General features: G+C 46.7%; 185 protein-coding genes (1 of these 185 only partly in view). 97 read left to right on the top strand and 88 right to left on the bottom strand.

Features of this window, described 5'->3' with window-relative positions; translation table 11 throughout:
- The first annotated feature begins 176 nt into the window (after window positions 1–176).
- On the top strand, window positions 177–326 hold the full coding sequence (locus C943_RS22225; RefSeq protein WP_008628362.1) for a hypothetical protein: 150 nt from the start codon (window positions 177–179) through the stop codon (window positions 324–326).
- Here C943_RS22225 and C943_RS12610 read toward each other — a convergent pair.
- On the bottom strand, window positions 323–778 hold the full coding sequence (locus C943_RS12610) for a hypothetical protein (RefSeq protein WP_008628360.1): 456 nt from the start codon (window positions 776–778) through the stop codon (window positions 323–325). The two genes, C943_RS22225 and C943_RS12610, sit on opposite strands and share 4 nt — an antisense overlap.
- 161 nt (window positions 779–939) lie before the next feature.
- Complete coding sequence (locus C943_RS12605) at window positions 940–1,293, bottom strand: DUF3127 domain-containing protein (protein WP_008628357.1); 354 nt, start codon at window positions 1,291–1,293, stop codon at window positions 940–942.
- 395 nt (window positions 1,294–1,688) lie between these two features.
- On the opposite strand from C943_RS12605, the gene C943_RS12600 reads away from it, so the two are divergent.
- On the top strand, window positions 1,689–2,291 hold the full coding sequence (locus tag C943_RS12600) for an RNA polymerase sigma factor (RefSeq protein ID WP_008628354.1): 603 nt from the start codon (window positions 1,689–1,691) through the stop codon (window positions 2,289–2,291).
- A complete protein-coding gene (locus C943_RS12595; RefSeq protein ID WP_040480575.1) occupies window positions 2,266–2,499 on the top strand; it encodes a hypothetical protein in 234 nt (77 codons plus the stop codon). The genes C943_RS12600 and C943_RS12595 overlap by 26 nt, the downstream gene beginning before the upstream one ends.
- 58 nt (window positions 2,500–2,557) lie before the next feature.
- Here C943_RS12595 and C943_RS12590 read toward each other — a convergent pair whose 3' ends face one another.
- Entirely contained in the window at window positions 2,558–3,436 is an 879-nt protein-coding gene (locus C943_RS12590) for an alpha/beta hydrolase (protein ID WP_008628350.1), read from the bottom strand.
- 91 nt (window positions 3,437–3,527) lie between these two features.
- On the opposite strand from C943_RS12590, the gene nth reads away from it, so the two are divergent.
- The 3 genes from nth to C943_RS12575 are packed head-to-tail and all read left to right on the top strand — an operon-like array spanning window position 3,528 to window position 7,224.
- Window positions 3,528–4,214, top strand: a complete 687-nt coding sequence (gene nth / locus C943_RS12585) for an endonuclease III (RefSeq protein WP_008628349.1) — start codon at window positions 3,528–3,530, stop codon at window positions 4,212–4,214.
- A 5-nt stretch (window positions 4,215–4,219) separates the two neighbouring features.
- A complete protein-coding gene (gene asnB, locus C943_RS12580) occupies window positions 4,220–6,001 on the top strand; it encodes an asparagine synthase (glutamine-hydrolyzing) (RefSeq protein WP_008628346.1) in 1,782 nt (593 codons plus the stop codon).
- Entirely contained in the window at window positions 5,998–7,224 is a 1,227-nt protein-coding gene (locus C943_RS12575) for a glycosyltransferase family 4 protein (protein WP_040480526.1), read from the top strand. The genes asnB and C943_RS12575 overlap by 4 nt, the downstream gene beginning before the upstream one ends.
- Here the strand turns inward: C943_RS12575 and gldB are convergent.
- The gene (gene gldB / locus C943_RS12570; protein ID WP_008628342.1) at window positions 7,193–8,194 is read right to left on the bottom strand and encodes a gliding motility lipoprotein GldB; all 1,002 of its coding nucleotides are present in this window, start codon (window positions 8,192–8,194) and stop codon (window positions 7,193–7,195) included. The two genes, C943_RS12575 and gldB, sit on opposite strands and share 32 nt — an antisense overlap.
- A gap of 213 nt (window positions 8,195–8,407) precedes the next feature.
- On the opposite strand from gldB, the gene C943_RS12565 reads away from it, so the two are divergent.
- The 7 genes from C943_RS12565 (at window position 8,408) to C943_RS12535 (ending at window position 17,504) form a co-directional block, all read left to right on the top strand.
- Window positions 8,408–9,349 carry a fasciclin domain-containing protein gene (locus tag C943_RS12565; RefSeq protein WP_008628340.1) on the top strand — a complete coding sequence of 314 codons (942 nt, stop codon included), beginning with the start codon at window positions 8,408–8,410 and terminating at the stop codon, window positions 9,347–9,349.
- Between the two features lie 71 nt (window positions 9,350–9,420).
- Window positions 9,421–10,425: a radical SAM/SPASM domain-containing protein gene (locus tag C943_RS12560; RefSeq protein ID WP_040480524.1), complete on the top strand. Its 1,005-nt coding sequence runs from the start codon at window positions 9,421–9,423 to the stop codon at window positions 10,423–10,425.
- 123 nt (window positions 10,426–10,548) lie between these two features.
- Window positions 10,549–13,185, top strand: a complete 2,637-nt coding sequence (locus C943_RS12555; RefSeq protein ID WP_342664148.1) for an SLBB domain-containing protein — start codon at window positions 10,549–10,551, stop codon at window positions 13,183–13,185.
- Between the two features lies 1 nt (window position 13,186).
- A complete protein-coding gene (locus C943_RS12550; protein ID WP_008628324.1) occupies window positions 13,187–14,254 on the top strand; it encodes a GumC domain-containing protein in 1,068 nt (355 codons plus the stop codon).
- Window positions 14,255–14,260: 6 nt separating this feature from the next.
- The gene (locus tag C943_RS12545; RefSeq protein ID WP_040480522.1) at window positions 14,261–15,568 is read left to right on the top strand and encodes an oligosaccharide flippase family protein; all 1,308 of its coding nucleotides are present in this window, start codon (window positions 14,261–14,263) and stop codon (window positions 15,566–15,568) included.
- A gap of 61 nt (window positions 15,569–15,629) precedes the next feature.
- Entirely contained in the window at window positions 15,630–16,592 is a 963-nt protein-coding gene (locus C943_RS12540) for a glycosyltransferase family 2 protein (protein ID WP_008628320.1), read from the top strand.
- A gap of 33 nt (window positions 16,593–16,625) precedes the next feature.
- Window positions 16,626–17,504: a class I SAM-dependent methyltransferase gene (locus tag C943_RS12535; protein WP_008628317.1), complete on the top strand. Its 879-nt coding sequence runs from the start codon at window positions 16,626–16,628 to the stop codon at window positions 17,502–17,504.
- A gap of 148 nt (window positions 17,505–17,652) precedes the next feature.
- On the opposite strand, the gene C943_RS12530 is transcribed toward C943_RS12535, so the two are convergent.
- The 17 genes from C943_RS12530 to C943_RS12450 form a co-directional block, all read right to left on the bottom strand.
- Window positions 17,653–18,123, bottom strand: a complete 471-nt coding sequence (locus tag C943_RS12530) for a hypothetical protein (protein WP_008628316.1) — start codon at window positions 18,121–18,123, stop codon at window positions 17,653–17,655.
- Between the two features lie 153 nt (window positions 18,124–18,276).
- Window positions 18,277–19,044 carry a DUF6794 domain-containing protein gene (locus C943_RS21475; RefSeq protein ID WP_008628315.1) on the bottom strand — a complete coding sequence of 256 codons (768 nt, stop codon included), beginning with the start codon at window positions 19,042–19,044 and terminating at the stop codon, window positions 18,277–18,279.
- Between the two features lie 604 nt (window positions 19,045–19,648).
- Window positions 19,649–20,197 (bottom strand): DMP19 family protein, encoded by a 549-nt coding sequence (locus C943_RS12520; protein ID WP_051069597.1) that lies wholly within the window; start codon window positions 20,195–20,197, stop codon window positions 19,649–19,651.
- Between the two features lie 329 nt (window positions 20,198–20,526).
- Window positions 20,527–22,326 (bottom strand): acyl-CoA dehydrogenase family protein, encoded by a 1,800-nt coding sequence (locus C943_RS12515; protein WP_008628312.1) that lies wholly within the window; start codon window positions 22,324–22,326, stop codon window positions 20,527–20,529.
- Between the two features lie 91 nt (window positions 22,327–22,417).
- On the bottom strand, window positions 22,418–23,593 hold the full coding sequence (locus C943_RS12510; RefSeq protein WP_008628310.1) for an acetyl-CoA C-acyltransferase: 1,176 nt from the start codon (window positions 23,591–23,593) through the stop codon (window positions 22,418–22,420).
- A gap of 130 nt (window positions 23,594–23,723) precedes the next feature.
- A complete protein-coding gene (locus C943_RS12505; RefSeq protein ID WP_008628308.1) occupies window positions 23,724–24,095 on the bottom strand; it encodes a four helix bundle protein in 372 nt (123 codons plus the stop codon).
- A 91-nt stretch (window positions 24,096–24,186) separates the two neighbouring features.
- Window positions 24,187–26,592, bottom strand: a complete 2,406-nt coding sequence (locus C943_RS12500) for a 3-hydroxyacyl-CoA dehydrogenase/enoyl-CoA hydratase family protein (RefSeq protein ID WP_008628301.1) — start codon at window positions 26,590–26,592, stop codon at window positions 24,187–24,189.
- A gap of 17 nt (window positions 26,593–26,609) precedes the next feature.
- On the bottom strand, window positions 26,610–27,086 hold the full coding sequence (locus tag C943_RS12495; RefSeq protein ID WP_040480519.1) for a MarR family winged helix-turn-helix transcriptional regulator: 477 nt from the start codon (window positions 27,084–27,086) through the stop codon (window positions 26,610–26,612).
- A gap of 201 nt (window positions 27,087–27,287) precedes the next feature.
- Window positions 27,288–29,045 (bottom strand): AMP-dependent synthetase/ligase, encoded by a 1,758-nt coding sequence (locus C943_RS12490; protein ID WP_008628291.1) that lies wholly within the window; start codon window positions 29,043–29,045, stop codon window positions 27,288–27,290.
- Between the two features lie 475 nt (window positions 29,046–29,520).
- A complete protein-coding gene (locus C943_RS12485) occupies window positions 29,521–31,206 on the bottom strand; it encodes an Ig-like domain-containing domain (RefSeq protein WP_008628290.1) in 1,686 nt (561 codons plus the stop codon).
- On the bottom strand, window positions 31,203–31,853 hold the full coding sequence (locus C943_RS12480) for a class I SAM-dependent methyltransferase (RefSeq protein ID WP_008628289.1): 651 nt from the start codon (window positions 31,851–31,853) through the stop codon (window positions 31,203–31,205). The genes C943_RS12485 and C943_RS12480 overlap by 4 nt, the downstream gene beginning before the upstream one ends.
- 248 nt (window positions 31,854–32,101) lie before the next feature.
- Window positions 32,102–33,967, bottom strand: coding sequence for a tRNA uridine-5-carboxymethylaminomethyl(34) synthesis enzyme MnmG (gene mnmG, locus C943_RS12475; RefSeq protein WP_008628287.1), 1,866 nt, complete (start codon window positions 33,965–33,967; stop codon window positions 32,102–32,104).
- A gap of 74 nt (window positions 33,968–34,041) precedes the next feature.
- Window positions 34,042–34,464, bottom strand: coding sequence for an rRNA maturation RNase YbeY (gene ybeY / locus C943_RS12470; RefSeq protein WP_008628284.1), 423 nt, complete (start codon window positions 34,462–34,464; stop codon window positions 34,042–34,044).
- A gap of 2 nt (window positions 34,465–34,466) precedes the next feature.
- Window positions 34,467–34,865 carry an ATP-binding protein gene (locus C943_RS12465; RefSeq protein ID WP_008628282.1) on the bottom strand — a complete coding sequence of 133 codons (399 nt, stop codon included), beginning with the start codon at window positions 34,863–34,865 and terminating at the stop codon, window positions 34,467–34,469.
- Window positions 34,866–34,899: 34 nt separating this feature from the next.
- A complete protein-coding gene (locus C943_RS12460; RefSeq protein WP_008628280.1) occupies window positions 34,900–35,661 on the bottom strand; it encodes an exodeoxyribonuclease III in 762 nt (253 codons plus the stop codon).
- 15 nt (window positions 35,662–35,676) lie between these two features.
- On the bottom strand, window positions 35,677–36,039 hold the full coding sequence (locus tag C943_RS12455; RefSeq protein WP_008628278.1) for a hypothetical protein: 363 nt from the start codon (window positions 36,037–36,039) through the stop codon (window positions 35,677–35,679).
- Window positions 36,032–36,382, bottom strand: coding sequence for a carboxymuconolactone decarboxylase family protein (locus tag C943_RS12450; protein ID WP_008628276.1), 351 nt, complete (start codon window positions 36,380–36,382; stop codon window positions 36,032–36,034). Before C943_RS12450 ends, C943_RS12455 begins: the two co-directional genes overlap by 8 nt.
- 74 nt (window positions 36,383–36,456) lie before the next feature.
- Here C943_RS12450 and C943_RS12445 point away from each other — a divergent pair, with 74 nt between their 5' ends.
- The gene (locus C943_RS12445) at window positions 36,457–37,158 is read left to right on the top strand and encodes an amidophosphoribosyltransferase (RefSeq protein WP_040480571.1); all 702 of its coding nucleotides are present in this window, start codon (window positions 36,457–36,459) and stop codon (window positions 37,156–37,158) included.
- A 533-nt stretch (window positions 37,159–37,691) separates the two neighbouring features.
- Entirely contained in the window at window positions 37,692–38,063 is a 372-nt protein-coding gene (locus C943_RS12440; protein WP_008628270.1) for a hypothetical protein, read from the top strand.
- 324 nt (window positions 38,064–38,387) lie between these two features.
- Here C943_RS12440 and C943_RS22640 read toward each other — a convergent pair whose 3' ends face one another.
- From C943_RS22640 to C943_RS12405, 7 genes are all read right to left on the bottom strand, one after another.
- Window positions 38,388–38,708: a type II toxin-antitoxin system RelE/ParE family toxin gene (locus C943_RS22640; RefSeq protein ID WP_081610478.1), complete on the bottom strand. Its 321-nt coding sequence runs from the start codon at window positions 38,706–38,708 to the stop codon at window positions 38,388–38,390.
- Window positions 38,689–39,012: a hypothetical protein gene (locus tag C943_RS12430; protein WP_245545542.1), complete on the bottom strand. Its 324-nt coding sequence runs from the start codon at window positions 39,010–39,012 to the stop codon at window positions 38,689–38,691. Before C943_RS12430 ends, C943_RS22640 begins: the two co-directional genes overlap by 20 nt.
- Window positions 39,013–39,081: 69 nt before the next feature.
- The gene (locus C943_RS12425; protein ID WP_008628264.1) at window positions 39,082–39,885 is read right to left on the bottom strand and encodes a TPM domain-containing protein; all 804 of its coding nucleotides are present in this window, start codon (window positions 39,883–39,885) and stop codon (window positions 39,082–39,084) included.
- A gap of 8 nt (window positions 39,886–39,893) precedes the next feature.
- Entirely contained in the window at window positions 39,894–40,328 is a 435-nt protein-coding gene (locus tag C943_RS12420; protein ID WP_008628263.1) for a TPM domain-containing protein, read from the bottom strand.
- Between the two features lie 4 nt (window positions 40,329–40,332).
- Window positions 40,333–40,923: a LemA family protein gene (locus C943_RS12415; protein WP_008628261.1), complete on the bottom strand. Its 591-nt coding sequence runs from the start codon at window positions 40,921–40,923 to the stop codon at window positions 40,333–40,335.
- A gap of 60 nt (window positions 40,924–40,983) precedes the next feature.
- Window positions 40,984–44,280 carry a PAS domain-containing protein gene (locus C943_RS12410; RefSeq protein ID WP_008628259.1) on the bottom strand — a complete coding sequence of 1,099 codons (3,297 nt, stop codon included), beginning with the start codon at window positions 44,278–44,280 and terminating at the stop codon, window positions 40,984–40,986.
- A gap of 133 nt (window positions 44,281–44,413) precedes the next feature.
- On the bottom strand, window positions 44,414–45,676 hold the full coding sequence (locus tag C943_RS12405; RefSeq protein ID WP_008628255.1) for an aspartyl protease family protein: 1,263 nt from the start codon (window positions 45,674–45,676) through the stop codon (window positions 44,414–44,416).
- A 213-nt stretch (window positions 45,677–45,889) separates the two neighbouring features.
- Here C943_RS12405 and C943_RS12400 point away from each other — a divergent pair, with 213 nt between their 5' ends.
- Window positions 45,890–46,360 (top strand): Fur family transcriptional regulator, encoded by a 471-nt coding sequence (locus C943_RS12400; RefSeq protein ID WP_008628252.1) that lies wholly within the window; start codon window positions 45,890–45,892, stop codon window positions 46,358–46,360.
- On the opposite strand, the gene C943_RS12395 is transcribed toward C943_RS12400, so the two are convergent.
- Window positions 46,357–46,797: an SRPBCC family protein gene (locus C943_RS12395; RefSeq protein ID WP_008628251.1), complete on the bottom strand. Its 441-nt coding sequence runs from the start codon at window positions 46,795–46,797 to the stop codon at window positions 46,357–46,359. The genes C943_RS12400 and C943_RS12395 overlap by 4 nt on opposite strands.
- A gap of 6 nt (window positions 46,798–46,803) precedes the next feature.
- Window positions 46,804–47,412: a cytochrome c oxidase subunit 3 gene (locus tag C943_RS12390; protein ID WP_008628250.1), complete on the bottom strand. Its 609-nt coding sequence runs from the start codon at window positions 47,410–47,412 to the stop codon at window positions 46,804–46,806.
- Between the two features lie 143 nt (window positions 47,413–47,555).
- On the opposite strand from C943_RS12390, the gene mfd reads away from it, so the two are divergent.
- The 3 genes from mfd (at window position 47,556) to C943_RS12375 (ending at window position 55,421) form a co-directional block, all read left to right on the top strand.
- On the top strand, window positions 47,556–50,909 hold the full coding sequence (gene mfd, locus C943_RS12385; RefSeq protein WP_008628249.1) for a transcription-repair coupling factor: 3,354 nt from the start codon (window positions 47,556–47,558) through the stop codon (window positions 50,907–50,909).
- A 178-nt stretch (window positions 50,910–51,087) separates the two neighbouring features.
- Window positions 51,088–52,311 (top strand): gliding motility lipoprotein GldJ, encoded by a 1,224-nt coding sequence (gldJ, locus tag C943_RS12380; protein ID WP_008628246.1) that lies wholly within the window; start codon window positions 51,088–51,090, stop codon window positions 52,309–52,311.
- 686 nt (window positions 52,312–52,997) lie between these two features.
- Complete coding sequence (locus tag C943_RS12375; protein WP_008628244.1) at window positions 52,998–55,421, top strand: S9 family peptidase; 2,424 nt, start codon at window positions 52,998–53,000, stop codon at window positions 55,419–55,421.
- An 841-nt stretch (window positions 55,422–56,262) separates the two neighbouring features.
- On the opposite strand, the gene C943_RS12370 is transcribed toward C943_RS12375, so the two are convergent.
- The gene (locus C943_RS12370; RefSeq protein ID WP_008628238.1) at window positions 56,263–56,658 is read right to left on the bottom strand and encodes a GxxExxY protein; all 396 of its coding nucleotides are present in this window, start codon (window positions 56,656–56,658) and stop codon (window positions 56,263–56,265) included.
- A 640-nt stretch (window positions 56,659–57,298) separates the two neighbouring features.
- Between C943_RS12370 and C943_RS12360 the strand changes: the two genes are divergently transcribed.
- The 3 genes from C943_RS12360 to C943_RS21470 all read left to right on the top strand — a co-directional run bounded on the left by C943_RS12360 (window position 57,299) and on the right by C943_RS21470 (window position 63,339).
- Window positions 57,299–58,186, top strand: a complete 888-nt coding sequence (locus tag C943_RS12360; protein WP_008628236.1) for an ABC transporter ATP-binding protein — start codon at window positions 57,299–57,301, stop codon at window positions 58,184–58,186.
- Window positions 58,187–58,189: 3 nt separating this feature from the next.
- Window positions 58,190–61,846 (top strand): ABC transporter permease/M1 family aminopeptidase, encoded by a 3,657-nt coding sequence (locus C943_RS12355; RefSeq protein ID WP_008628233.1) that lies wholly within the window; start codon window positions 58,190–58,192, stop codon window positions 61,844–61,846.
- Between the two features lie 743 nt (window positions 61,847–62,589).
- Window positions 62,590–63,339 carry a hypothetical protein gene (locus C943_RS21470; RefSeq protein WP_051069595.1) on the top strand — a complete coding sequence of 250 codons (750 nt, stop codon included), beginning with the start codon at window positions 62,590–62,592 and terminating at the stop codon, window positions 63,337–63,339.
- Window positions 63,340–63,465: 126 nt separating this feature from the next.
- On the opposite strand, the gene C943_RS22360 is transcribed toward C943_RS21470, so the two are convergent.
- Complete coding sequence (locus C943_RS22360) at window positions 63,466–63,696, bottom strand: hypothetical protein (protein ID WP_008628227.1); 231 nt, start codon at window positions 63,694–63,696, stop codon at window positions 63,466–63,468.
- A gap of 61 nt (window positions 63,697–63,757) precedes the next feature.
- Between C943_RS22360 and C943_RS12340 the strand changes: the two genes are divergently transcribed.
- From C943_RS12340 to C943_RS12310, 6 genes are all read left to right on the top strand, one after another.
- On the top strand, window positions 63,758–64,870 hold the full coding sequence (locus tag C943_RS12340) for an HNH endonuclease domain-containing protein (protein ID WP_008628226.1): 1,113 nt from the start codon (window positions 63,758–63,760) through the stop codon (window positions 64,868–64,870).
- Window positions 64,858–65,718 (top strand): HIT domain-containing protein, encoded by an 861-nt coding sequence (locus C943_RS12335; RefSeq protein ID WP_008628221.1) that lies wholly within the window; start codon window positions 64,858–64,860, stop codon window positions 65,716–65,718. Before C943_RS12340 ends, C943_RS12335 begins: the two co-directional genes overlap by 13 nt.
- A gap of 638 nt (window positions 65,719–66,356) precedes the next feature.
- Entirely contained in the window at window positions 66,357–71,150 is a 4,794-nt protein-coding gene (locus C943_RS12330; RefSeq protein ID WP_040480569.1) for a RecQ family ATP-dependent DNA helicase, read from the top strand.
- A gap of 512 nt (window positions 71,151–71,662) precedes the next feature.
- Window positions 71,663–72,805 carry a metallophosphoesterase gene (locus C943_RS12320; protein WP_008628216.1) on the top strand — a complete coding sequence of 381 codons (1,143 nt, stop codon included), beginning with the start codon at window positions 71,663–71,665 and terminating at the stop codon, window positions 72,803–72,805.
- A 75-nt stretch (window positions 72,806–72,880) separates the two neighbouring features.
- Window positions 72,881–73,006, top strand: coding sequence for a hypothetical protein (locus C943_RS22575; protein WP_008628209.1), 126 nt, complete (start codon window positions 72,881–72,883; stop codon window positions 73,004–73,006).
- A 359-nt stretch (window positions 73,007–73,365) separates the two neighbouring features.
- A complete protein-coding gene (locus C943_RS12310; RefSeq protein ID WP_008628205.1) occupies window positions 73,366–73,827 on the top strand; it encodes a nuclear transport factor 2 family protein in 462 nt (153 codons plus the stop codon).
- 261 nt (window positions 73,828–74,088) lie between these two features.
- Here the strand turns inward: C943_RS12310 and C943_RS12305 are convergent, their stop codons facing one another.
- The 4 genes from C943_RS12305 to C943_RS12285 all read right to left on the bottom strand — a co-directional run bounded on the left by C943_RS12305 (window position 74,089) and on the right by C943_RS12285 (window position 78,625).
- Window positions 74,089–74,391: a GIY-YIG nuclease family protein gene (locus C943_RS12305; RefSeq protein WP_008628202.1), complete on the bottom strand. Its 303-nt coding sequence runs from the start codon at window positions 74,389–74,391 to the stop codon at window positions 74,089–74,091.
- A gap of 853 nt (window positions 74,392–75,244) precedes the next feature.
- Window positions 75,245–76,432 carry a redoxin domain-containing protein gene (locus C943_RS12295; protein ID WP_040480568.1) on the bottom strand — a complete coding sequence of 396 codons (1,188 nt, stop codon included), beginning with the start codon at window positions 76,430–76,432 and terminating at the stop codon, window positions 75,245–75,247.
- 12 nt (window positions 76,433–76,444) lie between these two features.
- Window positions 76,445–77,299 (bottom strand): TIM barrel protein, encoded by an 855-nt coding sequence (locus C943_RS12290; protein WP_008628189.1) that lies wholly within the window; start codon window positions 77,297–77,299, stop codon window positions 76,445–76,447.
- A gap of 12 nt (window positions 77,300–77,311) precedes the next feature.
- Window positions 77,312–78,625, bottom strand: coding sequence for a Gfo/Idh/MocA family protein (locus tag C943_RS12285; RefSeq protein ID WP_040480567.1), 1,314 nt, complete (start codon window positions 78,623–78,625; stop codon window positions 77,312–77,314).
- Window positions 78,626–78,783: 158 nt separating this feature from the next.
- On the opposite strand from C943_RS12285, the gene rbsK reads away from it, so the two are divergent.
- The 6 genes from rbsK to C943_RS12255 all read left to right on the top strand — a co-directional run bounded on the left by rbsK (window position 78,784) and on the right by C943_RS12255 (window position 85,904).
- Complete coding sequence (gene rbsK, locus C943_RS12280) at window positions 78,784–79,716, top strand: ribokinase (protein WP_245545540.1); 933 nt, start codon at window positions 78,784–78,786, stop codon at window positions 79,714–79,716.
- 22 nt (window positions 79,717–79,738) lie between these two features.
- Entirely contained in the window at window positions 79,739–81,316 is a 1,578-nt protein-coding gene (locus tag C943_RS12275; RefSeq protein WP_040480505.1) for an ADP-ribosylglycohydrolase family protein, read from the top strand.
- 27 nt (window positions 81,317–81,343) lie between these two features.
- Window positions 81,344–82,342 (top strand): GRP family sugar transporter, encoded by a 999-nt coding sequence (locus C943_RS12270; protein WP_008628185.1) that lies wholly within the window; start codon window positions 81,344–81,346, stop codon window positions 82,340–82,342.
- Window positions 82,343–82,458: 116 nt separating this feature from the next.
- Entirely contained in the window at window positions 82,459–83,940 is a 1,482-nt protein-coding gene (locus tag C943_RS12265; protein ID WP_157198526.1) for a nucleoside hydrolase-like domain-containing protein, read from the top strand.
- 186 nt (window positions 83,941–84,126) lie between these two features.
- Window positions 84,127–85,059 carry a hydrogen peroxide-inducible genes activator gene (locus C943_RS12260; protein ID WP_008628175.1) on the top strand — a complete coding sequence of 311 codons (933 nt, stop codon included), beginning with the start codon at window positions 84,127–84,129 and terminating at the stop codon, window positions 85,057–85,059.
- Window positions 85,060–85,295: 236 nt separating this feature from the next.
- Window positions 85,296–85,904, top strand: coding sequence for a hypothetical protein (locus tag C943_RS12255; protein ID WP_008628173.1), 609 nt, complete (start codon window positions 85,296–85,298; stop codon window positions 85,902–85,904).
- A gap of 31 nt (window positions 85,905–85,935) precedes the next feature.
- Here C943_RS12255 and prmC read toward each other — a convergent pair whose 3' ends face one another.
- The gene (prmC, locus tag C943_RS12250; protein ID WP_008628172.1) at window positions 85,936–86,787 is read right to left on the bottom strand and encodes a peptide chain release factor N(5)-glutamine methyltransferase; all 852 of its coding nucleotides are present in this window, start codon (window positions 86,785–86,787) and stop codon (window positions 85,936–85,938) included.
- 117 nt (window positions 86,788–86,904) lie between these two features.
- Complete coding sequence (locus C943_RS12245; RefSeq protein WP_008628170.1) at window positions 86,905–88,659, bottom strand: carbamoyltransferase family protein; 1,755 nt, start codon at window positions 88,657–88,659, stop codon at window positions 86,905–86,907.
- 194 nt (window positions 88,660–88,853) lie between these two features.
- Between C943_RS12245 and C943_RS12240 the strand changes: the two genes are divergently transcribed.
- Entirely contained in the window at window positions 88,854–89,099 is a 246-nt protein-coding gene (locus tag C943_RS12240; RefSeq protein WP_008628168.1) for a Kazal-type serine protease inhibitor domain-containing protein, read from the top strand.
- Window positions 89,100–89,102: 3 nt separating this feature from the next.
- On the opposite strand, the gene C943_RS12235 is transcribed toward C943_RS12240, so the two are convergent.
- The 3 genes from C943_RS12235 to C943_RS12225 form a co-directional block, all read right to left on the bottom strand.
- Window positions 89,103–89,375 carry an acylphosphatase gene (locus C943_RS12235; protein ID WP_008628167.1) on the bottom strand — a complete coding sequence of 91 codons (273 nt, stop codon included), beginning with the start codon at window positions 89,373–89,375 and terminating at the stop codon, window positions 89,103–89,105.
- On the bottom strand, window positions 89,362–89,568 hold the full coding sequence (locus C943_RS12230) for a hypothetical protein (protein WP_008628165.1): 207 nt from the start codon (window positions 89,566–89,568) through the stop codon (window positions 89,362–89,364). The genes C943_RS12235 and C943_RS12230 overlap by 14 nt, the downstream gene beginning before the upstream one ends.
- 125 nt (window positions 89,569–89,693) lie before the next feature.
- Window positions 89,694–90,779 (bottom strand): AI-2E family transporter, encoded by a 1,086-nt coding sequence (locus C943_RS12225; RefSeq protein WP_008628163.1) that lies wholly within the window; start codon window positions 90,777–90,779, stop codon window positions 89,694–89,696.
- A 322-nt stretch (window positions 90,780–91,101) separates the two neighbouring features.
- Here C943_RS12225 and C943_RS12215 point away from each other — a divergent pair, with 322 nt between their 5' ends.
- From C943_RS12215 to C943_RS21465, 4 genes are all read left to right on the top strand, one after another.
- The gene (locus C943_RS12215) at window positions 91,102–92,202 is read left to right on the top strand and encodes a vWA domain-containing protein (protein ID WP_008628161.1); all 1,101 of its coding nucleotides are present in this window, start codon (window positions 91,102–91,104) and stop codon (window positions 92,200–92,202) included.
- A 3-nt stretch (window positions 92,203–92,205) separates the two neighbouring features.
- Entirely contained in the window at window positions 92,206–93,729 is a 1,524-nt protein-coding gene (locus C943_RS12210; protein ID WP_008628160.1) for a P-loop NTPase family protein, read from the top strand.
- 38 nt (window positions 93,730–93,767) lie between these two features.
- Window positions 93,768–94,379, top strand: a complete 612-nt coding sequence (locus tag C943_RS12205) for a class I SAM-dependent methyltransferase (RefSeq protein WP_008628159.1) — start codon at window positions 93,768–93,770, stop codon at window positions 94,377–94,379.
- A gap of 93 nt (window positions 94,380–94,472) precedes the next feature.
- Entirely contained in the window at window positions 94,473–95,036 is a 564-nt protein-coding gene (locus C943_RS21465; RefSeq protein WP_008628158.1) for a hypothetical protein, read from the top strand.
- A gap of 48 nt (window positions 95,037–95,084) precedes the next feature.
- On the opposite strand, the gene C943_RS12195 is transcribed toward C943_RS21465, so the two are convergent.
- Window positions 95,085–95,486 (bottom strand): DUF4890 domain-containing protein, encoded by a 402-nt coding sequence (locus tag C943_RS12195; RefSeq protein ID WP_008628157.1) that lies wholly within the window; start codon window positions 95,484–95,486, stop codon window positions 95,085–95,087.
- Window positions 95,487–95,641: 155 nt separating this feature from the next.
- Between C943_RS12195 and C943_RS12190 the strand changes: the two genes are divergently transcribed.
- On the top strand, window positions 95,642–96,091 hold the full coding sequence (locus C943_RS12190; protein WP_008628154.1) for a gamma-glutamylcyclotransferase: 450 nt from the start codon (window positions 95,642–95,644) through the stop codon (window positions 96,089–96,091).
- On the opposite strand, the gene C943_RS12185 is transcribed toward C943_RS12190, so the two are convergent.
- Window positions 96,079–97,422: an NAD(P)/FAD-dependent oxidoreductase gene (locus C943_RS12185; protein WP_040480502.1), complete on the bottom strand. Its 1,344-nt coding sequence runs from the start codon at window positions 97,420–97,422 to the stop codon at window positions 96,079–96,081. The two genes, C943_RS12190 and C943_RS12185, sit on opposite strands and share 13 nt — an antisense overlap.
- 150 nt (window positions 97,423–97,572) lie before the next feature.
- On the opposite strand from C943_RS12185, the gene C943_RS12180 reads away from it, so the two are divergent.
- Together C943_RS12180 and yjjX are read left to right on the top strand one after the other, a co-directional pair.
- A complete protein-coding gene (locus C943_RS12180) occupies window positions 97,573–98,280 on the top strand; it encodes a YebC/PmpR family DNA-binding transcriptional regulator (RefSeq protein ID WP_008628148.1) in 708 nt (235 codons plus the stop codon).
- A 50-nt stretch (window positions 98,281–98,330) separates the two neighbouring features.
- The gene (gene yjjX, locus C943_RS12175; RefSeq protein WP_008628146.1) at window positions 98,331–98,900 is read left to right on the top strand and encodes an inosine/xanthosine triphosphatase; all 570 of its coding nucleotides are present in this window, start codon (window positions 98,331–98,333) and stop codon (window positions 98,898–98,900) included.
- 350 nt (window positions 98,901–99,250) lie between these two features.
- On the opposite strand, the gene C943_RS12170 is transcribed toward yjjX, so the two are convergent.
- Window positions 99,251–100,231, bottom strand: coding sequence for a hypothetical protein (locus C943_RS12170; RefSeq protein WP_008628130.1), 981 nt, complete (start codon window positions 100,229–100,231; stop codon window positions 99,251–99,253).
- 72 nt (window positions 100,232–100,303) lie between these two features.
- Between C943_RS12170 and C943_RS12165 the strand changes: the two genes are divergently transcribed.
- Window positions 100,304–101,212: a M28 family peptidase gene (locus C943_RS12165; protein ID WP_008628129.1), complete on the top strand. Its 909-nt coding sequence runs from the start codon at window positions 100,304–100,306 to the stop codon at window positions 101,210–101,212.
- Window positions 101,213–102,041: 829 nt separating this feature from the next.
- On the opposite strand, the gene C943_RS12155 is transcribed toward C943_RS12165, so the two are convergent.
- Window positions 102,042–103,397: an FAD-dependent oxidoreductase gene (locus tag C943_RS12155; protein ID WP_008628124.1), complete on the bottom strand. Its 1,356-nt coding sequence runs from the start codon at window positions 103,395–103,397 to the stop codon at window positions 102,042–102,044.
- Between the two features lie 24 nt (window positions 103,398–103,421).
- Window positions 103,422–104,708, bottom strand: a complete 1,287-nt coding sequence (gene kynU, locus C943_RS12150) for a kynureninase (RefSeq protein ID WP_008628123.1) — start codon at window positions 104,706–104,708, stop codon at window positions 103,422–103,424.
- Between the two features lie 130 nt (window positions 104,709–104,838).
- Between kynU and C943_RS12145 the strand changes: the two genes are divergently transcribed.
- Window positions 104,839–105,219 (top strand): RidA family protein, encoded by a 381-nt coding sequence (locus C943_RS12145; protein WP_040480499.1) that lies wholly within the window; start codon window positions 104,839–104,841, stop codon window positions 105,217–105,219.
- A gap of 3 nt (window positions 105,220–105,222) precedes the next feature.
- On the opposite strand, the gene C943_RS12140 is transcribed toward C943_RS12145, so the two are convergent.
- Complete coding sequence (locus C943_RS12140) at window positions 105,223–105,675, bottom strand: DUF1569 domain-containing protein (protein WP_040480497.1); 453 nt, start codon at window positions 105,673–105,675, stop codon at window positions 105,223–105,225.
- Between the two features lie 252 nt (window positions 105,676–105,927).
- Here C943_RS12140 and ileS point away from each other — a divergent pair, with 252 nt between their 5' ends.
- The 3 genes from ileS (at window position 105,928) to C943_RS12125 (ending at window position 110,733) form a co-directional block, all read left to right on the top strand.
- Window positions 105,928–109,311 (top strand): isoleucine--tRNA ligase, encoded by a 3,384-nt coding sequence (ileS, locus tag C943_RS12135; RefSeq protein WP_008628115.1) that lies wholly within the window; start codon window positions 105,928–105,930, stop codon window positions 109,309–109,311.
- A 70-nt stretch (window positions 109,312–109,381) separates the two neighbouring features.
- A complete protein-coding gene (locus C943_RS12130) occupies window positions 109,382–110,029 on the top strand; it encodes a lipoprotein signal peptidase (protein ID WP_008628114.1) in 648 nt (215 codons plus the stop codon).
- 101 nt (window positions 110,030–110,130) lie between these two features.
- Window positions 110,131–110,733, top strand: coding sequence for a hypothetical protein (locus tag C943_RS12125; protein WP_040480496.1), 603 nt, complete (start codon window positions 110,131–110,133; stop codon window positions 110,731–110,733).
- Between the two features lies 1 nt (window position 110,734).
- On the opposite strand, the gene C943_RS12120 is transcribed toward C943_RS12125, so the two are convergent.
- Window positions 110,735–111,547 (bottom strand): ion transporter, encoded by an 813-nt coding sequence (locus C943_RS12120; RefSeq protein ID WP_008628109.1) that lies wholly within the window; start codon window positions 111,545–111,547, stop codon window positions 110,735–110,737.
- Window positions 111,548–111,849: 302 nt separating this feature from the next.
- Between C943_RS12120 and C943_RS12115 the strand changes: the two genes are divergently transcribed.
- The gene (locus C943_RS12115; RefSeq protein WP_008628107.1) at window positions 111,850–113,094 is read left to right on the top strand and encodes an NAD(P)/FAD-dependent oxidoreductase; all 1,245 of its coding nucleotides are present in this window, start codon (window positions 111,850–111,852) and stop codon (window positions 113,092–113,094) included.
- Window positions 113,095–113,133: 39 nt separating this feature from the next.
- Here C943_RS12115 and C943_RS12110 read toward each other — a convergent pair whose 3' ends face one another.
- The 4 genes from C943_RS12110 to C943_RS12095 form a co-directional block, all read right to left on the bottom strand.
- Window positions 113,134–114,459: a GntP family permease gene (locus C943_RS12110; protein ID WP_040480495.1), complete on the bottom strand. Its 1,326-nt coding sequence runs from the start codon at window positions 114,457–114,459 to the stop codon at window positions 113,134–113,136.
- A gap of 173 nt (window positions 114,460–114,632) precedes the next feature.
- Window positions 114,633–115,286: a hypothetical protein gene (locus C943_RS12105; protein ID WP_008628105.1), complete on the bottom strand. Its 654-nt coding sequence runs from the start codon at window positions 115,284–115,286 to the stop codon at window positions 114,633–114,635.
- Between the two features lie 102 nt (window positions 115,287–115,388).
- Complete coding sequence (locus C943_RS12100) at window positions 115,389–115,739, bottom strand: iron chaperone (RefSeq protein WP_008628104.1); 351 nt, start codon at window positions 115,737–115,739, stop codon at window positions 115,389–115,391.
- A 111-nt stretch (window positions 115,740–115,850) separates the two neighbouring features.
- Window positions 115,851–116,516, bottom strand: coding sequence for a hypothetical protein (locus tag C943_RS12095; RefSeq protein WP_008628102.1), 666 nt, complete (start codon window positions 116,514–116,516; stop codon window positions 115,851–115,853).
- A gap of 140 nt (window positions 116,517–116,656) precedes the next feature.
- Here C943_RS12095 and C943_RS12090 point away from each other — a divergent pair, with 140 nt between their 5' ends.
- The 5 genes from C943_RS12090 (at window position 116,657) to C943_RS12065 (ending at window position 120,925) form a co-directional block, all read left to right on the top strand.
- Window positions 116,657–117,037, top strand: a complete 381-nt coding sequence (locus C943_RS12090; protein ID WP_008628100.1) for a PH domain-containing protein — start codon at window positions 116,657–116,659, stop codon at window positions 117,035–117,037.
- 623 nt (window positions 117,038–117,660) lie between these two features.
- A complete protein-coding gene (locus C943_RS12080) occupies window positions 117,661–117,978 on the top strand; it encodes a hypothetical protein (protein ID WP_008628096.1) in 318 nt (105 codons plus the stop codon).
- 162 nt (window positions 117,979–118,140) lie between these two features.
- Window positions 118,141–118,875, top strand: coding sequence for a DUF6438 domain-containing protein (locus tag C943_RS12075; RefSeq protein ID WP_008628095.1), 735 nt, complete (start codon window positions 118,141–118,143; stop codon window positions 118,873–118,875).
- A 110-nt stretch (window positions 118,876–118,985) separates the two neighbouring features.
- Window positions 118,986–120,137, top strand: coding sequence for a serine hydrolase domain-containing protein (locus C943_RS12070; RefSeq protein WP_008628093.1), 1,152 nt, complete (start codon window positions 118,986–118,988; stop codon window positions 120,135–120,137).
- A gap of 185 nt (window positions 120,138–120,322) precedes the next feature.
- Window positions 120,323–120,925 carry a hypothetical protein gene (locus C943_RS12065; RefSeq protein ID WP_008628091.1) on the top strand — a complete coding sequence of 201 codons (603 nt, stop codon included), beginning with the start codon at window positions 120,323–120,325 and terminating at the stop codon, window positions 120,923–120,925.
- 237 nt (window positions 120,926–121,162) lie between these two features.
- Here C943_RS12065 and C943_RS12060 read toward each other — a convergent pair whose 3' ends face one another.
- The 6 genes from C943_RS12060 to C943_RS12035 all read right to left on the bottom strand — a co-directional run bounded on the left by C943_RS12060 (window position 121,163) and on the right by C943_RS12035 (window position 127,192).
- Window positions 121,163–122,074 carry a hydroxypyruvate isomerase family protein gene (locus C943_RS12060; RefSeq protein ID WP_008628090.1) on the bottom strand — a complete coding sequence of 304 codons (912 nt, stop codon included), beginning with the start codon at window positions 122,072–122,074 and terminating at the stop codon, window positions 121,163–121,165.
- Window positions 122,071–123,384, bottom strand: coding sequence for a Gfo/Idh/MocA family oxidoreductase (locus C943_RS12055; protein WP_040480489.1), 1,314 nt, complete (start codon window positions 123,382–123,384; stop codon window positions 122,071–122,073). The genes C943_RS12060 and C943_RS12055 overlap by 4 nt, the downstream gene beginning before the upstream one ends.
- Before the next feature lie 20 nt (window positions 123,385–123,404).
- Window positions 123,405–124,400, bottom strand: a complete 996-nt coding sequence (locus C943_RS12050) for a formylglycine-generating enzyme family protein (protein ID WP_008628086.1) — start codon at window positions 124,398–124,400, stop codon at window positions 123,405–123,407.
- Window positions 124,401–124,476: 76 nt separating this feature from the next.
- Window positions 124,477–124,950, bottom strand: coding sequence for a very short patch repair endonuclease (locus tag C943_RS12045; RefSeq protein ID WP_040480487.1), 474 nt, complete (start codon window positions 124,948–124,950; stop codon window positions 124,477–124,479).
- Window positions 124,951–124,992: 42 nt separating this feature from the next.
- Window positions 124,993–126,339 carry an amidohydrolase gene (locus C943_RS12040; RefSeq protein ID WP_008628082.1) on the bottom strand — a complete coding sequence of 449 codons (1,347 nt, stop codon included), beginning with the start codon at window positions 126,337–126,339 and terminating at the stop codon, window positions 124,993–124,995.
- Window positions 126,340–126,436: 97 nt separating this feature from the next.
- A complete protein-coding gene (locus C943_RS12035; RefSeq protein WP_157198525.1) occupies window positions 126,437–127,192 on the bottom strand; it encodes a TonB family protein in 756 nt (251 codons plus the stop codon).
- 261 nt (window positions 127,193–127,453) lie between these two features.
- On the opposite strand from C943_RS12035, the gene C943_RS12030 reads away from it, so the two are divergent.
- On the top strand, window positions 127,454–129,670 hold the full coding sequence (locus C943_RS12030; protein WP_008628064.1) for a DUF5916 domain-containing protein: 2,217 nt from the start codon (window positions 127,454–127,456) through the stop codon (window positions 129,668–129,670).
- Window positions 129,671–129,943: 273 nt separating this feature from the next.
- On the opposite strand, the gene C943_RS12025 is transcribed toward C943_RS12030, so the two are convergent.
- The 3 genes from C943_RS12025 to C943_RS12015 form a co-directional block, all read right to left on the bottom strand.
- Window positions 129,944–130,453 carry a hypothetical protein gene (locus C943_RS12025; protein ID WP_008628060.1) on the bottom strand — a complete coding sequence of 170 codons (510 nt, stop codon included), beginning with the start codon at window positions 130,451–130,453 and terminating at the stop codon, window positions 129,944–129,946.
- Between the two features lie 111 nt (window positions 130,454–130,564).
- Window positions 130,565–132,973 carry an alpha-L-rhamnosidase-related protein gene (locus C943_RS12020; RefSeq protein ID WP_008628057.1) on the bottom strand — a complete coding sequence of 803 codons (2,409 nt, stop codon included), beginning with the start codon at window positions 132,971–132,973 and terminating at the stop codon, window positions 130,565–130,567.
- Between the two features lie 70 nt (window positions 132,974–133,043).
- Window positions 133,044–133,604 carry a hypothetical protein gene (locus C943_RS12015; RefSeq protein ID WP_008628053.1) on the bottom strand — a complete coding sequence of 187 codons (561 nt, stop codon included), beginning with the start codon at window positions 133,602–133,604 and terminating at the stop codon, window positions 133,044–133,046.
- Window positions 133,605–133,848: 244 nt separating this feature from the next.
- Here C943_RS12015 and C943_RS12010 point away from each other — a divergent pair, with 244 nt between their 5' ends.
- Genes C943_RS12010 through C943_RS12000 form a run of 3 tightly spaced genes read left to right on the top strand, consistent with a single transcriptional unit; the run spans window position 133,849 to window position 136,344 of the window.
- The gene (locus C943_RS12010) at window positions 133,849–134,979 is read left to right on the top strand and encodes an amidohydrolase (RefSeq protein ID WP_008628049.1); all 1,131 of its coding nucleotides are present in this window, start codon (window positions 133,849–133,851) and stop codon (window positions 134,977–134,979) included.
- A gap of 2 nt (window positions 134,980–134,981) precedes the next feature.
- On the top strand, window positions 134,982–135,626 hold the full coding sequence (locus C943_RS12005; protein WP_157198524.1) for a TatD family hydrolase: 645 nt from the start codon (window positions 134,982–134,984) through the stop codon (window positions 135,624–135,626).
- Window positions 135,619–136,344 carry a tRNA threonylcarbamoyladenosine dehydratase gene (locus C943_RS12000; protein WP_008628046.1) on the top strand — a complete coding sequence of 242 codons (726 nt, stop codon included), beginning with the start codon at window positions 135,619–135,621 and terminating at the stop codon, window positions 136,342–136,344. The genes C943_RS12005 and C943_RS12000 overlap by 8 nt, the downstream gene beginning before the upstream one ends.
- Before the next feature lie 2 nt (window positions 136,345–136,346).
- Here the strand turns inward: C943_RS12000 and porT are convergent, their stop codons facing one another.
- A complete protein-coding gene (gene porT, locus C943_RS11995; RefSeq protein ID WP_040480485.1) occupies window positions 136,347–137,129 on the bottom strand; it encodes a type IX secretion/gliding motility protein PorT/SprT in 783 nt (260 codons plus the stop codon).
- Entirely contained in the window at window positions 137,078–137,800 is a 723-nt protein-coding gene (gene ubiE / locus C943_RS11990; RefSeq protein ID WP_008628040.1) for a bifunctional demethylmenaquinone methyltransferase/2-methoxy-6-polyprenyl-1,4-benzoquinol methylase UbiE, read from the bottom strand. Before ubiE ends, porT begins: the two co-directional genes overlap by 52 nt.
- Window positions 137,801–137,954: 154 nt before the next feature.
- Here ubiE and yihA point away from each other — a divergent pair, with 154 nt between their 5' ends.
- From yihA to C943_RS11975, 3 genes are all read left to right on the top strand, one after another.
- Window positions 137,955–138,563 carry a ribosome biogenesis GTP-binding protein YihA/YsxC gene (yihA, locus tag C943_RS11985; protein ID WP_008628007.1) on the top strand — a complete coding sequence of 203 codons (609 nt, stop codon included), beginning with the start codon at window positions 137,955–137,957 and terminating at the stop codon, window positions 138,561–138,563.
- A 55-nt stretch (window positions 138,564–138,618) separates the two neighbouring features.
- Window positions 138,619–139,053, top strand: a complete 435-nt coding sequence (locus tag C943_RS11980; RefSeq protein ID WP_008628005.1) for a DUF5606 family protein — start codon at window positions 138,619–138,621, stop codon at window positions 139,051–139,053.
- 90 nt (window positions 139,054–139,143) lie between these two features.
- On the top strand, window positions 139,144–139,458 hold the full coding sequence (locus C943_RS11975; protein WP_040480484.1) for a hypothetical protein: 315 nt from the start codon (window positions 139,144–139,146) through the stop codon (window positions 139,456–139,458).
- On the opposite strand, the gene fbp is transcribed toward C943_RS11975, so the two are convergent.
- A complete protein-coding gene (gene fbp, locus C943_RS11970) occupies window positions 139,452–140,507 on the bottom strand; it encodes a class 1 fructose-bisphosphatase (protein ID WP_040480558.1) in 1,056 nt (351 codons plus the stop codon). The two genes, C943_RS11975 and fbp, sit on opposite strands and share 7 nt — an antisense overlap.
- Before the next feature lie 57 nt (window positions 140,508–140,564).
- Here fbp and C943_RS11965 point away from each other — a divergent pair, with 57 nt between their 5' ends.
- Window positions 140,565–141,839, top strand: a complete 1,275-nt coding sequence (locus tag C943_RS11965) for an aspartate kinase (protein WP_008628002.1) — start codon at window positions 140,565–140,567, stop codon at window positions 141,837–141,839.
- On the opposite strand, the gene C943_RS11960 is transcribed toward C943_RS11965, so the two are convergent.
- Window positions 141,828–142,703 carry a fructosamine kinase family protein gene (locus C943_RS11960; RefSeq protein ID WP_008628001.1) on the bottom strand — a complete coding sequence of 292 codons (876 nt, stop codon included), beginning with the start codon at window positions 142,701–142,703 and terminating at the stop codon, window positions 141,828–141,830. The genes C943_RS11965 and C943_RS11960 overlap by 12 nt on opposite strands.
- Window positions 142,696–143,181, bottom strand: coding sequence for a low molecular weight protein-tyrosine-phosphatase (locus tag C943_RS21750; RefSeq protein ID WP_008628000.1), 486 nt, complete (start codon window positions 143,179–143,181; stop codon window positions 142,696–142,698). The genes C943_RS11960 and C943_RS21750 overlap by 8 nt, the downstream gene beginning before the upstream one ends.
- A 446-nt stretch (window positions 143,182–143,627) precedes the next feature.
- On the opposite strand from C943_RS21750, the gene C943_RS11950 reads away from it, so the two are divergent.
- Window positions 143,628–144,461 (top strand): glycosyltransferase family 2 protein, encoded by an 834-nt coding sequence (locus tag C943_RS11950; RefSeq protein WP_234860464.1) that lies wholly within the window; start codon window positions 143,628–143,630, stop codon window positions 144,459–144,461.
- 50 nt (window positions 144,462–144,511) lie between these two features.
- Here C943_RS11950 and rsmI read toward each other — a convergent pair whose 3' ends face one another.
- The 10 genes from rsmI to C943_RS11900 form a co-directional block, all read right to left on the bottom strand.
- A complete protein-coding gene (rsmI, locus tag C943_RS11945; RefSeq protein WP_008627996.1) occupies window positions 144,512–145,240 on the bottom strand; it encodes a 16S rRNA (cytidine(1402)-2'-O)-methyltransferase in 729 nt (242 codons plus the stop codon).
- Window positions 145,230–145,457 (bottom strand): 4a-hydroxytetrahydrobiopterin dehydratase, encoded by a 228-nt coding sequence (locus C943_RS11940; RefSeq protein WP_008627994.1) that lies wholly within the window; start codon window positions 145,455–145,457, stop codon window positions 145,230–145,232. The genes rsmI and C943_RS11940 overlap by 11 nt, the downstream gene beginning before the upstream one ends.
- Before the next feature lie 17 nt (window positions 145,458–145,474).
- Entirely contained in the window at window positions 145,475–145,741 is a 267-nt protein-coding gene (locus tag C943_RS11935; protein ID WP_008627987.1) for a DUF493 family protein, read from the bottom strand.
- A gap of 153 nt (window positions 145,742–145,894) precedes the next feature.
- The gene (locus C943_RS11930; RefSeq protein ID WP_008627983.1) at window positions 145,895–148,006 is read right to left on the bottom strand and encodes a peptidylprolyl isomerase; all 2,112 of its coding nucleotides are present in this window, start codon (window positions 148,004–148,006) and stop codon (window positions 145,895–145,897) included.
- A gap of 73 nt (window positions 148,007–148,079) precedes the next feature.
- On the bottom strand, window positions 148,080–149,375 hold the full coding sequence (locus C943_RS11925) for a hemolysin family protein (RefSeq protein ID WP_008627982.1): 1,296 nt from the start codon (window positions 149,373–149,375) through the stop codon (window positions 148,080–148,082).
- Entirely contained in the window at window positions 149,375–149,593 is a 219-nt protein-coding gene (locus C943_RS11920; RefSeq protein ID WP_008627981.1) for a hypothetical protein, read from the bottom strand. Before C943_RS11920 ends, C943_RS11925 begins: the two co-directional genes overlap by 1 nt.
- 5 nt (window positions 149,594–149,598) lie before the next feature.
- Entirely contained in the window at window positions 149,599–150,126 is a 528-nt protein-coding gene (gene lptC / locus C943_RS11915; RefSeq protein ID WP_008627979.1) for an LPS export ABC transporter periplasmic protein LptC, read from the bottom strand.
- 110 nt (window positions 150,127–150,236) lie between these two features.
- Window positions 150,237–151,535 carry a tetratricopeptide repeat protein gene (locus C943_RS11910; RefSeq protein WP_008627977.1) on the bottom strand — a complete coding sequence of 433 codons (1,299 nt, stop codon included), beginning with the start codon at window positions 151,533–151,535 and terminating at the stop codon, window positions 150,237–150,239.
- Between the two features lie 11 nt (window positions 151,536–151,546).
- Window positions 151,547–152,827 carry a BamG family beta-barrel-assembly machinery protein gene (gene bamG, locus C943_RS11905; RefSeq protein WP_008627975.1) on the bottom strand — a complete coding sequence of 427 codons (1,281 nt, stop codon included), beginning with the start codon at window positions 152,825–152,827 and terminating at the stop codon, window positions 151,547–151,549.
- Window positions 152,811–153,536 carry a type III pantothenate kinase gene (locus C943_RS11900; RefSeq protein WP_008627973.1) on the bottom strand — a complete coding sequence of 242 codons (726 nt, stop codon included), beginning with the start codon at window positions 153,534–153,536 and terminating at the stop codon, window positions 152,811–152,813. The genes bamG and C943_RS11900 overlap by 17 nt, the downstream gene beginning before the upstream one ends.
- Before the next feature lie 123 nt (window positions 153,537–153,659).
- Here C943_RS11900 and C943_RS11895 point away from each other — a divergent pair, with 123 nt between their 5' ends.
- From C943_RS11895 to C943_RS11885, 3 genes are all read left to right on the top strand, one after another.
- Window positions 153,660–154,739, top strand: a complete 1,080-nt coding sequence (locus tag C943_RS11895) for an anhydro-N-acetylmuramic acid kinase (RefSeq protein ID WP_040480473.1) — start codon at window positions 153,660–153,662, stop codon at window positions 154,737–154,739.
- Between the two features lie 58 nt (window positions 154,740–154,797).
- Window positions 154,798–156,024, top strand: a complete 1,227-nt coding sequence (locus tag C943_RS11890) for a Glu/Leu/Phe/Val dehydrogenase dimerization domain-containing protein (RefSeq protein ID WP_008627970.1) — start codon at window positions 154,798–154,800, stop codon at window positions 156,022–156,024.
- 196 nt (window positions 156,025–156,220) lie between these two features.
- Entirely contained in the window at window positions 156,221–157,717 is a 1,497-nt protein-coding gene (locus C943_RS11885) for a sodium:proton antiporter (RefSeq protein WP_008627969.1), read from the top strand.
- Window positions 157,718–157,866: 149 nt separating this feature from the next.
- Here C943_RS11885 and C943_RS11880 read toward each other — a convergent pair whose 3' ends face one another.
- Both C943_RS11880 and gpmI read right to left on the bottom strand, forming a co-directional pair.
- Window positions 157,867–158,421 (bottom strand): hypothetical protein, encoded by a 555-nt coding sequence (locus C943_RS11880; RefSeq protein ID WP_008627967.1) that lies wholly within the window; start codon window positions 158,419–158,421, stop codon window positions 157,867–157,869.
- Window positions 158,422–158,496: 75 nt separating this feature from the next.
- The gene (gene gpmI, locus C943_RS11875) at window positions 158,497–160,020 is read right to left on the bottom strand and encodes a 2,3-bisphosphoglycerate-independent phosphoglycerate mutase (protein WP_040480469.1); all 1,524 of its coding nucleotides are present in this window, start codon (window positions 160,018–160,020) and stop codon (window positions 158,497–158,499) included.
- A 297-nt stretch (window positions 160,021–160,317) separates the two neighbouring features.
- On the opposite strand from gpmI, the gene C943_RS11865 reads away from it, so the two are divergent.
- From C943_RS11865 to C943_RS11855, 3 genes are all read left to right on the top strand, one after another.
- Window positions 160,318–160,752 (top strand): DUF4783 domain-containing protein, encoded by a 435-nt coding sequence (locus tag C943_RS11865; protein ID WP_040480463.1) that lies wholly within the window; start codon window positions 160,318–160,320, stop codon window positions 160,750–160,752.
- Between the two features lie 110 nt (window positions 160,753–160,862).
- On the top strand, window positions 160,863–161,723 hold the full coding sequence (gene nadC, locus C943_RS11860) for a carboxylating nicotinate-nucleotide diphosphorylase (protein ID WP_008627964.1): 861 nt from the start codon (window positions 160,863–160,865) through the stop codon (window positions 161,721–161,723).
- 71 nt (window positions 161,724–161,794) lie between these two features.
- Entirely contained in the window at window positions 161,795–162,451 is a 657-nt protein-coding gene (locus tag C943_RS11855) for an HAD family hydrolase (RefSeq protein WP_040480460.1), read from the top strand.
- Between the two features lie 11 nt (window positions 162,452–162,462).
- On the opposite strand, the gene C943_RS11850 is transcribed toward C943_RS11855, so the two are convergent.
- The 3 genes from C943_RS11850 to rbfA all read right to left on the bottom strand — a co-directional run bounded on the left by C943_RS11850 (window position 162,463) and on the right by rbfA (window position 166,774).
- Window positions 162,463–164,523 (bottom strand): S9 family peptidase, encoded by a 2,061-nt coding sequence (locus C943_RS11850; protein WP_040480457.1) that lies wholly within the window; start codon window positions 164,521–164,523, stop codon window positions 162,463–162,465.
- Between the two features lie 631 nt (window positions 164,524–165,154).
- Entirely contained in the window at window positions 165,155–166,378 is a 1,224-nt protein-coding gene (locus C943_RS11845; protein WP_008627955.1) for an ABC transporter permease, read from the bottom strand.
- 18 nt (window positions 166,379–166,396) lie between these two features.
- Window positions 166,397–166,774, bottom strand: coding sequence for a 30S ribosome-binding factor RbfA (gene rbfA / locus C943_RS11840; protein WP_008627954.1), 378 nt, complete (start codon window positions 166,772–166,774; stop codon window positions 166,397–166,399).
- A gap of 90 nt (window positions 166,775–166,864) precedes the next feature.
- On the opposite strand from rbfA, the gene C943_RS11835 reads away from it, so the two are divergent.
- From C943_RS11835 to C943_RS11725, 24 genes are all read left to right on the top strand, one after another.
- On the top strand, window positions 166,865–168,265 hold the full coding sequence (locus tag C943_RS11835) for a hypothetical protein (protein WP_008627952.1): 1,401 nt from the start codon (window positions 166,865–166,867) through the stop codon (window positions 168,263–168,265).
- A gap of 236 nt (window positions 168,266–168,501) precedes the next feature.
- On the top strand, window positions 168,502–169,137 hold the full coding sequence (locus C943_RS21460; protein WP_008627950.1) for a response regulator transcription factor: 636 nt from the start codon (window positions 168,502–168,504) through the stop codon (window positions 169,135–169,137).
- Between the two features lie 147 nt (window positions 169,138–169,284).
- Entirely contained in the window at window positions 169,285–169,872 is a 588-nt protein-coding gene (locus C943_RS11825) for a Pvc16 family protein (protein ID WP_008627948.1), read from the top strand.
- A gap of 2 nt (window positions 169,873–169,874) precedes the next feature.
- Window positions 169,875–170,492 carry a hypothetical protein gene (locus C943_RS11820; protein WP_008627946.1) on the top strand — a complete coding sequence of 206 codons (618 nt, stop codon included), beginning with the start codon at window positions 169,875–169,877 and terminating at the stop codon, window positions 170,490–170,492.
- A gap of 30 nt (window positions 170,493–170,522) precedes the next feature.
- Window positions 170,523–171,938 carry a phage tail sheath family protein gene (locus C943_RS11815; RefSeq protein ID WP_008627943.1) on the top strand — a complete coding sequence of 472 codons (1,416 nt, stop codon included), beginning with the start codon at window positions 170,523–170,525 and terminating at the stop codon, window positions 171,936–171,938.
- Between the two features lie 43 nt (window positions 171,939–171,981).
- Window positions 171,982–172,413: a phage tail protein gene (locus C943_RS11810; RefSeq protein ID WP_008627941.1), complete on the top strand. Its 432-nt coding sequence runs from the start codon at window positions 171,982–171,984 to the stop codon at window positions 172,411–172,413.
- A 2-nt stretch (window positions 172,414–172,415) separates the two neighbouring features.
- A complete protein-coding gene (locus C943_RS11805) occupies window positions 172,416–172,913 on the top strand; it encodes a phage tail protein (protein WP_008627940.1) in 498 nt (165 codons plus the stop codon).
- A gap of 16 nt (window positions 172,914–172,929) precedes the next feature.
- Entirely contained in the window at window positions 172,930–173,100 is a 171-nt protein-coding gene (locus C943_RS22045; protein ID WP_008627939.1) for a DUF5908 family protein, read from the top strand.
- Window positions 173,100–173,816: a CIS tube protein gene (locus C943_RS11800; RefSeq protein WP_008627938.1), complete on the top strand. Its 717-nt coding sequence runs from the start codon at window positions 173,100–173,102 to the stop codon at window positions 173,814–173,816. Before C943_RS22045 ends, C943_RS11800 begins: the two co-directional genes overlap by 1 nt.
- 9 nt (window positions 173,817–173,825) lie before the next feature.
- Window positions 173,826–175,595 carry a type VI secretion system tip protein VgrG gene (vgrG, locus tag C943_RS11795; protein WP_008627937.1) on the top strand — a complete coding sequence of 590 codons (1,770 nt, stop codon included), beginning with the start codon at window positions 173,826–173,828 and terminating at the stop codon, window positions 175,593–175,595.
- Window positions 175,596–175,602: 7 nt separating this feature from the next.
- Entirely contained in the window at window positions 175,603–175,893 is a 291-nt protein-coding gene (locus C943_RS11790; protein ID WP_081610476.1) for a PAAR domain-containing protein, read from the top strand.
- Window positions 175,894–175,897: 4 nt separating this feature from the next.
- Entirely contained in the window at window positions 175,898–176,314 is a 417-nt protein-coding gene (locus tag C943_RS11785) for a GPW/gp25 family protein (RefSeq protein ID WP_040480452.1), read from the top strand.
- 6 nt (window positions 176,315–176,320) lie between these two features.
- Entirely contained in the window at window positions 176,321–179,914 is a 3,594-nt protein-coding gene (locus C943_RS11780) for a hypothetical protein (RefSeq protein ID WP_008627934.1), read from the top strand.
- Complete coding sequence (locus C943_RS21455; protein WP_008627932.1) at window positions 179,914–182,895, top strand: response regulator receiversensor; 2,982 nt, start codon at window positions 179,914–179,916, stop codon at window positions 182,893–182,895. Before C943_RS11780 ends, C943_RS21455 begins: the two co-directional genes overlap by 1 nt.
- 2 nt (window positions 182,896–182,897) lie before the next feature.
- Window positions 182,898–187,019: a PKD domain-containing protein gene (locus C943_RS11770; protein WP_008627931.1), complete on the top strand. Its 4,122-nt coding sequence runs from the start codon at window positions 182,898–182,900 to the stop codon at window positions 187,017–187,019.
- A 3-nt stretch (window positions 187,020–187,022) separates the two neighbouring features.
- Window positions 187,023–188,570 carry a contractile injection system tape measure protein gene (locus tag C943_RS21450; RefSeq protein ID WP_008627930.1) on the top strand — a complete coding sequence of 516 codons (1,548 nt, stop codon included), beginning with the start codon at window positions 187,023–187,025 and terminating at the stop codon, window positions 188,568–188,570.
- Window positions 188,571–188,582: 12 nt separating this feature from the next.
- Window positions 188,583–190,013, top strand: a complete 1,431-nt coding sequence (locus C943_RS21445) for an eCIS core domain-containing protein (protein ID WP_008627929.1) — start codon at window positions 188,583–188,585, stop codon at window positions 190,011–190,013.
- Window positions 190,014–190,023: 10 nt separating this feature from the next.
- Window positions 190,024–191,337 carry an ATP-binding protein gene (locus C943_RS11755; protein ID WP_008627928.1) on the top strand — a complete coding sequence of 438 codons (1,314 nt, stop codon included), beginning with the start codon at window positions 190,024–190,026 and terminating at the stop codon, window positions 191,335–191,337.
- Between the two features lie 45 nt (window positions 191,338–191,382).
- Entirely contained in the window at window positions 191,383–192,492 is a 1,110-nt protein-coding gene (locus C943_RS21440; RefSeq protein WP_008627927.1) for an eCIS core domain-containing protein, read from the top strand.
- A gap of 328 nt (window positions 192,493–192,820) precedes the next feature.
- Window positions 192,821–193,810 (top strand): SH3 domain-containing protein, encoded by a 990-nt coding sequence (locus tag C943_RS11745; RefSeq protein WP_008627926.1) that lies wholly within the window; start codon window positions 192,821–192,823, stop codon window positions 193,808–193,810.
- Between the two features lie 192 nt (window positions 193,811–194,002).
- Window positions 194,003–195,214 (top strand): PepSY-associated TM helix domain-containing protein, encoded by a 1,212-nt coding sequence (locus C943_RS11740; RefSeq protein ID WP_008627925.1) that lies wholly within the window; start codon window positions 194,003–194,005, stop codon window positions 195,212–195,214.
- Window positions 195,215–195,373: 159 nt separating this feature from the next.
- On the top strand, window positions 195,374–195,862 hold the full coding sequence (locus C943_RS11735; protein ID WP_008627924.1) for a hypothetical protein: 489 nt from the start codon (window positions 195,374–195,376) through the stop codon (window positions 195,860–195,862).
- Window positions 195,863–195,971: 109 nt separating this feature from the next.
- Window positions 195,972–196,805, top strand: a complete 834-nt coding sequence (locus C943_RS11730) for a DUF4349 domain-containing protein (protein WP_008627923.1) — start codon at window positions 195,972–195,974, stop codon at window positions 196,803–196,805.
- Entirely contained in the window at window positions 196,802–197,803 is a 1,002-nt protein-coding gene (locus C943_RS11725; protein ID WP_008627919.1) for a hypothetical protein, read from the top strand. The genes C943_RS11730 and C943_RS11725 overlap by 4 nt, the downstream gene beginning before the upstream one ends.
- Here the strand turns inward: C943_RS11725 and C943_RS11720 are convergent.
- A complete protein-coding gene (locus C943_RS11720) occupies window positions 197,800–199,095 on the bottom strand; it encodes an aminotransferase class V-fold PLP-dependent enzyme (protein ID WP_040480450.1) in 1,296 nt (431 codons plus the stop codon). The two genes, C943_RS11725 and C943_RS11720, sit on opposite strands and share 4 nt — an antisense overlap.
- A 256-nt stretch (window positions 199,096–199,351) precedes the next feature.
- Between C943_RS11720 and C943_RS11715 the strand changes: the two genes are divergently transcribed.
- From C943_RS11715 to C943_RS21745, 3 genes are all read left to right on the top strand, one after another.
- Entirely contained in the window at window positions 199,352–200,914 is a 1,563-nt protein-coding gene (locus C943_RS11715; RefSeq protein ID WP_051069593.1) for an arylsulfatase, read from the top strand.
- 206 nt (window positions 200,915–201,120) lie between these two features.
- A complete protein-coding gene (locus tag C943_RS22040) occupies window positions 201,121–202,095 on the top strand; it encodes a hypothetical protein (RefSeq protein WP_157198523.1) in 975 nt (324 codons plus the stop codon).
- Complete coding sequence (locus C943_RS21745) at window positions 202,014–202,277, top strand: helix-turn-helix domain-containing protein (protein ID WP_157198522.1); 264 nt, start codon at window positions 202,014–202,016, stop codon at window positions 202,275–202,277. The genes C943_RS22040 and C943_RS21745 overlap by 82 nt, the downstream gene beginning before the upstream one ends.
- Before the next feature lie 31 nt (window positions 202,278–202,308).
- Here C943_RS21745 and C943_RS11705 read toward each other — a convergent pair whose 3' ends face one another.
- Together C943_RS11705 and C943_RS11700 are read right to left on the bottom strand one after the other, a co-directional pair.
- Entirely contained in the window at window positions 202,309–203,052 is a 744-nt protein-coding gene (locus C943_RS11705) for a tetratricopeptide repeat protein (RefSeq protein WP_008627912.1), read from the bottom strand.
- Window positions 203,053–203,055: 3 nt separating this feature from the next.
- Entirely contained in the window at window positions 203,056–203,616 is a 561-nt protein-coding gene (locus C943_RS11700; RefSeq protein WP_008627909.1) for an RNA polymerase sigma factor, read from the bottom strand.
- Between the two features lie 214 nt (window positions 203,617–203,830).
- Between C943_RS11700 and C943_RS11695 the strand changes: the two genes are divergently transcribed.
- Window positions 203,831–204,121, top strand: a complete 291-nt coding sequence (locus C943_RS11695; protein ID WP_008627904.1) for a nucleotidyltransferase family protein — start codon at window positions 203,831–203,833, stop codon at window positions 204,119–204,121.
- Window positions 204,118–204,477: a HepT-like ribonuclease domain-containing protein gene (locus tag C943_RS11690; RefSeq protein ID WP_040480447.1), complete on the top strand. Its 360-nt coding sequence runs from the start codon at window positions 204,118–204,120 to the stop codon at window positions 204,475–204,477. The genes C943_RS11695 and C943_RS11690 overlap by 4 nt, the downstream gene beginning before the upstream one ends.
- A gap of 136 nt (window positions 204,478–204,613) precedes the next feature.
- On the opposite strand, the gene C943_RS21430 is transcribed toward C943_RS11690, so the two are convergent.
- The 4 genes from C943_RS21430 to C943_RS11670 form a co-directional block, all read right to left on the bottom strand.
- Complete coding sequence (locus C943_RS21430; RefSeq protein WP_245545539.1) at window positions 204,614–205,825, bottom strand: serine hydrolase domain-containing protein; 1,212 nt, start codon at window positions 205,823–205,825, stop codon at window positions 204,614–204,616.
- Window positions 205,826–206,010: 185 nt separating this feature from the next.
- A complete protein-coding gene (locus C943_RS21425) occupies window positions 206,011–207,216 on the bottom strand; it encodes a serine hydrolase domain-containing protein (RefSeq protein ID WP_051069586.1) in 1,206 nt (401 codons plus the stop codon).
- Window positions 207,217–207,268: 52 nt separating this feature from the next.
- The gene (locus C943_RS11675; RefSeq protein WP_008627892.1) at window positions 207,269–210,535 is read right to left on the bottom strand and encodes a CHAT domain-containing protein; all 3,267 of its coding nucleotides are present in this window, start codon (window positions 210,533–210,535) and stop codon (window positions 207,269–207,271) included.
- A 111-nt stretch (window positions 210,536–210,646) separates the two neighbouring features.
- Window positions 210,647–212,108, bottom strand: partial view of a hypothetical protein gene (locus C943_RS11670; RefSeq protein ID WP_040480437.1) — the 3' portion only. Its footprint extends 1,043 nt past the window's final position; 1,462 of the gene's 2,505 nt are visible here — the last part of the coding sequence; its start codon lies off the right edge, out of view; the stop codon is at window positions 210,647–210,649.

Raw genomic sequence — 212,108 nt, 5'->3', positions numbered from 1 at the left:
AACCCTTTGTAAGTAATTGTAATTCAGCTCCTTTGAAGAGGTTTTACCAACTATTTACCAGTAATATGCCTTTTTTTTGCACTTATTTGATTGATTCTTCAAAAGGGATTTGAGACCAATGTGGGTTTTTCCGGTTCGTGCACTTCTCGGGACTCCCATTTTGGCTACCTTTGTCCATGGATTTTAAAAAAATCATCCGCTTCAAGATAGGCTCTGAAACATGGGAAATGCCCTTGGGCGTTCTATTGCTCCTTGGAGGAATAACCCTCGCATTGATGGTCTTGGGAGGAATCCTGGGCTTCGAATTTGGGAAGTCCGTGCGCTAGTCCATAAATACACCCCAGCCGTCGTCCTCCCGCTTGCTTTTGTCAAATCCCTTCACCCATGTGACAAAAAGCTTTCGGAAATCTTCTATCCCATCGCGAAGGAGTTGCAGATGTTCCTCGGCATGTGTGCCTTCCAAGGCGAGTTGGTAACTCATCGATGAGAGACTTCGGGCATGGAGTTTCATCTGGACGGCATTTTCCATTTTATGGACGTAATTTTCCATAGCTTCCGCGCCTGAAAATTTGGATGCCAAAATCATGGCGCTTTCCATCATTTGCCCACCGTAAAGCTCAGTCCGTGCCTCATCCAGTGAACCGACAATTGCTTGGGTCAGCTTGATGATCTCGAGGGCTTTCTGCATCAGCGGATGTTGGAAGCGATTCCGCTTCATGCGTTGGAATTCCTCTTCATCGCTCTCATCCCATTCGCTATCGTTGTCATCCTCCCACATAGGCTTGATATCTTTGTTGTCGAAATCCTGTGTTTCCTACTTTTTCCTTTGAAATCACGATGCCTTGCTACACAAATCCTGACCTCACAGGTTAGAAAAATCCTCCCGTTGATGGCACTGATTCGATTGGCTTTGGTAAAATGATGGAAAGTGAATTGCCATCAAAACGGCAACATATCATCCGAACTGTCATCGGAGAATGTCGTCACGTCAGGAACCTGTTCCTGCTTACGGGATTCCTGCTTTTGGGTATTGCCGCGGTCAACTTTCCATACTTTTACATCGGTATACCAGCGGCCATTGTATTCACGGCTTTCTAGGTTGATAGAGGCAGTGACCTGTTCTCCCATTTGAAGGTTAAATTGGTCGATATCATCTCCCCATGCGACCATACAGACTTTTTTGGGGTAGTTTCCGCCTGTTTCAATGATATATTCCCTTTTTCTCCAGTTTCCTCTTGAGGATGTCCCACCTTGTTCCTGCAAAATTTGGACGATCTTTCCGCTTATTTCCATTTTTTTGTGATATTGAGCGTCCAAGTTAATAAAATTCGAAAAAGCACATCACCCGATTTTTGGCAAATTTCTTGTTGTAAGCATTCGAATGTCGATTTATTCGAAAAATTCCCACAACCCGATACAATAAGTGCCAGTATAAGCGTTTTAGGATCATCTGAAGAATCTTTTTCATCTCCATATTTGCACTTCGTCCAAATAAAATTTCATGTTTTTACTAGTAAAGTGCAATTCATACTTTAATTTCTTTATTTATTAAGATTTTTTAACAAAAAAATTCATAAGCTATTGCGTCGAATATGTTGAATTTTTACATTTGATTTAAATTCTTTAATTGTTTCACCCTAATCATATACTATGGCCTGAACCTCTACGTTATTTTAAAGTCAATTTGTATGAGCAATAGGGTTAATCCTACCGATGCCGAACTGATCGCATCTTACCGAAGTGGAAGTGAGGCAGCATTTGAAAAGCTAGTAGAAAAGTACAAGTCAAGGGTTTACACCACGATTTACCTGATAGTAAAAGACCAAGCGATTGCGGAGGATTTATTACAGGATGTGTTTGTAAAGGTAGTGCACACCCTAACCGCCGACGGCTACAACGAAGAGGGAAAATTTCAGCCATGGTTGATGCGCATAGCGCACAATTTAGCCATCGACCATTTCCGAAGGAGCAAAAGGTATCCGACCATCATCATGGAAGACGGGTCCAATGTATTCAACACCCTCAAGTTTGCCGAGGAAAGCATCGAAGATGCACGCGTGAAAGAGGATACTGTGGAATTGGTCAGGAAGCTGATCGATGAACTGCCCGAATCCCAAAAGCAAGTGCTCATCATGCGGCATTACATGGATTTGAGTTTTCAGGAGATTGCCGAACAGACCGGCGTCAGCATCAATACTGCGCTGGGAAGAATGCGGTACGCTTTGATAAACATGCGTAAAAAGTTGAAACAATTAAATGTTGCCTATGACAAAATCTTTTACCCCAAATGACCTGTTAAGATACATCTATCAGGAAATGAGCGAGGGTGAAAACGAGTTGGTCGTGCAGGCCTTGCACTACGATGACGTATTGATGCAAGAGTATCTGGATATGCTGAGCACGCTGGACCAATTGAACCAACTCGTCCTAACACCTTCCGAAAAAGTAGTAAAGGGCATCCTTTGGAATGCCAAATCTACGGGACTCGAAAAAGTTTGAATCATTCAAACTTCAACAAGGTAACCTGAAAGTCGACTGGCTTTCAGGTTTTTTGATTTTAGGGCAACACCCCGTTCAGAAAATCCTCCGTCAAGCCAATCAATCTCTTATAGGTCGCCTCGTCAAATCCGTGTCCCTGCCCTGGCAAGTATTCTTTCAGGTGCGGCACATTGTTGGCAACCAGCCTTGTTTCAAGGATTTTACTTTGCGCTATCGGTACTACCGTATCAGCATCTCCATGGAAAAAAACCGTTGGGACACTTCCTTCTTTCACAAACACCAAGGGACTGGAATTGGAATACGCCAAAGGGACGCTTTCGGGCGTTCCGCCAAGCAGGTTTTCGAGCAAAAGTTTATTCAGCGGACTGTTCCCATGAAAACTCCTCAATTCCGTAGGCGGAAAAAAGGCCACAGCGGCTTTGACAAATCCGTCATTGTTGTTTTTGTAACTGTGCAGCAAAGTCAAATGCCCGCCCGCACTTGCACCCGCCAAGACCAAGTTTTCGGATAAATCCCATTCCTCCAACTTTGACTTGATAAATGCCAAGGCACTTTTCACATCTTCTTCCTGCGTCGGAAACCGATTGGCATTCCCAAGCAGATTGAACAGCCGATAATTGATCCCGATGTAGGCATAATCGTCTTGGGCTTCTTCCAGCCATGGCTTGAAAGCTTGCAGTTCGCTTTTGTCCCCATCAATCCAACCACCGCCATGAATCCATACAAAAACTTTTGTGCGGGATTTGTCCCGGTTGGCGGGAAGGTAAACATCCATCACTTGCCTAAGGTCGGTACCATATGACAAATCGACTTCTGTATGCGCCTTTGCAGGATCCAAACCCTCCTGTACTGGCGGCTCGGGATCCGAGCATGAAAAAACCAAAGTACTAAAAATGACCAAAGCCAATGCATACCTAAAGAAACTCAGTACTTTCATATGGATTTAAATTTTACCAATCAACAACGAAAGTAAGCAAAGCTTGTTATTATTGAATCAGTAAAAACACCAATCTCAAAAAGTAACCGCGATGCTCAGGAAGGAACGCTACCAAGCTTTGATCGATTATTTCAGCACGCATATGCCTGTGGCAGAAACGGAACTGGTTTTCGAAAACCCCTTCCAACTGCTTGTGGCGGTCGTTCTCTCCGCACAATGTACCGACAAGCGGGTCAACATGAGCACGCCAGCTATCTTCAGGGATTTTCCCACGCCAGCACATTTGGCGGCCTCAAATTTTGACGAGCTTTTTCCCTACATTAAAAGCATCTCCTACCCCAACAACAAGACCAAACACCTCCTGGGATTGGGAAAAATGCTGGTCGAAAACTTCAACGGTGAGGTACCCTCCACGGTAGAGGAATTGGTCAAGCTTCCCGGTGTGGGTCGAAAAACTGCGAATGTCATCACTTCAGTCGTATGGAATCAACCCAATATGGCTGTCGATACCCATGTCTTCCGCGTTTCCAAGCGGCTAGGTTTGGTCAACCAAAATGCCAAAACGCCCCTCGAGGTCGAAAAACAGTTGATCAAACACATTCCCAAAAAGCATGTGCACATCGCGCACCATTGGCTGATTCTGCACGGACGGTATGTTTGCGTAGCGAGAAATCCAAAATGCCCGGAATGTGGCATCAAAAGTCTTTGCAGGTATTTCGAGAAAAACCACGCCTCGGTTTTAGGTGCTGGAGACACCATTGCCGAAGCCAAATCCTAGCTTGTATGTGCGGCATTCACTTGATCTTGGATTCCAAACCCTCGGGAAAAAGCCGCATCCAGAAAATGCTGGCCGCTAGCCATCACCGTGGCCCTGATCAAAGCGGATTTGAACAGATCGGAGGCAACATTTGGGTTGGCGCCAACAGACTGAAGATCCTGGACCTCTTCGAAAAAGCCTCTCTGCCGATGAAGTCTGTCGACGGCAGATTTATCCTGACATGGAACGGTGCTATCTACAACTACCTCGAGTTACGGGAGCAATTGATCAAAGCAGGATATAGCTTCCAAACCCAATCCGATACGGAAGTCCTGTTTAATTGGCTAAAGGTCCATGGAGAAAAAGGTCTCGAAAGACTAAATGGAATGTTTTCGCTGGTTTTTGTTGATTTGGAAAAAGGGGAAATCCTTATCGCCAGAGACCCTACCGGACAAAAACCCTTGCATTATTTCAAGGAAGGAAAAGACTGGGTATTTTCCTCTGAATCGAGGGGCGTTTTAGCCGGATTGGAATCCCAACCAGAAATCGATACAAACCAGTTTCTACCTTACAGCTACTACCGCTTTTCTTGGCCTGATTCAAGTTTTTTCGAAAATGTCAGACAAATGCTGCCAGGTGAGGTGCTGGTTTTGGATTTTGAAGGAAACCTTCTACGGCAGGCAAGCTTCGATTTTCCAGAGTCATTTTCCAACGAGGCTTCAAATTGGGAATCTGAACTCCGCAAATCCATCCTGCGCAGTTTCCAATCTGACCGGCAAGCCGGAATGGTCCTCAGTGGCGGAGTAGATAGTAGCCTCATCTATGCGCTTTGGTACGAACAAACGGGGACCAAATTGCCGACTTTCACCGTGCATTTTGAGGAAAATCTCACCAATGATTTCTCGGATTACAAATATGCCCAATTACTCTGCGAGCGGTATCCGAGCCAGTTCGAAGGTATCCGAGTCACAAAGGAAATATTGATGTCCAATTGGCAGGAGTATGTGCTGTCCATAGACCAACCTGTCGGAGACGGAGCTGGATTTCTGACTTGGTATATCGCAAAGAAAATCCATTCGGAAGTCAATGTGCTGATTTCCGGGGCTGGTGCAGACGAGCTTTTTGGCGGTTACAACAGGCACAAGGCGTTCCTTCAATACCTGAAAAATCCGACCTTAACGGCCCTTGGTGGCAGGATTTTGGGAACCCTTGGCATGAAGGCAGCGCAAAAATTCTCAGCCTCGCTCGAAAAATCCCCCGCAGACACCTTTATTCAAATGGCAGCCCTCCGTCCGATTCCCAAGGAATATTTAGGAGAGTTTGCGAAGTATTTTCCAGAACAACATGGCGATTTGAAGCGGGCTTTGGGTTTTGATCGCCAGTTTTACCTGGTCAATGACATTCTCAAAATCCACGATAATGCCTGTATGGCCCATGGCATCGAAGGGAGAGCACCCTACTTGGATTGGAATTTGATTGCTTACGCGAACGGGCTTTCAGAACAAGAACTTAGAAAAAACATGGGCAAGAAAAACCTTAAAGCCATGCTGAATGCCCGTGGCTTGGAAGCCATCTCCAAAAGGAAAAAACTTGGCTTTGGAATGCCGATAAAGGAATGGATGGACGATGGGGATTTTCGGCAGTTTATTTTTCGCCCAATAAGTGAGATGGAATCAACTTGGGGAAATCAATTTAACTCCGAAATACGTACCTTGATGCGGAAGCCAGAATCATTGATCGAAACCAATATCCTCCTGATTTGGAATTGGTTTGTACTGGCCACTTGGCTACAGAAGCATCCGAAATGAGAATTATCTACGTTCACCAATATTTTGTGACACCTTCGCAGGGCGGTGGGACGCGCTCCTATTATCTCGCCAAAGGCTTGGCTGCTGCAGGTGTAGAGGTAGATATGTTGACGGCACATGCCGAAAACTATTACGATTTCAAAATCATAGATGGCATCAGGGTGCATTATCTCCCGGTAAGCTACCAGCAAGAGTATGGTTTTCTGAAAAGAGTCTTCTCCTTTTGGCTGTTTGCATGGAAAGCGAAAAACTTGATCAAAAAATTGCCGCGTCCTGATTTCCTCTACATCAGTTCGACACCCCTTACTACGGGTTGGATTGGGCTATGGGCAAAGCGGAATTTGGCGCTCCCTTATATCTTCGAGGTGCGCGACCTTTGGCCGGATGCACCTATCCAGGTCGGTGTAATCCAAAGTCCGATCCTGAAAAAACTGCTCTTTCGATTTGAAAAAAAAATCTACCGTCACGCATTGAAGATCGTGGCGCTTTCGCCCGGAATTGCTGAATCGATCCGTGAAAAGAGTCCGGATTCGCAGGTTTCCATCATTCCAAACTTCGCTGATACGGATTTCTTCCAAACGACGGCGAAGAAAAGCGAGACCACCCTCCATTCCTTAGGATTGAACTCGGCATTTACCATTGCCTATGCCGGGGCAATTGGAAAAGTAAATGCAGTCGATGAGCTGTTGATGTTGGCTGAAATGGCGGCGAGTGAAGGATTGGATTACCAATTTGTCGTCATGGGAAAAGGCACGGGACTGAAAAGTCTCCAAGACAAAGTCAAAATCAAAAAGTTGAAGAATTTCACCATCCTGCCCTTTGGCAATAAGGAGAAAGTCCGGGATTTGCTTTCAGTAGCTGATATGGCATTTGTTTCCTTTGCGCACCTCCCTGTGCTGAAAACCAACAGCCCCAACAAGTTTTTTGATGCGATCGCCGCGGGCAAATCCGTCCTGGTCAACCACAAAGGCTGGGTGTACCAAATGGTAAAAAACCACAACCTGGGCATTTACTTCAATCCCTCCGCGCCAGAGGAATCATTTGAAAAGTTAAAGGCGATTTCGGAAAACCCAAGGCTTTTGGCCCAATATCAAAAAAACGCAAGGGAACTGGCAGAGAAATATTTTTCCCATAAGATTGCTGTGCAAAAACTTCTGGCGGTACTCTATCCCGAGCGATTTGGCAAATCCACTAGCGACGAGGCTTATATCCTGACAGCTTGAAGATTTTTTCGGTATCCGTTTCCTCCATCAATTCCTTGAGACCTACATTTTGGTTGAAAACGTAATCATCCACGATGTTCCAGCCCAACCATCTCCCCAGGCGACCGGGTGCATCGGGACTGATTTCGTCGGTAGCGGGCGCCTCGCCGGTATACTTTCTGATCACAAAAGGATTGGTCTCAAACAGCAGATCGTTCTCAACGAAATGGGACCAAATCAACTCCTCGTTGTCGAAGCAAGCCCTGATTTGGTCCATCGTGTAGCCGATGATGTATTCGTCGGAAGTACAGGGCAATATCGCTTTTGTAAAATGATAGGATTTGCCATAGTAGATCACCTCCGCCAATAGGTTGTTTTGTGCCAAATCCGTTTTGTTAAAGGCTGCTGAAATCGCCGTCACCACCATCGGCACGATATAGGGTTTTTGGTAGCGTTCGGTAATGTATTGTGGCAAATCGGGCGGCTGAAACCTATGGGTGATTGGCAAAAAATAATCCAGGCCGATCACAAGTATATCTTTGTCCAGATAGATATCCGAACCAAAGCCGCTCACGAATGTGTAGACCTTGGGCACCTTGAACTCAGGGAAATAGAATTGGATATACTGAAATGCCTGCTTGAGCTCCGTTTCCAAGGAGTCGATCTCGGCAAAATTGATCTTCACTTCCTGATAAAGTTCCTGCAGCAAGGTGTCGCGATGGATTTCGACCAGCTCTTCCGCCAGGCTATCCTTATTGGGATAGCTTGAGACCGACAGATAACTCTCTGCAAACTCAGGGTGTTTTTCAAGCAAAAAAAGAAAATCCGAGGCGGTTTTTGCCTGAAAAAACTCATCCTCCAACCGCTCTATTTTCAGGTCCAGCGGTTTGGAAAGAATTTCCTCATCCATGATGCAGCCCGGATCTTCTTTTTTACAGGAAAACAAGGCAAGCAAGAATACTGGAATCAGCAAATAAGAGGATTTATTCATAGGTATGCTCAAATCGAAGGGATAAAACTACGAGGATTTGACAAAAAATAGGGAGGGGGAGTTAATTTTCAACGAAAACGAAACTCATGGTGAATCAGACACAAATTCAAGTCGTTTGTTTACATATTTAAACATTTCTTCTCGAATAGACTAACCATTTCATAATCAGTCTGTTGTTAGGGTGTTTCTTGTTCATCTAAACCAACAATAATTATGAAAAAAACCGCACTTTGGAACAGCATGTTCCTCTCAGCCCTAGTAGCTGGATCCCTCAGCCTTAGTTCTTGTAATGAAGACGAGCCTATCCCACAACCGAATATCGTGGATGTAGCATCAGCCAACAACAACTTCTCTACACTTGTTGCTGCTGTCCAGACTGCAGGCTTAGTGCCTACACTTAGCGGAACTGGGCCTTTCACAGTTTTCGCCCCTACCAATGACGCTTTTGGGCGTTTCTTGTCCGACAACAACCTTTCTGCAAATGATTTGCTCGCTTCTGACCAATTGGAAACTGTGCTCACTTACCACGTATTGGGTGCAGAAGTAAGATCAAATGCAGTCGCTCCAGGAAAAGTAACGACCGCAGCCAATTTGCCCTTTTATGTAAGCGTCGACCCAACCGGAGGAATCTGGATCAATGGATCCTCTAAAGTGGTACAGACAGATATCAGCGCTTCCAATGGTGTCATCCACGTACTGGATTATGTCATCACTCCTCCAACACAAAACATTGCCCAGATTGCAACAGCAGCAGCAACTTCTACCTCGGCGCCTCAGTTCACTCAGTTGGTCGCTGCACTGGTAAGGGCTGATTTGGTGGATGCGTTCACAGGCGGAATCGAAGACGACCTGACCGTTTTTGCACCAACTGACCAAGCATTCCAAGATTTGTACACCGCACTTGGCGTCACTTCCGTCGATGAGATTCCATTGGAGACCTTGACCAATGTACTGTTGTACCATGTCGTACCTGCAAGGGCATTTTCCCAAGACTTGCGACAAGGGGCATCATTGCCGACTTTACTTAATGGTGAAAACCTGACCGTTGACCTCGCCAACTTGAGAATCAACGATTCAGGCCTTGTCCCTACAGCTTTGAATATCCATGGAACCAACGGCGTGATCCACGCAATTAACAAAGTATTGCTACCATAATTGACCTCAAATGGGTGCCGGGCTTAGGTCCGGCACTTTTTTTTTAACCGTATTCTTGGTTATTTCATTTTGTGAAAAATCTGTGGCACACGGGACTTGCTTGGTTGAGATACTTGAGTTTGAAGAAACTCTACAACTTCACGCTCCTTTATTTTTCTTTCCAGCTCAGCCAAATCATCCGTAAACCGATCCATTGGGGAAAGCCGACCACGCTTTCGATTGAACCCACCACAAGTTGCAACTTACGCTGTCCCGAGTGTCCCAGTGGTTTGCGCAGCTTCACCCGTCCTACGGGAATGCTCTCCAAACAGCTTTTCGAAAAGGCGATCGAACAAAGTAAAGACTACCTGACTTACCTCCACCTTTATTTTCAGGGAGAGCCATTTCTCCATCCTGAATTTTTGGAATTGGTAAGTCTAGCTGACCGAAACCAAATCTTCACAGCTACGTCCACCAATGCCCACTACATCCACGAAGACAATGTTGACAAAATCCTCCAATCAGGATTGAAGCAATTGATCGTGTCGATGGACGGCATGACGCAAGAGGTTTATCAGGATTACCGCATTGGCGGAAAGCTCGAGAAAGTCCAGAAAGGACTTGCTTTGCTCTTGAATCGACGAAGAGAAACCAAAAATACATACCCAAGGATAGTGCTTCAGTATCTTGTTACCGGAAAAAATGAGCAGCAAATTCCTGCCTTGAAGGATTGGGCAAGAACCATCGGTGTGGATGAGCTACAATTGAAAACCACGCAAATCTACGACTTTGAAGATGGTTCGGATCTGATACCCAAAGACCTGAACTACTCAAGGTACATTCCAACTGCCAATGGAAAATGGAAACTCAAAAAGACCATCGAAAACAAATGTTGGCGGATGTGGCAAGGTGCCGTCATCACTTGGGATGGAAGGATGCTTCCCTGCTGCTTTGACAAAGATGGAAAATACACCATGGGCAAGCTTGCAGAACAACCGATTCCAGCAATTTGGTCAAATTCCAAATACCAAAATTTCCGTAAAATGCTGCTACAGAACCGCAAACAAATCGATATTTGTCAAAATTGTACGGAATAGTATAAGCCTTGAAATTGGCGGAATGCTTATTTCAATCCCGAACGGAATAATTATCTTTACGCAAATTTTATTCGAAATAGCCCTGTTTATACAAGAATCAAAGGTATAGACGCCTGCCTTCCCATGACAAACCGACCATTCCGATACGCCTTTTTCAATTCACTTCTTCTTCTTTTATTCTCGATTTTTGTGTTTGCTTGGACATCTTTGGTCAGCCCAAATAATGCCGATGCCCAAAGCATGGCCGATATCCAGAGCATCAAGGTGGATGACCTCACCGATGCCCAAATACGTGAATTGATCCGAAGGGCAAACGATGCAGGGCTCACGGAATTTGAATTGATTCAAATGGCGAGGTTAAGGGGTGTGCCAGAGACAGAGTTGGAAAAGCTGCGTGAGAGGATCGAAAACATGGAGTTTTCCGTCGCAGGCGGACGCCCCGGTGCTACTCCTTCGAAGCGTGAACCAAGAAAACAAAACGACCTCAGCGAAATCAGTCAAGGGCTTTTCAAAAACCAAACAGATTTGGAAATGCTGTTTGAAGAAGCGCCTTCTCCCTATTTCGGCGGGGATATTTTCTATAACAAACGTAGAAGGCTGAGCTTCGAACCCAACCTCAACATAGCCACACCGAAAAACTATGTACTCGGACCGGGCGATTTGGTCTACGTCGACGTTTACGGGCAATCCGAGAAATACTATGAAGCCACCGTCTCGGCCGATGGATTCGTCCTCTTGGACAATGTAGGTCCCGTATCAGTTTCGGGAAAAACCATTGAAGAGGCCACCAACATCATCCGAAACAGGCTTTCCACTTTTTTTGCAGACATGAACGGGCCTAGCCCAAGGACTTTCATGCAGGTGACTTTGGGCAATGTACGTACCATCAAAGTACACCTTGTCGGTGAATTGAGACTGCCGGGCACATTTACACTCAGCGCATTCAGCACGGTGTTCAATGCACTCTATGCAGCTGGCGGACCAAATGATAACGGAACCATGCGGGCAATCAAAGTGGTCCGCAACAACAAAACAGTTGCTGAGGTTGACATCTATGATTTTCTAGTAAACGGAAAGGCCAACCTCAATTTCCAGCTACAAGATCAGGATGTGATCTTGGTTGCGCCATTTTTATCCAGGGTGACCGTCACGGGCGAAGTCAAGCGTCCTAAGATATTTGAGGTGAAGGAAGGCGAGTCTTTTGCACAGCTTTTATCCTATGCCGGAGGGTTTACGGATGAGGCATTTCAGGATCGGGTTGCTGTGACCCGGGTCCTAGGCAGCGAAAGGGCGGTTTCTGATATTTTCAAGGATCAATATGAAATCTTCACCGTCAAAGGCGGGGACCAGTATTCGATTGGAAAAGTGCTGAACCGATTCACCAACCGCGTCCAAATCAAAGGCGCAGTCTTCCGTGAAGGAAATTATGCACTTTCCGAAGGCCTTACGCTCAAGCAGTTGATCAAAAATGCTGAGGGAATCCGGGGAGATGCTTATTTGGATCGCGCCACGATCTTGAGGACTTATGAGGATTTGAGTACCGAGGTGATACAGGTCAACCTGCGGGAATTGATGGCCGGAAACACCCCCGATGTGGCGCTGAAAAGAGAAGATGTCGTCCGCGTGTCGAGTATTTACGACTTACAGGAAGAGTACTATGTACAGATCAAGGGCGAAGTAAAGAATCCAGGAACCTTCCCATATTCCAAACAAATGACCGTGGAGGACCTGATAATCCTTGCGGGTGGTCTGAAAGAATCTGCTAATACCCAAGATGTAGAAATCGCCAGAAGAGCTGGAGCCGAAGGTGCGGGAACATTCTCCGAGTTGATTCCCGTGGCGATCAATACCGACCTCAGCCTGCGTGAAAATCCACAATATCTGCAGCCTTTCGACAATGTATCGGTACGGAGAAAATCAAATTTTGTCTTGGACAAGCAGGTTCAGGTGGAAGGCCAAGTGAATTCGCCAGGGATATTCTCCATCAAAAATGCGGAAGAGCGGGTTTCTGACGTGATCAAAAGAGCTGGCGGCCTCACCCCATATGCCTATCCAAAAGGCGCTACCTTAATCAGGCGGACCGAATTCTACGAAACCGAGTCCGAGCAGATCAGACGACAGCGCAACTTGCAGGATTTGCAGCAGAAAATGCTCCTTGATCCCAACAATACCGAAGCACAGGAATTGCTTTTGCAGCGCCTATTCAAAGACCTCGGAACTCCTACCGCAGTGACCGTGGGCGAAGGAGTACTTGCAGCGCAAAGCAAACGGGAAACCTTGACCGGAATCGCAGAAACCAAATTTGATCTTGAAGCCATCAAAATCCGCCAAACCGAAGCAGTAGCTATAGATTTGGAAGCAATCCTTCAGAATCCAGGTTCCGACAAAGACCTTATACTGGAGGAGGGCGACATCATTTCTATTCCAAGACAGTTGCAGACAGTCCGTCTTCGTGGAGATGTGGTCTATCCAGCCACTGTGAGATACGAAAGTGACCGCGGTATGAAGTACTACATCAACCGCGCAGGCGGCTTTGATATCCGCGCAAACAGGAAACGAACTTATGTGGTCTATGCCAACGGCGAAGTCAACCGTACCAAAAGCTTCCTAGGGATTCGTTCGTATCCATCCGTGGCGCCCGGAGCAGAAGTAATCGTGCCGACCAAAGGTCCACGGGTACCAATCAGACCAGGCGAGTTTGTAGGTATCGCCACCGCATTGGCGACTTTGGTATTGGTCATTACCCAAATCAATCCATAATATGAAAGGGGAGGATTTTATTTTGGATGATAAGCTGACCCTGCGGGATTTGGTGCTGAAGACCAAATCCTGGTTCTCATTTTTTCTGGGTCAATGGAAAACCTTGGCCATTGCTGCCGTTTTAGGGATCGTCGCCGGAGCCATGGTATCTATTTTCAAAAAGCCTGTTTACCATGCAGAGACCACTTTCGTCCTCGAAGATCCGGATAGCGGCGGGATGGGGCAAATTTCTGGTTTGGCCTCTTTGCTCGGGATCAACCTTGGTTCCATGAGCAGCACGAGCGGTGTGTTTCAGGGAGAAAATATCATGGAGCTCTACAAGTCTGACATCATGCTCTCCAGGACGCTGTTGAGTCCTTTTGACCAAGAAAACCTCCTGATCGATCGATACATCGCATTCCATAAGTTGGAAGACAAATGGTCTTCCAAAGTGGATTTGTCAAAAATGGACTTCAGCAAGCCAAGGGAAAATTTTACCGTCACGCAAGACTCTGTCGTGAAGGAAATTGCCAAACTCATCCGCGAAAAACACTTGACAGCCGAAAAGCCCAACCGCAAGCTCAGCATCATCCAAGTGACCATTTCCTCCAAGGACGAATTGTTCGCCAAGACCTTTAATGAAGCCTTGGTCGAAAAAGTGAACAATTTCTACTACGAAACCAAAACCAAGAAATCTGCCGAAAACCTCGCCGTCCTCCAGCACCAAGCGGATAGTGTAAGGGCCGTACTAGATCAAAATCTGTCCGACCTAGCGGGCTTGAGCGACCGGATTCCTTATCCAAACGCCCTGCTCCAAACGGCCACCGTTGACAGCCGCAAAAAGCAGATCGATGTGCAGGCGAGCTCTGCCGTGTTTGCGGAGATCACCAAAAATCTGGAAATCGCCAAAGTCAACCATCGCAACAATTCCCCGCTGATACAGATCATCGATTCTCCGATTTTGCCATTGAAGAATACACGTATCAAGATGCTGAAGGGGACTGTCCTTGGAGCTTTGGTATTTGTATTTGCGACCCTGTTCTGGCTGTTTGTTTCCCGAATTTATCAGCGGCATATTCAGGCCACCTGATTTATTATGATAGAAAAACTGGGCCTATACGTGATCCCCAACCTGATAAAGAATAGATCGGTCCAGAATTTCATTTTTCTCCTGACGATCCAGGCTTCGAATATCCTGATTTCGCTGATCTCTGTTCCACTGCTGATCCAATCCATCGGCTTGGACCAATTCGGCTTGGTCAACTTGGCGCTTTCCGTGATCGTGTTGGCAAATATCCTCGTGGGATTTGGCTATAACCTCAGTGCGCCGCGTGAAGTGGCGCTTAGCCAGGGAGACAAAGTCCGCCTTTCGCATTTGGTCTCCAATATCGTTTCCAGCCGGGTTTTGCTTGCGCTTTTGGCAAGCAGCTTCATCATGCTCGCCGCACTCGGGGGCGGGATGTTTACCGAATACAAATGGATCCTCGTATTCTCACTGCTGCTGCTTTTTTCGGAAGCAACGCTGCCGGTTTGGTTTTTTCAGGGATTGGAGAAAATGAAACTGGTATCCTTGGCCAACGTCTTTGCCAAGCTGCTTTACCTAGCCGGAATCGTCCTGCTCATCCACGAACCCACCCAATCCAAATGGGTCAACTTCTTGATGGGTCTTTCTGGTTTGGGGATCAACCTGCTCCTTCTGGCTTATATCCATTTTCAGCTCGGCATCAGGTTCTTTCGCCCTGAGTTTGGCAAGGTTATCCAATCCATTCGCCAAAACTGGCTTTTGTTTCTATCCAATGTCGCTTCTTACCTCTCGGTCAATGGCGGTCTGATCATCCTCAGTTTCTTTGCGGAGGCACAGGTTTTGGGAATGTTCAGCTTGGCGGAAAAGATTGCCATCGTACTACGCCTTTTTCCGTCGATGTTGATACAGGCAGTCTTCCCAAATGCTTCCCGTCTCTATGCAGCCGACCTTGATTCCTACCATCGGTATTCCAAAAAGATCTACGCAATCGGACTGCTTTGCGGACTTGGGCTGACCTTGTTGACTTTCGCTGCGGCCCCGCTGATCATTTCGCTGTTGGCCAAAAAGCCGCTCCCCGAATCGGTCGAATACCTGAGAGTCTTGGCGTTTGTCCCTTTCTTGGCGGTGCTCAATTTCCCGAATGTCTTGTTGCTTTTGGTGAAAGACCAGAAAAAACTCCTGTTCCGATCCTCTTGGCTGTTGGCCATATATGTCGTCCCGGCCTGTTTTTGGCTTACCGCCAAGTATGGTGCGATGGGACTTTGTTTTGGCTTGATTTCCGCCGAAGTGGTGAGTTTGCTTGTCGGCACAATGTTCAACTGGCTTTACAATCGGGAGGATTTCTTCAGACTTATTGGATTTCGGGTAAAAGGAACCTAAGAAATGAAGCCAATCTCCCCGAATCGTTTCCTGAATCACTATTTTTGAAAGCCTGCAATAATTGGAAAAATTGGGACATACCGACACCGTACATCCATCCGTAGCCATCATTATCGTCCATTGGAAAGGCATCGATCTTACCAAAGCCTGTCTCCGTTCCCTGCAAAAAATCAGCTATCCCAATTACAGGATTCTACTCGTGGACAACGGCTCGCGTGAAAGCGACGGTAAAAAACTCAAAGCGGAATTTCCGGAAATCGAGCTGATCATTTCGGAAAAAAACCTGGGCTTCACAGGCGGCAATAACCTAGGTATGGCGAAGGCATTGGAACAAGGCTTTGATTTCGTATTGCTGCTCAACAATGACACCGAAGTCGAAGCGGACTTTTTGGACAAACTTGTGGGAGCTTTTTCGCAGCAGCCGAAGTTGGGTTTGGCGCAAGCCCTCATTTTCTTCAACGCCGATCGCGAGCGAGTTTGGAGTGCGGGTGGAAGCTTTGTCGATGCACTCGGGATTTCCAAAACAATCGGCTATGGAAAGCGCAAGACAGAATTGGATCTAGCCAAAAGTCGACAGCTGGATTGGGCGACGGGATGTTGTATGCTGATTAGGGAGAAGGCATTGCGGGAAGTTGGATTGCTTCGGGATGTCTTCTTTGCGTATTTCGAAGACGTAGATATTTCATTTCGCATCCGGGAAAAAGGCTGGGAAATCGGAGTGGTCAGCGATGCCGTTATCTACCATACCGTGGCTGGCTCTTCCAAGTCAAAATCTACCGAAGGCACACTTAGCCCAACGGTTATCTACCTCACCGCCCGCAATCAGCTTTTCCAGATCAAATTGCATGTTCATGGATTTCTGAGAAAAATGAGCGCTTTCAGCTACCATGGCGTAAAGTTTTCTGCATGGTTCCTCTATTTTTGCCTCCGGGGAAGAATCCAAAAAGCCAAAGCTCTCCTCAGAGGATTGGTTGACGGCATTTCAATCGATCCCTCCATCGATAGACCGCTGCCACCTAGATAAGCTCCTTTTTCATCAACCTGCCAATTTCAAAACATGATCATCCACCGCGCCTGCCCCATCTGCCAGTCCAAGAACATTGTCGGCGACGCGATCGATCTGTACCGCAGCGGGCCACATATCTCGCGGGCCAGGTGCCGGGACTGCGGATTGGTTTTTGCCAATCCTATGGCTGACCAACAGGATCTCGAGAAATACTACAACGACTATTACGAAAAGGAAATCTACGATTCCACCGATTACAAGAACCTGATCCAAGCAGAAATCGAGAAAATCAGCCAACTGAATCCTGAGGAGATCAAGAAAAAGGCTCCTTATTTCAGCATTTACCAAGAGGCTGGAAAGTTCTTGGATGTCGGCTGCGGTTTGGGCTTGGGCTTGGCGTATGCACAGGGTCTGGGTTTCGAACTGTATGCCACAGAGTATGACCAAGGCGCGATAGATTTTGTCGAAGGAAAATTTCCCGTCAAGGTCTTTAAGGGAGATCTACAAAGTGCGGCTTTTCCAGATGCGTATTTTGATTTTGTCCATATCAGCCACGTGATTGAGCATGTGCTGGACCCCAAGGCCTATTTCCAGGAGATGCACCGCATCCTCAAGCCGAGCGGTACGCTAGCAGTCGGTACGCCCGACATGTCCTCGCTGCTGTACCGGGGCTACAAGTGGATGAAGCACCTCAGCCTTCAGGTACCTTTGGTGATAGATGGACTGGAGCATACCTTTATTTTTCCAAAGGAACTACTCGCAAAAATGGGAGAAGACGCCGGATTCGAAATTAAGCTGCACTATTCCCACGGCCTCGGCGAAAAAATGGGTAACCTCCTGCGCTACAAGATGCCCCTTCGCCAAAAACTCTCCCGCCTTATCCAAAACCTCTTCCAAATCAACCAATGGATGGTGGGGGTTAAAAAGTGATTCGCGGATCCTTAACGGTCCTGTGCTTTGCGTTCGGGCGGGTTACAAAGCACAAAGTATTAATTTAGTACTAAAGTTTATTAGAAGCACAAAGCTCCAAGTTTGCACATCACCCCGCCTGACGCAAAACCCGTGTTACCACCAGTTTTTATTTCTTCTTTTGCTTCCGAGATTCAAACTCACCAAGCATTTTACTCAGTTGATTTGCCTCTTGTCTTGAAATTCGTTTTTCTTGCTCAGCTGCAACAATGCTATCTACAACTAAGTCGTATTCGATAAGTCCCTTAATTTTTCCACGGTCGATAATTTTACGCAACTTATCTTCTCTGGTAAATCCCAAGTTTTCTTTGTCAAGTAGTCTCCAAAAATATTCAACCGCTTCACCACCGCTCTCTTGAAAATATGTAAAAACGTCCTGAATATGATACTTTAACGAAGCAATTTTTCTAAATTTTGGTTCTGGGTTAAGTATAGAATTTTTCCATTCGGAATATACTTTAACAACGTGGTCTAAGTTTTCTTTTGTGAAGTCCTTTGGTGGGAACTTGGTAAAAGAGTCAATCGCAATGTCTACAGCTTTTGCAAGTTTTATAGCTTCCGTGTCGTAATCTTTTTTCATTTCCTAAAATTGGTGGTAACGTTGGTGTTTCTGCAGTGGTGCCTTTCCGAAGCCGCGGCCTGTCCCACGAAACTAAAACGTTGAACGAAGATAAAACTTAATACCAACTCGTCACGGCACCATTGCAGAAACATTTTGTTGCCAGCCGTATTTTTACTGTTTACTTATTTTAAAACCTGTTAAACCGAAGAAATTGTATTCTTGTCCAACTTGAAAGTCACCGTGCTTTTCATGAATACTACTCCAATAGATTTTCTGATAACCACAAATGTCAATCGGTCTGATTTTTAATGTATAGTTAGTTCCTTTTCGAACATGTTTACCTGTAACTATTCCAATTACATAGCAGTCTGGCTTTTCATTTAGGTCAGGGTGTCCTTGAACAGGATAAATCTGAGGATAGGCTTGCTTTGTATGAAGTTTAAATTCAATTTTTACTGTGTCACCCTTGTGATAACTGTCATATTCTTTCTTTTTTTTCTCAGTCAAGATTCTATTCTCTTGATAATATTTTTCTCTCGCCTTTTTCCAATAGTTCTTATAGTAATTTATTTGTCCGTCTAGGTCGATTGGCTTATTGTTAAGATGTCGATGAAATGAGGTCAAAATAATTGATGACATGTCGTCTGGGTGTGAAATACCTTTTGTTCGAAAGTATCTATAAAGTGATTTTTTTCCTTCCCAGAGTCCCCAGTTGTTTCTTATCCCTTGTCCAGTACCCATGTGCAATTCTGCGACTGCATCATTCTCGTCTATTATTTTGAATTCCTCCTTGTCCTTTTCGGTCCACCTACAGTCCAAGTAATTTATTGCGTCCGTTAAATTCTTTGGAACGTAGTCAATTGAGTATTTGTCACACGTAGTCTGTGAAAATGCTGTCCCAGTTGTCAGTATTAGTATTTGTAGGTAAACGAATCTCATTCAAAATATGGCTGGCAACGATTGTATATCATCAACTATTGATGATATCATTCCGTTTTGGCGTGATATCAACAATATTGTTGATATTTTTCATTTAGCTTAAAAGTAAGCACTTTTAGTTCAACCTCCAATTAGTCCAAAAGCCTTTTTTTTAGTCAAATCCCGTGGTGGTGATATGGGTGTAGATCTTTGGAACCAAACAGCTGCGAACTATAAAAAAGCCCCCGATTGCTCAGGGGCTTTTCTTTCCCGTTGTCCGAAGCTTGCACCCTCGGAAAGTTGGATGGTTCGTTTCCTGCGAATGAAATTTTGAAATCCTACAGGCCATGGCCCAAGTCTGAAGACTTGAATGCAGATAGATATCGGCAGTGTTGTAGACCTGCCTGACCGCAGGCGGTGGCGGTCCTCGTCAGAGATATTTGGCACGGCCGTTTACTCGATTTTGGGGCGTCTTGTTCCTGGTCACTTGTTTTTTAACTCTATTTCAATTACCCTTTTTTCCGCGAGTCTCTCTCTTTTCCAAAAGTGTCGTTTCAAATATTTCCTTAAATGTTTCGCCCATTCTGGAGAAGTTGTCAACTGTCCCTTTCTTTTTTGTGACATTTTAAAAGTCTGATTTATTTGATTTCACGTATTCCAACAGAAGAATTACAATATTGTCCTCGTACTTATAGAATTCTTCGTCACATTCATTCCAAATCGGATTTGCCCGCGTTTCTATTTGCTCAAGAATATCTTGCCTCTTATCTCTGTCCTTTGGCACGATTTGGTTTGGCCAAACTGAAATTGATTTTGTTACTATGTCTGCGGTCTTAAATGCTTTGATTGCCTTAAGTGCTTTAACTGTCTCATGTGTGAAGTCTCCGCTTGAATTAAAAAAGAATTGATTAAATCCACCATTATTAATTTCTCTCTCCAAGTTCTCCACAAATAAGACGGTCTTTTGTGATTCATTAAGCCTTTCAATTTTTTCTCCATATTCAGAAATCTCATTTAATCTTGTGTCGAGTTCGATAATGGCTGCCGTCTCGTCCTCAATTTCTAGAATCTTGTCGATGTTAATTTTAACTTGCCCTCTGTTATTTGTCTGTCCGCATGAAATAATACCTGTAGAGATTATTAAAATGGTCAGTATACCTTTTCCAAAGCTCATAGTGTCCTTACAAAATGCCCTATAACAAGTTAATTCACGCAATCATTGCTCTATGTATGCTATATGGAATACATAGAGCAACAGTTGCGGATATATTTCAATTATCTTAAAAGTAAGAATGTTTAGTTAAACCTCCAATTCGTCGCTTGGCCATTTTTTGGTCAAATCCCTTGGTGGTGATATAGGTGTGGATCTTTGGAACCAAACACCGGCGTACAATAAAAAAGCCCCCGATTGCTCAGGGGCTTTTCTTTATCCAAATTTTCCTTGTGTCTTCGTGCTCTCGTGGAAAATAAGACCTTCGAGGTTCCAAAAAACCTCAAAGGTCGTTAGGAAAAGGGATACTTGCCTTTTTCGATCATATAATCGGCGACCTGTCTTCGGAGTTCCTTGGTATTGAGGATCTCCGACTTTGTGAAGCGCTTCAATCCCATCAGCATGACCTTCTGCTCATCGCCTTTGGCAAATGCGCCAATGGCTTCCTTGGCCGATTGCTCGATCTTGCCGACCGCCTCGAAGAGATAGACCTTGGACATCGCAATCTGGTGCGCCGCGGCTTCTTCGCCCCTTTGGGACACCAACTTCTGTGTGCGCAAGATCGCGGACTCCGCAGCGTAGATCTCGATCATGATGTCGGCCAGGTTCATCATCACTTCCTGCTCGGATTCGATTTTGTCGGCGAGGGCCATGGCTGCCTTGCCGCCGACCATGAGGAATACTTTTTTGAGCTTTTTGATGACGTCCATCTCTGCTGCAAACAATTCCGAAGTATCGATGCTCTCAAAGCTCGGCACCGAAGTCAGTTCATTGGCGACAGCCATCGCAGGTTCGAAGAGGGCGATTTCTCCCTTCATCGCGCGCTTCAGCAGCATACCTACCATCAGCATGCGGTTGATCTCGTTGGTACCTTCGTAGATTCGGGAAATACGGGCATCACGGTAGGCACGCTCCATCGGTGCATCGGCAGAATAGCCCATGCCACCGTATATCTGCACGCCTTGGTCAACCACATAATCCAACACTTCCGAACCGTGCACCTTGGCGATAGCCGCTTCGATGGCAAACTGCTCCAATGCTTTCAATTTGGCTTCAGCATCAGGCATTCCCTCCGCGGCCAAGGCCTGCATCCTATCCTCGATATCCTGTCCTGCGCGGTAGCAAAGTGACTCGCAGGCATAGGTACGGATGGCCATTTCGGCAAGCTTCTGCTTGATGGCGCCAAAGGTATTGATGGATACGCCGAACTGCTTCCTTTCGGTCGAATACTTGATGGCATGCGAAGCTACCGTCCTACAGCCACCCAACACGCCTGCACCCAACTTGATGCGTCCGATATTGAGGATGTTGACTGCGATCTTGAAGCCATTGCCACGATCGGAAAGGAGGTTTTCGACGGGAACTTTGCAGTCGTTGAAGAATACCTGGCGTGTGGACGAACCCTTGATGCCGAGTTTCTTTTCCTCCTCGTTCATGGTGATGCCGCCGAAGGTTTTCTCGACGATAAAGGCGGAGAGGTTTTTGTCGTCGTCGATTTTGGCAAAGACGATGAATAGATCCGCAAAACCTGCATTGGATATCCACATCTTTTGGCCGTTGATGATGTAGTGCTTGCCATCGGCGCTGAGGACTGCTTTGGTCTTGCCGCTGTTGGCGTCGGAGCCGGCATCGGGTTCGGTCAAGCAGTAGCAGGCTGCCCATTCGCCCGTGGCTAGCTTGGGAAGGTATTTGGACTTTTGGTCCTCATTGCCATAGTACAAAATAGGCAAAGTGCCGATTCCGGTATGCGCACCATAGGTGGTGGAAAACGAGCCCGCAGCGCCTACGATATCGGCTATCAGCATGGAGGTATTGAAACTCATGCCGAGGCCACCGTAAGCTTCCGGCACCGAAATACCCAAAAGGCCAAGCTCGCCCGCTTTTTTGAAAATGGAAGGCACGAGCTCAGGATGCTTCATGCTGTCGATTTCTTCGATCCTGGTATGGATTTCGGTATCGACAAAGTCCTGACAGGCCTGGGCCATCATTTTTTGCTCTTCGTTGAACTCTTCAAAGATGAAGATGTCTTGGGCGTCCGTTTCCTTGATCAGGAACTCACCGCCGTTGATGGAGGATTTTGTTAATTGACTCATATGGATGAATTTTTATGTTTTTCTAAAGGGAGGCAAGAGCCAAGATGCAAGAAACAAGACAGTCTTGGTTCTTGACTCTTGTTTCTTGGTTCTATTTCAGCAATTCAAACACCCCCGCCACTCCTTGGCCGCCGCCGACGCAGGCTGTGACCATGCCGTACTTTTTGTTTTGTCTGCGGAGTTCGTTGAAGAGTTGGACGGAAAGCTTGGCACCGGTACAACCGAGTGGATGTCCGAGCGCGACGGCTCCCCCGTTGACATTGACTTTGTCGATATCCATGTCGAGGGATTTGATCACGGCAAGTGCCTGTGCAGCGAAGGCTTCATTCAATTCTATCAGGTCGATCTTGTCCAGGGTAAGTCCCGCCTGCTTCAATGCTTTTGGCACGGCTTCTTTCGGACCGATACCCATGATGCGTGGTTCTACACCAGCGACGGAATAGGACATCATGCGTGCGATCGGCTCCAAATTGAGTTGCTTTACCAAGCGCTCGGACATCACAACAACGAAAGCTGCCCCATCCGAAGTCTGCGAGGAATTACCCGCGGTCACTTTGCCGTTCATTTTGAAAGCTGGCTTTAGGCTGGCGAGACCTTCGAGTGATGTGCCCGCACGGGGTCCTTCGTCCGTGTCCACGACAAACTTCCTCGTTTTGCGTTTTCCTTTGTCGTCGAGGTATGTTTCCTCCACTTCGACAGGGACGATTTCGGACTTGAATTTTCCGGCCTGGATAGCAGCCAAGGCGCGGTCATGCGAACGCACAGAGAACTCGTCCGCCTGCTCGCGACTGATGTCATAATCCTTGGAAAGTTCCTCCGCCGTCAAGCCCATGCTGAGGTAGTAGTCGGGCGTTTGCGAGGCTATTTTCCAATTAAGTGCTGTTTTGTAGCCCATCATGGGCAGTAGGGACATGGATTCTGTTCCCCCTGCAATGATGCAATCTGCCATTCCCGCTTTGATTTTGCCGACAGCGAGGGCGATGGCCTCAAGACCGGAACCACAGTAGCGGTTAATGATGAAACCGGGGACATCCTTTCCGAGTGCCAGCAGGGAAATCATGCGACCCATTTGCATGCCTTGTTCGGCTTCGGGTACCGCATTGCCGACGATGAGGTCATCGACCATTTTGTTTTCAAGTCCGGGTGTATTGGCGACGAGGTGTTTGATCACATCTGCTGCCAAATCATCGGGGCGGTAAAATCGGAATCCGCCTTTCTTGGCTTTTCCTACCGCTGATCTATATCCGTTTACAATGTATGCTTCCATGGAAGTTTGTGATTAGGGTTATGTTAATTCTTGAAATAAGCGTTTTGGTTAATGAATCGAGAAGCGAGAGTTTAGAAACGAGACCCGATAGAGAGAGCATCAGTGATACCTTGCGGTGACAACACGATAGTTAGTAAGGATTTTGCTCTACCGTTGATTTGAATCCAATGATCATCTTTTGAATTTCATCGATATCATGATTGATGGATTCGAAATCATCTTGCGTTAGTAGCCCAACTCTTCTAGCAATTATTGTTTGGGTTTCAAGCTCAAAACTCTCTCCAAGGCTTATATCCAAACTGTTTGTAAATGCTTTTGAAGAATTCCTGGCTGTGCCTTCTGCGATATTGGAAGGAATAGAAACAGAAGAACGCCGCATTTGCGAAGTCATTCCAAATTTTTCTTCGTTTGGAAATTTGGACGTGATTTGATAAACCTTAACAGCCATATCAACCGCCTTATTCCATACCATCAAGTTTTTGAAATTATGTCTAAGTTTCATTTCTGGATTTGATTAAATGTTGGATTTACTTCAAAGTATTCGAAATCTGTTGTCTCCCCCTTCTCGTCTCTCGCTTCTCGCTTCTCGCCTCTTAATTCCGAAGCGGTTTTCCCTTGAACAAGATGCTGTGGATCCGCTCGAGCGTTTTCTTTTCGCCGGTCAAGCTGAGGAATGCTTCGCGCTCGAGGTCCAAAAGGTACTGCTCGCTCACTTCCGTAGGAGAAGACAAATCTCCGCCTGACATGACCCAGCCGAGTTTGCGGGCGATTTTTGCATCATGCTCGGAGATATAATTTCCATACAGCATTCCCGTGATGCCTGCCTCGAACAGGGCCAGGGAAGTTTTTCCCAAAACCTTGATATTGGTCTGCTGTACGGGTTGGGTATAGCCTGCAGCCTGAAGGGCGAGTACTTTTGCCTTTGCATCCGCCAAAACCCGCTTGCGGTTTAGTGTGATGCTATCTTTGGTTTGTAAATACCCAAGTCCACGCGCTTCTGCCGCCGAGGTGGAGACTTTTGCAGTCGCAATGTTCATGAAGTATTCCTGAAGGCGGTTGAGCTCGACGTCACCCGCTTTGGATTCGTTGCTGAAGCGCAAGGTCATTTCCTTGGTACCACCGCCAGCTGGTATCAATCCAACGCCAAACTCCACCAAGCCCATGTACAATTCGGCATGCGCCTGCACAGCATCTGCATGCAGCGAGAGTTCACAGCCACCGCCCAAAGCCATATTGTGTGGTGCGACCACCACAGGCACTGCGGAGTAGCGGGCACGCATCATGGTATTTTGGAATGCAGCGATCATCAGGTTGATTTCATCAAATTCCTGGTCACCGGCAAACATGAAGAGCATCGCCAAGTTGGCACCGGCTGAGAAGTTGCCGCCTTCATTGCCAATGACCAATCCTTTGTAGGATTTTTCGGCCATACTGATGGCGGTGTTGATGCCTTCTAGGACTTCCTGTCCGAGGGAATTCATTTTGGTATGGAATTCCAAACCCAACACATCATCGCCCAAGTCGTAAATCGTGGAACCGGCATTTCCCCAGACCTTCTTGTTGCCTGCTTTCAGGGTATCCAACAGGATAAAGGCTTCCGTACCGGGGATCGGCAAATACGATTTGCTTGGAATGTCATAGTACTTGCGTTGTCCGTTTTCGACGGTGTAAAAGCTGTCTTTTCCCGCAACCAACATTTCGTGTACCCATGGGGCGGCTTTTTCGCCCGCGGCTTCCATTTTTGCGACGGTATCCCGAACGCCTAGGATATCCCAGGTTTCAAACGGACCGAGTTCCCAACCAAAACCCGCAGATACGGCCTGGTCGATGCGGTACAACTCATCGGAAATCTCAGGAATCCTGTGGGAGCAATATTTGAACAGATCATAAAAAGAAGCCCTGTAAAATTCACCTGCGCGGTCGTCGAAATTGACCAAAAACTTGATGCGTTTTTTGAGGTCGTCGATTTCCTTAGATGCTTCGAGGGCTTTGAATTTGGGTTTTTCTTCGGGTTTATATTCAAAGGTCTTGAGGTCAAGCTCTTTCAGTTCCTTACTGCCGTCCTTGTGGCGGATCATCTTGAAATATCCCTGACCGGTCTTGTCTCCCCACCATTTGTTTTCATAGAGGACTTTGACAATGTTGGGCAACTGGAATTTGTCCCGGGATTCATCATGGGCCAAGGCTTTGTACAGGTTGTTGGCAACATTCACCGTGGTATCCAAGCCCACTACGTCCATGGTCCTGAAGGTCGCGGACTTGGCGCGTCCGATGACCGTACCCGTAAGCTTGTCAACTTCGGAAACACTCATGCCCATTTTTTCAATCGCATGCATGCCAGAGATGATTGCGTACACACCGATTCGGTTGGCGATAAACGCCGGGGTGTCTTTGCAAAGCACGGTTTCCTTTCCGAGAAAGCGATCCCCATAATCCATCAAGAAGTCGATTACCTCCGGATTGGTCTTTGGACCGGGGATGATTTCAAGTAGTCTCAAATACCGTGGCGGGTTGAAAAAGTGTGTCCCGGCGAAGTTTGCCTGAAAATCCTCCGACCTTCCTTCACACATCAGATGCATCGGGATACCGGAGGTGTTGGAAGTGATGAGTGTACCCGGCTTGCGAAATTTCTCCACTTTGTCAAAAAGGGTTTTTTTGATATCGAGCCGTTCGACCACTACTTCGATGACCCAATCATAATCCTTGATTTTTGCCAAGTCGTCATCAAAGTTGCCCGTACTGATCCTTGACACATAAGAAGCATCGTAGAGGGAAGCCGGTTTGGCTTTCAGTGTGTTGTCAAGCGCGGCATTGACCAATCGGTTCCGGACCGCCTTGTCCGCGGTTGTCAGGCCTTTCTTCTTTTCCTCCTCGTTGGGTTCGGCAGGGACGATGTCAAGCAGGAGTACCTGCACGCCGATGTTGGCAAAGTGGCAGGCGATTCTCGAACCCATCACTCCCGAACCGAGGATTGCTACTTTTTGAATGGTTTTTTTCATAAAAATTGACTGGATGTTTAGACTTCGTACAGCGGATCGTTGTACTGAAGTGGGTTTACTGTATCTGTTTGAAGGTTTTCTATGACTTGGTTGATTTTTTGGAACACGGAGAAGAAGGTCTGCAAATCCTCCTCACTGACCAATTCGCGGACCATGAGGTTAAACTCCTTGATGGTTTGCACCGAGATTTCTTTCTTTCTTTTTCCTTCGGGAGTCAAAAAAATGCGCACGGACCGCTTATCGATCGGGTCAGGTACTCGATAGATCAAGCCTTTTTCCTCCATACTCTTGAGCATTCTGGTGAGACTCCTTGCTTCCAGGCCCATCAGCGGCGCAATTTTGGTGGCGGGCGTCCCCTCTTTCGAGTTGATATTGATCAGTACAAAACCAATAGATGTGGTGAAGTCCTCCATCACGGCCTTTTGGTTGTACATCCTGGAAATGGCATGCCAAGCACTCTTGATGTGATAGTCAACGGTTTCTTCGCGCTTCATGGGTATCACTTTATACGGCCAATCTACAAAAATTATTGTATGCATGCATACTATTTTGAAAAAAAGTTATGCATGCAGAGGAAATTTTAGGGTAACATTATGGAGATAAAAAAAACTATATTCTGTCTGGTATCAGAATATAGTTTGATTCAGTGGAAAAATTGGAAAAATACCTATTTGATCAAATTAAGTTTCCTACAATCACTGGTACATGGACTCGATTTCTTTGGCAAATTTTTGATGGATGATCTTGCGTTTGAGCTTCATGGTCGGGGTAAGCTCTCCCGTTTCAATGGTCCACTGCTGTGGAAGTACGACAAATTTCTTGACTTGCTCCCATTTACCAAAGTACTTGTTTTTCTCGTCGATCTCCTTTTGGAACTTGTCCAGGATCTCAGGCTTTTTCAGCATCTCGGCATCGGTCGTGTAGGGAATGTCCTTGTGTTTGCACCAGTCTTTCAATCCTTGGATACTGGGCACAATCAGTGCTGCCGGAAAGTTCTTGTTTTCGCCGACCACGATGATTTGTTCGATGACTGGTGACTCCTTGAACTTGTTTTCCATCGGCTGCGGCGCGATGTACTTGCCTCCCGAAGTTTTGAAAATCTCTTTTTTGCGATCTGTAATCTTGAGATAGCCCCCTTCGTGAAGCTCTCCGATATCACCTGTGTGGAACCATCCATCGGGTTCGAGGACTTCCGCGGTCAAATCAGGCTGCTTGTAATAGCCCTGCATGATATTGGGGCCTTTGGCAAGGATCTCCCCATCAGGAGCGATTTTCACTTCCACATCCTTTACGATTTTGCCCACCATGCCGATGCGGATATCCTTGTGGTTGCAGACGGAGGCCGAAATCACCGGTGAAGTCTCCGTCAATCCGTAACCTTCGCAAACAGGAATACCCGCAGACCAAAACACCCGGGCCAATCTTGGCTGAAGTGCCGATGCGCCTGAATTGATTTGCATCACATTTCCGCCCAATGCTTCCCTCCATTTGCTGAATATGATCTTGTTGGCAAGTTTCAGTTGGAAGTTATACCAGGCACTTTGGTCTTTGTTGGGCTCATATTTCAAACCCAAATTAAGCGCCCAAAAAAACAAGGACTTCTTCACCCCAGTCAATTCATAACCTTTCGAAACGATCTTGTCGTACACCTTTTCCAAAAGCCTCGGTACGGTATCAAAAATATGCGGTTGGACTTCTTTGAGGTTTTCGCCGATCGTCTCCATACTCTCCGCATAGTAGATCGAAATACCCATGTAAATGAAGCAATATGATCCTGTGCGTTCATAGATATGGCAAAGCGGTAGGAAACTCAGGGCCTTGCCTTCACCTGTCGGTACCACGATTCGGTCCTCTACCGCGTACAGGTTATGGATAATGTTGCCATGGGTCAACATGACACCCTTTGGACGACCTGTGGTACCCGAAGTATAGATGATGGTAACCAAGTCTCCGGTCTTAACACCATTTTTTCTAAGCTCGAGATCGGCTAGGTTGCCATTGTCGCCAGCTTTCAAAAAATCCTCCCAATATTCGCATCCGTCTATCCTATCGAAAGAAATCAACCGAATGGAAGTACCCTTAGCTGCTTCCTTTGCTTTGGCATAGATTTCCGCATCGCCGACGAAGACCATTTTCACCTCCGCGTGGTTAAAAATGTACTGGTAGTCGTCTGCAGATATCGTGGGATACATCGGCACTGAAATGGCACCGATCTGTTGCATGGCCAAGTCAGCAAAGTTCCATTCCGGTCTATTGTTGGAGATGATAGCTATTTTATCGTCTTTGTCGAGACCGCTTGCCAATAGTGCTAAGCTTAGGTTGTCGACGATACTTTTTACTTCCCTGGACGAATAGGTTTTCCACTGTCCATCAACTTTTCGGGCCAAGGCTACCTTTTTGTCATAGGTTGCGATTTGATGGGGAATCAGGTCAAATAGTCTGCTGATATGCATGGTTTTTTGGGTTTGATGTAGGCGGAGTCAAATTACCCAAATATGGACATTAATCCAAAAAGCGCATTTTTTGGATTTTCCACATCACTATAATGGTATTACTTTATTTATTTAAAATAAACTATTGTAGTTATTATAGTGTGGATTTGTGGAAAAGTTGGCTGCATCTCACTTTAAACAATTTTGAGTTTTTGTTCACATGTTTATCCACGGTTTGATGGATAGCTGATACTCATTAAAGGTCTGATTCTCTGTGTTGTTTGGCTTTTTATTGCTGCGGTTGTGGATATGATTCTTTAGGTAGGGAGTAGACAAGTGTCTGTGGGATGATTTGTGGATAATTGTTGATTTGTCAGGAGTTATTTTTGGAGCACTTTTTTTGTTTGCTGTTTGGTAATTTTGGTTGGAATAAGTCTGTGTTTATGCCCATGTTATCCAGCGATATCCACAGAAATTTCTGCCTTTATCCCCAAGTTTATTGTGGTTTTTTTTCTTTTAGTGGAGTTACCCCTGGTCCTTTTCTAGGTTCAATTGTCACTTCCAAAGTCCATCCTCCGCGGACGATCGTATCGTAGGGTTCAGGGTTTTCGGGATTTGTGAGGAAATAAATGGGTTCGGCGTACCGTTTGTCCAAGTAGTTTGAAGTATCCCATCTCTTGTTTTTGTTTTTATCTACAATGGCACGTATGATGTATGTGCCAGCTTCTATGTTTTTGAAAGTTGTTGTGTTTGTATTTTCGAGGTATTCTTGGCGTATGATTTCGTCTTTTTTGTTTAGGATTTGTATGATGAGGGGGCGCTCTTCTGTGTTTACTGATACTTTGATTTCCTCTGCGAGGGTTTCGGGATTTATCTTGGTGTAGGTGTTTTCATATTTCTTATCTGTCCATTCTCCCTCTACGTCCATAAACGTGGAGTCACCTATATACAGCGTGAATGAGTCAGATGCAACGGAATCTGGAATGGGGATCAATAAGCTGAGTGAGGTTCTCTGTAAGCTGTCTTCAAATGATAACATCTGCGGTGTTATCTGCACATTATTTATTGTATCGTACTTTACAAACAATGAGTCGTAATTGATATCGGCAATTGGTTTGTTGAATAGTATCTGTGCCTCGATGTTTTTGATAAAGGTTTTGGCATAGCCAAAGGAAGGGATTGGTGTATCCTTTTTTCGGTCGCTTTCTTGGAATTTGAGATAAAGAGTCGAATCAATTTGTATGCCCGCAGAATCTGCTAGTTGGATTCTCACCGTAGTGCTGTCGTTACGTAATGTTTGGTGATAGAAGCGTATGGATTTTTCCTTGGCTACATAGAACAGGTCTTTCCCCAGGTCCTCATGTTGGATCTCAATATTAACAGCGGCTTTTGTAGTGGTGATTTCGAAATTTTGTCCAATAGTGGCAGTTCGTTGTATTTTGAATGGGGAAAGATCTGATTTGTCAAGAATGAAATTGAGCCCGGTGATGTCTGATTCCAGATTGATAGTGTCTATTATAAAGGAATATGGTTCGGTTTTGTCTTCTGCTTTGTTATTGTTGTTGTTGTCTTGCCAAGCGAAAGCTAGGTATTTTCCTTGTTTCAGGTTCTTGATTGTGAATTGTCCAGTTGAATCTGTTTGAGCGACGTAGTAGGGCGGACCTGTGAAAACATTTGTAGTATCGTCTAGAGTGTATAGGCCAACCAAGACATCTTCGATTACTTTGGTGTTTTGTGGGAAATTGAAAGATACTTGGCCGTTTGCAGTTAAGCTGTCTATTGTTGGTCCTGTGGAAAATACGAGGCGGAGGTTTTCAGGGACATTTCCTTCAGTTATGTCCTTGATGGATTTTTGGAAATTGAATACATATGTGGTGCTGTCCTCAAGTTCTTGGTTTAGGTTGATGGTGACCTTGTTTCTGTTTGCGGTTACCTCTATGTCATCTTTGTTGATTCTGGGTGTGATTAGAATAAGCTTATTGGGTGTCTCGGTCCGGACATATTCGTTGAATTCTAAAACAATTATGCTTGGCTTCGTATTGATGGATTCGTTTTCTGGATCGATGGATACGAGTTCTGGTTTATCCTCATCTTTTGGTCCACCGAGTGGTGCACTTTGTTTTGCACAAGAAAGAATAGATGAAATTATAATGATTAAATATATGTAAAATAAATATTTCATTTTTTCTTCAAAATAAACAATAAACTAGAGTACTGATTGTCTTTTTTACTAGCTGATTCATTGGATTTGCTGCCGATTTGGAGGGCTCTAAAGATGTTGAGGAGACCGCTGCGGGATGGATTTTGGTATTTCTCGCTGAGGATGGAAACATAGTAGGCGTCAAAAGGCATCGGTAGGGTCGATTCGATTTGGAGCTCAAATTCCTCTGCAAGTTTCTGAATCGAACTTTGGTTGAAATGGTAAAGGTGCCTTGGTACATCCCAGGCAGCCCAATATTCCTTGTAGTGTTGGGCGTCGAAAGACTCACGGTTTGGAACGGCGATAAGCAATTTGCCATCAGTTTTGAGATGTTTCAGAAGATTTTTGAGGGTACTCCTCAATGCATGGATATGTTCCAAGACGTGGAATAGCGAGATGATGTCAAATGTTTTCGACTTTTTCAGTTCATCGTAAGCTAAGTAGGTTTTTACGCCGTGGCTGTTGGATATTGTATTTGCTGTAGGGTTGGGTTCGATACCTGTCACTTTCCAACCGTCGGCTTTGGCTGCCTTGAGGAAATGGCCTGTACCGCAGCCATAGTCCAATATTGACCCTTTTCCGGGGAAATACGCGTTGATTTGGTTAACCTTTTTTCTAATGGTGTACATCCTGATCAGTTTGTACGCAATGTTGATTAGGGAATTGGATTTGTTCTGGTGTGAGACGTATTCCGGTGATTCATAGTACCGGCCTATTGAATCTGCGTCTGGCCTTGGATTTGTGAAGACAAGGTCACATTTGGAACATTTGCAGGTATAGAAATTCTCCTTGCTGATGGAGTGGTCCTTGATTTCGGAATGGTTTAAAAAAAGCCCACTCTTGCAAAGTGGGCAGTGAGTCAGTTTTTCCAATGGCATTATCTTCCCAGGTAAACAGTCAGGATAGAAAGGTCTGCTGGAGATACACCGGAGATTCTCGATGCTTGTCCCAGGGTTTCTGGCCTAACCTTGTTGAGTTTTTGTTTTCCTTCGGCTGACAGGGCTGGAATGGCGAGATAATCAAAATGAACCGGGATCCTGAAGTTTTCCATATTGTTCAGTTTGTCGACCATTTGCTGTTCCTTTTCGATATAGCTGTCGTATTTGATTTGGATTTCCGCTTGCTCCAAAACGTCCTTGGAGTATTTGGAAAGGTAGACTTTGAGGTCATTGTCTAAATCCATGATTTCCTTGAGTCCGACTTGGGGCCGTTTCAGCAGTTTTTCGACAGATATTTTTTCCTTCACGGTGGCTGTATCCATGTCTTCGAGTCCTTCATTGATCAAATCAGGGGAGAGTTTCTTTTGCCTGAGGTCATTGATCAATTTTGCTGTGTCCGATTTTTTATCCAGCATTCGTTCCAATCGCCTGTCGTCAGCTAGGCCTATTTGATGTCCCAACTGGGTCAGCCGGAGATCCGCATTGTCTTGTCTCAGCAACAGTCTGAATTCCGCCCGAGATGTGAACATTCGGTAAGGCTCTTCCGTGCCTTTATTGATGAGGTCATCTATCAGAACGGCAATATAGGCCTCTGAGCGTTTCAAAATCACAGGTTCTTCTTCCTGTACTTTCCTAGCGGCGTTGATTCCCGCCATGAGACCTTGGGATGCTGCTTCCTCATACCCTGTCGTACCGTTGATTTGGCCTGCGAAAAACAGGTTTTGAATCAACTGTGTTTCGAGGCTCAATTTGAGTTGGGTTGGAGGGAAGAAATCATATTCTATGGCATATCCCGGTCGGAACATCTTTGCGTTTTCGAATCCTGGGATTTTCCGCAAGGCTTTGTATTGTACATCTTCCGGAAGCGAGGTAGAGAAACCATTGACGTAGATTTCGACGGTATTCCAGCCTTCGGGTTCCACGAAGATTTGGTGCCTTTCCCGTTCTGCAAACCTGTTGATCTTGTCTTCTATGGAGGGACAGTATCTTGGACCCAGACCTTGTATGCGGCCGTTGAACATCGGTGAGCGATCGAATCCTGATTCCAGTGTTTCGTGCACTTCTTTGTTGGTATAGGTAATCCAGCAGGTTCTTTGTTCAGTGAGTGGTTGCGTTTCGTCAGAATAGGAGAATTTTTCCGGATTTTCATCCCCAAATTGGATTTCCATCTTTGAGTAGTCCAAAGATCGTCCATCTACCCTTGGTGGAGTGCCGGTTTTCATTCGTCCTGCTTCAAATCCCAACCCAACGAGTTGTTCGGTAATTCCCTTGGCAGCTGATTCCCCTGTCCTACCCCCGCCGAATTGTTTTTCCCCGATATGGATGACCCCGTTGAGGAATGTTCCGTTGGTGAGTACAACCGTTTTTCCCGGGATTTCTAAGCCGATTCCTGTCCTCACGCCGCGGACTCTTCCGTCTGTCACAAGGAGGCCGCTGACCATTTCTTGCCAGAAATCGACATTTGGAGTTTGTTCCAGCGCCAATCTCCACTCCTCCGCAAACCGCATGCGGTCATTTTGGCTGCGGGGTGACCACATCGCGGGACCTTTGGAGCGGTTCAACATCCTGAATTGGATCATTGACTTATCGGAAATGATACCTGACATTCCGCCTAGGGCGTCTATCTCCCGGACGATTTGTCCTTTTGCGACGCCGCCCATTGCGGGGTTGCAGGACATTTGAGCGATGGTGTTCATGTTCATCGTACACAGCAAGACCTTGGCACCCATCTTGGCTGCTGCGTGTGCTGCCTCACATCCGGCATGTCCTGCACCTACTACGATTACGTCATATTCTGGAAACATACTTTTCGTGTTATTGGTGTTTCACGTGGAACACTTGTGATCGAGAACAACCTTGGTGTTTCACGTGGAACATTTTATTGATTAAATAGCCTGATGGATTGATCTTCCAGATCCCTCATCTTTAATTTGTCCTCAGGCTTTTTGTCTTTGTATCCCATCAAGTGTAACAATCCGTGACTCATCACCCTTAGCAATTCGTTTTCAAACGCGGTATTTTCCTTAGCGGCGTTTTCCTTGACCCGATCGATGCTGATGAAGATATCGCTGATAATTACTTTGTCCCTGTCCGAGTTGTCAAAGGTAATGATATCGGTATAGGTATTGTGCTTGAGGTACTCTTGGTTTATTTGAAGAAGGTATTCATCGGAACAAAAGATGTAATTCAGTTCGTCAATGGCAAAGCCTTCGTTTGCCGCTATTCCCTTAAGCCATCTTTTGTGTTTGTTTTTGTCCGGTAAGGAAAACTTGATATCTTCTTCAAAGAAAAGAATCGCCATTGTCAGAGGTAAAATGTAAGAACCGTTTTTCTCCCTTGGTCTTCGAATTTCACGTCATCCGACAGGTGCTTCATGATGAATATGCCCCTGCCGCCGATCTTTTCAAGGTTTTCCGGTGCGGTGGGGTCAGAGAGGTGCTCATAGTCAAATCCCGGCCCTTCGTCCACGATGGTGAAATGCAGGGAATCGTCCTCGAGCCGCAACTCCAAATCTACTTTCTTGTTCCCATCCAATTGATTGCCATGCACGATGGCATTTGTCACGCATTCCGTCACCGAAATCATGATGTTGCCATAGATATCTTCATTGATCGTATACTTTTCCTTCGCATTATCGATGAAGCTTTCTATGATCTTGATATTCTCCATCAGTGATGGGATAGAAATTTTGATGGATTTCATGAATTAAATATGAATAAATTTCATTTAAATATTTTTATTCCATTTCCAGAATGATCGGACAATGATCGGAATGCTGTGCCTCCGGAAGAATGATAGCTCTTTTCAAACGCTCCCGCATGGGCAGGGTTGTCATGTGGTAATCAATCCGCCAACCCAAGTTCTTTGCCCGAGACCCTGCCCTGAAACTCCACCAGGTATATTGGTGGGGATTTGGATTGAATAGCCGGAAGCTATCCTCAAAGCCTGAGGAGGTGAACTTGTCCATCCATGCCCTTTCTTCCGGCAGAAACCCGGAGGAGTTCTTATTGGAGATTGGATTGTGGATGTCTATCGGCTTGTGGCAGATATTATAGTCCCCACTCATGATCAAATTAGGGAATTTTTGGATCAAATCCTGTGAGTAGCCATAGATATCATCCAAAAACTGGTATTTGAAGTCTTGCCTGACATCGCCCGTAGTGCCCGAAGGAAAATAAGCCGAAATGAATGAGAAATCATCAAAATCAGCCCGTATCATTCTGCCCTCGTCATCGTAGCTTTGGATTCCCATCCCGAAGGCTATGTTTTTTGGTTTGGTTTTGGTCAAAATCGCGACACCGCTGTAGCCCTTTTTTACCGCAGGGTACCAATAGATATAGTAGCCCAAATCCTCAAAAATAGACTTATCGATATTGGTTTCTTCTGCCTTAACTTCCTGTAAACCAATTATATCGGGATCCGTCGCCTTGATCCAATCGACAAATCCTTTGTTGATTGCCGAGCGGATTCCGTTTACGTTATAGGATGCGATTTTCATAGACTAGCGGTTCCCTTATTTGATGTCAATCTGGAATTCTTGTTCGAAATATTCCAATACCTGTATTTTGAGCAGCTTTTCCTGTTCCAAAATATCGAAATGCGGCAATTCCTTGAGCAATCTCCAATGTGGCCATCCGTCTTGGTCGATGTACTCCAACTCGTAAAACCCGGCGAGACTCAGCACCTTGCATATCGCGATGTGCATCAAGTCCTGCTTTTGCTCTTTGGAGAAATTGTGGTAGCCTTTGCCCAATTCCTGTACGCCGATAAGGAACAAAACGCCATTCAGGTCTTTTGGTTTTTTTCCAAGAAGTTCCTCAATGCCCATCAGCAGCTTTCCCCAGCGTTTTTCCAGGTCAAGATCCTTCTTAAACATTCCCTTGTTTCTCCAATCCTTCCCAATACTCCACTGCCCGTCTCAAATGCGGAATCACGATAGAACCTCCAATGACCAGGGCAATGGAAAACACCTCGAATATTTCCTTTCTACCGAGACCAGCCTCATGCGACTTGCCCAGGTGGTACTTGATGCAGTCGTCACAGCGCAGCACCATCGAACAGGCCAATCCGATCATTTCTTTTGTTTTCACTTCCAGCGCGCCTTCCGCATAGGTATTGGTATCGAGGTTGAAAAAACGCTTGATGACCAAATTGTCGGAGTCCATGATTCTTTCGTTCATTTTGCTCCGGTAGGCGTTGAATTCTTCTATCAAATTCATTAATTTTTAGGAAGTTAATTTTAACCTGCAAATATAGCAGCTATTTGATCGTGTTACTTTCCCAACCATCCAAATTGAAAACAGGTTTCCAATTTTTCGAGGATTTTTTGTCCTTGGTCTTTCCGAGGACCTGCTGCCTGTGCAAGGCCAGCCTTTTTGAGTTTGAAGATCAGCTGTGCAAAAGCTGTATCTCCAAGCTTCCGGTGACCAATTACCACCTGCGTCCACAAAACAATGACCTTGTCATCAAGATAACAGGCCTCACCAAGCCCGGATCGGTGATTTCGTTCCTGCGGTTTACCAAGAAAGGGGACAGCCAGCACCTGCTGCATCTGCTGAAGTATAAAAACAAACCCGAAATCGGCTTTGAGTTGGGTAGAATATATGGTAACCTGCTGAAAACGAATGGATTTGCCGAAAAGTGGGACCAAATTACCCCTGTGCCGCTTCATCCCTTGAAACTGAAGCGGAGGGGTTACAACCAAAGTGAACAGTTTGCAAAGGGCTTGGCAGAAGCACTGGGGATTCCCGTTATCCATTCACTCCAAAGGGTGCTGTTTACCGAAACGCAGACCAAAAAGACAAGGATGCAGCGTTTGGAGAATGTGGCGGAGGTTTTTGCGATTCGGGAAAGCTTGTACGTCAGGGACAAAACAGTCCTCTTGGTCGATGATGTGATGACAACCGGCGCCACGCTGACGACATGCGCGAATGCGCTTTTCCAGCATGCCGCAAAGACCGTCGACATGGCTGTGATCGCTGCGGGGAAGAATTAATCAATTCGCAGAGTGGTGTGGGTGATTAGCGAAGGAATTATCCCCCACCTGGGCGAAGTATGTTATCGGCGTTAGGCGTAGGTACTATCTTTTGTAACTACGCTCTTTTAAAAATTTGAATTTGTAATTCACCTGATCTCAAACTATATTCCAATGCTGTGTTTGGACATCTGGTCCAATTGCAAATTAGATTGATAAAAGGGTGGAATTGCAAATTCCACCCAGCGCCCAATTGGACTTCAGAGGTACTGGGATAAGACAACGCTCAGGTGGGGAAATAATCCCTGTTGGCGACAACGTTTTTCGAGTTAGCCAGTATGCAGGAAGAGGAAAGAATATTAGTTCTGGGATCGGATTCACTTCCGAGAGTCGAGGAGGGAACACGGGGGATTTCCCAAAATTTGATATGTTTGATTTTGGGGTTTCCTACAAGGAAAGGTCAAATACCGTTTCACCAATTTTTGGTATCCCTTTAGGTCCCGCAGATCTTGGCATCATCTACCAAATGAATAAAACTACATTAACCAAGTAATATGCTGAAAGAATACAAATTCTTCATTATCTTCTGGGTATCATTTGTCTTGCTTTTTTCTGCAATAAGCTATTTTACGACTAAACAGGAAAATGTCTGTATCATTATGCGGGATTTTTTCCTAGCAGATGTAACGAATGGAGTTATTGTTGAAAAGTATATTGACTCCCGAAATCACGCTATAAGGACAATAATTATTGAAGCAAGCGAGAAAAGATACAAGGTACTCTTTATCCCCTATGACAACTGGAATGATTTTGACAGACTGAGTGTCGGAGATACGCTTGAAAAACCCTTGAATTCATTCAAATTCCTCGTAAAAAATGGATTTACATTTGAACTTCAATATGATTGTGATTATTCTTCCAATTAGGCTAGAGGCTGATCTTGGGGAGCACACTAATCCTCATACGATGCCCCACCTTTGCGCTGTGGAGGGCGCAGTCGCTAGTCACCATAAGGAAATGCATCGGCGATGGATGCGGGATATATTCGGGCATCACCGACGACCTAAGCTACTCTCCGCTATGGTATTTGGATAGGAATTCCAATTACAAATTGGAAAAAAAAGGGTGGAATTGCATTCACGATGAATATCGGGATACACCCAGCCCCCACCGAAAGTATATATTACACCGAGACGGGGGGATTTCCCTCTTCTGTGTCGCTAAGGATTTTTTATTTCGGCAAAAAACTTCTATCGTTTCATTTTCCTTGGGTGTTGTCGGGTATCGAAAAAGTCAAGTATAAAAATGAAATTGTCTTCTACCCTGTATATGATCTTGTAATTTCCCTCGACAACCCGTCTGTGGCCCATACCCAAATGAACAAGATGAGATTCTATTTGGCCAAGCATTGGATTTGCTACTAATTCCCCGGCTCTATCCAAGAGTCTTGAAGCTATTTCGCGCGCTTTCTGGACCGGCACACCTTGCTCCTCGATCAGGAAGCGGAGGCATTGTTCAAGATTGTCGAGGGATTGATCCGTAAAAACCAAATCATATCCCCAGCCTGGCATTCAATTTTTCTTCCAACTCTTCCCGAGTCATGACCCTTCGATCTATGATATCTTTTTCGGCTTTCAGTGCCCGTGAACTCATCCTTTCAACAATTTCTGGGTCAAGATTGGTCTTCAGTAGTAGGGTTTTGTTCGCCATCAGCACATCAACATCATCCTCTCTTTCAATCAGGTCTTTTAATTCAGATTTGATACCTTGTGCTTCCATCATATTTCGAATATAGCCAATTTCTGGATTTTTATCTCGGGTTAGAACTGACAGTCCAAGGTCAGCCGCATTTAAATGCGGGGTTGACCACAGCAATCCGTCTCTTTGCCATTTCTAATCGCCTTCAGCATCCACGCACAGGTTAATGAGACTGAGATTTTGAATTTACCAACTTCCCCCCGCGCCGCCGCCACCAAAGGAACCGCCGCCGAATCCTCCGAATCCACCCCCTCCAAAACCGCCAAAGGAACCTTTTCCGGAGGAGAAATCGCCGAATTTCCCTTTTGAGCCACCTTTCAGCAGGTTGGCCAGGATGATGGTGGTCATCAGGTCGACACCGCCGCCTTTTCCGCCCATGTGGTTGTCGTTGTCCTTGCGGTTTCTAAGCAGCGGAAGGACGACGAAGATGAAGATAAACAGAAGAAAGAAAATCAAGCCACCGACATGTTCGCCTGTATGGTCCACTTCATCGGCCTTGTATTCTCCCGAGGCAAGCTTAAAAATCATATCCGTGGCTTTGTCGAGGCCTTCATAGTAGGCTTCTTGGCGGAAATTGGGCACAATGAGTTGCTCGACAATGCGCTTGGCGAGTGCATCCGGTAATACGCCTTCCATGCCATACCCTGTCGCGATGAATACTTTCCTGTCTTCCATCGCAGCCAAAATCAGCACACCGTTATCCCGGTCCTTTTGGCCGATACCCCATTTTTCCCCCAATTGGAATGCATAATCGCTGATATCATAGGGTCCGACAGAGCGAATCATCACAATCGTTACTTGTGACGAGGTACTGTCGTTGTAAGCGACGAGTTTTTGCTCCAAGCGATCGCGTTCTGCCGTGGAGAGGGTATTGGTGAAGTCATTGACCAAGCGGGGCGGATTGGGAACTTCGGGGAAATCGCCCTGTCCCATCACTTGGAAAGTGAAAGCCAAAAAGAGAATCAGGAAAGTATGTTGGATTTTGTGCATGGATTCGCTTAGCCAAAGGATATTTCGTCCGGAAGTTCGTTGATGTCTCCCTTGTCATTGTAGGGAAAATGGGTACGGAGAGTTTCTCCACATTCCTGAATTCCCAAGATCAGCCCTTCCGTAAAGGCCTTGCGCTTGAAAGCCGCTACCATTTTGTCCTTGATATTTGCCCAGAAATCGGACGGAACGACACGGTTGATGCCGCAATCCCCCAAAACGGCAAAGCGGTGGTCTTCCACTGCCAAGTAGAAGAGCACCGCGTTTCTGTCTGCTGTTTTGTGCATGCCAAGCTTTTCAAAAACCTCCGCCGCACGGTCCATGACGTCATCGGATGTATGGTTTTCGATGTGTACTTGGATTTCACCCGAGGTCTGTTTCTCGGCGTTTCGGATCGCTTCGATGATTTTTTTCCGATCTTCTGGGGAAAACAGCTTTTCTGCCATTGTATTAGAATTGAACTGTTGGCGCTTGTTCAGCACCCTGTGCAGCTTCAAAATATCCCTTGGTTTCGAACCCATACCAACCCGCAAAGAGGTTGTTTGGAAAAGTCCGCAAGGATGAATTGTAGGATTGTACCGATTGGTTGAAATTTCTTCTCGCTACTGCGATCCTATTTTCTGTTCCCTCCAGTTGCGCCTGCAGTTCTAAGAAGTTCTGGTTGGCTTTGAGTTCGGGGTATCTTTCTACCGCAACCAACAATCTGCTCAAGGAACCACTCAATTGGTCTTGGGCTTGCTGGTATTGGGCGATTTTCTCAGGAGAAAGATCATCGGCCTGCAGCGTAATGGAGGTTGCCTTGGCGCGGGCTTCGATCACGGCCGTGAGTGTTTCCTGCTCAAAATCCGCATAGCCTTTTACCGTATTGACCAAATTTGGAATCAGGTCTGCCCTTCTCTGGTATTGGGTTTCTACTTCTGCCCACTGCCCGTTGATGGTTTCTTCATTTTGCACAAACATATTGTACACACCGACGGCTTTGGTGTAGATGAAAACACCTACCACCGCAATGATCAAAATGGGAATGAGTGCTTTTTTCATTTTCTTTCTAGTAAGGTTGGAAATTCAAAGTTAAGACAACGGAATTGAAAGCGCAGGGTTTTACTCCACAACATTGTCAGGGCTCGACGCAGGAATCAGGTTTTTCAAATAGATGTAAAAACTCGTCCCTTCGCCCACAACGCTCGATACGGCAAGGTTGCCGTCGTGTGCCCGAATTTGTTCCCTGACGAGGTAAAGCCCTAGGCCTTTGCCTTCGACGTGCGAGTGAAATCGCTGGTACAAGCCAAACAACCTGTCCCTGTACCTATCCAAATCGATGCCGATGCCGTTGTCCTTGAATTCGATCACGGTGTAATCTGCTTTCTGATAGGTTCTGATGTGGATCACAGGAGAGCGGTCCGGATGCTTGTACTTGATGGCGTTTGTTGTCAGGTTGATGATGAAATTTTCGAGGTGTGAATAGACGTAATTGATATTCGGGGCTAGTTGGAAATCCATGTGGATTACTGTCTCCGATTCCTGCAATTGCTTCGAAAGGCTCCGCTCGATATTGCGCACAAGTTTTTTGAAACTGACGTTCTCGATCTTTGGAATCTTGTTCTTTTTGATTGAAACCACTTCAATCAAATCTTCCAAAGTCCCGTGAAGAATATTGGTAGAAGCGCGTAGGTTTTCAATCACCTCCACGTTTTCCGGATCGGCGGGGGCATCGCTGTTATACAGTTCGAGCAGTGAGGAGATATTGACAATCGGAGCGCGGATATTGTGCGAAATGATATAGGCAAAGCGCTGCAATTCCTCATTTTGGGATTTGAGGTCCTTGATGAGACGGTCACGTTCGGCCTCAGCGATTTTTGCTTCGGAGATATTTTGTGTCACCAGCAATATCCGATCTACACTTCCGTCGTTGTTGAACAACGGCACCCCATTTTTGGTGTAATATTGGTTGTCTACCAATACTTCAAACATGACCGACTCGCCCTGCAAAACCTTTTCAAGGCGTTCCATGACTTTTTCTCTGGTTTTTGGGTCATAGATCTCCAAGTGTGGTTTGCCCACCAGCGTCTTTGGATCGAGGTTCAAGTATTGGTAGCCCGTTCCGTCGGTAAAGACGTAGCACAAGTCCTTATCGAGGATTTCGATGATGCCCTTCGGAAAGTTCTCGGCTATGCTTCTGAAGAGCATTTCGGAAGCAACCAGCATTTTCTCAAAGTACATCCTGTTCAGTTCGGCCCCGATTCTACTCGCAAGAACATTCAATAGGTTGTAAAATCCCTCGTTGTATGGCTTTGGACTCTCGTCCATGAGTACAAGGATACCGAGTTTGTTTTTGTCGTTGTCGGATATAGGCACGCCCATATAACAGGATATCTTTTTGTCTACCAAGCCTTTGTCCTCCGGAAACTTGATATAGGCATCCTGCTGTACGATGTAGGGAGCGTTGGAATTCAGACATTCGTAACAAGGTGATCCTTTAAGGTTGTAAACAAACATTTTCCCCGCCGCACCATGCGAAAAATGGGAGATCACGTTTGCAATCTCCGTTTTTTCGTCTACCTCGGCTATGAAGCAGCCTGACATTTGGAGCTTTTCAGATAAATAAGCTGTCAGCGTGTCGAAAAATTCTTGTCCGCTGTACCGAGAAGTTCTTTCAGTCAATTCAGAAAGAACGTTGGAAAGAAACTGTTCTTCGCTGATATCTTCCAAAATAGCCTGAAAAACCTTTCCCTCTTCGACTGTTTTGGCATTTACCCGAAGGTGAAACAGTGTCTCGCTGAAATAGCTGACATATGGCCCCTCATAAAATCCATACCCGGTGTCGATACTGCTGCGGTAGGCTTTTGCGATAGGATGGTTTCCGACCAGGTCAAACAGGTTTTTGCCCACCATCATAGAGGGATCTTTGACATTGACCTTTTCAATGAATTTCTTGTTGACATCAAGAATAACTCCTTGATGATCATATTGAAATACGGGAAGTGGATTCTCTTCGAATAGTGATTTGTACCGCTTCAGGTTGAGAAGCGATTCGATTTCTTTCTCTTTAGTATAGGTAAAATCAATAAAAATTCCGGCCCAAATCGACTCATTGGGATATTGCTTAACCCGGTTGGATGCGCCGTAAAGCCACTTGGTCTTGCCGGAAGGGGTGATAATCCGAAAATAGCTTTCGAATTTTTTGTTTTTCTCGTAAGCTTCTCGATCGGCCTTTAACACAGATTGGTAGTCGTCGGGATGAATGTGGTACCGAATGATGTGTTCGCTTTCCACTATTTGGGATGGCTCGAGTTCCCAAAGTGTCCTGCTGCCTTCGCTTACATATACAAAATCCCTGGACCCGTCGGGATATGCTTTGAGCATGTAGACCATTCCCGGCACAACGCCCATGAGTTGGTCCAAAACCGTCTGATTCTCAAGCAGGTCCTTTTCGATTTGTTTGAGTGCGGTGATGTCTGTGAGGATCCCAAGTTGCAGGTTTTTTGAAATGGATTCCCGGGCATCATGGTTTGCTTCGTCGAGCAGATCTACATAGTGCCCGTTTGCATGCAGCATTCGAAAATGCCTTTTTCCTGCATGCTGAAAACCATGCTTGAAAATTCCCCTATCCGCCGGATGCACGAGGTTTAGGAAGTCATCATACTGAATGGTTGATATCTGATCAGTGGCATAGCCTAGGATTTCCGATACATTACCGGAAAAGGATAGAATCTGATTTTCTAGATCAAATTCATAATATACAGGCCCGCTATCCAGTACTTCATGTTCGTGGAAAATGGATTCATTTCGCTTTGTTCCAGATCCGTATTCCAATTGGACCAGGCAATGGATTGGGGAAATGGTCTGCTGCGTGAGGTATAAGTGGTTGGGGAAAATACAGACAACTTTCTGCTTGTTGTTGAAAAAACCTTCCAGTTCCATTTTGTCCAAAAAATCAAACCGCTTTTCGAAATACGACTTCCAGGAGGAGATGCTTCCAAACTCTCTTTCCTCAGGCATACCCAGGAACACCCTATCGTTGGCCTTGTCCATCAGCCAGGATATTTTGACGCGCTTGCCGAATGATACCGGCGAGATGAGTACATTGACCAAATAGGAGTGATCTTCCTGCGCAATCACGTATCCTTCTATTTGGACCATTCGAAAAAACCGGTCTTTCCAGACCAATGGACAAACTACTTTGTCTCCATTGCCCAATAAATCAAAAACATACTGAAAAAAAGGTCTTGGGAGTGAGGGCATCAGCCGTTCGAAAAACGACTGCTTGTAAAACTTGTCCCCAGTCTGTAATAGGTTTTTGATTTCGGAGGAAACGTAAAGCAATTCAAAACTTTCGTCCTGGTACTTTTGGAAAGTAAGGAGGATATTTTGAAAAGTGGCGAGACGACTTTCAGGCATAAGCAAAGGAGGAACCTTGTCCCTCAGCCGGATGGGAGACAACGCCGGCCTACAGGGTCAGGATTTCAAATATACAATTCTTCGTCAATCCATTGCCCAAAACAAAATCTAAATATTTGAGGAAATAGTTGAATTATATTTGTCTTTTGAGTTTAAACTTTATCTCCTTCAACTCAAAGTCGGTTCGACTTGCGTCCTTGAACCTCCGCACTTCCAAAAATATTTCCTTGCCTTCTTCAGATCGCAGCAGCTTAATTAGCTCGGGCAATTCCCAAAAATCCATGGGTATTTTGTTGATTTTGACAAACTCATCCTTTTCTTCCAAGCCGGCGAGTGCGGCGGGTGAATTTTCCCTGACTTGGGAAGCATAAATGATCTTTTCGTCCCCGATTTCAATACGCGGCGTGATTCCGCTCATGTCAAATTCAAAGGGAGATGCATAGGTGCTGCCTTTTTTCATGTACATCCTGTCCCTTGTGTAGTCGAATATCAAGGTCATCCTACCCAAAATTTCAGAACCAACACTTCCCTGCCGACCACTTTCCTTGATTACGTAGCTGAACTCTGTTTCTTCGGGAAAGGAAGTCAACACATCACTGAACCGTATCCCGCCGATTTGAAGCAATCTCGTCCGTGCCACAAATCCAAACAAATCCCCGCCCAAGGATCTTCCCAACTCACTTTCGATATGTGCTTCGGGTAGTTTGATTTCCGGCGTGGTTTCCATGTTCAACAAAAGTCCATGATTGGCGCCGGTGTCGATCAGGAGCTTGGCGTTCAGCTCTTGGTTATTCGTCTGCTTTACCTTGGTCATGATGTAAGGCTTGCTGTTCTCGATCTTAATGGGGTATTTCTTGTAGCCAAACGGTTTTCTTGGCAAGGTTTCCGGTTTGTAGAAAGTGAGCATTTGTTGATCGTAGTCTATTTTCACCGGGTTGTATTTGAAAAATTCAAAACCCAAAACCCCGTGCACCGGAAGTCCGATGACACGCTCGAGCTCCATGAAATCCTGGTCCAAAACAAGAATCGTTTGGTGGATACCCTCCAAGAAGCCCAAATCCATGTAATTGTTGGGAGACACCGAGGCTGTCAATACCGAATTGCCGTCCGCACCCACAAGGTCGAGCTTACGGGTGTACTTTAGACCGATATAGTCCCCAAAGGTTTTGCTGAAAAGTATGTTTGTCTTGACACCGGTATCGAGCAGGAAATTTACTGGTGGGCCATTGTTGATGGACACCAGTACAAGGATCAAGTTATTGGAAATGATGACGGGAAGCTCGGTTTTCTTTTGCTCGGTTTTCTTTTGGTAAAACCCGGGAACCTGCGCAGGTACAGTTGCTGCCGAGAGCAAACAAACGGTGATGAAGAGTAGGATTTTTCTCCAAAGCGTCATGTTTGGTGTTATTTGGGTTTGTGTAATGGAAGTTAAGAATAAAATGATTTTTGTGGATGAATGTTTGGGTGAAATCATTCCGCCAGTCATTTTTGGGTAATTTTTTCTTGTTTGGAATCAAAGTAAATAACGGTGAAACCGAGCCTTTGGCTTTGGGTTTTATTGAAAAAATCTAAAAAATGCATGATCTTTAAATTTCAATAGATTGATACAATGGCAGAGCAGTCCGTACTAGAAAAGGCCAAGAAGATATTTGAAAACTTCCTGTTGAGACAGGGCAGTAGGAAAACCCCCGAGCGGTTTTCTGTCATTGATGAACTGTATGCCTTGCCCCAAGACGAGCATATCGACGTAGAAGGCCTTTTTCTCCTCATGCGCAACAAAGGCTACACCATCAGCCGCGCCACGATTTACAATACACTGGACCTTTTGGTAGAGTGCGGCCTTGCAGTGAAGCATCAGTTCAAGGACAAAGTAGCCCTTTACGAACAGGCGCTTACTTACCAGCACCACGATCACCATGTCTGCAATCAATGCCGTAAAATCAGGGAGTTTTCCGACGAGCGGATCAACGCCATCAAGGAAACCATGGGACGGGAATTGCAATCAGCGATTACGAGTCATTCCTTGGTGCTGTATGGGGATTGTCAGATAGAGAACTGCGAAAACCTTGCGATCGTCTAGCGCTTGCGGAAGATTTTTTTGTAGATCGGTTTCCTGTACCAAAACTGGGCATACAATACCGGATACAGCAATGGGCTGAGGATTTTCAATCGGGCAGAAAAATTGATTTCGTCCACAATGGTTGAGCCGGATTCCTCCCGGATGACTCGGTGCTTATGCTTCCAAAATCGCAGAAAAAATGGAAGCTTTTTTCCCTCATCCACAAAGAAAAATTCTTTGTCATCAGTCCTGTCGGACGTAATAATACTCGTCCAAGTTTGCTTGAAAAAAATAAAGTTCAACTCTAAGCTCACTGTGTCTCCCCTCCTACAGCCGTCAAACCGTAGCAATTTGACAGGCGGAAACGGAGGGTTTAACTTCAGGAACAAGTCCTTATTGAACCCTTGCTTCACCGAAAGGTATTCCTGTTCGACTCTGGTTTTGATGTTTATTTTCATGACGCATCAAAAGGTCAAAACGAAAATCAAAAACAGTACCAACCAGATCAAATCCATGAAATGCCAATAATCCATAAAGAGTTTGATCCGCATTTTTTCAAATGGATTGGTAAGCAAAATGAGCTGTTGGACTTCGTCGGCACTCTTCTGTCGGTATTGGAACAACATAATCAACGAAAACACCATAGCGCCCAACAAGTGGAAAAGATGTATGCCACTCAAGACATATAGAAAACTGCCACTCGGAAAGCCCGAAAAGTCCACACCCATTTCACTCAGTTCTTTCCAGCCCAAAAACTGAAAAAGGGTAAAAACCAAGCCCAACACAAATGTCCAAGCCATATAGTTGCGCAGCTTCTCGATCTTTTCATCCCTGAAGTACACGATCAACTTTGATACCGTAAACCCGCTGATCAAAAGCACAAAGGTGCCAATGATAAACGAACGGGGTATTTTGTAGCCATTTTGTTGCAGCAGCTCGGTATTGGAGGCGAGAAATCCTACTGTCATGAATAGAAAAATCAAACCGCTTCCCAGCATCCCCAAGTACATGAGGGTTTGGTAGGGATGCATTTTTTCGATTCTCTGTAGCAGGTTTTCCTTGGTCTTGACCATTTTTTTTCAACTTCTAGAAAAAGTAAACATTTATCGGCCCTCAAGGTTCAGGGGAAGCAAGACAATTTGATAATCGCGGAGGCAAAAAGGAATAGAGATCATTTTCCTACCTTTGTGCCTTCTTCACCAAGTCCCCCTTTACTTTGGACAAAGCAGCGTTTCTTTCACTCTACGAAAAAGACCCGTTTATTCTGACGTTTTCCCAGCAGCTGAAAAGCGCAGGCAAGCAGGATTTCCAGATGAAAGGATTGGCGGGGAGTTTGGACATGGTGGTGTTTTCCTCGGTATATAAGGAGGCAAAGGGCTGTCACCTGTTGATTGCCCATGACAAAGAGGAGGCCGCCTACATCAACAACGACCTTGTGGAACTTCTCGGGGATGGAAGTACGTACTTTTTCCCTTCCAGCTACAAAAGACCCTACCACTATGACGAGGTCGAAAATGCCAACGTCCTTCAGCGTGCGGAGATCCTCAACAAGATCCTGAGTCAGGATACCAAGCATCCCATCATCGTGACGTATGGGGAGGCATTGTACGAAAAAGTCATCAACAAGCGCTCGCTGAAGGAAAACACGTTCAAAGCAGCGGTGGGTGAAAAAGTAGACTTGGAGTTTATTGAGGAATTGCTCAGTACTTATGACTTTGAAAAAACCGATTTTGTCTACGAACCCGGACAGTTTGCCATCCGTGGTGGGATATTGGATGTGTTTTCCTATGCCAATGAGCTTCCCTACCGATTGGAGTTGTTTGGCAAGGAAATCGAAAGCATCAGGACCTTTGATCCGGAAAGCCAACTTTCCCTCGAGAGCATTCCTGAAATCAACCTGATTCCCAACGTACAGACCAAGTTGCTGCAGGAACAGCGTCAGTCCTTTATGGGCTTTTTGCCGGAAGGCACTACAGTTTGGTTCAAGGATTTCCAATTCACACTTGACATCATTGAGGAAAACTTCCTCAAAGCCCAAGCGCAGTTTGACCAGATCATCTCGAATACTGCCAACAAAAAGCTGCTGCTGAAACCAGAGGATCTTTTTGACGATGCCGATTCATTTTCAGAACTTCTGCAACCGTTCAAGCGTGTGGAATTCGGTCACAAGTTTTATCTGAAAAACGCACAGCTTTGCAGTTTTGACGCACAGCCGCAGCCTTCTTTCAACAAGAACTTTGACCTCCTCGTCCAAAACCTGCACGAAAACGGAAACAAGGGTTTGTTGAACATTGTATGCTCGGAAAGTGAAAAGCAACTACACAGACTCGAGAATATATTCCGAGAACTCGATCCCACCCTGCAGGTACAATACCTCCAAATAAGTCTCCGGGAAGGCTTCGTCGATAAGACCTTACAGGTCGCCTGCTACACGGACCATCAGATTTTTGAGCGCTTCCACCGCTACAAAACCAAGTCCAAGTCCAGCAAGTCCAAAGCGCTTACGTTACGTGAATTGCGGACACTTCAGCCGGGGGATTTTATCGTGCATATAGATTATGGAGTCGGGCGGTTTGCCGGATTGGAAAAGGTAGACGTGCATGGTAAATGGCAGGAAGCAGTCAGGTTGGTATTCAGGGATGATGACCTGCTTTTTGTCAACATCCATTCCCTGCACAAAATCTCCAAATACTCTGGCCAGGAAGGTACCTTGCCCAGCATGTCAAAACTTGGCAGCCCTGAGTGGGAAAACAAGAAGCGGAAGGTCAAAAGTAAGGTCAAAGACATTGCCAAGGATCTAATAGCCTTGTATGCCAAGCGGAAAGGCGCTCCGGGATTCCGCTTTTCGCCTGATTCGGTGCTGCAGGTGGAGTTGGAGAGTTCCTTCGTCTTTGAAGATACACCTGACCAAGCCCTGGCCACGGCAGATGTGAAGGCTGATATGGAAAAACAGTATCCAATGGACAGGTTGGTCTGTGGCGACGTGGGTTTTGGGAAGACAGAAGTGGCGATCCGCGCGGCCTTCAAGGCCCTCAATGATCGAAAGCAAGTAGCTGTATTGGTTCCCACAACGATTTTGGCGATGCAGCATTTCCATACCTTCAGCGAGCGTCTCAAAGGTTTCCCGGTCGTAGTAGACTATATCAACCGGTTCCGCACAGCGAAAGAGATCAAGGACATCACCGCCAAAGTGGCTTCCGGAGAGATCGACATCTTGATCGGTACCCATCGGATTGTCAATAAAGACGTCAAATTCAAGGACCTTGGCCTCTTGGTCATCGACGAAGAGCAGAAGTTTGGCGTCAAGGTCAAGGATCAACTCAAGGAGATGAAGGTCAATGTGGACGTGTTGACCCTTACGGCCACGCCGATTCCAAGAACCTTGCATTTTTCACTCATGGGCGCACGGGATTTGTCCGTGATAGCTACGCCGCCGGCAAATCGACAGCCTGTCACGACCGAAATACATACTTTCCGCGAAGAAGTCATCCGCGACGCGATTGCCTATGAACTGAGGCGCGGGGGGCAGGTTTTCTTTGTCCACAACCGCGTCGGGGAGATTGACTCGATAGCCAACCTCATCCTTCGCTTGGTTCCGGACGCCCGCGTGGCTGCGGCACACGGACAGATGGATGGACAGAAGCTCGAAAACATCATGGTCAAGTTCATCGAAGGTGAATATGATGTGCTGGTATCCACCAATATCATCGAATCCGGTCTCGACATCCCCAATGCCAACACCATCATCATCAACCGTGCCCACATGTTTGGCCTGAGCGACTTGCACCAAATGCGCGGCCGAGTCGGGCGCTCCAACAAGAAGGCTTTTTGCTACCTCTTGACAACGCCGACATCTGGGTTGACGCCCGAGGCGAGGAAGCGTTTGCAGACTTTGGAGGAGTTTTCGGACTTGGGCGATGGCTTCAAAGTCGCCATGCGGGACTTGGATATCCGCGGTGCGGGCAATCTTCTCGGCGCTGAACAGTCAGGATTCATTACGGACTTGGGGTTTGAGATGTACCACAAGATATTGGATGAGGCAGTACAGGAATTGAAGGAGAATGAGTTTGCCTATCTGTTTGAAGTGGACCTCAAGGAAAAGGTGGAGGTTTTGGTCCAAGATTGCGTGATCGAGACCGATTTGGAGCTTCTGATACCAGAGACCTATGTCAGCAATATTTCCGAGCGCTTGAGCCTTTATTCCAAATTGGACAATATCAAAAAGGAAGAAGACCTTCAAAAATTCATGGAGTCTATGCGCGATCGTTTTGGCCCTGTGCCCAAGGTGGTGGAGGATTTGTTTGAGACGGTCCGTCTACGTTGGATAGCCGAGGAGCTGGGTTTTGAAAAGCTGGTGGTGAAAGGACAGGTCATGAAATGCTATTTTGTGGCACCCGAGAGAGAAAAATACTTTAAATCCGATACCTTTGGCAGGATTTTGGCGTTTATACAAACCCAAGGAAGGTATTGTAAAATCAAAGAGGTCAAAAACCGCTTGATCCTCGTAATCAGTGAGGTAAACAGCATCGCCAAAGCGAAAAAATGGTTGGAGCAGATGAAATTTTCATAAAAGTTGAAAATTTTTAATCCAGACATTTTTGCTTTTCCCCAAAAATTAATTGCAGTATTTCGTTCCAAAGCGCAAAAAAGGCCATTTTCTGAAAACTGGGAGCGAAAAAAATTGTTGTGATTCAAATATGATTGATTATATATTAGCGTTCTATTGTTGCCTAAAAAACGAATGAATTATGGCTTTTGCACAGAATAAAACAGGATTGATTTTGGCTGCCGCGATGATTGTAGTCGGCTCAGCGTTATCCTCATGTAACAAAACCCCGGGCTACGGCAGACGCACAGCGGCCAAGCCGGGAAAGGCTAGCCCCACGACAGGAGCGGAATACAGTTTCAGCGATAAGGACAGTACCAACTTCCAAGTGACACGCTTGGCCAAGCAGGAAATCGGTCCCAACCTGAAATACATCCAAGGTGGACGCGCCGTATTGGGTTCACAGGAACAGGATGTGATGGCTTTCCGCGACAACGCAGAAAGAACAGTTACGATTGCCTCCTTTTTTATGGATGAAACAGAGATCTCCAACAATGACTACAGGGAGTTTTTGTTTTACATGAAAAAGCAGGTAAGTGCAGACTCCATCAAGAAACTTGAACCACGTGAAGGCGTTTGGGCTGGCGTATTGTCTTACAATGACGTATATGATACGTACTACTTCAGATTCCCAGGCTTCAACTTCTACCCTGTTGCGGGTGTATCCTGGAACCAAGCTAACGTTTACGCCAAGTGGAGAACGGAGTTTGTGTCCAACCTGACGAGGGAAAGAAATAAACTGGACAGTTCCTTGACCAAAAATCAGTTGATCGAGCGCGGTGTGGCATTCGCAGAATACAGACTTCCAAGCGAAGCTGAATGGGAATATGCTGCCAAAGCCATGATTGGTGTACAGTATATGGATGAGAACCAAGAGTTTGGAAGGATCTATCCCTGGGATGGTAGAGGCGTAAGGAATCCCTACAACGTGAAGAGAAAAGGCAAGCAAGGTGACTTCTTGGCCAACTTCAAGCGTGGCCGTGGTGACTATGCCGGTATTGCAGGTAGCAGAACCAATGACGGCGAAATCATCCCGACCAACGTATATGACTTCCCACCAAATGACTTCGGCTTGTACAATATGGCCGGAAACGTCAACGAGTGGGTACAAGACGTGTACAGACCGCTTTCCTATCAGGACTTTGATGACCTCAACCCATTGAGGAAGGATGGTATCTTTGACGAGGAAGAGACATACGCTACGACTATGATCGATGACAACTACCGCGTGTACAAAGGCGGTTCTTGGAGAGATATGGCCTATTGGCTTGCCCCAGGTACAAGAAGATTTATGCACCAAGATTCATCCGCCAACCACTTGGGATTCAGGTGTGCGATGATTTCGATCGGAGCAAACGGAAAGTAAATTTTAGTATTTGGTTAAATGTAGAAGGGGTCCCAAAAGGGCTCCTTTTTTTGTGTTTTCTATCCAAAATCTTACGTGGCGTCGCAGTTATCCACACAAATTATCTGTGTTGATCTGTGAAACCTGTGGTTCAATAATTTTTACCACAGATGACGCAGATTTTCACAGATTGGATTCTTAGAATTATGTGATTTGAATCTGTTCGTTGGAAATAGAGACACAGCAATGCGATAGCATAACCTTCGGATAAATCATTTTTCCGAGCTCATCTGTGCAATCTGTGGTTTATTTATTTCACCACAGATGACGCAGATTTTCACAGATTGGATTCTTAGAATTATGTGATTTGAATCTGTTTGTTGGAAATGAAGACACCGCAATTCGATGGTACAACCTTCGGATTAAGTGTTTATCCGTGTTCATCTGTGCAATCTGTGGTTTATTTGTTTCACCACAGATGACGCAGATTTTTACAGATTGGGGGAGGTCTTCCGGCTTGCTTATTTTTTCTAAAGCGAACTTCCAATGATGCCAAAAGCTTCTGCTGTTGATAGAAATGAATGAAACTCCCTAGACGTGGATTTTCGCCTACCGTACACTTTTTCCGACCAATGGGCCTAAAGGTAAACGCAGATTCAGGTAGGATTCCTTATTTTGAGCTGTTCTACACCTAAATCAGCTAAACCATGTATAAAATCTTACGATTCGTAGCGCTGTTCTTGTTTGCGGCCGGTTTAATTCCTGTCCAAGGCATGGCGCAAGAAGCCCTTCAATACCAAGTTCCTCCGAAGGAAATTGCCGACTTGGTCAATGCGCCCCTTACGCCATTGGTCAGCTTCAGCCGCAGTGGTGATTTTATGATGCTGCTCGAGCGTCCAGGAAATCCAAGCATCGAGGACTTGGCGCAGCCGGAGTTGAGAATCGCCGGACTCCGCATCAATCCGGCCACAAGCGGCCCCAGCCGTTCCGGTAGTTTTGAGAATGTGGTGATCAAAATGACCCGTGGAGGCCAAGAAAAGAAGATTACCGGACTTCCGGCTAATCCTAGGCTTGGAGGCTTTACCCTTTCGAAGGATGAAAAATATGTTGCCCTGACCAACACGACCCCAACGGGCATCAGCCTTTGGGTTGTTGACTTGACCACTTTGGAGGCCAAGAAACTGACCGATGAAATTGTTAATGGCGTGTATGGTGGTGCCATCGCCTGGACTCCGGATAACAAGATCCTCCTCAAAGCAGTGAACCCCAATCGTGGTAGCTTGCCAAAAGCACCGACCGCGCCATCAGGTCCGACCGTACAGGAAACCTCCGGAAATGCTGCACCCTCAAGGACTTACCAGGACTTGTTGACAAATCCCTATGATGAGGCACTATTCGCCTATTTCATGGATTCACAGTTGATGTTGGTGGATTTGCAGGGCAACAAACAGCCTATCGGTCCAGCCGGAATGATTAAATCCATGGATCTTTCTCCTGACGGAAAGTTCCTTTTGATGGATATTCTGAAGAGGCCTTTTTCCTATTTGGTTCCGGCTTCCCGTTTTCCCTATGATGTCGAGATTTGGGATATCCAAGGCAATAAGGTCAAGACTTTGGCTCAAATCCCATTGGATGAAGTACGCCCAACGGGTTTTGATGCGACGGTGAAAGGGCCAAGGTCCATCAGTTGGCGTGCGGACAAACCTGCCACACTCTATTGGGTGGAGGCCCAAGATGGAGGCGACCCAAAGGTGAAAATGGAGGAAAGGGAAATCATCTATATGTTGGATGCGCCATTTGCTGTCCAGCCGACCAAATTGGCGAGCATCGGCTATCGTTTTGGTGGAATCAATTGGTCGGATGACAACTTTGCCTTGTTGAATGAGCGATGGTTTGCCAGCAGGCAAGAGCGGGTCTCCGTTATCAATCCTTCCAAGCCGGGGGAAAAAGGGAATGTCATCATCGAGCGGTCCTCGGACGATATTTACAATGACCCGGGAAATCCGGTTTTCACGACCAATGCCTATGGACAGCAGGTGTTGATGAGAAAAGGGGAAGAGGTATTCATGACCTCAGAGGGGGGCAGCCCGGAGGGCAGTATGCCCTATCTCTCCGGTTTCAATATCAAGACGAAAGCCGAACGGATTATCTGGAGAAGCAAAGCGCCTTACTATGAGCGTGTGTCGAAGGTCCTTGCCCCTGATGCAACCGAATTTGTGACGATCAAGGAAAGCACCGATATCCAACCTAATTATTGGTTGGTAAACACCAAAAAGCGAATTGCCCCGATCCAACTTACCCAATTTGAGCATCCTTATGCGTCTATCAAGGGCATCAAAAAGGACCTGGTCAAATATAAAAGAAAGGATGGCCTTGACCTTTCAGCGATTGTCTACACGCCTGAAGGTTATGATCCTGTCAAGGACGGACAGCTTCCCGTAGTAATGTGGGCCTATCCGAGGGAATACAAATCGGCCGCTACCGCTGCACAGGTGCGCGGTTCAAAATTCACCTTTACCCGTCTCAATTGGGGGTCGCCGATTTATTGGGTCACACAGGGTTATGCCATCATGGACCAAACGGAGATGCCGATCGTGGGTGAGGGCGATGAGGAGCCCAATGATTCGTTTGTCGAACAATTGGTGGCCAATGCGGAGGCCGCGATCGATTACATCGTTGGGACAGGTATTGGCGATCGAAACCGCATCGCGGTCGGTGGTCATTCTTACGGGGCATTTATGACGGCCAATTTGCTTTCACATTCAGATCTTTTTGCTGCCGGGATCGCCAGAAGTGGTGCCTACAATAGGACACTCACGCCATTTGGCTTCCAATATGAACAAAGGAGTTACTGGGAGGCGCCGGATGTGTACAACGTCATGTCACCGTTTATGAACGCCAACAAGGTCAAGACGCCGATTTTGTTGATCCATGGCGAAGCCGACAACAACTCCGGTACTTTCCCCATCCAATCTGAACGTTACTACAACGCCCTCAAAGGTCACGGGGCTACGACGCGTTTGGTATTCCTTCCCCACGAAAGCCATGGCTATGCAGCGAAGGAATCCATTCTACATACGCTTTGGGAACAGCATCAATGGCTGGAGAAGTGGGTGAAGAATAGACCCTAGATTCGAGAGGTGAGATAGGAGATTTGAGACAGGTGCAGCTTAGCCATTTGTGGATAAGTAGCTGAATTTCCCTCCAAGGCATGATTGTTTTGGAGGGAATTATTGTTTTTAGCCACGAATGACACAGATTTTCAAAGAAGGGATTCTTTGAAATGCTGGGGTTGAATTTCCTGCCGAAACGTTTGCAAATTCTTGTTTTAAAAGAGTTATCCACATAAATCATCTGTGTTCATCTGCTCTATCTGTGGTTTATTTATTTTACCGCAGATGACACAGATTGGATTCATTTCATTGGAAACGAATGACCCGTGAATCCGATGGTATGACCTTCGGATTAATTATTTATCTGAGTCCATCTGTGCGATCTGTGGTTCATTGATTTTTACCACAGATGACACAGATTTCCACAGATGGGAAGAAATAAAGTAGTGTGGTGCATTCTATTTGTTGGAAATGTATGACATAGGAATCATTAAGTGTAGGCTTAGAAAAACGAATTTATCTGTGTCCATCTGCGGTATCTGTGGTTCATTGATTTATACCACAGATGACACAGATTTCCACAGATGGGAAGAAATAAAGTAGTGTGGTGCATTCTATTTGTTGGAAAGGTTTGAAATAGGAATCATTAAGTGTAGGCTTAGAAAAACGAATTTATCTGTGTCCATCTGCGGTATCTGTGGTTCATTGATTTTTACCACAGATGACACAGATTTTCACAGATTGGATTCATTTCGTTGGAAACGAATGATCCATGAATTCGATGGTATACCCTTTGGATAAGGAACTTATCTGCGCCCATCTGTGCGATCTGTGGTTTATCTATTTTTACCCTATTTGACTATTTTGTTGTGTTTGAATCGACCAAAAATCCATTCGCGATCCTTTTGATCTGAATAGCGGGTGTCCCAAAATTGATGAGTAAACCGAGTTGAAATTTGCATGCCTTTAGGTAATGAAGCACTTGAGCTAGATGTATATCCTCCAAGTCCTTTACAGCTTTCAGTTCTACTAAAACTTTGTTTTCGACAACCATGTCAGCAAAAAATGTCCCTACTTCAACATCTTCATAATGGACTTTTAACTCATATTGTTGATAGACCAAGAAACCGCTTTTTCTTAGTTCATAGACCAAGGCATTTTCATAAACCTTTTCCATGAATCCCGGTCCCAAAGTATTCGATACTCGAAAGGCCTTGCCAATTATTGCTTTTGTTAAAATGTTCGTGTTTTCCATCTAGACTAAAGGTAAAACACGAAATTTTACTTATTCAATTTTAGTCGACTAAACACGGCTATTGACGAAATCACATCTCGACAGTCAAGTTTATTTGCGTCCATTTGTGGGATCTGTGGATCATTGATTTATACCACAGATGGCACAGATTTCCACAGATTGGATTCATTTCATTGGAAACGAATGACCCAAGAATCCGATTGAATTACCCTCTGATAATATATTTATCTGTGTCCATCTGTGCGATCTGTAGTCTATTTATTTTACCACAGATGACGCAGATTTTCACAGATTGGATTCATCAATGAAAGCGGTTTGGTTCTATTCGTTGGAAACGAATGACTAAGCAATGCGATAGTATAACCTTCGGAAAAAGTGATTATCTGCGTCCATCTGCACTATCTGTGGCATTATATTTTTAGCCCCAAATGACACAGATTTCCACAGATGGGAATCTTTGAAGTGTGAGGTTTGATTTTTTTCGTTGTTGCCTTCTTTAGCCTCCGCAAGCGCAGCGGTTGTTTTTGAATGCAGGATAAAGGGGATAAACACCCGATCAGTTTTCTGGAGTTTTTCCTTTTTCTGCCAATTGTGCCTATCTTTTATAATTCTTTACTCATACTTTCTAAACCACCAACACATGGAATTGATCATTCAAAATCTATCCAAAACTTACCCGAATGGCGTCACCGCCCTGAACGACATCTCTCTGCACATCAAGCAGGGGATGTTTGGACTGCTCGGTCCAAACGGCGCCGGGAAATCCACCCTGATGCGCACCATTGCGACGCTACAGGATGCCGACGGAGGTAGCATCACCCTGGACGGAATCGACGTACTTCATGAAAAACAAAAAGTGCGTGAAAGACTCGGCTATCTCCCCCAGGATTTTGGCCTCTATCCAAGGATTTCCGCCGAAGTGATGCTCGACCATATCGCCCAGATGAAGGGAGTTATCCACAAGTCGGAAAGGAAAGAGTTGGTAGGTACGCTGTTGCAGAAGGTGAACCTCTTTAAAGACCGAAAAAAAGCGCTGGGTACTTTTTCGGGTGGGATGCGGCAGCGCTTTGGCATTGCACAGGCTTTGGCTGGAAATCCCTCATTGATCATCGTGGACGAACCGACGGCAGGCTTGGACCCTTCGGAAAGAAACCGTTTCTACAACTTGCTCAGCGAATTGGGGGAAAATACGATTGTGATCCTTTCGACCCATATCGTCGAAGACGTGAGTACGCTGTGTTCCAACATGGCGATCATCTGCAAAGGCGAAGTACTCATGCAGGGCAAGCCCTCTGATGGCATCGCCGAACTCCAGGGGCAGATTTTTCAGAAGAGTATCGAGAAGGCCGCACTTTCTGAATATAAAGGCAATTACAATTTGATTGCCACGCAATTGAAAGAAGGAAAATTGAGCCTGCGGATCAAAAGCGAATCCGACCCGGGAAACGGTTTTGTGCCGGTACCTGCCAATTTGGAGGATGTATACTTCAGCTATATTTCTCAAAAAGTAGACCCAATAACCCTCTAAGCCATGCAGGATTTTTGGAACGTTTTCAAGTTTGAAATCCGCTATCGGCTTTCAAGGCCGGCGACATACATCTACTTTGGGATGTTGTTTGTGATCGCATTCGTCCTTTTTGGTGGGGGATTTACGCCTGCCTCGGACAAAGTTTCCCACAATTCACCCTACGTCATCGCCCAACTTCAGTCCATCATTTCCATTTTTGGAATATTGCTGGCATCGGCCATCCTGGGTGTCCCGATTTACCGGGATTTGGAACACAAGACCGGAAGCTTCATGTTCAGTTACCCGCTGTCCAAAGGAGCGTATTTTATGGGTCGATTCTGGGGTTCATTTGTGGTATTGTTGGCAATCACCTCGGCCGTCATGCTGGGGATTTACTTGGGCTGTATCGTTGGTGCTGCTACAGGCTGGACTGATGCGGAACGGTACGGACCGCACGTCTTGAAGTTCTATACACATCCCTGGTTGACGCTCGTCCTGCCCAACATGTGGATTGCGGGTACGCTTTTCTTCGCCCTGATTATTTTTACCCGCAACATCAAGTCGATCTATTCGGGTGGAATAGTCCTGTTTATCGCCTATTTGCTTTCCAACTTTCTGGCCCAGGACATCGAAAACAAGGATCTTGTACAATTGCTCGATCCTTTTGCGCTGAATACTTTCAATTACGAGACGCGGTACCTGACGCCATTTGAAAAGAACACCTTCATTTTGCCATTGAAAGGCAATCTCTTGCTCAATCGGATCATTTGGTCTTTGGTTGGCTTGGGTTTTTTTGCGGCTGCGTATTGGCGGTTTTCCTTTACCTATTTCTTCCAAGAAAGGATCAAATCCAATAAAAAGCAGGCCGAAGCGGAAACCTATCCGACAGGAGGCTTGGCAAAGGTGTTGACCGATTTCTCCAACAAATACCAATGGTTAAGCTTGAAGGCTTTGACCGGAATCGAGGTCAACAATATCGTCAAGGACATCTACTTCAGATCAATTCTCTTGGGCGGCTTCATCTTTTTGGTGTTGGATTTCTGGATCGGGTCTACGCTTTACAGTGTTTCCAACTTTCCCGTGACCACTTTCCTGATGGAGTTCAAGGGCTTTGATTACAACCTATTTGTATTCATCATCATCGTATTCTTTACAGGAGAGTCCATCCACCGCAGCCAAGCCTCGGGCTATGCCATCATCAGTGATACATTCCCCGTGAAGGATGGTGTCATGCTGAGTTCCAAGTTTCTGGCCATGGCTTTTGTCACGCTGATATTGGCAGTGATTCCGATTCCGGTGGGCCTTTTGGTACAGACGCTGAAGGGTTATTTCCAATATGACCTGCATATCTATCTGATCGATAGTTTGTTGATAACTTACTTTGATTACCTCCAAATGGTCATGCTGGTGTTTGCGGTCCATATGGTTTTCAACAATAAGTTTGCGGGACACGCGGCTAGCATTGCGATTTGGGTAGTGATTGGTCAGGTATTGGACTTGGCGAAGGCCAACTTTACCCTGTTCAAATTCTCCTACAAGCCCTCCTATCTTTGGTCCGATATGAACGGGCTTGGACATTTTGCCGAGTCATTGTTTTGGTTCAACCTTTACTGGACGGCATTTGGCTTGTTTTTGGTGTTGGTCTTCAGCATCTTCTTCGTGAGGGGTTCTGAGACCAACTTCAGCAGCAGGTGGAAAACAGCCAAATCCCGCTTGAAGAGTCCGGCCATCGCTGTAGCCATGGTCTGCTTGTTGGTGGCATTTGGTTCGGGTGCCTACATCTATCAGTCGGTGGTCTATAAAAATGGATACCTCACCATCCGGGAAGGGGAAAAGCGCTCCGCGGAATATGAAAAGCAGTTGAAGCAATATCAACGCATCCCCCAACCCAAGGTGGTGGCAGCTTTCCTAAAAGCTGACGTCTATCCCGAAGAGCGCAATGCCTTTTTCACCCTGGATTTGACGATTGTCAACAAGACTGATGCGGTCATTGATTCGCTCCATATGCAGGAATCCTCGCTGAGTAATTTTGTCGTTTTGCATGCTGGGGATACGCTGGAATATCGGTTTCCCTTGAAATATGACAAGCGGGCGTTTGATATCTTCGGTTCCTTTGAGGAAAGGCACTGGTACAAAATCCTGGCCTTGCCCAAGGCGATGCAGCCAGGCGATACGCTTCAGATACAATTGATTGCCAGTCAGTTGAACAAGGGTTTTCCAAACTCGGGCTATGGAAGGGACTTGGTGCACAACGGTACGTTTACCAGTGCATTTCTGCCTAGTTTCGGATATTCCGACAATCTGGAGTTGAGTTCGGATGAGACCAGAAAAAAATACGGGCTGAAGCCCAAGGACACGGACCTGCCCCCGCATGATGACCCATTTGGCTTGCGGAATCTCCTCTTCTCCCAAGATGCGGATTTTGTGAGGTTTGAGGCTATCGTCAGCACGTCAGCGGACCAGATAGCAGTAGTACCTGGATACCTCCAAAAAGAGTGGACCGAAAATGGCAGACGCTATTTTCACTACAAACAGGACACGCCGATACAGTACTTCTTTTCGGTCGTTTCTGCCAAATACGATGTACTCTTGGACAAAGCCCAGCTGCCTGACGGAAAGGAAGTGGCAATAGAAATCTACCATCATCCGCGGCATACCTACAATTTGGACAGGTTTCTGGCGGCTTACAAAGACGGTTTGAGCTATTTTTCAGAAAAATATAGCCCCTTCCAGTTTAGGCAAATGCGGATTTTGGAGTTCCCGAGGTATGCGGGCTTTGCGCAGTCTTTCCCCAACACGGTGCCTTTTTCCGAGAGTTTTGGCTGGGTTGCGGATTTCAGCGATCCCAACAGCTTTGACTATGTCTATTTTGTCACTGCCCACGAACTCGCCCACCAATGGTGGGGGCATCAGGTTCCGCCCAATTATACCCGAGGGTCTAATTTGATTTCGGAAGCTTTGGCGGAGTATTCCGCGCTTATCCTGACCGAAAGGGCCTATGGTCGCGACAATATGAAGCGCTTCCTCAAAGATGAATTGGACAGGTATCTGTCAGGAAGGTCAGGGGAAAGCAAAAAGGAAAATGCCTTTATCAATGCGGACAGGGGATATATCTGGTACCAAAAGGGTGCCTTGGTGCTGTATGCCTTGCGGGATTACATCGGAGACGATAAGATGGACGCCGCGCTGAAGGATTTTGTCGCTGAATTTGGGCTAAAGGAGACGCCGCCTTTTGCGGGAAGTTCAGACCTGCTGCGGCACCTGACGAAGTACACGCCGGATTCGATGCATTATTTCTTGGATGATACCTGGCACAAGATTACTTTGTACGAAAACAGGGCCAAGGAAGCCAAGGCCGAGAAAGTCGGGGATGATGAGTACTTGGTCACATTTACCTTAAACTCCCAAAAAGTGTACGCGGATAGCTTGGGAAGGGAAACGCCCGCGGTGTACGAAGGGGATTTTGTGGATGTAGGGATATTTGCAGCCGAGGATAAGGACGAAAACGGACGTAACCGCACCAATCCCCTGTATATTCAAAAGCACAAGATCAAACCTGGCGAGACAACCCTTCAAATCCGTGTCAAAGGAGGGGTTCCGACCAAGGCTGGAATCGACCCCTACAACAAACTGGTCGACCGTATTCCTGACGACAACGTGTTGAATGTGAGTGTCAATTAGCGCTGCTGCAAGTCCCTGTCGGACTGTAGTCTGGTCATGAATCTATGTGGATAAACGCTGAATTTCCCTCCAATGCTTTGGAGGGAAATTTTTTTGCGACTGGGCTAAAAATGAGCGCGAAATACAATCCAGGCTGCGATTTGAAAGTTATCCACATATATTATCTGTGTTCATCTGTGAAATCTGTGGTCTATTTATATTAACCACAGATGACGCAGATTTTCACAGATGGGATATTTAGAAAAAGTGGAGTGTTTCTGTTCGTTGTAAACGAATGACCCAAGAATCCGAAGGTGCAACCTCCAGATAACTTTTTATCTGTGTTCATCTGTGAAATCTGTGGTCTATTTGTATTAACCACAGATGACGCAGATTTTCACAGATGGGAATCTTTGGTTTGTGGGGTTTGATGCTGTTCGTTGGAAACGAATGACTCAGCAATCTGTAGGAATTACCTTCGGCTACCGTTGAAATGAGTTTGAAGTAGAGGGGCGAAGCGTTCGTGGTCATATGTAAATAGAGTTATCCACATTTCCTTTCCTTCCATAGATTCATTTTTGAGATCTAAAAAAAGAGCCTTAGCTGGCAAATTGCCCAGTTAGCATGCAAAAATGCCCTGCAAAAAGCGCATAATCCGTATCAATACGCATACAACACGGAGTTACGACGGGCAGGCATCGGGTGGCTATTGACACATCGTCCCGACATCCCTATCTTTCACCCCTAACATCATCGGTATAGCTATGGCCATACAAGTTGGAATGTTCCCCTTGACGGGTAGCATGGGAAACATCACCTTTTACCAGCATGCAAATGGGAAATTTCTCGCAAGGCAAAAGGGAGGGGTAAGTCGCAAGCGGTTCTTAACAGCCAAGGAGTTTGAAGGTTCGCGTCGGGCGGGCAGGGAGTTTGGAAGGGCCTCCCGGGCGAGTGGCATTATCCGGAGGGCGCTGTGGTCCTCGCTGCGGGATGTGGATAAGTTGGGACATTCCAAACTGACCGCATTGCTGCAGCGGGTAATCCAAACCGATAAGTTGCACCGCAAGGGAGAGCGCCTGTTTGCTGCGGGAGACAGACAGCTTTACCAAGGTCTTGAATTGGGAAAGGACTCGGTGGCGGGGATGTTGGGGGGCTTGCCTGATATGGAGTCTTTTGGGGAGGGCAGGTATTTGGCATTTGGTTTTGGGAAGTTGTCGGGGATACCCATTTTCCCCAAGGGTTTGGAAGCGGATTGCTATGGGCTGCGGGTGCATGGCATTGTGATGGCAGGAGAAGGCAAGATGCCAAAACATTCAAAAGCCAAGGGATTGCCGCTGATGCCCTTGGACAAAGGACCGGAGGACTTTGGCAGTCAGGTTTTGGACTTTGGCGATGCGGTCACTTCCGATAGCGTGATTTTAGGGGCCCTTTCCCTCCGCTTTTTCAGCAAGGTAAACGGCGCTCCCTACCTGCTAGCGGAACACGGAGGCGTGTGTTTGTTGGGGAGGGGGTAAAGGATGGATTTGGGAGTTATCCACATAGATCGAAAATAGGGAAGATTAGATATATGGAATCAAAAAAATTACGATCGGGATTCCGAGGATTAAGATTTTGGGTTATCTTGGAATCACAACTTGCGGTTAGATATAGTCGATACCAAGATTTTTTGGGTTTTTGCATGGGTTATGCAACGCAAACGAAATAGCCTCTTTTTTTGATCCGTGGATTTCTACAAAACGTGAATTATTGTCTTCAAAAGATATCCATTTAGGTAATCTTGAATCCCTTTGCCTTATAATGATCCTCCCGTTGAACCACCATTCATCGATTTCGATTTGGATTGGCTTCGTGTTACCGAATAAATCTTTCATAGCTATTTCGTTTCGTTACTTTTTGATAATTTACAATTAAAATTTTAAATGTGGCAAATTCATGAATAAAGAGATTTTTTCGAATATCAGTAAGATTATAGAGCGCGATAGTAAATCGACCACTTACAAATTTGCCTTGCTAAGAGGAACGATTGACGTCATTCAGGAAAACAGCCCATTTATTGAATTTAAAGACAATAGAGTTCATTTTCCAATGGGCCTCTTGATTGAGAAATGGATGGTTTACTACTATCCGATTTTCGAGTCAAATTGGAAAATTCCTCAAATCAATGGGAGCTCAAAGTTAGCCTTTGAAAACGCACTTTCTGACTTGGTGGCCTTCTACAAAGGGAAGGGCGGTTTATCTGCCTTTTATGCAGATTTGAAAAGAAATGGCATTCCCGAAGAAATGACTCCGACCTTGATTGGCTTGGCAAATCAGCTCTATTCTACGATAAGAAGAATGCCAATGTATTACATCGGAAGATCTATTTCTTCTGAATATCATTCTATTTTCAGACCTGAATTGAAACGGAAATCAGCCACAATCGAGAAGCTGGATAGTAATTTTTTGGTATTGAATTATGGAACCTTTTCTATTCCTAAAGATTATTTTGATGCTTTTGAGATTTTGGGCAGCTTTATAAGTGGGCAAGATTCTATTTTCTTGAAATGGGCTGAGTTTTCAAAAAATGCCTCAAAAAAAATCCTTTCGATCGAAAATATACTTGGGAACCTAGTGCAGTCTCCTGTCACTGAACGCGATTCGGAGAATTCAAAAGAACTTTTCAATAAACTTTTGAAGGAAAAAGGTGAAACTGATTGCGTTTGGACTGGTAAAAAAACTAATAAAATCGAAGTTGACCATGTGATACCATTTGCTATATGGAAGAATAACGATCTCTGGAACCTGCTGCCGGCATTACCGAGTATCAATAATTTAAAAAGAGACAAAATACCGACTCCTCGGCTAATTGAAAGTCAAAAAGGTGTTATTCTTCACTATTGGGAGTTGTTGGATGAAAATTATCATTCGAGATTTCAAAAGGAAATCAAAATAAGTCTTCTTGGGAATGAGGATGTCAAGAGGTGGAAGCAAATTGCAATTCACCAGATGAAAGAATCCTGCAATTTTTTGATCGAGAAAAGAGGATTTGACCCATGGGAACTATAAATCAATTTAGCCACCTCACCGCCAAAGAGCGGGATTCCCTATCTTTTCCTGCAAAGGTCGTAAAGGAAAGAGGCCTTTTGGTGGGCGATGTTTTGGATTTTGGTTGTGGGTTTGGAAAGGATGTTGAGGCTTTGAAAGCAAGTGGATTTGAGGTTTTTGGCTATGACAAGCACTATTTTCCAAGTTATCCACAGCGGAAATTTGACACAATTCTTTGCTTTTATGTCTTGAACGTGCTTTTGCCTGAAGAGCAGGCGCTTGTTTTGATGGAAGTTTCAAATCTTTTGAAGCCTGGTGGCAAAGCATACTTTGCGGTGAGAAGAGATATCGTATATGAAGGATACCGTACTCATAAAATCCACCAGAAGCCAACTTACCAATGTAAGGTCACGCTGCCATATCGTTCAATCCTAAAGAACGAAAGTTGTGAGATTTACGAATATCAGCATTTCAACGTCTTGCGCCGGGAGAGTTCAGATGACTGTGTTTTTTGTAACTTATCCACATCGGCGGAGTTGATTGCAGAGTCCGCAACAGCCGTGGCATTTTTTGACAGGTTTCCGGTTAATCCAGGACATGCCTTGATAATTCCCAAGCGCCATTGTTCGGATTATTTTGAACTTTCTTTTAGGGAGCAGTCAGCCTGTATCTTTATGGTCAATTTTGTAAAAACAATAATCCAGAGACAATTCAATCCGTCCGGTTTCAATATTGGGATCAATAATGGCAAGGCCGCTGGCCAGACCGTCATGCACTGTCATATCCACCTCATCCCCCGCTACCCCAACGATGTGGGAAACCCGGAAGGTGGGGTGAGGGGGGTGATTCCGGCGAGGAAGGGGTATTAGGTATAGCCGGCGGGAAAGATTTTTGCTTCGATTCGCAAATTGTAATTTACATTTTGTGAATTGGTCGTTTTTTGGAATACCCTATTCAGCTTCGGCAGTTTGGCCTATTCGTTGTGTGAGTTCTGTACCTTCGGAGGCCCGAACTTGAAGTCTTTGACATCGTATTCTTTCCTACCGATTAAAAATGCTGTCGAATGACAATCATGGGCATCGTCTTGAAGTTATCCATATAAATTATCTGTGTTCATATGTGCTATCTGTGGTCTATTTATATTAACCACAGATGACGCGGATTTTCACAGATGAGATGTTTAGAAAAAGTGGTGTGATTCTATTTTTTGGAAGCGAAGGATCCAGCAATCTGTAGGTGTAACCTTTGGATACTCACTCATCTGTGTTCATCTGTGAAATCTGTGGTCCATTATATTTAACCACGGATGACGCAGATATTCACAGATGGGCTCAGCTTATCAGTTGAATTGCTTGGAGGTTTGGAATTTATGATTGTTTGTGCTCTAGCTGAAAAACCGCATCGAACTTTTGCTTTGCGATGACGAAGTCAGTAATTGGATTACATGGAATTCAAAAAAATTCTCCAAAGGCACTTTTTTGCCCGCTTTTGTGATAATTTTCAGGAAATGAAACCTAACGTTTGCTTTTTTGACCTTGAAGTGGACCCGGATAAAGGCCGAATATTCGACTTTGGTGCCGTATTGATGGATGGCAGTACTTTTCATTCCACGAATCAGGAAGCGTTCCTCAAATTTGTGAAAGGAGCTGAATTTTTCTGTGGCCATAATGTGCTTGCCCATGATATTTCTTTTTTGGAGGCAAAAGGGGTTACGTTGCTAAAACCAATTGACACCCTGCTGCTATCGCCGTTGCTGTTTCCAAGACGCCCTTATCACCATCTGGTCAAGGATGATAAACTACAAACAGATAGCATCAACAATCCCCTCAATGACGCTATACAGGCTAAGAACCTTTTTCTGGATGAAGTGAGGGCATTTTTGACTCTGGATTCCAGGTTCCAATCCATCCTATACAGACTGTTGAAAGACCAAAAAGGCTTTGCGGCTTTTTTCGAGTTTCTGGAGTTTAAAAGTGTCACAAAAGACACTGCCAAACTTGTTCGGGAAGTTTTCGCCGATACAATATGTGCCAATGCCAGTGTGGATAAGTTGACCAAAAGCCATCCCATCGGCTTGGCTTATGCCCTTTCATTGATTCATTGTGAAGATATCCACAGTGTTCCGTCACCCTGGGTGCTTTACAACTTTCCGGAGACAGATCGAATAATGACCCTTCTGCGCGGAAAGCCATGCATTCCCGGGTGTGGCTATTGCCATCAGCGGTATGACATTCATCTGGGCTTGCGCAAATTGTTTGGTTTTGACAATTTCCGAACCTATGGAGGCGAACCCCTTCAAGAAAAGGCAGCAAAAGCAGCTGTGGAGGGCAAATCTTTGCTGGCGATTTTTCCGACCGGTGGAGGAAAATCCATCACGTTTCAATTGCCTGCATTGATGGCAGGGGCTGCGGAAAATGCGCTCACCGTGGTGATTTCCCCTCTTCAATCCTTGATGAAAGACCAAGTGGATAACCTGGAGCGAATGGGGATTTCAGAGGCGGTAACTATCAACGGACTCTTGGACCCGATCGAGCGCGCTAAATCCATCGAACGGGTGGAGGATGGGTCAGCGTCGATGTTGTACATTTCTCCGGAATCGCTGCGCTCAAAGACAATCGAAAAGCTCCTTTTGGGAAGAAAAATCAATCGTTTTGTAATCGATGAGGCACATTGCTTTTCGGCTTGGGGTCAGGATTTCAGGATAGACTACCTATACATAGCGGACTTTATCCAGATGCTTCAGCAGAAAAAGCGTATCGAAGATCCAATCCCAGTTTCTTGCTTCACGGCCACAGCCAAACAAAAGGTTATTGAGGATATCCGGAATTACTTCAAAAAGAAGCTGGATCTAGATTTGACCTTATTCCGCGCCTCAGTCAGCCGTACCAACCTGAAGTTTGAGGTGGTGGAGAAATCTAAAGACGAAGAGAAATATGCAGCCTTGCGCAGTCTGATAGAGGCCAAAAACTGCCCTACGATCGTGTACGTGTCACGGACACGTCGGGCCGAGCTTCTTGCGGAACGCCTGAACAAAGATGGATTTGACGCCCGTGCATACCACGGCAAGAAAGACAAATCTGAAAAGACGGACAATCAGGATTCCTTTATTTCGGGCGAAACACAAATCATGGTGGCTACTTCCGCCTTCGGTATGGGTGTGGACAAAAAGGATGTGGGTCTTGTCGTTCATTATGAAATCTCTGATTCCTTGGAAAACTATGTACAAGAGGCAGGTCGTGCCGGACGTGACGAAAATGTGGAGGCAGAGTGCTTCGTATTGTACGATGAAGAGGATTTGAGCAAGCATTTTATCCTTCTGAACCAAACAAAGCTTACCATCAAGGAAATCCAACAGGTCTGGAAGGCCATTAAGGATTTGACCAAGTTCCGCCTAAATGTCTCTAATTCCGCTTTGGAAATAGCAAGGAAGGCAGGATGGGACGATTCGATCATCGATATCGAGACAAGGGTGACTTCAGCGATTGCGGCCTTGGAGGATTCGGGCTACCTCAAAAGGGGACAAAACATGCCGCGGATTTTTGCCTCAAGCATCCAATCAAAAAATGCACAGGAGGCAATACATAGGATCGAAGAGTCAATACGCTTTGCTCCAAACCAAAAAGAAAAGGCGGTGCGCATTATTCGGAAGCTTTTTTCTTCCAAAAGCCGGCAAAAGGCCAAGGATGAAGAGGCGGAGGCGAGGGTGGATTACATCGCTGACCATTTGGGAATCGTCAAAGAAGATGTCATCCAAATCATCCAATTGTTGAGGGAGGAAAAAATCCTGGCAGACGCCAAGGACTTAAAGGCATATTTGAAGAAATCCGATAGCAGTAACAAATCCTTAGATATTGTGGATAACTTCGGAAAGTTGGAAAATTTCTTGCTGCCGAAGCTTTCCCAAGAAACACAAACCTTTAATATCAAATTACTGCACGACGAGGCAACACAGATGGCATTATCCGCCGCCGGGCCGATGCAGATACGCACTGTGCTGAACTATTGGGCTGTGAAAAATTGGCTTAATCGAAGCTTCTCCGCTACTTCCAAAAACCATGTCAGGCTTAAGTTGACGGAAACAATCGATACCTTAAAAGCCAAGTTTCTCCAAAGGCATACATTGGCCAAATTCATTGTCAGATACCTGTATGAAAAAGCTGAAGCGGAGTCGATTGATTTGCCGTTGTTTTCGGGGGAAATGCCGGTGGAGTTTTCCATTCAGGAACTTAAAGACAGTTTTGAGTCTGAATTCAGTCTTTTCTCGCAAAGTTGTACCTCAGCCGAGGTAGAAGATGCGCTTTTTTACCTCACCAAAATCGAGGCGATGAAAATCGATGGGGGATTTTTGGTCCTCTACAACCGGCTTAGTATCGAACGGACGGAATTGGATAACCGCAGCCAATACAAAAAAGAGGATTACCAGAAACTGGATCAATTCTATGAAAACAAGATCCAACAAATCCATATCGTAGGTGAGTACGCGAAGAAGATGATTTCCGATTATCAACAGGCGCTGAAATTTGTGGAGGACTATTTCCAGATGAATTATCCACAATTCCTCAATAAATATTTTCGAGGCAGTCGGCAGGATGAAATCAGTCGCAACATCACGCCAAAGAAATTTCGGCAGCTTTTTGGTGAGCTTTCACCGGCGCAGTTGAAGATTATCAAGGACAAAGATTCGAAATACATTGTAGTCGCTGCCGGTCCGGGCAGCGGAAAAACGCGGATTCTTGCCCACAAGCTTGCCTCCTTGCTGTTGATGGAAGATGTCAAACATGAGCAATTGTTGATGTTGACCTTTTCAAGGGCAGCAGCTACGGAATTCAAAAAACGTCTCATCGGACTTATCGGCAATGCTGCCCTATATGTGGAAATCAACACTTTTCACTCCTATTGCTTCGATATTTTGGGGAAAATGGGCAGCATCGCGGAAGCAGGCGAGATTATCCAAGCTGCGACCCGTCTTATCAGGGAGGGAAAAGTAGAGGCCAAACAAGTGACCAAGACAGTGCTAGTGATCGATGAGGCCCAGGATATGAGCGCAGAAGAATACGCTCTGGTAGAAGCGCTTTTGGTTGCAAATGAGGGCATGCGGATCATCGCGGTTGGCGATGACGACCAAAATATCTATGGGTTTAGGGGTTCCAGTTCGGAATTCCTCGAGAAGCTGGTAACGGATAAAGGGGCGGTCAAATACGAACTTGTGGATAACTATCGCAGCAAGGCCAATTTGGTGGATTTCACCAACCAATGGGCGGCCACAATTTCCCACCGACTCAAACAGAACCCGATTGTTTCCAAAGATCTTTTCAATGGAATGATCAGCGTCACAAAGTATGTGGATAAGTCATTTATTCCCGCGCTTGTGCAAGACTTATTGGATACTGATTTGTCGGGTTCGGTAGCCGTACTTACCAAGACCAATGAAGAAGCACTGAAGGTCGCCGGATTGATTCGGCATCACCAAATCCCCGTTCGGCTCATTCAAGATTTGGAGAGATTCGATTTGACCGATTTGCAAGAAGTGAGGTGTTTTTTGGGCGCCATTCCAAGGAAAGTGGGGATTTCCACTATTTCAGCAGAGGATTGGGAAAATGCGCGGCTTGTCCTAAAGAGGGAATTTGGGAGAAGCTCCAAATACCCTTTGGTGATACAAATGTTGGAGGATTTTGAGAAAACCCAACCCAAAACACGCTTTTTAAGTGATTTGGAGACCTTTATCTCGGAATCCAAGCTGGAGGATTTCTATCGCCAAAACTCCGACGAGATTTTGGTGTCGACTATACACAAAGCCAAAGGAAAAGAGTTTGACCAAGTTTTCATGCTGCTGCAAACATCGGGATTTCCGGATGACGCTGACCGGAGAGTTGTATACGTGGGTATGACACGCGCGAAGGCGCTGCTTTCGGTCCACTGTGGAGGGAAATATTTTGATGGAATCACCGTGCCCAACTTAGATTCGAAATTCGACTCGGCGACCTATCCCGATCCGAATATTTTGGTGATGCACCTTTTCCACAAGGATGTATGGTTAAGTTATTTCCATTCCCGGCAACGCAACATTTCCAGATTGCGGGCGGGAGATATATTAAACTGGAATGGGCAGCAATGCCTTGACGCTGCGGGACATGGTGTCTTACGCTTTTCCCAATCATTTATGAAAACGATCGAGGACTTTCGGGAAAAAGGCCTTTTGATCCAAAAAGTTAGCGTGAATTGGGTGTTGTATTGGCATGATTCTGAAAGGGACAAAGACGCTTTGATTCTCCTGCCTGAAGTGGAGTTTGCAAAGAAGTAACAGCGTCGGTTGATTGGATTTCTTTTTAATACCACAGATGACGCGGATTTTCACAGATGAGATGTTTAGAAAAAGTGGTGTGATTCTATTTTTTGGAAGCGAAAGATCCGGCAATCTGTAGGTGTAACCTTTGGATACTCACTCATCTGTGTTCATCTGTGAAATCTGTGGTCTATTTATATTAACCACAGATGACGCAGATTTTCACAGATGGGAATCTTTGGCTTGTGTGGGGTTTGATGCTGTTCGTTGGAAGCGAAGGATTCAGCAATCAGGAGGTATTTCCTTCGGATAACCTTTTATCTGTGTTCATCTGTGCTATCTGTGGTTTATTTATTTTACCACAGATTACGCAGATTTTCACAGATGGGATTTCATTCGTTGGACCCGGATGAACCGGGAATCCAAAGATGCTACGTTCGGATAGCCCGGCTATTTTGATTTTGTGGTATTCGACGGGCTACGGTAGTTTGGCCCGAATATTTTTTGCATCTTCCGATAAAGATTGAACGATGCTGGATAAGGTCCTGGCTTGGCTGAAAGCCCCCATAGTTTTTTTGTTGAAAAAGCCAGTACAGCGCTTTGCCAAGAAGATTTCATCTTCGCCCAATCGCGAGGCGGTTTTCCACAGGCTGTCGGAAATGTACAAGGACATCACCGAGAACCCGCAGCCGAAGGATGGTGCTTTGTACGAGATGAACTTACAGGACAATTCCTTTATCATCTTCTCGGACCTGCACAAGGGCAACCGCAAGCGCCGGGACGAGTTTAGGTTTTCGGAAAAAAACTACCTCGCCGCCCTGGACCATTACGACAAAAAAGGCTCCTACTACATCAACCTCGGCGACAGCGAGGAATTGTGGAAGTTCAACATCTTCTCCATCCTGCAACACAATAAGGAGACTTTTGAGGCCGAAAAGCGGTTTGTAAAGCGCAATGCCTTTTTCAAGGTCTATGGCAACCATGACCTTTTTTGGGAGATCGACCCCTTTTCGAAGATGTACCGGTGGCAGGTCTACGAGAAGCCTGTGAATATCTATGGGGCCATCGTCGTGCGGGTGCCATTTGGGAAAGGGAAATATATCGACGTCTTCTGTACCCATGGCCATCAGGGCGACAAACGCAGCGATGGGAACAAGTTTTCGATTTGGTTTGTGGCCTATATATGGGGTCCGCTGCAGTCTTTTTTGGATATCAATATCAACACGCCTGCGGTCAGCAAGTCGGAAAAGACCCTGCACAACCGCCTGATGTACGAGTGGAGTCAGCTGCAGGACAATGTGGTCCTTGTCACAGGGCATACCCATCAGCCGATATTTCACTCCTACAGCCACTTGCAACATCTGCGGGCGCAGTTGGAGGAGGCAAAGTCCCGACAGGATGTGGATAAAGTCAAGGATTTGGAAGAACGGATCGAGCGACACCCGAGTCAGTGTACATTGGGGGTGCAGGATTTACCCAAGTATAAGCCCACCTATTTCAACGTGGGTTGCTGCTGCTACTCGGATGGCAGCATCACGGGGATTGAGATTGCGGATGGATTCGTGCGCTTGGTGAAGTGGCAGGATGAAGGTAAAGGTTCCGAACGGGAGGTTTTGGAGGAATTGCCACTGAGTGAGATGCGGGAGATGTTTTTGGAAAAAGTGGGGGAATGATAAATGATGAATTCTCAATGGGGAATAATGATGATTGTCGAATTTCCAATTTCGAATAATGAACTTCTATGGACCATGGTCGATAGATTCGTGTTCATGGTGAAGTGGAGGGATGAAGGGAAGGGTTCAGAACGGGAGGTTTTGGAGGAGCTGCCGTTGAGTGAGATGCGGGAGATGTTTTTGGAACAAGTGGGGGAATGAGGAGTCGATAATGAAGAATGAAAAATTATGAATTCGTAATGGTCAAAGAATGATGAATGTCGAATTTCGAATGTCGAATAATGAACTTCTATGGACCATGGTCGATAGATTCATGTAGATGGTGAAGTGGCAGGATGAAGGGAAGGGTTCCGAACGGGAGGTCTTGGAGGAATTGCCGCTCAGTGAGATGCGGGAGATGTTTTTGGAAAAAGTGGGGGAATGACGAGTCGATAATGAAGAATGAAGAATTATGAATTCGTAATGGGCAAAGAATGATGAATGTCGAATTTCGAATAATGAACTTCTATGGACTATCGTCTATTGACTATTCTCTCACTTATCCACATACTTGAATGCCTATGGAAGAGCAATTGATTGAACGGTTTTACGGGGCCTTCTCGGCTGGAAAAGCAGAAGAAATGGCTGCATGCTATAACGATGCCGTGGAATTTGAGGATCCGGCATTTGGAAAGCTAAAGGGTGCGGAAGCCAAGGCCATGTGGCGGATGCTGCTGGAACGCGCCAAGGGAGATCTGACCGTGACTTTTGGAGATATCCACAAGGAGGGTGATAGGATTTGGGCCAAATGGGAGGCGGTCTACTTTTTCGGACCGAGTCGGAGAAAAGTTATCAACAAGATTCAGGCGGAGTTTCGGGTGCGGGATGGAAAGATTGTCTGGCACCGGGATAGTTTTGATTTGTGGAAATGGTCCCGGATGGCTTTGGGTTGGAAAGGTTGGCTGCTGGGCTGGACGCCGCTGATGCGGAAGAAGATTCAGGCACAGTCAAGGGGCTTGCTGAAGCGGTATATGGCAGGGTAGATTCCTCGTGCCTCGGAATGACAAAGAGGGGTCTCCGGACGACAAGGGAGGCCTTCTGGAAGACTAAGGGGGGCATTGGTTGTAGGAAAGCGTTCGACGGATTCGGTGTTTGTTTTTTGGATTGGCGTATTTTTGTCACCCCGACGAAGGAGGGGTCTATTACACGATTCAGTTTAGATTCCTGGTTCCTCGGAATGACAAGGAATGGCCTTTGGTAAGACAAGATGAGGCTTTTGGATATTAGGGGACGGGATCTCATTTTTAATCCCCAAGAACATCATTGTTCAAGAAGTTCCATCCGGGATTGAATTCTTCGATTAATTGATTTTTCTTTTCGCGCCTCCAACTTTTGATTTCTTTTTCTCTAGCAAGTGCGTTCCGAATGTATTGGTGGATTTCGTAATAGACTAGGTATTTGCATTGGTACTTTGCGGTGAAACCATCGGGGTTGATTTGTTCATGATGTTCGGCAATACGCCTGGAGAGACTGTTTGTGACACCAACGTAAATGACAGTCCGATTGAAATTAGTCAAAATGTAAACAAAATACTCATGTTTCCGCATGGGTATAACTTAGAAAATAATTCATTCGTAACCAAGTTTTATTTGCCTAAGAAAAAATGTACGAATAGATTCCTCGTGCCTCGGAATGACAAAGAGAGGTCTCCGGACGACAAAAAGAGGCCTTCGGGAAGACAAAGAGGGGCATTGGTTGTAGGAAAGCGTTCGACGGATTCGGTGTTTGTTTTTTGGATTGGCGTGTGGTTGTCACCCCGACGGAGGAGGGGTCTATTACATGACCCAGAGTAGATTCCTCGTTCCTCGGAATGACAAAGGGAGGTCCTTCGAGTGACTAGGACGCGTATTCGTACCGAACGCGTTGGCTAGTGTTGATGACGTTTAATTTGTCACCCCGACCTAGGAGGGGTCTATTACATGACCCAGAGTAGATTCCTCGTTCCTCGGAATGACAAAGGGAGGCCCTTCGAGTGACTAGGACGCGTATTCGTACCGAAAGCGTTGGCTAGTGTTGATGACGTTTAATTTGTCACCCCGACCTAGGAGGGGTCTATTACTTGAGCCAGAGTAGATTCCTCGTTCCTCGGAATGACAAAGGGAGGTCCTTCGAGTGACTAGGACGCGTATTCGTACCGAAAGCGTTGGCTAGTGTTGATGACCTGTAATTTATGGCCCCATCGGAGGAGGGGTCTATTACAAGAGCCAGAGTAGATTCCTCGTACCTCGGAATGACAAAGGGAGGCTTGCCTTCTCGATTGAAGCCTATTATTTGGATTAGGTATAAAGATTCCTCGTTCCTCGGAATGACAAGAAAGGACATCGGAATGGCAAAGAAACGCAAATTCCAAAACCCTCACTCCGCCCTCTCATTTATCATTCCACATTCATCATTTTTAATTCAATAGTATCTTCCAATCATCGGGTGGTCGACGATGGCTTTGCGGAGGTCGAGGACCTTGACTTCACCGGGGACCTTATAGGCGATCTTTCCTCCCGGTTCGATCAATAATGTCAAAGGAAGGCTGCCGTCCCAATCGTTTTTGACTACGTCGATGATGGCATATTTGTCTTCCGTATCCATCAGGTAATTCGGTACAGCCGAGTATTTGCTTTTGAGGAATTTCAACACCTTGTCCTCTTGGTCCGGGGCATCCAAGCTGACCGACACAAACCTGAAATCCCTGCCGCCATACATGCGTTGGATTTCGATGAATTCCGGGTACTCGATGACGCAGGGCCCGCACCAGGTAGCCCAAAAGTTGACGAGGAGGAGTTGGTCGGAGTCGTTCTTTAGCAAATCAGCCAATCCGGCTGTGGATAACTTCTGCACCTCGACCGGTTTTTGCTTCCATTCCTCGTTGGTCTTTTTGGTGTACTCGTTTTTCCAGGCCCATTTTGTCGAGCAGCCAAAGGCAGGGGTAATTGACTTATCCACATCGATGGATTCTCCGGCCAAAGTCTTGTCAATAGCCATCCGCAGGTCTTCGGCATTGGCAGTTCCGGGTTTTTCCGAACCATCAATCCGCCCCGAGTAGCTGAGTTTCCTGTCCTTGTCAAATACAAAAACATGTGGCGTCGCGACCGGTCCGTAGGCTAAGGAATACTGGTGTGAGTCGCCGTCGTAGAGGTAAGGGAAATTGTAGCTTTTGTCCTTGTAGCGGACTTGCATGCTGGCATAGTCGTCGTTGAGGTCGGTATACCCCAACTCTTCGGGCAATATCCCAATCGGACTGTTCGGGGAAATGGCGACAAAAGCGACTCCTTTTGATTTGTAGTCATTCACAAGGCTGATGAACCTGTCTTCATAGGCTTGGGCCGTCGGACAGTGGTTGCAGGTGAAGTTGATGACCAAGACCGAAGCATCCTTGAAGTCGTCGATGCTTACCCAATTCCCCTCGGTGTCGGGAAGTTTGAAGTAGGGGGCTGGGTCGCCGATGGCCAATTTGCCCACAGGCTGTTCGGTCATTTCCTGGGGATTGGGGCTGAAAGCCTGTGCTTCCTCAACGACGGTTTCTTGCTTTTTTTCGCAAGCGATGGCGACTATCAGGCAGGCGAAGACCCATGTGGATAACTTTTGATTTTTCATGTTTTGTGCCATTTATTTGACGTAGGAGGCATTATTGAGGTAATCAAAGCTTTTGTGAACACTTTCCACGGGTTCGAAATTGTAGCGTTCCACTTCCACGTAGAAGTCCTTCATGCCTTGTTTGTAGGCCGCTTCAAAAATGGGTTTGAAGTCAATCGTACCGCTGGCACCGATTTCCTCTTCGTCCTTGATGTGGAGGACCGGGAACCTTCCTGCATGCTTTTTGAGGTAGTCCACGGCAGGATGCCCACCTTTTTGGGACCAATAGACATCCAACTCGAAGCAGACCAATTTGGGGTCCGTATTTTCGATCATGTAGTCCATCATGATTTTTCCTTCGATGGTTTCAAATTCCCGGGCATGGTTGTGGAAGCCAAATAGCAAGCCGCCGTCTTTGGCTACCTTACCGACCGCGTTGTAGTAGTCGCACCATACCTGTAGTTCCTGGAGGGTCTTGGGGATGGGCATCGAGGGTTTGATGATGTATTTCGCGCCCATGGCTTTGTGGTCGTCGACGGCCTTTTTCCAAAATTCCATGATTTCCGCCTGCTTGTTGGCGTCGTACTGTGGACCTCCTACGTGGGCACTTTGCAGTTTCATCCCAAGGTTTTCCACATACGATTTGAATTCCAGGGGATCCATGCCATAGACTTTTCCGTCCCGGTAGCTGGCTGTTTCGAGATGTTTGTAGCCCATGTTGGCCACTTTTTGCAGGGTTTCCTTGGGGTTTTCCCCCATATCCTTTCGGAGGGAATACAGTTGCAGGCCGATGGGTTTTTTGGCGAAGGCCCAAAGGTTAGTGGGTGCCAAAAGGCTTCCTATCGCCAAGGCACCCGATATCTTGAGAAAATCTCTTCTGCTGTCCATGATGTGGATAACTTAAAGGGTGTAACCGTTTTCGTAATTGTAATGCAATTTGGCATTTGCCTTTTTGTCCTTGACAAAGGTTTGTTTCACGGGGTCCCAATTGAGTGGACGACCCAATTCATGGGCGATATTGCCAATGGTACATACGATAAGCGTGCTGAGTCCCACTTCAACGGGCACAATGGGGTCTTTTCGCTTGACCACCGAATCGATAAAGTCCCAATAGTGCGGCGGATAACCGAGGTTTGGCCTTTCCAATGTGGGCTTCAATTCGGGATTCGAGGAATCGAAATTGCCACGGGAGACCTTTATCCAGCCTTTGTCACCGATAAACTTCACTCCTTGTCTGCCTTCGTCAAAAGGTCCGACGACCATTTCAACACCGTTGGCATACTGGTAGGTCAAGGGCTGACCTTCCTTGCCGGGAATTACGCGAACAGGTCCACTGCGGTCCATGCCGAGGCCCCATTGGGCGATGTCAAACATGTGTGCGCCCCAGTCCGTCATGTAGCCTCCGCCGGTTTCCTTATAAGAACGCCAAGCGCCCCAGATCTTTTCATTTTGTTCGGGATTGAGGGTGATGGCGGGGTTGAGGGCTTCATTGTAGTGGATTTTGGGTAAGGGTCCAAGCCAAGTTTGCCAGTCCAAACCTTCGGGCAGTGGCTGTTCCGGAAGGTCATAAGGCTTTGGATGTTCGGGTTGCCCGACGTGTACAAGGACTTTTTCGACTTTGCCGATTTGGCCCTTGAGTACCATCCGCGCGGCATGTTGGAAATTGAGGTCGGACCGCTGCTGACTGCCTACTGCCAGAATTGCCCCGTTTTTTCTCACTGCTTTGGCGAGTTCCTGTCCTTCCTTGATGGTCAAGGTGAGCGGTTTTTCGAGGTATACATCTTTGCCGGCATTGCAGGCGGCGATGGCCATCAGCGCATGCCAATGGTCAGGGCTGGCAATGACCACGGCATCGATATCCTTTCTGGCAAGCAGGTCTTTGTAATTGGCGTAGACATCGACTTGGGGAACGGGTTTGCCGAGGTCTTTGGAGATTTTATCCACACGCAGTTTGAAACGATCCAGTTTGATTTTGTAGACATCAGCTGCGGCTTTGATTTCAACACCCGGAATCCGCATCATGCCATTGAGGATGCCCATGGCTTGTCTGCCGACCCCGATGAAGCCCAAACGCACTGCGTGCATATCCGCTGGGTTGGGCGTTTGAATGGAATGTGGATAAGTCAAATGTGGGAGGAGGGACAGTGCCGAAGCGCCTAAAATTCCCTTGCCCAAAAAGGACCTTCTGGAGAGGGATTTCTTTTCGTTGTTCATATCGGTTTTGGGGTTTATCGTCTTGAAAATCAACAAATAGCCTTTTGAAATAGATTATTTGGCAGTCTAGGAGTATTTGTTTATAATTCTACTCCAATTTAATTGTTGTAAACAATATTCCATTCCATAATTGCTGATTCACTGTGCCAACTTGATAAATGGCTGGATTCAGCATGTGTAAGGTTATGCAGGCAAAACCCAAAATACTGGTCATCGGTAGTTCCAATATGGACTTGGTGATTCAGGCAGACCATTTTCCTAGACCAGGTGAGACGCTTATTGGCGGGAACTTCTCCATGATTTCGGGAGGAAAAGGCGCCAATCAGGCGGTAGCAGCTGCCCGACTGGGCGGTGAGGTGGTGTTTTTGGCGCAAGTGGGCAATGACCCTTTTGGTCAGGTGAATTTGGAAAGCTACGAAAGGGAGGGGATTGATACTTCCTTGATTGAAAGGAATCCTGATTTGCCATCCGGCGTGGCTTTGATAACGGTAAGCGAATCTGGAGAAAATACCATCATTGTTGCCCCAGGGGCAAACGCCGGTATGGATGTGGATAACTTGAAAAAGGCGGCCAGCAAGTTTGCTTGGGCGGATGTGGTCTTGCTGCAACTCGAGATTCCCTTAGAAGTGGTGACGGAGGCCGCAAGGATGGCAAAAGCGCAAGGAAAGAAGGTTATCCTTAATCCGGCGCCTGCCCGGTCCCTGCCCGCCGAACTTTTGGAAAATGTGGATATCATCACTCCCAATGAAACGGAGGCGGAATTTCTCACCGGGATTTCCGTTTCGGATATTTCCTCAGCAGCGCTTGCAGCCGCGAGATTCAATGCATCCGGCATCCAAAAGGTGATCATTACCTTGGGTGAAAACGGGGCATTTTTGGCTGACGGGAACACAGAAGAGATCATCCCTACGCAACGCGTCAAAGCCGTGGATACCACTGCGGCTGGCGATACCTTCAATGGTGCCTTGGCGGTCGCCTTGGGAAGGGGCGAAAATATGAACGCCGCGGTAACCTTCGCCCTCAAAGCCGCAACCCTTTCTGTGCAGCGTTTGGGTGCACAAACCTCCATTCCCTATTTGTCTGAACTTTAATCCTACCAAAACCCAAAGACCCATGTTATCCACATCCCGATTCCGGCTAGTAGTGGCCTCCTTTACCATTCTTTGTGCCTGTAAATCGCCAACAGCGGAAGAGGCAATCACCCCTACCTACACTGCCGGGCAGGAGATCAAGATGGACAAGAATATCCTTTTGGACAAAATCAAAGGGGGCTGGGCAGGACAGGTGATTGGTTGCACCTACGGGGGACCTACCGAATTTAGGTTCAACGGCACCATGATTGGGGATGAGGTTCCGATACCCTGGGATGGAGACCAAATGCTGTGGTGGTATGAAAATGTGCCCGGTCTCTACGACGACGTCTACATGGATTTGACCTTTGTGGATATCTTCGAAAAGCACGGCATCGATGCCCCTGATTCTTTGCATGCATTGGCCTTTGCTAAGGCTGAATACCAACTTTGGCATGCCAACCAAGCAGCCCGCTACAATATTCTTCAGGGAATGATGCCGCCGGCCTCGGGTTATTGGAAAAACAATCCCCATGCCGATGATATCGATTTTCAGATTGAGGCGGATTTTGCGGGCTTGATGTCTCCCGGAATGATCAATGCCGCTGCAACTGTAGGCGATCGGATTGGCCATATCATGAATTATGGAGATGGGGTGTATGGGGGGGTGTACGTCGCAGGCATGTATGCCTTGGCATTTATCCACAATGACGTGGAATATGTGGTCGAGGAAGCGTTGAAGGCGGTGCCAATGGAAAGTGAGTTCCATCAGTGTATTGCGGATGTCATCCGCTGGCATCGACAGTATCCGGATGACTGGAAGCAAACGTGGTTTGAAGTCCAAAAGAAATGGTCCAATGACAAAGGCTGCCCGGATGGTGTTTTCAAGGCTTTCAACATCGATGCGAAGATTAATGCTGCCTATATCGTCATTGGCCTGCTGTATGGAAATGGCGACTATGGGAAGACCATCGACATCAGCACCCGCTGCGGATTGGATTCCGATTGCAACCCCGCCAATGCCGCGGGGATTTTGGGAACGATGATCGGTTATTCACAAATCCCGGATTACTGGAAGCAGGGCTTGGACAAAGTGGAGGATATGGATTTTAAGTATACCACCATGTCACTGAACAAAGTGTACCAAATCGGCATGGACCATGCGCTGCAAATGGTTGAGAGAAATGGTGGGAAAGTGGAAGGCGATGAGGTCACGATCCTTTATCAGGTTCCGGAAACCCGTCCGCTTGAAGTGGCCTTTGAGGGTCTTTATCCAATCAAAAGAGGAAATATTTTCAAGAATCTTGGTGTGGATAATCCCGAAGTCAAGTTTGCTGCCGAGGGAAAAGGTTTGGTTATCACTGGATATGCGGGCAAAGATGCGGGACTACCTGATGCGGAACTGTTGCTCGACGTATATGTGGATAACCAGGTAGTAGAAAGGGTAAAAATGCCCACTGGATTTCAAAATCGCAAACATGAGGTGTTCTGGAATTACGATCTGACGGAAGGCGCCCATGAGGTCAAATTGGTACTTATCCACATTCCAAAAGGCTACTCCATCCATGTTCAGGAGTACATCACCTATTCCGCAGTACAGCCTCCAAAGCGAACGTATTGATTCAGCCACATTCTAATTCCCAAAGCCATGTACATCATTGAATCCTATTCTCTTGCCGTCGTCTTTTGCATCATCACCATGCTTTGCTGGGGTTCTTGGGCCAATACCCAAAAGCTCGCCGGGAAGGACTGGCGTTTTGAGTTGTTTTACTGGGATTATGTGCTGGGAATAGTCCTGTTGGCTTTGGTATTTGGGCTGACTTTGGGTAGCACCGGGCAGGCCGGTCGTGGTTTCCTCGTCGATTTGGGACAGGCGGACATCAAAAGCTATGGCTTGGCCCTGTTTGGCGGTGCGCTTTTCAATTTGGCAAATATCCTGATTGTCGCAGCAATTGCCTATGCGGGGATGTCGGTGGCGTTTCCAGTGGGGATTGGTTTGGCTTTGGTCCTTGGTGTCATCGTAAATTACCTTTCCAACCAACAGGGGAATCCGGTTCTCCTGTTTTCGGGAGTCGCTTTGGTCGTGGCGGCTATTGTACTGGATGCGCTGGCCTATCGAAGACTGGCGAGCACAAACCATAAAAACCCAAGGGTTGGTTTGATGTTGGCCTTGGTGGGTGGTTTCTTGATGTCTTTTTTCTATTGGTTTGTCGCCCAGTCGATGTCTTTGGAGTTTTCCACACCTGAGGTGGGCAAATTCACGCCTTATGGGGCGGTATTCATATTTTCAATCGGGATTCTACTGAGCAATTTTCTCTTCAATACCGTCTTGATGAAAAGGCCGATTGAGGGAAAACCCTTGGTCATGGCTGATTATTCTGCGGGAAAGCTTCCCGTACACATGGTAGGTATTTTGGGTGGAATCATCTGGTGCGTGGGTATGTCCTTCAGCATCATCGCAGCCGAAAAGGCTGGGCCCGCAATTTCCTATGGACTTGGACAAGGTGCGACGATGGTGGCTGCCTTTTGGGGCGTATTCATATGGCGGGAGTTTCGTGCTGCGCCCAAGGGAACCAATGGCCTAATTGCGGGGATGTTTGCGCTGTTTATACTTGGTTTGGGTTTGATTGTATACGCTGGGGTGTAATTTCATAGAGCCATTCCGCATGGATGGGGAATTGGCGATAGTCAGAGTTATCCACATCCTTGATCGGCGCTGTTTTTCGATAGTTTACTCGGTGGTTGAATCAATTTATTGCTGGCATGAAAACGCGGGAATTCATTCTGTTTTGTTCCTTGGTCGTCTTTGGGTCTTGTGGATTTTCGAGGCAGGAAAGGACCGAATCCAAACCCCAGAAAATGAGGACCGTCATCCTTACGGATATGACGCATGACGACGGAAATTCGCTCATTCGGTACTTGTATTATTCCTCTCTTTTTGATCTTGAGGGGCTGATTGTGACCAATCAGCTGCCTGATTACAAGTATAACGAATCAGGTCCTTGGGATAAGGCGATGGGAATTTTGTCCGCCTACAAGGAGGAGTTGCCGCAATTGAGAAAACACGATCCTGATCTCCCTGACGCCGAACAATTACTCGCCGTGACCAAGCGTGGACGTGGGACCATACCCATCATTTGGTTGACAAACACGCTGTATTTCTCCAACAATATCGCTGACAGGTATGTCACCAGTGAATGGGATTCGGTGTATTTCCATGATTGGATTGGGGAAGGCCTTAATCCACAGGGTGATTCCAAGGACTCCGAGGGGAGTGATTGGTTGGTGCGTGTGTTTGAAAAAGACGATGACAGGCCGATTTATGTACAGGCATGGGGAGGGACCATCACATTTGTCCAGGCATTGCACAGGTATCGGCAAAAACATGGGGAGGAAAAGTTTCGACAGTTGCTACCGAAGATCCATTTGTTTGGCATCCTCTTTCAGGACATTTCATTTGAGTATTTTGCGAGCTTCCAAAAAATGAAAGCGTCGACCTGCGCCAACTTTGGCACCGCCATTCCGACTTATCAACAGGACCCTGTAGACTTGGGGATGGTGTTGTATGACAACGGACATTTTTGGCATTACGTGTTTTCAAGGGATTCTACCTGGCAAAAACCAATGAAGGCAGAGGAGGTACGGGGACATGGACCAATGTCCGAGTTGTACGATAATGGCGGTGAAGGGGATACCCCGGCGTTTTTGTTTTTGCTCAGTGCGGCTTTGGGACTCAATGACCCGGCAGACCCGACGCAGGGTAGTTGGGGAAGCTTGTTCAAGCCCATGGGAACGGAATTTCCGGGCACTTATTTCAGCACCTGCGATGTGGATAAGTATGAATTGGTGAGGTGGGCCCCTGCAGCAAGGAACAGTTTTTTGAATCGCCTGCAATGGTCTGTACGCTCACCGGCCGAGGTGAACCATGAACCCATTGCCTCCGTCAGCGGGGATGTTTCTGCCAATATCCTGTACCTCCAAGCGAAGCCTGGCGAAAAAGTCCATTTGGATGCTTCGGGTTCAAGTGACCCCGATGGGGACGCAATTTCATTTCACTGGTGGAGGTATCAGCCGGCCGACAGCTATCCTGGCAATGTGGAAATCATCGATCCAGCCGCATCGGCCATCACCTTGCAGATTCCACAAGATATTGGAGACCGAGTTATCCACATCGTGCTGACGGTTGAGGACAAAGGTACGCCTGCCCTGCAGCGGTACAAGCGGGTAATCATCAAGGCCGGATGAAGGGGTTTTGGCGAATGTTTTTGAGAGATGTTTTCTTGCGGAAATGAGGGAAGTGTTTCCTGTTGCCATGCCCTCTAAATATTTCCCAGCTGGTAGAGGGTCTGCGCCGGCACTATTTTTATTTAAATTGATTCTAAATAAAAACAAAAACATTGATATCTTTGCCATCATTGAAACCGAGGAATCATGACGATTCAACAGTTGGAATATATCATCGCTGTGGATAAGTACAGGCATTTCGGCCATGCTGCTGAGTCCTGCTTTGTGACGCAGCCCACGCTGAGTGCCCAAGTGAACAAATTGGAGCGGGAATTGGATGTGATATTGTTTGACAGGTCCAAAATGCCGGTGATTCCTACCGAGATTGGCACCCAAATCATCGAGCAGGCCAAACGCGTCGTTTCTGAAAGCAAGGGCATCATGGAGTTGGTAGCGCAGCTGAAGGGGGACGTCAGTGGGGTTATCAAATTGGGTATCATACCGACTTTGGCACCTTATCTTTTACACCGGTTTATCAAGTCTTTTTTGGAAAAGTATCCACACGTGAAGCTTCAAGTCGAAGAGACGGTCACGGAGGAAATTGTGCGAAAGCTGAAAAACGACGAGTTGGACTTGGGGATTGTGGCGACGCCTTTGGAGGAACCGGGCATTGTGGAAAAGCCGATGTTCTACGAGAAGTTTTTGGTGTACCTGTCCGAACATCATCCGCTTTCCAGCAAGTCCAAGATCAGTCCTAAGGATTTGGAATCCGACGATATGTGGATGCTGCAGCAGGGTCATTGTTTTCGCGATCAAGTTCTGAACCTTTGCAACCAATCCAAATTTCAGCGCATGAACTTTCACTATGAAAGTGGCTCGCTCGAAGGCCTTAGAAACATGGTCAACCAGTACAAAGGAATAACCTTGCTTCCAGAGTTATCCACATTGTCCATGGATGAAGAGGAAAAGAAGCGACTTAGGCCATTTGAGGGGGAGGTACCCATGCGCGAGATCAGTATCGTCTTGACCAGAAGCTTTTTAAAGCGGAAGCTCGTCGAACTGCTTTACCACGAGATTTGTAGTGCCATTCCACAAGCTATGACGTCGAAGGCACATGGCAAGGTGGTGAGGTTTAAGTGAGGTTTTGAACCAAGTACGAAGTACAAAGTACAAAGGCGGGTGTGGAAAAGCTGCCGGCGGTTTCGTCTCTTTACATGGCCTATGAAGATTCTATCGACGATCATACCTGCCAAACCACCTTACGGCACCCAATGAACCAGTCAAATTGCTCGGTAACGAAGTAACTTTTTAACCTTCCAAACCTTTTAACTCAATAACCCAATAACTTTGTAACCCAATAACCTTCCAAGTTCCCCATGTCCTCCCACCATTTTGTCAAGGAAAATCAAGAGCCCGCTTTGTTGATATTGGAGATGGAAGGCCTGTCATTTGAGACAGTTGCGCCCCTGTTGGAATGGGTGCCCACCGTGTTGGTAAGTCAAACTGAGGTTTGGACGGTGATTTCTTGGGGGATCAAAATCGATGTCATTTTGGCTGACTTGGACTTCCAAAGGGCAAATTATCATTTATTGGAGGAGCAATATCCCGTGAAGTTCCTTGGCGTGCAGCATGGTAAATATTTCCAAGAGGGCCTTCAATATCTCGTTGCAACCAAGCATTATGCTGTCAACATTATCGGCTTGGCGCCTTGGGAGTTTGAAGTTTTTCCCAGTAAGGAGCTAGGTTTGGATATCGTGTTGTGGAAAAGTGGCATACGGTATTTTCCCATTGCAGGTGGGCGCTTCAAGAAATGGTTTCCGAAAGGGAGTCTTTTTTCCTATAGTGAAAAGCCAATCAAGTTGGCGATGATTCACGATGGCTTGGAAACCCAGATTTCTTTTTCGGGGAAACGTAATTTGGCATTGGAAGAAGGTACTACAGAATTTTTTGCAGACGGTTTTTTCTGGCTCGGTGAAAAAATCTAGACAAATGGCGGCTAATTAAATTTCGCTTGGACTAGTTATTCACACCTTTCCAGATTCCCCTCACCATCCGTTCTTTGCCGTTTAGATCCATTCGCTTTTCAATTTGGTCATAGCCAAGATCCCGAAGCAATTGGCAAACCTCCCCGGCCTTTGCTTCGTTGGTTTCGAAGTAAATTCTTCCTCTAGGTCGGAGCGCTTTTTTCCCTTTCTCTGCAATCACACGATAGAAGAGCAGGGGATCATCGTTGTCCACAAACAAAGCCAAATGCGGTTCATTATCAAGGACATTGCGGTGCATTTGATTCTTTTCGGACATCAACACATAAGGAGGATTGCTGACAATTAAATCCAGATTGGAAACTGGAAATGGTTCATTCAGAATATCACTTTCAATGAACTGTACCTGCGCGCTGAGTCGGCGGTTGTTTTTTTTGGCAACCTCCAAAGCGTCCGTACTGATATCCATTCCATAGACATTCGCCATTCTTAACTCTAAATCGAGTGTAATGGGAATGCATCCCGAACCCGTTCCAATATCCAATATCCTAAGATTGGGTGATTTGTTTTCTTGCAAAATCCAATGTACCAACTCTTCTGTTTCGTTTCTGGGAATAAGCACAGAGGGGTTTACAAGGAATTCCCGGCCATAAAAAGGCGCCTTCCCGAGAATGTATTGTATCGGTTTGTTCAGCAACAGCTGCCGAAACGCTTCCTGAAGATTTTTCGGAATATTCTCAATTTGTATTTCGCTTGCCAGATCGGACTTCCTTAATTCCAAATATTCCTCAAACAGCCAGCTTACCAGGCTTTCCGATTCATTTCTTGGATAAACGTCGCAAAGCTGATTGACATAGTCTTGGAAAATATGCTTTGCGTTGTTCATTTGGGCGAGGATTTTAGTGCTGGGAAGTTAGGCCAACAATGCGCTAAAATTAAGGGAAGTTTCCCCAAACTGAAAACAAAAAAGGGGCAGTTTGACCGCCCCTTTTTGATGTCAGGTTTACTTTTCGACGATTTCCATCATCATTTTTTCCTCCAATTCTGTCAGCGAGACGGTCTTTTTGACCAAGAGGAAATTGCCCAAAACCAAGGCATCCAAGCCATTGGAATAGAAGCAGCGGATCGCGTCTTTTGGTGATTCGACGACAGGTTCGCCTTGGATATTGAAGCTGGTGTTGAGAACTACCGGAACACCTGTCTTTTTGCCGAGTTTCTCGATGACTTCATAGTACCGCGGATGCATTTCCTTGCGAACAGTCTGTACCCGCGCGCTGCCGTCCACGTGGGTGATGGCAGGAATCACCGATTGTTGCTCTGGCAAAACATTGCAGACCTTCAACATGAATGGCGCTTCGACTTCCAGGTCAAAGAACTCATTTTTCGCTTCTACGATCACAGAAGGAGCGAAAGGCCTGTATGCTTCCCGGAATTTGATTTCGGAATTGATTTTGGCCTTCATATCCGGGAATGCCGGATTGGCCAAGATGCTTCGGCTTCCCAAAGCCCGCGGCCCAATTTCCATGGGACCTTGGAACCATCCGATGATTTTACCCTGCTCTAGCAAGGTAGCGGCTACTTCACAGATATCATCGTGTTCGGTATAGGTGAGTTTGCAGGATTTCAGCACTTTTTCGATTTCAGCATTGCTGTATTCGGTGCCGATGTAAGGATTCAGGTGAACAAATTTCCTTGGCTGCCGGAGGATACCATTGTATAGGTAAAACGCCGCACCGATCGCCGTGCCGTTGTCACCGGCCGCCGGCATGACGTAGACATCCTTGAATTTGCTTTCGCGCACGATTCTCCCATTCATGACGCTGTTGAGGGAAACACCTCCGGATATGACAAGATAGTCCGCGTTGGTCTTTTCATGCAGGATTTCGCAGATCTGAAGTACTTTGTCTTCCAGCACTTTCTGAAATGCCGCCGCCACGTCCATGTGGTATTTTTCAAATTCCTCGCCGTGCTTTCTCGGCCTACCAAATGTTTGGATGAACTTGGGCGAGAGGTGGGAATCGGCACCTGACTGCATTTTTTGGAAGTTGAAGTAGCTGAGGTCCAGCGTGACTTCACCTTTTGCATTGACGTGGACGATTTTCTCTACGATATCATAAAATACCTTTGGATCTCCCATCGGCGCGAGACCCATAGTTTTGCCCTCGTCGTAGTTGGTCCTGAACCCACAGAATTGGGTCACGGCTTCGTAGAATGAACCCAAAGAATGTGGGAAAAATGTCTCGCCAAACTGTTCTATGCGATTTCCATCGCCATATCCCAAAAAGGTACAACCCCATTCGCCCGAACCGTCAAGTCCCAACAATGCGGCCTTTTTGTAAGGTGAGACCATAAATGATCCTGGCGCATGGCTGAAATGATGCGGGATGAAATGCACCTTTGGACCGATGTTTTCCGATTCATAGATTCCCTTGTACCAGCGCCAAAACTGCTTTTGCCTGCGGTAGGCATGTACAAATTCATGGCTGACCAAGTAGCGCAGGCTTGTTGGATTACTCAATCCGTACCTGATCTTTTTGCCGATATACAGATCAGGCTTGATCGATACGGCGATGTGGTCAATGTCTTTGAAGTTGAGGTTGGCCATTTTCAGGCAACGCTCGATAGCCAATTGCGGAAAAAGCTTGGTGTGTTTGTCGCGGTTTAATCGTTCTTCTTCGATTGCCGCCACCAATTTGCCGTCCACCACGATACAGGCTGTCGAATCGTGGAAATAGTAGTTCAATCCTAAAATTACCATAATAGAAAATTGGGTGAGTTGGGTGACTTACCGATGTAATTAAACATGTTTCGGGTTTGAAAATTACCAATTAAAATCATTTATGTTCAATTTTTTCGAAATATTTTTTCGTTGTCAAAAAACCGAAAAAAACATTCAATAAATTGTCGCATATCTGGCATCAACATGCGTCTTATTGAAGTAAATCGACAACTATGAAAACCAAATCTTTCATTATCGCTTTGTTTGCCTTGCTCATGATGTCGTTCCAATGCGAAGAACAAAATCCCGCGGATGAGGTATTGGCCGATTGTATCGACCCCGAATTGATCCGAAAGGATATGGCTTGTCTTATGATCTATGACCCGGTTTGTGGGTGCGATGGAAAGACCTATGGCAACTCATGTCTTGCCGGAATTAGCGGTGTGAAATCTTTTGAAAAAGGCGAATGCCCAAAGTAGGGATCACCTGATAATTCGGAAGTCGGGATAATCCCGAACCTTTCCTTCACTGATTTGAACTTTGTCGACAGAGGCCCTTTCGGGGCCTTTTTTCATCCATTCCAGCATCGTCGAGATGTGTGCTTCATCGCCTTCCAATTCTGCGGAAACCGATCCGTCAGGCTCATTTTTGACCCAACCATTGATCCCAAGTTCAGTAGCTTTCCAGTGGGTGCTTTGTCTAAAATACACCCCTTGGACTTTGCCAAATACCTGAACGGTTTTATTGATCTTCATACCATTTTTCGTCGAATGTGGTTTTTACTTCGACATTGGCTGTTAGGACTCGGTATACCATCCATATCACGAATACCGGCGATATAGAGAAGATAAACATGATGATCGCGGCATTGATTCCTGCGAGTATGGCGGTCACATACACGATCAAGACCGCAGTAGTCATGTAAACGGGAAATAGGTAGGAGTTCATTTTTGAATTGTTTTATTCAAAAACAAAGCAAAGCTCCCATTTGTTGCCCGACGACGTTAATTTGTGCCGGAAAATGAAATAAATGGGCCTACTATTCCAATACTAAAATATTGAAAATCATTTATTTAGGCTGAGCGAGTTTCATTTGTTGGATTCATCCATTTAGTTGCCAGATTATAGCCAAGGGAAAGGACAATTGCGCCGGTAAATAAACCGATGATCCCAGAAAGAATAAATCCTCCGATAGCACCGATAAAAATCACCAACATCGGTACCGGAGCGCCTTTACCCATGACGATAGGCTTTAAGATATTGTCTGAAGCACCTACTATGAGCATCCAAATAGTGAGCAAAATTGCAGTTGTGGTGTCAGCTGCACCCCAAATGTAAATAATAACACCCAGCGAGATCGGCAAAATCCCAACCTGGATGATGGCTAGGATGAGGCACAGGGCGATCCAAATTCCAGCAAAGGGAATCCCCGCCAAGACGATTCCGAAACCTGCCAGGATTGTCTGTAGTAAAGCCACACCCAAGATTCCTTTTGCAACGTTCCTTACGGTGATTTCAGCATTTTCGGCCATCTTCTCACCGTTTTTTCCAGCTAGTGCCGTAGCTACCTTGCGAAGAGCGGCACCACTTTCCTTCGAATAGGCAAGCAGTACTCCGCTGATGATAATCGATGCTGCAAAAAACAGAATGCCAGTTGCCGCGCTTTTGATTAGGCCAAAAAACTTGAGCAATACAGGTCTCAATTCTTCTTGGTGATTGGAGACGGTAGCAGACAGGCTGGAGGAGGCTTCTGTCCATAGCCCATAGACTTTATTGCCCACGATGGGCCAAGATGCTACTTTTTCTGGCGGTGGAGGGACATGCAATTCTCCTGCACGAAATTCATCCACCAGCTCCTTGAATTCCCCGGCAGTGGCTGTCAATATCCATACACTCGGACCGATGATAACCAGCATCAAAAGAAAGGTGATGATCGCCGCAGAAAGCGCATTTCGGTTGTTCAGTTTGCGTTTGAGTGTCTCATGCAGTGGGAAAAGTGTCGTGGAGAGTACCGCGGCCCATACTAGGATGGAAATAAATGGCTGGATTATATAAAAACACCAAACCAGAAGCAGGGCCAAGGCCAGCAATTGGATGGCGTAATGAAAGACAGGATCGATTCCGGGTCTTTGCGATGTTGATTGATCTTTCGAGGACATAGGAGGCTCGTTTATTTATGAAATTTACTCGATAAATACCCTGTGTTAAAATTTTGGACATAAAATGTTTACGTCGACAACGTTCATTTTTTGCTTGGTAAGATTTTGCTTGGGTTTGGTTTTGATCGGCCTGACATTTTCAGAAGAATTGGTGCCCAAAGCCCATTTCCGACTTGAAGGGGTCGTTTGGATTCTACCGGATAGCGAAATTGTTTGTGAAAAAATGTACCCAAACTTTCGTGTGGCGATAATAGTTTGTCGATTTTGATAAAAACAAAATTGTTTTCAAACCAGCTTCACCAAGTTTTTGTTAGACCATATCATGAAGGGATTCCGCTTTACCAAATACGAACCAATCCAAGACCCGGAGAAGAGCACGTTTGAAAACCTGCTCAACATTTTCCTGCAATTGGTGACCATGACCGGCGGGGATGTGGCAGAAGCTTTGTCTTGGCTAACCAACCTTGACAAACGCTACAATATGACCAACCCAGGTTATGGAATCGGGGATTTCATCGAAGACCTCAAGACCAAGGGCTATATCACCGAGGAAAACCAAAAGGGGGAAATCAAAATCACCGGTAAATCGGAGCAAACGATCCGGAAAAATGCCTTGGAGGAGATTTTTGGAAAACTGAAGCGAGCGAAAGGCGGACAACACCGTACCGTGCATTCGGGGCAGGGGGAAGAAAAAGGAACCGATCGTAGGCCCTACGCTTTTGGAGACAATATCGACCAAATCGCGCTGACGGATTCGATCAGAAATGCACAGATCAACCATGGGTTTGCGAGTGATTATCTCCTCACGGAAGATGATTTGGAAGTGGTGGAGAACGAGTTTCGTTCGCAGACATCGACCGTGCTGATGATTGACATTTCCCATTCGATGATCCTGTATGGCGAAGACCGCATCACGCCGGCGAAGAAGGTTGCCATGGCATTGGCGGAACTGATCAAAACCCGCTATCCAAAAGATACCTTGGATGTGATCGTTTTTGGCAACGATGCTTGGCAGATTGAGATCAAGGACCTTCCCTACCTGCAAGTTGGCCCCTACCATACCAATACGGTCGCAGGACTCGAACTTGCAATGGACCTGCTCCGGAGACGAAAAAACCCCAACAAGCAGATTTTCATGATCACCGATGGCAAGCCCACCTGCCTCAAGGTAGGGATCAAATATTACAAAAATGCATTCGGGATAGACAGCAAAATCCTCAATGAGACCTTGAAGTTGGCCGCACAATGCCGGAAGCTGAAGATTCCCGTGACGACCTTTATGATTGCCTCCGACCCATATCTGAAAGAATTTGTGAAGGAGTTTACCAAAGTCAACAACGGCAACGCCTACTACAGCAGCCTGAAGGGATTGGGGGATTTGATTTTTGAAGATTATAGAAGAAACAGAACCAAAAAGTTTTAAACCATGGACTACCACAGCCTCAATGGCAAGGATTTATTGAAAATAAAAACCCTTGGTGAACTCAAGGCGGCGGGATACCAAGCCCGCTCTATCAAGGAAGAATTGAGACAAAACCTGATCAAAAAGATTTCCGCCAAAGAAAATGTCTTTGAAGGGATTTGGGGATATGAGGATACCGTAATTCCGGATATCGAGAGAGCGATCCTTTCCCGGCATAACATCAACCTCCTCGGCTTGCGCGGTCAGGCAAAGACCCGTATTGCGCGCTTGATGACCCATCTTTTGGACGAATATGTGCCCGTGGTGGAGGGTTCCGAGCTCAACGACGACCCGTTGGCACCACTTTCCAGTTATGCAAAGGAATTGATTGCAGCCAAGGGTGACCATACGCCGATTCATTGGTGGCACCGGGATGATCGCTATACGGAAAAGCTGGCAACGCCTGATGTTTCTGTTGCCGACCTGATAGGAGATGTAGACCCGATCAAAGCTGCGACTATGAAGCTTTCCTACAACGATGAGCGGGTAATCCACTATGGCTTGGTGCCACGTTCACACCGTTCCATTTTCGTGATCAACGAATTGCCGGATCTGCAGGCGCGGATACAGGTTGCCTTGTTCAATATCCTGCAGGAAGGCGACATCCAAATCCGCGGTTTCAAGCTTCGGTTGCCACTGGATATTCAATTTGTGTTCACTGCCAATCCGGAAGATTACACCAACCGAGGATCAATTGTCACGCCACTCAAAGACCGGATCGAAAGCCAAATCATCACCCATTACCCAAAAACCATCGAAATCGGCAAAAAAATCACCGCGCAGGAAGCCAATTTGGAAGGTAAGCCCGTCTCCAAAATTCATGTGCCTGAGCTGATGAAGGACCTGATAGAGCAGATTGCGGTGGAGGCAAGAAAGAGCGAATATGTAGATGAAAAAAGCGGCGTTTCCGCCCGTTTGACCATTTCGGCTTATGAAAATCTCATTTCATCTGCTGAAAGGAGACTCTACCTGAATGGGGAACAGAACACCGTCGTCCGCGTTTCGGATTTGATCGGAGTTATTCCGGCAATAACGGGAAAGGTGGAATTGGTCTATGAAGGTGAACAGGAAGGCGCCGGCCTCGTGGCATACAATCTTATCGGGAAGGCGATACGTACTTTGTTTGTGGAATACTTTCCTTCGCCCGAACAAAAGAAAAAGGAGAAGCAAGGCAATCCATATGTGATGCCATTGGCATGGTTCGGTGAAGGAAATAGTCTTGATATCTTGGCTTCACAATCCGACAAAAACTACAAATCGCTGCTGCACCAAGTACCCGGTCTCGAATCCATTGTGACTAGGACCATCCAAAATTTACCCGAACGAGAAAAGGAATTCTATATGGAATTTTTGCTCCATGGATTGGCGGAATACAGCCAATTGAGCAAAAAGCTGTTGGATACCGGATTGCAGTTTAAGGATCTTTTCTCCAGCATGTTTGACATGGGAAAAGGTGATGAGGAGGATTTTGAAGAAGATGACATGTAATTTGTATCATTGATGTTTTGTTCCAATTTCGATATAGGATGAAGGAATTTTGGAACCAGCGTTACCGGGAGAAGGAATTTGCCTATGGCATTGAGCCCAATGAATTCCTGAAGGAGCAACTCGCACAATTGCCGCCAGGAAGGATTTTGTTTCCAGGAGAGGGCGAAGGACGAAACGCTGTCTATGCTGCCAAATTGGGCTGGCAGGTCAATGCTTTTGACTGGAGCGAAGAGGCAAAAAATAAAGCGATTAGGTTGGCAGAAAGATTTGGTGTGTCGATTGACTATCAAGTTGGTGAATTTGAGCACATCGATCTACCTGCGTCAGCTTATGATGCTGTTTCATTGGTGTTTGTACATTTTCCTGCTGATAAAAGAAGGCTATTCCATCGACGTCTCCTTCAGAGTTTGAAGCCCGGCGGAACCCTCATCTTAGAGGGCTTCAGTAAGGAACATATTCGCTGGAACAGCCAAAACGAGCGGGTTGGTGGGCCAAAAGATCCTACTATGTTGTTTTCTATCGATGAACTTCAAGACGATTTTGCAGGACTGGGGATTAGCGTTTTGGAGGAAAAAGAAGTCGAATTGAACGAAGGATTGTTCCACGTAGGCACAGCCGCTGTAATCCGGCTAGTTGGGAAAAAGAATTAGATTTTTTTGTTTTTCTGGGCACTTATTGTGGTAAAAATCATTCTTTTTGCCCATTTATAACCCTAACTTTAAGATACTAAATCCAAAAAGGCCATGAGCAAGTTTGAAGAAGTACTCAAAAAATACTGGGGAATATTTCAGGACGAGAAGATGTATTTTGAGAATGATGTTCGGAATTGGGAACTCTTCCAGGACATTCCCAAAAACAACAATATTGAAGACATCATCACCAAAGTATCAGCCATCAATGATGGAGATGTCAGGCGCTATAGCGGCGTCAAGGAAGTTTCGGATCATATCCTCAAACTCAATATTGATGAACCTCTTGCAAAGGGCGATCTCAGCTTGGTCGATGATATTGCAAAAGTTGGCAACAACCCTCCGTTTTTGGAATTTGCGTCACTTTATTGCAATTATCACTTTCCAAAGTTGTACCCGATTTTCTCTAGACAGCATTTGGATATCTATGAAAAATATATCCGCAACCTGAAGCTTGACTACGATCCGAATAAAGTGGATACCTATCCTGTCTTCTGCAGTGTACTCAACGACTTTGTGAAGCGGTTGCACTTGGGAGATAAGATGAACTACCTCGAAATGCGGAAGTTCGGGTGGCTCTATGGTGACACGATTATAGAGGAATCGCAACAAGCCTAAAAAAAACAGCGGTTGGGCGACCCCAACCGCTGCATTTTCCCTGTCGGATTAGTTCGTGGAACCGCCGCTACGGTGGCCTCTACGCGGTCCGCCCCGCCTGCCGCGGCCTTCTTCTTCCATTCTCATTTTTCCTTCAGCCTTCATTTCAGCCCATTTGGCTTTCTGCTCCTCAGAGAGTAAAGCTTCGATCTCTTGGTTTTGCGCCTTCATGTCGGCTTCCATGGCAGCCCTCCTCGCTTCCATTTCGGCTTGCCTTTTTTTGGCGTGATCCAAGTTGATTTGATAGACCTTTTTCTTTTGGTCTTCGGAGAGGGAGAGTTCCTCGGCCATCTTGTTGGTTACTCTTTCGGCCCTTTCCTCTGGTGTGGCACTTCCCCTTTGTCCACCTTTTTGTGCCATGGCGGCAAACCCGATGGAAAACAACATGGCAATCAATAATAGCTTTTTCATGATTTCTATGATTTGGTTTGAAAATCCCGTCGCTCGGAAATCATCCGGAATCTTTCTTCGCTTTGGGATTGAATTTGATCTTTAGACCCAGCGGAATTACCCGAAGTTTAATCGACAGATGAGGAAGCAATGTTAATTAACCTTAAATTCAGGGCATGGAGGGATTTTACTACTTTGGATATGCCAGCAATCTTGATCGGGGTACTTTGGAAGGAAGGTTGCAGACATCGCCGCGGTTTGTGGGCGTCGGTATTCTGCCACATCATGGCTTTAGGTTCAACGTTCTTAATCCAGACCGTTCCGCAAGGGCCAATATCATGGAAAGTCCCAATGAAACCGTCTATGGTTTGGTGTACTGGATTGATGCTAACGATCGACAATATTTTTTGAAATCCGAGCCGGGATATGATTTTGTGGAAAAGGAGATTTTGACAAAAAATGGAAAAATTCAAGCCTTCACTTTTCAATCCGATTTGGTTCAGTCAGGCATTTTCCCCGCCGAGGACTATTGGAAATTGATTGTCAAAGGTGGAAAAGAGAACGGAATTCCCGAGTCCTATCTGGCACAGATTATCAATCGGGCTGGGAAAATTCAATCTTCGTAGTCCTTCTCCTCCAACATCCATTGCCGCTTGAAATCCTTCACGTACCGTGGCCTAATCAGCAGCCGTAGGCTTGGGTCAAATGAGAGGTATTTCCATGCCCAGGTTATGAAAACCATCAGTTTGTTTTTGACTCCCAAAATCGCCATCAGATGGACAAACAGCCATACAAACCAGGCAAAAAATCCTTGGAAGCTCACAAAAGGCAAATCCACCACGGCCATCTTCTTCCCTACTGTCGCCATAGATCCAAGATCATTGTATCTGAATGGTTTCCACGGTTTTTGCTTCAAGTCGCCCAATAGGTTTTTAGCGAGATTTTTTGATTGTTGGATGGCAACTTGTGCGACTTGGGGGTGACCTTTCGGGAATTTTTCCTCCACTTGCAGACATTGGTCGCCGAGGACATAGATGTCTTTTTCGCCTTTCAGACAGTTGAACTCATCAACCAATAAGCGACCATTTGGCGCCATTTGGTCTTCTTCGACACCAATAAGTGAATTAGCTTTGATACCTGCGGCCCACAGCAGAGTTAAGGTCTCGATCGGATCCTTCTCTTTGAGCTTCACCACAAAACCGTCATAGTCCTCCACCATCGTGTTGAGCATGACTTCCACGCCAAGCTTCTGCAAATACTCCAAGGCCTTTTCCCGGGATTTTTGGGTCAAGCCGTTGAGAAGGGACCCGGACGCTTCGATCAGGATCACGCGCATATTCTCAAAGCTGAGTTGGGGATAATCCTTTGGCAGCACGTTGTTGCGCAATTCGGCGATCGAACCTGCCAGTTCTACCCCTGTGGCACCCCCACCAACTATCACTACGTTCATGATGGGCTTCCTTTCACCAGGATTGGCAATGTTCACTGCCCGTTCATAATTGGAAATGATTTTATTGCGGATATAGAGCGCCTCGGACGTGGTCTTCATCGGTGCGCAGAATTTCTTGATATTCTGGTTTCCGAAGTAGTTGGTGTTTGCACCTTGGGACAAAACCAGCATATCGTAGGTCAAAGTGCCTAGATTGGTAAGGATAGTCTTGGCGGACTTGTCGATTTCCCGGACCACTGCCATTCTAAATATTACGTTGTCTGTCTTGTGAAAAAGTCTACGGAGCGGAAAGGATACCGCCGAGGGAGAAAGTGCGGCCGTGGCTACTTGGTATAGTAGGGGCTGGAACATATGGTAATTGTTTTTGTCGAGCAACACTACTTGATAGGCCTTGTTGGAAAGTTTTTGCGCGAGCATTAAGCCTGCAAAGCCAGCTCCCACAATTACGATCCTCTTGTACTTTGCGTCCGGAATATTGGGGATGGGGAGTAACTCTTGATTGCTCATACCAAAAAGAAAGAAAATTTAAAATTGGGTAAATCTATCAAATATAATTAAGAGAAACGGTGGTCAAAAGAACTTTGATTGGGTTTTTAGGTTTGGTTTGCATACCAAAAGATTTATAATTTTACCCACCTTTTAGCAAATTGATCGAAAATGGGCAGAGCATTTGAATTTCGGAAAGAAAGAAAGTTTAAGCGTTGGAGTAAGATGTCCAAGGTGTTTACGCGTCTTGGCAAGGAAATCGTCATGGCTGTCAAAGCCGGAGGCCCGGACCCTTCCAAAAACAGCAAACTGAGAACAGTCATCCAAAATGCCAAAGGTGCAGCGATGCCCAAGGACAGAATCGAAGCGGCGATCAAAAGGGCGTCCAACAAGGATGAAAAAAATTATGAGGAAATCGTATACGAGGGTTATGGTCCTTACGGGGTGGCGGTGATCGTGGAGACTTCAACTGACAACATCAACCGTACTGTTGCCAATATCCGTCACTATTTCACCAAATCCGGGGGTTCCTTGGGTACTTCAGGATCGGTGAGCTTCATGTTTACCAAAAAGGCTGTTTTCCGTTTTGCGCAGCACAGTCTCGATATTGAGGAGTTGGAATTGGAGCTGATAGATTATGGATTGGAAGAGATCGCCGAAAATGAAGGAGAGATTTTTGTATATACTGCGTTTGAGGATTTTGGCAAAATGCAAAAGGTCCTGGAAGACCGCCATATCGAGATCATCAACGCCGACTTCCAGTGGTTTCCGAGTACTACTGTCGAACTGACTGAGGAACAGGAGGAAGAAATCAATAAAATGATCGAGCGATTGGAAGAGGATGATGACGTCAACCAGGTTTTCACCAACGTCGCCTGATCGCGGACGATGTTTATTGAGCTACTTTAACTATCATAAAGACCTTTTTCATGGCTTTTCCAAAAAGAAAAAATATCCAGGAGCAGCAGCGCCAAAATCTAGTCATTGTCGGGAGTAGAAATCCGGTAAAAATCAGTTGTACCGAAGCGGGCTTCCACCAGGCATTTGACAGCTCGTATCTCGTGGAGGGGCTCAATGTAGGGTCCGGTGTCGCTGCCCAGCCTGTCGGTGATGCACAAACGTATCAGGGGGCTCTGAACAGGGCGCAGAACTCCAAGGTCGTGTTTCCTGAGGCGGATTTTTGGGTAGGCATCGAAGGGGGCGTGGATGATTTTCAGGGAGAGATGCTCGCCTTTGCATGGGTGGTTGTCATTGATAAAAACGGAAGGATTGGAAGAGCCAAGACATCAGTTTTCTTTTTACCAAAACAAATAGCAAAACTGGTAAAATCTGGAATGGAGTTGGGAAAGGCTGATGATCACTTCTTCGAAAGGGAAAACTCAAAGGAACAGGACGGTGCTGTTGGGATCTTGACTAACGGCGTTCTTGATCGCAAAAACTATTACCAGCAGGCGGTACTACTTGCTTTAGTGCCTTTTATTAAGCCTGACTTATACTGATTGTTTTGTCTATCATAGAGAAAATCAATTGGTTATATCAAAGTAAGCCGCTAATTTTGCGCCACGTTTTGCCAAATCAGTGTTGAATGGGTTTCTTGGTTCACACGATAATTTGCCAGATTATAGCCTCTCATTGAGGGTTTGGTAAGTGTGAGCGTAAAACAAAAAGACAATTGAGGCGTTTTGTCATTGAATGATCTTCTCTGAAAGCGTTCTCAAAAATAGCTTTGATAGAAAGAAGTGCGGATTCGGAGTCCAAAAAGAAGAATTGATCGATAGAAGTGCAGCGGAGAGTGTTTGGTCACCCCATTTTACAAACCGATTTTTAAAGAGCCCCTTGAGGGCTCTGATCATTTTTGGAGGTTTGTGAGAAAATTTCTCAAAGCGATTTCCCAATCAGGATCTGCATCCCAAACTGGTCCGATATACAGCTCATCCCTTACCAGAAACCGGATATAGTATTTGACGACGATCCGATTTTCATCTGTCCCGGATGTTTCAAGTCCCATATTGCTTTTTAGGTCTCCCTCTCGTGCCTCCACCTTGACCAATACAAACTGTACCCGTTCTCGAATCAGCTCTGCGTCGCTTTTGGCTGTCGTGAGAAACTCATACTGGTGTGGATAGAGTTCTTTGAATATCGCTTCCAGGCCTGATTTTTCGGCATTCTGTTCAGCAGCGATTGTTTCCGGGCTTTTACCAAGCAGATCGTAGCGAAACGTTCCTAGAAAACCGCTTTCACCTGAGGATCCGGAAAGCGGAATACCCAGCTTGAATACATCAAGATTCAGTGGATTTCTGTTGAAAAAGCGTCTTGACGTGACGCTAGCACTTGCTCCTGCGGGGTACTCTGGTACCTCAATTACTAGGTAGTTTTTGCTGCTTTGGGTTTTGCCGATCGCTTCCAAGGATTCATTCATTCTGCCGATATCAGCAGATTCCAATTTCCAAAGGCCACTTGTAGGAATGATATTCGCATTGTTGGTAAAGGGGCCAATGTTCAATTCAACGGTACCGTTTGCCTTCCGAGTCAATACGACTATGCTGCTGACTCTGCGTTTTGCAAATTGGGTAGCAAAACCCGCTTGTGTTTCCGATGAAATCGCCACATCCTCCAACTCATAATAAGCCACTGGATCGCCGCCGGCAGCCACCAGGCCTTTGTGGATTTCGTCCGCCAATTGGGTCCAAAAAAATGCCGGTCTGGCTTGCGGGGCATTCGAAATCAACACAACTGATTTGCCGTCCAGGAAACTTTCCGGAAGTGAACCCTGTGCAAGTGATGAAAGTGAAAAAAGTACCCAAAACAGGCCTGCTGGAAGATATTTCATGGGGTAGGTGAATCGGGGCAGTTATCTTGTTAATTTTACGAATATAATTAACGTACCAATTTCCAAAGTAATATGCATCGATTAATCTACGGCCTTGTCTTTGTTTTATTTTTTCAACTCTCGAATGCAGTCTCCCAACAAATCGATTCCCAAAAATTGCTAAAGGATATAGAGACCCTTTCCTCCAAGGAAATGGAAGGGAGAAAAACACTCGAATCTGGTGGACTCAAGGCGCGGAAATATATTCAAGATCGCTTCCGAGAGCTTGGATTAGCTACCCAATACAAGGACTACCTTCAGTTTTTTGATTTTACCGATCAACGAAGTGGAAAAAGTTATGAACGAGCCGCAAATGTGGTCAGCTTCGTCGCGGGCGAGGAAACAGACAAGATAATTGTGGTAACGGCGCACTATGACCATATCGGAAAAAACGGTGACCAGATCTTTTACGGTGCTGACGATAACGCTTCAGGTGTCGCGGCCTTGATGGCTTTTGCCGAATATTTTTCAAAAAACCGGCCGCAGCATTCGATGTTGTTTGCGGCCTTGGATGCCGAGGAATTGGGAATCCAGGGAGCAAGGGCCTTTGTTGAGGACTTTCCTTTTCCTCTTCCGCAAATCGTGCTCAATGTCAATATGGACATGATTAGCCGAAACAAGGACGGCGAGCTATATGCGGTCGGGACCCATCACTATCCTAGTCTAAAGCCAATTTTGGAAGAAGTAGCAAAAGGGCGCGAACCCAGGTTAAGGTTTGGTCATGATGTTCCCGGTGAAAGAGGCGATTGGACGTATTCCTCGGACCATGCGCCCTTCCATCGCAACAAGATTCCTTTCATTTATTTTGGAGTGGAGGACCATGAGGATTACCACAAAACAACAGATACTTTTGATCGGATTCAGCCGGAGTTTTTTGTCAATGCCGCAAACATGATACTTGGTGCGTTGCTTGCATTAGACAGAGACTTGCTTGAAGATTAGAGCTAAAGAAAAAGAACCGGTATAGGCCAGGAGATGATCGAAACAAAAAAATAGGTACAAAAGCCAAAAAACAGTAAATACAAATCACCGATCTGATTATTTGTTTGTCACAACTGTTTATCTGAAAAATCCAAATTATGGTGTTGGGTCTTGACCAAGCCTTTCAATAGAGATGTAAAAAAGCCATTTGTTGGGAATGAGCGTATAGCCTGTGGGACAAATTATTTTTTTCATGGCAACCGGCATTCGCTTTGTAATTTCCGAGGATTTGCGGCACAAAATTTTATTCCAATTTTCCGATTTATCCACTTTCTTTTTCTAGCTGGATAATTCCAATTTGCTGATTTGCAGCGTATTATCCACAATTTGGCTTTTTTTGATAAAAGTTAAAACATTGAAAATCAGATAGATATATGCTTGAATTTGTCCTATGTGGATAAATGTGGATAAATGTGGATAAATAATGCTTGCTTTTTCCAATCCTTGTATATGCCTCATTTGGAGCGGTTTTCACCCACTTCCAAACCATTTTTAAGCTTAAACTTTCTCCGTTTTCAGCTATCCAACTTGGGTGGTTTAAAATAAAATTTGGCAAATCCAGAAGTAAAAGTTCACGCTGCCCTTTGGGAGAAAGGTATTCGGTCTGAATAAGCAAGTTTGATATTGGGAAAATTATATTTTAACAGGAGTTGTTCAATTTTGTTGGGAACACGTTTTGTAGCTTTTATTTCTTTGGTAGCGAGAATAAAAAGTGATCGTTTGTTCGACTAGGTGGCTGGGAGAAATAAAATAAAAAAGCCCGATAGGTTTTGTAGTATCGGGCTTTTAGTTAAAAGGCTTTCGCTTTATCCATTTGGTTGACAATGTCCTCGTAATCGAGTTTGTTCCAGTTTTGGGTAATCAATGGATTGGACATGACTTTGTCCATGATTTTTTTCTGCAATTTCCCTTGCGCATACGCCTCGGAATAGGGAATATCCGAGAATGTAACCATCGTGTAAAGTGGAATCCAGTCTTTTGGGTACAGCTCGTGCAGTTTCGTTTCGATTTTTTTTCTGATGAGGAATTTCGGATCGGCTACCTCGTTGCGCATCTCTTCGAAGTTTTCCATCGCGAGTTGGGAGATGGCGTCAGTATTTGGCTTACGCATTTTTTGGAATTTTGCAAAAATCAATTCCCAGACATTCGTTCCCAGTTTCTCGATCAAGCCGTCCAAGACATAGCAATCCTCAAAGCCGCAGTTCATTCCTTGACCGTAGAACGGTACCATCGCGTGGGATGAATCTCCAATGAGGATGGCGTTTTTGAGCATCCAAGGATAGCATTCGATGTTGATGAGGGCTGAGGTGTGGTTACGAAAATATTCCCCCACCAAATCAGGCATCAGTTGGAACGCATCGTCGAAGTAGGTCTGAAACATTCCGACGAGGTCTTTTTCGTCCCGGATATTCTCGAAGCAGACCCGTTCACCGTCGAAGGGAAGAAAAAGCGTACACGTAAATGACTTGTCAGGATTGGGCAGGGCAATCAGCATAAAGCTTCCCCTAGGCCATATATGCAGCGCATTCGGGTCCATCGCAAATTCCCCTGCTTCGGTAGCCGGAATCGTCAATTCCTTGTAGCCATGAGAAATATATTCTTGCTTGTAGTCAAATCGAACCTGCTTCAGCATTGCGTTTCGTAAAGCGGAATAGGCGCCATCCGCACCAATGATCACATTGGAAGGTATTTTTTCCTGGATGCCTTCGGGATTGGTGACCAAAATCTCATTAGTCCTCAAGTCTATTTCATCCACCCGGTGGTCAAAGTGGACTTCGACGCCCAGTTTTTCCGCTTCCTCTACAAGTAGTTGGTTGAATCTTCCCCTTGAAATGGAATAGATAGCCTGGCCCTCTTTCCCATAGGGAATAAAAGTCGTCTTACCATGCTCGTCGTGGATTTTCCTTCCATACATCGGTATGGTGAGTGGCAGTACTTTGTCGCGCAGACCTGCCTTGTCGAGTGCTTTCCAACCCCGGTCGCTGAGCGCCATGTTGATGGATCGTCCTTCCTCTTTGTATTCGACCTTCCGATTGTCGGCCCGTTTTTCGTAGACTTGGACATCAAGTCCTCTTTTCTTCAAGTATATGGACATCAGGGAACCTATAAGTCCAGAACCCAAGATGCTGATTTCGTTTTTTTTCATGGTTTGAGAGCTATCGCCTAAGCATTAAGCGAATTTTTGTAGGGAATGTTCAAGGATCTTTGCAAATCGAAATACATCCGTGAAGCTATTGTAAAGGGGTGTGGGTGCTACTCTAATTACGTTGGGGTGACGCCAATCACCCACTACGCCGTTGGCATAAAGGTGGTCAAAAACCAATTTTCCACCCTTGTGAACCAGCAAAGATAACTGACAACCTCTTTCCTTTGGATTATTTGGGGTAATTATTTCCAATACGCCATTCGCAAAGCCCACTTTGCGGATCAAAAACTCCAAATACCCCGTCAATAGTTCACTTTTTGTCCTAAGTCTTTCCATACCAGCCTCTTGAAAGATATCCAATGAGGCCTGATGAACGGCCAAGGCCAACACGTTGGAATTGGCAAGCTGCCATCCGTCGGCCCCGTACATCGGTTCAAAACCTTTTTCCATCTTGAACCGGATTGCCTCATCATGTCCCCACCAGCCCCCGAATCTGGGCAACTCGGTATTGTCGGCGTGGCGTTCGTGGACAAAAATTCCGGAAATGTTTCCTGGACCGGAATTGAGGTATTTGTAGCTGCACCAGGCCGCGAAGTCCACGCCCCAGTCGTGGAGACGGAGTGGGATATTGCCAGCCGCATGGGCCAAATCAAATCCAACCGGAACGCCTATGCCATGCCCGGCTTTCGTGATTGCCTCCATATCAAAAACCTGACCTGTGTAATATTGCAAACCAGCCATCATCACAAGTGCCAATTCGTCTTGGTTGTCCTCGATCGCCGCCAGGATGTCTTCGGTGCGGATCGTGTATTCACCCGGTCGTGGAGCGACTTCGATGATCGCATCAGCAGGATCAAATCCGTGGAATTTGACTTGGGTTTCCAGCATGTACATGTCCGAAGGGAAGGCGCCTGCTTCGGTGATGATTTTATACCTTTCCTTTGTTGGGCGGTAAAAAGAAACCATCAGGAAATGCAGGTTGGAGCTAAGGTTGTTCATTGCAACGACCTCGTGCTCGTGGGCGCCCACGATCTCCGCCAGTGCAGGCTTGGATTTTTTGCGCACATGGTACCAAGCATCTTCTCCATGAAAGTGGCCATCCACTGCCATCAATTCCCAGTTTTTGAGCTCCCTGTCCAAGTATTCCCGCACCGATTTTGGCTGCAATCCGAGCGAGTTGCCGCAGAAATAGATGGCCTCTTTTCCATTGACGTAGGGAAAGTGAAACATCGACCTGAAATGGCGAAACGGATCCAAATCGTCCATGCGCTTGGCAAAGTCCTCGGTATATTCAAAATCGGTCGTTGTCATTTGGAAGGGTTTTGAAGACAAAACTTGAAAGTTGATGTTTGGTTGTCGAAATTACCACCTTTGGACTTTCAAAAAAACCGCATTTTTTTCAAAGGTGGTTTCTGATTCCTATTTTTCGGGAAAATAGAAAATCATGAAGGAAATCATCTTTTCGAAAGAAGCACCGGCACCGATCGGACCTTACAGCCAAGCAGTAAAAGCTGGCAACACGCTCTATGTATCGGGACAAATTGCCTTGGATCCAGCAACGGGCGAGTTGATCATTGAGAATATCACCGAAGAGACCCACGCTGTGATGAAAAACCTCGAGGCGGTATTGCGTGCAGCGGGCTATGGCTTCGGTGATGTGGTGAAGTGTTCGATTTTCATCAAAAACATGGACCAGTTTGCCACGATCAATGAGGCCTATGGTCAATATTTCAAAACCAATCCTCCCGCGCGAGAGACAGTAGAGGTAAGCCGGCTCCCCAAAAACGTTAATGTGGAGATTTCCTGTATCGCGGTAAAATAAGGCTCAAAGGCCAAACTGCCGCAGGTGGTGGTCGGCATGCATCCAGACAAATCGACCCCATTCGGCATGGCTGAGTCTCCCTAGGCGCGGATGCATCGCGGCGATCTTTCCTTCCAATTTCCCGTATTTGCCAATTATATGCTTGTATTTTGACTTTTCTTCCTCAAAGGCCTCGGCATTCACTTTTCCTTTCATGTCAAACCTCTTTGGCCCTCGGGCGAATCGGGGAAATTCATTCTTTATCCTGAAAAAAATGAACTTGGAAACCAACTGCTTGAGGGTGGATTTTTCGTCGGAGGGTGGTGCCTTGAGGATAGATTGATGAGCCATATTGCAGTGCGTTAGCATTTCCACGGCATTCATTTGTCCCCAGAAGGGGGTATCGGTCGGCTTCAGTTTGTCGATTCTTTGGATTATTTCTTGTATGGTTTCAGGGGCGTAGATGGTCTTTTGCATGGTTTAAATCTAATCAATTTTTGATTGGGCTTTTCGGTAAATGCAGTATTGAAGCGAATTCCGAATTATCGGGCGATTTGCCTCTATTCCTGCAATTTATTTTAACTTTGCGCCTGCCTTTCAAAAATTTGCCTTTTTCGGAAGGAAATTGCCACGGCCGTTTTGATTGGCCGAAACTTCAAGCGAACACCTAACCAATCTTGCGCTTGGCAACAGCCTTGCGCAATTTCTGTAAAAAAACCGCTGTATACCGTGAAAAAGTACCAGGAATTCAAACAAGTCGATTATCCCCAAATCGGGGAGAGTATCCTGCAATTCTGGAAATCCAACGATATTTTCAATAAGTCCATTACGAATCGGAACGGGTCACCATCTTTCACTTTTTTTGAAGGACCACCTTCCGCCAATGGTACTCCGGGTATCCACCATGTGATGGCGCGGACGCTGAAGGATATTTTCTGTCGGTACAAGACGCTCCAGGGATACCAAGTCAAACGAAAAGGTGGCTGGGATACCCATGGTCTTCCGATCGAATTGCAGGTAGAAAAGGAATTGGGCATCACCAAGGAGGACATCGGCAAAAAGATCAGTATCGCTGAATACAACCAAAAATGCCGAGAGACGGTCATGCGCTTCAAAAATGAATGGGATGACTTGACTGAGAAAATCGGCTATTGGGTTGACTTGGACAATCCCTACATCACTTTCGAATCGGACTATATCGAAAGCCTCTGGCATTTGCTGAAGCGGCTTTATGAAAAAGGGCTTTTGTACAAAGGTTACACCATCCAACCCTATTCTCCTGCAGCAGGTACAGGTCTCAGTTCGCATGAGCTCAACCAACCCGGCACTTACAAGGATGTGAAGGATACTTCCGTCACCGCCCAATTTAGACTCAAGGGACAGGAAAATACCTACATCCTCGCTTGGACTACCACGCCTTGGACCTTGCCTTCCAACTCCGCTTTGGCGATCGGTGAAAACCTCGATTATGTCAAAGTAAAAACATTTAATCCGTACACATTCGAGCCCATGCTCGCCATCTTGGCCAAAGCCAGGTTGTCTGCTTATTTCAACCCGAAGGCAAAGGAAATCGCAGTAGCCGATTACAAGCCCGGTGACAAGTTGATTCCTTACGAGATCGTGGAGGAGTTCAAGGGCAAGCAGATGCTGGGCTGGGAATACGAGCAGTTGTTCCCAATAGGCGCTTTGGCATTGCCGCATCCGGCATTTACGGTTGTGGCTGGGGATTATGTGACCACCGAGGATGGTACCGGCATCGTTCACCTGGCGAAAGCATTTGGTGCGGATGACTTCAGAACTTTGGTACAGAATAACGTTCCCGGGGTGTTTGTAAAGGACGAGCTTGGAAATGATATCCCTGTCGTAGATAAACGCGGTAAATTCATCCACGTCGTGGGTGAATACCTCGCAGCCAAAATGCAGGAGCATGGTATCACTGCGCACAAGAGCTATGGACCAGATGATTTTTTTGTAAAAAACTATACAGATGACGATGAGTCGGACAAAGATTATAAGAGCACCGATATCATCATTTCGATCATCCTCAAAAACGAAAACAAAGCCTTCAAGGTAGAGAAATACGAACACAGCTATCCGCATTGCTGGCGGACGGACAAGCCCGTATTGTACTATCCCCTGGAAAGCTGGTTTATCAAAACTACGGCCTACAAGGATCAACTCGTTGCCTTGAACAAAACGATCAACTGGAAGCCCGAGGCTACCGGTACGGGTCGCTTTGGCAACTGGCTGGAAAACTTGGTGGACTGGAACCTCAGCCGTTCCCGCTTTTGGGGTACGCCGCTCCCGATTTGGAGAACCGAAGACGGCACGGAAGAAATCTGCATTGGTTCCGTGACTGAGTTGCAGGCGGAAATGAAGAAAGCCATCGAAAAGGGCTTTATGCAAAAATCCCCTTGGGAGGGCAAAGAGATCGATCTGCACAGACCTTATGTGGATGAAGTTATTTTGGTTTCGAGCAAAGGTCAGAAAATGTACCGGGAGACTGACCTGATCGATGTTTGGTTCGACTCGGGTGCGATGCCCTACGCGCAGTGGCATTATCCGTTCGAGAATCAAGACGTATTCCAAGCCAACTTCCCTGCCGACTATATCGCCGAGGGTGTCGACCAAACGCGGGGCTGGTTCTTCACGCTTCACGCGATCGCAGGGATGCTGTTTGATTCGGTCGCCTTCAAAAATGTCGTCGCCAACGGGCTTGTGTTGGACAAAAACGGTAACAAAATGTCCAAACGCTTGGGCAATGCCGTGGATCCGTTCAAGACCCTCAAGGAATACGGTCCCGATGCCTTGCGTTGGTACATGCTGAGCAATGCCAACCCTTGGGACAACCTCAAATTCAACCTCGAAGGCGTAGCGGAAGTGCAGCGTAGGTTTTTTGGAACATTGCAGAATACCTACAATTTCTTTGCGCTCTATGCCAACTTGGATGAGTTTGTAATCGATCCCCGAAATATCATCCCCGTAGCCGAAAGGCCGGAGCTGGACAGATGGATCATTTCCAAACTACAATCGCTGATCTTGGACGTGGAGGCCGCCATGGACAACTATGACGCCACCAAGGCCACCCGCGCGATCATGAACTTCACCGTGGACCAATTGTCCAACTGGTATGTGCGCCTTGCCAGGAAGCGATTCTGGCGCGGCGATATGAATCCCGACAAGCAGGCGGCTTATGAAACGCTTTACGAGTGCCTGATGGTCGTTGGGCAATTGATGTCTTCATTTGCGCCGTTCTATGCGGAATGGTTGTACCAAAACCTCACCAAATCACGCACCGACCTTCCTGAGTCAATCCACTTGACCAATTGGACCAAGGCAGACACCTCGTTGATCAATGCGGATTTGGAAGCAAGCATGGACTTGGCACAGCGGATTTCTTCCTTGGTTCACTCGCTGAGGAAAAATCCAAAAATCGGCATCAAAGTCCGTCAGCCCCTTCAGCGCATCATGGTACCTGTTTTGGATTCCAAAACAAAAGCCCAAATCCAACACGTAGAAGATCTGATCAAGTCAGAGGTCAATATCAAGGAAATCGAGTATTTGGACGATGCTTCCGGGATTTTAGTAAAAAGTGTAAAACCCAACCTGCCTGTTTTGGGCAAAAAACTAGGACCAAAGATGCGATTCGTGGTAGCTGCTGTGAACGCTTGGGGCCAGGAGGAAATTGCCCGAATCGAGCGAAATGGCAAAATAGATGTTCAAGTTGAGGGCGAAACCATCGAGCTCCTGCTTGAGGAGGTGTTGATCAGTTCGCAGGATATCCCCGGCTGGTCCGTGGCCACCGACCAGGAACTCACCGTGGCTTTGGACGTGACCGTTACGGATGAATTGAAGCAGGAAGGAATCGCCCGTGACCTTGTCAACAGGATACAAAACCTGCGCAAAGACATGGGATTGGAAGTACAAGACAAAATCCAGATTAAAGTTTCCCGACATTCAGATTTGGTGACGCAGGCGATCACCAACTTTGCGAAGTACATCCAAACCGAGACCCAGGCTTTGTCTTTGGAAATCATTGAGACGATTGCAGACGGTGTCGTCTTGGATATGGATGAGTTTGAGTTGGTAGTGAATGTTGAAAAAGTGAATTAATCAATTTAGGCGCTGCGGGGACAGGATTCTACAAAAAATTCCTTAAATCTGTGGCTTTGAAAAGAAATACATGAAATACCTAAAATATTTCGGCATTGCCCTCGCGGTCATCATACTTGACCAAATCGTCAAAATGCTGGTCCATTACAACATGGATTTTGGTACACCGGGACAGATCAAAGTCTTTGGAGAATGGTTCAAGCTCCACTACACCACCAATCCGGGGATGGCTTTCGGCATGCAGATAGGATCGGAATATGGCAAAATGATACTGACTACCTTCAGGCTGATCGCCATGTTTGGTATCGGGTATTATTTGTATTTTATTGTCAAAAGGAAAATGCATGTGGGTTACATCATCTGCATTTCAATGATTCTAGGCGGCGCGATCGGTAACTTGATCGACAGTATTTTCTATGGGGTTTACCTTAACAATGCCCCTTACAACGCCCCGACGCCGTGGTTTCATGGTCAGGTGATCGATATGTTTTACATCGATATTTGGGAAGGTTATCTTCCCGATTGGATTCCTGTTTGGGGAGGTTCCTATACTGCCCTTTGGCCAATTTTCAATATTGCCGATGCCTCGATATTTGTGGGGGTAAGTATCATTTTGATTTTCCAGGGGAGATTTTTTAAAGAAGAGCCAAAGCCCGCCCAACCTGGGGAAGTCGATGAAATCCAAAAGCAATTTATCGAAGGAGAGGAGAATCGATAGTCGCGCCGAAGACGTAGAATGTTGTCGATTTCCTAATTTCATTTTCAAAGAAGCACTAGTTTTCTCCAATAAAGCGGATGCTTTTTCGTTATTTTTGGTGTATGTCAAGATGCCTGATTTTTCTGTTGTTCAGTGTCATTATTTTTTCCTGCAAGGAGGATGAAATCCCTATTTCTAACGAAGAAGTGATCGTGGAAAATCCACCGAAGCAAAAGCATATTTGTGATTTTGACATTTCTGACAAAGAGGGGAATTTTGAATTGTATCGAAAATGGGAATTCGTTGGTTTTCAGGATATACAAACGGGCGAGTTTGATCAAAATACGACCTGTAGCGCGCGAATAGCACATTTTGCGTTGAACGGGGAGGATTTTGACAATTTGCTGAAGATCTCGCTGGAATTTGAAAAGGAAATTTCGGAATCAGGGAATTGCGCGGATTTGCGAAGTTTCGAAGCGCGCACCATAGCCCGAATCATCGAAGGTTGTTACGAAGATGATGCAGATGGGATTTCAATGGTGATCGATTCCAAAGGCATTACAGAGATACCGAGCAATGTGGCCAATACGCTACCTGTGCATCACTTTGAAAATACATTCTTGGAATACCTTAGTGCGGTTAAGGTCTACCAAATCGAAAGCAATAAGCTCTATCTCTACGGGAAAGAAGGCAGGTACCGCATGACTTTTTTGGCTTTGGAATAGGTCACAGCCGCTCTCCGCAGTATTTACAATAGTTCGCATCAGCATCCAAATGCCTTGATTTGCAGGTTTTGCAGACCTTCGTGCCCGAATCCGGCGTTGGCTTGGAGCTCGTCGTCAGTTCCGAGGTGATGATTCCTGTCGGCACTGCAATGATGGCATAGCCGAGCAACATGATCACTGCGGCAAGGAATTTTCCAATCGGCGTAATCGGTGTGATATCGCCGTATCCCACAGTGGTCAGGGTGACGATAGCCCAATACATAGACACCCCGATACTCGTAAACCCACTTTCAGGCCCTTCTACAATGAACATCAACGTGCCTGTGATCAGTACAATCGTCAATACGGTACCGATGAAAATCTGGATTTTCGCACGGCTTTTTCGCAGCGCGGACTTGAGTATTTCTGCTTCCTTGACATACCTTCCCAATTTCAGAATCCGAACCACCCGAAGCAATCTCAGTGCACGAATGACTACGAGGAACTGGGTATTGGCCAGAAAAATACTCAAATAGGTGGGAAGGATGGCCAAGAGGTCCACCATTCCATAGAAGCTAAAGATGTAACCCAGTTTTCTGCTGCTTAGGTAAAGGCGCAGGATGTATTCAATGGTAAATAGGATGGTGAATGCCCATTCCAAAAAATAGAACTCCCTCTTGTATCGCGCATGTAGCCAAGGCTCAGAATCCAGGATCGCGACCAAAACACTCAGAAGAATCAACCAAAGCACCGTGATGTCAAACCGCCGGGAGGCTTTGTCACTGTGCTCAAAGACAATATGGGCGAGCCTTTCTTTGCTTGGAAAAAGGGACATGAGTAGGGATGAAAGTGTTGTTAAAGTAGGAAATTTCTACCAGAAATGGAGAAAATATGGTAATTCAAGAATGCCCTATTTGTACAAGTGACCGAAGCCAGTAAATCCGTAGTCGGAGATCACTGGCGTATTTTGAAAGACAACCTCTTAAAGGTCAGCTTAACCGAAATAGATTGGCACCCTCCAGCATTAGCCCCTTTTTGAACTCCATTGATCCTGACTCTGAGAAATTAGGCAAATACCAATAACTTGGTACCATAAACAGCTGAAAATTACGCTTAGGGCTACAACAAATTCAAACATTGAAACCAACCATCATCGTCGGCGGAGGCATTATTGGCTTGTTTACCGCTTATTTTCTAAATCAGGAAGGGGCCGAAGTCACTATTGTCGACAAAGGCGACCTAGAGTCAAATTGCTCGACCGGCAACGCCGGCATGATTGTGCCGAGTCATATTATCCCATTGGCGGCGCCCGGTATGATTAGCAAAGGGATCGCTTGGATGTTTTCTTCCAAGAGTCCTTTTTACATCCATCCTAGGCTTGACAGGAAGTTGTTGGAGTGGTCTTGGCTCTTTTTCCGCTCGGCCAATAGATCCCATGTGGAGAAATCCATCCCTTATCTCAAAAACCTCAGCCTATTGAGCAAGTCCCTTTACCAGCAATTCCGGGATGCCCATCAGGGCACTGACCTTCAAATGCTCGAAAAAGGCCTCATGATGCTGTACCAAACCGCGGAAGTGGAGAAGGAAGAGATGGAATTTGCCCACCTCGCACGGCAGCATGGCTTGGAGGCGGAAGTCTTGACAAAGGCAGATATCCAAAGGATTGAACCTAATCTCGAAGTGAATGCGCGAGGTGCGGTATTGTTTCCGGGGGATGCGCATTTGTCGCCATCGGCTTTGTATGGCTTTCTGAAGAAACACCTGAAATCAAGGGGTGTCGTATTCAAGAGCCTCTTGAAGGTGAAAGGCTTTGAATCTAAAGCAGGCAAGGTGACAGCATTGATCACTGATGGAGAAAGGATAGAAGGGGAGAAATTCATACTCTGTGGCGGTGCTTGGTCCGCGGAGTTGGCGGGAATGCTCGGGATATCGATGCCGATGATGGGGGGAAAAGGCTACAGTTTTCTGCAAAACAACCAACCCGAAATCCGCCAAGCCAGTATTTTGACGGAGAAAAAAGTCGCCGTGAGCCCTTATGGTCATCAAGTAAGATTCGGTGGGACAATGGAGATAGCCGGCACTGACGAGCGAATCAACATGAATCGGGTAAGGGGGATTTTTGAATCGATCAATAAATATTACCCAGGCTTTCAGTCCAAATTCCCCAATGAAGCCGAGATTTGGAAAGGACTGCGGCCATGTTCTCCGGATGGCTTACCCTATATCGGTCCAGCTGTTGGTTACCAAAACGTGTGGATTGGCTCAGGTCACGGCATGATGGGTATCAGCATGGCACCCGCCACCGGCAAAATCCTTACAGACTTGCACCAGGGCTATGCCAGTCCGCTGGATTTGAAGGCTTTTGAGGTAGGGAGATTTTAAGTCGATTATCCTAATAATATAATTCGGATTACCCGCAGGCTACACCACCAGCGTCAGCAGATAGATCAAAGCAATCGCCGTAAAGGAAATAATCATCGTTCCGATGCTGTGGCTCATATTGCCTTGCTTGATGCTGAGTCCCGAGAGTTGGGTGACGGCCCAGAAGAAGCTGTCATTGGCATGCGAGATAGCCACCGCACCTGCACCGATAGACAATGCCGCAAACACCCGCATCGTCTCCGAATCAAGTCCCAAGGTTCCCAACAAAGGCGCAATGATGGATGCCGTGGTGATCATCGCCACGGTAGAGGAACCCTGTGCGGTCTTCAACGCGAAGGCGATCGCAAAGGGCAGGAATATCCCCCAACCCGCTTGGCTGAGGTTACCGCTGACAAGGTCGCCGATTCCGGAATTCTGGAGCATTTTTCCAAAGACACCGCCCGCGCCCGTGATGAATACTACGGGTGCGGCAATGAGTATGGCTTCACCGATCCAGCCCGTGGAGGATAGGATTTTCTTGTCAAACTTGGTTGGAAGCAAAAAGGATAGAAATGCTCCCATCAGCAATGCGATGACAGGAGTACCTACAAAGAGTATCGTGTCCACGATGACCCCCTCGCCAAAAGGTTTCGTAGGATAATTGGCGATCGAGGCCAGGATAATGAGGAATAGCGGGACCAGCACCGGCAGGAAGGATTTGAAGGCCGAGGGTTTTTTGGCAGAAATATTTTGTATGTCCGACACCGCCATCTTGGCTTCCAAGGGGATTGACATTACAAACTTCTTGATGAAAAAGTAACTTGGAATCAAGGAAATCAAGCTGATAATCAAACCCCAGAAAATGATCATCCCCAAATCCGCCTCGAGGATGCCGGCCGTGGCGATGGGTCCCGGAGTCGGCGGCACCAAAGAATGGCTGGCAGTCGCGCCCAAGGCCAAAGCGATGGTCGTGGCTGCATACGGCACTTTGCCTTTCAGGGAAAGGGATTTGCTGATGGGGTTCATCATGATAAAGGTGCTGTCGCCAAAAACCGGAATCGACAGGATATAGCCGCTGAGCATCATGGCCATCGTGATGGATTTTTGGCCGATCCAAGAAAGGATTTTTTCTGCGATAACAATCGCGCCGCCCGTTTTTTCCAGAAAAGTTCCCATTACCACACCCAACAGAATCAGCAAGCCGATACTGCCCAGGACCCCGCCAAATCCTTCCTGAATGGACTTCACAATCATGTCTGCAGGCATTCCCGCCATGAGTCCATACAAAATCGCTCCAACAAACAAGGCCAAAAACGGATGGATATCAAACTTGACGATGGCAACCAATATCAGCGCCAAAGCAAAAAAGATCGTGAGGAGCAGCATCGTGGGATGGGTTTATGGTTAATTGGGAAAATGCATTTCTCCCCAACAAAGGAAAGTAGCTGTTTCCTGAAAAAATATCAAATCAAAATGCGAAAAGGCCGCTACTAGTCGGATGGGTGGCGAAACCCATGGCGAATATGCAGCGGCCTTTGGTTAAATTTTGCTTAACATTCTTATCGGCTTGGGTCATAGCCCGTGACTACAATTGGATCTAGCAATCTGTCGTAGTCTGTACCATCCAATATTGGTGCGATTAGCTCCTTGCCATTGTGTTTTCTGAATACGATTGGCAAGGCGAAGGTCCGGCCCGAATAGGCGGTATTCCAATTTCCAGGAAGGCTTGAGAATAGATTGGGTAGTTGCTCCAAAAACCCGTCCTTGTTTTCTCCTGTCACCTCGAGAATTTGACTGTCTCCAGATTCTCCAACCCGAAACAATATGATCATATAGGACTCAATGTTTTTCCTAAGGGGTAAGGTTGGGTACCTTAGGTTTTTTCTGAAATGGGCGTAGAATTTGTCCATTTCTGGTTGGAAAAGCAGCTTATTCTCTAACATATCCATGGTTACTTGAAAATTTGTAGCCGATGGAACCAGAATAGTTTTTTCTTCGAAATCGGGATGCCAAAGTCCAAGTGTGTCGCCCTCTGAAGCGGAGAATTGTGCATAGCCACGTTCATTGCTGAGGACGGTCTGTTGTCCGGAGGTAATTTGAATGTTTTCCAGAGGTTGCTTGGTCAAGTGATCTGTAATCTTAAGCGTAACTGTCTGAGCCTGGACCGAGGTAACAATTGACAGAATGACGAAAAATGAAACAAACATTTTCATAACAACGATTGGATTGATGAACAGGACTAATATATCAAACAAAACACGAATTAAAAAGACATTAGTCGACTAAAATTCAGTCTTGCGTGAAATCAACGCTGGCTAACCCCTGTTCCCTTGGTTTTCGGTATACCTGAAGCGGATAATCCGCTCAATTAGATCAAAGGGCATCGGTTTGTTCAGCGGAAACTGAACCGAACCTTTGCCTTGCTTATAGCCGGCGAGTTCGGCCGCAAAAGCAGCGTGTCCTGTGGGAAGGGCATAGAGGCCGATATGGTTTTTGTAGCCAGCAAAATAGACAAGCGGTTTGCCTTGGGTCTTGTAGCCCGGCATCCCATAGGCCATTGCTTCCTCCGCATCGGGGGCGATTTCGAGGATCAGCGAACGGATTTTCCTTAGTTGTACTTGAACCTCGGGAGGAAAAGTGTTGATATATTGGTCGATGGGATTCATTCTGATGAAATTTGTTTGGGCATTTGAGCTGACAATCACGAAAAAAAGTTAGGGTATCGTTGTACTCAGCCTGTATCAAATCGCCAAGCGTTTCGTCTCTTTTTCATTTTGTTATTTCGGGGTATAACCAGTGACTACCACGGCGTTTAGAAGCCTGTCAAATGTAACGCCATCCAGTAAAGGCGCAATCATTTCATTCCCTTGACCTAAATGGAAAACTACGGGCAGGGCCATTTTTCGACCTGCGTATGAAGGATCCCAATTTCCGGGTGCACTTTCAAATAATTTTGGGAACTGTTCTGAAAAACCATTTTCCGGGTCACCCAGTACCTCTATTAATTTACTTTTTCCAACGCTATCTATTTCGAAAAGAACAAGGATATAGGCCTCTTTTTTGTTTTCGCGTTGATCCCTTGGGTACCTAATTTGGCTGATGAAATGCCCAAAAAACGAATCAAAGCTAGGCGTGTAGGCAATTTTCTTGTCCAAAACCTCCATTGGTACCTTGACATTTGCTGTTCTCGGAATAACAACCGTTTTGTCCTTGTAGTGGGAATGAGACAGGTGAACCGTATCGCCCTCAGTTGCTAACAATTCCAAGTACCCGCGGTCATTAGAAGTGGCTTTTTGTTTATTGTAGGAGGCTTTCACTTTCTCGATTGGCTTTTGACTTAGGTTGTCAATTACCCTGATAAAGATTGTTTGCTGGGCCGTCGCTTGGGAAAATGACAGGATCACAGTAAGTGTAATGGCGGCTTGGAATACTTTTAAACTCATAAAATTTAGATAGATTAAAAGCTAATTTAGTCAATCTCCATCAATACGATTTCCCCTCACAACTATTTTTTAGAGTTTGTTTGAACTTGCTTGTAAATCAGGTATTTTCATTCTTGTAAATTTTCAAAAATTCAATCACCATGGGACTATTTTCAGCTTTGTTAGGCAATGCAGGTGCAGTCAGCCCGGAGGAATTGCTCAAAAAATATGGCCTGCTTCTCACTGATAACGAGCAAATTGAGTTGGGCTTCAAGCTGATTCGGGATACGTTTATCTTTACCAACAAGCGCCTGATTCTGATCGAAGTACAGGGCATCACCGGCAGCAAGGTCGAGTACAAATCGATCAGCTACAAAAGTATTTCCCGCTTTAGCGTGGAGACGGCCGGCACCTTTGAACTGGACGCCGAGTTGAAGATTTGGGTGTCGAGCGAACAGGAACCCAGTATCCGCAAGCAGTTTTCCAAATCCGTCAATGTCTACGAGGTGCAGCGGCTGTTGGCGTATTATGTGTTGAAGTAGGAAGCGGAGCAGGCCATCTGATTTGGATTGATTGTTTTTCGTCTTTCACTCAGATAGTGCTGCAAAGAAAAGCCGCGGACGCTGCGAGAAAAGATGTCTAGGGGAAAGATTGAGTTTTTCTGCTTTGATCGAATACCTATGGTTACGGGGGCAATGGCGATGTTTTTTGAGTGGGGGATTTTATGAAACCCTTCCATTCGGTTCTATTGGATTTTGAACTAAAGGGGCTTACTTTTAAGCTAAATGAAAAATATCAACAATATTGTTGATATCACTCCAAATCGGGATGATATCATCAATATTGAGGATATACAATCGTTATGCGGCAGCTTAAAAGAAACAGTAAACAATGAGCGAAGACAATTTATATCTACTTTTTTGCTATCTGATTTTCGGACTGACACTTGGTGTATTGACAATTAGAAGTAAAAACCGACTCAAAACGGTAACGATAAATCTAATAATAGCTGGACTTTATAGCGGACTGTTCTTTTACAATTTGACCTTTAATAGTTCAGGCGGTTCTGGACTTCTTTGGCTTGTATATTTAATGTTTTGCGTTGGACTACATTGGTTAATAAATCTTATCGGAATTGTTCTGACATTTACAAAAAGGACGAATAATGAATAAATGGAAAATTGCATTTTGGGTTTGCTTGACAGTTTTGCTTTTGGTGACAGCAGTTGGCGTTTATTCAATCATTGACCAAGCGGTTACATTGACATATCAAAAGGAAGGTTACACAGACACCGAGAACGACCTTGACAATTTAATTGAAATAATTAATAAGACCGACCTGACTAAAACGCAAATTCAAAAGGAACTTAAAGACCACAAACTTTACGAATATATGGACTTCAATTCCGACACAATATCGCTTGACAGAGTTTTACTTGTATTCGAGAACAACAAACTTAAAAACGTGACGAAACAATGGTGAGAAAAGAAAGCCGACCGCATAACAGCACCTACCCAAAAGGCGGTGGTTCGTGTTCCAAAGACAGTTTTGTGGTTAATCAAACATTAGTTTTTCAAATCAAGTTTTGTGGTAAAAGTCCCGCCCTTCGGGTAGCTGCAAAACGTTATGGGCAATTAGACGAACATGAAAAATCTACTCTTTTTATTATTTAGCATAATGCTAATATCCTGTGAAACTAATGAAGAGGAATCCTTTAAAGTTAATTTAAATGGAATTTGGTATGGTGAGCAAACTTTTTTGGTTCAAGATTCTATTATGACAAACCCATTTTGGGACAATTATGGATTTTTTCATTTTTCTATTAACAATGACACATTGATTCTTGAAGATTCGGACCTAGAAAGCGTTGGAATAATTCAATATATTGATAAAAATAATATTCTATTAATACCATTTAATCGTGATAATGATACTGTAAAATATGAAAGGATATCAATAAGTAATCCAAATAAATTCGAATCTCTGAATTTAGACGGTGGGTCTGTCGAAGGAAGATTACCGTTCTTCAATATGCATATTGACAAAAATGGATTAGTGACTTATGAAGGAGAATTATACTCTGGCCTCAAAGGAAAACATAATTTTCAATTGGATACCTTAACATTAAATCAACTCAATCAATTATTTGAAATGGTTGATATACGGAATTATCCAGAGGAAGAATTATTTCCAATTCCAGGAAGCGGTGAAATGAATTTAACAATAAGGTACCCAAAAGGTGAAATAATTGAAATTGAGAACGGTCTTTTCGAAGGAGAATATTATATACTTCAGAAAGTCTTTAATCGATTTGAAAGTCTACTTATAAAGAAAAAAGCCCATAACATCACCTTGGATACAGCGGGCGGTTCCGAGTAAACAGAAAGTTTAGTATCTTTAAGAAGTTAGGAGTAGGCTGGAAGAGATCGGCTTCGAATGCCCGCCGTCTCCAAGCTGAATCCCGTTGCCAGCCATAGGTAGAAAGTCCAATGAAACATCAAGAGTTTATAAGTAAAGGAACGACAATCCTACTTGCAGTTTTGCTCTTTGTAATCTCGATAAGTGATTCTTATGGACAGTCGAGAAAACTTAGGAAGATTCAAAAAAGCATCAATAAAGCGACAGCAGGGCATCTAGTTGGGGTAGCAGTCTATATAAAAAGTTCTGAAGGAAATGAATGGATTGGAGTTTCAGGCTTTCAAGACAAAGAAAGCAGAAAGCCAATCGAAGCTGGGAGCATATTTGCAACTGGTAGCATAGGGAAAATGTATAATGCTGTTGCGACTCTGAAACTAGTCGAACAAGGAATACTACAGTTAGATGGCAAAATAGGCGAATACTTGCCTGAATGGATTATTTCTAACCTTCCCAACGGAGAGATTATCACCGTACGACACCTATTGTCAAATCAATCAGGATTATTCAATTATGAGAATGATCCAAAATTGAACCAATTGTATTTGTCAGGAAACCTAAAGCTGGATACATTAACTCATGAGAATGTATTAAGGAGATATGTTTTTAATCATCCAGCAACAGATTTTCCTGGTACGAAATATCGTTATAGCAGTACCAATTTTATGCTACTTGCGATGATTATGGATCATGTAACTCTACAAGGGCATACCAACTATTTGAGAAAAGAAATATTGCAAATCAACGGCTTTAAAAACACATACTATAGAGAAACGCCACCCAATAAACTAGTTAATCACTACGGGGACCTAGATAAAGACGGCAATGTTGAAGACTTAACAATGGAGACGATTGAGACAACAAATTGGTTTATTGGAGATGATGGAATCTATGCGCCTATTAAAGAAGCAGCACACTTTTTAGAAACAATCATGAGTGGGGGTATTTTAAAAAAAGAAACTCTTGAACAAATGACAAAATGGAATGATGAACAAAAACCCGATTATGGACTTGGTTTAATGGCCGACAAAAGCTTTCCATACAAATTTCTGATTGGACATTCAGGTAGAGGTATCGGAACGACAACAGATCTTTTTTATTTCCCAAATCAAAAAATGACAGTTGGCATATTTTGCAACACAGGTATACGACAAACCTCACCAATGATCAAGAAAGAATACCTGCGGATGAGAACCAAAATTGTTAAGACATTATTTCTTTTCTAGTTTTAGAGCACTAGCTAGGCGAACAACCCGGTAGCCTACGGCTGGCAACAAAATGCTTCTGCAATAGCGCGGTGACGTGTAAGCTATAAGTGTTATCTTCGTTCAACGTTTGGTTTCGGGGACAGGACGCGGCTTCGAAACCCGCAGCCGTCATAAACCCAAAACGTTGTAGTCAATTAGACAAAATGGAATTTGAAGTAACTGAAGGCTTTTACAAATACAGCCCATGGCTAAAAATATGGGAAGTAATCAAAGGTTTCCTTATGCTCTTCTATGTTCCTGTTGCATATGGGAAACATCTTTTTGATAAACTAAGGGGTATCGAAGAACCTAAACCACGTGAACAGAATATTTGGCTGAATTACATTGAATTTGACACTTATTCGCTTGAATCTTTGGCCTTGGGTAATGAAGTATCAATGCATTTACTTGAATCGGGAGCTTTAGACTTTCCTGATCGGAAAGATTGGGATGACCCGTTCAGGTTTCTACTGAAATTTAGATCTCAACCGGAAATTGAAGCACTTAACAATGCTTTCTTTGATGAAATTGACTTGAAAACAGAGTTAGGAATTTATCTAATTCGCGTGAATGAAAAAGGACAAGGAATGACTCTTTGTCTATTACCATCAAATACGCCCGAATTAATTGAGATTGTCAAATTAAAACCTCTGAGCTGGATAATGACTGAAATGGAATCCGGTACCATAGAATTGATAGGTTTTGCGGACAAAGGGAAGCTTAGAACTGAAGTAAAACTAACTACAACAAAACCTAAACTGCATTAAAACGCAGTTTAGCCAATCGTTCGCGCAAGTTTTTTGAATCAAATGAACGATTTCCAGCCAATCATCCACCCAACCCTGCAATCCAATACAGTTCCAGAAATTTGTCAGTCGCTAATCAATCATATGGTCATTAGGTACTTGTGAAATAGGGCAAAACACTCTTGAAATTGCCAAATAGTTCAACTTGGTAAGATAGGCGTTTCCCAGAATTATCAATCGGAACGAATTAATACCTGCTCACTTAAACGCATCCGCCTTCCGATATGCCTCGATGAGTGCAAGCTCTCCTTCTTTGCCGGGTTTGGCATTGCCGTGTTCCATGCCGCAGACGCCTTTGAAACCTTTTTCATCCAGCCATTTGAAGACATTGAGGTAGTTGATCTCGCCGGTGCCGGGTTCCTTGCGGCCGGGGTTGTCACCGATTTGGATATAGGCGATTTCGTCCCAGCAGGCCTCCATCATGTTGATGATGTTGCCTTCATTGCGCTGCATGTGGTAGATGTCGTAGAGGATTTTGCAGGAAGGGCTCGCCACCGCCTTGCAGATGGCGTGCGTTTGGTCGGAATGCCTGAGAAACAGCTCAGGCGTATCGGAAAGTGGCTCGAGGACCATAACCAGTCCGGCAGGCTCGAGGATTTCTGCCCCGCGCTTCAGTGCTTCGATGACGTTGGAGGTTTGGATACCGATGGGCAGCCTACGCTCGAAAAATCCCGGGACGACCGTGGCCCATTTGGCATTGACGCGCTTGGCGGCTTCGACGGACTTTTTGCAGGTGGCGACGAAAGTATCAACAAATTCCTTCTTGCCCGTGGTCAGGGAGATTTTCCAGTTGTCCCCGCCGTCGATCACAAAGACACCCATCCGCATACCGAGGCGCTCGAGTGTTTTTCCGATCAGATTCTGGTCTTCCACGGATCGCCCAAGGAGGCCATTGTCCTCCAAGGAACGGAAACCCTGCGCATGCATGTACTCCAGTTGGGCGACAAGTCCGTCGCCTGCATGGGCCTTGAACATCCCGAAATGCGGGGCATAGTCGAGGTGGAAGGTTTCACCGGCCTTGTTGAAGTGGGCCGCGGCCAAGGGGCTGATGGTGCCCAAGGTGGCCGCGCTTGCCAGGCCTACGTTTTTGACAAAATTTCTCCTGTTCATACGAGTTGGGTTTTACCGGGAATAGCGAATGGATAGAAACCGTCGGCATTGGGCAGGACTTTTGGCATCGCATCCCAAGCAAGTGTGGTCGGCATCAGGTTGATGTCGGCATTGAGGGCTTCGTCCCAGGTGACGACTTTTCCGGTATAGGTGGCATAGCGGCCGAGGATGGCTGTCATGGTGCTTTTGGCGGCATTTTCCGCATCGGCAAATTTATATTCGCCCTTGACGATCGCGGCAAAAAGCTCATCGTGCTCGACTTGGTAGGGATTGGGGTTGTTGTCCCTGTTGTGGGAGTAGAGGCTTTTGCCCTTCCAGCTTGTCAACTCGCCATGGTTGCCGGCGCTGAGGTAAGCTTTGCCTGTGGTGCCTTGGAAAGATTCATCCACACGGTTGGCGGCGCCGGGGAAGTGACGGCATTCGCTGAAGATCACCGTGTCGTCTGCATAGGTAAAGGTCACGGAATGGTGGTCAAAAATTTCGCCGTGGTCTTTGCCGGTACGGACCTGACGTCCGCCGGTACCATATGCCTTGACCGGATAGCTTTGCTTCACCCAGTTGGCCACGTCGAGGTTGTGGACGTGCTGCTCCACGATATGGTCTCCACACAGCCAGTTGAAATAGTACCAATTGCGCATTTGGTATTCCATCTCGGTTTGTCCGGGTTGACGGGCGTTGACCCAAACGCCACCATCGTTCCAGTACACCTGTCCGCCGATGATGTCACCGATTTTGCCGTCGTGGATCTGTTTGATGGTTTCGCGGTAATTGGACTGGTAGTGCCTTTGGAGACCGACAACAACGTTCAATTTTTTGCGCTTGGCCTCTTCTGCCGCGGCCAATACCTTGCGGATGCCGGCAGAGTCGGTGGCTACGGGTTTTTCCATGAAAATCTGTTTGCCCTGCTTTACCGCCTCTTCAAAATGATCCGGCCTAAATCCGGGAGGCGCTGCGAGGATAACCACATCAGCGAGCTTGATGGCTTCCTTATAGCCTTCGAAGCCTACGAATTTCCTGTCTTCGGGGACGTTGACTTTTTCTGCCCCATATTTGTCAAAAATGGGTTTGTAGCTCTTGTCGATCCGGTCGCGGAAGGCGTCCGCCATGGCGACCAGTTGGATGTTGTGGCCGGTGTCAAAGGCTTGGAATACAGCGCCCGTGCCGCGTCCGCCACAGCCGATGACGGCGATCTTGATGACATCAGCACCTGCCGCGTAGGCTTGGGGCATACTGAAAGGCTGCAAAGCAAGGCCGCCTGCCACTAGGGCGGATGTTTTGAGAAAGTCTCGGCGGTTTGAAAGGTTTTTCATGGGTATATCGTTTTAGGTTGTCAATAATCTGCGATAGGAGTTTGGTTGTAATAGGCCATGATTTCATCGGGCGATGGAGGATTGAGCGGTCGCACGACCCGAATGCCCAAAAACGGCGCTTCGGGAAACCACCACTGACTTTTTGGAATCTGTGGATCAATGCGTTTCCATTCGGCTTTGGAGGCAATCCTTTGGCTGGAACGAAGTTCTGCGGCTGGGCTTTTGTAATGTCCACCCCGGATGGCACCCGGATAAAGCTTGGCGATGGGGACGACGGGGTCTTTCAGGGTTTGCGAAGCGCGCTGCTTGTAGAGGTTGGGGTCATATTGGTCCGAAGTCCATTCCATGACATTTCCGAGGATATCGTATAGGCCCCAAGGGTTGGGTTTTTTCTGTCCGATGGGTTTGGTACTTCCGCCGCTGTTGGCGCCATACCAGGCATAGTCGCCCAGTGCTTTTTCACTGTTGCCAAAGAAGTAGGCGGTCTCGCTGCCCGCGCGGCAGGCATATTCCCATTCCGCTTCGGTGGGTAGGCGGTAGAAGATTCCAGTCTTGACATAGAGCCATTTGCAAAATTGCAGGGCGCCGTAATGGGTCATTCCGATGGCGGGCTTGCCTTCCTTGCCCATGCCGGCGGTCATGTCCAAGTAGGGAATGCTCGGTCTGGTCAATCCGTCGACTTGGGTCGGGAGTGGCTTTTCGGCGATCGCCAACTCGTAGTTTTTGTCCAAAAACAATTCGAAGATATCCCAGGTGATCTCGTGGGTTCCCATCCAAAAAGGGGAAACTTCTACTGCATGGGCAGGCATTTCGTCGGGATTGCCTTTGTTGGTGCCCATTTGGAAAGTGCCGCCAGGTATTGGCACTAGACCGAAAGAAGCTTTAGAGTCGGGGATATTTTGGGTATAAGCCTCAAAGGAAACTTGGGTTTTGGATTTGTTGGCGACCAACAAAATTCCAAACAGCCCCGAAAGGACAAGGAGATACAAGGAGGTATAAAATCGGTCTTGAAACATACGCGATGCGAATAGATTGAAAAATAGAGGAAATCTCGCGGATTCAAAAATGGAATCTGATGGGAAACTGAAGGAATCAAATTCCCATCGCCTCCATCACTTTGCTGATACAGCTGCCGAGTTCCTTTTTGACCTCAAAATCCCAAAACCGCAGGACTTTCCAACCGTGGTTTTTGTAGAATATATTGATCTCACGATCCCGCTGCATATTTCTTTCGATTTTGGGAATCCAAAAGTCACGGTTGGAGTGGATGCTGTCCTTTCTGTTTTCCCAATCATAGCCGTGCCAAAATGATCCATCCACAAAAACGACCAAGCGGTACTTGATAAAGCTGATGTCGGGCTTGCCGGGTAGATTCTTCTTATTGCTGCGAAACCGGACGCCTGCATGCCATAGGGCCCTGCGGAGGAGTTTTTCGGGTTGGGTGTTTTTTCCCTTGATCCGGGACATGACCGCCGAGCGCTGCGGCGTGATGTAGAATCCCGCTTCCTCCTCAAATTTGGGAACTTGGATTTTGGGTTCGGGATAGGGGATCACTTTCTTTGCCATCACCGCATTCCTTTTTGGCTAAATTGGTTGATTCCTATGCTGTCAGCATTTCAAGTCAGTGCGCTCGAACACCAATATTCCCCTGTGGTAAAGTTGCTCCACAGGTCTCAATCTGGCTACAGTCTCCGCGGAACAGCTGGCATCGACCAAGGTGAAGCTCGCCTCGTCTCCTACTTTTGGCCAAACTTGGTTTCCTTCTTTATCCAATGGAAGTAGGCCCTTGGTACCGATCCCCAAGGCTCTGGAAAGGCCAAATTCGTGGTTGTAGCGGTAGAGTTCGGCCATCGTTTTGGCCTTGTCCAGCATGCTGCCCGTACCAAATGGCTGCCAATGGTCGGTCACGCAGTCAGTCCCCGCCATCACTTTGATACCATGGTTCATCAAGGTAGGTATGGGCATCACGTTGTATCCGATTGGTACGGTTGTCGTGATGCCGATTTCAGCTTCGGCGAGTGCCTCACAGGTCGCCTGCAGTGTCTTGGCATCCAAGGCACCTAAGACGAAGCAGTGGCTCAAATAGCTTTTGCCTTTCAGTTGGGGATTTTCGAGGACTTTTTTGACGAGGTATTGCAGGGTAAGCAGCCCAGATTCGCCCGATTCGTGCAGATGGATATCGAGGCCTTTTCCATAGTCTAGCGCCAACTGGATCGTGAAGTCCATTGTTTTCTCGATATTCCCATCGAGGGAATACGGATCCACGCCTCCGATAAAATCGATGTCCATTTGCGCAGCTTCTTTCATGAGTTCCTGCGAACCAGAGTAAAACACCCCATGCTGGGGGAAGGCCACGAGTTCGGTTTCAAAGCTGCCCTTTTTGTGGTCGAGGGCTTTGTACAGGTTTGTCAGAGAATTGAGCTGTGAGGTTGGTTCGATATTGACATGGCTTCTCGCAAAATTGGTACCCTTGGATTGCAACAGCTCGATGAGCTTCTCGGCACGCTCGGTCGAATAGGGAAGCAGCTCGGGGATGACCTTTTTCTCATGCTCGATGAGTTCCTTTACGGTTTTGTATTTGCTTTCCCGGGCTTTCCAGGGACCGCCGTAGTAGGTCTTGTCCAAGTGGATATGCATGTCCTTCATGGCAGGTAGCATGAGCAATCCTTTTGCGTCGGTCCCGGTTGATGTAGCTGCTTGAGGCAGTATTTCTGTGATTACGCCGTTTTCCAGCTTTAGGGTAAATAGGCGTGTTTTGGTACCCACTACCTCGATTTCATCCCTGATAAAGCCCGTTTCCAAAAGAACGTTCTTAAGGACTACAGGGGCGGATTCAGGTCGAATGGGATTTTTAGGTTTAGCCCCGGAGGAAACAGATGGTGCGAAAACCGATACTCCAGCCAAGCCAATCGTCTTGCCAAGGAATTCTCTTCTATTGATGGATTGATCGGCCATGAAAATGGGGTTAAATGGATTTTCATTTGAAATTAGGAAAAATCCAAGAGTATCGACCGCAATTTCCGCATTTAGGATTGACGGAACCTAGCGCTTTTCAATAGTCCTCGGCAATTTTGAATACGATTGGTAAAATAAAGCTGGCTTCTGTCGGAATACCGTTTTCCCTGCGGGCTTGCCAAGGTTTGGCGACGAAGGATTTGACGACCCGAAGCGCCTCTTTTTGGAACTCGGAATGGACGTTTTCCGGATTCATCACTTCAAATGAGTAGACATTCCCTGTGCTGTCCAGTTCCAGCGCTATACGCACCGTACCCGCCAAATCGTCTCCCAAGAGCGTTTCTGGATAGCGCAGGTTGCGACGGAGAAATTCGTACCAAGCGTCAATGCCTCCTTGGGGTTCGGCATCGGTGATGTTGACGGACCTTTCTTGGCCGGATTCGTCAAAATACCTTTGGGAAATGATGTAGTTGTTGACGATCAGTCTCGTTTCCTTGACCGTTCCATTAGGATTGAAGTAGGTGTGGCGAGTGCTATCACGAGGCAGGTAGGTCTTGTCCGTTTCCCTACTCACCCATCCGGCCACATCAAAGTAGGTCCATTTGGTTGATAAGGATTCCTTTTTTTCGCCCAAAATATCCACGCGTCGCATCGCGATCGTGCTGTCCATTTTGAAAAATTCTTTGACAAGTTGGGTACTGTCCTCGGCTACCGTTGCAAAAAAATGGGGTTCATAGGTAGCAGTATCCTTGATTTCATAGAAGTATTTGTTGAAAAACTGAACCTGCGCAAAAGGCGGGAGGCCGACCAAAAGGGAAAAAAAGCTCAATGAAAGGAAACGTCGAATAGGCATCTCTTGGTGGATTTGGTTGAAAAATCGGGAGATTTTGGAAGATGAAAAATGACTGGGCCTATTTGGGACCGTTTTTTCCAAAGGGAACTTGTTTTACATGATGCAAGTTTGAAAGAGAAGATTTGGCGATCCCTTGCCGTACTTGGCGCGGCAAAGGCCTGACCCAAAAAATGCCTTGAAAAGCCGTTTTTTTCCGATGGTATAAATCAACCCACAAACGCTTTTTCCATCACTTTATTTTGTTTCGGTCCGCGGTAGTTTATGAAGAAATTTCTCTTGCTTGGGTTTCTGTTTCAAATGTTTTGCTTTGGAGCCTTTTCGCAACGGGAGGCGTTACCAGGGCTGATTGCCGACAAGGTCAAGGAGGAAATCAAGCTTGACGGCGTCCTGGAAGAAGCCGTATGGCAAGGTGGAGATTGGGCGACCAATTTTCAACAGTTTTTTCCTTCCGATACCTCACTTGCCCAAGCCCAAACCAAAGTCAGGATCGTTTTCGACGACAAGTTCATCTACATCGCGGCGGTCATGCAAAATCTGGGACCGAGGGCGCCGAACGAATATGTGAGCACTTCCCTGCGCAGGGACTACCGCGGTGAGCAAAATGACGGCGTCAGCTTTGTCTTTGATACCTTCAATGACTATACCTCGGCGTTTCAGTTTGGAATCAACCCCTATGGCGTACAGCGCGAATCGCTCATCGCCAACGGCGGCATGATGTCGACGGATTTGAATCTGGCTTGGGACAACAAATGGTATTCTGAAGCTAAGATCTACGAGGACCATTGGATTGCTGAGATTGCCATACCACTGTCGACCTTGCGGTTCAACGACGGCGCGATGAACTGGAATGTCAACTTCTACCGCATTGACTCCAAATACAACGAGCGCAGTACCTGGAGCCCAATTCCCCGCAATTTCAATGTGATCAATTTGGCCTATTTGCGGAAGCTGATTTTCTCGGAGCCGATCAAAAAACCCGGAGCCAACCTCTCGCTGATTCCCTATGTGGCGATGGCGACTAGCCAAAACAACCTAGAGGGTATCAACAACCCCCCTAGACCCGCAATTGGTGGGGATGCCAAAATCGGGGTCGGTCCTGCACTCAATATGGATCTGACCGTCAACCCTGATTTTTCACAAGTCGAGGTCGATGAACAGGTCACGAATTTGGAGCGTTTTGAGATTTTCTTTCCGGAGCGCCGCCAGTTTTTCCTAGAAAACGCGGATCTATTTGCGGATTTTGGATCAAGAAATGTTCGGCCCTTCTTCTCGCGTCGTATCGGCGTAGATGTGGATACCACCACGGGACAGAATGTGCAAAACCAGATTCTCTTTGGTGGGAGGTTAAGTGGGAAACTGGATGAAAATTGGCGGATCGGCGCGATGAATATGCAGACCGCAAACGACGAACAAAGGGGAATCGTAGGAAAGAATTTTGCGGTCGCGGCCATTCAGCGCAAGGTATTCTCACGGTCCAATATTGGCCTGATCTTTATCAACCGGGAAACGCTCAATGAAAAAGTGGATATCCCCTTGTTTGATCCGACCAAATACAATCGCGTCGCGGGCATCGACTACAACTTGGCTTCGAAGGACAATACTTGGCAGGGAAAATTTTATTACCACAAGAGCTTTGATCACGAGAATCCGAGCAACTCCGATGTCGCCCACGGACAATTGGCCTACGAAAAGACCCATATCAGGGCTGCAGCCGCTTTTTCCGATGTCGGCGAGAATTATAATCCGGAAGTCGGTTTCACGCCAAGAAACGACTACAAGCGCGTATTTGGCGATTTCGCTTACCGATTTTTTCCCCGCTCCAAGTTGATCAACCGGCATGGACCAGCCATTGAAACGGAGTTTCTTTGGAACGAGCGCTTGGGCACCACCGATGAGTTGCACAGCTTGGTTTATGACGTAAGGTTCCAATCATTGGCGCAGCTCTCGGTTGGCGTAAGTAACAGATATACCTATCTGTTTGCCTCCTTTGACCCCACGCGCACGGGAGGGGTTCCTTTGGAGGCAGGGACTGACTACAGGAATACTTTTGCGACCTTGCGGTATTTTTCCAATCCCAGGAAGAAAGTTTTTGTGACTTTGATCGCCAATGCCGGGGAGTATTTTACCGGAACGCTAAAGGGGGTACAGGGCACGATGAGTTGGCGATTGGGTTATTTGGCCAATATTTCGATGAACTTTAGCTACAACAATATCCGACTTCCGGAGCCGCAGAACAATGCTGATTTGGTCTTGGTGGGCCCAAGAATCGACTTGACCTTCACAAGGAGTTTGTTCTGGACGACCTTTATCCAATACAACAACCAAATCGACAATATCAACATCAATACACGCCTGCAATGGCGGTATGCTCCTGTGTCTGACTTGTTTTTGGTCTATACCGACAACTTTTTCCCCGATACTTTTGCTTCAAAGCAACGCGCGTTGGTCATGAAGCTCAACTACTGGTTCAATCTGTAGCATCATCCGAAGTTCATTATCCGAAGCATGCAAATTCGGATCACTGAGTCGTTCGTTCTCCTCGAATGAAATCAAACCTGACAAGTCAAAGATTCCCATCTGTGAAAATCTGTGCCATCTTTGGTAAAGCAATAAACCACAGATTTCACAGAACGACACAGATGTGGACGCCTGTCCAGCGAATTTGCGCCAAGCCTTTCGAATACCGATCTATGAAAAACCTTTTTATCAGTTTGATGGGAAAGATTGATTTCCCCAATTAGGAAGATTAAGTTACTGCAACTGCTCGCGGGAATATGCCACAAAAAAGTAGACCACAGGACCGAAGATCAGTAGCGGAAAAATCAGGATAAACCAAATGGAAATGCCATCTCCCGCTGACGACCCGGTATGAAAAGAGAAATATTCTATGATCAGCAGCACCAAAATCAAGTTCAGCTTTAGCCAGCGCCATAGACGTTGGTTGATGCGTAGAACCGCGGCACTTTTTTCTGGATTGAACTCGTATTCGTACTCGTTATGTTTTCGCTTTTTATTGTAAATAGTCAATCCTATGTAAATAAGGGTTGCGATAAATGGAATCGAGTAGGTCATTTGGCTTGCCCAAAACTCATTTGGTGACTCCAAGAAGGTGTAATCCTTGGGAACCAATTCTGCGCCAAGATGCTGGAAATAGTAGGTCTCGGCCCACAACATCACCAAGGCTCCAATCGCCAAGATCTCAACCAAAATGTCAGATTTCGTAAAAGTCGAAGGCTTTTTCTCTTCAAGTATGTTTTTCATCGGGCAATTGTTGTCGAGCTGTTTTTGCGAAGTTAATGTCTTCCGCGAGCGCGACCAAGTTGCAGGTCAACGTGTACGCCCTTCGATAAGTGAGAAAGTTGGAAAATAGTTTTATTTCTGCGCTTCCACTCTCATTTTTTTGCCGCTCATGAGAACCCGTCGGTAGCCATCCTGTGTATCTGAAGAGATTTCCTTACCGAGGATTCTTACTTTGGAAAATTCCTCGGGAAACTCAACCGAAATGCCCCATTTGGATTGGCTTTGGCTGACCTCGATCGCCAAAACGCCATCTTTGTTGGTGTAAAGGAGATTGATCTCATTGTCGCCGACAAGGACTTTTTCGATGGAGGCTTCCTGCCAAGTGCTCGGCATTTGGGGACGGATGTAGACGACTTTGTTGCCGGCATCGGGCTTGATACCAAAAAACTGGTATACAATCGGGACACCATAGCTGTAGAGATTCCATGCCTGTGCCATCATGCCATAGTCCGGCGACACTTCGTAAATCGATCCTGGCAAAGCAAAGCTAAAAGACTTTGTCATCCGCTGTAGGTAGGATAAGGCCTCATCCGGACGCCCGTAGTTGTTTTCACCAATTGTCAATACTCCCGTCGGTAAGGTCATGACAGCACCTGTGTAGGAAAATACCTTGCTTCCAGCAAAGGAGCCGTCTTCACTTGCTGCGGCTTCGTCCCGGTCAATACCCGTGACATAAACCCCAAATGGGTTGGTAAACCGCTTGGCTTTGTCCAATGCGCGGATTGCTTTATCTGTATCCGCTATACCCATTTCCATGGGCGTATTGACCACCCAATTGTGGAATACCACGAATCCCCGTTTTTGGTCTTTGGGGTAAGTCGCAATTTTGGATCGGCTTGCCTTGAGTTCCTCGACTGCCCAAGGCTTATTGAGTGTATCGGCCCGCACAATCGCGGCATCGATCAAATGCAGCGCTTCTTCCGGTGTCCCGATGAAATCCGCAAATCCATTGAAATCCTCCACCCAGAATTCTTCATTGATTTTCTGTTTCAACCGATCTGCCAAAGCTTGGTATTCTTTTGCGAGCTCTGGTTTTCCCACTACCGCTGCGATCTGCGCCGCATCCGCGAAAGCTTTTTGGGTATAGACAGCCACGTCGACCATTTCGGAGGCAAGGCCATGGATTTCCATCATGCCATAACCGTCGGGGAAAAGGTTGCCGTCTTTGTCATTTTCGTCCATCAGCCATTGGAGCCCCTTTTGGATCGTAGGGAAATATTTTTCCAAAAATTCCCGATCTCCTGTCCACTGGTACACCCACCAAATCAAGGAAGTGAATTGGGGTGTTTCGTTGATGTTGCCGGGGTTGAAAACCACCCCATTGGTACTCGTCTCATGCATGATGCGTCCGTTGCCGTTGGCTTCGGAGAGTTTGTGGATAAGGTCGATGGTCGAGTAGACCAGGTCTTTGCGTCCTGTCGCGATCGCGCCTTTGAGTGTATATTCATTGTCCACACCAAACCACCAAGGATAGTCGGGCATGCCTGCCGCCAATCCTCGGCCGATTTCCGGTACATCGCGCACCAGCCATTCGGTATTGTACTTAACCCATTCGAAAGCCTTTTCAAGATCTTTGTCCGGGATGCTGACTTTTGCGGTGGCAGCGATCGTTTCGTAGTACTTTCTTTTTGCCAAAAGGTCCAGTTCCGCATTTGCTTTTAGGTCAGCGAGCGTGGATTCCAGCTCAGCCTTGTTTTTATAGGATCCTGCGATAAAAAACCGGAGGTGTTGCGCTTCTTGTGGTTCAAGCGTTAATTCATAGCCCAATCTACCTGCAGTACCTTTGCCTTGGGGCTGATAGTCACAAGTCGCAGAGGGGCCCTCGGTGTATTTTGCCGGACGATCTCCGCCAAACATCACCCACCATTCATTTCCCTGATCCTTTCCGATCCAGGCATTGGACGCTTCATCAAAAACCAACTGATCGGGGTGATCTTCCAGGTTGAGCCTTTCCCCGAGCCAAACGGGCATCAGGTCGGTATGGCCCGTAAATTCAAACCCGATTGTTTTTGGACTTGATCCCGTGTTGACGATGGAAAACTCGACCACCAGTCCTTGTTTTCCGTCCGGTGCAAATTGGAAGCGCTGGATTTCCAGATCCGGTACCGCTGTGCTGAAAATATGCTTGTTGGCAAAGGGATAGTTGATAAATGCATCTGCATTGTCGAGGCAATAGGAATTGCCATCCACGCCGATGGCTGCCGTAAAGCCATCCATCAGCTTGATGGGATGGTTCCAAATCCCGCCCATTTCTCCCTGCACATGCCAGCCAAGGTCGGGAAAGCTGCCGTCTTGATGGCCCACCATATAGACCCTGTCCCCAGCCGTAACGAAGGGAGACGATTTGTATTCGGCTTTGCCTTCCAAGCCTTCGGTATCTTCAATCAGCGAAAAAAGCTGGGTTTGGCCGCTGGGCTTGGTACAGGAAAAGCCGCCAAGGAGCAGCATTCCCACCATGCCATGCGCAAAAACACGTTTCATAGGTTGACTTTTTGGATCATCAAAAATAAAGGTAGGATTTTTATCCCAGCGACTCCAAAAAACCGCTACATCATGGCACCAAGTTCACCAAAATAGCAGGTGTCTTGATCACTTTCCCATCTGCTAGCCGCAGTTCCATGAGGAGTGAGTGCATTTTTGCTTCTGCCGGGCGCCTCGAAAAAGTGAAATAGTAGCTGCTGATGTTAGTTTGATTCAGGATTTCCTCCATGAAGACTTCCTTGGACATTAAGGCCTTCAGGTCTGTAAAGGCAATGATTTCTGACAGGTCCGTACCTGCCGGATGCTCGGTATCGAAATCCTGATTGCTCAGCAAGGTAAGTTCCGACACGGGATTATTGTTTTCAAATACGACGGGGCAGTTGGGATTTGCGGTAAAGAAAACCTGCACAGGTTTGGTAAATTCCAGCTTCACCAGCAGTCTATCGATGGAGAGCCCTGCACTGTTTAGCCAAAGCGCATTTCCGGTATTTGCTGGATCGAGGGTTCTTGGGAAGGCCTCGATTTCCTTCAACTCAAACAGGGTTTCTTTGCAGTTTTCTTCGCAGGAAGTCTGCATCAAGACGATAGAAATGACCAGGCAGCAGATGCCGATCCGAGTGGAAAATTTCATGTGAATCTTGTTTGCGAGATGAATAAGTTGATTTGAAACTAGTAAAACCGAATGAAAAAAAGAAATTCGATGGAGCTTTCGAGAGGCTTTGCCTGCAGGCTTGCCTGACCTCTTTACAGCTTGAAAGCCAGTTTTTTGCCTTTGGAAGAAATACGATTGAAGTTGGTCGGCCAAAAACCCATTTTTTCCTGAATTGAATCTTATTGGATTAATTTTGCCAAAATCCCAAATCTCCATGCCAGTTATGCCGCGTTCCCTTTCCCAATTGATTGCCCTCCGGCAGGAACTCCACCGCTTCCCGGAATTGTCCGGCGAGGAGTCAGCAACCGCCCAACGGATAAGTGCATTTTTTGCTCAAATGTCTTACACGAAACTCATCCCGAAATTGGGAGGAACGGGACTTGCCTTTGTTTGGGAAGGGGAAAAGGAAGGGCCGACGACCTTGTTCCGCTGTGAATTGGACGGTTTGCCCATCTTGGAGAAAGGCGAGGTTCCATACAGAAGCGAAATGGTCGGCAAATCCCACGTTTGCGGACATGATGGGCACATGGCAATCTTGTCTGGATTGGGCCTTTACCTGGACCAGAGTCCGCCGATGCGGGGAAAAGTGGTGCTGCTTTTCCAACCAGCCGAGGAGACCGGTGATGGGGCAAGGGCTGTTTTGGCGGATCCGAGATTCGCGGAAATAAGACCCGATTATGCCTTTGCACTCCACAATCTTCCGGGCTTTCCCCTCCACCAAATCGTCGCCAAGCCAGGAAGTTTTGCGGCTTCCTCGGTCGGGATGAGTATTTTCCTGCACGGGCGCAATGCCCACTCGGCGCATCCTGAAGCTGGCAACAGTCCCGCCCAAGCCATGGCTGAAATCATTAAAATGTTGGAAAAGCTGCCAAAGGATTTTGAAGATTTTACCCTGGTGACGGTTATCCATGCCGAATTGGGTCAAATTGCCTTTGGAACCACGCCGGGCGAGGCGGTAGTTCGGGCAACGATGCGGGCATTTGACAATGCGGTGAAGGCAAGGCTTGTTGCGGTGGCGGAAATGAAGTCTTCTGAAATTGCCGGAAAATACGGGCTGGGGATAGAGTTTAGGTACCAAGAGGATTTTGCCGCGAGCCATAACCATCCCGAGGGATTTGAAATCCTCAGGCAGGTAGCCGAGGATTTGAATTTGGACTTGAAGGAAGTGGCCGTTCCCTTCCGTTGGTCTGAGGATTTTGGATTATTCTCGGATTACGCGAAGTCGATGTTGTTTGGCTTGGGTTCTGGTTTGGAACAGCCCCAATTGCATGAGCCGAATTTTGATTTTCCGGATCAGTTGATTCCCACGGGTATTTCCATTTTTTTCAAAATCATCCAAAAACTGAACCATTGAAGATGATCGATTTACCTGATTTTCATACCCACACCCCGGGGAAGTCCTTGGGTATACTGAATTTGGGAATACCGGAAAGCCCATCGACGGGGATCTATTCCATGGGTTTGCATCCTTGGTATTTAAATGGAAATTGGGAGAAAGCGCTTGAGATATTGACCAAAAAACTCGAGGATCCGCGCATCGTTGCCGTCGGGGAATGCGGCTTTGACGGGATCAGAGGTCCGGGATTGGCGATTCAAAAAGCTGCCTTTGAAGCACAGGCTGCTTTGGCAAAATCCCTAGGTTTGCCCATCATCCTGCATTGTGTCAAAGGGCTTCATCTTTTGCAGGAATTCCTGAAAAAGCATTCCCAGCCCATCATTTGGCATGGATTCAATCTTCATCCGGATGCCGGAAAAAGTCTCCTCGGCCAACCGGTGTATTTTTCTTTTGGCAAGCATATCCTCGTCGCAGGTACCCAGGCCCAAGCCTGGCTCAAAATCTGTCCACTGGACAAAGTATTTTTCGAGACGGATGATTCAGGCCTTCCGATTGAAACCATATATCGGCAGGCTTCCTTAATTTTGGGCCTTCCAATCGAGCGGCTACGGGAAGTCGCATTGGGAAATTGGAACAGGATTTCAAGTCGAAAAATACATGGATGAATTTGCTTGGCTGTCGCGGACGGAATTGATTGTCGGTCGTGCGGGATTGGAGAAATTGGCCAAAAAACACGTGCTTGTCGTAGGCATGGGTGGCGTGGGTTCGTTTGCCGCGGAGTTTATATGCCGGGCAGGCATCGGCGAAATGACCATCATCGATGGCGATATCGTTGACATCAGCAACTGCAACCGACAGCTTCCTGCGACCCAAAAAAATGTGGGTCAGGCCAAAGTCGAATGGATGGAAGAACGCCTCCTCAGCATCAATCCAAACCTCAAGATCCATGTCATCCGGGAGTTTCTTATGCCCCATGATATGACAGCACTGTTGGCTGAAAACCACTATGACTTTGTCGTCGATTGCATTGACAGCTTCACGCCTAAGTTGCACCTGATCGATGGGGCACTCAAGCGGGGATTTCCTTTGGTGAGTTCGATGGGCGCGGGTGGCAAAGTAGACCCCACGCAAATCAAGATCGGCGATATATCCGAAACGTACCATTGCAGGTTTGCCAAGATGGTGCGCAAGCGCCTGAAAAAAAAGCAGATTTCGAAGGGATTCAAAGCGGTGTTTTCCTCTGAACTTGTGATCCGGGAAAGCCTGATGATGACTGATGGGCGTAATTTCAAAAAATCAGCTTATGGTACAATGTCATTCTTGCCCGCTGCATTCGGCTGTGCCTGTGCATCGGTGGTCGTCAATGACCTATTGGCAAGTTGATATTACTGAAAGTGGAGGTACAAGGTGATGGATTTGCGCCGCATTTCTGAAATTGCATCACGGAAAGCAGGATTGGTAGCCTCGGCCCTGTACATATTCAGCAGGCCATGGGAAAAGCGTACTTCTGGGGAGAATTTGAAATATTTGAAATAAAAGTCAAAACCCAGACCCAAATCGACGGTAACGTCTCGGCCCAAAGTGGCGATGTCCTCGATATCGGCTTCCTCCTGTTCTTTGGTTCGGAACATGTAGGAACCCCCTCCAGTGAAGAACATGCGGGTATTATTGAAGCGTTGTGCTTTGTATTTGAATAGCAGGGGGAATTCGACCATGGTGGCCTCGTTGACGTAGGTTTCGGTGTTGCGCAGAAAGTTATTCTCACCATTTCCTGGCTGGGAGACTGAAAATGTGTTCACATCGGTTCGAAACTCGTAAAAGCCTACTTTCGGCGTGAAGAGGATGTTTGCCTGGTCGTGCAGGCGGAAGGTCACTAAGAATCCCAAGGAAAAGCCAGCGGTGTAGACCGGGACGATGCTTTGGATATCCCTTAGCTCTGTATTGTTGGGGTCCAAAAAGGCGTCTGAATATTTCAATCGCCAGTAGTTGGTATGCGTCGCCAGAAAAAACCCATAGGAAACCAACTTGTCGTCCTGTCCCGCCTTGCTGATTTCCCCATACCTTGCCTGCCCCAACGTCGGGACGGTCAAAAGCAGGGTGAACAGGAGGACAAGGCTTATTTTTGCCCGATATAGATGGAACTGATGCCGAAAGTGAGCGGTTTGCATTGCGTGTTTTTAAAGCCGACTTTTTTCAATACTGCCAGGAAATCTTCTCCATCCGGGAAAGCTTGGACGGATTCGGGTAGGTAAGTATAGGCCGCATTGTCTTTGGAGACAATCTTCCCGATTTGAGGCAGAATATATTTGAAATAAAAGTTATATCCTTGCTTCATCGGGAATTTTTTGGGCTTGGAAAACTCCACGATTACCGTCTTTCCTCCAGGCTTGAGCACCCGGTACATATCCCTGAGTCCTTTTTCCAGATTTTCAAAATTCCTGACACCGAAGGAAACGATCACGGCATCAAATTTATTATCCTCAAAAAGCAACCTTTCCGAATCTCCTGTCTGCAGCTCGATTCGGTCGTCGAGTTTTCGCTTTTTGAGTTTTTTCCTTCCCTCAGCAAGCATGCCTTCCGAGATGTCCACACCGATGATTTTGTCGGGATTGAGGGCCAAGGCCTCAATGGCAAAATCCCCCGTCCCAGTCGCAATGTCCAATATAAGCTTGGGCTTGTCGGCAGCGAGCATTTTGACTGCTTTCTTCCGCCAGGTAATGTCGATGCCCAAACTTAGAAAGTGGTTCAAAAAATCATACTTTTTGCTGATGTTGTTGAACATCTCGGCTACTTGTTCCTTTTTGCCTTCCTGCTTGTCTTTGTAGGGTACTACTGCCATGAATCTTTGAAAATGAAGCACAATATTACTGAAGAAACCCGAGCAATCTAAAATTGTTGGCGATTATGGCAAATCACAAGGATTTCTTTGGGACTGGGGCCGAAGGGGGATTTCTGGCCAAAAGCCGTACCTTTGGACCTCAAACAAAAGTGCCATGATCAAGAAAGCCATTTTTTCCGTCAGCAACTCCGATTATACCAAATGCCCTAAAACGGATAAACCCGAGATCGCATTCATCGGCAGATCAAATGTCGGCAAGAGTTCCCTGATCAATATGCTGGCGGGTGTCAAGGACCTCGCCAAGACATCCGGCAAGCCAGGCAAGACCCAGCTCATCAACCATTTTGAAATAGATGGCAGGTGGTACATGGTCGATTTGCCTGGGTACGGCTATGCGGTCGTCAGCAAGTCAACAAAGTCATCTTGGGAAAAGATGATCCGAGGTTATCTGACCAACCGCGACAATCTAATTGCCGTGATGGTCTTGATCGACAGCAGGCTGGAGCCGCAGAAGATTGATTTGGAGTTTATCACTTGGTGTGGTGAACATGATGTTCCCTTTGTCTTGGCTTTTACCAAAGCAGATAAGCTCGGGTTGGAAAAAACCAAGGTCAGCATTCAAAGATTTCTGGATGCGGCAAAGGAGATTTTCGGGGAAGAACCCCAGTATTTTATTACGTCCGCCAACAAAAGAGAAGGAAAGGAAGAGCTGATTAAGTTTTTCGAGGCCGAAATATCAGAATATTATGAGGCACTTGGCTGATTCTTGGGCATTCGACGGGATGTCTTATATTTGCAGGCCTTAACCAACAAGAAACATGAAATTCAACGAAATAGCCACCATTTCAGGCAAGCCTGGTCTTTACAGAGTACTAAAACCCTCACGCGGAGGGGCAATTTTGGAATCTTTGGACGAAAAGAAGACAAAGCTTGTAGTTGGTGCCAACCATCGGGTTTCCATTTTGGCAGAAATCTCCATTTACACCATGACCGAAGAGGGCGCAACCCCGCTGTACGACGTGATGAAGAAAGTCCATGAGGAATTCAACGGAGACCCCGGACTGGACGCCAATGCTGATGCGGAGGAGCTGAGGGCTTTTCTGAAGCATGTTTTGCCTGACTTTGACCAGGAAAAGGTGTATCCTTCCGATATCAAGAAATTGGTGGCATGGTATAAAATCATCAGCTCCCATGCACCTGAGGCATTTGCGGAGTCGAAGGAAGAAGCAAGCGAGGAAACGGCGGCTGAATAAAAGCTTTGCAAAAGAAAGCCCCCAAGGTTATTGGAATCTTGGGGGCTTATTCATTTCGATTACATCAGGGTCGTAAGCGCATTGTACACCATGGAAAATGAGAACCGGGAGTTGTTGAAAGAAGCCGCAGGTCTGATTTCCTCTGATCTCCAAACGCCGATTTCCATGCAGGACTGGGATGAAGAAGCGCTTGTCCGGTACCTTACCCCGCTGGTCCGCGGCATGTTGGATCGGGATTTCAACAGGTTTCTCCAAATCTGCTATCGGATAGACCTCGGGGAGAAAAAGCTCAAAACCATCCTTGCCGAAGCCCCACCTGAGACACTCGCCGAAACACTTGCCCGGGAATTGGTGGCACGCCAGGTACAAAAGATACTCCTGAGGAGGAAGTACTCGGGTCACTGAACCAAGACTCCTTTTCTAGCTACTGTCGTGGCATTTTTCTTTAGGAAATTCCCCGCTTCATCTACCATGTTTTTCGAGCCGATAAAGAGCGGTGTTCTTTGGTGCAGCGCTGTTGGTTGAATGTCCAATATCCGGCCGTGTCCATCCGTAGCTTTTCCGCCTGCTTGCTCTGCGATAAAGGAAAGCGCATTGGCTTCGTAAAGCAACCTCAACTTGCCATTGGGGGACTTTTGTGTCGCGGGATAAATATAAATTCCCCCTTTCAACAAGTTTCTATGAAAATCCGCTACGAGTGATCCAATGTACCGCGCGCTGTAGAATTTCGCCTTGCAGTGTTCTATATACTCTTGCAATCCAGCTTCAAATTGGTAATAGCTTCCCTCATTGACGCTGTAGATATTTCCGTCGGAAGGAGCGACCATGTTTTGGTGGGAAAGAAAAAACTCTCCCAAGGACGGCTCGTAGGTGAAGCCGTTGACACCGTGGCCCGTGGTGTAGACCAGCATCGTGGAGGAGCCATACAGTACATATCCTGCTGCAACTTGTTGATTGCCGGGCTGCATGATATCTTCGGGTTGAATGGGGCTACCGATGGGTGTCACGCGTCTGTAGATGGAGAAAATGGTCCCGATCGAGATGTTCACGTCGATGTTGGAGGAGCCGTCGAGGGGATCAATTGCCACGACATACTTTCCGGAGCCATTTTGCAAGTCGATCACTTCGTCGTCTTCTTCCGATACGATCGCACAGACTTCTCCGCCTTTTGTCAGGGCTCTGGTGAATCGGATATTGGCAATGACGTCCAATTTTTGTTGCTCCTCTCCTTGGACGTTGGTTTGACCAAATGCACCACCGATATTTGCCAATCCGGCGCGGTTTGTTTCCCGGTTGACGATCTTTGCTGCAAGCGCGATGTCCCTCAACAACTGGGAGAGTTCACCGGATGCGAACTGGAACTCCTCCTGTTTCAGCTTGATGAATCTGTCCAAAGTGGTGCCCACTGGATAGGCAAGCGACGAGGTGTTGGGTGAATAAAGTTTTGTTTTCATAAAATTGGAAAAATACAATATTTGGGTTTATATAGGGAAAATTACAAATAATTTCGGATGTCAAAAATTTTTGTTTTCAAATTTGGAGGTGCCTCTGTAAAAGATGCTGCATCCATTCAAAACCTTCGCAACATTTTGCACAATCGATTGCGAAATCCAACCGTCATCGTCGTGTCAGCCATGGGGAAAACGACAAATGCCTTGGAAGAAATCCTCGGGCTGAAACTAGCAGGAGCGGATTTTTCTTTGAAAAGTACAACGTTGAAGAACTATCACTTGGGGATATGTGCCGGGCTTTTTGACAAGGAGCACAGGGTTTTTTCGGTCGTCGAGAATTACTTCTCACAGCTCGAGCGATTCCTACATAAGAAGCTCAGCAAGGAAAACTACGACGAGTATTATGATCAGGTGGTATCGTTTGGAGAACTCATATCCTCCCGGATCGTGCAGGAATACCTTTGCGAGTCGGGGATTTTTTGCGTTTGGCAGGATGCCAGGGAAGTGGTCATGACCAATGAAGACTATCGATTTGCGAAGATCCATTGGGAAAAGACTGCCCAACTTTGCCAAAAGATACTCAGGCCGATCTTGGAACAATACCCAATCGTGACACAGGGATTTATCGGAAGTGAACCTGGCGGAAAGACCACTACCTTGGGTCGCGAAGGCTCAGACTTCACGGCGGCGATATTGGCTTCCGGTCTGAAAGCGGCTTCCGTGACGATCTGGAAGGACGTAGACGGGGTATTGAACGCTGATCCCAAGCGATTTCCAAACACCGTCAAGTTTGACGAACTGGATTACCGCGAGGCTGCCGAACTTACATATTATGGTGCGTCGGTCATCCATCCCAAGACCATCAAGCCGCTCGCCAACATGGGCATTCCGCTGTTTGTGAAGTCATTTATCCATCCTGAGGGAAGTGGAACCAAGATACACCAAGTGGATAGGGCCAATACCGTTCCCTGTATCGTCGTCAAGGATTCCCAAATCCTCGTCAGCTTCAAAGTCACTGATTTTACTTTCATCAATGAAGCCCACATCCATCAAGTGTATTCTGAATTGGAGCGGCTCAAACTGCGTGTCAACCTACTTCAGACTTCTGCGATCAGCATTTCGATCGTTATCGACAAGGAGCTTTTCAAATTGGAAAAACTTATCGCGGCACTGACCAAGGACTTTGAAATCAGGTACAATGAAGGCTTGCAATTGATCACAGTCAAAAACCATCAACCCGAAATCATGGCAGAATTGGTGGCTGGAAAGGAGGTCTTGCTGGAGCAAATTACCAGGACTACTTTTCAGATCGTGGTAAAACCTTCAGCCAACTAGGTATTTGACGGTCTTTTCGATCGGAGGCAGGTAGCTTGTTCCAAACAATAGCAGGTGAACCAAAAGTGGATACAGGTTATAGACCGCTTCCCTTTCTTCAAATCCCGGTTCGAGGGGAAACACCTCATCGTAGCGATTGTAGAATCGCTCGGAGAATCCCCCAAAAAGCTTGCTGAATGCGATGTCCATTTCACGGTGGCCGAAATACACAGCCGGGTCTATCAGCGCAGGGTTGCCCTTTGCATCTGTCATCACATTACCCGACCATAGGTCGCCGTGAATCAAAGCTGGTTTTTCTTTTGGGAAAATTCCCTGCAACTTTGGGTAGATCGACTGAAATTTTCTTAAGAAAGGCGCATCAATCATGCCCTTGTAAAAGGCCTTTCCGACGAGCGGTTCCAATCTGTTGGAAATAAAAAAACCGCGCCAATCCTCTTGAATTGAATTGATCTGTGGCAATGAAGCGATGTAATTGTCTTCCTGTAGCCCAAACTGTTTTTGGGTAGCCATGTGCAACTCGGCCAAGCCCTCGCCCAGGTTTTCCCAATACAAATCCGCATTGCGACCAGACTCAACCCATTCCATCAGCAGGAAGTTTTGATCCTGCTCCCTGCCAAAAGCGATTACTTCCGGAACGGTGAGAGAGGTATTGGATTTTAACAGCCGTAGTCCCTCCGCCTCTCTGAGGAAAATATCAGCGGATGGCTCAAAATTTGTTTTAAGAAAAAATCTCCCCGACGAGGTGCCCACAAATATGCCTTGATTGATATTCCCAGCCGCAATCAGTCTGAGGTTTACACCACCCGAAACATCTCCTAGGCATTTTGAAAGGATTTTGTCGATCAAATCCTGTTGCTCAAACATAGATATTATGCTCGCTTTTGAGGTGCTCCATGAAGTGGTCGATGGATTCATCCAATATTCGGAAAACATCGTCGAAACTATCGTCACCTCCGTAGTAGGGATCGGGGACTTCCAATTGATCGGGGTTTGGGTGGAACTCCCGCATGAGGTACACGCGTTGATTTCCTTTGCCAAATCGGTTTACGAGTGTATTGATGTTGCGCTTGTTGGAATGATCCATCGCAATGATGTAGTGGAACTCCCGAATGTCCACCCGATTGATTTGACGGGCGCGGTGATTGATCGGGATATTGTTGCGTCCTGCACAGGCAATGGTACGTTCGTCAGGAAGTTCACCGATATGGTAATCGGACGTGCCGCAGCTGTCACAGGTGAATTTTCCATGCAGGCCTTGGGAATGAACCTTGTGGTTAAAAATCGCCTCAGCCAATGGAGAACGACAAATATTTCCTAGGCAAACAAACAATACTTTTACCATACAACGGGCTTATCTTAAAGGTCTGATAAAGATACAATTTAGCAACTTTTTGTATATGTGTAAGGCTTGGAGGGTGCAAGCAATTGATTGATAGGAAAAAATAGAAATATTATTTTGAACTAGCCATAGTTGAAGGGAAGAATTCCTCAAAAATCCGAGAATCAGTCACTTTTTGAAGAGAAAAGAACATTTCCTGAACTTCTAACCAAACAATGTTCTGAAATTTTTTTTCTGCAAATTTCGCATCAAATGGAGGGATAGATAAAGTGGAGATTTTTGAACTTTTAAGTTTCGGCTTTTAGGCTTTCTCCTTTCATTATCCTGCATGACATTTTAGTTTCTCCATGCCCACTGGAGTTTGCATTTTATTTTGGAGACTTTAAGCGGTACCTTTGACGATCCAAACAATGATGCGGGCCATGCAGGATTCGACTTCGACAAAACCCTTGAAAAAAATCGCAGCCATCACCATGGCGCGCAATGATGATTTCTTTCTCACGCGTTGGATTGGCTATTATGGCCGGGAATTGGGCGAGGAGAATATCTTTATCTACCTGGACGGAGAGGATCAACCTATTCCGAATAATGCGGGAAAATCCAATGTCATCCACGAAAAGCGGGTGGTCGAACATGTCATTTCGGCCGAAAAACGCCGATTGGGCTTTTTGTCAACCGTTGCGAAATCACTTTTGGAGCAGTATGATATCATCATTGGTGTGGATGCGGATGAATTCCTTGTCGTGGACCCCAAACTCGGTAAAAGCCTTCGGGAATACCTCAGCGAAATCGAAATCAATCCCTCTGTATCCGGGCTTGGGATGGATGTGGGACAGCACCTTGATTTGGAGAAGACGCTCGACAAGAGTGCTCCATTTTTGACTCAGCGGTCCTATGCCTACCTGTCCTCCCGCTACACAAAGCCCTCCGTCATTTCGCAGCCAGTCAATTGGGGTTCTGGGTTCCATCGGGTAAAAGGCCGCAATTTCAAAATTGATCCAAATCTCTACCTTTTTCATTTTGGTTCGGTGGATTACAAGATGATTCAAGACAGATTCCTCGACAAAGACCGGATGGCGACGGGACGTGCCGGGCATATAAAAAAGCGCGCTAAAACGATCGATATCGTCACTCAATCGAAACCAAAGACTGAAGAAAAATGGCTGGCAATCGCCAGGAGAATGCAGACCTTCCTGCGGCCGGTGTATGCCTGGAACAAGCCTACGATGGCGAAATTAAAATGGGTAGTCAAGATTCCGGACCGGTTCAGAGGAATTGTTTGATTAGTCCGAAGCTGGGAAAAAGTCTTTTTATAATCCCGAGGCGATTTTAATCAGTCCTCTTCCTCCCGACTACGGCCGGTTTTTCCTCTTCCCTCGACTACAAGTACGATTTCGCCCTTGATGGGGTGATGTTGATAGTATTCCACCAATTCGTCGAGTGTGCCCCGGACGTTTTCTTCAAACATTTTGCTCAGTTCACGCGAAACGCTCGCCATCCTGCTGGGGCCAAATACTTCCGCAAACTGCTCCAAGGTTTTCATCAGTCTGTGGGGCGATTCATAAAAAACCATCGTGCGCGATTCGGTGGACAGTTCCTCCAAGCGTGTTTTTCTGCCTTTCTTGTGGGGCAAGAATCCTTCGAATGTGAATCGGTCATTTGGCAGTCCCGAGTTGACCAAGGCAGGGACAAAGGCGGTTGGACCTGGGAGGCAATTGACTTCCAATCCAGCTTCCTTGGCCGCTCTCACGAGCAGGAAGCCGGGGTCGGATATGCCCGGCGTACCTGCATCACTGACCAAGGCAATTACCTCGCCCTTCTTCATCCTGTCGACAAGTTTTTCCACTGTCTTGTGCTCGTTGAAGATATGGTAGGATTGCAGCGGCTTATTGATTTCAAGGTGCTTGAGTAGCATTCCGCTGGTCCGGGTGTCTTCCGCAAGTATCACGTCGACGGACTTGAGCGTCTCAATCGCTCGCAAGGTGATGTCCTTCAGATTGCCTATCGGCGTCGGAACGAGGTAAAGGCTTACGTTTTTTTCCTCACTCATTTCAAATAGCATCAATGGCTGCCGCCAATTTGTGGTCCTTTTCGGTCACAACGTTTCCTGCGTCATGGGTGGTGAGTTCTATCGTGACGGTATTGTACACGTTGCTCCAATTGGGATGGTGGTCGTGTTTTTCAGCCAAGAATGCGACTCTTGTCATAAAGGCAAATGCCTCTTGGAAATCCTTGAAGCGAAAGGTCTTTTTGAGCCTATTGTTTTCCTCCGTCCACATGGTTCAAGTTGGTTTTGTTAGAGTGAAATGACACCTTCTACCTCGGCGGCTTTGTCATACACTGCCAAAATCGCATCACTACTTGGCATCATGGCCCTGATTGTCGCCGACACGTAGGTTCCGTTGGATGAAGTTTTGAGGGTCATTTTGTTGTTGGGCAAAATCGCACCAATCTCGTTTTCTTTTCCACTAGGTACGATGAACTTGAACATATAGAGGGTGGGAAAAGAAGTTTGAGCTTCCAGTTTTTCCTTAAAGGCTGTTCTGTTGAAGGTATCTTTCATAGTCTGCAAATTTAAGGGTTAACAACCTTGAAAGAAAAATAAATCCCGAGCAACGTCTTTGGCTCTCTTTTCCTGAATTTACTGGGAATTGAAGAAAGAAAAAAACCCGAGGAATGCTCCACGGGTTCTTGCTTATTCAGTGTTTTCCGGATTTTAGAAGAATTTGTACCTGTAGTCTTTTACATCGGCCAATTCCTCCAAAGCCATCATGATCATGTAGGCGGTCCGTTGTGATGTGTTCAGGGTCAATTGTCTTTGATAGCTGCTATAGTCTGCTATTTCGCCTGCAGGAGTCAGGGTGTTGAGTTTGATAACGATAATTCCAACGTCCTCATGGATTGGCTTGCTGATATCGCCTGGGTTTTTCAAGCCAAAGGCTGCACCGATTGCTCTTGGAGCAAATCCAACGCCCGGCAATACGGAGGCATTCAGTCTCAAGTCAGGGCTTTTGTCCAAAGAGGATTCATTTGGAAACACAGCCTGCATCTCTTCCAAAGAAGCCTTGCCGTTGATTTTTTCCTTAATTATTTCTGCTTTCTTATCGTTTCGGACTTGTACCAAAACCTGTGCACGCACTTGGTCCAAAGTTGCCGTACCTTCTTCGTAGCGCGTCTTCAGCGTAGCAACGATGTAGGCATTGTCCAATTCAAATACAGGTGACACTGAGCCTTCAGAGGCATCATTGAATGCCCAACGGATCACTTCCCGCGCATTTTGGAGGTTGTTGAGGTTTCTGGCAAAAGCGTCTACATTGTTTGCTTGGATGATACGCAAGCCATCTTTTTCTGCGTTTGCTGTAAACTCACCAGCATTTCCTGTATTTGCTGCAAAGGAATCGGCTCTTCTGAACACGTCGTTGCGGGTGGCATCACTCGGACCCAACTCCAACTCGATGGTAGCGATCTTGTAGGAAGTGGTTTTAGGCAATTCGGTGATGCTGATGATGTGGTAACCATACTCTGTTTCTACCAGCCTATTGATCAATCCGGTGGATTTGGCTGCGAATGCTGCTTCGGCGAATGGTTCTACGAAATCAGCTTTCGCAAACCATCCCAAATCTCCGCCTCTTTGGGCTGTACCATCTTGTCCGTATTGGGCCGCCGCAGTCGCAAAGTTCAACCCATCTTGAATTTCTTTCAGCACCTTCTCGGCATTTTGCCTTACTTCCGCTTTGGCATCGTCGCTCAAACCCTGTGCGCTGAAGAGGATGTGTGCCGCTCTCATCCGTGGGGTCCCGTCAAATTTGGAAGTAACCTTGTGGCTGATATAGGTAGAGCGGTTGGTCAAGAAAGGACCGTAGGTTTCGCCGACCACGATGTTGTCGACATTGCTGGTCAAGGTAGCAGGAAGGTCTTCACCTGGGCCATAGGTCATAAATGGACCATTACCCTGTGAGTTTCTGATCGCAAAGGCAGAATCAGAAGCCGTGTTGCGAAGCTCCTCAGTCAATTTGGTGATTTCAGCGATCACCGCAGCAGAGTCTTCGCCGCTTGGAAGCAGATCGAAGGAAATGTATTCGAGGTCGGCCGCGTTTTTGACTTTGAACTTGTCCTTGTTCTTGGTAATGTAGGCTTTCAACTCATCGTCTGAAACCTTCACCGCCGTGTCGGAGATGGCGTAGAATGGAATGAACAAATGGTCCACATCCGCTACGCTATTGGCCATTTTGTGCTCGAGCTTGCCTTCTTTGGAAGTGGAATATTCAGAAGTTGATAGCAAGTTGTCATATTTGATCCTCAACCTGGCATTGGCAAAGGTTTTTTCCTGCTGTTCCCAAAACGCAACTTGTTCGGGGCTGGCTGTCTCCAATGACTGTAAGAAGCTGATCAACTGCGCCCTGTCAAACTCGCCAGTTTGTGGGTTGGTGAGTTGCTGACGAAGCTCGGCGACGATGTTTTTTCCTTGCACCATATCTACCAATTCAGGGTCGGATACAGTTAGTCCAAGTGCTTCATACTGTTTTGCAAAAACTTTGTCCACGATCAAGGCCTGCCAGGCTTGCTCGCGGATGCTATACATATCTGCTTCGGAAGGAGTTCTTCCGGTACTTTGTTGAAAGGAAAGCTTGATCTGTTCGATCTTTTGGATGTATTCTTCATAGGACACATCTTCACCTGCAATCTCCCCTACGTAATTCCTGCTGTTCCCCAAAAGGGTCGAGTTTGGACTCAAAATATCCCCTCCTACGAGGAAGAATATCAAGCCAACTGCGATTACACCGATTGCAAGACCTGTTCTCTGTCTGATTTTTTTAATTAAAGCCATTCGCCTTTTTTTTAAAGTGCCGCAAAATAATTCAATCTCCCCGTAAATTCAAAATAAAACCGCTGTCAATAAATTACTTAATGGGTTCACCGTCACCGTGGATTTTGAGCCTGAGTGTCTCAATCCGGTGCTCGAGTTTTGAGATGACAGTAAAAGTGTAGGAACCATAGGTGATGGATTCTCCTTTTTGGGGGATGTCTTCCGTGAGGGAAAGTATGAAACCAGAGAGGGTCTCAAAATCGCCATAAGGAAGAGACCAGCCGTATTTTTCGTTCAAATAATCGATCTCATGTCGGGCGCTCAAGAGATACTCGTGGTCCGAAATCTTCTGCTCGATCAGGTCGTCGCTGTCATATTCATCCTGGATTTCGCCGAATATTTCCTCAATGATATCTTCCATACTGACGATGCCCGATGTACCGCCAAACTCGTCCACCACCAAAGCCAAGCTCTTTCTTTCTTTGATAAATTGTATCAAGAGCTCATTGGCTAATGCCGATTCGGGTACAATGATAATGGGTGTGAGAATGTCAGCGATCTTTTTTGGCTTTTTGAATAGTTCAAGTTGGTGGCAATAGCCGACTACATTATCGATGCTTTCGCTGAAAACGATGATCTTGGTATGGCCACTTTCTGCAAATACCTGCTTGAGGTCGTCCATCGTATCATCGATTTCCACTGCTACAATATCTGTCCTTGGCACCATGCATTCACGGACTCGGATGGTCTTAAACTCGACCGCATTATCAAATATCCGCGTGTCCATATCGACTTTTACATCTTTCCCGCTGTGCCGCAGATTGTTTTGGATAAAACTGTTCAAGTCAGTGATCTTAAAAACCGGCTTGTCCTCGCTGTAATCATATCCCAATACCTTTGTGATAAAGAATCTACTTAGACCCACAACCAACCATACAATCGGGTACATGATCGTATAAATCACTTGAAAAGGCAGCGAGAAAGCCGACAGCAGGCTGTTTGGATTGAGCATGAAAATACTTTTTGGCAAAAACTCGGCAGTCACCAGAACCAAAATAGTCGACAAGAATGTCTGCAATAGCATCACTGAAGCCTGATTGTTCAGGCCAGGAAGGTACGATTGCAGCCAAGACTGTATCCACGGCTCAAGCAGGTTTGCCATAAAGATGCCGTAGACGACAAGGGCGATGGTATTGCCAATCAGGGTTGTGCCCAAAACCTGCCCGGTTTGCTTCACCATCCGAGAGAGGATTTTTCCTGATAGTAGACCTTGTTTGTTTTGCAGCTCGATTTGAAGGCGGTTGGCGGAGATATAGGCCATTTCCATTCCCGAAAAGAAAGCCGAGAAAATCAAGGTAATGACCACATAAATAAGGTATTGGCTTTCCATTATTTCCTTTTTTTGGTTTTGGGTAGCGCAGGCTTCTTAATGTCGCCGGTAGTCTCTTGCCCTGTGTTGTTTTTCCGATATTTATACCAAAATAGCAAAGCTACCGCCAACATAAAAATGGGGTAGGAAAAGGTGATGCCGCCCACTATAGTCTGATGTGTGCCCACGATTACCAGGGCAGCAGACAAAGAAAGCAAAAGAATATCCGTCAGTTTCATATTTGCTACAATCCTTCCCCGGGTAGTATCGTGCGGCTGTTGGTCACTTTGTACATTTTGTATTCGTTGAAACCCTCATCGGCCTCCATTCCCGTGCCGTTGAACACGGTTTCCTTCTCACGCACGGTTACGAATTTCTCAGTATAGATCTTTTTGGCATTGGGATCCCAAAATACCTCCTCTGATGCGAGACTTTGGTCTTTTTCAAAGTTTTCGACACGCACGTCACCTTCTCCCCTGTATAGGTTGGCATTCCGATCAAAATAGCCGCGATCCGCCCGCATGGTGGTCGTCGTATTTCCTTCTTTGTCAAAAAACTCAATCTCGATGCCCTCGGGAAACTCGATGTTGCCATTTTCGAATTCCATCTGCTTTTTGGCCTTCAGGTGCGTACGTACGATCGTGGAGTCGCTATGCACGAGGTCGATGTTATACGCCACGCTGACAGGTCCGGTGTATTTTTCCAAGAGACTCACGTCCACGGTCTCCCTGCAGCCAAACAGCGTCAGCGAAAACAGAATTAACAGGATCAATTTTGAATGTGATTTGATCATTGCGCTGCAAAGATACCAAAGTAGGGATTGCTATGAAAAAAGAAAGGCAGCGTTAGCGGCTGCCTTTCCATTAAATCAATCATTCAAGCTTAGTCCCTGGTTGCCAATGTGACTGTTTCTCCAATCCAGCATCCTGTGTTGATGGTTTCACCGGCCATCTTACCTTCGGTAAACAATTCCTCTTTGGACGGGAAGCGTGCACGTGCGTCACGCATGCCTTCGGAATTTCCTGCCTTTTGGAATGCATTGTAAGCAGCGATATAGACAGAGGAGTCTTTGGCGCGGCTTTCACCACCTTTGCAGTCATTGAAGGACATCATGTAAAGCTGACCGATCAGAGTATACGCCTCGGATACCCTTGATGGATCTAATTTTGCGGCTTCTTGCGCTGCCGAACGTGCAGCGGATTTCCTGCCTGCCTGTCCATGTACCCTAGCAAGGTCCATATGTATTTCAGCCTTTTGGGCGTCATTTTCAGCTAATGTAAGCGCTTTTTCCAACACAGGCTGAGCTTTATCATACTCCCTAGCTTGCATGTAGCGCATCGCCCTCACTTGAGAAGTAGCGAAAGTTGGATTGGCATTGTCGATCACTTCCAAAGCGCTCAAGAACGCAGGAAGTTGAAGACATTTGTACTGTACAGAATATTTGAAGATCTGCTGTGCCACCACCATGTTGGTTGGGTCAGCTGCCAATCTTGGGCCCAAGGTTTTCTCGATAAAGTCACAGTTGATCAACTCCATGGCTACCAAAAGGGCTTCCACGTTTGATTTTGGAGTCGTTACGTCCTTTCCTTGTGCTTCTGCTTCATCCAGAAGTTTGGATATTTTGCTGTGGATATCAAGTACTTGCTCGGCGGTATAAGCCTTGTTGAGCAGGTAATGTCTCCTTACCAAGTCAAAATAAGCAGCAGTATAAGCTGGGTTGATGCTTCCGTTTACTTCGAACGCCCGATCATAGTATCCAATTGCTTCGGCAAGCTTGGTCTTGTCTTCGCGGAAATACTGGTATCCATAATAAGCTTTATTCTCGATCCACTTGGGCTCGTTGTCGTAGTTGGCCTTCCTCAACTCGTACACTTTCATGACAGAATCTTGATAGACCCTTTTTTGAGCAGCGTCTGTAGTTTTTCCTGCCGCACCATGGTAGATGGTTACACCGTTGATATAGATGGACTCATTGAGTTTGGGCACATTCACCAAAAGCCAATGCAAAGGCTTGGTGGCCTCGACAAACTGCTCTGACTTCATGTAATCCACATAGGCAGCATTGTATTCCCTTGCCTTCGCTTCCAAGGCTGGATCGCTAGGGAAGTTGAACTCCTGTGCCTGAACGGTGCCTACCATGGCTAGGGCCATCAGCCCTACAAGTGCGTGTTTCAGTTTCATAGTTATTAGTGTTAATCAAATACTCGTTTATAGAACCAAGTGTTATCATTCAAGGAAAATCCAAGGCTGAATCCAAAGAAATCTTCCTGAAGCAGACCATTCTCCGTTGTCCCTCTCCTTCCGACTTTGAATGCAAAATTGAGAAGAGAAAGACTGTTTACAGGAACCGAAGCTCCAAAATTGATGCCAATGTCATTGATACTCGTTTCGTTGACTACGTAGGGAGTCTGTTGGTAAAATACTCCAAAACGGAAAGTTGACCTTTTGAAGATATTTTCCACTGAGGTATAGTCCGGTACGATTTGTCCGCCAAAAGCCACCCTGATATTCTCTTTAAGGGAACTGGTATTTCCCTCAAAGGTTCGGTATTGTGTAAAATCCTGTCTTTGAGCCTCTAGGCCTAGTACAAATTTATTGATTTTCTCGTAACTAATACCGAAGCCAATATTTTGCGGCACGTAGACCGAGCCTTTCACATTATTGCTCAAGATATCCCCATCCGTATTGGGCCTGCTAGCTTGACCAAATTCGGCAAGCTTCGCAAAATCTTTTCCATTAATATTTCCAAAAGCATTATAAATGGCTCCAAGATGGATATTGCTTCTTTTTCCCGCTTTAAAGAAATAATACACGCCGGTTTTGAAGGATACGTCGCTGACGGTAAACCGCTGGTAGTATTCCGTGCTTATGCCTGTCGGGGCGCCGTTATTGATCAGTGAGAGTTGATTGGTCCTTATGGTGGAGCCAAAAAGGTAGGAGCCGTGCAAGCCGATGCTCAGGTTTTTTGCCACCTCAAGACCACCCGATAGGTAGGCCTCAGACACGCCACCTTCTCCATCGATTCTATTGATGAAATTGTAGTCAGAATTGGTCACATCCCCATTCACCACAATACTGTAGTTGACCGAAGTGATCTGATTGAGGCCAAGGCCGAGTGAGCTTTTGCCCGATTTGATGGGAAGAGACATTGCAGCGTAGGAAAGTCCTCCACCATCCACCGTTGTACTGCCACTGGTAGAAGAAACTCCCAGCCTGTTGTAGTTAAAAGCTGCTTGGAAATTGAAAATCGTGTTGCGGGTGCTGAGTGCCGGATTCATGTAGTTGACACCCCATCCAGTACCGAAACTGATGCCCAAGCCTCCCATGGCCTGGTTTTGGGTAAGACCCGCATAATTGAATTCACCGATACCCAATGAGGTATAGGTGGAAGCACTTGATTGTGAAAAAGCCTCTGAAAATATGATAAAGGCACCTAGGGTGCCCAGCAATCTCAACCTATTGGTAATGGACATTGTAGCTTAATATTCGATTCAGCCCATAGAGGACCAAATTGGGGATTACAAATATGTGGTCTTTTGTCAAGCTTTCAAAGATTTTAGAGTCACCGCCACAAATTATGACTTTCAAATCCGGGTATTTGGCCCTGTAAGCCTCGATCATGCCCTGTATTTCATAGTGAATCCCAAAATAAACACCGCTTTGCATGCAGGATTCTGTGCTATCCCCAATCAGCTCCGGCTGTTGTTTTTCTGGCATCCCGACCAAAGGCAGGCGTGCGGTCTGCTGATGCATCGCGCGGAACCTCATTTGCAGCCCAGGGCTTATTCCTCCACCCAAATATTGGTCTTGCCTATCCAGCAAATCATAGGTAATGCAGCTTCCCAAATCGATTGCCAAAACGTCGTCTTTGGGGAATTTACACCGTGCACCCATGACGGCGGCCTTTCTGTCCACTCCCAATGTATGCGGCGTGGCATATAAATTCTTGAATGGGATTTTCGTTTCTCGGCTTAGAAATAGGAAATTGAAGGGCAATTTCTCCTTCAAATCAGCCTCCGAAAGGGTTACCGAACTGATGATACAGGCTTCGAAATCAACGCTTTCCGAAAACTCAGCGATATCGTGGATGTCAATAAATAACTTTTCCTCCACGAATGCCTCATCTTCAAAAACCGCTGTTTTGATCCGGGTATTGCCGATATCTACGATTAGTCTTTTCACCTTACAATTATTCCTAAAAAAGCCGGATATGTTGTGTCAGCGAAGTTACAGAAATTAGGTCCGCACCGATTTTGATTAAAATAAAATTAACTTTAGCAAAGAATTTTTAACATCATTTAACCCATGGAGCAGACGATATACTATAAAATGATTGGGCTGATGTCGGGCACCTCCGGCGACGGCTTGGATATAGCTTATTGTGAATTTGAGAAGAAAGAAACTTGGGCATATGCCATTCAAACCGCCGAAACAGTTCCTTTTCCAAAGAAATTGGGCAAGAAACTGAAAAAAGCCCATACGCTCAATGGATTGAAACTGACCAAGCTCGATGTGGACTTTGGGCGGTGGATGGGTGAACAGGTCAAAGAATTTGTCAGCAGGCATGGACTGGAACCCGAAGCGGTAGCCTCTCACGGACACACTGTGTTCCACCAACCCCAAAACGGAATCTCCCTCCAAATCGGTAACGGATGGTCGCTGCGGCAGGCTTGCGGCCTCACGGTCATCAATGACTTCAGGATGCTCGATGTCCAATTGGGTGGGCAAGGTGCGCCTTTGGTCCCGATCGGCGATCAATTGTTGTTTGGTTCCTATGACTATTGCATCAATCTTGGTGGCATTGCCAATATCAGTATGGACCGCGGCGGGAAAAGACTGGCCTTTGACGTGTGTTTTTTTAATCTTTTGCTCAATCACTTTGCAGAGGCCTGTGGCAAACCTTATGACAAGGACGGGAAGTTGGCGGCAAAAGGAAAGGTACTAAAAAGGGTACTGAAGCAATTGAATAAGTTGCCTTATTATAATATAGAAGGAGCGAAATCGCTCGGTCGGGAAGATTTGGATGCTTATCTCAAGATACTCGAATGGTCAGAAGCCCATAAGCCTGCCAATATACTGCATACGTTGGTAGTGCATTTTGCCCAACAACTCCAGCGGGTTTTGGAGCCCATGGAAGGCCGGCAGACATCGGTCCTGATCACCGGTGGTGGTGCCAAAAACCTGTTTTTTATCGAAAAGCTGAAAGAATCAATTGGGCCGGAGTTCGTCATTGTGCCCGCGGGTGACATGCTTGTGGATTTCAAAGAGGCGCTTGTGTTTGCTTTTTTGGGCGTTTTGCGGCTGAGGGGCGAAACAAATACCCTTGCTTCGGTTACAGGTGCTTCCCGGGACAATTGTGGTGGAGTAATCTTTAACGAAGCCTAGCGGGGTTTTCCAGCCGAAGAATATTTCTATTTTTGCCGGCGATAAACCCAAAATAGAGATGAAAGATTTATTGAAAAAATTTGAAAACAAGCAGCCGGAGATTGTTTTTGAATGGAGTGACAACGAGTCCGAGGCAGAAGGCTGGGTTGTGATCAATTCCCTTCGCGGCGGAGCGGCAGGTGGAGGCACTCGGATGCGTAAAGGCTTGGACAAGCGGGAGGTAGAAAGTCTCGCGAAAACCATGGAGGTGAAGTTCACAGTATCCGGTCCTGCAATCGGTGGAGCGAAGTCGGGGATCAATTTTGACCCACGGGATCCTAGAAAACCAGAAGTGCTCAAACGTTGGTACAAAGCCGTGATGCCGCTATTGAAAAACTACTACGGCACCGGTGGCGACCTCAATGTGGACGAAATCCATGAAGTGATACCCATCACAGAAGATTATGGGCTTTGGCACCCGCAAGAGGGCATCGTCAACGGACATTTTCATGCCAGCGAGCCAGAAAAGATCAGGAAGATTGGCCAATTGAGACAAGGAGTTTCAAAGGTTTTGGAGGATCCACATTACACACCTAACGGTCCAAAGAAATATACTGTAGCAGATATGATCACCGGCTTTGGCGTCGCTGAGGCTGTTCGTCATTATTATCACATTTGGGGAGGAAAAATCGCGGGCAAGAGGGCAATTATCCAAGGCTGGGGAAATGTGGGTGCAGCAGCAGCGTGTTTCCTTACTGTAGAGGGGGTCAAAATCGTAGGGATCATCGACCGGGTTGGAGGGTTGATTAAGGAGGATGGATTTACGCTGGACGAGATCAGGGAATTGTTTTTGAACCGGGAGGGGAATACACTCGTGTCCGATTACCTTATTCCATTTGAAGAAATGCAAGAACGCGTTTGGGATTTGTCCGCTGAAATATTCATTCCCGCGGCCGCGTCAAGGCTATTGACCCAAAACCAAGTGGAAAGAATGGTACGGTCCGGACTCGAGGTAATCAGCTGCGGCGCCAACGTCCCCTTTGCGGATTCAGCGATATTTTTGGGACCCATTGGCGAGTGGGTCGACGATCGAATTTCGGTGTTGCCGGATTTCATTGCCAATTGCGGTATGGCCCGCGTGTTTGCGTATCTGATGTCAGAAAAGGCGTCGGTTACGGACCAAGCTATTTTTTCTGACGTGAGCAAGACAATTTCGAAGGCCCTGAAAAATGTCCACCAAAAGAATCCAACCAAGACTAGGATTGCACAAACTGCACTGGAGATCGCCTTGAAACAGTTGGTATAAACATTTTACCAATCATCAGCCAAGAGGGGTGACATTTAAATTAATTCCTCTTGGCGCTAGGTCTTCATATAGTCTGTTTCATTCAAAATAGGTAGTTTAGCGGAAATAAAGTCCAATTTTGTATATTGGATTGTTGATTTTGAGTGGTGTTTTTTTCAAACCAGCATTGTTGAAAAAATTTGCTAAACTGACCTGAATGAAGAATCTATTCGCTGTTTTTGTATTGGTTTGTGGAGTTATCCTTTTGTTGGGAATCTCTACTGCCTATTCCCAAACAGACCTATCCGTACAGCAAGATACAATCGAACAGAATGACCACGATCAGCATGCGGCTGAGGCGCCTGATGTACATGAAGGTCACCACGGCGCTGCACCGGTTTGGCTAGTAATTCCCTTTGTGGCTTTGTTGTTGATGATAGCCACAGGTCCGCTTTTTTACGAACATTTCTGGCACCACAATTATCCCAAAATCGCTGTAGGCCTCGCCATTTTGGTGGTGTTCTATTACCTTTTTGCATTGCACAATGTGCACGGACCAGTACATGCATTGGCGGAATATATTCAGTTTATCGCGTTGTTGGCCTCTTTGTTTATTGCCTCTGGTGGGATTTTGATTGAGATTGATAAAAAGGCGACGCCAATCGCCAACGTATCGCTACTCGTGATTGGAGCCTTGGTGTCAAACCTCATTGGAACCACAGGGGCATCGATGCTGCTAATTCGTCCGTTTATTCGACTCAACAAAGGCAATATCCAGGCATACCATATTATTTTCTTCATATTTATGGTAAGCAATATCGGTGGCTCATTGACCCCAATCGGCGATCCGCCTCTGTTTTTGGGCTTCTTGAAGGGCGTACCATTCTTTTGGACATTTACCCATAATTTTCCAGCTTGGCTGTTAGCACTGGTTGCTTTGGCGGTCATTTTTTATGTCATTGATCGCAAGTTCGGAAGTGTCAACGAGGATGATTTGGAGGATGTCGTTTACACGAACAAATTCGAGATGAAAGGCTCAAGGAATTTCTTTTGGCTATTGATCATCATCCTCTCCGTTTTCTTGGATCCAAACGTATTGGATTGGGTGCCAGCAATACATTATGATGGACAGAAGTTCTCCTTCATTCGTGAAATAATCATGTTCTCAGTTGCCTTCTTCAGCTTTAGGTTTGCGGATAAAGCGGCACTCAAAGGCAACGAGTTCAATTTTGAGCCGATCCGAGAAGTTGCATTTATATTTATCGGAATCTTCGGTACGATGATGCCGGCATTGGAACTGGTGGGAAACTTTGCCAAATCTCCCGAAGGATCGGCTTTGATCACACACAACACTCTTTATTGGGGTACTGGAGCACTGTCAGGGGTCTTGGACAACGCGCCAACCTATCTCAATTTCCTAGCCGCGGCAATGGCGTCTCAGGGTGCTGAGATTAGCAATATCCAAATGGTGCGGGATTTCGCGATGGACAAGTATGATGACTCTGCTTTTGAACTCATGGCAATCTCTGTCGCGTCAGTGTTCTTTGGGGCGATGACCTATATCGGAAACGGGCCAAACTTCATGGTGAAATCCATCGCAGAACAAAGCGGGATCAAGATGCCGTCGTTTTTCGGATATGTGATCCGGTTTTCGGTGCCGATTCTTTTGCCAATACTCTTCCTAGTATGGTTGGTTTTCTTCGCGTTTGTGTGATAAGGAGTACGAGTCAACACTAAAAAATTCAAAAACCCCGAAAATCACTTCCGGGGTTTTTGTTTGAAAGCCAATCAGAGGCAAGCTTGATTTTGATTTTTTTTCGTCTGAATTCAAGTAGAATGAAGTGCCTGTTTCGGAAATTCAAATCAATTATTGATTGATGCGCGAATGACCATTCGATTCGGCTTCATAAAGACGACTTTTTGGTAGCTGTCTAGTACGTAGTGATCCAAATTGCCGGTAGTGCTGCGATTGAAGATCGCGCCACGGGTTTCGCTTTTATAAAATGGGTTTTCTGATTTTGCGTGGAAACTCAACTCCTTGATAATCCCATCTTCGTAACGCACGACGATTTTCTGGATTTTGGCTTTTTCGCCCGGTTTCAGTTCGTGGATGAGGTATTCCTCGGAGCGCTTGGTTTCATAACTTTTTGCCAAGCTAGGCCGATTGAGGTCTGCCTGTGTAAACAATTCCAGTTCCTTGATCCAATCCGCCGTACCCATGATTTTTTCCATCCGTTCCTTTTCACCGTTGATGGTGATTTCCTTGACCACCAAGGTGCTGTCGAGGTCTTGGGATTTGACCTCAATGTAATCTTTGAGAGGGAAGTAAATTGTTTCCTCCGATTGTTTACTTTCATTTCCGCCGCAAGACCATATGATCAAAGGAGCGACAGCAAACAGTATACGTATGTTTTTCATAGGGTGATTTTGAGAACTCAATGTGGAAGCCAAACCAGGATACGTTTAATGCTAGGTTGTCATTGTGGCTTTGGATCAGTTCAATAGCACATTGCCGGTCATTTCTGTGGGAACTTCAAGCCCCATAAGCGTGAGGATTGTAGGGGCCAAGTCGCCAAGCTTGCCGTTTTTTACTTCCAAGCGATTTTTGTCATCTACCATAATGCACGGCACGAGATTGGTTGTATGGGCCGTATTGGGAGTACCGTCCTCGTTGATCATCACGTCACAGTTGCCGTGGTCTGCAATGACGATGGTTGTATAGCCGCTTTCCAAAGCCTGCGTGATGACCTGCTTGGCACATTCATCGACAGTTTCACAAGCCTTGACGGCAGCTTCAAAAACACCGGTATGCCCAACCATGTCAGGGTTGGCAAAGTTGAGACAGACGAAGTCAGGATTCTTTTTCTTTAGTTCGGGCTTGATTTTGCTGGCGATCTCAAATGCACTCATTTCGGGCTTGAGGTCATAGGTAGCCACTTTTGGAGAGGGGCAAAGGATTCTACTTTCTCCTTCGAACTCTTTTTCTCGGCCACCAGAAAAGAAGAATGTGACGTGGGGATACTTTTCTGTTTCGGCGATCCGGATTTGCTTCTTTCCGTTTCTGGCGATCACCTCACCGAGCGTGTTGTTCAGGTTGTCTTTTTCAAACAGCACCTTCACACCTTTGAAGGTTTCATCATAGTTGGAGAAGGTAACGTAGTGTAGGTTGAGTTTTTTCATGTTGAAATCCTCAAAATCCTGCTGGGTGAGCACCTGGGTAATTTCCCGGCCCCGGTCCGTCCTGAAGTTGAAGCAAATGACCACGTCCCCCTCGGCAATGGTGGCCAAGGGTTTGCCGTTTCCGTTTACTTGGATAATCGGGCGGATAAACTCGTCCGTAACGTCATTCGCGTAGGATTTGACCATAGAGGCGATGAAATCTTTGGACATCTCTCCTACGCCGTGTACCATGGCATCATAGGCTAATTTTACCCTTTCCCATCTTTTGTCCCTGTCCATCGCATAGTAGCGGCCAACGACAGAGGCTACTTTGCCAACAGAGTGTTGTAGGTGTTCCTTCAATTCATTCAGGTAATTGATCCCACTTTTCGGATCTGTATCGCGGCCATCGGTGAAGGCATGGATGAATACTTGGCTCAACTCGTGGTGCTTGGCTGCATCACACAGTCCTTTGAGATGGTTGATGTGTGCATGCACGCCACCATCGGATACTAGCCCGATGAAATGGACTTTTTTGTTTTCTTTTTTGGCGTAGTCGAATGCCTCCACCAATACAGGATGGGTGTTGAGGTCGCCTTCTTCCACGGCTTTGTTGATTTTGACAAGGTCTTGGTAGACGATACGGCCGGCACCGATATTCATATGGCCTACCTCTGAATTACCCATTTGCCCCTCAGGTAGGCCAACTGCCAATCCTGATGCCTCCAGTTTTGAATGGGGATATTTTTGATAAAGGCTGTCGATAAAGGGCGTTTTGGCCTTGGCAATGGCGGAAACTTCCGGATTGGTACCTAAGCCCCATCCGTCCAATATCATCAATATTACCTTTTTGTTCATGAGTCAGTCGGCTATCGTTAAATGTATAAAAATTTCTAATCACAAATTGGGCTGTAAAAATGCCTATTCTTTGGCAAGGGGACAAAATTCGACAGATAATATTTTTTTGACTATGGCGAAAGCGCGATTAGATAACGGCAAATCCCGGTCAGTGAAATGGAAGCCACTTTCATTTCGAGTGATTAGGGAGGGGCGGGTGTCCACTTGATCTCACGATATTGTTTAGAATGGATTTAATTCTTATACGAATCAGGAATCACCTAAGAGTTGGCGCAGTATTTGATATTGGTCAGTCGCATGAATAAAATACTCCTTCTCGTTTTTTTGGCAAGCCTGTTTTTTGTCCCTTCCCGTGTTTTGGAAGATAGGGATACTGCTGCCGTTTTCAATCAGGTTTTGGCCTCGTTTCGAACGGGATCAAGTAAAGAGTTGGCGAAGCATTTTGAACCATCGATTTTGCTCAATTTGAATGGCCAAAACGGAAATTATTCCAAGACCCAGGCTGAATTCATCCTCAAGGATTTTTTCAGGAAAAACCCACCAAAGGATTTTAGCATTTTGCACAAAGGTGGCAACGGAAATGCCTCACTCTATTATGTGGGCACTTACCTCTCCGAAAATTCACAGTTTAGGGTGTTGATCAAGGGCAATCCAAAGGATGATGGTTTTAGGATTTTCAGCATGGAGATCCTCCAGATGAACAGTTACTCTACGACGCGTCTTCGCGATTAGTCAGTAGGATTGTCTTTTCCCTATCGCAATCCATTTTGCGGTAGAGGCCAAGTGCCCGCAGGTTTACGAGCGGTTCTTTTGGTATACGCGATCTTTCCTATTTTTGGCATGTGAAAAACATTCCATATCTATCCCCCGAAAAAATTTCTGCCTTTATCAGCGAAGCCTTGGCTGAGGACGTCGGACCAGGTGATTACTCCACCTTGGGTTCCGTTCCTGCAGAGGCCAAGGGACGGGCACGGTTGATCATCAAGGAACCGGGAGTCATTGCCGGATTGGAATTGGCATCAATGATTTTTAAACAATACGATGCTGATTTGAAGGTGCAACTGTTGGAGAAAGATGGGGCGAAGGTTTCGGAAGGCACCATTGGTTTGGTAGTAAGCGGTCGGGCACGTTCGATTCTCACCACCGAGAGGCTGGTACTCAACTGCCTGCAGCGGATGTCGGGTATTGCTACAAGGACTGCCCAACTCACAGCATTGATTTCCCATACCAAAGCCAGGCTCATGGACACAAGAAAGACCACCCCGAATTTCCGAATGATGGAAAAATGGGCCGTACTACTTGGGGGAGGACTCAACCACCGGTTTGCGCTCTATGACATGGTCATGCTCAAGGATAACCACGTGGACTTTGCAGGAGGCATCCGAAAAGCGATTTTATCCTCCAGGGCTTTCTTGAAGTCAAAGGGCCTGGACCTAAAGATCGAAATCGAAACGCGAACCTTGGAAGAAGTCGAGGAAGTGCTGGCAGTGGGAGGTGTGGACATCATTATGCTCGACAACATGGATGAGGTTACCATGAGGAAGGCGGTCGCACTTGTGAATGGGCGCTATCCACTCGAAGCCTCTGGTGGGATTACGGAGGAAAACCTCCGTGCAGTGGCCGAGTGTGGGGTGGATTACATTTCTGTCGGCGCATTGACGCATCAAGTAAAAAGCTTGGACATCAGTCTGAAGGCGTTTTAAAAAGCTTTCTTTCTCTTTGAATTCGTCAGGACTTGCAACCATGAAATATTTAGAAACTGAATTTGGAACCCATGAAATTTTCTCGTTTGCCCAAAGCGATTCTCTTTGACATGGACGGCACATTGGTGGATAGCATCCCATTTCACCAAGAGGCTTGGCTCAGGTTTTTGGAAAGTCACGGGATACACCTAGGTCCAGATGAATTCCACGCCCAAAACCACGGGACCATTGATGAGATGATCCGCAGGTTTTTCCCAGCAGTCCAGGATTCCACAGCCCTGTATGCCCTCGGCCAGGAAAAGGAAAAAATGTACCGGGAAATCTACAAACCGCATATCCACGAGGTTGCTGGCCTGACTCCGTTTTTGGAGCGAATTCACACCTTGGGTATTCAAGCCCACCTCGCCACTATGGGTGACCGACCGAATATCGATTTTGTTTTGGATGGACTTGGGATCAGATCATTCTTTTCCTCCATCACAGGTGCGGAAGAGGTAAGCAAGGGGAAGCCCAATCCAGAGGTTTTCCTTCGAAGTATCGAAAAGGCTAAAGTCCACGCCTCTGATTGCTGGGTCCTTGAGGATTCCAAAGGTGGGATCTTGGCTGGAGCGGCAGCTGGCTGTTTGGTAATCGGGATCACTACCAGTCATTCTCCCGAAGAATTGATTTCCTATGGCGCCGATAGGACTGTAGTTGACTTTTTGGAACTTATGGAAGAGTTTTGCTAAAGACTGCATCTTCAATCCCCTAAAGGCAACTCGACTTCCTCGCCCCACACGTACTTCGCAAACCAAACCCAATTGTGCCAAGTCGCCGCGAGCCTTTCCTTGGGCTTTGTGATCCCATGCCCAAATCCTTTGTAAACCACCAACTCAGCTGGGACGCCTTGGTCCCTGAGTCCTTGAAGCAGCTCATAGGCATTGGGTATGGGTACACGCCTGTCAAATTCGCCATGTTGGATTAGCGTTGGGGTTTTGGCATTTTTGATGTTAGTCATGGGTGAGGTTTTTCGATAGATATCCTCATCGTCCCAAGGAGTGGCCTTTAGGTACTGGCGGGTAAATGGATGGATGTCCGTATTGACATAGTATGTCATCCAGTTGGATATGCCAGCACCGACCGAGACGGCTTTGAATTTATCTGAATTGGTCGTGAGAAATGCGGAAATGTAGCCGCCTTGGCTCCAACCCATCACGCCGATTTTTGTGCTGTCAACCATTCCTTTTGCAATCAAGTAGTCCACGCCGCTGACTACGTCCCAAGCATCACCGACACCCAGATTTTTGACGTTGAGTGAGCGGAAAGCCTCCCCATATCCTGCAGATCCACGGTAGTTGGGACGCAGGACCAGGCAGCCTTTGTTGAGCCACTGGACAATCGGGTACACGTATCCTGGCACGGGCGAGGGTGTGTCGATGCCTGTGGGTCCGCCGTGGATTACGACCATCAAGGGGTATTTTTTCGTCGGATCATAATCCATGGGCTTATGTAAAACACCCTCGATCAGGGCATCGTCCTTGCTTCTCCACATGACTAGTTCACTTTCGGCCACTTTCCAGTCCGCAATCTGCTGGGTGAAATTGCTGACCTGGCGCAGGGCGGGTTTTTGCATCGGGGTGATCCAGATTTCGGCAAGTTGATTTCCGTTTCGGGCGTTGAGCAGCATTTTGTCTGCAATCATAGAAAAGGCAAAAGCCTGAACCTGCTCCGGCATCCCGGGTATTTTGGCGAAGCTTCCATCTTTCGGTTCGATCCGGTAGATGTCCCTAGCTGTTTTGTTCCAAAACAAACCATAGATGCCGCGGGGGTTCCACTGTAACATTCCCGGGTTTTCGTCCAGTTTCTCGGCGAGGCGTTTATTGTTTTGTCCGTCGATTTGGATGCTGAAAATCTGGGCATTGCGATAAAAGTTTGAAACCGTATCATCAACAAAGCTCGTGTACAGTATGCTCTTCGAATCCGGCGACCAGTCTTCAAAGCTGTCCGAGCTCGGGTTGCCGACCAAAAGTGTGACTTCTTTGGTCGCTAGGCTAAGTATCGAAATGTCGGATTTGACAAAGGAGTTGATCAAAGGATCTGGCTGATGGGAAAAAGCAACCCTTTGTCCGTCGGGGGAGATCTTGAAGTCATTGATGGTGAAAGCGCCTTCCGTCAAACGAAGGGCTTTCGGTTTGGTGATGCAGTTTTCCACTACGCGCAGCGAATCGGTGGCCGCATAGCAAGGAAGCTCGGAAGGTTCTTTTCCATCGAGATCCAAGCTGATTTCCCAAAGATGCTGTAGGGTATATTCCTTGTCATCCATTTCAAATGCCCCGTAGCGTTTTTGTTTTTCTTTGTTTTCCTTAGGCTCCTTTTCTTGCTTAAGGAATAATATGCGCTTGCCATCGGGATGCCATTCGAAAGTAGACACTCCTTCACTTTCATCAGTGAGGGCAATGGGTTCGCCGCCATTGACACGCATGGCAAAAACCTGCATCTTGTTGCCGCGGTCGGAGAGGAACGCCAGCCATTTATTGTCAGGAGAAAAGACAGGAAATACGCTGCTGCCTTTTGGATTGTTGGTGAATTGATAGGGTTCCGAGCCGTTTTTTACCATCCAGATTTCAGAATCAAAGCGATTGTCTGTCCAATCGGTTTTTTGAACAACAAATGCACCCAGTTCACCATTGGGGGATATAGTCACGTAGCCGGCACCACGCAGGGAAATGATTTCTTCAAAACTTGGATTTCGTTTGGACTCCTGTGCCCAAGCGCCATGCAAAGACAGAATTACAAGCAAGGTTAAACATGCTTTTTTCATAGTGATCGTGTAGGATAGGGTAAAAATCTGTGCTTATTCTTCCAATTTAATACAGCGACTTGGTATTTCATACGGATTTGATGTTAAGGATAATCCAAGGAAACACTGATTTTCGAAATTTAAATTGTTGAATAATCATAAAAATAATTTGATTATTAAAAATAATGTAAATATTTAATATCAACATTGAAATTATTTCAACATAATAGATGTTTTATTAACTTTGAAACATCAAACAAAGACAAAAGGTCTTCTCACACTGTAGGATGTTGAAATTGGCAGACAAGCCCTCCTGTCTCGGGGGTGGGGATTACGGCACAAAGCAAACATGGAGCTCGTGTTTTGCCTAACTGCCCCGTGGAGGTTCGAATCCTTCTCCTACAGCAACCATTGATTGGAAAAGCACAAGGTTTTTCCCCAGTAATTGAAGGTTTTATACTGTAGGGTGTTGAAATTGGCAGACATGCCCCCCTGTCTCGGGGGTGGGGATCACAGTACAAAGCAAACATGGAGCTCGTGTTTTGCCTAACTGCCCCGTGGAGGTTCGAATCCTTCTCCTACAGCTGGTTATTTTGGGTTTATTGTTAATTGACTAAAGCTGTGAGATTCTGTTTCACAGCTTTTTGTGTTTTTAGATTTCTGTAGGTCTGACTTTGGAGGCGATCCAAGCAGGCCTGAAAGAAGCCAGAAAAGTGATGGCGATGACGGCCAATGTTGTCCACAAGAAATCCGTCCAAATCATTTTCACGGGATAGCTCTCCACAATCGATGAGGCAATTCCCAATGAGACGATGCCAAACTGGTCCTGTGCCCAACAGGTGAAAAAACCAACCACAAGTCCAATTGCAGCACCAGTCAGGGCAATGACTGCGCCTTGTTTGAGGTAAATTTTTCGAATGAGCGATTGTCGTGCGCCCATAGCTACCATGACCGCGGTGTCCTTTTTCTTTTCGATGGCAAGCATGGATAGCGAGAAGAAAATGTTGAAGGAAGCTACGGCGAGGATAAAACTGAGCGTGAGAAACACAAAAAGCTTTTCAATCTTGATCGTCCGGAGGATTTCAGCATGCTGCTCGTCGGTGTCTTTTACCGTAAAATCATTTCCCAAAAGGGTTTTCAATCGTGTTTTGACTTGTTGGATGTTTTCGCCTTCCCTCACTTTCACTTCCAAAGCGGTGCGCTTTTGTCCATAGTTGAGCAGATCGCTGACAAACCAAATGGGGGCCAAAATGTAATTGTCGTCAAATTCCTTTTCGACACTGAAGAACGCACCAGGTTTCAGACTCGCCCGGCTGTAAAGTTGGTTGGGGTCGATCGTACCGGCACTTCTAGGCGCTTTTGGATAATATACTTGCAACAGATCGACTGGATTGTCCAAATCCACAGAGAGAAAGAAAGCTACACCTCTTCCCAAAATCGCCATCGGCCTTGTCTCCGAGCCGAAATCCAACTGCCCCCATATATATCCTTTCTCAAAGCGGCCTTGCTGCAAGTAATTGTCACTGACGCCTTTGATGCGTGCGAGGTGTTGGTAGTCCCGGTAGCGAAAGAGCGCATTGTCTTCAATCACTTCGGTCAGCACTTCCACACCTTCTACCGATTCGATTTCTTTCAGCCAATTAGGTTCAGCCAGAAATGATTTCCCTTTTGCTGCTTCGATTTTGATCTCGGCGTCAAAGGACGCATACAGGCTTTTGACCAAATCCTCCAGGCCATTGAATACAGACAGTACGATCACCAGCGCCGCAGTCCCGACAGCCACTCCCACCATCGAGATCCGCGACAGAACCGTGATGAAGTTCCGTTTCTTTTTGCTTTTGAAATACCGGTAGGCAATGAAAAATGAAAGGTTCAAAACAGCTTGGGGTTGGGTTTAATTCTCTTCTTCGTCCTCTTCGCTAGCCTCGGGGATGTCCAAAGAACTGATTACTTTGTCCATGTGCTGTGCATAGGAACCGGATTCATCCATGAACAAGGCCAATTCTGGTACGATTCTGGCTGATTTCCCGATTCGGTTGCCCAAGTGCTTGCGGATTTCGCTTTTTCGGTCTTCGATTGTGTCGAAGACTTTTTTGTCTTTGTCCAAGAGAAAACTTAAATAAACCCTCGCTACACTCAAGTCCGGGCTGATGATGACCCGGGATACGGTCAAAAATGCATTGCCGATCATATGCTTAGCCTCACGTTGAAAAATCTCCCCCAATTCCTTTTGAATGAGTTTATTGTATTTCTGCTGTCTTTTGCTTTCCATGATTCTAATTGTTGTTGCAAATTTAGTGATTTAAAAATGGAAGCCTTAATTTCGGCCCTGTAGTTTAACCCGTCCTTCAATTCAGAAGTCTTGATCAGTTTTTTCCGAATCAACGATCCCTTCAGGCTATTTGCCGTCATGGCTATCCTGGTTTTTTTGACTGGTATTTACATTTGGGTATTGGAGGTTCCGATGTTGCAACCGGAAATGACCTGGCTGCTTATCGGGGAAAGAATGGCCGAAGGCAAAGCGATGTACATTGACATTGTCGACGACACAGGCCCCTTGTCCGCGGCAGTTTATTGGCTTTGTCATTTGGCATTCGGTAGGTCTTGGTTGGCCTTGAAGATTTTGGCCCTGGTTTTGGCGATGTTCCAGATCACCTACCTCAACGGGATTTTCATCTATTACAAGTCCTTCAAAGAGAATACCTACATCCCTGCGCTGCTCTTGGTGATTTTGTTCCATTTGTCCTTTGATTTGCTGACGCTTTCACCGGCCTTGATGGGAAGTACCTTCTTGGTATTGGCGCTGCGGCACCTTTTTTCCCAAACCGTGCTACAGAAAGAAGGCTCCGATTCCATTCTTTTGATCGGGTTGTTTGGCGGAATCGCGGCATGTTTTCATTTTCCTTTGGTCACCTTTTTGCCATTCATGTTGATTTCGGGCGTAATTGTGAGTGGGTTTTCCTTTAGGCAGTTGGTCCTTTCAATGATCGCCTACTCGCTGCCGTTTACCATCATTGCGCTTTTTTATTTCTGGAATGATTCGCTTTGGATTTTTTTCGAGGAGTTTGTCATTGATCCGCGGAGGGTGGACAGGTACGCACATGTGGGCCTGAGGGATTTGTTGGTCTTGTTTTTACCCGGAATGGTTTTTTCTGTGATGGGATTTGTGGTCGGTGCTGTGTTGCAATCACAGACGGTCAATCAACAGAAGCAATTTCAGTTGATGTTCCTTTTTGTTCTGTTTGGTATGGGGTCATTGTTTTTGAGTAATCGCATCACACCCTATCAGTTGGTGATGATTTTGCCAGGAATGGCCTATTTTGGGACTCAGCTGTTTGCGGCCTATGAAAAAGGCCCTTTCATGAAGGCACTGTCTTGGATTTTTATCTTGGGGATCCCTTTTGGTGGCTTTCTGTGGATTGTATTGAAATCAAACTCAGGGGAAATCAATACCTACGCGATTGAATTTATGGAAAAACACGCATCCACCCGGGGAAAACGAATCCTGGTTTTGGGCGAAGACTTGGGGTATTATCAGGATGCATCGCTTGGGAGTCGGTATTTGAATTACAGCTTGACCAAAAACATTCTGAACGACACGACAGACCTGCGGAATTCCGCCGAGGTCTTTAGGGTTTTTTCAACCGAAAGGCCACAAATCATCATCGATGAGGATGGTTTGTTTGAAAACCTTTCCAACCGCCTTTCGCCGCTGAAGGAAATCTATCAAAAGCAAGGTGAAGGAAGATTTGAATTGAAGTAGAAAAATTAAGTCTTGATTAAGAAATAGTTTTTATTTGTTTAATTCAATTAATTTAATTTTTAATAATCGACTTTTTCAATTTTTGTCGTTAAATTTATAATTCCTCGTACTTGAAGCTTTTTTGTTCCTGGGAAAAAAGGGCGGTCAAAATCGTTATCCTTCCGATTTTTGGCAGTACCAGGATGGTTTTAGGAAGAGGTATATTTTAGATTCTTTCACTTTTCAACCCAATTACCATGGAGCAGCATTGTATCATTGGCGAAAACACCTTACTCTCCAAAGGCCTGCAAAATTACCTTGAGATTCAGCGGAAGGCTGAGGTAAACCTCTTGTCCACGAAGGAACTCAAGTCGCTCGAGTCGGGAGTTTTCCGGAATATCCAATACGTGTGGATAGACGTCATGCAGGAAATCGATTCCCTTCTCAAACTCTCCCAACGCATTCTGCGGCAACAGGCCAAGACGAAGGTGTTTGTGTTTGGTGAGTTCCGTGATGCCCAAACCATCAAGGCGATTTTCAAGACGGGCATTGTAGGGTATTTTCTCCCCAACTGCGGCATCAAGCAGATCAAGGAGGCAATAGTGAAGGCTGGGTCTGGAAATACCTACCTTGACCCGCAGCTCGCCAAGATTTTTGTCCAAGATCTGCTCCAATCCAATACCTCGCAGGAAGCCAAACACAACCTTACCAAGCGCGAAAAGCAGATTTTGCAGCTCATCGTTGAGGAACATACCACTCAGGAAATTGCGAATAAGCTCTTCATAAGTTTTTGTACCGTAGAAACTCACCGCCTACATCTCATTCAAAAAATGGGCGTCCGAAATACCGCCGGACTCGTCAGGGAAGCCATTTCATCCAACTTGCTGGGCTGATATCCATGAAAACCATGAGTTTTGAAAATCAATGTTTTCATGGATTTTAATGCGGGTTTAATTGGTCAATTTTGAAATAGGAGTCATGCTGTGTCGCAGCATCAGTGCTTCTTGTTTCAACGATTTTTAGCTCAGACGTCTCGCAACATGATAGATCAAGTATTGACAGCGATTGTTGGTTTTTTGAACACCCATATCGGGACCATGGCCCCCGATGTAGTTCTTGGAAACCTTTCGCTGACTGAATCCCCCCAAGACGAGGGTACCAACATCAATGATAGCGTGGTGGTATCTGTGGTGAACATCCAACAGGAAAGTACCTTGAGAAACCTTCCCGCCAATCGACAAATCATGGATGTGAATGGTTTGCCTCGGGGTGTCGCACGTCATCCCCCACTGCTGCTCAATGTCTTCGTATTGATCGGAGCAAACAAAAGGCAATATGACGTCGGGCTACAGCGTGTTTCCCAAGTGCTTTCTTTTTTCCAAGCCAATCCAATTTTCACAGAAGCGGAAATACCGGGTCTACCGGCAATGGGCCTCGAAAAGATCATCTTCGACCTGCATTCCACCAGTTTTGAGGAACTGAACCAGCTATGGTCGATTATGGGGGGAAAGTACATTCCCTCCGTGATTTACAAAATGCGCATGGCCTATATCGATTCCATAGAGGAGGATATGGAAGTTCCGCTCGTCAAGTCCATCGAAGCCACATTCAAAAACAAAACCAAGTAGCCATGGACCGAATCATCTCGAGGTACGAGAAACTGTTTTCAATCCATTTTTCCCATCCGGAGTATCCCTCCTCGGGACCTTCGGGAGGGGTTTTGGGTGGGCTTCTCTCCTTGCAGCCCGATGAAACGACGAGGAAATTGTTCAAGGTACATGAAATCCACTTCAAGGTCCGCCAAGATTATCTTCTCTGTTTTGTGCGAATCAGAACTGATGCCGATATACCCTATTTCCGCTTGCCGAGTGCTTTTTCGGCTAGGTTTCTCTTGCAGTTGCGGGAGGATTTGGCCAGACAAACGGAGGTGCATGACACCCAAGGAAAAGAAAACATGTATCGGTTTCGGATAAACGTACGCGCTTCGGCCAATGCGATGAACCTAACTGGCGCAAGTTTGGGTACAATTCTTTCCCGCGATCCTGTAAGGGAATTTACAGAAGGGGAACCTGGTACTTGGACTACCACCTTTTCCAATCTCAGCGGGCATTTTGGGGCCATCGATATCGTCACGGAGGGATCGAGCACCCATAGACTTTACACAGACGTAACCAACCAAGTCCTTAATTATACGCCAGCCAACGGTCGTGAGCATGAGCACCTGTTCACCATTCAGTTCAGTATGTGAGAGAATCATCAACATTTAAAAGTGTAAACCATGTCACAAATCAATGAATCCGCCATCAAGACCCCGGGAGTGTATATCAACGAAATCCCGCTCTTCCCGCCATCGGTAGCCCAAGTGGAGACCGCCATTCCGGCCTTTATCGGCTATACCCAGATCGCCATCAACGAGATCGGAGAATCCTTGGAAAACGTACCGACCAAGATATTCTCGCTCAAGGAGTATGAGAATTATTTTGGGAAAGCTGAAAACGAAGAGGGAATCACCGTATCCGTCGAGATTACTACCCAAAGTGGTGTAAGGGTCTCCATGACAGGCGATGCAGCCATCGCCAACCCATCAGACTTCACCATGTACTATCACATGAGGATGTACTTCATTAATGGCGGCGGGCCCTGCTACATTATTTCAATAGGAAGCTCTTCCGGAACCGCGGATCCAAATGATTACACAGCTGGCCTTACCGCTTGTGCCGCTGAGGACGAGCCAACGATTATCGTGTTTCCGGATGCGATCAATACGCTGACCGAAGCGCAGTACTATACTTTGGTTTCCTCGGCTATCGATCAATGCGCCAGCCTGCAGGATCGGTTCACCTTGGTGGATGTACATACTCCTGGTACAAACAATACGACCACCATCAGCGGATTTAGGACAGCGTTTTCGAAGAATGACTCACTCAACTATGCCGCTTCCTATTATCCCTCGCTGAAAACCACGTTCGATTTCATCTATGACGATGATGACGTGGATGTAACCATTACGACTGATGGAACGGCCGCGGCAGCTGTGGCGCTGTCCACATTGGAGACCAGCGAGACCGCAATCTATAACTTCTGTATCGCCAAAATCCGCGAAAAACTCAGTCCCACGCTCAATCCTTGCTCGGCGATGGCGGGAGTGTATGCGCGCGTGGACGGATCGAGGGGTGTTTGGAAAGCACCTGCGAATGTGTCCTTGAATGCAGTCTATGACCTCACTGCCAAAATCAGTGACGCAGAACAAGGATCTATGAATATTGATCCCACCTCGGGAAAGTCCGTCAACGCGATCCGTCTTTTTCAAGGAAAAGGATTTTTGGTTTGGGGAGCGAGGACACTTGCGGGCAACGATAACGAGTGGCGCTACGTCAACGTCAGGAGGTTTTTCATCATGGTTGAGGAATCATCTAAAAAAGCCACCATGCAGTTTGTATTCGAACCCAACGACGCCAACACCTGGGTCAAAATCAGGGCGATGCTGGAAAACTACCTCACCCTGCTTTGGAGACAGGGCGCATTGGCGGGAGCGAAACCCGAACATGCGTTTTATGTCCGCTGCGGATTGGGGCAAACCATGTCCGCGATCGATATTCTCGAGGGGAGATTAATCGTCGAAATAGGAATGGCAGCCGTCAGGCCCGCCGAGTTCATCATCCTTCGTTTCTCACACAAAATGCAGGAATCCTAATGCAGTGCAGTGTTTAGTCCTCAACATTTTAACAAAGACAATCATGGCAAATTATCCTCTTCCCAAGTTTCACTTCCAAGTTGATTGGGGTGGAACCAAAATCGGATTCAGCGAAGTGTCAGGCCTCGAAGTGACCATCGAGCCCATCGAATACAGAGACGGCGCAAGTCCGGAATACCACAAAATCAAAATGCCGGGTATGCAGAGCTTTTCGAATATCACACTCAAGCGCGGCATTTTCAAAGGAGACAACGAATTCTACACATGGTGGAATACCGTCGCGCTCAATACCATCGAGCGTCGGGACCTCATTATTTCCCTCCTTGATGAGAGCCACGCCCCGGTGGTCGTGTGGCGGGTCAAAAATGCCTGGCCCATCAAAGTGCAATCCACCGACCTCAATGCTACCGGCAATGAAGTCGCCATCGAGACGATGGAGGTCGCACACGAAGGTCTCACCATGATCAATGAATAGGCATGTTCACCTACCCACCTGTTGGTTTTCATTTCTCGGTCGTGTTCCAGTTGTTTCCACAGACTCCCAATGACTTCCGCTTTCAGGAGGTCAGCGGATTGGATATGGAAATGCAGATGGAAACCTTTGCCGAAGGAGGCCAAAACCGCTTTGATTGGCAGCTACCGGTCAAAGCGAGGTACACGGACATTGTGCTGAAGCGCGGCATGTTTATCGGCTCGGGTATCCTGATGTGGTGCAAAAACGCCTTCGAAAACTTCGTCTTCGAACCGGTCAACATCATCATCAGCCTCCTCAACGAGAACCACATCCCGATCCAATCCTGGTATGTGGTCAATGCCATCCCGAAGAAATGGTCCGTGTCCAGTTTCAACGCGGAGCAAAGTTCCATCGTGGTGGAGTCGATTACACTCAGCTATCAGTATTTCAACATCATCAGCGTGGATTCCGCGCTATCGATGGCAGGAAGTGTAAGCGCATCGGGAAGCATCGGTATCTAAATTCATGTAGAAAAAAATGCCACTAGAAATCAGGGAACTCCAAATCAGGGCCGCCGTCGGTCCAAGGGAAACGCCGTCGGAAATCCCGTCGGCCAGTTCCACGGATTTGGAGGGAATGAAGCAGGAGATCGTCCGTGAAGTCACGGAGGAGGTTTTGAAGATGATCCAACTCAAACTCGAACGATAATGATTGACTTGGGGCAAAAAGCCGAAAAACTCTACGTACAAGCCTACAGCGACGCGGAATTCCAGAATCCCGTACCTGACAACAAGTTCAGTGCGCTGATCAATCCAGCCACCTACAAGGTGAGCTACAGGTACGAATTTGACTCCTCCCAAGCCCCAGGGACCTCTGCCGCGAATCTCCGGTTTAACCGAATCCTTCCTCAGGATTTCAATTTTGATTTTCTCTTTGATGCCACAGGTGTGGTAAAGGATATGTCGGTGCTGAGCCTTGGGATCGCCAATCCTTTCGAAAAGCCTGCAACCGTTACCGACCAGATTGAAAGCTTCAAGCAGAAAATCATCAATTACCAATCCGATCAGCATCGGCCCTACTATTTGAAAATCCATTGGGGAGAGCTACTCTTCAAGGGCGTGCTCAAGCAAATGGATATCGAGTACAAGGTCTTTGCGCCGGATGGAAAGCCGATCCGGGCAGTCGCCAAATGCCAGTTTTATGGGAGTGTGGATGACAATACCCGTGCCTTGCAGGAAAACAGACAAAGCCCGGATATCACCCACGAAAGGATTTTCAAAACGACCGATCGGATCGACCGCATGTCGGAGTCCATTTATGAAAAGGATAGCCACTATATCCACATTGCCGAGGTCAATGGGCTTGACAGTTTCAGGAATATTACCCCAGGTTCAAAACTCTTTTTTCCACCACTTTCCAAATAGAAACACGCCATGATAGCAACCGAAATTGGGGACTTGGTTACCACTAGGATCCTTTTGGGAACTGGCTCCGGTGCTCCTGCAACCCAGGAGGTTTCCGGGGAGGTAAATGTCATGTCCATTTCGGTATACCATGAGCTCAATAAAATCCCCACCGCGATTGTCAAGATCGCTGATGGGGAGCTGAGTGATGCAAGTTTCCCGGTAGGTGATAGTGGGGAATTTGCTTTGGGAAAAAGTATCGACATCCAAGCAGGATACAACTCCCAAGACACCTCCCTCTTCAAGGGAATCATCAGCTGCAACAGCCACGGCCTTCAGGCAGGTATCTCGCAACTCCAAATGACCTGCAAACACGATGTGGTTAAGATGACGGTGGGAAAGAAAAACCGCCATTTCAATGAGCTGAGTGACAGTGATATTGTCGAAAGCATCCTTCAGGAAAACGGAATCACGGATTTGGATGTCCCTGCGTTTGGAAGTACGCATGAGCAATTGCTTCAGGCCAATGTCAGTGATTGGGATTTTATCCTCAGCAGAATCGACTCCAATGGTATGGCCTGCAGGATGGAGGGGACAAAATTTGTGGTGTTCAGGCCGGACCCGTCTTTGGATGCAGTCCTTGCCTTGACCTATGGCGCGGATATTTTTTCCTTTCAATCCGAATCCGATATACGCTCCCAAGCGGCGGAAGTGAAGTTCAAGGCTTGGGATTACGCCAACCAGACGGTCCTGGAGGCAAGCGCAACCGATGCCATCGGTGACAACGCCGGAAATTTTTCGACTTCGGATATGGCGGGGATTCATGGTCAGGGTTTTGAAGTCGGGACGCCATCCCATTTAAAAACCGAGAGCTTGCAGGCTTTTGCCGATTCCAAAAAGCAAAAAATGTCGCTTTCAAAAATCCGTGGGAAAATCATTTTTCAGGGAACTTCAAATGTAAAACCCGGGGATTGGATCGAATTGGTAGGCGTTGGCGAGCAGTTTACGGGAAAGGTTTTTGTCAGTGCCGTCAGGCATGACATCTATGCAGGCAGGTGGATGACCGAAGCCAATATCGGTTGGGAGACGGATTTTTTCACGGAAAAAGTCAACCCCTCCGCCATCAGCGCCGAAAGCGGTCAGTTTTCCCGCATCCAAGGCTTGCATATCGGTATCGTCACCGATATCGTGGATCCTTTGGGCGAGGGTAGGGTACGGGTACGGCTTCCCATGGTCAATGCCGCGGATGCAGGGCTTTGGGCGAGGGTGGCCAGTTTGGATGCCGGAAACAACAGGGGTACTTTTTTCCGGCCTGAGATCGAGGATGAAGTCATAGTGGGGTTCATGAACGATGATCCCTCTTTCCCTGTGGTGCTCGGTATGTTGCACAGCAGCGCCAAGCCTACCCCTTTTGAGCCAGAGGAATCCAATGACAAAAAGGGATACGTCTCTCGCTCCGAAATCAAGATTACGATCCATGACGGTGACCGTAGCATTGTGATTGAAACCCCGGGCGGTAGGAAGTTCACAATGGATGATGAGGCAGGAATCATTCAGGTGGAGGATGCGGTCGGCAATATCCTCACGATGAACGATAGCGGAATTACCTGTGAATCTCCACAGGATATATCAGTCAGTTCTTCCACCAAAATCAGCCTTGCAGCTCCTGAGATCGAGATCAAGGCAGACATGAGTGTTACGATGGAGGGTTCTGCCAGTGTCAGTGTAAAAAGCAGCGGTACCACAGATATCGAAGGTTCCATGGTCAATATCAAAGGAAGTCTTGTAAAAATCAATTGATAAAGATATGCCCCCAGCAGCAAGAATCACCGATATGCATCTTTGCCCGATGGTCACAGGCACGGTCCCACATGTAGGTGGTCCGATTTTACCCGCGGGTGAACCGACTGTCTTGATCGGTGGATTGCCTGCGGCTAGGGTGGGTGATATGGCTGTTTGTGTTGGTCCTCCGGACACAATTGTCTCGGGTTCCGGTTCGGTGCTCATCGGCGGTAAACCCGCAGCGAGAATGGGCGATTCTACAGCCCATGGTGGCACCATTATCATAGGATGTGCAACAGTCATTATAGGAGGGTAGCGCTATGGAAAACATACAGAAGTCTTTTCTCGGTACAGGATGGAGTTTCCCGCCCCAGTTTGATCAGGGCGGTTGTAAAACCCATATGCTTAGCGATGAGGCGGATATCCAAAGCAGTCTGGAGATACTCCTTGCGACCAAAAGGGGTGAGCGGGTGATGCGCTTAGACTATGGTTGTGACCTGCACGAGTTGTTGTTTGAGCCACTTACTACCACTTTTAAAACCTATATCGTAGACCTCATCCGCACCGCAATCCTTTACCACGAACCAAGAATCGAAGTGGAAAAAATCGACCTCAACGATACGGGCGAACTGGAAGGCAGGATCATCATTACCATTACCTACAAGGTACGCTCCACCAATTCGAGATTCAATTTTGTATTCCCTTTTTTCAAAAACGAGGCAAATACACCAATCTAAATCCACATGGCCTGCACGGACAAAAACCCACTTACCAGAGAAGGTACCAACCATCAGTCAAGATCCTTGACTGCGCTGCGGCCTGATTTTGCACAGGTGGACGAAAGGTCCGTGGAGGATTTGATGCTTTTTGCTCGGAGGTATGCGGCCTATATCAAGTACAAAAACCAAAACAACGCCGAGCAGGGTACTTGGGAGCCTTTGATGCAGCAGGATGTATCGGTCGTATTGGCAATGCTGCTTTCGATCGACACGATCCAAGTTTCGGATTACATCAAGCTGCTCTACAAGAAGATCAAATTGGCCATCGCAGCGGCAGATGACACAGAGGCGCAGTTGCAGTTCAAGTATTTGTTTGATGCCGTTTTCACTTTGGTGAAAAATGTGGACGAGCAGTGTAGCCTACTCAAAAAAGAACCGGATTACCAAAAAACGCTGCTTTCGCTGATTCAGACCAAATTGAACCAGCCCTTTTGGCGCTTGTTCAATTTCAAAAATGAAAACGCAGCCTTGGTCTCTTCATCCCATCAGATGGACGCTGAGGCACCTTTCACTCCGGTGGATTCCAACTTGCCGCTCAATCTGACACAGTTTACCCCTACCGCTGACAAACTGAAGATTACCATGGTGGGCAGTACCGCTACAGAGCAAATCAGCCATGTGGTCAACCATAACCTTTTCAACAGCCAGATTACGCTGTTGCTAAGCGGTCTAGCCAGTGTGCTCCAAAATGCCCAGGCGCTGTTCCAAAAATCCTTGACCGAATATGACAACCATGAGCCTCACTATGGGCTTTTTGTCGCTTTTCTGAGACTTTTCAAGGAAGCCCAAGATAGCCTCAACGAGTTTACCGGCAAGCATTTGGATTTTTACTACAAAGATGTCCTCCGGCTAAAAAAGAAGCCTGCTGTCGCGGACCAAGCCCATGTTGCAGTCACCCTCCAAAAACATATCCCTCAGCATCTACTCAAACAGGGGACAATCTTCAAAGGAGGCAAAGATCCAAACGGCAAAGAGCGACAATACAGCCTTACAGATGACGTGGTTTTCAACCAAGCAGAGGTACAGTCGCTGAAGGCTTTCCAAATATTCCAAAAAAGGCTTCTGGCATATCCTCAAATCAACAGTTCCGATGGGATGGGCGGAAAATTCGAGGGTGAAGACAAGAGTTGGTTTGCATTTGGAGACAGGAAGATGGCACCGACTACGGAGGCAGGATTTGGAATTGCTTCGAACCTGCTCTTTCTCAACGAAGGAAAAAGGACGGTTACACTGAGTATGGAATTCGCAAACCCCTTGAAATCCGGTATCGCTTTTTCCAAGTTCAATCCATTCGGTACCAAAAAAACGATACCTTTTTCCGTATCCTTAACGGGGGAAAAGGCATGGATCGACAAAGCTGTCATTGCCACATTCAGCCAAAATTCCACGATTTTGGAACTCCAATTTGTGTTGGAGGTTGATGAACCTGCCGTGGTTCCCTATCAGGAAAAGACCCATCAGAAAGGCTTTGCCACCAACCTACCTTTGCTTATCGCAAAGCTCAACCAAGCCGCAGGCAATATGCCTTATGCGAACCTGATGAACAATCCGCTATTATCGCTCCGTCTGACGGTAGATGTGGAGGGTGTCAAGAATCTTGCCCTCAGCAGTGATGGCGGCTCGATAGATGCTGCAAAGCCATTCAAACCCTTTGGGGATTTTCCAAAGCTCAATGCCAGTTTCTACATCGGCTCGCGGGAGATTTTTCAGAAGGAATTGGAAAGCCTCACGGTCAATTTCCCGGTCAACGAGCCCATGACATGCCAATACTTGCACGGCAATGTTTGGGATGACTATCCCTTTTCAAAGACTAGTGATGGTGGGTATCTGATCCAGAAAAACATCTCCGGCAATTACCTCAAGCCAACCTTGGTGAATTTTGGCGCACCTGAATTGTTGAAGGCCACGGCTTTTGAAGGGTACCTGAGATTTCGGTTGAATACGGGCAAATATTCCCTCGCTTCCCATATGGCGGAAGTGAACAAAGCGCTCGACAACATCGTCGTCAACTCCCAACAAGGCAATTTCCAATTAAAAGCCGCAGAAGGCTCTCCTGCCTCTGAGATCTCAGCCAAGGTTGACCTTGGGAACTTGGCGATCAAGGAAATAGATACCGTGAAGTTTGAGAAGATTGGAGAAATAGCCGCGCTCACTACCATCTCGGGTAATTCGGTTCCTGTTCCCAAAGAAGTCATTTCCGAAACGTTTTCCATTGACTATACCGCTTCATCCCTGATTCCGATTACCGCATCGGGAAATCAAAGACATGCACTGTATCACCTTACGCCTTTTGGGCATTTTCAGCCGATTTCGGGTGGGGAATCGTCGCTTGTCCCCAGGTTCAGCCAGGAAGGGGAGCTATTGATCGGACTGGCAAAGGTCCAAGTACCCAGTACGGTCAACTTGCTTTTCCTTTTGGCTGACGGCAGTTCCAATCCTTTGAAGAGTCAAGAATCGGTTGCCTGGTCTTTTTTGAATGCGTCCGGGACATGGTCGGAATTCGAGAAGGGCAAGGTGATCGATGGGACAATCAACCTGACGAGAACAGGCATTGTCACGCTGAATATTCCGGTTGACGCGACTTTTTCACATACTGCACTTCAGACAGGATTGGTTTGGGTCAGGGCGTCTGTCTTGGAGAATACGGATGCAGTTTGTAGAATCATTGAAGTCAAAGCCCAAGGCGCCTTGGTCGAGTTGCTTCAGGAAGACAAGGGAGGAACGGCATTCTTGGAACACGCCCCGGCGGGTACGATTTCCAAATTGAAATTGTCTGACAATGCCATCAAGTCCATCTCCCAACCCGCCGATTCCAAAGGCGGGAAAACGGAGGAAAAAAGTCCGGATTTCTACCGTCGTGTCAGCGAGCGCCTCAGACACAAACAACGTGCGGCGACGATTTGGGATTTTGAACATTTGGTGTTGCAGGAATTTCCCGAAATCCACCAAATCAAATGCCTTAACCATACCGGTTTTTATGAGAAGAGCGGGGAGAAAGTCTTTTGTGAAAATTTCCCAGGACACGTCACGCTAATCTGCATTCCCGACTTGCAGCACAAATCCAACCGCAATCCGCTACGGCCCTACACGCCCATCGGAACCCTGACCGATATTGACCTATTCCTTCAAAAGATCAAGAATACCTTTGTCCAGCTCCATGTCGTCAACCCAAGGTTTGAAGAAGTGCAAGTGGAATTCGAAGTGCACTTCCATGACAACATGGACGAGACCTTTTATAGAAACCTCCTGGATCTCGAAATCGAGCAGTTCCTCTGTCCTTGGGCTTGGGATCTGAACCAAAAGCTGGTCCTCGGTGGGAAAATCAATAAGTCTACGCTGATCAATTTTGTGGAGGAAAGGCCCTACGTCGATTTTGTCAGCTGCTTCAAGTTGCACCATATCCTTCGTGACGACAGCGGTGCCATCGTCGGCAAGTTCACAGACCTCGAGGAAGTCGCGGCTTCGAGTGCACGGTCCGTGCTTGTGTCACATTTTGACGAAGCCAATTTGGCTGCGCCCCGCCATTTGATCGAAGTAGTCCAAACCTGTAACTGCTGATGAAAGCCTCTCCGACCATACCAAAGAATCCGGCGCTCCCATCTTCCATGGACTTTGAGCAACTGCGCCAATTGGGGCTTCAGCAAATCGAACGCCTGTCCAGTGCCTATTGGACCGACTACAACTCACATGACCCGGGCATTACCATTCTCGAGGCGCTTTGCTATGCAATTACCGAACTCGGCTACCGCGCAAAATTCGAAATCAAGGACCTGCTCGCTGATGCAAGTGGTCAAACGTTTTTCATGGCCCGACAGATATTGACCTCAGCGCCATGGACGATTGCCGACTACCGGAAGCTCTTGGTGGACATAAAGGGCGTCAACAATGCTTGGCTGCTGCCAGAGGGCAAGCAAGAGGTACCTGTTTTCATCCATTGTGAAAAAGACCAACTCCAATACGAAATCACAGACCAGCCGCTTTTGCTGAAAGGTCTCTATACCGTCCTTTTGGATTTGGAAATTGACTTGGAATCCGGCGATTTGAACACCGGCGATATTGAGATGGAGAATATCGCATTTCCATTTTCCCCGATGGTAGGCATCGAGGCGGGCGAGTTTCAGGTGAAGTTTGAATTGCCTAGTGTCAGGGAAATTGCGCCAAAAGTGCTCAAAGAGGAAGTTTCGTCCATCGCAATCGTCAAAAATGCCGAGAAAAACTGGCACTACAGTTTTAAGGTCGAATGGGCCGACGGCGACACCGCTGCGATTCCATTTAGGGTGAGCATTGCCAAGAATCCCAAGAAAGGAAAGGTCCAGGATAGTCATGTTTGGCTGATGCTGCAGGACAGTACCTATGCGGAAGCGATTTGGCAGGGGTATTTGGAAAAAATCCTCAAGGCCCATACGATTATCCAAAAAGCCATCAAGACGCTCCACGAAAACCGCAATATCTGCGAGGATTTTGTCAAGGTCGAGCCTATCAGCAGTGAGGAGATCGCGTTTTGCTTTGACGTGGATGCCAGGCCTGAGGCAGACATCGAGCGGATACAGGCCGAGATATACTTTGCGATCCAAAATTACCTCAATCCACCCATTCGGTTTTATACGCTTCGCGAATTGACCGAACAGGGGGTTCCCTCGGAGGAGATTTTTGAAGGACCGGCGCTGGGTCATGGCTTTATCAAAAGCGATGAAATCGAGCAATCCCAACTGCGGTCGGTAATCTATGCATCCGACATCATCAGTTTGTTGATGGATATCGATGGCGTTTTGGGTGTGCGGAATTTCCTGATGACCAAGTATGACAAAGAAGGGAAACCGGTGGCTGGAGAGAAGGGGATCTCTTGGTGCATGTCGGTAACGCCTTTGCACAAGCCGGTGATGAGTGAGAGTTTTTCCAAGATCCTTTTCTTCAAGGATGGCTTTCCCTTCCTTTCCCGATATGAGGAAGTAAAGGATACCGTCCAATTGCTCCATGCCCAAAATACGATAGGAAAATTGGTGGCAACATTCGAAGACTTACCGGTCCCTAAGGGTAGACGGCGCGATACCCTGAGTCATTGGCCGGTACAATACGACCTGCCGATGGTATATGGCGTGGGTGAATTTGGATTGCCGACAAATGCGGATTCGCTCCGCAAGGCGCAACAACAGCAGTTGAAAGGATATCTGATGTTTTTTGAGCAATTGCTGGCAGACTTCTTTGCCCAATTGACCAATGCCAAAACCCTCTTTTCCACCGACCCGATCAGACAGACGTACTTTGCACAATACCTTGGCAGCATCAAGGAAACGGAAGAAATCCTCCATCTTGATCTCGAAAAGGCCATTGCCAATGATCCCCTAGATACGGCAAGTCAGGAACTGTGGCGCCGACTGTACGAAAACCAACCCGCATTTTTTGAGCGCAGAAACAGGTTTTTGGACCATCTCCTCGCGCGATTTGGGGAGTCGTTCAATGACTTTGCCCTGCTGATGTACCGGATCAACTTGGAAAACATCAGCTTGGAAAAAGTCGAGCCTCAGGAACTGCTGGATATCAAGATCAATACCTTGGAGACTTACGCCGAGGTTTCGCACGCGAGAAACCTTGCTTTCAATTATTTCCCCCAAACTGAAGCTTTTGAATTGAATGAAGGCAGGCTTTGGGATACAGACAACGTCTCCGGCTTGGAGAAAAGGATCAGCTATCTGACCGGAATCCGGGATTTTACGAGAAGGTTTCTCTATTGTATCAAAAACGTGGAAATCATCTGTGAAGAAAAAGAGGTTGGCGAGGAGATTCACTGCCAGCACCATTTTTCGATGGTTTCGCGCGCCGGGACCATCCTCGTGTCCAAGCAGTACCCAAGTAAATCCGAGGCCGAGTCGGTGTTGGCCGACGTATTGGAATTGGGGATCAACAAAGACAACTTCCACTACACCAACAAGAAGATCAAGCTCAAGAAAGGCAATACAATTTTGCTGACGAGTGAGCAAAACTTCCAGACAGAGGAGTTGGCATTGGCTGAAATCGATGCAATTGCGGAGGAAATTACGGCACCCTGCCCAGACCCTGAGGGACTGCACTTGGTCGAACACATTCTCTTGCGGCCCAAGAGTAAAAACTTCGATCTGTTGGAAGTCTGTCTTCAGGACTGCGATTGTCCCTGCGAATGGGACCCTTATTCCTTCAGGGCTTCGGTGGTGCTGCCGCATTGGCCAAAGCATTTTGACAATATGGCGTTCAGGAAATACTTCGAGGACAAAATCCGTGAACAGGCGCCCGCGCATATCCAACTGAAAATCTGCTGGGTCAGCAATGAGCAGCTCCGTGAGTTTGAAGTCCGTTACCAAAAATGGATACTGGAACTCGGCAAATTCAGAGCAGGGGCAGACAATCAGCCGACTTACCAGGAAGCAAACGACAAGATGGTCGAAATCCTGTCCATGCTCCACTCGGTCTATCCCAAGGCCACGCTCCACGACTGCGAGGAGAGTGATGCCGACAAAAACCCAGTCATGCTGGGCAAAACCATTCTAGGAACTCAAAAATTATAACCATGCAGGCTTTACAATCATATCCCGTCTTTGAAGCTGATCAGGTATTGTCCAATTCCCACCTGAACAACTTGTTGAACTACCTGGAACAGCAGGAACGGCTGACGCGCATCAAGCTCCTGGGTAGAGGTATCGTCTGCGGTTTGGAAATCAACAGCAGCAATTCCGCGATTGCCATCAGCAAGGGCTGCGGTCTCAGTTCCCAGGGTTTTCTCTTCCAGCTTTGCGATACGAACTACACGCATTTCGTTGGCTACACGCCGCCTGCCTTGCCGACTGACCTTTACTTTTTGACCCAATGCAGCACCGAAAATCGCGCCAGTGTACCATTCTACGGAGAAAAGGATTTACTCGAGCTGATCTCGGACAGCGATAGGGAAACTGAAGGGAAGCAACCGCTCACCTTGCTGAAGTTGCAGGATTATGTGGTTGTTGTTTTTCTGGAAGCCTCCCAAATTGACCTCAAAAACTGCGATACCCAAGACTGCAACGACAAGGGAAGCAGGCTGGACTTTGTCCAAAGGACACTTTTGGTGAAAAAGAAATTATCCACCTACATCCGGCAGTTGGGATTCAACTCCATTCTGCTGAAGAGGTTCAACGTGCCCGTCGCTGACATGAACACGGCAGAGGATGTTCTCAATGGCTTCCTTGCGATTACAGACGACAATACACTGAAAAGGCTTTCGGAAAACCTCGTTCGGAGTTGGGATAGGTTCGCACCGCTTTTGGGCCTTCCTTTGGAAAATCCCCTCGCAGGTCTCGACCTGATCGAAATCAAAAAGAAACTCTCTGGCAATACCACCCAGCGCATTTTCGTCCAATACTTCTATGACTTTGTGGATGACCTGCTCAAGGCCTATATTGAGTTTAGGGCCCAAACCCGGGAGGTGTTTGGAGAATGCTGCCCCGAGGAAATGGATTTCCCGCTGCATTTGAATCTCGGTTCGGCCCACGAAAATACCCGCTTGGGAAGAAGGAATAGCCAGCGGCATTATTTTGAGCCTTCGCCGATTTTGGATGGACAGGGAAAAAAAGCCGAGGAAGCCGCCATGCTGCTCGAACGATTGGTGGCCATGGTGCAGGCGTTTATCGGGGACAAGCTTCGGACCAACGAGGCCATCGCCATCACGCCAAGTACCCTTGGTGGCGATTACATTTCCTACAGGGCGATTCCTTATTACTACGATTGGGAGCGAGTCAACCCGCTTTGGTACTTCAGCCGTGCCTACAACGGCAACGAGCGCTTCACATTGGGATACCGCGCGGCGCTTCAATCCGATGCGCCTGAGCCTGTCAAAAACCCCTTGCTCTATGATATCGAGCGCTACAATGCCTTCCGAATCGAAGGACATATCGGGAAAAACTACAGGACTGCGCTCACAGAGATTCTCCGACAGCAAAAACGCTTCAATTTGCCCTTTGACGTGATCGCCCTGAATGCCGTGGACCTCTCTGCCATCCTCAATGGTAGGGATATCCGCTGCCATGTGGAGGATTTGGAATCTGACTTTCGGGTGATGATCACGGGCATCGTCTGCCAGCTACAACAAATCATTGCCTATGTAGGTAACCTCCGTCCCAAGCGTGCCATTATCCCCGACCGTGGAATCGCAGATTTGGTATCGAGAAAGAACTTCTACATCTCCAAAAACCTTGTGGATATGCAGAAGTCAATAAAATCGGACATTTCCAAAAACCAACCTATCAGCCTTTCCAATGTCGATATCATCAAAAACCTTGCGCTAAAAGATGTCGAAGAGGGTGAAAAACTCGCCGACTTCGTAGGCACGGATGTGGGACTGTTCATTGTCAACCAAAAGCCTTTCTACGACTACATCATCAAGCAGCCGGATTTGTTGGTGATTTTCTTGCAGCAATTGGCCGAGATCGTGAAATACTTGCTCGCGGTAGATCTACATACTTTCGAGGAAGACAGCTTCACAAAACTCTGGACGCCCTATTCCAAAACCGTCGAAAGTCTGATCAAGGAATCCGCCAACTCCGAAAACGAGGAGATCAAGAAATTTTTCACGGCCTCCAACCGGGAGTTGCTATTCAAATGTGCCAATGAAAAGCTTTTTGCACTCAAGGATGAGTATTTGTCGCGGATGGAAGCTTACCATGCTGCTGTCAATTTTGACAAGTACTTCAAAAAGCATCCCGGCATGGAGCACAAGGCAGGAGTCACCAAAGGAGGTACTTTTATTTTGGTCTACAATGGAGAGACCGAAAGAGTCTTGACACTTCCCGAACTGGCAAATCCGGGTCTGAATCTCAACCTCGATTTGATCCGGAACGCATTTGCCGGCTTGGCGATCAAGGAAGCGCAGCCGGCTACCACAAACTTGGCGAAATCAGCCAATATTGGTTCAAAACCAAGCGTTTCCAAAGAGATCGAATCGCTCAGCTTGGCTGCTGCGAAACGGACCGAGTTTGAGTTTGCTTCAGACCTCATCAAAGAGCTCAATCTCGGCGATGCATCCAAGGCGGTCTTGGATGCCTTGCGCAACAGGGACAAGGAAATCAAGGAACGGGCAACACCGATTCCAAAAGGAACGGTGATCGCTGATTTCTATTTGCCCTACATGATCAATAGCGACTGTCCGCCCATTGCCTATGTGATTCCGGAGGAAAAGGAACCCGAGAATCAAGGACCAACCGCAGACGCAGGAGCGGATAGAACGCTGGAAATGCCTGTCGATGGATTGGCAACAACGACACTCGATGGCTCCAATTCAAAGGATCCGGAAGGAGCGGCTCTTTTGTTTTCATGGGCGCAGTCCTCAGGTCCCGTTGCGCAGATTGTGAATCCAAATTCTGCAATCACTGAAGCCAGACTCCAATCTCCCGGTGTATATGTATTTGGGCTTACGGTACGTGACGACAAGGCCGCTTCGGCCCAAGATACGGTTACAATCACCGTCAATGCCCGGCCAAATACAGCACCGATAGCCAATGCTGGTCCGGATCAAACGGTCACGCTCACGTTCAATAGACCCACTTCTACGGTTTTGGATGGCTCTGCTTCAAGTGACCCTGACGGTCAACTGGTGGCGTTTTCTTGGACACAGGTGAGTGGGCCTAGCGCGACGATACAGACTCCAAATACAGTCGCAACAACGGTGATTGTGCCAGCCCTTGGCGAGTATGAATTTTCACTCAAAGTCACCGATGATAAGGGCCTGTCAGCACAAGATGCCGTGAAAGTAACGGTTGTGGGAAGACAAAACCAGCCACCCACTGCCAATGCCGGACAGGACCAAAGTATCTTGATCCCCAATCCCAACAGTCCAGGAAGGGCGATTCTGGATGGCAGCGCATCGGCTGATCCTGAGGGTGCTGCACTTAGCTTTGAATGGAAACAGGAGGATGGGCCGATAACCGCGATCATTTCAACACCGAATCAAGCAAGGACGGACGTTTCGGGACTTATGCCCGGAGAATATACATTTGGCCTGAAGGTGACTGATAATGCCGGCAATTTCACTTCGGACACAGTCCGAATTTCTGTAGCCATTAGGGTAATTGACGATGGACCGCGGGAGAAAAACTGCGGGTCTTTGGAAGAGATCATTAGGCTCTTTGAATCGTTTGATAAAGGAGGTACCACGGACCAGTTCAAGCGGTTTGTGGAAATGTTCCAATCCTATGGGCAGGTCAAGGAGTTTTTTGCAGAGCTGCGCAAGGTTTCGGGAGCGAATATTGATGATCAAATCAAGTTCCTGCGCGAAGTATTCGGCGATGGGGGATTCGAAAAAACCCTGATCACCTGGCTGAATCAGCTGCAGAACATCATTATGGAATCCAAAGAACTGAGGGGGCTGGCACTCCAACTCTATAGGATTCTCACATTACTGTTGATGTATATTGTATGCGTCCAAAAAGGAGATTTTGATCGAGGCGAACTTCCCTTGGCAAATGTATTTGAGGTGATGTTAAGGCACGCCCGGGATTGGGCAGCGCTACGCGAAAGGGGGCAATTGGGCCGATTGGAGGCACAAATCCTCAGCAGGATAGGCAATGACATCGCCGTAGCGATTGCCCAGACTGAACAAAACGGCGAAGTCAGCGCCAAACCAAACTACCTGAACTTGCTGAAAAAATGGGGAGAAATCCTCTAAAGGATGAATAGAGCCCAAAACCATAAAATCCATACAGCCTCCCTCCAAGTCCAATTTGAAGGAATGGAGGGGGCTTTGGGTTTGCAGGATAATTTGGGATTGTTGTTTTACGAAAAGGTTGAACCCCTCTTGCAAAAGGCTTTTGACCGGTCTGCCGATCCTCGCGCGACGATCGTGTTGGACAAGCTTATTTTGGACTGCGGGAAACTCTCTGGTGAAAATTGGGAAGAGGAAATGCTGCAGGCTATCTCCAAGCTGTTGGAAGAGAAACTCCAAAGTGTCCGCATGAATCCCAGGTATGAAAAGACCATCAAGCAGCAGGCCGAAGAGGTAATGGTATTTTTCCTCGAGAAAGGCTATTTCCCATGGAACAGTCCCTTTTCTGCGCCGATGGAATTGGAAAAGGGTCTTGACATGACTACTTCCCAAGCCCTCAAACTCGCCGCGTTTTTGAGGAAGTCCTCGGTCTTTCGCATGCGTTTTCATCGGGGTTTTTCATTGGCTTTTCGATGGGATTTCGTAAACCGCCTAGCAGATAACCCGCCTCCAGAGATCAGGGATTTCTTGGATTTTGCCGCACAAAAAGCCCACGTCAACCGATTCTTTTTTGAGTCAGTTTTTGAAGTCATTGTTTCGGTTCCTATGGTTTCCAGTACCGCCTGGCTGCAGTTCTTTCAAAGGATCATCGAGGTGCAACCTGAATCTCAGGTGCCGGTACTGGCCGAGTTTTTTTCAGTACATTGGATGGAAAATCCGGGTAGAATTTGGGAATTTTTTAATTTCAATGGCCAAGAAACTCAGGTTGGGTTTTTGGAAAGAGTAGGCCAATTGGTGCAGAAGGTAGCTGCCACGCAGCCCGTATTGGCGAAGGACTTGGGTAAAGCATTTTCCAATTTTGAGAAACAAAAGATGAATCAAAGCCCTGATACCGGTTCAAATGCCAGTACTGCGGATAAACTGCAGGCTTCCAAGGCAGACCCAAGTTCATCCCCCAACACAGCACAAACGCCTATAATGCCCCAGAAAGATGGACCTCACGAGGAAGTATTGGAGGACATATATGTTTCCAATGCGGGCTTGGTACTCCTGCACCCCTTTGTTCCGGCACTTTTGGATACCCTGGGATTGCAAAAAGAGGGGCATTTCATCTCTCCTGACGCGCAAATGGCAGCAGCGAAAGTCCTACAGTTTTTGGTTTGGGGCGAAAATGCGCTGAGTGAAAATCATTTCCCGTTGATCAAAGTCCTACTCGGGATTCCCCTGCACCAGGTTTTGGAACTTGAGATTGAGTTGCCCGACGCTTGGAAAATGGAATGCGAAGCAATGCTTTCGGAGGTAATCCAGCATTGGGCTGTTTTGAAAAACACCAGTAATGCGGGTCTGCGGGAGACTTTTCTCCAGCGGGAAGGCAAGATAATTCCCGCTACAAATGGATGGAAACTTCAGATCGAGCGCAAGACCGTGGATGTACTTCTCGGCAAGTTGCCTTGGGAAATTGGCATCATCAAGTTGCCTTGGATGAACGAAATAATGTACGTGGATTGGAGTTAAAACGAAGAGATTATGGCTTCCACCGCTTCAAAAAAAGAATCCTTATCGGGGAACAATGCCCAAAGGAGATCGCCATTTTTTCAGGCAAAACTCACCGTGAATGCCCCTAATGATGAGTACGAGCAAGAAGCTGATACCATCGCCGACAGAGTCCTCGCTACAGAGGGGAAGTCTGTACATGAACTTGGCGGGGTTGGCGGACTTTTCATTTCACAGATTCAAAGAAAATGCGCGGAATGCGAAGAAGAGGAAAAAGTGCAGATGAAGGGATTTTCCAAAGGCGGGGAAGCAGATGGCGAAGTGGAATCCGCCATCCGGTCTGAGTCAGGTGGAGGTGAAGCTTTGGGAAAGGATACGCGCTCCTGGATGGAGTCCCGGTTCGGAACAGGCTTTGGAAACGTCAGGATTCACGACAACCACCAGTCCCATCAAATCAATAGAAAACTGAACGCACGGGCATTTACCCATCAAAACCATATTTTTTTCAACTCGGGACAATACAACCCGGAATCTAGTTCAGGAAAAAAGCTCTTGGCCCATGAACTGACGCATGTCGTCCAGCAGACAGGCGGTGGTGGATTTGCAGAGCAGCTTGACGAGGAAGTTGGGATTGGGGGAAATATGATCCAGCGTGATTTGATGGTCGAGCCACCCAATCCGACGGCAGAGGCGAGGGAATTGACTGAGGCCGAGATTCAAACAGCAATCAGGTATAACGAGACGCGGTTTCATGATCCATACAATATCATGAACGTGCGGGATGTGATCGGCATTGCACAATATCCCGCAGTAATCGACCAGGAATTTGTCGAAGCGGTGGTCCGGTGGCAAGCCATGTTTGACTTGGAGCAGGATGGAAAAATGGGCGCAGATACCACCCAAACCATCCTTGCAGAATTGAACGCCGCCGGCGCTACCCATGAAGCGGAGACTTTGGCTGTCGACAATACCGTCACCACCGTCGACGTGGTGCCGCGGACTTACAACACCTGTGCACCCGGCTTGCCGTTTGAGTTCAACTGGCAGGTTGGATTCCGAACCACCATGCGCAACGGATTCATCATCCAGCGGATCGACAACACTTTCAATGCTACAATGTGCGATGGATCTGCCTACACCGGATGGCAACCGATTCGCAGGTATTGGGAGGCATGGAGCGTGGATGGCAATGGTAACGTAAGACCGATCCTCGGCGGCGTAAATGATATGTTTACCCGTCCACTTCGTGCAGGCTCGAGGGGTAATTGGGTGATGCGCGGAACCCTTTATACGACCAAGACGCTTCCTTCCTCCTTTGTGGCGAGTTCGGTCGCTGACGCCGGAATTCTCAGGGCCACATTGACCAATCCAGGCGACGATTTCCTCGGCTATGTAGCCAATACCAGAAGAGTCGGTGGCACTTGGGACTGCTGCGCGGCCACACCGACACATACGCCTTCCTAATCGAACCTCTATGAAAAGTACATTCATTCCTGCTTTTTCATTTTTGGAGCAAGCCATCCGCAACCGGCTTGACCATTTTTTTCATGAAAAACCGTTTCACAAGCCAGAGTTTGTATTGGAGGAAAATACCGAAAGCGACCCACTGTTGGCCTTTTTCAGACATTACCAGCTAAGCGACGAAAACATCATTCTGCTTACTGCGGCGATCGTGCCCCACTTGGTGCCGGGCTTTTTTGAACGGCTGATCCGGGATTACCTTCCACAGGGTGGTGAATTTCCTGAGTTTGGTGGGACAAAGGGGGAGAATTCACGGGGAATGGTAGCGACGGGAGAAACAGTGATGTTCATTTTGGCCGGGATGAACCTGGAACGGCGGTTGAGTTTTCTTCCGCTTTTCGACCAGGACAATCCGCTGGTGAAGCACCGGGTACTGTACCTCGAGCCCGTCAAAAATGGAGAACCCAAGCTCAGCGGCAGGCTTTCCATCGATCCCGAATATGTGGAAGTACTGATGACCGGAAAAATCAGCCTGCCGACGCTCAGCATCAATTTCCCCGCAGAACACCTCCAATCCAACATGTCTTGGGAGGATTTGGTCTTGCCACCACAGGTATGGCAACAGATCGAAGAACTGCAGGCTTGGCTTAGGCACAAAGATACCATTCTCCGCGAATGGGATATTGGACGGCGGATTAAACCCGGCTACCGCGCCTTGTTTTACGGTCCGCCCGGAACGGGAAAAACCGTCACGGCGGCGCTCTTGGGAAAATATACAGGTCGGGATGTATTCAAGATAGACCTGTCGATGGTGGTTTCTAAGTATATCGGGGAAACGGAGAAGAACCTCGCCACGCTGTTTGACAAGGCCGAAAACAAGGACTGGATTCTCTTCTTCGATGAGGGGGATTCACTCTTCGGAAAGCGGACAGGCGTACGTGACGCCCATGACAAGTACGCCAACCAAGAGGTATCCTACCTGCTGCAAAGGATAGAATCCTACAATGGACTTGTCATTTTGGCCTCCAATTTCAAAAACAATATCGATGCGGCATTTATCCGCCGATTCAATGCACTGATCTATTTCCCGCTTCCGAGGACAGAGGATAGATTGGCTTTGTGGAAAAAATCCCTCCCAAGCCAGCTTCAAGCCAGTAGGGAACTCCATTTGCCCGAGATTGCGGAGCGCTACGAACTGACGGGTTCGCATATCGTGAACATTGTCCAATACCTTTCTCTCACCAGCCTGGAAACGGGGAATTATGTGCTTTCCAAGGAACAGCTACTGCGCGGTATCAGGCGGGAATTGGAAAAGGAGGGGAAGTAAATTTTGAAGTAAGACAAATGATGAATCCGCAAAAAGAAGGGACAGATGAAAGAGCAGAAAACCACAACGCAACCCAAAAATTTCACCCGGAAGGGGGATTTTTTTTCGTCCAATCAGATCAGCAAGGATACGAAAGTGAGCCTGCCCTCCGACCAGCGTGAGACGGCGGCGGCAGATTTGGCAGGGCAAATCATGGGATCGACCAGAGAGGCCGCGACGCCACATCCAGGACCGGCATTCATTTCCGATGCAAAGTCTTCCAACGGAACCGCGCTTCCAAAGGATGCAAAGACGCAAATGGAGCGTTCGTTTGGCCGGAATTTTTCGGACGTACGGATTCATACCGACGATCATGCCACCCAATTGAGCAAGGATATCAACGCCAAGGCATTCACGCTTGGTTCGGATATATTCTTTCAGAAAAAGTATTTTGATCCAAGGGGTGGATTGGGCAAGCGGTTATTGGCCCATGAACTCGCCCACACGATCCAGCAAAAAGAACTTTCGGGACACAATTTTATCCAAAGGGAAGGGGAGGAACAAAAGGATAAAGCAAAGGAAACCCCAAAAGTCGAAACGAAGGTAGAGGTGGTGACCGAGCAAAACATTACAAAAGGGGAAACCAAAGGAAAAGCGACGACAACCCGCTCGACGGAGCAATCTGTTGGGGAGGGAGTTACCGCAAAAGCTTCGGAAAAAACCACAGGAGATGCTCGGACAGCATCTGCTGAGTTGGCGGCAAAAGACAAAGGGACAGGACTGTCGGCGTCTACAGGGATAAAGGCGGAAGAGTCAACCTCTGATCCAACCCAGCCCGACAAAACAAAAGGATTTATCAAGGTGGGTGGGAGTTGGACATTGTTTGACGCCCGGCTGAAGTTGGAGTCGGGTATTTCTGCCGAAACGGATTTCAAGTACAAACCCTCAGTGTCTATAGACGGCAAGGCGGTCTTTTTCCCCAATGGGAGACTTTCGCCTGAGCTTGCGGGGAAATTCCTCTATGGAAAGGATGGTCCCTCCGGGCAAATCACACCTGGATTGAACTTCAAGATTACCGATGCACTTTCAGCCAAAGCAGGAGTCCCCATCACAATTGATTCTTCCGGAAAGGTCGGCGCCTCCGTTGGACTTGGCTTTGTGATCAAGTTCCCCTAGGTGAGAATGGGAATTGCTTAATGTCTAATTCACGCGCTGACATTGTCTGCTTGGTGAGTGCTCCCCACCCAAACTCCCAACAGGAGATATTCCGTATATGAATTTTAGATACTCCGTATACCCAGTTTACATATTCCATGTCTGCGGCATAGGATGCTTCTCATGGAGATATCCTTGAGCAGGTGGAGGGATTGGGTGGAACGAATTTGAATGCTGTATGTGATTTACTTTTTGTTAGTCTTGACAGTCATATTCTAAATATTATTCTAAAAATTCACTAAATTTATCAATCTCTATCTATCGCTTTTTACACATTGATTTTTACGCTATGGAAAGCAGACATGGATTCACAAAAATGACCCTGGCCGAGTTCGGAACCTGGCTTGGACAACAGCGCGTCGGACGGACGATCCTTCACATCCAACAACACCACACCTGGAACCCAAGCTATGCGCATTTCGACGGGAGAAACCACTTTGAGCGGCAGCAGGCGATGAGGAATCACCATATCGGCGCCAACGGTTGGGCGGACATCGGTCAGCATTTTACCACTTTCCCGGATGGAACGATCCTCACTGGCAGGCCCTTGGAGCGTGTCCCGGCGTGCATATACGGGCAAAATTCGAATGCCATCTGTCTGGAGCATTTCGGGAATTTTGATAGGGGTGGTGACAATATGACTCCCCAGCAACGCGATACCATCGTCAAGATGACGGCCATGCTTTGCAAGCGGTTCAACCTGCCAGTCAATGTGTATTCCATCGTGTACCACCATTGGTTTGATCTGAGTTCGGGCGTGCGCAACAACGGCGGCAGGAATACCAAGTCCTGTCCGGGTACCAATTTCTTTGGCGGCAACTCCGTCTATGATGCCACCAAGCACTTTTTGCCCTTGGTGCAGCGGGAGTTGGATGGATATCAGCCCGCCACCTCCAGTCCCAACTTGAAGGGATACGCAGTCGTAACCGCCTCACGGCTCAATATCCGCGACGCTCCTACCACTACGGCATTGGTCGTGGCGGACCGTGAACCCCTACTGACCGGCTCTATCCTGCGGGTCTACGACGAGCAAAACGGCTGGTCCAGGATTTCCAATTCCCAATCGCATTGGGTGGCCACCAGATTTACCCAACCTGTTAAGTATGCCATCGTCAAGGCTGATGTCCTCCGTGTACGCAGTGGCCCGCAAAATACCTATGCGATGGTTGGCACCGTCGGGAAGGGGGAGGAACTCTTTGTCGTAGAAGATAACAACGGATGGAGCAAGATCAGCCTGGAAGACCGCTGGGTCAACTCAGGATTTTTAAATTTTCCCTAAAGAAAAGGTTATACTCTAAATCACAATGGGAGGGCGAGAGCCTTCCTTTTTTGCTTTCTTACAACGGCTTGGGATGACTTCTCTGCTTTTTCGATCGAAGGATGCATGTGAAAAAAATTTTCATTGAGTTTAGATTAGATTAAATCTAAATAAAATAAATTTTCTTTACTTTTGTGCCTTTCAGGATCTTGTATGTGGAAAGTCGTTCGTAAAGTCTTCCAAAAAATCCACCTCTACGCGGGGCTCACCGCGGGCTTGGTGGTGATCGCCGTTTGCTTGAGCGGCACGATTTACGTCTACAACACCGAAATCCGCGAGTGGTCAGACAAGGATCGGTACGTGGTGAAGCCGGGCTCGGAGAGAGTTCCGCTGGATCATCTGAAGACACAGCTGGAAAGCAGTCTGGAGGGGGAAGTGACTTCTGTGCAGATTTATGGCAGCGAAGACCGCAGCGTCATCTTTTCACTAAAAAGGACTGAGGAAGAACTCCCCATCAATTATTATGTAGATCCCTATACCGGAGATATTCTGGCATCCAACAAAGACAAGACCACTGCCGAAACTTGGATGGGTTATATGTTTTCGCTTCACAGATGGCTGCTGCTTGATCAGGTAAAAGAGCCCATCCTATCCTCCATGAGCAATATGGAATTGGGGCGCTTGATCAATGGAATCGCAACGATGCTTTTTTTGATCGGGGTTTTGACGGGTATTGTAATCTGGTTTCCGCAAAAAATAAACGGTTGGAGACAAGGGCTGAAAATCAAATGGTCAGGCAATTGGAAGCGGATCAACCATGACTTGCACAATACTCTCGCCTTTTATTCATTGGTGTTCCTTTTTATCATGTCCGTGACCGGACCGTTCTGGTCATTCCAATGGTACAAGGAGGGCTGGCAAAAGACTTGGGACACTTTCCAAGCCCCCAAATCAGAACCGAAAGCTGAAATCGAAGCACCGAAATTACCTACGGCTGATTTTTCACTGGATGAAGTATTTTCAAAAACACAGGCGCAGCTTTCCTACCCCGGGAACGTCAGGATTTCCATTCCTCCTTACGCTGACGAGCCCATCAGCGTCAGCAAGTCCCGGACAGGTTTCTGGGCAAGGGCGGGCGCTGACCAACTTTCATTTGAACAATCGCGTCTCGAGCTTGTCGAAGCCAAGCTTTTTGCCGATTTGAGTTTTCGGCAACAAATCGGCCGCTCCGTGAAGAGCCTACATACTGGGGAGATTTTTGGGCAGGCGACCAAGTTCGTTTGGTTTTTGGCTTGTCTCGTGGCGACGTCGTTGCCAATCACAGGTACGTTGATTTGGTGGAACAGAAGGACGAAAAAGAAGCAAAAGAGATCCCGCCGCATGAATCTTTCCCAAAAGCCGGTCTTGGAGACGTCTGTCTCCTGAGCACAATTGCCTTCTTGGAAATCCCTTTTCGCGGATGTTGGGTCAAATGAAATCCATGCCCAAGCGTTACGATTTCTTGGAATTGGCGACAGGTTGGTTGGATTTAAGAAAATTTAGGTAATTTTCCATTCCCAGCCCACACGCAAACACTCCATCAAGATGGCTCAAGCCTCCAAATCATTGCAAGACAAGAAAAGAAAGATTTACATTTTTCTGGCTTTGATAGTCGTACTGACTACCGCTCTTGTTATCAAGAAAATTTACCATCGAGTAAGCAGCGAAGGAACAGTTTCTGACACGCAGGTTTCCAATCAGGAAAGCCCCTACGAAAAACAACTCCACCTGCTTTCGGAGGAAATCAACAAGGGCTGTCCGATGCAGGTAGATCAACAGACCCGCTTGGATAATACAGAAATCGTGGGAAAGAACGAGTTTCGCTACAATTACACGCTGACGAATCTGGAAAAGGGGAATTTTGACGAGGCGGACCTAAAGCAATACCTTTCCGCCCAGATCTTGGCAAATCTAAAAGATAACGAGGGCATGCGCTTGTTTCGTGAACAAAAGACCAGACTTTCCTACCATTATAAAGACCGAACCGGACAGCCACTTTTTGAACTGAATTTTGGGGAAGGGGATTACAACTGAGCTTCGGTTCCAGGATTTGGGCAAGAAAAGTGATGTAAAGCTTTGTCTACCGAGCTGCGTTATTTTGCACGAATTTTTTCTTTATTTTTAAGGTAAACTTATTGAAACCATGAAGCTTTTTTGGATCGTTACGTTTATCCTCGCGGCTTGCGGGGGAGGTAGCCTGGATGTTCCAACCAGTGAAATCATCAATGATGATGCAATAGTCGAAGTTCCGAGTACCGGACAGCCCGCTCCTTTCGCCTCAGAATCCAATCTCGAAGAACCAGCCCCTGTCGAAAAGAAAATCCGGAAGTCCGGGAATATTTCTTTCCAATCCCAGGATTTGGACAAGGACTACGCACAAATCAAAGGCCTCCTGCCACGGTACAAGGCGTACATCGAGAATGAAAACCAATCCAATGATCAGTATCGCAGAAACTACCAACTGAGCATCCGGGTGGAGGGCGCCTATTTTGATAGCCTTTTGAATGCAATCTCTGCACTAGCCTGGCGCATTGAATACAAAACTGCCAATATTGATGACGTGACTGCGCAGTACTATGACTTCAAAACCCGCATCGAAAACAAAAATGCTTTGGAGCAGCGGTATAGGGAGCTCTTGACAAAAGCCAACGAGATAAAGGACATTTTGGAAATTGAAAAAAACATCAACGAGGTACGCACCGATATCGAAATGATGCAGGGCCAATTCAATTACCTCAGCAGCCAGATCCAATATAGTTCCCTGAATGTCACATTCTACGAAGAGCTCCCCTACGCCGTCAATTCCGCCCAAAAGAAAGGATTTGGTAACAGGATTCTGAATGCACTCAGCAATGGTTGGAATGGAATGCTGACGATATTGGTCGGATTCGTGACGATTTGGCCATTCTATCTGATAGGATTCGGGATCTTTTTATTGATCAGGTTTTTGAGAAAAAAAGTCAATAAAAACCCATGAAAGCCCGATTGATTCCAGTGATTTTGATGCTGTCGATGGCCTGCACCACGATTCATGAACCTACGCTTTATACCAGGAATAGGGACAATAACTGTTACAAACAATACTATTACAACTATCACGAGGACGAAATCCCGGCACCTATCCATAGTGTCGAACTTGCCCCTGTCGTCGCTGAAAACTTTTCCTTTTCAAGTATCAATATCGCCCATGCCATGGGCATGTTGGAGCTACTGAATGTCTATCTGGCCAGCCTCGAGTCGTTTGAAAGAAATCCAAGTTTGGAAAATCGCCTACGGCATTTGGAGCGGTTCCAGCAGCTTTCCCAACAAATCGAATTTGCTGAACTGGAAATCTCATCTGTCGTTTCTGAAATCAACTGTGAAGAGGAGCGGATATATCAAGTTGCTAACTACCTCAGGGGTAAGGAAAATGAGAAGACTTCCAGACTGACCATTGCCTCCATTGTCGTGGGAGGTGTGGGCGCGATCATGGCTGTAGCCTTGGTAGGACAGGGCAAGGCGCCAGAATTGGTCGGTTTGGGTACAGGTATCACAGAGGCTTCCCTCGGTTTGCTGATGTTGTTCAACGAGAAGGAAATTGAGTTTTCCCATGAAAGGAACCATCTAAGGGAAATATGGGAAGCCCCGACTGTGTCAAAGGTTTTTCCCGCTCCGGTTTGGTACTATCTCAATTATGTCGCTGACAATCCTGATGCAGAACCCGCCAAGAGAGAGCAGATTATCAAAAATTGGAGAAGTTTGGCCTTCTATGACGAGGTAAAGGAAAAACATCGGGCCGAATTAAGGGATAGGTTTTTTGGCACCGGAGGGCGCTACAACAGTGATGAATTGACCGATCGGGCGAATATGTACGAGCAACTCAATTCCGAGATCAACCTGATGCTTCAAGACTTGAAAGATCTTTCTTTCGAAATCGAAAAGGTCCAGTCAAAAAAATTGAAAGAATGGGTTGATAGCAACAAGAGCAGCATTTAGACCTGGGAGGCGATTTTTTTCAGTGCTTCTACCAATCGATCCAGATCAGAAAGTTTGGTGTACACATGTGGCGATACCCGGACCAAGTGGATATTTTCGACTGAAATCGGGGAGGTATGGATCTTGTATTTTAGCATCAATTCCCGCTCAAGTTCCCACGGAGTCAATCCTTCTACCGATACCCCTGCCAAAGCACAGGAAAACTCTGCGTTGAGGGAAGTATGAATGTGGACACCCGGGATTTCCTTGGCTTTCAGCGCCCAATAATCTTTGAGGTAGCGCACACGCTCCTCTTTCCGTTTTGTTCCGATAGCATTGTGAAAGTTGAGTGCCTCGCCGATCCCTTGCTCGATGGGGAAGCTACGGGTTCCGAGATTCTCAAACTTCCGGATATCCCCGCTTTTTGGGTCACCCGCACAGACCAATGGCCAAACCTTGCCGATTTTCTCCTTTCTGATCCACAGCATCCCGCTGCCAATCGGGGCCGACAGGTACTTGTGCAGACTTGTGCCAAAATAATCCCCGCCCAAGTCCGGAATCTTGAAATCCAATAGGCCGTAGGAATGTGCCCCATCAATGATGACCTCGATACCTTGGGCATGTGCCATGTCGCAGATTTTTCTGACGGGCATGATCTGACCGTTCCAATTGACCACATGGGTGAGATGGATCAGTTTGGTTTTGGACGTGATGGCTTTGCGGTAGGCTTCCACGATGATGTCATCGTTTTCGATTGGAAAGTCAAAAGTGAGTTGCTTGTACACAATTCCTTCCCGCATTGCACGCTGCTTCCAAGCCTGCATCATGTTCGGATAGTCTTGTGTAGAACCGATTACCTCGTCCCCATTTTGGAGGTCTAGTCCATAAATGACGGTCACTAAGGCCTCGGTGGAATTCCTGTTGATCGCTACTTCCTCGGGGTCGCAGCCTCCTAATTGCGCCAATGCCGCCCTTAGGTTTTCCCGGCCTTGGTCGAGAATTTTCCACATATAGTAGGACGGGCCTTGGTTGGCCATCGTGTTGAACCTTTCTACGGCTTGCTGCACCACAATCGGGCTGGGCGATACGCCGCCGTTGTTGAGGATAATGACCGGAGAGGCGGAGGCCGAATATCCCTGTTGGATGACAGCCCAATAGTCCTCGTTTTGGGCCATTTCCAAGGGCTCCAAATGCCGGTAACGTTCCTCCAATTCGCTCCAAGTTGCAGCATGCAGCTCTTGGAATAGGCTGTGTGCCGAAAACGCACTTACAAGCGCTCCGGCCTTTTTGAGGAAGGCTCGTCTGTTATCCATGATTGGGTTGGGGGGTATTTTCAAGGAAACTAGTGAATATTCGAATTGGAAACTGGTAAAAAATGACAGTTGGGCAAAAAATGATTCAGACAAAGTGATAAAAAAATGAACCTAGAGGAAAAAAGACAGATGTCGCGTTTTTGGCATTTGTCATCATTGAAGCAAATATGACAAACGCGAGACAATGAAAGAGAAGTGTCTGCCATTGATATGTTACTTTTTGTGTCCTTTAATTCAACATAACCTTTTACTAATTATGAGAAGATTAACCTTATTGTTTTTTCTGCTGGCAGGCGTGGTTCCACTTAGTCAGGCACAAGCCCAAAAGAAACCCAATATATTGGTGATCTGGGGCGACGACATCGGAACCTGGAACATCAGTCACAATAACCGTGGCATGATGGGGTATCGCACACCCAACATCGATCGGATTGCTAAGGAGGGGATTGCATTTACGGATTATTATGCACAGCAGTCCTGTACCGCTGGACGGGCGGCATTTATCAGTGGATCTGTTCCGGTGCGTTCGGGGATGACCAAAGTCGGTTTGCCCGGTGCAAAAGAAGGCTGGCAAAAAACCGACGTAACCATGGCAACTGTGTTGAAAGCCCAAGGCTATGCCACCGGGCAATTTGGCAAAAACCACCAAGGCGACAGGGACGAACATTTGCCCACGATGCATGGCTTTGATGAGTTTATGGGAAGCCTGTACCACCTCAATGCCGAAGAAGAGCCCGAAAATAGGGACTACCCAAAAGATATGGTTCTGGCAAATGGCAAGACCTTTTATGAGACATTCAAGCCACGTGGAATTCTGCATACCAAATCAGATGGCAAAGGTGGACAAACCATCAAGGAGCTTGGACCGCTGACCAAAAAGCGTATGGAGACCATCGACGATGAGACCGTCGCCGCGGCAAAGGAATTTATCAAAAAACAGGTAGCAGCAGGTAAGCCTTTCTTCACCTGGTGGAACGGTACCCGCATGCACTTCCGCACCCATGTGAAAGATGAGCACATCGGTATTTCTGGACAGGACGAATATGGTGATGGCATGGTCGAGCACGATATGCATGTGGGCGAATTGCTCAAACTTCTAGACGAGTTGGGAATCGCGGACAATACCCTTGTGATGTATTCTACCGACAATGGCCCCCATTACAATACTTGGCCGGATGCAGGTACCACTCCTTTCCGCTCCGAAAAGAACTCCAACTGGGAAGGTGCTTACCGGGTTCCCACATTTGTACGCTGGCCCGGCAAATTCCCCGCAGGAATCACACTCAACGGCATCGTGTCCCACGAAGATTGGCTGCCGACCTTTGCCGCAATCGCAGGCGACACCAATGTGAAGGACAGGCTCCTCAAAGGGACTACCATCAATGGCCGTACTTACAAGAACTATATCGATGGATACAATCAGCTCGACTATCTGACTGGAAAAAGCCAGGTGTCTCCGAGAAATGAGTTTTGGTATGTCAATGACGATGGCCAAGTGGTGGCTGCACGCTATGGTGACTGGAAAGTTGTGTTTTTGGAAAACAGGGGCGAAGCCTTTGGCGTGTGGCGGGAGCCTTTCGTTGAGCTTCGTGCGCCTTTGCTCTTCAATCTGCGGAGAGATCCATTCGAGAAAGCGCAACACAATTCCAATACCTACAACGATTGGTTCTTGGACCGTCCTTTTGTGATCGTGCCAATTCAAGGACTTGCGGCGAAGTTTCTAATGACAATGAAAGATTATCCACCTTCACAAACTCCTGGTTCATTCAACCTAACCAAAATCGAAGAGATGTTGAGAAGTGCTGGCGGAGGTCGATAGCAGATGATTTATCACTGAGCAGTCCTTTCGGGTTGCTCAGTTTTTTCCACTTTTCAATTGAAGGATGCTTGGAGGTTTGGCGTGGCCTTCAACAAGGTCCTAGGAAGAATGTGATTTTTTAAGCGTTCATCTCATTCTGGGGGAAAAAGACATCTCCCTTTGATTTGAACGTTTTTTCCTCCAATTTTCATCTTTTGAATTTTGGGATGGAAATCGTCATTCACTTCAAGGATCTGGTTTATTTGGGTTCCCATTTGTTTGGGATGGTGATTTCCGCCGTGTTGCTTTATGTTGGAGTGCGTAAATATGCCCCAAACGTCTTTTTGGGTTTCTCATTCTTCACTTTGACATACGGTACCTTCATCGCTTGGCTGGTTTCCTCCGGAAATTTCGTCCATTTTCCGGCACTTTATCGGACCGGCAATATCGCAGGACTGTTATTTCCTGCCTTTTTCTACCTGTACATCAGGGCCGTGCTTTATCCAAACTCACATTCAAAGAGGGACCTGCTTTTTTTCCTTCCGGCGTTTCTCTTTGTGGTGGACTATTCCCACGTGCTATTTGGGATGTCAATTGCGGAGAAAAGAGCGCTAATCATGCAAGAGATCTATGATCCGCAGCTATTTGTGGCGTATAACCAATCATTGTTTCTCCCCAAAAATTTCCACACGCTCTTTCGGACCTTTGTCATTCTTATCTATTTGTTTCTTTGCGTTCGACTGTTGGTTCAGCGATATAGGGGAAAGGAAATTCCGCAATTCGAGCGGCCCTGGCTCAATTGGATGGTCATCTACTTGGCTTTTCTGTCCTTGATGGTCTTTCCGTATTTGGCGGCCAATCTGTTAAAAATGGGAAATCTTCAATATGATCTTTCCCATCTTACCGCCTCCGTTTTGATATTGGGGTCGGGATTCGCCATTTTGTTTTTCCCAAAGGTGCTCTATGGCCACAATGAATTTGAATACCTCCGCGTGGTGCAGGAGGAGCAAGCCGAACAAGACCCAAAAACAACAGAAGTATGGCCAGCTGAGAAATCAGCGTTATTGGATGGGAAACTGAAAGAAGTTTTGAATATCAAAAAGGCTACACACTCGCCGACTTGGCAAAGGACACCAAGATCCCTGCTTACCAACTCACCTACTACATCAACCAAATCCAAGATTCAACTTTTCACGATTTGATCAACAGACATCGGATCGATGAGACCTGCCGTATTATCCAATCAGGACAATTCCAGTACCTCACACTAGAGGCTCTGGCTGAGAAAAGCGGCTTCAATAACCGGAATTCCTTTTCTGTCGCTTTCAAAAAATTCAAGGGAATGAAGCCCTCTGAGTTTTTGAAAGAATTCCAGCGTGGTTAATTGGTATTGAAAAGGTCACGAAGGCAGGATTTTATCTCATGTTCGCTTCCTCCATCAGCCTTTTCGCCTCCGGTTTTTGGCTGCGTTGGAGGGCGTCTTTCGCTTTGTCGATTTCCCCCTGCTTGAGCCAAGTCAGTCCTAGATACCACCAAGCGTCATCGGCAAAGATGCTGTTTTGACTTTCCAACGCTGTCTGGAAATAGGCTGCGGCTTTGTCACCTTGCTCCGAAGCCAAGTAGGATGCTCCCAAAAAGTAATTCAGCGTGTCGTTTTTTGGCTTTTGTTGCAGTAGTTTTTCCCAACGGTTGATAGCGGATTGGTATTGGCCCATTTTGTAATCGACCATTCCCCGGTCAAATTCGTACTGATCACTGACGCCCATGGCCGTCACTAATCCCGGATCGGGCTCAAAGTAGGCGGTAAAGAGGCGTTCGTTTTCGGACTGTCCACCACCCACAAGTACCCACAGGCCCAAGGCAAGTATAAGCGATGCGGCCACCGCCCAGGGGATCCAGGCAAGTTTCTTGGACTGCAAGGATAGGGGTACTGTTTTTGTTGCAGCAATCTCTTCGTGGAATCTGTCCAGCGTATGGCGGAGATTGGTCGTTTCGACTTCCTCAAGGATGATCTTGATTTCCTTTACGTATTGACGTAGGGAGCCGTCGGCGGCCATTTGCTGTTCAAATGCAAGTCGCTCCGCCTCCGGCATTTCCCCGATGAGGTAGCGCTCGATCCTTTCAAACTCTTCTTGCGATATGTGGTTGGAATTTTCCAATGTCTAGGATTTTATTTGGGTCTTTACTTTTTCTCTCAGGCGCTGTATGCAGCGGTATTTGGTGTTGCGGGCTGTCGCTTCCGTCCATTGAAAGGCCTTGGCGATCAGCTCCATGGATTCCTTGGCGAAGTAAAACCGCCGCAGGATTTCCCGGCAGTTGTCCCCGAGGTTATTGATCTCTGTGGCTACCAATGTCCGGTACTGCATCCAGTCGTTGTCTTCCTCCTCGTCGATCTTGTCATGCTCCGTTTGGAGGAGGACGGTTTTCTTGAATTGCGAGGACCGGAGGAAGTCCAACCATTTGTTTTTGGCAATCTGGTACAAGTATCCCGTGAGGGCGCTGCCGTTTTCGGGCTGGAATTTATTGTCTTTGATATTGCCCCAAAAGGCAATAAATGCTTCTTGGAAAAGGTCCTTGGCTTGGTCCTCGTCGCCATTATTGTCGAGGACAAACTTCCGTACCTTGGGGTATTGGGATTGGTAAAGCCAGCGCAGGATAGCGGCATCATTGGCGCGGACGCCATCGACCAACTGCTCCTGTGTGTAAAAAGTATCTTTCTGCATGTTAGCAGAAATATACTCAATTCTGGCTTTGAATCAATTTCTTTGCCTAGTACCGATACATCGGGCTGGCAGGGAGATGTCATCAGCATAAATTCAGAAAATTATTGCCAGGTGGGGTTGATAGCTGATTGCTTTGAAATCCATCGAAAAGTAAATGCCATTCATCATTTGGGTAGGGGAAATGAATCATCGAGAATTTGGTTAAATTTGAAATATGGGACAAGCTGTTGACATAGAGTCCAAACTTCAACAATTGAAGCCACTTTTGGCAGATCGGTTTCATGTTAGCAAAATCGGGTATTTCGGTTCCTATGCTGCTGGACAACAGACGGAAAGAAGTGATTTGGATTTGTTGGTTGAGTTTTCCCAACCGATTGGGTGGGAATTTTTTACACTGGAGAAATTCCTCGAAAAGGAATTCGGACTTAGCATCGACTTGGTGACTAAAGAAGCATTGAAAGAAAGGATAAAAAGACCAATCCTAGACCAAGTAAAATACATTTGAAACCTAGCAAGCGAGACAACATCTTGTATCTTGAAGACATCGTATTGGCGATGGAGCGAATTCAAGAATATATCCATGGCTTAGACTTCAATTCTTTCAAACGGGATTACAAAACAGTTGACGCAGTGATCCGGAATTTTGAGGTAATTGGAGAAGCCAGTAAAAACATATCCAAAAAAATCAAGGACAGCTACCCCAATGTTCCCTGGGAAGAAATGTACAGGCTAAGGAACAGGATTTCCCATGAGTATTTTGGAGTTGATTATCGCATAATTTGGGATATTATTTCCAGGAATCTACCTGGCAACCTTACTGAAGTCAAGGATATTATAGAAAAGGAACGTTTGAAGGAATAAGATACAGGTGGCATAGCGCAAGAGATCCCTTTGTCCTCTACAGATACATCGGGTTGACTGGGAGATGTCATCACACTTTCTGAGAAAATCAGCCGAGGATCCCCCCGGCTGATCGTAGCTGCCTCAAATGAAAAAATCAAAACTGGTCGATGTTTTGGTACACCGTAAGATTGTTGGTGAGCAAATCCACCAAGAGGGCCTGGTGGGCCTGCACAAAGGCATTGTTGGCGGCCGCATTGGTATAATCTGCATTGCCGTTGAAGATAAGCGCGACTGCCATTCCATTGCTTTCCGTCATGTAGGACGACCTGGTTCCAGGCAAAGCCCCATAGAAATACAGCCTACTTCCCCATCTGACGATGCCATTTCCAAAGTCTGGACTGAGGGGTGCCGGGCCTGAACCCTGCAGAAATTGGCTGTAGGTCGAGGCATTCAGAATGTCGGGTCTGGTAGGCAAGCCATCGATGGCGGTTACGAATTTGAGTAGATCACTCGCGTTGATCACCAAGCCGCCGTCACCATCCCTTCGCTCCAAAGCGATGTTGTACTCAAATCCCTTTGTCCCACCTTGCCCATAGTATTTGACTTCGTTGGGGTGTCTTCCGCTGAGCGTGCCTTTGCCCATGATGGCGCTGCCGATTCCAAGTGGGTCCAGGAAGTCATCCTTCATGAATTGATAGAAGGACTTGCCCGATACTTTTTCTATCACCCTCGCGGCGACAAAATAGTTGGTATTGATGTACCAAAAACGGGAACCTGGATCGTGTTTGAGCAGGGTATTGTCCAGCATCCAATCAAAAAAGGCCTTGTTGTTCATCGCAGGATTGGAATCTATCGCATCGCGGTCGTTGGACAATACCCAGCCACCGGTCGTCATTTGTAACAAGTGCCTTACAGTCACATTGAGAACCCGCACGCTGTAGGCCTTGGTGCCGAATTCTGTTCCCAGAATTCCTCCAGGCCCAAATACTTTGTCGTCGAGTGTAAGTTTACCGGCCTGCACGAGGCGCATAATCGCGACTCCCGTAAAGGTCTTGGAAACACTGGCGACTCTAAACCGGTGCTCAGTGGTCATGTCCACATTCGCTTCTACATCTGCTTTGCCGTAGGCCTTTTTGTACACGAGCTTACCGTTTTTGGAAATCGCCAAAGAAGCTCCCGGGATTTTGTGGGTAGTCAAAAACGTATTGATCTTGGCATCGATTACCTCAATATCCTTTTGGGTTTCGGGAGTTGGGGTGATAGGCGTGGGGTCTTCCTCCTTGGGACTACAGGCAATGCAAATCAAAAGAAAAGCGAGCATGAATGTGCCCAATGTGCTGAATCTGAAACTGTTCGAGGTTTTCATCTTTTTGGTATTTGGTTGGAAAATAGGCTGCAAAACAATTTGGGGATCATGTTTCCCAAATGCATGGGGATTTGGGAATCAGATACATTCGTACATCGGGAGGATTGGAACTTGTCATCATATTCTCAAAAAAAAAATCAGCCGAGGAATCCCCCGGCTGACCGTATTTGCCTCAAATGAAAAAATCAAAACTGGTCGATGTCTTTGTAGGCATTCGTGTTGGTGGTGAGCAGTTCAACCAGCAGGTTTTGGTGGGCGGTCGCAAAGGGATTGTACACCGCGGGATTGAAGTAATCCAATCCCCCATTGAAGATCAGTGCGACGGCCATGCCGTTGGGATCGGTCATGTAGGATGAGCGGGTTCCCGGTAGTGCTCCGTAGAAGTAAATTCTCTGTCCCCAGAGTGCGACTCCGTTGGCAAAGTTTGGACTCAGGGGTGCGGGGCCGGAAGGGCTTTTGAAGGCAGTCATCGTGTTGGCATTCAGGATATCAGGCCGGCTTGGCGAGCCATCGATCGCGAGGACGAATTTCAACAGGTCGACCGAATTGATGACAAGTCCACCGTCACCATCCCTGCGCTCGAGTGGAAATCCATACTCCCTGCCTTGCAGTCCACCTTGTCCATAATATTTTACCTCATCAGCATGTCGGTCAGCGAGGTTGCCACGTCCCATGACGGCCGAGTTGATGCCCAAGGGAGTAAGAAAATCATCCTTCATAAACTGGTAAAAAGACTTGCCAGAGACCTTTTCGATCACTCTGGCTGCGATGAAATAGTTGGTATTGATGTACCAATGGCGGGTGCCCGGATCATGTTTGAGGACTGCATTGTCCATCAGCCAAGTAAAATATTGAGCGTTGTTCATAGCGGGGTTTGCACCGATCGGATCACTGTCATTGGCAAGGACGAAGCCCCCCGTCGTCATCTGCAGGAGATGTTTGACTGTCACGTTCAAGACCCGCGCACTGTAGGCCTTGGTGCCATATTCGGTACCTAGAATGCCACCCATGCCGAATACCTTGTCATCCAGGTTCAGTTTGCCCTCTTGGACAAGGCGCATGATCGCGACTCCCGTGAAAGTCTTCGTCACGCTTGCGACCCGGAACCGATGGGTAGGCGTCATGTCCACATTGGCTTCCTTGTCGGCCTTTCCGTAGGCTTTTTTATAAACCAACTTCCCGTTTTTGCTGATGGCAAGGGATGCACCCGGGATGTTGTAAGTCGTCAGGAATGCGGTGATCTTCGAGTCAATCGCGGCAATATCCTCCTGCGTGACCACCGGCGGCGGAGTTGGTGTGGGCTCTTCTTTTGGATCGCAACTGGACCAGAGTATGGCAATCAGCATTACCATGCACAGAACTGATAGGTGGGGTTTGAATGGGAACTTCATAATCGGTGTGTTTTTGATGGAAAAATGAATGAAAATGAATTGAGGCAAGTCACTAGACTAATTTAGAAATCCGACTCTTCGCTTGAAGAGCGTACCGACGCCACCAAATCAACCCCGCAAGTGTGAGGATTGCGAGGGCCAACAAGGTGTATTTCCACCAAGGAATATTGGTGTCCAATGCTATCGGGCTGGGATCCCCGATCAGTACAATCCCGGCCCAAAACTCCGGGGATAGTGCCCTTCCGCTGGCATGGGCAAGATAATGCAACTTGGCAGCCCGCAGTGCCGAGGGCTTATCCATGCCTTCCGCCAGCTTCTGGTAAAATATCTCAGTGATTTGGCTGCTCGCCTTTTCATCAATCTTCCACAGGCCTACCAAAAGGCTTTGGCTTCCGGCATAGGTGAAGGCATGGGCGAGCGACAGCATGCCTTCGCCAGGAGCTACTGTACTTTTGCCCGTTTCGCAGGCAGTCAAGACGGCCATCTGCGCGCGGAGGTTGAGCTTGTATATATCAAAGGCGAAGAGTTCGTTGCTTCCTTCCAGACTGGCAGGATCTCCGGATTTTGAAAAAATCAACTTCGAAAAATCGGGGCTGAGGTTGTTGGATTCGGCATGGGTACCAATGTGCAGGATACGGTTGTCCCCGGCCGAACCAATAAAGTTTTGGATTGTGGACTGGGTTTCCGTAAACGTTTTTCCGCCAAGTAATCTCTTCATCCTTGACACTAGTTCTTGGGTAAAAGGCTGCGGAACCAAAGTCAGGTAGGCGCGGTCCAAGTACAGGGAATCACGCACTCGGCTGAGGTAATCGATTTTCATTTGATCCGAAAAGCCCGGTGCAAAGGCCACGTAATTGGACTGATATGATTGTGGACTTCTGCCGGACCTCAGCAGATGCGAATGGAAATGGTAGCTGATGCTGTGTTTTGACAACAGACAGCCGTTTGCGAATTCACTGTAGTCATTGAGCCGTGTCGGAGTGAGCAATTCAAAACTGAGGTTATACAAATCACCATCCGGGATGATGATCACTTTCTCATGCCTGAGTTTGGGTAAAATCGGCTGCCAAAGATGGGTATACAATTGGTTTAGGATTGCTAGGCAAACCTGGGGTTGATTCCAGTTTTCCGTCAGCGTAGCGATGTGGTTTGCGACTTTTCCATAATCTAATTTGACCAGGTCCCTGGAATCGGCATCCATGACGATTGCGGTGAGGTCGTTGCCGACAAACATGTAGCGAATTAGGCTGGTCCCGGCGGGAATGGTCTTTTGGATATCATCCAAACTGGCTTCGAGATTTCCATACCTGAATTGGTAATAATCAGGAAACTTTGTCTTCAGGGTTTCCAAGAAACCTTCCCAAGCACTGTTTGCAATGAGGTAAGATTCAAATCCCTCGCCATCCATTTGCAGCGATTGGGCCAAGTCGGTCTTGAGTTGCAGTTCGGTTTCCTGGATATCAGAAGGCACATTGGCAAAGCGCAGGTTGTCGAAGCGCTGCAAGCGTGAGCGAAGGCGGTTGAACACCGAGGATTCATGACGGGAGAGGAGCGATTCCATGTACCGTTTTTCTCCCGTGATTTCGAAAAGCTCCAGATCAAGCTTCTTTGCAAAATCATACAATTCCTGGTTGTCGGCGATGAGCAAGCCCATGTCCTGGTCGGATTGAAGGACGGTTTTTCTCCGCTCGACCGCATCGATCGCTTCATCCAGCATCGCGATGGATTTTTCGAGAAAAACTTGGTCCCTTTGGGTTTCCAGAAAATAGGATGACTTCACTTGTATCAGGATAGCCTTTGGTTTTTGGGTCTCGATTTGGATGGAATCCAACCAAGACCGCTCTCCCCTCAGAAAATCCTCCTTGAAAGTTTCCAAAGCAGTTCTGCTCATTCGCAGTGATTCGCTGTAGGACTTGAGCAGAAAATGAACCTCCGCCAGGTTGATTTGGTGGTTGAAATCAAGCAGCGTTCCTGCGCCTTGGTTGGCGCGCACATACTTCAAACCTTTTTCCGCTGCATTCAAAGCCTCCTTTTTCAGTCCCGCTGCTGCAAAGAATGTGGATGCACTGGTCAGAAAATCCAAGTAAATAAAATCATAATCACCTCCGAGGATTTTCTGGTATTCGGCATCGGCCTTTAGGTACCAGTTCTTGGCCGAATCGGTATTCCCGCGTGACTCTTCCAACCTTGCCAAAGTCCCAAAGGCATCGGCTTTCCAATCTATATAGTCCCCCTCAAACTGATCCATCAATCCAAGCCCTTGGCGCAAATGCAACTCCGCCTGGTCATATTCTCGAAGCGCAAAGTAGATCTGCCCCAACAATATCTGCGACTTAAAGACCTCCGCGCTTTCGGGCCCAAACGTGCTTTTCTTTTGCTCATAGGCATACTCGAGCAATTCCCGGGCTTTGGAATAGTTGCCGAGACCCTTGTGCATACCAGCCAAGTTGTCGATGGCTTGGTAGAGGAATTCTTGGCCTTTGGCGATTTCCAATGGATCGGACATGGCCTCGATAAAATCACTCAGGTGGCGGATGGTCATTTCCATCGATTGGATGCCGGCCGAGGTTTTGCCCAAGACCGCCTGTACGCCAGCGAGGTTGTTGAGTACCATGGCAGGGCGGTAATGTTGGTTTCTGGGTGTGGCTTCCATTTCTGGGAATTGCTTCAAAGCTTCCGTGAAGTAATATTCCGCGGAGTCGAACCGCGACCCAAACCAATTGATATTACCGAGCGCGTTGTAACTCAGGTACATGGACTCAGGATCGAGTTTGGGTTCCTTGCGATAGAGCGCAATGGCCTTAAATGAATGTTCTTTGGCTTGCTCCCTTTTTCCCAAATAGAGTGAATAGCTGGCTAGGTTGTTTTGGATTCTCCCCCGTTCCTTGAAGCTGGTTTTCGAATCTTTGCTGGCCCAGTCATAGGCTTTGATGTTTGCCTCGTAGGCCAATGCAGTAGCTCCGATATATTCAAAATATCCGGCTGCTTCCCGAAAGGCCTGTTTGTTAAGATTTGGGGAAAGGCCCTTTTCCAGGAATTCGTCGACAAAGCGATTCACCGCTTCGATACCTTTGGCATCGCCACCTTTTTCCCCTGCGATCCTTCCCACGTAGGCCACATACAGGGGAAGGGAGTCGTCCATTCCTTCGGCTGCAGCGAGTTTCAGTTGCGCCTTGAGCGCAGAATCTGCCTTCGATACTTGATTATTCTCAAGAGCATTTTCGATCCAAACCAAGCCTGATTGTCCTACTTGGGCAACAGTTTCCTGCCGGCCCAGCCAAAAAATCAGAATCAAACCGGTGAAAAATCTGGCTGACATGCTGTGTGGTTTTTGACGGAAAAAGGGGGAGCTCAAGTCCCTGAAAAAGAAAGGCTTTCCCTCCCCGCTGAATTGTGAAATTTAAAGATTTTTAAAGACTATTTGAAGTGTCTAATCCGTGATTTCGATGACGATGTTTGCCCGGCCGCCGAGTGGCTTATAGACTTCTATGTAGTGGTCAAGCTTCGATAGGCAATCGTCCCGTTTTGGACCATCGCTCCATGATCTACTGATCGTAAAGTAGTACTGATTATTGACGATCTGATTGGGTCCCGCACCCGGATACCCATATTCCACAGGAGGTGTTTGCCCGGGTCTCCAGGTAGATGTTCTATTGTCCCAGCGGAACGGTTTCTTGAAGCCGTAGAAAGTAACTGTGTACTTGATGGCTTTGGGATGTACTGGAACGACGGCCATAAAATTTCCCCCAACGTTGCACCTTGTCGCAGTGCTGATGTCCCATGTCCGTACTTCTAGGGCAACATCCAATACAATCTTCTTGGGGTCGTTGGCTACTGTCAGTTCGCCTTTGACAATCTCCCGAAGGGTCCATTCCGTATCAGATTTGCCTTTGAAATATACGCGGGCGATGAAGGTTTCCTTGCCTTCTTTGACCTCCTTATCCAGCACCTCATAGTTCAAGGCATTCCCCATGGTCGTGGCGCTTTTGAGTGTGCCATTGAATTTTCCGTATTTCCCGGAAGTCTCCCATTCGACTTTATAGTCCAATGCGTCGTTTTGAACTATGTCATTTACCCCATCTGTCCTTTCAAGGTAAAGCCTCACGCTTTGCCCACCCATCAGGGTGATTTTTTCGGGCTTCATGACTAGCTTGAGTTTTTTTACGTTGATGGTGGTCTTGCCCTCTCCTACCAAAGTCAGCGTGGTGCCAGACTTGATGTATACCTCAACGGTCACGGTTTCGAAATTATCTTCTTGCAAATCCGCAGTCTTGCTTTCACTTCTGAAGTTGACTGTGTTGGTACTGGTTTCGATGGATGCTCCTTTCTGGCTTCCAGATTGAACTACCCCATATTTTCCGGTTGTCGACCATTTATAGACGAAAGTCTGACCGGCTGAAAGTTGGGTTTTTGTATCTGCTTTTAATGCCAGATTGGAAAATGGCACTACCGAAGATTCCTGTGGTGAAATTGTGACATCGCTGCGAATCGACTTAGCGGTAAAGACGTCGATTCTGTTCGACATTCCTATTTCAGCCGTAAGTTTTGCCATATCCAGCAGTTTTACGGTCAGTTCGACAGCCTTGATCAGTTTGGTGTATTTCTCAACGGAAGACGCATTGTTGTAATCCCGGTCAAGGTCGATCCACGTAGGAGTAGGTAGGTTCTTGTATTTGTCGACGAGGAGGGTGATGAACTTCTTTTGGAGCTCCTGACCAGCTTTATCGACCAAGAGGTACTTGACTGTTTCTGTGGCTGCATTCTTCCAATCTCCTTTTTCCAGCAGTTGCCAAATCGCAGGAGATTGGCTGAGAAAATACTCAAATGCCTCGAATCCAAAACTTGTATCCTGATTTCCTTTGATTTCTGAAAACATTTCGGTCAGGATGGGT

The sequence above is a fragment of the Mariniradius saccharolyticus AK6 genome (assembly GCF_000330725.2).
Classification (GTDB): domain Bacteria; phylum Bacteroidota; class Bacteroidia; order Cytophagales; family Cyclobacteriaceae; genus Mariniradius; species Mariniradius saccharolyticus.
The sequence above is the reverse complement of the archived record's forward strand: the minus strand, read 5'-3'. Positions and strand labels throughout refer to the sequence as shown.

What these genes read in the sequence shown, in the direction of transcription:
- C943_RS22225 (WP_008628362.1), top strand. Translation starts at nt 177, where the DNA reads ATGGATTTTAAAAAAATCATCCGCTTCAAGATAGGCTCTGAAACATGG.
- C943_RS12610 (WP_008628360.1), bottom strand. Translation starts at nt 778, where the DNA reads ATGTGGGAGGATGACAACGATAGCGAATGGGATGAGAGCGATGAAGAG.
- C943_RS12605 (WP_008628357.1), bottom strand. Translation starts at nt 1,293, where the DNA reads ATGGAAATAAGCGGAAAGATCGTCCAAATTTTGCAGGAACAAGGTGGG.
- C943_RS12600 (WP_008628354.1), top strand. Translation starts at nt 1,689, where the DNA reads ATGAGCAATAGGGTTAATCCTACCGATGCCGAACTGATCGCATCTTAC.
- C943_RS12595 (WP_040480575.1), top strand. Translation starts at nt 2,266, where the DNA reads ATGACAAAATCTTTTACCCCAAATGACCTGTTAAGATACATCTATCAG.
- C943_RS12590 (WP_008628350.1), bottom strand. Translation starts at nt 3,436, where the DNA reads ATGAAAGTACTGAGTTTCTTTAGGTATGCATTGGCTTTGGTCATTTTT.
- nth (WP_008628349.1), top strand. Translation starts at nt 3,528, where the DNA reads ATGCTCAGGAAGGAACGCTACCAAGCTTTGATCGATTATTTCAGCACG.
- asnB (WP_008628346.1), top strand. Translation starts at nt 4,220, where the DNA reads ATGTGCGGCATTCACTTGATCTTGGATTCCAAACCCTCGGGAAAAAGC.
- C943_RS12575 (WP_040480526.1), top strand. Translation starts at nt 5,998, where the DNA reads ATGAGAATTATCTACGTTCACCAATATTTTGTGACACCTTCGCAGGGC.
- gldB (WP_008628342.1), bottom strand. Translation starts at nt 8,194, where the DNA reads ATGAATAAATCCTCTTATTTGCTGATTCCAGTATTCTTGCTTGCCTTG.
- C943_RS12565 (WP_008628340.1), top strand. Translation starts at nt 8,408, where the DNA reads ATGAAAAAAACCGCACTTTGGAACAGCATGTTCCTCTCAGCCCTAGTA.
- C943_RS12555 (WP_342664148.1), top strand. Translation starts at nt 10,549, where the DNA reads ATGACAAACCGACCATTCCGATACGCCTTTTTCAATTCACTTCTTCTT.
- C943_RS12550 (WP_008628324.1), top strand. Translation starts at nt 13,187, where the DNA reads ATGAAAGGGGAGGATTTTATTTTGGATGATAAGCTGACCCTGCGGGAT.
- C943_RS12545 (WP_040480522.1), top strand. Translation starts at nt 14,261, where the DNA reads ATGATAGAAAAACTGGGCCTATACGTGATCCCCAACCTGATAAAGAAT.
- C943_RS12535 (WP_008628317.1), top strand. Translation starts at nt 16,626, where the DNA reads ATGATCATCCACCGCGCCTGCCCCATCTGCCAGTCCAAGAACATTGTC.
- C943_RS12530 (WP_008628316.1), bottom strand. Translation starts at nt 18,123, where the DNA reads ATGAAAAAAGATTACGACACGGAAGCTATAAAACTTGCAAAAGCTGTA.
- C943_RS21475 (WP_008628315.1), bottom strand. Translation starts at nt 19,044, where the DNA reads ATGAGATTCGTTTACCTACAAATACTAATACTGACAACTGGGACAGCA.
- C943_RS12520 (WP_051069597.1), bottom strand. Translation starts at nt 20,197, where the DNA reads ATGAGCTTTGGAAAAGGTATACTGACCATTTTAATAATCTCTACAGGT.
- C943_RS12515 (WP_008628312.1), bottom strand. Translation starts at nt 22,326, where the DNA reads ATGAGTCAATTAACAAAATCCTCCATCAACGGCGGTGAGTTCCTGATC.
- C943_RS12510 (WP_008628310.1), bottom strand. Translation starts at nt 23,593, where the DNA reads ATGGAAGCATACATTGTAAACGGATATAGATCAGCGGTAGGAAAAGCC.
- C943_RS12505 (WP_008628308.1), bottom strand. Translation starts at nt 24,095, where the DNA reads ATGAAACTTAGACATAATTTCAAAAACTTGATGGTATGGAATAAGGCG.
- C943_RS12500 (WP_008628301.1), bottom strand. Translation starts at nt 26,592, where the DNA reads ATGAAAAAAACCATTCAAAAAGTAGCAATCCTCGGTTCGGGAGTGATG.
- C943_RS12495 (WP_040480519.1), bottom strand. Translation starts at nt 27,086, where the DNA reads ATGAAGCGCGAAGAAACCGTTGACTATCACATCAAGAGTGCTTGGCAT.
- C943_RS12490 (WP_008628291.1), bottom strand. Translation starts at nt 29,045, where the DNA reads ATGCATATCAGCAGACTATTTGACCTGATTCCCCATCAAATCGCAACC.
- C943_RS12485 (WP_008628290.1), bottom strand. Translation starts at nt 31,206, where the DNA reads ATGAAATATTTATTTTACATATATTTAATCATTATAATTTCATCTATT.
- C943_RS12480 (WP_008628289.1), bottom strand. Translation starts at nt 31,853, where the DNA reads ATGTACACCATTAGAAAAAAGGTTAACCAAATCAACGCGTATTTCCCC.
- mnmG (WP_008628287.1), bottom strand. Translation starts at nt 33,967, where the DNA reads ATGTTTCCAGAATATGACGTAATCGTAGTAGGTGCAGGACATGCCGGA.
- ybeY (WP_008628284.1), bottom strand. Translation starts at nt 34,464, where the DNA reads ATGGCGATTCTTTTCTTTGAAGAAGATATCAAGTTTTCCTTACCGGAC.
- C943_RS12465 (WP_008628282.1), bottom strand. Translation starts at nt 34,865, where the DNA reads ATGAAATCCATCAAAATTTCTATCCCATCACTGATGGAGAATATCAAG.
- C943_RS12460 (WP_008628280.1), bottom strand. Translation starts at nt 35,661, where the DNA reads ATGAAAATCGCATCCTATAACGTAAACGGAATCCGCTCGGCAATCAAC.
- C943_RS12455 (WP_008628278.1), bottom strand. Translation starts at nt 36,039, where the DNA reads ATGTTTAAGAAGGATCTTGACCTGGAAAAACGCTGGGGAAAGCTGCTG.
- C943_RS12450 (WP_008628276.1), bottom strand. Translation starts at nt 36,382, where the DNA reads ATGAATTTGATAGAAGAATTCAACGCCTACCGGAGCAAAATGAACGAA.
- C943_RS12440 (WP_008628270.1), top strand. Translation starts at nt 37,692, where the DNA reads ATGCTGAAAGAATACAAATTCTTCATTATCTTCTGGGTATCATTTGTC.
- C943_RS22640 (WP_081610478.1), bottom strand. Translation starts at nt 38,708, where the DNA reads ATGCCAGGCTGGGGATATGATTTGGTTTTTACGGATCAATCCCTCGAC.
- C943_RS12425 (WP_008628264.1), bottom strand. Translation starts at nt 39,885, where the DNA reads ATGCACAAAATCCAACATACTTTCCTGATTCTCTTTTTGGCTTTCACT.
- C943_RS12420 (WP_008628263.1), bottom strand. Translation starts at nt 40,328, where the DNA reads ATGGCAGAAAAGCTGTTTTCCCCAGAAGATCGGAAAAAAATCATCGAA.
- C943_RS12415 (WP_008628261.1), bottom strand. Translation starts at nt 40,923, where the DNA reads ATGAAAAAAGCACTCATTCCCATTTTGATCATTGCGGTGGTAGGTGTT.
- C943_RS12410 (WP_008628259.1), bottom strand. Translation starts at nt 44,280, where the DNA reads ATGCCTGAAAGTCGTCTCGCCACTTTTCAAAATATCCTCCTTACTTTC.
- C943_RS12405 (WP_008628255.1), bottom strand. Translation starts at nt 45,676, where the DNA reads ATGACGCTTTGGAGAAAAATCCTACTCTTCATCACCGTTTGTTTGCTC.
- C943_RS12400 (WP_008628252.1), top strand. Translation starts at nt 45,890, where the DNA reads ATGGCAGAGCAGTCCGTACTAGAAAAGGCCAAGAAGATATTTGAAAAC.
- C943_RS12395 (WP_008628251.1), bottom strand. Translation starts at nt 46,797, where the DNA reads ATGAAAATAAACATCAAAACCAGAGTCGAACAGGAATACCTTTCGGTG.
- C943_RS12390 (WP_008628250.1), bottom strand. Translation starts at nt 47,412, where the DNA reads ATGGTCAAGACCAAGGAAAACCTGCTACAGAGAATCGAAAAAATGCAT.
- gldJ (WP_008628246.1), top strand. Translation starts at nt 51,088, where the DNA reads ATGGCTTTTGCACAGAATAAAACAGGATTGATTTTGGCTGCCGCGATG.
- C943_RS12375 (WP_008628244.1), top strand. Translation starts at nt 52,998, where the DNA reads ATGTATAAAATCTTACGATTCGTAGCGCTGTTCTTGTTTGCGGCCGGT.
- C943_RS12370 (WP_008628238.1), bottom strand. Translation starts at nt 56,658, where the DNA reads ATGGAAAACACGAACATTTTAACAAAAGCAATAATTGGCAAGGCCTTT.
- C943_RS12360 (WP_008628236.1), top strand. Translation starts at nt 57,299, where the DNA reads ATGGAATTGATCATTCAAAATCTATCCAAAACTTACCCGAATGGCGTC.
- C943_RS12355 (WP_008628233.1), top strand. Translation starts at nt 58,190, where the DNA reads ATGCAGGATTTTTGGAACGTTTTCAAGTTTGAAATCCGCTATCGGCTT.
- C943_RS21470 (WP_051069595.1), top strand. Translation starts at nt 62,590, where the DNA reads ATGGCCATACAAGTTGGAATGTTCCCCTTGACGGGTAGCATGGGAAAC.
- C943_RS22360 (WP_008628227.1), bottom strand. Translation starts at nt 63,696, where the DNA reads ATGAAAGATTTATTCGGTAACACGAAGCCAATCCAAATCGAAATCGAT.
- C943_RS12340 (WP_008628226.1), top strand. Translation starts at nt 63,758, where the DNA reads ATGAATAAAGAGATTTTTTCGAATATCAGTAAGATTATAGAGCGCGAT.
- C943_RS12335 (WP_008628221.1), top strand. Translation starts at nt 64,858, where the DNA reads ATGGGAACTATAAATCAATTTAGCCACCTCACCGCCAAAGAGCGGGAT.
- C943_RS12330 (WP_040480569.1), top strand. Translation starts at nt 66,357, where the DNA reads ATGAAACCTAACGTTTGCTTTTTTGACCTTGAAGTGGACCCGGATAAA.
- C943_RS12320 (WP_008628216.1), top strand. Translation starts at nt 71,663, where the DNA reads ATGCTGGATAAGGTCCTGGCTTGGCTGAAAGCCCCCATAGTTTTTTTG.
- C943_RS22575 (WP_008628209.1), top strand. Translation starts at nt 72,881, where the DNA reads ATGGTCGATAGATTCGTGTTCATGGTGAAGTGGAGGGATGAAGGGAAG.
- C943_RS12310 (WP_008628205.1), top strand. Translation starts at nt 73,366, where the DNA reads ATGGAAGAGCAATTGATTGAACGGTTTTACGGGGCCTTCTCGGCTGGA.
- C943_RS12305 (WP_008628202.1), bottom strand. Translation starts at nt 74,391, where the DNA reads ATGCGGAAACATGAGTATTTTGTTTACATTTTGACTAATTTCAATCGG.
- C943_RS12295 (WP_040480568.1), bottom strand. Translation starts at nt 76,432, where the DNA reads ATGAAAAATCAAAAGTTATCCACATGGGTCTTCGCCTGCCTGATAGTC.
- C943_RS12290 (WP_008628189.1), bottom strand. Translation starts at nt 77,299, where the DNA reads ATGGACAGCAGAAGAGATTTTCTCAAGATATCGGGTGCCTTGGCGATA.
- C943_RS12285 (WP_040480567.1), bottom strand. Translation starts at nt 78,625, where the DNA reads ATGAACAACGAAAAGAAATCCCTCTCCAGAAGGTCCTTTTTGGGCAAG.
- rbsK (WP_245545540.1), top strand. Translation starts at nt 78,784, where the DNA reads ATGGCTGGATTCAGCATGTGTAAGGTTATGCAGGCAAAACCCAAAATA.
- C943_RS12275 (WP_040480505.1), top strand. Translation starts at nt 79,739, where the DNA reads ATGTTATCCACATCCCGATTCCGGCTAGTAGTGGCCTCCTTTACCATT.
- C943_RS12270 (WP_008628185.1), top strand. Translation starts at nt 81,344, where the DNA reads ATGTACATCATTGAATCCTATTCTCTTGCCGTCGTCTTTTGCATCATC.
- C943_RS12265 (WP_157198526.1), top strand. Translation starts at nt 82,459, where the DNA reads ATGAAAACGCGGGAATTCATTCTGTTTTGTTCCTTGGTCGTCTTTGGG.
- C943_RS12260 (WP_008628175.1), top strand. Translation starts at nt 84,127, where the DNA reads ATGACGATTCAACAGTTGGAATATATCATCGCTGTGGATAAGTACAGG.
- C943_RS12255 (WP_008628173.1), top strand. Translation starts at nt 85,296, where the DNA reads ATGTCCTCCCACCATTTTGTCAAGGAAAATCAAGAGCCCGCTTTGTTG.
- prmC (WP_008628172.1), bottom strand. Translation starts at nt 86,787, where the DNA reads ATGAACAACGCAAAGCATATTTTCCAAGACTATGTCAATCAGCTTTGC.
- C943_RS12245 (WP_008628170.1), bottom strand. Translation starts at nt 88,659, where the DNA reads ATGGTAATTTTAGGATTGAACTACTATTTCCACGATTCGACAGCCTGT.
- C943_RS12240 (WP_008628168.1), top strand. Translation starts at nt 88,854, where the DNA reads ATGAAAACCAAATCTTTCATTATCGCTTTGTTTGCCTTGCTCATGATG.
- C943_RS12235 (WP_008628167.1), bottom strand. Translation starts at nt 89,375, where the DNA reads ATGAAGATCAATAAAACCGTTCAGGTATTTGGCAAAGTCCAAGGGGTG.
- C943_RS12230 (WP_008628165.1), bottom strand. Translation starts at nt 89,568, where the DNA reads ATGAACTCCTACCTATTTCCCGTTTACATGACTACTGCGGTCTTGATC.
- C943_RS12225 (WP_008628163.1), bottom strand. Translation starts at nt 90,779, where the DNA reads ATGTCCTCGAAAGATCAATCAACATCGCAAAGACCCGGAATCGATCCT.
- C943_RS12215 (WP_008628161.1), top strand. Translation starts at nt 91,102, where the DNA reads ATGAAGGGATTCCGCTTTACCAAATACGAACCAATCCAAGACCCGGAG.
- C943_RS12210 (WP_008628160.1), top strand. Translation starts at nt 92,206, where the DNA reads ATGGACTACCACAGCCTCAATGGCAAGGATTTATTGAAAATAAAAACC.
- C943_RS12205 (WP_008628159.1), top strand. Translation starts at nt 93,768, where the DNA reads ATGAAGGAATTTTGGAACCAGCGTTACCGGGAGAAGGAATTTGCCTAT.
- C943_RS21465 (WP_008628158.1), top strand. Translation starts at nt 94,473, where the DNA reads ATGAGCAAGTTTGAAGAAGTACTCAAAAAATACTGGGGAATATTTCAG.
- C943_RS12195 (WP_008628157.1), bottom strand. Translation starts at nt 95,486, where the DNA reads ATGAAAAAGCTATTATTGATTGCCATGTTGTTTTCCATCGGGTTTGCC.
- C943_RS12190 (WP_008628154.1), top strand. Translation starts at nt 95,642, where the DNA reads ATGGAGGGATTTTACTACTTTGGATATGCCAGCAATCTTGATCGGGGT.
- C943_RS12185 (WP_040480502.1), bottom strand. Translation starts at nt 97,422, where the DNA reads ATGAGCAATCAAGAGTTACTCCCCATCCCCAATATTCCGGACGCAAAG.
- C943_RS12180 (WP_008628148.1), top strand. Translation starts at nt 97,573, where the DNA reads ATGGGCAGAGCATTTGAATTTCGGAAAGAAAGAAAGTTTAAGCGTTGG.
- yjjX (WP_008628146.1), top strand. Translation starts at nt 98,331, where the DNA reads ATGGCTTTTCCAAAAAGAAAAAATATCCAGGAGCAGCAGCGCCAAAAT.
- C943_RS12170 (WP_008628130.1), bottom strand. Translation starts at nt 100,231, where the DNA reads ATGAAATATCTTCCAGCAGGCCTGTTTTGGGTACTTTTTTCACTTTCA.
- C943_RS12165 (WP_008628129.1), top strand. Translation starts at nt 100,304, where the DNA reads ATGCATCGATTAATCTACGGCCTTGTCTTTGTTTTATTTTTTCAACTC.
- C943_RS12155 (WP_008628124.1), bottom strand. Translation starts at nt 103,397, where the DNA reads ATGAAAAAAAACGAAATCAGCATCTTGGGTTCTGGACTTATAGGTTCC.
- kynU (WP_008628123.1), bottom strand. Translation starts at nt 104,708, where the DNA reads ATGACAACGACCGATTTTGAATATACCGAGGACTTTGCCAAGCGCATG.
- C943_RS12140 (WP_040480497.1), bottom strand. Translation starts at nt 105,675, where the DNA reads ATGCAAAAGACCATCTACGCCCCTGAAACCATACAAGAAATAATCCAA.
- C943_RS12130 (WP_008628114.1), top strand. Translation starts at nt 109,382, where the DNA reads ATGAAATACCTAAAATATTTCGGCATTGCCCTCGCGGTCATCATACTT.
- C943_RS12125 (WP_040480496.1), top strand. Translation starts at nt 110,131, where the DNA reads ATGTCAAGATGCCTGATTTTTCTGTTGTTCAGTGTCATTATTTTTTCC.
- C943_RS12120 (WP_008628109.1), bottom strand. Translation starts at nt 111,547, where the DNA reads ATGTCCCTTTTTCCAAGCAAAGAAAGGCTCGCCCATATTGTCTTTGAG.
- C943_RS12110 (WP_040480495.1), bottom strand. Translation starts at nt 114,459, where the DNA reads ATGCTGCTCCTCACGATCTTTTTTGCTTTGGCGCTGATATTGGTTGCC.
- C943_RS12105 (WP_008628105.1), bottom strand. Translation starts at nt 115,286, where the DNA reads ATGAAAATGTTTGTTTCATTTTTCGTCATTCTGTCAATTGTTACCTCG.
- C943_RS12100 (WP_008628104.1), bottom strand. Translation starts at nt 115,739, where the DNA reads ATGAATCCCATCGACCAATATATCAACACTTTTCCTCCCGAGGTTCAA.
- C943_RS12095 (WP_008628102.1), bottom strand. Translation starts at nt 116,516, where the DNA reads ATGAGTTTAAAAGTATTCCAAGCCGCCATTACACTTACTGTGATCCTG.
- C943_RS12090 (WP_008628100.1), top strand. Translation starts at nt 116,657, where the DNA reads ATGGGACTATTTTCAGCTTTGTTAGGCAATGCAGGTGCAGTCAGCCCG.
- C943_RS12080 (WP_008628096.1), top strand. Translation starts at nt 117,661, where the DNA reads ATGAATAAATGGAAAATTGCATTTTGGGTTTGCTTGACAGTTTTGCTT.
- C943_RS12075 (WP_008628095.1), top strand. Translation starts at nt 118,141, where the DNA reads ATGAAAAATCTACTCTTTTTATTATTTAGCATAATGCTAATATCCTGT.
- C943_RS12070 (WP_008628093.1), top strand. Translation starts at nt 118,986, where the DNA reads ATGAAACATCAAGAGTTTATAAGTAAAGGAACGACAATCCTACTTGCA.
- C943_RS12065 (WP_008628091.1), top strand. Translation starts at nt 120,323, where the DNA reads ATGGAATTTGAAGTAACTGAAGGCTTTTACAAATACAGCCCATGGCTA.
- C943_RS12060 (WP_008628090.1), bottom strand. Translation starts at nt 122,074, where the DNA reads ATGAACAGGAGAAATTTTGTCAAAAACGTAGGCCTGGCAAGCGCGGCC.
- C943_RS12055 (WP_040480489.1), bottom strand. Translation starts at nt 123,384, where the DNA reads ATGAAAAACCTTTCAAACCGCCGAGACTTTCTCAAAACATCCGCCCTA.
- C943_RS12050 (WP_008628086.1), bottom strand. Translation starts at nt 124,400, where the DNA reads ATGTTTCAAGACCGATTTTATACCTCCTTGTATCTCCTTGTCCTTTCG.
- C943_RS12045 (WP_040480487.1), bottom strand. Translation starts at nt 124,950, where the DNA reads ATGGCAAAGAAAGTGATCCCCTATCCCGAACCCAAAATCCAAGTTCCC.
- C943_RS12040 (WP_008628082.1), bottom strand. Translation starts at nt 126,339, where the DNA reads ATGGCCGATCAATCCATCAATAGAAGAGAATTCCTTGGCAAGACGATT.
- C943_RS12035 (WP_157198525.1), bottom strand. Translation starts at nt 127,192, where the DNA reads ATGCCTATTCGACGTTTCCTTTCATTGAGCTTTTTTTCCCTTTTGGTC.
- C943_RS12030 (WP_008628064.1), top strand. Translation starts at nt 127,454, where the DNA reads ATGAAGAAATTTCTCTTGCTTGGGTTTCTGTTTCAAATGTTTTGCTTT.
- C943_RS12025 (WP_008628060.1), bottom strand. Translation starts at nt 130,453, where the DNA reads ATGAAAAACATACTTGAAGAGAAAAAGCCTTCGACTTTTACGAAATCT.
- C943_RS12020 (WP_008628057.1), bottom strand. Translation starts at nt 132,973, where the DNA reads ATGAAACGTGTTTTTGCGCATGGCATGGTGGGAATGCTGCTCCTTGGC.
- C943_RS12015 (WP_008628053.1), bottom strand. Translation starts at nt 133,604, where the DNA reads ATGAAATTTTCCACTCGGATCGGCATCTGCTGCCTGGTCATTTCTATC.
- C943_RS12010 (WP_008628049.1), top strand. Translation starts at nt 133,849, where the DNA reads ATGCCGCGTTCCCTTTCCCAATTGATTGCCCTCCGGCAGGAACTCCAC.
- C943_RS12005 (WP_157198524.1), top strand. Translation starts at nt 134,982, where the DNA reads ATGATCGATTTACCTGATTTTCATACCCACACCCCGGGGAAGTCCTTG.
- C943_RS12000 (WP_008628046.1), top strand. Translation starts at nt 135,619, where the DNA reads ATGGATGAATTTGCTTGGCTGTCGCGGACGGAATTGATTGTCGGTCGT.
- porT (WP_040480485.1), bottom strand. Translation starts at nt 137,129, where the DNA reads ATGCAAACCGCTCACTTTCGGCATCAGTTCCATCTATATCGGGCAAAA.
- ubiE (WP_008628040.1), bottom strand. Translation starts at nt 137,800, where the DNA reads ATGGCAGTAGTACCCTACAAAGACAAGCAGGAAGGCAAAAAGGAACAA.
- yihA (WP_008628007.1), top strand. Translation starts at nt 137,955, where the DNA reads ATGATCAAGAAAGCCATTTTTTCCGTCAGCAACTCCGATTATACCAAA.
- C943_RS11980 (WP_008628005.1), top strand. Translation starts at nt 138,619, where the DNA reads ATGAAATTCAACGAAATAGCCACCATTTCAGGCAAGCCTGGTCTTTAC.
- C943_RS11975 (WP_040480484.1), top strand. Translation starts at nt 139,144, where the DNA reads ATGGAAAATGAGAACCGGGAGTTGTTGAAAGAAGCCGCAGGTCTGATT.
- fbp (WP_040480558.1), bottom strand. Translation starts at nt 140,507, where the DNA reads ATGAAAACAAAACTTTATTCACCCAACACCTCGTCGCTTGCCTATCCA.
- C943_RS11965 (WP_008628002.1), top strand. Translation starts at nt 140,565, where the DNA reads ATGTCAAAAATTTTTGTTTTCAAATTTGGAGGTGCCTCTGTAAAAGAT.
- C943_RS11960 (WP_008628001.1), bottom strand. Translation starts at nt 142,703, where the DNA reads ATGTTTGAGCAACAGGATTTGATCGACAAAATCCTTTCAAAATGCCTA.
- C943_RS21750 (WP_008628000.1), bottom strand. Translation starts at nt 143,181, where the DNA reads ATGGTAAAAGTATTGTTTGTTTGCCTAGGAAATATTTGTCGTTCTCCA.
- rsmI (WP_008627996.1), bottom strand. Translation starts at nt 145,240, where the DNA reads ATGCTATTTGAAATGAGTGAGGAAAAAAACGTAAGCCTTTACCTCGTT.
- C943_RS11940 (WP_008627994.1), bottom strand. Translation starts at nt 145,457, where the DNA reads ATGTGGACGGAGGAAAACAATAGGCTCAAAAAGACCTTTCGCTTCAAG.
- C943_RS11935 (WP_008627987.1), bottom strand. Translation starts at nt 145,741, where the DNA reads ATGAAAGATACCTTCAACAGAACAGCCTTTAAGGAAAAACTGGAAGCT.
- C943_RS11930 (WP_008627983.1), bottom strand. Translation starts at nt 148,006, where the DNA reads ATGGCTTTAATTAAAAAAATCAGACAGAGAACAGGTCTTGCAATCGGT.
- C943_RS11925 (WP_008627982.1), bottom strand. Translation starts at nt 149,375, where the DNA reads ATGGAAAGCCAATACCTTATTTATGTGGTCATTACCTTGATTTTCTCG.
- C943_RS11920 (WP_008627981.1), bottom strand. Translation starts at nt 149,593, where the DNA reads ATGAAACTGACGGATATTCTTTTGCTTTCTTTGTCTGCTGCCCTGGTA.
- C943_RS11910 (WP_008627977.1), bottom strand. Translation starts at nt 151,535, where the DNA reads ATGAAACTGAAACACGCACTTGTAGGGCTGATGGCCCTAGCCATGGTA.
- bamG (WP_008627975.1), bottom strand. Translation starts at nt 152,827, where the DNA reads ATGTCCATTACCAATAGGTTGAGATTGCTGGGCACCCTAGGTGCCTTT.
- C943_RS11895 (WP_040480473.1), top strand. Translation starts at nt 153,660, where the DNA reads ATGGAGCAGACGATATACTATAAAATGATTGGGCTGATGTCGGGCACC.
- C943_RS11890 (WP_008627970.1), top strand. Translation starts at nt 154,798, where the DNA reads ATGAAAGATTTATTGAAAAAATTTGAAAACAAGCAGCCGGAGATTGTT.
- C943_RS11885 (WP_008627969.1), top strand. Translation starts at nt 156,221, where the DNA reads ATGAAGAATCTATTCGCTGTTTTTGTATTGGTTTGTGGAGTTATCCTT.
- C943_RS11880 (WP_008627967.1), bottom strand. Translation starts at nt 158,421, where the DNA reads ATGAAAAACATACGTATACTGTTTGCTGTCGCTCCTTTGATCATATGG.
- gpmI (WP_040480469.1), bottom strand. Translation starts at nt 160,020, where the DNA reads ATGAACAAAAAGGTAATATTGATGATATTGGACGGATGGGGCTTAGGT.
- C943_RS11865 (WP_040480463.1), top strand. Translation starts at nt 160,318, where the DNA reads ATGAATAAAATACTCCTTCTCGTTTTTTTGGCAAGCCTGTTTTTTGTC.
- C943_RS11855 (WP_040480460.1), top strand. Translation starts at nt 161,795, where the DNA reads ATGAAATTTTCTCGTTTGCCCAAAGCGATTCTCTTTGACATGGACGGC.
- C943_RS11850 (WP_040480457.1), bottom strand. Translation starts at nt 164,523, where the DNA reads ATGAAAAAAGCATGTTTAACCTTGCTTGTAATTCTGTCTTTGCATGGC.
- rbfA (WP_008627954.1), bottom strand. Translation starts at nt 166,774, where the DNA reads ATGGAAAGCAAAAGACAGCAGAAATACAATAAACTCATTCAAAAGGAA.
- C943_RS21460 (WP_008627950.1), top strand. Translation starts at nt 168,502, where the DNA reads ATGGAGCAGCATTGTATCATTGGCGAAAACACCTTACTCTCCAAAGGC.
- C943_RS11825 (WP_008627948.1), top strand. Translation starts at nt 169,285, where the DNA reads ATGATAGATCAAGTATTGACAGCGATTGTTGGTTTTTTGAACACCCAT.
- C943_RS11820 (WP_008627946.1), top strand. Translation starts at nt 169,875, where the DNA reads ATGGACCGAATCATCTCGAGGTACGAGAAACTGTTTTCAATCCATTTT.
- C943_RS11815 (WP_008627943.1), top strand. Translation starts at nt 170,523, where the DNA reads ATGTCACAAATCAATGAATCCGCCATCAAGACCCCGGGAGTGTATATC.
- C943_RS11810 (WP_008627941.1), top strand. Translation starts at nt 171,982, where the DNA reads ATGGCAAATTATCCTCTTCCCAAGTTTCACTTCCAAGTTGATTGGGGT.
- C943_RS11805 (WP_008627940.1), top strand. Translation starts at nt 172,416, where the DNA reads ATGTTCACCTACCCACCTGTTGGTTTTCATTTCTCGGTCGTGTTCCAG.
- C943_RS22045 (WP_008627939.1), top strand. Translation starts at nt 172,930, where the DNA reads ATGCCACTAGAAATCAGGGAACTCCAAATCAGGGCCGCCGTCGGTCCA.
- C943_RS11800 (WP_008627938.1), top strand. Translation starts at nt 173,100, where the DNA reads ATGATTGACTTGGGGCAAAAAGCCGAAAAACTCTACGTACAAGCCTAC.
- vgrG (WP_008627937.1), top strand. Translation starts at nt 173,826, where the DNA reads ATGATAGCAACCGAAATTGGGGACTTGGTTACCACTAGGATCCTTTTG.
- C943_RS11790 (WP_081610476.1), top strand. Translation starts at nt 175,603, where the DNA reads ATGCCCCCAGCAGCAAGAATCACCGATATGCATCTTTGCCCGATGGTC.
- C943_RS11785 (WP_040480452.1), top strand. Translation starts at nt 175,898, where the DNA reads ATGGAAAACATACAGAAGTCTTTTCTCGGTACAGGATGGAGTTTCCCG.
- C943_RS11780 (WP_008627934.1), top strand. Translation starts at nt 176,321, where the DNA reads ATGGCCTGCACGGACAAAAACCCACTTACCAGAGAAGGTACCAACCAT.
- C943_RS21455 (WP_008627932.1), top strand. Translation starts at nt 179,914, where the DNA reads ATGAAAGCCTCTCCGACCATACCAAAGAATCCGGCGCTCCCATCTTCC.
- C943_RS11770 (WP_008627931.1), top strand. Translation starts at nt 182,898, where the DNA reads ATGCAGGCTTTACAATCATATCCCGTCTTTGAAGCTGATCAGGTATTG.
- C943_RS21450 (WP_008627930.1), top strand. Translation starts at nt 187,023, where the DNA reads ATGAATAGAGCCCAAAACCATAAAATCCATACAGCCTCCCTCCAAGTC.
- C943_RS21445 (WP_008627929.1), top strand. Translation starts at nt 188,583, where the DNA reads ATGGCTTCCACCGCTTCAAAAAAAGAATCCTTATCGGGGAACAATGCC.
- C943_RS11755 (WP_008627928.1), top strand. Translation starts at nt 190,024, where the DNA reads ATGAAAAGTACATTCATTCCTGCTTTTTCATTTTTGGAGCAAGCCATC.
- C943_RS21440 (WP_008627927.1), top strand. Translation starts at nt 191,383, where the DNA reads ATGAAAGAGCAGAAAACCACAACGCAACCCAAAAATTTCACCCGGAAG.
- C943_RS11745 (WP_008627926.1), top strand. Translation starts at nt 192,821, where the DNA reads ATGGAAAGCAGACATGGATTCACAAAAATGACCCTGGCCGAGTTCGGA.
- C943_RS11740 (WP_008627925.1), top strand. Translation starts at nt 194,003, where the DNA reads ATGTGGAAAGTCGTTCGTAAAGTCTTCCAAAAAATCCACCTCTACGCG.
- C943_RS11735 (WP_008627924.1), top strand. Translation starts at nt 195,374, where the DNA reads ATGGCTCAAGCCTCCAAATCATTGCAAGACAAGAAAAGAAAGATTTAC.
- C943_RS11730 (WP_008627923.1), top strand. Translation starts at nt 195,972, where the DNA reads ATGAAGCTTTTTTGGATCGTTACGTTTATCCTCGCGGCTTGCGGGGGA.
- C943_RS11725 (WP_008627919.1), top strand. Translation starts at nt 196,802, where the DNA reads ATGAAAGCCCGATTGATTCCAGTGATTTTGATGCTGTCGATGGCCTGC.
- C943_RS11720 (WP_040480450.1), bottom strand. Translation starts at nt 199,095, where the DNA reads ATGGATAACAGACGAGCCTTCCTCAAAAAGGCCGGAGCGCTTGTAAGT.
- C943_RS11715 (WP_051069593.1), top strand. Translation starts at nt 199,352, where the DNA reads ATGAGAAGATTAACCTTATTGTTTTTTCTGCTGGCAGGCGTGGTTCCA.
- C943_RS22040 (WP_157198523.1), top strand. Translation starts at nt 201,121, where the DNA reads ATGGAAATCGTCATTCACTTCAAGGATCTGGTTTATTTGGGTTCCCAT.
- C943_RS11700 (WP_008627909.1), bottom strand. Translation starts at nt 203,616, where the DNA reads ATGCAGAAAGATACTTTTTACACACAGGAGCAGTTGGTCGATGGCGTC.
- C943_RS11695 (WP_008627904.1), top strand. Translation starts at nt 203,831, where the DNA reads ATGGGACAAGCTGTTGACATAGAGTCCAAACTTCAACAATTGAAGCCA.
- C943_RS21430 (WP_245545539.1), bottom strand. Translation starts at nt 205,825, where the DNA reads ATGAAAACCTCGAACAGTTTCAGATTCAGCACATTGGGCACATTCATG.
- C943_RS21425 (WP_051069586.1), bottom strand. Translation starts at nt 207,216, where the DNA reads ATGAAGTTCCCATTCAAACCCCACCTATCAGTTCTGTGCATGGTAATG.
- C943_RS11675 (WP_008627892.1), bottom strand. Translation starts at nt 210,535, where the DNA reads ATGTCAGCCAGATTTTTCACCGGTTTGATTCTGATTTTTTGGCTGGGC.